The organism is Shewanella piezotolerans WP3, from assembly GCF_000014885.1.
In the GTDB taxonomy this organism is placed as follows: Bacteria; Pseudomonadota; Gammaproteobacteria; order Enterobacterales; family Shewanellaceae; genus Shewanella; species Shewanella piezotolerans.
In genome coordinates this window covers 173,015-403,700 of sequence record NC_011566.1, presented here as the reverse complement: position 1 = coordinate 403,700, position 230,686 = coordinate 173,015, and the positions used below count along the sequence as shown (strand labels likewise).

195 protein-coding genes, 4 tRNA genes, 3 rRNA genes, 5 pseudogenes and 2 riboswitches (2 of these 209 cut by a window edge) are annotated in these 230,686 nt (G+C 44.2%); of the genes and pseudogenes, 126 read left to right on the top strand and 81 right to left on the bottom strand.

Annotation, left to right across the window (positions count from 1 at the left end; all coding sequences use genetic code 11):
- The 11 genes from SWP_RS01820 to SWP_RS01770 all read left to right on the top strand — a co-directional run.
- Positions 1-1,940, top strand: partial view of a retention module-containing protein gene (locus tag SWP_RS01820; RefSeq protein WP_020910610.1) — the end only. Its footprint begins 5,650 nt before the window's first position; 1,940 of the gene's 7,590 nt are visible here — the last part of the coding sequence; the start codon falls outside the window, past its left edge; it ends in the stop codon at positions 1,938-1,940.
- A gap of 95 nt (positions 1,941-2,035) precedes the next feature.
- Positions 2,036-4,213 (top strand): type I secretion system permease/ATPase, encoded by a 2,178-nt coding sequence (locus SWP_RS01815; protein ID WP_020910609.1) that lies wholly within the window; start codon positions 2,036-2,038, stop codon positions 4,211-4,213.
- Positions 4,210-5,592, top strand: a complete 1,383-nt coding sequence (locus tag SWP_RS01810) for an HlyD family type I secretion periplasmic adaptor subunit (protein WP_020910608.1) — start codon at positions 4,210-4,212, stop codon at positions 5,590-5,592. The genes SWP_RS01815 and SWP_RS01810 overlap by 4 nt, the downstream gene beginning before the upstream one ends.
- A 29-nt stretch (positions 5,593-5,621) precedes the next feature.
- Positions 5,622-7,031 (top strand): TolC family outer membrane protein, encoded by a 1,410-nt coding sequence (locus SWP_RS01805; protein ID WP_020910607.1) that lies wholly within the window; start codon positions 5,622-5,624, stop codon positions 7,029-7,031.
- Positions 7,028-7,633, top strand: coding sequence for an OmpA family protein (locus SWP_RS01800; protein ID WP_020910606.1), 606 nt, complete (start codon positions 7,028-7,030; stop codon positions 7,631-7,633). The genes SWP_RS01805 and SWP_RS01800 overlap by 4 nt, the downstream gene beginning before the upstream one ends.
- Positions 7,634-7,651: 18 nt before the next feature.
- Positions 7,652-8,365, top strand: coding sequence for a transglutaminase-like cysteine peptidase (locus tag SWP_RS01795; protein ID WP_020910605.1), 714 nt, complete (start codon positions 7,652-7,654; stop codon positions 8,363-8,365).
- A gap of 8 nt (positions 8,366-8,373) precedes the next feature.
- Entirely contained in the window at positions 8,374-10,296 is a 1,923-nt protein-coding gene (locus tag SWP_RS01790; RefSeq protein WP_020910604.1) for a bifunctional diguanylate cyclase/phosphodiesterase, read from the top strand.
- A gap of 433 nt (positions 10,297-10,729) precedes the next feature.
- Complete coding sequence (locus SWP_RS01785) at positions 10,730-11,548, top strand: MipA/OmpV family protein (RefSeq protein ID WP_228371134.1); 819 nt, start codon at positions 10,730-10,732, stop codon at positions 11,546-11,548.
- Positions 11,549-11,555: 7 nt separating this feature from the next.
- Entirely contained in the window at positions 11,556-11,945 is a 390-nt protein-coding gene (locus SWP_RS01780; protein ID WP_020910602.1) for a DUF3019 domain-containing protein, read from the top strand.
- Positions 11,946-11,947: 2 nt separating this feature from the next.
- Positions 11,948-12,643: a response regulator gene (locus SWP_RS01775; RefSeq protein WP_020910601.1), complete on the top strand. Its 696-nt coding sequence runs from the start codon at positions 11,948-11,950 to the stop codon at positions 12,641-12,643.
- 35 nt (positions 12,644-12,678) lie between these two features.
- The gene (locus SWP_RS01770; protein ID WP_020910600.1) at positions 12,679-13,962 is read left to right on the top strand and encodes an ATP-binding protein; all 1,284 of its coding nucleotides are present in this window, start codon (positions 12,679-12,681) and stop codon (positions 13,960-13,962) included.
- A gap of 359 nt (positions 13,963-14,321) precedes the next feature.
- Here the strand turns inward: SWP_RS01770 and SWP_RS01765 are convergent, their stop codons facing one another.
- From SWP_RS01765 to SWP_RS01740, 6 genes are all read right to left on the bottom strand, one after another.
- The gene (locus SWP_RS01765) at positions 14,322-14,798 is read right to left on the bottom strand and encodes a CC0125/CC1285 family lipoprotein (protein ID WP_020910599.1); all 477 of its coding nucleotides are present in this window, start codon (positions 14,796-14,798) and stop codon (positions 14,322-14,324) included.
- A gap of 17 nt (positions 14,799-14,815) precedes the next feature.
- Positions 14,816-15,589: an outer membrane protein OmpV gene (gene ompV / locus SWP_RS01760; protein ID WP_020910598.1), complete on the bottom strand. Its 774-nt coding sequence runs from the start codon at positions 15,587-15,589 to the stop codon at positions 14,816-14,818.
- A 382-nt stretch (positions 15,590-15,971) separates the two neighbouring features.
- Positions 15,972-16,048, bottom strand: a tRNA-Pro gene (locus tag SWP_RS01755).
- A gap of 158 nt (positions 16,049-16,206) precedes the next feature.
- Positions 16,207-16,283: transfer RNA gene (locus SWP_RS01750), tRNA-Pro, on the bottom strand.
- 107 nt (positions 16,284-16,390) lie between these two features.
- A tRNA-His gene (locus SWP_RS01745) sits at positions 16,391-16,466 on the bottom strand.
- Positions 16,467-16,506: 40 nt separating this feature from the next.
- A tRNA-Arg gene (locus SWP_RS01740) sits at positions 16,507-16,583 on the bottom strand.
- A gap of 216 nt (positions 16,584-16,799) precedes the next feature.
- Between SWP_RS01740 and SWP_RS01735 the strand changes: the two genes are divergently transcribed.
- Positions 16,800-19,421, top strand: a complete 2,622-nt coding sequence (locus tag SWP_RS01735; protein WP_020910597.1) for a sensor domain-containing phosphodiesterase — start codon at positions 16,800-16,802, stop codon at positions 19,419-19,421.
- Between the two features lie 40 nt (positions 19,422-19,461).
- On the opposite strand, the gene rep is transcribed toward SWP_RS01735, so the two are convergent.
- Positions 19,462-21,474 carry a DNA helicase Rep gene (gene rep / locus SWP_RS01730; RefSeq protein WP_020910596.1) on the bottom strand — a complete coding sequence of 671 codons (2,013 nt, stop codon included), beginning with the start codon at positions 21,472-21,474 and terminating at the stop codon, positions 19,462-19,464.
- Positions 21,475-21,694: 220 nt separating this feature from the next.
- Here rep and SWP_RS01725 point away from each other — a divergent pair, with 220 nt between their 5' ends.
- The 4 genes from SWP_RS01725 to ubiK all read left to right on the top strand — a co-directional run bounded on the left by SWP_RS01725 (position 21,695) and on the right by ubiK (position 26,942).
- Positions 21,695-22,273: a TetR/AcrR family transcriptional regulator gene (locus SWP_RS01725; protein ID WP_044555555.1), complete on the top strand. Its 579-nt coding sequence runs from the start codon at positions 21,695-21,697 to the stop codon at positions 22,271-22,273.
- Between the two features lie 15 nt (positions 22,274-22,288).
- Positions 22,289-23,407 carry an efflux RND transporter periplasmic adaptor subunit gene (locus SWP_RS01720; protein ID WP_020910594.1) on the top strand — a complete coding sequence of 373 codons (1,119 nt, stop codon included), beginning with the start codon at positions 22,289-22,291 and terminating at the stop codon, positions 23,405-23,407.
- Between the two features lie 14 nt (positions 23,408-23,421).
- On the top strand, positions 23,422-26,502 hold the full coding sequence (locus SWP_RS01715; protein ID WP_020910593.1) for a multidrug efflux RND transporter permease subunit: 3,081 nt from the start codon (positions 23,422-23,424) through the stop codon (positions 26,500-26,502).
- A gap of 185 nt (positions 26,503-26,687) precedes the next feature.
- Complete coding sequence (gene ubiK, locus SWP_RS01710) at positions 26,688-26,942, top strand: ubiquinone biosynthesis accessory factor UbiK (protein WP_020910592.1); 255 nt, start codon at positions 26,688-26,690, stop codon at positions 26,940-26,942.
- A gap of 60 nt (positions 26,943-27,002) precedes the next feature.
- On the opposite strand, the gene SWP_RS01705 is transcribed toward ubiK, so the two are convergent.
- Positions 27,003-27,851: a DUF417 family protein gene (locus SWP_RS01705; protein WP_020910590.1), complete on the bottom strand. Its 849-nt coding sequence runs from the start codon at positions 27,849-27,851 to the stop codon at positions 27,003-27,005.
- A gap of 275 nt (positions 27,852-28,126) precedes the next feature.
- Between SWP_RS01705 and SWP_RS01700 the strand changes: the two genes are divergently transcribed.
- The 3 genes from SWP_RS01700 (at position 28,127) to SWP_RS01690 (ending at position 31,121) form a co-directional block, all read left to right on the top strand.
- Complete coding sequence (locus SWP_RS01700) at positions 28,127-28,909, top strand: phosphatase PAP2 family protein (RefSeq protein WP_020910589.1); 783 nt, start codon at positions 28,127-28,129, stop codon at positions 28,907-28,909.
- Positions 28,910-28,991: 82 nt separating this feature from the next.
- Complete coding sequence (locus tag SWP_RS01695) at positions 28,992-29,477, top strand: Lrp/AsnC family transcriptional regulator (protein WP_020910588.1); 486 nt, start codon at positions 28,992-28,994, stop codon at positions 29,475-29,477.
- 285 nt (positions 29,478-29,762) lie between these two features.
- Positions 29,763-31,121 carry a sodium-dependent transporter gene (locus SWP_RS01690; protein ID WP_044555554.1) on the top strand — a complete coding sequence of 453 codons (1,359 nt, stop codon included), beginning with the start codon at positions 29,763-29,765 and terminating at the stop codon, positions 31,119-31,121.
- A 627-nt stretch (positions 31,122-31,748) separates the two neighbouring features.
- Here the strand turns inward: SWP_RS01690 and SWP_RS01685 are convergent.
- Both SWP_RS01685 and SWP_RS01680 read right to left on the bottom strand, forming a co-directional pair.
- Positions 31,749-32,312 carry a hypothetical protein gene (locus SWP_RS01685; protein ID WP_020910585.1) on the bottom strand — a complete coding sequence of 188 codons (564 nt, stop codon included), beginning with the start codon at positions 32,310-32,312 and terminating at the stop codon, positions 31,749-31,751.
- Between the two features lie 68 nt (positions 32,313-32,380).
- Positions 32,381-32,989 (bottom strand): TetR/AcrR family transcriptional regulator, encoded by a 609-nt coding sequence (locus SWP_RS01680; protein WP_020910584.1) that lies wholly within the window; start codon positions 32,987-32,989, stop codon positions 32,381-32,383.
- 163 nt (positions 32,990-33,152) lie between these two features.
- On the opposite strand from SWP_RS01680, the gene SWP_RS01675 reads away from it, so the two are divergent.
- The 3 genes from SWP_RS01675 to lepB all read left to right on the top strand — a co-directional run bounded on the left by SWP_RS01675 (position 33,153) and on the right by lepB (position 35,465).
- Positions 33,153-34,199, top strand: coding sequence for an MBL fold metallo-hydrolase (locus SWP_RS01675; RefSeq protein WP_020910583.1), 1,047 nt, complete (start codon positions 33,153-33,155; stop codon positions 34,197-34,199).
- Between the two features lie 130 nt (positions 34,200-34,329).
- A complete protein-coding gene (locus SWP_RS01670) occupies positions 34,330-34,569 on the top strand; it encodes a hypothetical protein (RefSeq protein ID WP_020910582.1) in 240 nt (79 codons plus the stop codon).
- A 71-nt stretch (positions 34,570-34,640) separates the two neighbouring features.
- Complete coding sequence (gene lepB, locus SWP_RS01665; protein ID WP_020910581.1) at positions 34,641-35,465, top strand: signal peptidase I; 825 nt, start codon at positions 34,641-34,643, stop codon at positions 35,463-35,465.
- 100 nt (positions 35,466-35,565) lie between these two features.
- Here lepB and SWP_RS01660 read toward each other — a convergent pair whose 3' ends face one another.
- The 7 genes from SWP_RS01660 to ilvC form a co-directional block, all read right to left on the bottom strand.
- Positions 35,566-36,708: a pyridoxal-phosphate-dependent aminotransferase family protein gene (locus SWP_RS01660; RefSeq protein ID WP_020910580.1), complete on the bottom strand. Its 1,143-nt coding sequence runs from the start codon at positions 36,706-36,708 to the stop codon at positions 35,566-35,568.
- 503 nt (positions 36,709-37,211) lie between these two features.
- Positions 37,212-38,762, bottom strand: a complete 1,551-nt coding sequence (gene ilvA / locus SWP_RS01650) for a threonine ammonia-lyase, biosynthetic (protein ID WP_020910579.1) — start codon at positions 38,760-38,762, stop codon at positions 37,212-37,214.
- A 19-nt stretch (positions 38,763-38,781) separates the two neighbouring features.
- Positions 38,782-40,629 (bottom strand): dihydroxy-acid dehydratase, encoded by a 1,848-nt coding sequence (gene ilvD, locus SWP_RS01645; protein ID WP_020910578.1) that lies wholly within the window; start codon positions 40,627-40,629, stop codon positions 38,782-38,784.
- A gap of 740 nt (positions 40,630-41,369) precedes the next feature.
- Positions 41,370-42,299, bottom strand: a complete 930-nt coding sequence (locus SWP_RS01640) for a branched-chain amino acid transaminase (RefSeq protein WP_020910577.1) — start codon at positions 42,297-42,299, stop codon at positions 41,370-41,372.
- A gap of 4 nt (positions 42,300-42,303) precedes the next feature.
- A complete protein-coding gene (ilvM, locus tag SWP_RS01635; protein WP_020910576.1) occupies positions 42,304-42,570 on the bottom strand; it encodes an acetolactate synthase 2 small subunit in 267 nt (88 codons plus the stop codon).
- A complete protein-coding gene (ilvG, locus tag SWP_RS01630) occupies positions 42,567-44,240 on the bottom strand; it encodes an acetolactate synthase 2 catalytic subunit (protein ID WP_020910575.1) in 1,674 nt (557 codons plus the stop codon). Before ilvG ends, ilvM begins: the two co-directional genes overlap by 4 nt.
- 546 nt (positions 44,241-44,786) lie before the next feature.
- On the bottom strand, positions 44,787-46,268 hold the full coding sequence (gene ilvC / locus SWP_RS01625) for a ketol-acid reductoisomerase (RefSeq protein ID WP_020910574.1): 1,482 nt from the start codon (positions 46,266-46,268) through the stop codon (positions 44,787-44,789).
- 202 nt (positions 46,269-46,470) lie between these two features.
- Between ilvC and ilvY the strand changes: the two genes are divergently transcribed.
- Positions 46,471-47,343 (top strand): HTH-type transcriptional activator IlvY, encoded by an 873-nt coding sequence (gene ilvY / locus SWP_RS01620; protein ID WP_020910573.1) that lies wholly within the window; start codon positions 46,471-46,473, stop codon positions 47,341-47,343.
- Between the two features lie 12 nt (positions 47,344-47,355).
- On the opposite strand, the gene SWP_RS01615 is transcribed toward ilvY, so the two are convergent.
- The 3 genes from SWP_RS01615 to SWP_RS01605 all read right to left on the bottom strand — a co-directional run bounded on the left by SWP_RS01615 (position 47,356) and on the right by SWP_RS01605 (position 50,270).
- A complete protein-coding gene (locus tag SWP_RS01615; protein ID WP_020910572.1) occupies positions 47,356-48,285 on the bottom strand; it encodes a LysR family transcriptional regulator in 930 nt (309 codons plus the stop codon).
- Between the two features lie 114 nt (positions 48,286-48,399).
- Positions 48,400-49,194 carry a DUF4824 family protein gene (locus SWP_RS01610; RefSeq protein ID WP_020910571.1) on the bottom strand — a complete coding sequence of 265 codons (795 nt, stop codon included), beginning with the start codon at positions 49,192-49,194 and terminating at the stop codon, positions 48,400-48,402.
- Entirely contained in the window at positions 49,191-50,270 is a 1,080-nt protein-coding gene (locus tag SWP_RS01605; protein WP_020910570.1) for a DUF2157 domain-containing protein, read from the bottom strand. The genes SWP_RS01610 and SWP_RS01605 overlap by 4 nt, the downstream gene beginning before the upstream one ends.
- A 271-nt stretch (positions 50,271-50,541) precedes the next feature.
- Between SWP_RS01605 and SWP_RS23150 the strand changes: the two genes are divergently transcribed.
- Both SWP_RS23150 and SWP_RS23145 read left to right on the top strand, forming a co-directional pair.
- Positions 50,542-50,958, top strand: coding sequence for a LamG domain-containing protein (locus SWP_RS23150; RefSeq protein ID WP_020910569.1), 417 nt, complete (start codon positions 50,542-50,544; stop codon positions 50,956-50,958).
- 15 nt (positions 50,959-50,973) lie between these two features.
- Positions 50,974-51,492, top strand: a pseudogene (locus SWP_RS23145) (family 16 glycosylhydrolase); the annotation flags it as partial.
- Between the two features lie 150 nt (positions 51,493-51,642).
- Here SWP_RS23145 and SWP_RS01595 read toward each other — a convergent pair.
- The gene (locus SWP_RS01595) at positions 51,643-53,328 is read right to left on the bottom strand and encodes a phosphoethanolamine transferase (protein WP_020910566.1); all 1,686 of its coding nucleotides are present in this window, start codon (positions 53,326-53,328) and stop codon (positions 51,643-51,645) included.
- A 391-nt stretch (positions 53,329-53,719) separates the two neighbouring features.
- A riboswitch (Fluoride riboswitch) is annotated at positions 53,720-53,785 on the top strand.
- A gap of 116 nt (positions 53,786-53,901) precedes the next feature.
- Here SWP_RS01595 and SWP_RS01590 point away from each other — a divergent pair.
- The 8 genes from SWP_RS01590 (at position 53,902) to SWP_RS01550 (ending at position 64,385) form a co-directional block, all read left to right on the top strand.
- Positions 53,902-54,594, top strand: a complete 693-nt coding sequence (locus SWP_RS01590) for an iron-sulfur cluster assembly scaffold protein (RefSeq protein ID WP_020910565.1) — start codon at positions 53,902-53,904, stop codon at positions 54,592-54,594.
- A 14-nt stretch (positions 54,595-54,608) separates the two neighbouring features.
- The gene (locus SWP_RS01585) at positions 54,609-55,595 is read left to right on the top strand and encodes a GGGtGRT protein (protein ID WP_020910564.1); all 987 of its coding nucleotides are present in this window, start codon (positions 54,609-54,611) and stop codon (positions 55,593-55,595) included.
- Positions 55,596-56,092: 497 nt separating this feature from the next.
- A complete protein-coding gene (locus tag SWP_RS01580) occupies positions 56,093-56,914 on the top strand; it encodes a DUF6236 family protein (RefSeq protein WP_020910563.1) in 822 nt (273 codons plus the stop codon).
- A gap of 1,411 nt (positions 56,915-58,325) precedes the next feature.
- The gene (locus SWP_RS01570; RefSeq protein WP_020910560.1) at positions 58,326-58,949 is read left to right on the top strand and encodes a LysE family translocator; all 624 of its coding nucleotides are present in this window, start codon (positions 58,326-58,328) and stop codon (positions 58,947-58,949) included.
- Positions 58,950-59,755: 806 nt separating this feature from the next.
- Positions 59,756-61,282: a YifB family Mg chelatase-like AAA ATPase gene (locus tag SWP_RS01565; protein WP_020910558.1), complete on the top strand. Its 1,527-nt coding sequence runs from the start codon at positions 59,756-59,758 to the stop codon at positions 61,280-61,282.
- 116 nt (positions 61,283-61,398) lie between these two features.
- Complete coding sequence (locus tag SWP_RS01560; protein ID WP_020910557.1) at positions 61,399-62,304, top strand: acyltransferase; 906 nt, start codon at positions 61,399-61,401, stop codon at positions 62,302-62,304.
- 5 nt (positions 62,305-62,309) lie between these two features.
- Complete coding sequence (locus SWP_RS01555) at positions 62,310-63,251, top strand: acyltransferase (RefSeq protein ID WP_020910556.1); 942 nt, start codon at positions 62,310-62,312, stop codon at positions 63,249-63,251.
- A 723-nt stretch (positions 63,252-63,974) separates the two neighbouring features.
- Positions 63,975-64,385, top strand: a complete 411-nt coding sequence (locus tag SWP_RS01550) for an energy transducer TonB (protein ID WP_020910554.1) — start codon at positions 63,975-63,977, stop codon at positions 64,383-64,385.
- 75 nt (positions 64,386-64,460) lie between these two features.
- On the opposite strand, the gene SWP_RS01545 is transcribed toward SWP_RS01550, so the two are convergent.
- Together SWP_RS01545 and SWP_RS01540 are read right to left on the bottom strand one after the other, a co-directional pair.
- Positions 64,461-65,549 carry a branched-chain amino acid aminotransferase gene (locus SWP_RS01545; RefSeq protein WP_020910553.1) on the bottom strand — a complete coding sequence of 363 codons (1,089 nt, stop codon included), beginning with the start codon at positions 65,547-65,549 and terminating at the stop codon, positions 64,461-64,463.
- A 155-nt stretch (positions 65,550-65,704) separates the two neighbouring features.
- Complete coding sequence (locus tag SWP_RS01540; protein ID WP_020910552.1) at positions 65,705-65,977, bottom strand: hypothetical protein; 273 nt, start codon at positions 65,975-65,977, stop codon at positions 65,705-65,707.
- A 2-nt stretch (positions 65,978-65,979) separates the two neighbouring features.
- Between SWP_RS01540 and SWP_RS24745 the strand changes: the two are divergent.
- A pseudogene (locus tag SWP_RS24745) lies at positions 65,980-66,462 on the top strand (cupin domain-containing protein); the annotation flags it as partial.
- 76 nt (positions 66,463-66,538) lie between these two features.
- Here the strand turns inward: SWP_RS24745 and SWP_RS01530 are convergent.
- Genes SWP_RS01530 through SWP_RS01515 form a run of 4 tightly spaced genes read right to left on the bottom strand, consistent with a single transcriptional unit; the run spans position 66,539 to position 70,836 of the window.
- A complete protein-coding gene (locus tag SWP_RS01530; RefSeq protein ID WP_020910550.1) occupies positions 66,539-67,726 on the bottom strand; it encodes a BamA/TamA family outer membrane protein in 1,188 nt (395 codons plus the stop codon).
- The gene (locus SWP_RS01525; RefSeq protein ID WP_020910549.1) at positions 67,723-69,021 is read right to left on the bottom strand and encodes a DUF4056 domain-containing protein; all 1,299 of its coding nucleotides are present in this window, start codon (positions 69,019-69,021) and stop codon (positions 67,723-67,725) included. Before SWP_RS01525 ends, SWP_RS01530 begins: the two co-directional genes overlap by 4 nt.
- The gene (locus SWP_RS01520; RefSeq protein ID WP_020910548.1) at positions 69,018-69,926 is read right to left on the bottom strand and encodes an alpha/beta fold hydrolase; all 909 of its coding nucleotides are present in this window, start codon (positions 69,924-69,926) and stop codon (positions 69,018-69,020) included. The genes SWP_RS01525 and SWP_RS01520 overlap by 4 nt, the downstream gene beginning before the upstream one ends.
- Positions 69,927-69,948: 22 nt before the next feature.
- The gene (locus tag SWP_RS01515) at positions 69,949-70,836 is read right to left on the bottom strand and encodes a hypothetical protein (RefSeq protein WP_020910547.1); all 888 of its coding nucleotides are present in this window, start codon (positions 70,834-70,836) and stop codon (positions 69,949-69,951) included.
- A gap of 553 nt (positions 70,837-71,389) precedes the next feature.
- Between SWP_RS01515 and SWP_RS01510 the strand changes: the two genes are divergently transcribed.
- On the top strand, positions 71,390-72,013 hold the full coding sequence (locus SWP_RS01510; RefSeq protein WP_020910546.1) for an outer membrane beta-barrel protein: 624 nt from the start codon (positions 71,390-71,392) through the stop codon (positions 72,011-72,013).
- Between the two features lie 170 nt (positions 72,014-72,183).
- Positions 72,184-72,900 carry an SOS response-associated peptidase family protein gene (locus SWP_RS01505; protein ID WP_044555548.1) on the top strand — a complete coding sequence of 239 codons (717 nt, stop codon included), beginning with the start codon at positions 72,184-72,186 and terminating at the stop codon, positions 72,898-72,900.
- 37 nt (positions 72,901-72,937) lie between these two features.
- On the opposite strand, the gene SWP_RS01500 is transcribed toward SWP_RS01505, so the two are convergent.
- From SWP_RS01500 to SWP_RS01485, 4 genes are all read right to left on the bottom strand, one after another.
- Complete coding sequence (locus tag SWP_RS01500) at positions 72,938-74,224, bottom strand: acetyl-CoA hydrolase/transferase family protein (protein WP_020910543.1); 1,287 nt, start codon at positions 74,222-74,224, stop codon at positions 72,938-72,940.
- 284 nt (positions 74,225-74,508) lie between these two features.
- Positions 74,509-75,576 (bottom strand): phosphotransferase enzyme family protein, encoded by a 1,068-nt coding sequence (locus SWP_RS01495; protein WP_044555547.1) that lies wholly within the window; start codon positions 75,574-75,576, stop codon positions 74,509-74,511.
- A gap of 90 nt (positions 75,577-75,666) precedes the next feature.
- Positions 75,667-76,560, bottom strand: coding sequence for an NTP transferase domain-containing protein (locus SWP_RS01490; RefSeq protein ID WP_044555546.1), 894 nt, complete (start codon positions 76,558-76,560; stop codon positions 75,667-75,669).
- A 124-nt stretch (positions 76,561-76,684) separates the two neighbouring features.
- Positions 76,685-77,788 carry a DUF805 domain-containing protein gene (locus tag SWP_RS01485; RefSeq protein WP_020910540.1) on the bottom strand — a complete coding sequence of 368 codons (1,104 nt, stop codon included), beginning with the start codon at positions 77,786-77,788 and terminating at the stop codon, positions 76,685-76,687.
- 289 nt (positions 77,789-78,077) lie between these two features.
- Here SWP_RS01485 and gmk point away from each other — a divergent pair, with 289 nt between their 5' ends.
- The 31 genes and pseudogenes from gmk to SWP_RS01330 all read left to right on the top strand — a co-directional run bounded on the left by gmk (position 78,078) and on the right by SWP_RS01330 (position 108,781).
- A complete protein-coding gene (gene gmk / locus SWP_RS01480) occupies positions 78,078-78,701 on the top strand; it encodes a guanylate kinase (RefSeq protein ID WP_020910539.1) in 624 nt (207 codons plus the stop codon).
- Between the two features lie 61 nt (positions 78,702-78,762).
- Positions 78,763-79,044 (top strand): DNA-directed RNA polymerase subunit omega, encoded by a 282-nt coding sequence (gene rpoZ / locus SWP_RS01475; RefSeq protein WP_020910538.1) that lies wholly within the window; start codon positions 78,763-78,765, stop codon positions 79,042-79,044.
- Positions 79,045-79,057: 13 nt separating this feature from the next.
- Positions 79,058-81,163: a bifunctional GTP diphosphokinase/guanosine-3',5'-bis pyrophosphate 3'-pyrophosphohydrolase gene (gene spoT, locus SWP_RS01470; protein ID WP_020910537.1), complete on the top strand. Its 2,106-nt coding sequence runs from the start codon at positions 79,058-79,060 to the stop codon at positions 81,161-81,163.
- 45 nt (positions 81,164-81,208) lie between these two features.
- Entirely contained in the window at positions 81,209-81,592 is a 384-nt protein-coding gene (locus SWP_RS01465) for a RidA family protein (protein ID WP_020910536.1), read from the top strand.
- Positions 81,593-81,663: 71 nt separating this feature from the next.
- Entirely contained in the window at positions 81,664-82,350 is a 687-nt protein-coding gene (gene trmH / locus SWP_RS01460; protein ID WP_044555545.1) for a tRNA (guanosine(18)-2'-O)-methyltransferase TrmH, read from the top strand.
- Between the two features lie 254 nt (positions 82,351-82,604).
- A complete protein-coding gene (locus SWP_RS01455) occupies positions 82,605-84,260 on the top strand; it encodes an AMP-binding protein (protein WP_020910534.1) in 1,656 nt (551 codons plus the stop codon).
- Positions 84,261-84,461: 201 nt separating this feature from the next.
- The gene (locus SWP_RS01450) at positions 84,462-85,391 is read left to right on the top strand and encodes a calcium/sodium antiporter (RefSeq protein WP_020910533.1); all 930 of its coding nucleotides are present in this window, start codon (positions 84,462-84,464) and stop codon (positions 85,389-85,391) included.
- A 108-nt stretch (positions 85,392-85,499) separates the two neighbouring features.
- Positions 85,500-86,189, top strand: coding sequence for a tetratricopeptide repeat protein (locus tag SWP_RS01445; RefSeq protein ID WP_020910532.1), 690 nt, complete (start codon positions 85,500-85,502; stop codon positions 86,187-86,189).
- 55 nt (positions 86,190-86,244) lie between these two features.
- The gene (locus tag SWP_RS01440; RefSeq protein ID WP_020910531.1) at positions 86,245-87,315 is read left to right on the top strand and encodes a sensor histidine kinase; all 1,071 of its coding nucleotides are present in this window, start codon (positions 86,245-86,247) and stop codon (positions 87,313-87,315) included.
- Between the two features lie 7 nt (positions 87,316-87,322).
- Positions 87,323-87,919 carry a response regulator transcription factor gene (locus SWP_RS01435; protein WP_044555543.1) on the top strand — a complete coding sequence of 199 codons (597 nt, stop codon included), beginning with the start codon at positions 87,323-87,325 and terminating at the stop codon, positions 87,917-87,919.
- A 79-nt stretch (positions 87,920-87,998) separates the two neighbouring features.
- Positions 87,999-90,074, top strand: a complete 2,076-nt coding sequence (gene recG / locus SWP_RS01430; protein ID WP_044555542.1) for an ATP-dependent DNA helicase RecG — start codon at positions 87,999-88,001, stop codon at positions 90,072-90,074.
- Between the two features lie 193 nt (positions 90,075-90,267).
- Positions 90,268-91,140, top strand: coding sequence for a DUF3014 domain-containing protein (locus SWP_RS01425; protein ID WP_020910528.1), 873 nt, complete (start codon positions 90,268-90,270; stop codon positions 91,138-91,140).
- A gap of 322 nt (positions 91,141-91,462) precedes the next feature.
- The gene (locus SWP_RS01420) at positions 91,463-92,179 is read left to right on the top strand and encodes a beta-ketoacyl synthase chain length factor (protein WP_020910527.1); all 717 of its coding nucleotides are present in this window, start codon (positions 91,463-91,465) and stop codon (positions 92,177-92,179) included.
- Positions 92,172-92,994, top strand: a pseudogene (locus SWP_RS01415) (lysophospholipid acyltransferase family protein). The gene SWP_RS01420 and the pseudogene SWP_RS01415 overlap by 8 nt, the downstream one beginning before the upstream one ends.
- Positions 92,972-93,226 carry a phosphopantetheine-binding protein gene (locus SWP_RS01410; RefSeq protein WP_020910525.1) on the top strand — a complete coding sequence of 85 codons (255 nt, stop codon included), beginning with the start codon at positions 92,972-92,974 and terminating at the stop codon, positions 93,224-93,226. Before SWP_RS01415 ends, SWP_RS01410 begins: the two are co-directional and overlap by 23 nt.
- 8 nt (positions 93,227-93,234) lie before the next feature.
- Positions 93,235-93,483 (top strand): acyl carrier protein, encoded by a 249-nt coding sequence (locus tag SWP_RS01405; protein ID WP_020910524.1) that lies wholly within the window; start codon positions 93,235-93,237, stop codon positions 93,481-93,483.
- Positions 93,483-94,031 carry a COG4648 family protein gene (locus SWP_RS01400; RefSeq protein ID WP_020910523.1) on the top strand — a complete coding sequence of 183 codons (549 nt, stop codon included), beginning with the start codon at positions 93,483-93,485 and terminating at the stop codon, positions 94,029-94,031. The genes SWP_RS01405 and SWP_RS01400 overlap by 1 nt, the downstream gene beginning before the upstream one ends.
- On the top strand, positions 94,028-95,407 hold the full coding sequence (locus SWP_RS01395) for an AMP-binding protein (RefSeq protein ID WP_044555541.1): 1,380 nt from the start codon (positions 94,028-94,030) through the stop codon (positions 95,405-95,407). The genes SWP_RS01400 and SWP_RS01395 overlap by 4 nt, the downstream gene beginning before the upstream one ends.
- Positions 95,404-95,775 carry an ApeI family dehydratase gene (locus SWP_RS01390; protein WP_020910520.1) on the top strand — a complete coding sequence of 124 codons (372 nt, stop codon included), beginning with the start codon at positions 95,404-95,406 and terminating at the stop codon, positions 95,773-95,775. The genes SWP_RS01395 and SWP_RS01390 overlap by 4 nt, the downstream gene beginning before the upstream one ends.
- Positions 95,775-97,493, top strand: coding sequence for a glycosyltransferase family 2 protein (locus SWP_RS01385; RefSeq protein WP_020910519.1), 1,719 nt, complete (start codon positions 95,775-95,777; stop codon positions 97,491-97,493). The genes SWP_RS01390 and SWP_RS01385 overlap by 1 nt, the downstream gene beginning before the upstream one ends.
- Positions 97,490-99,049: an HAL/PAL/TAL family ammonia-lyase gene (locus SWP_RS01380; RefSeq protein WP_020910518.1), complete on the top strand. Its 1,560-nt coding sequence runs from the start codon at positions 97,490-97,492 to the stop codon at positions 99,047-99,049. The genes SWP_RS01385 and SWP_RS01380 overlap by 4 nt, the downstream gene beginning before the upstream one ends.
- 34 nt (positions 99,050-99,083) lie before the next feature.
- Positions 99,084-99,554, top strand: coding sequence for an acyl-CoA thioesterase (locus SWP_RS01375; protein ID WP_020910517.1), 471 nt, complete (start codon positions 99,084-99,086; stop codon positions 99,552-99,554).
- Positions 99,551-100,279, top strand: a complete 729-nt coding sequence (locus tag SWP_RS01370; RefSeq protein WP_020910516.1) for a LolA family protein — start codon at positions 99,551-99,553, stop codon at positions 100,277-100,279. The genes SWP_RS01375 and SWP_RS01370 overlap by 4 nt, the downstream gene beginning before the upstream one ends.
- A complete protein-coding gene (locus SWP_RS01365) occupies positions 100,276-102,693 on the top strand; it encodes an MMPL family transporter (protein ID WP_020910515.1) in 2,418 nt (805 codons plus the stop codon). Before SWP_RS01370 ends, SWP_RS01365 begins: the two co-directional genes overlap by 4 nt.
- Positions 102,687-103,943: an NAD(P)/FAD-dependent oxidoreductase gene (locus tag SWP_RS01360; RefSeq protein WP_020910514.1), complete on the top strand. Its 1,257-nt coding sequence runs from the start codon at positions 102,687-102,689 to the stop codon at positions 103,941-103,943. Before SWP_RS01365 ends, SWP_RS01360 begins: the two co-directional genes overlap by 7 nt.
- The gene (locus tag SWP_RS01355) at positions 103,931-104,554 is read left to right on the top strand and encodes a DUF3261 domain-containing protein (protein ID WP_020910513.1); all 624 of its coding nucleotides are present in this window, start codon (positions 103,931-103,933) and stop codon (positions 104,552-104,554) included. The genes SWP_RS01360 and SWP_RS01355 overlap by 13 nt, the downstream gene beginning before the upstream one ends.
- Positions 104,555-104,574: 20 nt before the next feature.
- Complete coding sequence (locus SWP_RS01350; RefSeq protein WP_020910512.1) at positions 104,575-105,804, top strand: beta-ketoacyl-[acyl-carrier-protein] synthase family protein; 1,230 nt, start codon at positions 104,575-104,577, stop codon at positions 105,802-105,804.
- Positions 105,797-106,273, top strand: a complete 477-nt coding sequence (locus SWP_RS01345) for a hotdog family protein (RefSeq protein ID WP_020910511.1) — start codon at positions 105,797-105,799, stop codon at positions 106,271-106,273. The genes SWP_RS01350 and SWP_RS01345 overlap by 8 nt, the downstream gene beginning before the upstream one ends.
- A gap of 72 nt (positions 106,274-106,345) precedes the next feature.
- Entirely contained in the window at positions 106,346-107,071 is a 726-nt protein-coding gene (locus tag SWP_RS01340) for a 3-ketoacyl-ACP reductase FabG2 (protein ID WP_020910510.1), read from the top strand.
- Complete coding sequence (locus SWP_RS01335) at positions 107,068-108,309, top strand: beta-ketoacyl-ACP synthase (RefSeq protein WP_020910509.1); 1,242 nt, start codon at positions 107,068-107,070, stop codon at positions 108,307-108,309. The genes SWP_RS01340 and SWP_RS01335 overlap by 4 nt, the downstream gene beginning before the upstream one ends.
- 145 nt (positions 108,310-108,454) lie before the next feature.
- Positions 108,455-108,781 (top strand): rhodanese-like domain-containing protein, encoded by a 327-nt coding sequence (locus SWP_RS01330; protein ID WP_020910508.1) that lies wholly within the window; start codon positions 108,455-108,457, stop codon positions 108,779-108,781.
- Positions 108,782-108,938: 157 nt separating this feature from the next.
- On the opposite strand, the gene SWP_RS01325 is transcribed toward SWP_RS01330, so the two are convergent.
- From SWP_RS01325 to SWP_RS01305, 5 genes are all read right to left on the bottom strand, one after another.
- Entirely contained in the window at positions 108,939-109,382 is a 444-nt protein-coding gene (locus tag SWP_RS01325; protein WP_044555540.1) for a thioesterase domain-containing protein, read from the bottom strand.
- Positions 109,383-109,401: 19 nt separating this feature from the next.
- On the bottom strand, positions 109,402-109,839 hold the full coding sequence (dtd, locus tag SWP_RS01320) for a D-aminoacyl-tRNA deacylase (RefSeq protein WP_020910506.1): 438 nt from the start codon (positions 109,837-109,839) through the stop codon (positions 109,402-109,404).
- A gap of 302 nt (positions 109,840-110,141) precedes the next feature.
- Entirely contained in the window at positions 110,142-110,711 is a 570-nt protein-coding gene (locus SWP_RS01315; protein ID WP_020910505.1) for a hypothetical protein, read from the bottom strand.
- Positions 110,711-111,658 (bottom strand): alpha/beta fold hydrolase, encoded by a 948-nt coding sequence (locus tag SWP_RS01310; protein WP_020910504.1) that lies wholly within the window; start codon positions 111,656-111,658, stop codon positions 110,711-110,713. Before SWP_RS01310 ends, SWP_RS01315 begins: the two co-directional genes overlap by 1 nt.
- A gap of 4 nt (positions 111,659-111,662) precedes the next feature.
- Positions 111,663-112,589, bottom strand: a complete 927-nt coding sequence (locus SWP_RS01305) for a virulence factor BrkB family protein (protein ID WP_020910503.1) — start codon at positions 112,587-112,589, stop codon at positions 111,663-111,665.
- A 160-nt stretch (positions 112,590-112,749) separates the two neighbouring features.
- Between SWP_RS01305 and SWP_RS01300 the strand changes: the two genes are divergently transcribed.
- The 8 genes from SWP_RS01300 to SWP_RS01265 all read left to right on the top strand — a co-directional run bounded on the left by SWP_RS01300 (position 112,750) and on the right by SWP_RS01265 (position 119,791).
- Positions 112,750-112,971 (top strand): hypothetical protein, encoded by a 222-nt coding sequence (locus SWP_RS01300; protein WP_044555539.1) that lies wholly within the window; start codon positions 112,750-112,752, stop codon positions 112,969-112,971.
- Between the two features lie 52 nt (positions 112,972-113,023).
- Positions 113,024-113,671, top strand: a complete 648-nt coding sequence (locus SWP_RS01295) for a DUF2959 domain-containing protein (protein ID WP_020910501.1) — start codon at positions 113,024-113,026, stop codon at positions 113,669-113,671.
- A gap of 181 nt (positions 113,672-113,852) precedes the next feature.
- Entirely contained in the window at positions 113,853-115,067 is a 1,215-nt protein-coding gene (locus SWP_RS01290) for a 4Fe-4S binding protein (protein WP_044555538.1), read from the top strand.
- Positions 115,068-115,776: 709 nt separating this feature from the next.
- Positions 115,777-116,973: a DUF418 domain-containing protein gene (locus SWP_RS01285; RefSeq protein ID WP_020910498.1), complete on the top strand. Its 1,197-nt coding sequence runs from the start codon at positions 115,777-115,779 to the stop codon at positions 116,971-116,973.
- A gap of 221 nt (positions 116,974-117,194) precedes the next feature.
- Complete coding sequence (gene rhlP / locus SWP_RS01280) at positions 117,195-118,088, top strand: rhombotarget lipoprotein (protein ID WP_020910497.1); 894 nt, start codon at positions 117,195-117,197, stop codon at positions 118,086-118,088.
- Positions 118,089-118,110: 22 nt separating this feature from the next.
- Positions 118,111-119,220 (top strand): hypothetical protein, encoded by a 1,110-nt coding sequence (locus tag SWP_RS01275; RefSeq protein WP_020910496.1) that lies wholly within the window; start codon positions 118,111-118,113, stop codon positions 119,218-119,220.
- A gap of 1 nt (position 119,221) precedes the next feature.
- Positions 119,222-119,449, top strand: coding sequence for a DUF350 domain-containing protein (locus tag SWP_RS01270; RefSeq protein WP_020910495.1), 228 nt, complete (start codon positions 119,222-119,224; stop codon positions 119,447-119,449).
- Positions 119,450-119,509: 60 nt separating this feature from the next.
- Positions 119,510-119,791, top strand: coding sequence for a hypothetical protein (locus tag SWP_RS01265; RefSeq protein WP_020910494.1), 282 nt, complete (start codon positions 119,510-119,512; stop codon positions 119,789-119,791).
- A gap of 371 nt (positions 119,792-120,162) precedes the next feature.
- Here SWP_RS01265 and typA read toward each other — a convergent pair whose 3' ends face one another.
- The gene (typA, locus tag SWP_RS01260) at positions 120,163-122,007 is read right to left on the bottom strand and encodes a translational GTPase TypA (RefSeq protein WP_020910493.1); all 1,845 of its coding nucleotides are present in this window, start codon (positions 122,005-122,007) and stop codon (positions 120,163-120,165) included.
- A gap of 725 nt (positions 122,008-122,732) precedes the next feature.
- Between typA and glnA the strand changes: the two genes are divergently transcribed.
- From glnA to SWP_RS01235, 5 genes are all read left to right on the top strand, one after another.
- A complete protein-coding gene (gene glnA, locus SWP_RS01255) occupies positions 122,733-124,142 on the top strand; it encodes a glutamate--ammonia ligase (protein ID WP_020910491.1) in 1,410 nt (469 codons plus the stop codon).
- 190 nt (positions 124,143-124,332) lie between these two features.
- On the top strand, positions 124,333-126,513 hold the full coding sequence (locus SWP_RS01250; protein WP_020910490.1) for a hypothetical protein: 2,181 nt from the start codon (positions 124,333-124,335) through the stop codon (positions 126,511-126,513).
- Positions 126,514-126,679: 166 nt separating this feature from the next.
- Positions 126,680-127,897 (top strand): dicarboxylate/amino acid:cation symporter, encoded by a 1,218-nt coding sequence (locus SWP_RS01245; protein ID WP_020910489.1) that lies wholly within the window; start codon positions 126,680-126,682, stop codon positions 127,895-127,897.
- A 181-nt stretch (positions 127,898-128,078) separates the two neighbouring features.
- Positions 128,079-128,507 carry a hypothetical protein gene (locus SWP_RS01240; protein WP_020910488.1) on the top strand — a complete coding sequence of 143 codons (429 nt, stop codon included), beginning with the start codon at positions 128,079-128,081 and terminating at the stop codon, positions 128,505-128,507.
- A gap of 49 nt (positions 128,508-128,556) precedes the next feature.
- On the top strand, positions 128,557-128,871 hold the full coding sequence (locus tag SWP_RS01235) for a helix-turn-helix domain-containing protein (protein WP_020910487.1): 315 nt from the start codon (positions 128,557-128,559) through the stop codon (positions 128,869-128,871).
- 84 nt (positions 128,872-128,955) lie between these two features.
- On the opposite strand, the gene SWP_RS01230 is transcribed toward SWP_RS01235, so the two are convergent.
- Positions 128,956-129,975, bottom strand: a complete 1,020-nt coding sequence (locus SWP_RS01230) for a WD40/YVTN/BNR-like repeat-containing protein (RefSeq protein ID WP_020910486.1) — start codon at positions 129,973-129,975, stop codon at positions 128,956-128,958.
- 241 nt (positions 129,976-130,216) lie between these two features.
- Between SWP_RS01230 and SWP_RS01225 the strand changes: the two genes are divergently transcribed.
- Positions 130,217-130,519: a hypothetical protein gene (locus tag SWP_RS01225; RefSeq protein WP_044555537.1), complete on the top strand. Its 303-nt coding sequence runs from the start codon at positions 130,217-130,219 to the stop codon at positions 130,517-130,519.
- Between the two features lie 150 nt (positions 130,520-130,669).
- On the opposite strand, the gene SWP_RS01220 is transcribed toward SWP_RS01225, so the two are convergent.
- Positions 130,670-131,785 carry an aminotransferase class V-fold PLP-dependent enzyme gene (locus tag SWP_RS01220; RefSeq protein ID WP_020910484.1) on the bottom strand — a complete coding sequence of 372 codons (1,116 nt, stop codon included), beginning with the start codon at positions 131,783-131,785 and terminating at the stop codon, positions 130,670-130,672.
- Between the two features lies 1 nt (position 131,786).
- Entirely contained in the window at positions 131,787-132,962 is a 1,176-nt protein-coding gene (locus SWP_RS01215) for a PrnB family protein (protein WP_020910482.1), read from the bottom strand.
- 165 nt (positions 132,963-133,127) lie between these two features.
- Between SWP_RS01215 and SWP_RS01210 the strand changes: the two genes are divergently transcribed.
- From SWP_RS01210 to SWP_RS01190, 5 genes are all read left to right on the top strand, one after another.
- Entirely contained in the window at positions 133,128-133,580 is a 453-nt protein-coding gene (locus SWP_RS01210) for an Lrp/AsnC family transcriptional regulator (protein WP_020910481.1), read from the top strand.
- Positions 133,581-133,713: 133 nt separating this feature from the next.
- The gene (locus tag SWP_RS01205; protein WP_020910480.1) at positions 133,714-134,316 is read left to right on the top strand and encodes a TetR/AcrR family transcriptional regulator; all 603 of its coding nucleotides are present in this window, start codon (positions 133,714-133,716) and stop codon (positions 134,314-134,316) included.
- A 117-nt stretch (positions 134,317-134,433) separates the two neighbouring features.
- The gene (locus SWP_RS01200) at positions 134,434-135,591 is read left to right on the top strand and encodes an iron-containing alcohol dehydrogenase (RefSeq protein ID WP_020910479.1); all 1,158 of its coding nucleotides are present in this window, start codon (positions 134,434-134,436) and stop codon (positions 135,589-135,591) included.
- Positions 135,592-135,682: 91 nt separating this feature from the next.
- Positions 135,683-136,360, top strand: coding sequence for a type 1 glutamine amidotransferase domain-containing protein (locus tag SWP_RS01195; RefSeq protein ID WP_020910478.1), 678 nt, complete (start codon positions 135,683-135,685; stop codon positions 136,358-136,360).
- A gap of 68 nt (positions 136,361-136,428) precedes the next feature.
- A complete protein-coding gene (locus tag SWP_RS01190) occupies positions 136,429-137,052 on the top strand; it encodes a glutathione S-transferase family protein (RefSeq protein ID WP_020910477.1) in 624 nt (207 codons plus the stop codon).
- Positions 137,053-137,094: 42 nt separating this feature from the next.
- Here SWP_RS01190 and SWP_RS01185 read toward each other — a convergent pair whose 3' ends face one another.
- Both SWP_RS01185 and SWP_RS24690 read right to left on the bottom strand, forming a co-directional pair.
- Positions 137,095-137,664, bottom strand: a complete 570-nt coding sequence (locus SWP_RS01185) for an MliC family protein (protein WP_020910476.1) — start codon at positions 137,662-137,664, stop codon at positions 137,095-137,097.
- A 25-nt stretch (positions 137,665-137,689) separates the two neighbouring features.
- Positions 137,690-138,262 carry a pilin gene (locus SWP_RS24690; protein WP_020910475.1) on the bottom strand — a complete coding sequence of 191 codons (573 nt, stop codon included), beginning with the start codon at positions 138,260-138,262 and terminating at the stop codon, positions 137,690-137,692.
- Between the two features lie 206 nt (positions 138,263-138,468).
- Here SWP_RS24690 and SWP_RS01175 point away from each other — a divergent pair, with 206 nt between their 5' ends.
- The 3 genes from SWP_RS01175 to glnG all read left to right on the top strand — a co-directional run bounded on the left by SWP_RS01175 (position 138,469) and on the right by glnG (position 141,631).
- The gene (locus SWP_RS01175) at positions 138,469-138,984 is read left to right on the top strand and encodes a DUF4124 domain-containing protein (RefSeq protein WP_044555536.1); all 516 of its coding nucleotides are present in this window, start codon (positions 138,469-138,471) and stop codon (positions 138,982-138,984) included.
- Positions 138,985-139,163: 179 nt separating this feature from the next.
- A complete protein-coding gene (gene glnL / locus SWP_RS01170) occupies positions 139,164-140,204 on the top strand; it encodes a nitrogen regulation protein NR(II) (RefSeq protein WP_020910473.1) in 1,041 nt (346 codons plus the stop codon).
- 11 nt (positions 140,205-140,215) lie between these two features.
- On the top strand, positions 140,216-141,631 hold the full coding sequence (gene glnG / locus SWP_RS01165) for a nitrogen regulation protein NR(I) (protein WP_143711154.1): 1,416 nt from the start codon (positions 140,216-140,218) through the stop codon (positions 141,629-141,631).
- 69 nt (positions 141,632-141,700) lie between these two features.
- On the opposite strand, the gene SWP_RS01160 is transcribed toward glnG, so the two are convergent.
- The 4 genes from SWP_RS01160 to SWP_RS01145 all read right to left on the bottom strand — a co-directional run bounded on the left by SWP_RS01160 (position 141,701) and on the right by SWP_RS01145 (position 144,775).
- Positions 141,701-142,255, bottom strand: a complete 555-nt coding sequence (locus SWP_RS01160) for a porin family protein (protein WP_020910471.1) — start codon at positions 142,253-142,255, stop codon at positions 141,701-141,703.
- Between the two features lie 293 nt (positions 142,256-142,548).
- Positions 142,549-143,103, bottom strand: coding sequence for a porin family protein (locus SWP_RS01155; RefSeq protein WP_020910470.1), 555 nt, complete (start codon positions 143,101-143,103; stop codon positions 142,549-142,551).
- 173 nt (positions 143,104-143,276) lie between these two features.
- A complete protein-coding gene (fieF, locus tag SWP_RS01150) occupies positions 143,277-144,146 on the bottom strand; it encodes a cation efflux pump FieF (protein ID WP_020910469.1) in 870 nt (289 codons plus the stop codon).
- A 143-nt stretch (positions 144,147-144,289) separates the two neighbouring features.
- Positions 144,290-144,775 carry a Spy/CpxP family protein refolding chaperone gene (locus tag SWP_RS01145; protein ID WP_020910468.1) on the bottom strand — a complete coding sequence of 162 codons (486 nt, stop codon included), beginning with the start codon at positions 144,773-144,775 and terminating at the stop codon, positions 144,290-144,292.
- Between the two features lie 228 nt (positions 144,776-145,003).
- Here SWP_RS01145 and SWP_RS01140 point away from each other — a divergent pair, with 228 nt between their 5' ends.
- Positions 145,004-145,687, top strand: coding sequence for a response regulator (locus SWP_RS01140; protein WP_020910467.1), 684 nt, complete (start codon positions 145,004-145,006; stop codon positions 145,685-145,687).
- Entirely contained in the window at positions 145,688-147,055 is a 1,368-nt protein-coding gene (locus tag SWP_RS01135; protein ID WP_020910466.1) for an ATP-binding protein, read from the top strand.
- A 22-nt stretch (positions 147,056-147,077) separates the two neighbouring features.
- On the opposite strand, the gene SWP_RS01130 is transcribed toward SWP_RS01135, so the two are convergent.
- Both SWP_RS01130 and SWP_RS01125 read right to left on the bottom strand, forming a co-directional pair.
- A complete protein-coding gene (locus SWP_RS01130; protein ID WP_020910465.1) occupies positions 147,078-148,112 on the bottom strand; it encodes a helix-turn-helix domain-containing protein in 1,035 nt (344 codons plus the stop codon).
- 44 nt (positions 148,113-148,156) lie between these two features.
- Positions 148,157-149,758, bottom strand: coding sequence for an SLC13 family permease (locus SWP_RS01125; protein WP_044555534.1), 1,602 nt, complete (start codon positions 149,756-149,758; stop codon positions 148,157-148,159).
- Between the two features lie 322 nt (positions 149,759-150,080).
- On the opposite strand from SWP_RS01125, the gene SWP_RS01120 reads away from it, so the two are divergent.
- The 8 genes from SWP_RS01120 to SWP_RS01085 all read left to right on the top strand — a co-directional run bounded on the left by SWP_RS01120 (position 150,081) and on the right by SWP_RS01085 (position 158,819).
- Positions 150,081-150,716 carry a hypothetical protein gene (locus SWP_RS01120; protein WP_044555533.1) on the top strand — a complete coding sequence of 212 codons (636 nt, stop codon included), beginning with the start codon at positions 150,081-150,083 and terminating at the stop codon, positions 150,714-150,716.
- Between the two features lie 16 nt (positions 150,717-150,732).
- On the top strand, positions 150,733-151,203 hold the full coding sequence (locus SWP_RS01115; RefSeq protein ID WP_020910462.1) for a CYTH domain-containing protein: 471 nt from the start codon (positions 150,733-150,735) through the stop codon (positions 151,201-151,203).
- 5 nt (positions 151,204-151,208) lie between these two features.
- The gene (locus SWP_RS01110; protein ID WP_020910460.1) at positions 151,209-152,546 is read left to right on the top strand and encodes a hypothetical protein; all 1,338 of its coding nucleotides are present in this window, start codon (positions 151,209-151,211) and stop codon (positions 152,544-152,546) included.
- A 292-nt stretch (positions 152,547-152,838) separates the two neighbouring features.
- Positions 152,839-154,200, top strand: coding sequence for an OprO/OprP family phosphate-selective porin (locus tag SWP_RS01105; protein ID WP_020910459.1), 1,362 nt, complete (start codon positions 152,839-152,841; stop codon positions 154,198-154,200).
- Between the two features lie 13 nt (positions 154,201-154,213).
- Complete coding sequence (locus SWP_RS01100; RefSeq protein ID WP_020910458.1) at positions 154,214-155,041, top strand: hypothetical protein; 828 nt, start codon at positions 154,214-154,216, stop codon at positions 155,039-155,041.
- A 103-nt stretch (positions 155,042-155,144) separates the two neighbouring features.
- Positions 155,145-155,813 (top strand): DUF47 domain-containing protein, encoded by a 669-nt coding sequence (locus tag SWP_RS01095; protein ID WP_020910457.1) that lies wholly within the window; start codon positions 155,145-155,147, stop codon positions 155,811-155,813.
- An 11-nt stretch (positions 155,814-155,824) separates the two neighbouring features.
- Positions 155,825-156,868, top strand: a complete 1,044-nt coding sequence (locus SWP_RS01090; RefSeq protein ID WP_044555532.1) for an inorganic phosphate transporter — start codon at positions 155,825-155,827, stop codon at positions 156,866-156,868.
- A gap of 31 nt (positions 156,869-156,899) precedes the next feature.
- A complete protein-coding gene (locus SWP_RS01085) occupies positions 156,900-158,819 on the top strand; it encodes a methyl-accepting chemotaxis protein (protein ID WP_044555531.1) in 1,920 nt (639 codons plus the stop codon).
- Between the two features lie 181 nt (positions 158,820-159,000).
- Here the strand turns inward: SWP_RS01085 and SWP_RS01080 are convergent, their stop codons facing one another.
- The gene (locus SWP_RS01080; protein WP_020910453.1) at positions 159,001-159,648 is read right to left on the bottom strand and encodes a TetR/AcrR family transcriptional regulator; all 648 of its coding nucleotides are present in this window, start codon (positions 159,646-159,648) and stop codon (positions 159,001-159,003) included.
- Between the two features lie 121 nt (positions 159,649-159,769).
- Between SWP_RS01080 and SWP_RS01075 the strand changes: the two genes are divergently transcribed.
- The gene (locus tag SWP_RS01075; RefSeq protein ID WP_020910451.1) at positions 159,770-160,669 is read left to right on the top strand and encodes a LysR family transcriptional regulator; all 900 of its coding nucleotides are present in this window, start codon (positions 159,770-159,772) and stop codon (positions 160,667-160,669) included.
- Between the two features lie 389 nt (positions 160,670-161,058).
- On the opposite strand, the gene SWP_RS01065 is transcribed toward SWP_RS01075, so the two are convergent.
- From SWP_RS01065 to ardA, 4 genes are all read right to left on the bottom strand, one after another.
- Entirely contained in the window at positions 161,059-162,171 is a 1,113-nt protein-coding gene (locus tag SWP_RS01065) for a hypothetical protein (protein ID WP_020910449.1), read from the bottom strand.
- Between the two features lie 164 nt (positions 162,172-162,335).
- On the bottom strand, positions 162,336-163,580 hold the full coding sequence (dddY, locus tag SWP_RS01060; protein WP_020910448.1) for a dimethylsulfoniopropionate lyase DddY: 1,245 nt from the start codon (positions 163,578-163,580) through the stop codon (positions 162,336-162,338).
- A 325-nt stretch (positions 163,581-163,905) separates the two neighbouring features.
- On the bottom strand, positions 163,906-164,259 hold the full coding sequence (gene ardB, locus SWP_RS01055) for an acrylate reductase cytochrome subunit ArdB (RefSeq protein ID WP_020910447.1): 354 nt from the start codon (positions 164,257-164,259) through the stop codon (positions 163,906-163,908).
- 28 nt (positions 164,260-164,287) lie between these two features.
- Entirely contained in the window at positions 164,288-165,808 is a 1,521-nt protein-coding gene (gene ardA, locus SWP_RS01050; protein ID WP_044555530.1) for an acrylate reductase flavoprotein subunit ArdA, read from the bottom strand.
- Positions 165,809-166,255: 447 nt separating this feature from the next.
- Here ardA and SWP_RS01045 point away from each other — a divergent pair, with 447 nt between their 5' ends.
- Complete coding sequence (locus tag SWP_RS01045) at positions 166,256-167,173, top strand: LysR family transcriptional regulator (RefSeq protein ID WP_020910445.1); 918 nt, start codon at positions 166,256-166,258, stop codon at positions 167,171-167,173.
- 246 nt (positions 167,174-167,419) lie between these two features.
- The gene (locus SWP_RS01040) at positions 167,420-169,414 is read left to right on the top strand and encodes a hypothetical protein (RefSeq protein ID WP_020910444.1); all 1,995 of its coding nucleotides are present in this window, start codon (positions 167,420-167,422) and stop codon (positions 169,412-169,414) included.
- A gap of 51 nt (positions 169,415-169,465) precedes the next feature.
- Here SWP_RS01040 and acuI read toward each other — a convergent pair whose 3' ends face one another.
- Entirely contained in the window at positions 169,466-170,446 is a 981-nt protein-coding gene (gene acuI, locus SWP_RS01035) for an acrylyl-CoA reductase (NADPH) (RefSeq protein ID WP_020910443.1), read from the bottom strand.
- A 236-nt stretch (positions 170,447-170,682) separates the two neighbouring features.
- Here acuI and exaC point away from each other — a divergent pair, with 236 nt between their 5' ends.
- The 3 genes from exaC to SWP_RS01020 all read left to right on the top strand — a co-directional run bounded on the left by exaC (position 170,683) and on the right by SWP_RS01020 (position 174,852).
- Positions 170,683-172,203 (top strand): acetaldehyde dehydrogenase ExaC, encoded by a 1,521-nt coding sequence (exaC, locus tag SWP_RS01030; protein WP_020910442.1) that lies wholly within the window; start codon positions 170,683-170,685, stop codon positions 172,201-172,203.
- A gap of 216 nt (positions 172,204-172,419) precedes the next feature.
- Positions 172,420-173,973, top strand: a complete 1,554-nt coding sequence (locus tag SWP_RS01025; RefSeq protein ID WP_020910441.1) for a YjjI family glycine radical enzyme — start codon at positions 172,420-172,422, stop codon at positions 173,971-173,973.
- Between the two features lie 18 nt (positions 173,974-173,991).
- Positions 173,992-174,852: a YjjW family glycine radical enzyme activase gene (locus tag SWP_RS01020; RefSeq protein ID WP_044556218.1), complete on the top strand. Its 861-nt coding sequence runs from the start codon at positions 173,992-173,994 to the stop codon at positions 174,850-174,852.
- A 7-nt stretch (positions 174,853-174,859) separates the two neighbouring features.
- Here the strand turns inward: SWP_RS01020 and SWP_RS01015 are convergent, their stop codons facing one another.
- On the bottom strand, positions 174,860-175,804 hold the full coding sequence (locus SWP_RS01015) for a LysR family transcriptional regulator (RefSeq protein WP_044555529.1): 945 nt from the start codon (positions 175,802-175,804) through the stop codon (positions 174,860-174,862).
- A gap of 278 nt (positions 175,805-176,082) precedes the next feature.
- Here SWP_RS01015 and trmL point away from each other — a divergent pair, with 278 nt between their 5' ends.
- Positions 176,083-176,544 carry a tRNA (uridine(34)/cytosine(34)/5-carboxymethylaminomethyluridine(34)-2'-O)-methyltransferase TrmL gene (trmL, locus tag SWP_RS01010; protein WP_044555528.1) on the top strand — a complete coding sequence of 154 codons (462 nt, stop codon included), beginning with the start codon at positions 176,083-176,085 and terminating at the stop codon, positions 176,542-176,544.
- A gap of 641 nt (positions 176,545-177,185) precedes the next feature.
- On the opposite strand, the gene rrf is transcribed toward trmL, so the two are convergent.
- From rrf to SWP_RS00995, 3 genes are all read right to left on the bottom strand, one after another.
- Positions 177,186-177,301: ribosomal RNA gene (rrf, locus tag SWP_RS01005) — 5S ribosomal RNA — on the bottom strand.
- Positions 177,302-177,505: 204 nt separating this feature from the next.
- A 23S ribosomal RNA gene (locus tag SWP_RS01000) occupies positions 177,506-180,399 on the bottom strand.
- 371 nt (positions 180,400-180,770) lie between these two features.
- Positions 180,771-182,312 (bottom strand): 16S ribosomal RNA (locus tag SWP_RS00995).
- Together the 16S, 23S and 5S rRNA genes form the textbook arrangement of a ribosomal RNA operon.
- 739 nt (positions 182,313-183,051) lie before the next feature.
- Between SWP_RS00995 and SWP_RS00990 the strand changes: the two genes are divergently transcribed.
- On the top strand, positions 183,052-183,513 hold the full coding sequence (locus tag SWP_RS00990; RefSeq protein ID WP_020910435.1) for an RNA recognition motif domain-containing protein: 462 nt from the start codon (positions 183,052-183,054) through the stop codon (positions 183,511-183,513).
- 5 nt (positions 183,514-183,518) lie between these two features.
- On the opposite strand, the gene murI is transcribed toward SWP_RS00990, so the two are convergent.
- Complete coding sequence (gene murI / locus SWP_RS00985; RefSeq protein ID WP_020910434.1) at positions 183,519-184,325, bottom strand: glutamate racemase; 807 nt, start codon at positions 184,323-184,325, stop codon at positions 183,519-183,521.
- A gap of 185 nt (positions 184,326-184,510) precedes the next feature.
- Between murI and trmA the strand changes: the two genes are divergently transcribed.
- Positions 184,511-185,608: a tRNA (uridine(54)-C5)-methyltransferase TrmA gene (trmA, locus tag SWP_RS00980; protein WP_044555527.1), complete on the top strand. Its 1,098-nt coding sequence runs from the start codon at positions 184,511-184,513 to the stop codon at positions 185,606-185,608.
- Positions 185,609-185,666: 58 nt separating this feature from the next.
- Here trmA and fabR read toward each other — a convergent pair whose 3' ends face one another.
- Positions 185,667-186,281 (bottom strand): HTH-type transcriptional repressor FabR, encoded by a 615-nt coding sequence (gene fabR / locus SWP_RS00975; RefSeq protein ID WP_020910432.1) that lies wholly within the window; start codon positions 186,279-186,281, stop codon positions 185,667-185,669.
- Positions 186,282-186,421: 140 nt separating this feature from the next.
- On the opposite strand from fabR, the gene SWP_RS00970 reads away from it, so the two are divergent.
- The 3 genes from SWP_RS00970 to mnmH all read left to right on the top strand — a co-directional run bounded on the left by SWP_RS00970 (position 186,422) and on the right by mnmH (position 189,868).
- Positions 186,422-187,528 carry an acyl-CoA desaturase gene (locus tag SWP_RS00970; RefSeq protein WP_020910431.1) on the top strand — a complete coding sequence of 369 codons (1,107 nt, stop codon included), beginning with the start codon at positions 186,422-186,424 and terminating at the stop codon, positions 187,526-187,528.
- Between the two features lie 205 nt (positions 187,529-187,733).
- Positions 187,734-188,771, top strand: a complete 1,038-nt coding sequence (selD, locus tag SWP_RS00965; protein ID WP_020910430.1) for a selenide, water dikinase SelD — start codon at positions 187,734-187,736, stop codon at positions 188,769-188,771.
- A complete protein-coding gene (mnmH, locus tag SWP_RS00960) occupies positions 188,771-189,868 on the top strand; it encodes a tRNA 2-selenouridine(34) synthase MnmH (RefSeq protein ID WP_020910429.1) in 1,098 nt (365 codons plus the stop codon). Before selD ends, mnmH begins: the two co-directional genes overlap by 1 nt.
- A 44-nt stretch (positions 189,869-189,912) precedes the next feature.
- Here mnmH and SWP_RS00955 read toward each other — a convergent pair whose 3' ends face one another.
- The 3 genes from SWP_RS00955 to nudE all read right to left on the bottom strand — a co-directional run bounded on the left by SWP_RS00955 (position 189,913) and on the right by nudE (position 193,070).
- Positions 189,913-191,568: an MFS transporter gene (locus SWP_RS00955; RefSeq protein ID WP_020910428.1), complete on the bottom strand. Its 1,656-nt coding sequence runs from the start codon at positions 191,566-191,568 to the stop codon at positions 189,913-189,915.
- Positions 191,569-191,668: 100 nt separating this feature from the next.
- Positions 191,669-192,484, bottom strand: coding sequence for a 3'(2'),5'-bisphosphate nucleotidase CysQ (gene cysQ, locus SWP_RS00950; protein ID WP_020910427.1), 816 nt, complete (start codon positions 192,482-192,484; stop codon positions 191,669-191,671).
- A gap of 31 nt (positions 192,485-192,515) precedes the next feature.
- Positions 192,516-193,070, bottom strand: a complete 555-nt coding sequence (nudE, locus tag SWP_RS00945) for an ADP compounds hydrolase NudE (protein ID WP_020910426.1) — start codon at positions 193,068-193,070, stop codon at positions 192,516-192,518.
- Positions 193,071-193,178: 108 nt separating this feature from the next.
- Between nudE and yrfG the strand changes: the two genes are divergently transcribed.
- The gene (gene yrfG, locus SWP_RS00940) at positions 193,179-193,847 is read left to right on the top strand and encodes a GMP/IMP nucleotidase (RefSeq protein ID WP_020910425.1); all 669 of its coding nucleotides are present in this window, start codon (positions 193,179-193,181) and stop codon (positions 193,845-193,847) included.
- 45 nt (positions 193,848-193,892) lie between these two features.
- Here yrfG and SWP_RS00935 read toward each other — a convergent pair whose 3' ends face one another.
- The 12 genes from SWP_RS00935 to gspC all read right to left on the bottom strand — a co-directional run bounded on the left by SWP_RS00935 (position 193,893) and on the right by gspC (position 205,562).
- Positions 193,893-194,651 (bottom strand): type II secretion system protein N, encoded by a 759-nt coding sequence (locus SWP_RS00935; RefSeq protein WP_020910423.1) that lies wholly within the window; start codon positions 194,649-194,651, stop codon positions 193,893-193,895.
- A gap of 9 nt (positions 194,652-194,660) precedes the next feature.
- Positions 194,661-195,137, bottom strand: a complete 477-nt coding sequence (locus SWP_RS00930) for a type II secretion system protein M (protein ID WP_020910422.1) — start codon at positions 195,135-195,137, stop codon at positions 194,661-194,663.
- A gap of 1 nt (position 195,138) precedes the next feature.
- The gene (gene gspL / locus SWP_RS00925; RefSeq protein ID WP_020910421.1) at positions 195,139-196,329 is read right to left on the bottom strand and encodes a type II secretion system protein GspL; all 1,191 of its coding nucleotides are present in this window, start codon (positions 196,327-196,329) and stop codon (positions 195,139-195,141) included.
- Positions 196,330-196,374: 45 nt separating this feature from the next.
- Positions 196,375-197,355 carry a type II secretion system minor pseudopilin GspK gene (gene gspK / locus SWP_RS00920; protein ID WP_020910420.1) on the bottom strand — a complete coding sequence of 327 codons (981 nt, stop codon included), beginning with the start codon at positions 197,353-197,355 and terminating at the stop codon, positions 196,375-196,377.
- A gap of 14 nt (positions 197,356-197,369) precedes the next feature.
- Complete coding sequence (gene gspJ, locus SWP_RS00915) at positions 197,370-198,113, bottom strand: type II secretion system minor pseudopilin GspJ (RefSeq protein ID WP_020910419.1); 744 nt, start codon at positions 198,111-198,113, stop codon at positions 197,370-197,372.
- A complete protein-coding gene (gene gspI, locus SWP_RS00910; RefSeq protein WP_044556216.1) occupies positions 198,094-198,465 on the bottom strand; it encodes a type II secretion system minor pseudopilin GspI in 372 nt (123 codons plus the stop codon). Before gspI ends, gspJ begins: the two co-directional genes overlap by 20 nt.
- 44 nt (positions 198,466-198,509) lie before the next feature.
- Complete coding sequence (gene gspH / locus SWP_RS00905; protein ID WP_020910417.1) at positions 198,510-199,142, bottom strand: type II secretion system minor pseudopilin GspH; 633 nt, start codon at positions 199,140-199,142, stop codon at positions 198,510-198,512.
- Positions 199,105-199,539, bottom strand: a complete 435-nt coding sequence (gene gspG, locus SWP_RS00900) for a type II secretion system major pseudopilin GspG (RefSeq protein ID WP_020910416.1) — start codon at positions 199,537-199,539, stop codon at positions 199,105-199,107. The genes gspH and gspG overlap by 38 nt, the downstream gene beginning before the upstream one ends.
- Positions 199,540-199,603: 64 nt before the next feature.
- Entirely contained in the window at positions 199,604-200,827 is a 1,224-nt protein-coding gene (gene gspF, locus SWP_RS00895; RefSeq protein WP_020910415.1) for a type II secretion system inner membrane protein GspF, read from the bottom strand.
- A gap of 3 nt (positions 200,828-200,830) precedes the next feature.
- Positions 200,831-202,402, bottom strand: a complete 1,572-nt coding sequence (gene gspE / locus SWP_RS00890) for a type II secretion system ATPase GspE (protein WP_044555526.1) — start codon at positions 202,400-202,402, stop codon at positions 200,831-200,833.
- Positions 202,395-204,560, bottom strand: a complete 2,166-nt coding sequence (gene gspD, locus SWP_RS00885; RefSeq protein ID WP_020910413.1) for a type II secretion system secretin GspD — start codon at positions 204,558-204,560, stop codon at positions 202,395-202,397. The genes gspE and gspD overlap by 8 nt, the downstream gene beginning before the upstream one ends.
- Positions 204,561-204,644: 84 nt before the next feature.
- Complete coding sequence (gene gspC / locus SWP_RS00880) at positions 204,645-205,562, bottom strand: type II secretion system protein GspC (RefSeq protein ID WP_020910412.1); 918 nt, start codon at positions 205,560-205,562, stop codon at positions 204,645-204,647.
- A 270-nt stretch (positions 205,563-205,832) separates the two neighbouring features.
- On the opposite strand from gspC, the gene hslR reads away from it, so the two are divergent.
- From hslR to SWP_RS00845, 7 genes are all read left to right on the top strand, one after another.
- On the top strand, positions 205,833-206,231 hold the full coding sequence (gene hslR, locus SWP_RS00875) for a ribosome-associated heat shock protein Hsp15 (RefSeq protein ID WP_020910411.1): 399 nt from the start codon (positions 205,833-205,835) through the stop codon (positions 206,229-206,231).
- Between the two features lie 15 nt (positions 206,232-206,246).
- Complete coding sequence (gene hslO / locus SWP_RS00870) at positions 206,247-207,107, top strand: Hsp33 family molecular chaperone HslO (protein WP_020910410.1); 861 nt, start codon at positions 206,247-206,249, stop codon at positions 207,105-207,107.
- Positions 207,108-207,351: 244 nt separating this feature from the next.
- Positions 207,352-208,893, top strand: coding sequence for a phosphoenolpyruvate carboxykinase (locus SWP_RS00865; protein ID WP_020910409.1), 1,542 nt, complete (start codon positions 207,352-207,354; stop codon positions 208,891-208,893).
- A gap of 227 nt (positions 208,894-209,120) precedes the next feature.
- The gene (locus SWP_RS00860; RefSeq protein ID WP_020910408.1) at positions 209,121-209,546 is read left to right on the top strand and encodes a hypothetical protein; all 426 of its coding nucleotides are present in this window, start codon (positions 209,121-209,123) and stop codon (positions 209,544-209,546) included.
- On the top strand, positions 209,543-209,752 hold the full coding sequence (locus tag SWP_RS00855) for a helix-turn-helix transcriptional regulator (RefSeq protein WP_020910407.1): 210 nt from the start codon (positions 209,543-209,545) through the stop codon (positions 209,750-209,752). Before SWP_RS00860 ends, SWP_RS00855 begins: the two co-directional genes overlap by 4 nt.
- Positions 209,753-210,068: 316 nt before the next feature.
- Entirely contained in the window at positions 210,069-210,791 is a 723-nt protein-coding gene (locus tag SWP_RS00850; RefSeq protein WP_020910406.1) for a helix-turn-helix domain-containing protein, read from the top strand.
- Between the two features lie 203 nt (positions 210,792-210,994).
- Positions 210,995-212,839, top strand: coding sequence for a M14 family metallopeptidase (locus SWP_RS00845; protein ID WP_020910405.1), 1,845 nt, complete (start codon positions 210,995-210,997; stop codon positions 212,837-212,839).
- Positions 212,840-212,924: 85 nt separating this feature from the next.
- Here SWP_RS00845 and SWP_RS00840 read toward each other — a convergent pair.
- Positions 212,925-213,730: pseudogene (locus SWP_RS00840) on the bottom strand (class I SAM-dependent methyltransferase).
- 251 nt (positions 213,731-213,981) lie between these two features.
- On the opposite strand from SWP_RS00840, the gene SWP_RS00835 reads away from it, so the two are divergent.
- Positions 213,982-214,737, top strand: a complete 756-nt coding sequence (locus SWP_RS00835; protein WP_020910402.1) for a DUF4097 family beta strand repeat-containing protein — start codon at positions 213,982-213,984, stop codon at positions 214,735-214,737.
- 617 nt (positions 214,738-215,354) lie between these two features.
- On the opposite strand, the gene SWP_RS00825 is transcribed toward SWP_RS00835, so the two are convergent.
- Positions 215,355-216,383, bottom strand: a complete 1,029-nt coding sequence (locus tag SWP_RS00825) for a methionine synthase (protein ID WP_020910401.1) — start codon at positions 216,381-216,383, stop codon at positions 215,355-215,357.
- A gap of 31 nt (positions 216,384-216,414) precedes the next feature.
- Positions 216,415-217,389, bottom strand: a complete 975-nt coding sequence (locus SWP_RS00820) for a DUF1852 domain-containing protein (RefSeq protein ID WP_020910400.1) — start codon at positions 217,387-217,389, stop codon at positions 216,415-216,417.
- Between the two features lie 337 nt (positions 217,390-217,726).
- On the opposite strand from SWP_RS00820, the gene SWP_RS00815 reads away from it, so the two are divergent.
- Complete coding sequence (locus SWP_RS00815) at positions 217,727-218,536, top strand: sulfite exporter TauE/SafE family protein (RefSeq protein WP_020910399.1); 810 nt, start codon at positions 217,727-217,729, stop codon at positions 218,534-218,536.
- 17 nt (positions 218,537-218,553) lie between these two features.
- On the opposite strand, the pseudogene SWP_RS00810 reads toward SWP_RS00815, so the two are convergent.
- Positions 218,554-218,805, bottom strand: a pseudogene (locus SWP_RS00810) (GIY-YIG nuclease family protein); the annotation flags it as partial.
- An 11-nt stretch (positions 218,806-218,816) separates the two neighbouring features.
- Positions 218,817-220,976 carry a S9 family peptidase gene (locus tag SWP_RS00805; protein ID WP_020910397.1) on the bottom strand — a complete coding sequence of 720 codons (2,160 nt, stop codon included), beginning with the start codon at positions 220,974-220,976 and terminating at the stop codon, positions 218,817-218,819.
- A 148-nt stretch (positions 220,977-221,124) separates the two neighbouring features.
- A riboswitch (FMN riboswitch) is annotated at positions 221,125-221,364 on the top strand.
- Positions 221,365-221,553: 189 nt separating this feature from the next.
- Between SWP_RS00805 and ribB the strand changes: the two genes are divergently transcribed.
- On the top strand, positions 221,554-222,192 hold the full coding sequence (ribB, locus tag SWP_RS00800; RefSeq protein ID WP_020910396.1) for a 3,4-dihydroxy-2-butanone-4-phosphate synthase: 639 nt from the start codon (positions 221,554-221,556) through the stop codon (positions 222,190-222,192).
- A gap of 706 nt (positions 222,193-222,898) precedes the next feature.
- Entirely contained in the window at positions 222,899-226,120 is a 3,222-nt protein-coding gene (locus tag SWP_RS00795) for an EAL domain-containing protein (RefSeq protein WP_020910395.1), read from the top strand.
- Between the two features lie 62 nt (positions 226,121-226,182).
- Here SWP_RS00795 and ftnA read toward each other — a convergent pair whose 3' ends face one another.
- Positions 226,183-226,710 (bottom strand): non-heme ferritin, encoded by a 528-nt coding sequence (gene ftnA / locus SWP_RS00790; protein WP_020910394.1) that lies wholly within the window; start codon positions 226,708-226,710, stop codon positions 226,183-226,185.
- A 368-nt stretch (positions 226,711-227,078) separates the two neighbouring features.
- On the opposite strand from ftnA, the gene moeA reads away from it, so the two are divergent.
- From moeA to SWP_RS22955, 3 genes are all read left to right on the top strand, one after another.
- Entirely contained in the window at positions 227,079-228,323 is a 1,245-nt protein-coding gene (gene moeA, locus SWP_RS00785) for a molybdopterin molybdotransferase MoeA (protein WP_020910393.1), read from the top strand.
- 14 nt (positions 228,324-228,337) lie between these two features.
- Complete coding sequence (gene moeB, locus SWP_RS00780) at positions 228,338-229,123, top strand: molybdopterin-synthase adenylyltransferase MoeB (protein WP_020910392.1); 786 nt, start codon at positions 228,338-228,340, stop codon at positions 229,121-229,123.
- Between the two features lie 256 nt (positions 229,124-229,379).
- Positions 229,380-230,686, top strand: the 5' end (the start) of a protein-coding gene (locus tag SWP_RS22955; protein ID WP_020910391.1) for a Calx-beta domain-containing protein. It continues 3,607 nt past the right edge of the window; the window shows 1,307 of its 4,914 coding nt (coding positions 1-1,307); it begins with the start codon at positions 229,380-229,382; the stop codon falls past the right edge of the window.

Here is a 230,686-nt window from a genome sequence, read left to right as displayed (position 1 = left end):
CCGTAGTCATTGATGGTGTAGTTGTTGCGGAGGTTTCTCGTAATCAATCCTCAAGTACGCGCTATCCAGGTGAGCAAGGTCATATCTATTTTGATATCACCGATCCAGGCGCCCATAGTATTGAGATTATTTACTGGGATCAGGGCGGCGCTTACGAACTTGATATCCAGCTCGGCGAATTCGACGAGAATGATCAACAAATTGGTAACTACACACCGCTAGGCGATCAGATTATTTCCAATGATGTTATGGTGTTTGAAGATACACCATTCACCTTTACAGCCGAATCAATACTTGCAAATGATTCCGATCCTGATGGCGATGCGCTGTCAATTATTAGTGTCGGCAATGCTCAAAACGGCACTGTATCGCTCAATGCTGACGGCGATATAGTTTTCACGCCGACAGCAGGTTATACCGGCCCTGCAAGCTATGAGTATACAATTGAAGATCCTGATGGATTAACTGATACAGCAACCGTCTACTTTGATGTACTGCCGGATAGAGATTATAGCTACTTGGACGGTAGCCACGGCGATAACGTGCTTGACGGAACAGATGGGCACGACATTATTGTCAGCGATAGCTCAGGCATTCAAATAGTACAAGGTGAAAATTACAATATTGCCTTTATTTTAGACTCCTCTGGTAGTATGGGATCATCCGCAGTTAATACAGCTAAAGAGCAATTGATAGAGGTATTTAAGACTCTTCTTGCTTCAGCCTCAGGTCAACACTCAGGCGTCGTCAATGTAGCTGTCGTTGACTTTTCAGGTTCCGCAGTAATAAGCCTCTCTCTTAATATTAAAGATCTGGATATTAACGCGCTCGAAAGTGGCACCGATGCCGCTTGGAATGCCATTACCAGTGGCGGAAGTACAGATTATGTCGATGCATTCAACGCCGCTAAAAACTGGTTCAACAGCAGTGATGTGACGAATAACCCTGGTAATAACCTCACGTACTTCATAACCGATGGAAAGCACAATGCTGGAGGCTCACCACAAGATGCATTTGACCTACTAAGCGGACTGTCGGAGGTAGAAGCTGTTGGGATCAAAGATAGCATTAAAGCAGAAGATATTATTAGCTATGACACCGATGGGCAGGTCAGAGCAAAAATCAGTGTCGATAATCTCGCAGATGTGATACTTGGGCGTGAAGCTACCTTACTACAAGGAGACGATCAAGCCTCAGGAGGCTTGGGGAATGACATTATATTTGGCGATCTGGTGCAATTTGATGGCATTGATGGTCAGGGCCTCACAGCACTGCAAGAGTTAGTCGCTCAACAAACCAATGTCGATGCCAATAGCGTTTCAGTACAAGATGTACACGCATTTATCACAGCAAATGCATCGTTGTTCGATGTGGCAAAATTAAAAGATGGCGCCGATGATCTTGTTGGTGGAATAGGCAATGACATTCTCTTTGGTCAAGGTGGCAACGACACGTTAATTGGCGGTACTGGCGAAGACACCATGATTGGCGGCCTTGGTGACGATACTATGACGGGGGGAGAAGGTGAAGATACCTTTGTTTGGAGTGCGGGTTCAGTCGATGGCACCGATACCACAGATCATATTACCGACTTTAATCTTGCGGAAGATAAACTTGACCTTAGCGATATCCTCCAAGGTGACTCAATAAATGAATTGTCTCAGTACATCAGCTTCACTGATGAAAATGGCAGTACCTCAATCAACATAGATACCGATCAGGATGGGACATTTGACCAACATATTGTTCTCGACGGTGTTGACCTCTTTGCTACGTTTGGCGCTAGTGAAGCCGATATCATTTCTGGATTATTAGGTAGTAACGGTGAAGGAGCGCTTATAGTAAGCACTTCAAGCGGAGATCCTTTTGCAGTTGCAGTTAATGCACCCGATAAAATAGTTGATGAGCTTAACATGCAAGTATTTAATCACATACCTTAAGCAAGCACTACAGTGAAATGGTGGCCTATGGAAAAATGGGCCATCATGACCGATACTAACAATATATAATAAAATCTTAAGGATAAGTCCCCAAGGTGCCAGCTTCAGCTTCTAAGAAAACTGATCAGTGGACGATATCGGCTTCTCAACGAGTTGTAGTCGATCCACTGTTAGACAGTTTAGTTTTGCTTACTGAATATTTCGGTAGCCCCTGCTCTAGCGATTCTTTAGCCGCAGGCCTTCCTATGCAAGGTCATGTTTTAACGCCTGAGTTATTGCCACAAGCAGCAGCTCGAGCAGGACTCGCCGCTAAGCTTTCTCGTAAAGGGTTAAATGAGATCACCCCAATTCTGCTACCCAGCATATTGTTACTTAAGGATAAAAAGGCTTGCCTGCTTAGAGAGCTCGATATTGAGCAAGATAAAGCGATTATTCAGCTACCAGAGACCGGTGGTGAAGAGACATTATCGATTGAAGAGCTAGAAGCCATTTATGTCGGATACCTGTTTCTTGTTAAGCAAGAGTATCGTGGCGATATGGGCTTTGATGTCCACCTGCACGAGAATAAATCTCACTGGTTACTGCAAACACTTAAAGATTCTGCACCAATCTACCGAGATGCTTTAATTGCTTCGGTTTTAGTTAATCTATTTGCACTGGTATCACCGCTATTCATCATGAATGTATACGACAAAGTCGTGCCCAATCTTGCATTCGACTCATTATGGGTGTTAGCAATTGGCGCAGGTATAGCCTATATTTTCGATCTGATAATGCGCCAATTACGCAGTTACTTAATTGATGTTGCAGGCAAAAAGGTCGATATTATTGTCTCATCAAAACTGTTCGCCAAAGCCGTTGGTATTCCATTAGAGAAACGTTCACCAAGTGTCGGTGGTATGGCAAAACAACTAGGTGAATTTGACAGTATTAGAGATATTCTCACCTCAGCGACCATCACCACTTTAGTGGATCTGCCTTTTGCACTATTTTTCTTGATGATCATCTATTTAGTCGCAGGTGATCTGGCATTTATTCCATTGTTCGGTAGCTTCATCATTATTGGTTATACCCTGATTATGCAGCCAAAACTCAAAGCTGCTATTGAAGAAACCAATAAGTTCTCAGGCCTCAAACATGGCCACCTAATCGAGTCTTTATCATCACTGGAGTCGATAAAATCGAGCGGTGCTGAAGGGCTTGTGCAGAAAAGTTGGCAGCAGATGATTGGCCATACTGCTAACTGGCAGTTGAAAGCGAAAAAAATCTCCACCTCAGTCACAAACGTTGCCACTTTCGTGGTGCAAACATCTGTAATTTTTGTAGTTATTCTAGGTGTTTATCGCGTTGCTGATAATGAAATATCCATGGGTGGAATTATCGCTGCAGTGATCTTATCCAGCCGCGCCATATCACCAATGGCGCAATTGGCAGGCCTGATGACCCGCGGCAATCAAACTGCCAGTGCACTGCGTCAGCTAAACGAAATTATGACCCAAGAAGATGAGTTTGAAAACAAGGGGCACCTTGTTAGTCGTCAGCGCCTGCGCGGACAGATAAACGCTCATACTTTAGGCTTTAGCTATCCAAACTCTGAACGCCCAATACTGCACCCAATGTCATTAAACATTGAGCCTGGTGAGCGAATCGCCATCATTGGTCGTAATGGATCAGGAAAAAGTACCTTAGCTAAAATTTTAGTCGGTCTTTTTCAGCCGAGTAAGGGCAGCATAACCTACGATGGTCTCGACTCTGCTCAAATACACCCTAGTGACTTAAGGCGTAACTTTGGCTATTTACCACAAGATATCACCCTGTTTCATGGCAGCATTCGCGACAACATCCTTTTTGGAACCCGCCAAGTGACTGAGCATCAATTGATCAGAGCGGTACAGCTATCCGGCGTTAACTTATTTACCAACCTAGAATCTGAAGGCCTCGACCAACAAGTGGGAGAAGGTGGACGAGAACTGTCTCGCGGCCAACGTCAGACAATCGCTCTAGCACGAGCGACCTTAAACGATCCTCCTGTTTTACTGATGGATGAACCTACTGCAAGCTTAGATGCTAGAGCAGAGAAACAGTTTATCCAAGCGATGCACAATGTCAGCCGAGACCGCACACTGCTACTAATTACTCACAAAATGCACTTATTGAACTTAGTTGACCGCATTATTGTGTTAGACCGTGGCCACATTGTTGCCGATGGGCCAAAAGCGGACGTGCTTAAGAAGCTGAATGAAGGGCTACTTGCAGGAGTAGTTAAGAAATGAGTAAACACCTCACGTCACATGATTTAGAGATGGTTGATGATGTCTATGGCGCAATGATGACCGATGCGCCAGCCAGTCACAGATTAACCATTTGGGCACTTTCGTCACTTGCCGTTACGTTTTTAATTTGGGCCTACTTTGCTGAACTGGACCAAGTAACTACGGGGATGGGTAAAGTTATTCCCTCTTCGCAAATACAGGTTATACAGAGTTTAGATGGCGGCATATTGCAAGATATGTACGTGCAAGAAGGTTTGATCGTAACCAAAGGTCAGCCCCTTGCGCGTATTGATGCCACTCGTTTTCAATCTGACTTTGCGCAACAGGAACAAGAGGTCAATAGTCTTCTAGCCAATGTTATTCGACTAAAGACAGAGCTGAACAGTATTACCATTTCCAGTATTGGCTCTGATTGGCGAGAGCAGGTAAAAATACTACCTCAAGCTTTGATCTTTCCTCAGTTATTAGAAACCAATGAGCCAGAGCTAACCAAAAGGCAACGAGAAGAATACCTCGGCCGTATTGATAACCTCAGTAACCAGCTCGAGATCCAAGCTAGACAGATCCAGCAACGTAATCAAGAGATCCAAGAACTAGCCTCAAAAATTAGAACACTGACTACCAGCTTCCAACTAGTTTCTAGAGAACTCGAGCTTACAAGACCACTTGCAGACAAAGGAATTGTGCCTGAGGTTGAGCTGCTAAAACTGCAACGTGTGGTCAATGACATTCAAGGTGAACTTTCCTCCCTAAGGTTATTACGACCAAAAGTAAAATCAACTATGGATGAAGCGATATTAAAACGTCGTGAATCTGTGCTGATATTTGCTGCTGATGCTCGCGCTCAGTTAAATGAGATGCAAACTAAATTATCACGCATGAATGAAGCACAAGTGGGCGCACAAGATAAGGTCAGTAAGGCAGAAATAGTCTCACCCGTTAATGGCACCATTAAGTCAGTGCATATCAATACCCTTGGTGGTGTTGTCCAGCCCGGTGTCGATATCATTGAGATAGTCCCATCCGAAGACAAACTACTTATCGAAACCAAAATTGTTCCAAAGGACATTGCCTTTTTACATCCTGGACTACCAGCCGTAGTCAAAGTCACCGCTTATGACTTTACTCGTTATGGTGGGCTAGATGGCGTTGTTGAGCACATTAGTGCCGATACAACCCAAGATGAAGAGGGTAATAGTTTCTATATTGTAAAAGTTAGAACGGAGTTTTCTAGCTTAACAAAGGACGATGGCACGGAAATGCCTATCATACCAGGGATGTTGACCTCGGTTGATGTAATTACTGGGCAGAGATCCGTTTTAGAGTACATACTTAATCCAATATTACGGGCTAAAGATACCGCGCTCAGAGAGCGTTGAAGCCCAAAAAACGACCTGGAGGGGTTAACATGGACACCAGCACAATACGGCAGGTAAAACGTAGTGCAATTGCACTCGCCGTTGGCGCGCTGATATTACCAGCAGCGGCTTATAGCCAAACGTTGGAACAAGCAGTAGCGCACACATTAGATACGAATCCTGAAATACGGATCGCATTTAACCGCTTTAAAGCGCGCGAAGAGCAAGTCAACCAAGCCGTTGCCGGTTATATGCCGACGGTAGATATCTCAGGCGGCTATGGTTGGGAGCAAACGAATAGCCCATCGACTCGTCGTCGTGCAGGCCAAGGCGAAGTCGATTCTGACGGAGTCATTGAGCTTGAACGTGGCGAAGCAGGCTTTAGTATCAAACAAATGCTTTTTGATGGTTTTTATACCAGCAGTGAAGTTGACAGGTATAGCTTTGAAGCGAGTGCAGAGCAGTGGGCACTATTTGCTGCAGCCGAAGATATGGCACTGGACGTCGTTAAAGTTTACACCAATTACATTCGCAGTGAGCAAGTACTTACATTGGCCGAGAAAAACCTCGAAAGCCATAAAGATATTTATGACCAAATTAAACAGAGAACCGATTCAGGCTTAGGTTCAACCGCCGATTTATCACAGATAACCGGTCGTCTAGCCCGCGCTAATGCCAATGTTATCTCTGCACGTAATAATTTCTACGATGCCAAGTCACAGTTTGTTCGTATCGTAGAACAACAACCAGAAGATATGATTGTACCTGTACCTGATGCCGATATGTTACCCGTCGACTTACAAACAAGTGTCATGATGGCACAAGAGAACCACCCGATTTTGAAGTCAGCTTCAAGTGATATTTTTGCGGCAGAGAATGAGCGAGAGTCAGCCCAATCAAATTACTACCCCAAGTTTACTCTAGAGCTAGATGGTAACTGGAATAATGATATTGATGGTGAAGATGGTGCCGGTACTTTTCAAAATGTCGGCGGTCACAACAACGACCTAGTCGCAATGATCAGGGTTAAATATAACCTGTTTGCAGGTGGTCGTGATTTAGCTCGAGAAAAAGAAGCCGCCTACAAAATAGGTGAAGCAAAAGAGATCCGTCAGCGAGCTCATAGACAAGTGGTTGAAGGCGTCAACCTTGCATGGAACGCTTACGAGCTTCTTACCCCGCAGAAGATGTACATTCGAGATCATGTCATTGCCGCAAAAGACACTCAAGTCGCTTATAGCCAACAGTTCAATTTAGGCCAACGCACATTGCTGGATCTGCTCGATACAGAAAATGAGTTATTTGAAGCACGAAAAGACTACTTAGAATCTGAGTACGACGAAATAGTGTCACAGTATCGCGTTCTTAATGCTACAGGACAGCTGCTCGACTCACTAAGAGTGACGCGTCCAGATGTATGGCAAGGTGAACGTGATTACGAAGGAGGAGTACCGCAATGAGAACCCTAATTATATTATTGAGTTTCGCTATATTAGGTGGCTGCTCAATGCGTGATACCGTATCGATGGATACTCCAACGAAGCAGGTACATGACTTAAATGACATCGACCATGATGGTGTGATTGTTGCCAGAGAACGTTGCACCGAAACAGAGCTCGGGGCGACGATCGATAACTACGGTTGTGGTAAAATCAAACCGATTAACGAGCGTCAAGAGCTAAAGATCTTGTTTGCTAATGACTCTTACTACATCGATCCTGTGTATTATACTCAAGTCGAAATTATAGCTACCTTTATGCAAAAGTTCCCCAATACACAAGCCGTGATAGAGGGGCACTGTAGTAAGACGGGTACCCATGAACATAACCAAGAGTTATCTCAAAACAGAGCCAATGCAGTGAGTGCACTACTTAGCGAGCGCTTTGATATTGAATCGTCTCGATTAAGTGCTGTAGGATATAGCTTTGATCGACCAATCGATCCCACTCATACCGCAGCAGCACACAAGGTAAACCGTCGGGTTATTGCTGAACTAACAGGTGACGACACCACCGCCGATATGAAATGGCATATATATACTGTAGATGAAGTGGTTAAGTAGGAGATTCACTAACGTCGTATGAATGGCAGGCTTTATAAATTACAAAAATTAAAAAAAGTCTGCCAATTCACTTTGACTGGATTAGCTTTATCTGTGTCCTCACTTTATCTGGACGCAGACCCAATACCACAATTAGACGAAGCCCATATTACCCAAACCATTGAATCTCAGTATGGAGAGCGTGCGGGTAAACGTATTAGGGCTTGGTTTAAAATCATTAATGAAGCTAAGGGGCTGAAAGATAGCGATAAGATATTAATGGTTAATAATTTTTTTAACCTTTTTCATTTTGTCGATGATATAAAACTTTGGGGAAACAAGAATTATTGGGCAACGCCAATGGAGTTTATTGGTGTTAGTGGTGGTGATTGCGAAGACTTCTCTATCGCAAAGTATTTCACGTTACTGCAGCTTGGTGTTTCAGAAGATAAGTTACGCATCACTATGGTTAAGGCGACAAGTGTTAACCAGTACCATATGGTGCTTGCGTATTATGAAACTCCCTCCTCTATTCCTCTCGTTTTAGATAACCTTGATAAATCTATAAAACCAGCAACTCAGCGTAAAGATCTTATACCTGTATACAGTTTTAACGGTCGACAATTGTGGCTAAATAAAGAAAAAGGACGAGGCGTTCTGGCAGGCTCTTCATCGAAACTTGCGAAATGGAATGACCTAAAGCATCGTTTAGGTGTTGAACGACTAAAGCAACCTAAACTAAAACTGGAGTAGTTACCAAGATGACACTGTTTCGACAGATATACACACTTCTGTTTGCACTATTTTTGCTAGTAGTTGCGAGTTTAGGTTATGTGCAGTTTACCGAGACTCAAAGCTTTCTCACTAAGCAAATGGAGTCTGACCTCAACAATACCAGTAACTCTCTGGGCATCATGCTGGTACCTGATTTAGAGGCTGGCGACATAGTTGGTGCAGAAACCTTAATCAATGTGATCTTTGAGGGCGGCTATTACCAAGAAGTAAAACTAACTTGGTTAGTTGATGGTAAACAACAAGTTTGGCAAAACCCATTGACTATCGAAGGCGTGCCACAGTGGTTTATTGACCTTGGCCTATTTAAAACCATTCGACGTGAAAGCACGATTACGACAGGATGGATCCAACTGGCTAGACTTGAAATTACCGCCCATCCTGGTTTTGGCTACCATGAACTATGGCGCACCATGACTAATGCAATAATGGTTTTCTCTGTACTGTTTTTAATCGCTATTATCCTCGCTCGCGTTGGCCTAACTTGGATTTTAAGGCCGTTGCATGAAATTGCAGAGCATGCCAAAGAGATTGCAGATAGGAAGTTTGGCCCAGATATGGCGGTGCCTAAAACTCGCGAATTAAAATCCGTGGTGCAAGCTTTCAATAGCATGTCTGCTCAGCTTAAACAGATTTTCAGCTCTCTCGATGAAGAGGTCGGTGAACTCAGAAAGAAAAACCTTGTGGACCAAGTGTCAACCCTACCCAATCGCCAATATATGATGGGCAGACTTAGCGGTTGGCTAAGTGAGCCTAAAAATGGTGCACTGATCATGGCCAAAATGGATTGGCTGGAAGAGGTACATAGTAAGTATGGTTACCAAGTTAGAGATGAAACCATAAAGTTGTTATCTCAAAAGATGAAGCAACATTTAGATGGCGCCAGCACTTCTGTCATTGCGCGTATCGCGGCCTATGAGTTTGCATTTTTGATTACTAGCTCTGAGCATGAACAGACCAGTAAGTATCTACAAACACTTATTCGCACCATCAACCAAGAGATCTCCAAAGCGGGTTGCAAGCCAAACGAAGGGTTTGCGCTAGGTATTGCAGAGCGTAAGGGGCAGATGACGGTTAGTGATATCCTAGCTCAGGCTGACAATGCGCTACAAAAGTCATTGCAAGAAAACAAAGTATTCCATTGGTTTGAAACCAGTGAGAAGCAGCTGTTCACCCGTGAACAATGGCGAGAACACTTAAGCAGCGCAATTAGTGCGGGCAAGTTCAAATTTAAATGGCAGCCGATATTGCTCAATGATCATGACGCCGTGCTACAAAGAGAACTCTACTGTCAGCTAGAAATTGGTGATAAGAAGATATTCGCAGGTCAGTTCATGCCGTATGTTGAGCTATTGTCTTTGGGTAGTTTACTCGATAAATGTTTGATAGAGACCATCAGCGGTAAAGCTCTGTTAGATAGAAATTTCGAACCTATCGCAATTAACCTCACTTTTGAAAGTATAAATGATTTAGAGTTTCATCAATGGCTGAACAAGTTACTCCGCTCTTCAGCCTTAAGAGAGCGTATCTGTTTTGATATCCCTGAGGCAGCTGTATATAGCAGTCCTGAGGCCTGTGAAGCCCTGTGTACCATTATCAGAGACAACGGTGCACATTTTGGTATTGATCATTTTGGTCGCCAATTCGGTTCAATGAGCTACTTACAAAACTTACGACCAAGCTACGTCAAACTAGATCAGTCATTCGCATATTATGATGAAAGTGAGCACAGCAGTGAATTATGCAGAGCCTTGATTAACGTTGCGAAAGGATTGGAGATTGAAGTTATCGTCACTGGTATTGAAGAGAAACAACAGCTCGAGCGCTTTGTTCCTTTAAAAACCAACGCCTATATGGGCTATGTGTCTCCACCTGTTGATATAGAGCTATAGTGACAACATAAGCAAATACAGAAGGCCTCAATAGAGGCCTTTATTTTGAGCGTTATTCCCTAGCAAAATACGCCCCCCAATAAAAAGATAAACATGTAGAGGCAAGATAACTCATGTACAATCCAGGCAACACATGTAAATAGTCATCACTAAAACCTGAACTATTGCACTAGTTAGCAACAAAGTTTAATGTTCAATACTCAGTAGTTTTTTAGAAAGGAAGCCCACCAAGCATAATTTTTGTGCCACAAACAATGGTGGTAATCGCAGGTCATAAAATCTCTTTGAAACATTAACAATCAATCCAATGGAATAATACTTTGAGCCTTATTCCAAAGAGTTTGGGCAATTTAACTTTATTAATAAGCCAATTAATATCATGAATAAGGTCTCTCCTGATACACCAAGGTATTTCCAGAAAATACTTTTACTCATGCTAACTTTCGTGCCCGCAATCGGATTAGCATCAGACATAGCAACCAGTGTATCCGGTGGCGTTGATGACCGCCTTGCAGACGGCGGCTATTTTGAGTTGGGAGCAAGCGCTTATAGCGTCAATAAGATTGATATCCGACAAAGTGACCACCAAGCGGTACAGCCCTCATTATTAATCAGTGGTATGTATCAACACAAAGGCTTTTTTGTTGAGATGGTTCATCAATCTCAAGATGGTATCAATCTAGGATATAACTTTTGGAATTCTGAAAACTGGTCCTTAGATCTGCTAGCCGCCAACCTCAAGAGTTCATGGGCTCGCCCAGAAGGAATAGACCCCGCAACACTGAACGAGGCGGGACGTAACGCCTACCTAATGTCTGAAGAATCCATCTATGTTGGTGCAGGCTTTCGCGCAACGCGCTATTGGGATGACCACTACGTCTTTCAGTATCGAATCGTCAGCGACTATTACGATGGTCAAGGGATACAAAGCTCAGCAAGGTTAGGCAAGTCTTGGCAAGTTAGAAACTGGAACTTCCATGCATTAGGCAGTATTGAGTATTCATCCGCTACGCTAAACCAGTACCTGTTCGGTATAAGTGCTGCGGAGGCAACTGAGTTACTGCCTCAATACCAACCTGACAGTTCATTCAGTTATGGTGTAGAACTGGGAGTGGCTTACCCTATCAGCGAAAGCTTTGTGTTTCGTGCAATGTATAGGTTCAACGTGCTATCTGATGAAGTCACAGACAGCCCCTTCAACGAGTCTGGTTATGTGTCGTTTTTTAATGCATCAATCAGCTACGTATTCTAGGTGGCTTATGAATAGATTTTATTCCTGGTTGCCGCTAATCTTATTTGCAGCCCCATCGTTCGCCTCAGAGCAAAAACAGCCTATCAAATTCACTGCAACACCAGAGCAATGTGTAGCTTTGCACAAAGGACAGGTTTGCTATCAAGATGTATTATTTCAATGGCAAACTCCGGCGAGTGGCCGCTTTTGCCTCGTGTTGTCACAAAATCAGCAACCATTAACCTGTTGGGAAGGAAAAGCGCTGCAGCAATATAAATACAGCTTCGAGAGTGACTCAACCACAATATTCAGCTTAGTGAGTCAAGATGACTTAAATGCTGTTGCCGAGGTAAAAGTTATAGTGACTTGGGTTTACAAAGCACCAAAGCAAAGTCCGTCTGGCTGGAGACTATTTTAATAATGGCTAATGTGAAACACATATTGGTTGTCGAAGACGATAGTTCTCTGGCTGAGTGGATAAGTGATTACCTACTCGACCATGGATATAGTATTACTGTGGCAAATCAGGGCGATTTTGCGCTAGCAATGATCGCAGAGGAGCGGCCTGACTTAGTGCTATTAGATGTCATGTTACCTGTTAAAAATGGTTTCGATGTCTGCAAAGAAGCCCGAGCTTTCTATACCGGCCCCATTCTATTTATGACCGCTTGTGTTGAAGATGGTGATGAAATTCAAGGACTAGACGTAGGCGCTGATGATTACCTGACTAAACCTATTCGACCACAAGTCTTGCTTGCTCGAATCAAAGCCCTACTACGTCGAGCAACTGACGATAACATAAAGCAAAAACTAGTATTTGACTCTTTAACTCTAAATGCAGCAGCAAAATCTGTCGCTATTGAACAGCAAGTCTTAGATCTAAACGCAAATGAGTTTGATGTTTTATGGTTACTAGCACTAAAAGTTGGCACTGTCGTTAGTCGTTCCGATTTGATTGCAGAGCTTAGGGGAATTGAATACGACGGCTTTGACCGCTCTATTGATATTCGTATATCTCGCCTACGCAAGAAGCTACATGAAGCGAAAAACCAGCCCTATAAGATTAAAACTATTAGAGGTAAGGGTTACCTATTTTGCCGTGAAGATGAATCATAACTATCAATATTCTGTTCAGGGACTAGGTCATAAACATGAAAAAACTAATCGTCTCTCTCGTACTGGTGGTGCTTGCCTCTATTATCAGTTTAGGCTGGTCAATAAGTGAATTCGCCACATTACAAAACCCCGATACTGATAGCCCCGGCACCAGTGAACAATTAGCCGCATTAAAGCTAGTTGGCGTTGCCCTGTCGCACACACTTGACGAGAAAAATTCCATTCAGCAACCATTTATCGATAACTGGAATAGACATAACCAGCAGCAACTGTCACTAACACCAGAAGCAAGCTTTGCTCTACCTCCATCATTAAAACGGCAGTTTAATAGTGAACAATCTCTACTACTTGAGTCTGATGAAGGAATATCGCTACATTACCTATTACCAAATACTGAGCAAGTATTGAACATCAAAACCCAGCTGACTTCACCTGAAGAAAATGACTTTAACCACAACGAACTCTATACCATGCTGTTCTATTTTGGCGTGGTGGCAATATTACTAATATGGGTATCGCCGCTGATTAAACAATTATTGACCCTAAGTAAGACAACACAAGCATTTGGCATGGGGGAGTTACAGCAGCGAATTGCTGTCAGTAAAACTTCCTATATTGGTACCATTGAAACAGAATTTAACCGAATGGCTGATCGAATCCAGCAGTTAATTGATGATAATAAATTGCTAAGCAGAGCAGTATCTCACGACCTCAAAACCCCTATTGCACGTTTACGTTTCGGCATAGAAGTGCTTGAAGAAACTCAAAATGATCAGCTACGGCTTAAGTATTTCCAGCGATTAAACCGTGATATAGATGCAATGGAAGAGCTCGTTGCAACACTATTAAACTACGCACGACTTGATCAAGCCAATATCCAACCTGAATTACAGGCCATAGAAATTAACGCCTGGTTAGAACAAAAACTATCAGTACATGCAGGTGGTAATCTACAACTGGAATACATACCCTATTCACAACAAATAATTGTCAACACCGATCCCAAGTACTTGTCGATGCAAATTGCTAACTTGCTCAGCAATGCCGAGCGCTTTGGCCAGTCAAAAATAATGGTTCGAGTGGAACTTGTAGACAACACGACTTGGCTACACGTTGAAGATGATGGCCATGGAATTGATGAAGCTGAAACAGAACAAGTGGTTAAGCCTTTTGTCCGAGGGCAGCAAAGTCGTGACAATGCAGGCCACGGTATGGGGCTAGCAATAGTCAAACGCATTGGGGGCTGGATGGGAGCGGAGCTTGTTATTGGTCGTTCTCTGGAGCTAGGTGGGGCAAAAATATCGTTAAAGTTTAAGTAATACCAATCAGTATAAGAAGTTGATCTACTCAGAGCGTTTTTGGCACGCCTAAGTCAAGGCCGGCTAATTCAAAGTGAGTAATGACATAATGGTTATTCCCTTATGAGTTTATTCAACGCAGAAGTAGCAAGCCAAAAACACTCCTAAAGGCGAGTTTTAGCGACTTTGATGCTGCGTTAATGAATTTGAACGTAGAATAACTATGCTCTTCATTCATTGCCTTACCTCAAAGTCGCTAAACTCTCGCTGAGCGATCAAATCTTTATACTGATTGGTATAACCAATCACCGTTAACTCTCAATATATTGCAGCGCAATACAGAAAGCACCTTTTTAGGGCGCTTTCATATGCGCTGTAACTCAGCTATCGGAAGATACATGACTCAGAATGTAGTTCGTATCATAAACACGTAATCCTGAATTCGCAGGGTGCTGTTTAAGCCCTGTGACCTCAACAACCGTAGATGTCTCTTTATCAATGGTAGAACTGCCCCACAGAATGTCACTAGTGGTCGTGCCTGCACCAAATTGGCCAACCGAGTCTCGGTTAGTTTGCTCATTGGTAAAGGTAAAATAAGGATAACCTGCTTTTTGGCACAACTCTGCAGATTTCAGCATGACATACTTACGTGTCAGCGCCCTATCAGTATTAGTATTACCAACAAAACTTATCTGCCAACTATCGGCGGCAATTTGCATCGTTTCAAACCCTTTACCAAAAGTCCAAAAACTCTTCTCTGTATCGTAAGGGGTCGCACAGGCTGTTAATACTATTGCCAAAATGACCCCTATGGATAACTTCTGTACCGCTAACTTTTTCACTCTATTGAATCTCATCGTTTCTACCTCACAACTTAGAAGCTGTAGTTAACCCCTAACGTAGTTACCCATTGATTATTGCTGTCGATAAGCGGTGAATCAGCCATGTCGGAGCTTAGGCGTGAGTAACCTGTTGCTTGGGTAATATCTAAGTGTTCACTAATAGGTACCACCATGGCATAACCGACTTTATAGGCAAATGCCCCATCAGCTTGATATACAGGACGATTAGCTGTGGCATCAGATTTAGAGACCTCAGTGTAATAGTTCACGTAATCCTTACTAAAGTAATGAACGCCTGCATAAGGCACGAAATCAGCAAAGCCAATATTCATCGGATGGTAATAGGTAACGTCTGCTTGATAGCCATCGTAAACCCCGGTTACATCATGTTGGAATTTTCCAGAGAGAGTACCTTGGCCTAGACGAAGATCGGCATTCAAGCCTAAATCTCCACTAATTTTACGATCTTTCATTCCTTTTAAGATATCAGCATCATCTGCATCAAACCCTGGGTTAGCAGCAGCAAAAACACTGAAGTTAATAGCGCTATCGTTTGAGCCAAAGAATCGATAGTTCACACCGGCGAGATCAGCATTAAAGTCCTCGCCATGATAACCACCGTTAATATAGGCAGCTGTTTTATGGTCTTGCCCTTTGTAAAACTCACTGCCTGTTGCGGCACCTGCACCTGCGAAGAACTGCCCTTGGTGGCTATATATGTTGCCGTTGCGAATGTAGGTATTGCCTTCAGCTAAGGCGGCGTTAGACAGTAAGATTGCTGAGATAGCGAAATAAATGTTTTTCATCGGTTCGTCCTTTTACATCGTTCAAATGACAGTGGAATCACTATATTTGATGTCGTTTTAGGACTCTGTATCCAAATGTATCCTGACAAGCTATTCGCTGATCCCCCCTTTGGGGAGTGCGAGCTGTAAAGTAACCAATAGCTAAAACATGATTGGTTTATTTCACCTTTCCCAAAAAGAAAAAATCCTCTTGATTTCTCAAGAGGATTCTCGAAAGTGGCCGGTTGTTAAAAACTGGATTCAAGTTTTTATGACAAACCGACAAAAGAGCCTCTCAGTTCCTCAAGAGACTTTTCTAAAATGTTAATGTTGGATTCAAATACTTTCTTTATTACGAACTAACAAAAAAGCCCTTCGATTACTCGAAGGGCTTAATGTAAAGTGGTCGGTGATAGAGGATTCGAACCTCTGACCCTCTGGTCCCAAACCAGATGCGCTACCGGGCTGCGCTAATCACCGTAAACTTTTAAAGATGGTCGGTATTTTCTAAAAGCTGAATTCGAACCTCTGACTCTATGGTCCGCTCTTGCTTAAAATCATGATGCGCTAAAGGGCTGCGCTAATCACCGTAATCTTTTATCTTGCTAAATACCGAGTAAGCTCGTTATTTATTAATGTGGTCGGTGATAGAGGATTCGAACCTCTGACCCTCTGGTCCCAAACCAGATGCGCTACCGGGCTGCGCTAATCACCGAGTTTTAATTTAGATATTTTTAAGAGGGTCACCCTCTGCTCCGCTTCTTATCACAACCCTGATACACTAATCACCGAGCTTTTTACTTTAAAACTTCACAAGGAAAATGGGGTGACTGATGGGGCTCGAACCCACGACAACCGGAATCACAATCCGGGGCTCTACCAACTGAGCTACAATCACCACTGCTTATTTCCTACTAACAAAACCGTCGTTTCCAATCTGGTGCACCCAGAAGGATTCGAACCCTCGGCCTCACCCTCCGGAGGGGTGCGCTCTATCCAGCTGAGCTATGGGTGCCTGCCTTGTTAGCGCCGCATATAATATGGATAAAAGGCCCCCCCGTCTACAGTTGATTTGCTTTTTTTTATCTGTTTGCTCAAGATTTGAGTGATCAGTATGCTTTTAAAGCATTGCTGTACAAAATAAAGCCTTGGATATAAAGATTTTTCATGTTATTTATATTGATTAGCTTAATTCCTGGTCAGAATAAAAAATAGCGCTTGGCGGAAATGCATGTTTAGGGAAGAAACATCGCAGTCGACAGAAACTGTGAAATTAAACAAAAGGATTGCACGCTTAAAAGTATTGGCTCAAAAATACAAGCGCGCAGAAGTCACCCAAAATGCTTTGTTAGAGATTTCTAACTTCGCTGCAAGCGTCAGTACACCTGAAGAATTCTATTCATCTCTACATCAATCACTCAAAAAGCTAATTCCTGCTGACAATTTTTTTATCGCAACTCTTAATCCTGCGACAGAAAGAATTGAAGTTCCTTTTTTCGAAGATGAAAAAGATCTCCACCCTGAAGATTGCTATCCAGAAGAAGATCTATCCGACATGCTCTTTAGTGGCTTGACCGGATACGTACTAAAAACTGAACAGGCTTTGATTTGTAATAACGACACCTATACACAGTTGGTCGCATCTAACGAGATAATTCCGAGGGGCAGCGATTGTCATCAATGGGTAGGCGTCCCTATTAAAAGTGCAGAAAGCACCACAGGTGTACTCGTCGTACAAAGTTATCATACCGATACCTATTACGGTGATATGGAATTAGAGCTGATGACATTCATTAGCCACCATATATCAGCGGTAATAGAACGTCTGCAATATCAGGAGCAACTCGAACTTGCTATCGAAACTCGCACTAAAGAGTTAAGCATTGCTTACAACAAGCTAAAACTTGAAGTCTATGAAAGACGAAGAGCAGAACGCTTACAAAAATCTCTTTTTGAAATCGCCGATCTGGCCACTTCAAACATTGATAATTTAGAGTTTTACGAAGAACTTCACCGAGTTATTAGCCATTTAATTCCAATCAACAACTGCTTTATTTCACTACTCAATGAAGAGCGAGACTCGCTGAGTTTTCCCTATTTTGTATCTCAATTCGACCTTCCATCTCCCAAGCCCAGAGCTATCAGCGACGGCTTAACGGAGTATATCTTACTCAATCGAAAACCCAGGTTATTAGAGCGCAGCGATATTGATGCGCTAATACAATCTGGAGAGTTGTACTGTGAAGCGCCTGAATTGAACGATACCCAAGAAATAAACCAGTGGATAGGCTTGCCGCTATTTATTCACGGTAAAGTTAGAGGCTCGCTAACTATTTACAGCTATAGCTATAGTCAGAATTATCAAGAAAAAGATCTCGAACTACTGACGTTTGTATCACAGCATATTGCGACAGCCATAGAAAAAAAGCTATCCGCTGAATCATTACAATTTAGCTATGAACAACTTGAAGAAAAAATCAATGAACGTACTCAAGCATTAGCATGTGTTAACGATGATCTTGAGAAAGAGATAAATCAGCGTAAACGTATCGAGCGCCAACTGGTACACGACGCCAAACATGACAACCTTACAGGCTTGCCCAATAGAGCCATGTTTATGGAACGTTTATCACAGTCAATTAAGCACGTTCGCAGGCATACTCTCGACAAGTTTGCCGTGCTATTTATCGATATGGATAGGTTTAAACTACTTAACGACACCTTAGGTCACCTTGAAGGCGACCGCTTCCTTATCGAGACAGCAAAACGTCTAAAGCTCTGCATTCGCAACAATGACATGCTAGCCCGTTTAGGCGGCGATGAATTTGTGATCTTGCTCGATTCTGTTGGTAGCCAAAAAGATGCAGAAGATGTCGCTGAGCGGATATTACTTGAGTTATCGCGACCCTATACGCTAGCGAATCAACAACTCAACTCTAGCGCAAGTATAGGTCTCGCTATGAGCGGGCAAAACAATTCAGATACTAGTGAATCAATTTTACGCAATGCTGACAGTGCTATGTATCAGGCAAAATCTAAAGGTAAAGGTTGCTACGTGCTCTTTGCCCAAGGTAATAATAAACAACATGTACAGGAGCTTGAGCTAGAGAATGAGCTAAAAATCGCCCTAGATAAAGGCGATCTACAGCTGAGTTACCTGCCCATAATGGAGCTCGAGAGCGAACGTGTAATCGCGTTCGAACCTAGGTTATTTTGGCGTCACCCAACCTTAGGAAAAGTAAAGCAATTACAACTCAATAACATCGCAGAACACTGCAATCTGCTTATTGAGCTTGATAACTACAAGCTGGCAATGATTAACGACGGCTTTCACTCGCTAGAACAGCGCTTTGGAGTGGACTTCCATATACAAGTCTCCATATCCAGCCAACATTTGAATCACAAACACGCACTCAGAGCTTTAAAAAATAAGGTAAAGCAATGTAGCTTCGATTTGACTAAGCTAACGCTATTTTTCAACGAAAAAGACTTTGTCCAAAATACTAACAATCATATCAATGCTTTTGAGCAGCTCAATGGTCTCAATGTGCAACTCGGTATTGATGGCTATGGCAGTGCCCATAGCGCGATAAGTAGCTTAACCTTTCTGCCTATTCAATCATTAAAGTTAGACTCTAGCTACGCAACTCATCTTGAGAGCGAGCAACACCTAAAAATAATTAAAGCGTATTACAGTGCAGCTAGAGCGTTGGAGCTGGAAATATTTGCAGTGGGGGTTTCAACTAAAGCACATTGCCAGCTGTTATCTGATATAGGTTTTGAAAAGGGACAGGGGATCGCGCTAGGAAAAGTGTTTGAACTTGATAATTCAAGCAACCAAGTTTGCGCCTAGCGCAGTAGCAGCCTAAGCCACTACTGCGAAACAACAGCAACTACTTTTTAAACATATCTCTTAGGTTCGCAATATTAGCTTTACCCGTTTGCTGGCGCTGTTCAACACTTTGCACTGGTTTCCTATTTTCCCAAATAAGATCATCTTGTGGCAACTCCATTAAAAAGCGACTTGGCTCACAACGAATAGTTTCACCAAACTGGCGCCGTTCACGACAGATAATAAACCATAACTCTTTTTGAGCTCGAGTGATCCCAACGTAAGCTAGGCGACGCTCTTCATCGACATTATCTTCATCAATACTACTTTGGTGTGGCAAGATACGCTCTTCAGCGCCCACCATGAACACATAGGGGAACTCCAACCCTTTTGATGCATGTAATGTCATCAATTGCACCTGATCGCCGCCTTCATCTTCGCTGTTACGCTCCATCATATCGCGCAATGTTAAACGAGCCACAACCTCAGGTAATGTCATTGCCTCATCTAGGTCATCACCTTGCAGCATTTCAGTCACCCAACGGTACAGCTCTGAAATGTTCTTCATCCGCATCTCTGCAGCTTTGGCACTGGTGCTGGTTTCGTAAAGGTAATCTTCGTAATTGATATTTCGGATCAACTGCTTCACCGCTTCAACAGGATCACCACGTTCGGCACAGTCGCCCATCTCCACCACAAAACGACCAAACTTGTACAAAGAAGCCATCGCTGCAGGAGGTAATTCATGGTTAAGATCCGTTTCAAAAATCGCGGCAAACATTGAGATCTGTTTCTGGTTTGAAAAATTACCTAAACGCTCCAAAGTCGCAGGACCAATGCCACGCTTAGGCAAGTTAACAATGCGCAAAAAGGCATTATCATCATCAGGGTTCACCACCAAACGCAGGTAAGCCATGATATCTTTAATCTCTGCACGACCAAAAAATGAGGTACCACCGCTGAGTTTGTAAGGAATGCGGTTGGTCATCAATGCTCGCTCAAGTAGACGAGACTGATGGTTTCCTCGATACAAGATAGCGTAATCACCAAATTGGGTACGGCCGACAAACTTATGGCGGATCATCTCCGCAATAACCCGCTCGGCTTCTTGCTCCTCATTGGCCGCAATCAGCACCCGAATAGGTTCACCATAAGCCAGTTCACTAAACAGAGCTTTTTCATATACGTGCGGGTTATTAGCGATCAATATATTGGCTGCGCGTAAGATACGCTGACTAGAGCGGTAATTCTGCTCCAGCTTGATCAGTTTCAATTTAGGGAAATCTTTACCGAGTAACACTAAGTTTTGCGGTTTAGCTCCACGCCACGAGTAGATAGACTGATCATCATCCCCTACCACAGTAAAACGTGCTCTCTCACCCACCAGCAGCTTAACCATCTCATACTGACTGGTATTGGTATCTTGGTATTCATCCACCAGCATATATTGAATACGCGTTTGCCAGCGCGTTCTGACCTCTTCATTTTGCCTGAGCAATAAAGTGGGCAGCAAAATAAGGTCGTCGAAATCAAGCGCATTATAAGCTTTCATGTGTTGCGCGTAGCGATGATACAGCACCGCAAATAGCTGTTGCTGCTCATCCTTGGCGATTTTTGATGCCTGCGCAGGGATAACTAAGTCACCTTTCCAATTAGAGATGGTGGTGGCTAGCAACCGCAGTAGATCTTTATCTTCATCTAGTTCATCAAGCGTTAACTCTTTCAGTAGCGCTAACGTATCTTGATCATCAAACAGTGAAAAACCAGGCTTTAAGCCGACCACTTTATGTTCACGTTTAATGATCTCTAATCCGAGGGTATGGAAGGTAGAGATCCACAGACCGCGGGCTTCTTTACGCCCCATTGACTGGGACACACGCTCTTTCATCTCACGCGCAGCTTTATTGGTAAAGGTCACGGCAGCAATATTACGCGCCTTGTAGCCACACTTTTCCACCAGATAAGCGATCTTGTTAATAATCACTCTGGTTTTGCCACTGCCTGCACCAGCAAGCACTAAACATGGACCACTAACGTAGTGGACGGCATCATTTTGTCCGGGATTGAGCTTCATCTGTACTAAACAACCAAGATATTAAAGGGAGGCACTAAAAAAGGAATGATAGCAGAAAGCCATTCTGTAGCGAAAAGTAATCAAAAAATTCCTCTCACAGTAGACTATATTTACTACCGTATAGCAGTGTAAAGAAGGATCTATATTGCCATTAATTCTTGCTTATCCACAAAGTGAACACTACACTAATGAATGAACGTTCATTCATTAGTGTATTTTTATGTCAAACAAACGTGATTTAATATTAAGGGCCTCTGAAGCAATCATCGCCTCAGGCGGGATTCAAGGGCTGTCTATGCAACAAGTTGCTAATGAAGCTGGTGTAGCAGCAGGAACAATCTACCGCTACTTTAAAGATAAGAACGAACTTATTTTAGAGCTTCGCAAAGATGTGTTAGCACAAGTGGCGGCTCACATTTTAGAAGATCACCACTTAGGTACACTCGAAGAGCGATTCAAACGCATCTGGATGAAGATGCATAATTTTGGCAAACAGCCCTCTCCCGCTAATTTAAGCTATGAGCAGTACGCCCATTTGCCAGAAACCAACACTGATGAAATCCGCAATACGGAATTCAAACTATTTGCACCATTGCAGCAACTCTTTGAAGAGGGTAAGGCAGAGGGATTATTGCAGCCATTGCACTCCCGAGCGCTTTACGCTTTATCCATGGAGCCAGCTATGACCCTCGCGCGCAGTATACGCCGCGGCTTAGTTCATTATGAAGCACACGAAATTAAGCTCGCTTGCGACCTCTGCTGGAAAACAATTTTACTCCCAACCCAACCGACTCACTAAAGGAGCTGTCAGGACATGAAAAAATGGACCCTGGTCATGTTAGTTATTGCTGTACTGGCATTTGGATCTGTCATTGGATTCAACCTATTTGTTAAGGGCAAAATTGCCGATGCTATCGCCAATATGCCCGAACCTGTTGCTCCGGTAACCGCTATCACCGTAACCCCCGAAGGCTGGCAGCCAACCATCAATGCCATTGGTTTTGTAGAGCCTAATCAAGGTGTCACTATTGCTAACGAGTTGGCGGGCGTTGTTTCTGCTATTAAATTTGAAAATGGCAGCTCTGTCGAAGCGGGTCAAATGCTAATTGAGTTGGACTCAAAAGTAGAAAAAGCAAACCTTAAGAGTAAGCAGGTGCAACTACCTGCTGCATCAGAAGACTTTAAACGCCTCACAAAGCTCTACAAGCAAAACTCTGTCTCCAAACAAGATCTTGATAACAGCGAATCAAAGTACCTTGCATTGGTTGCTGATAGCGAAAGCTTGAGTGCCACTATTGGTCGTCGTGAAATTAAGGCGCCTTTTGCTGGTTTAGTCGGGATCCGAAATGTGAACTTAGGTGAGTATCTACAAACTGGTACTGAAATAGTGCGTCTTGAAGATATCAGTACCATGAAGATCCGCTTTACTATCCCACAAACACAACTACCACGTATTGCCAAAGGCCAACCTGTGCATGTATATGTTGATGCCTACCCGACCGAACCCTTTGAAGGCGTGATCTCAGCCATTGAACCTGCAGTTTTCTACCAAAGCGGTTTGATTCAAGTGCAAGCACAAATCCCAAACACCGACTCAAAACTGCGTAGCGGTATGTTTGCCAAAGTTGATATTCAGCTGCCAGAGCTCACCGAGCAAATCGTACTGCCGCAAACAGCAATTAGTTTTACCCTTTATGGTAACTCTGTTTATGTCATAGAAGATATCGTTGAAGATGGCGAAAGCCTAAAGCGAGTTAAACAGATTAACGTCAATGTGCTTGAACGTGGCATAAATGATGCGTTAGTCACTGGCGACATCAAAGCTGGCGATATGATTGTAACGTCTGGTCAAGTGCGCTTAAGTAACGGCAGCAAGGTGAGTATCAGCGACAATGATGCACTAACACCTCCCGCCACACTGCCACAGCTATAAGCGGAGATACAGCTATGCGCTTTACTGATATTTTCATCCGCAGGCCTGTGCTGGCTGCGTCAATTAGCTTTCTTATACTGCTGCTAGGCTTTTACTCGCTTAATAGTATGCAGGTACGAGAGTACCCAGAAATGACCAATACCGTGGTGACGGTAACCACCAGTTACTACGGCGCGGACTCTAATCTTATTCAAGGCTTTATTACTCAGCCACTTGAGCAAGCATTAGCCCAAGCTGATAACGTTGACTTCATGACCTCAGACAGTTTTTTGGGCAGTTCCAAAATCACCGTCTATATGAAGCTCAATACCGATCCCAACGGCGCTTTGGCTGATATTTTAGCCAAGGTAAATTCGGTACGCTCACAGCTGCCAAAAGAGGCTGAAGACCCAACCGTTGATATGTCGACCGGTTCGCAAACCTCTGTCCTGTATATCTCTTTCTACAGTGACCAAATTAATTCAAGCCAAATCACCGACTACCTTGAGCGCGTGGTAAAACCTGAGCTATTCACTATTGATGGTGTAGCCAAAGTTAACCTTTATGGCGGTATTAAATACGCTATGCGTATCTGGCTAGACCCTGCTCGTATGGGCGCATTTAATCTGTCATCAACCGATGTCATGAATGTACTGCAAGCTAATAACTATCAGTCTGCGGTCGGTCAAGCTAACAACACCTTTACTCTGTTCAATGGCACAGCCGACACTCAAGTGGCAACGGTTGCCGAGCTAGAAAAGTTGGTTGTAGGCAGTAAAGATGGCCTAGTCATCCGCCTTGGGGACATTGCAGATGTTAGCCTTGAAAAGAGCCACGATGTATATCGCGCCTTAGCCGATGGCCAAGAAGCTGTAGTGATTGGCTTAGATGTAACCCCTACGGCGAACCCATTGGTTGTCGCCGCTGATGCCCGCAATATGATGCCTGACATCACTCGCAACTTGCCGGTATCGATGAAGGCACGCATCTTATACGACTCATCACTGGCAATTGATGAGTCTATCAACGAAGTGATAAAAACCATTGGTGAAGCGGCATTGATCGTAATCGTGGTTATCACGCTATTTTTAGGCTCGTTTAGAGCGGTAATCATCCCTATTGTTACTATTCCACTGTCACTCATTGGTGTAGCCGTCATCATGCAAATGTTTGGCTTTACGCTTAACCTGATGACACTACTAGCGATGGTACTCGCCATTGGTTTGGTGGTGGATGACGCTATAGTGGTGGTTGAAAACGTCGATCGGCATATCAAGCTTGGTGAATCTCCCTTTAGAGCTGCTATTATCGGTACCCGAGAAATTGCAGTACCAGTAATATCAATGACCATTACTCTAGCTGCGGTGTATGCACCGATTGCCTTAATGGGCGGTATTACTGGCTCACTCTTTAAAGAGTTTGCCTTAACCCTTGCTGGTGCGGTATTTATCTCCGGTATTGTGGCGCTGACGCTATCACCAATGATGTGCTCTAAAATCCTCAAAGCCCACTCAGAGCCTAATCGATTTGAGCGAGGTGTTGAGCGCTTTCTCAATGGCTTAACCACGCGCTACAGCCGCATGCTAACCGCAGTACTTAACCACCGTCCGGTGATGGTAGCATTCGCGGTTATCGTGTTTGCCTCACTACCAGTGATGTTTAGTTTTATTCCATCAGAACTGGCACCCAATGAAGACAAGAGTGTGGTGATGATGATGGGCACAGCGCCCTCAAGCGCTAACTTAGACTACATTCAGTCGAATATGGCCATAGTGACCGATATGATCAGTGCCCAGCCAGAAGCTGCTGCATCACTGGCCTTTGTGGGTGTGCCGAATGCAAACCAAGCATTTGGTATCGCACCACTGGTACCTTGGAGCGAACGCGACAAGAGCCAAAAAGAGATGCAAAAGCTACTCGGTGACAAAGTTAAAACCGTACCGGGTATGGCAGTTACCACCTTCCAGATGCCTGAGTTACCAGGCGCATCAGGCGGATTGCCAATCCAGTTCGTAATAACCAGCTCAGCCTCGTTTGAGAGCCTATTCCAAATTGGTAGTGGTGTACTTGAGAAAGTACAGCAAAGTCCGCTGTTTGTTTACTCTGAGATCAACCTGAAATTCGACTCAGGCACCATGAAGATCCATATCAAGCGTGACTTAGCCGGAACCTATGGTGTTACGATGCAAGATATTGGTATGACACTGACGACTATGATGAGTGATGGTTACGTCAACCGTATCAACCTTGATGGCCGCTCCTATGAAGTGATCCCGCAAGTGGATCGTAAGTACCGAGCTAACCCAGAGTCACTTGACGGTTACTATGTCACTGCAGCAGATGGTCGCTCTATTCCGCTATCAAGCTTGGTCGATATAGAGATGATTTCAGAGCCACGTTCACTGCCACACTTTAACCAGATGAATGCGATAACAGTGGGTGGTGTTGCCACTCCAGGTGTTGCCATTGGTGATGCGATTGCCTTCTTGCAAAACATTGGCGATAACGAGCTACCTAAAGGTTACAGCTACGACTTCTTAGGTGAAGCACGCCAGTATGTCACTGAAGGTTCAGCGTTATACGCCACCTTTGCACTGGCCTTAGCTATTATCTTCTTAGTTTTGGCCAGCCAGTTCGAAAGCCTTAAGGACCCATTAGTGATATTGGTGTCGGTGCCTTTGGCGATAAGTGGTGCATTAATAGCGCTCGGCTGGACCCATGTGATGGGATTGTCGTCGATGAACATCTATACCCAAGTCGGCTTGATCACCTTGGTGGGTCTTATCACTAAACACGGGATCTTAATGTGTGAAGTGGCGAAAGAGGAGCAACTGCATAACGGCTTGAGCAAAGTCGATGCCATTAAGCATGCTGCCACAATTCGTCTACGCCCGATTCTGATGACCACAGCAGCAATGATTGCCGGCCTCATCCCACTGTTATTTGCCGTTGGCGCTGGTGCGGTAGCTCGATTCAATATTGGGCTAGTGATTGTATCTGGCCTTGCCATTGGTACCATATTCACGTTGTTCGTATTGCCGGTTATCTACACCTATCTAGCCGAAAGACATGAGCCTCTGCCGGTATTTGATGAGGAACTAAAACCTACCGCTTAGTCAGTATTGCTAGCACAATAAAGACCTCCACTTATTTCGCTTACAAGCTAATCTGTGGGGGTCTTTCGTTTTAGGCCAATTGCTATCAAAAGATAAGGTACTCAAGCAGCGATATTTTTGGCAATCGCTAACCCCTAAGGTACAATCAACACATATTGAAACAGGCACCTTAGCGGATACTAAAGATGATCAACCCAAAGAAAATCGAAGATGTAGCAAAGCAGCTTAGTGATAACCTACCTACTGGCCTCAAGCAGTTTGCTGGTGAGTTTGAAGAGCGTAGCAAGCAGGTTCTACAAAATCAGTTACAGAAGCTAGATGTCGTTTCTCGCGAAGAGTTTGAAGTACAGCAACATGTATTGATTAAAACCCGCGAAAAGCTAGAAGCCCTGCAAGCTCAAGTCGATGCACTTGAAGCAAAGCTTAACGCTGCAGACTAGTTTGCTGTTTCGCAATAAAAAAGCACCTTTAATAGGTGCTTTTTTATTGGCTATAGCTTATTAATGACCAACAAGCTTTCTATTGTTAAACAATATGATACAACAAGCTAGCAGTGCTAAATCTTTGACAATGAACTGGCCACTGCCGGTTAGCACTGGAAAACCTAAACTGGTCTCATAACCAGGTAAAGTAATAAGGAAAGTCTGCGTTGCTGCAAACGTTAGTGCCGCTACACCCAAGCCAAACACATAAGCCTTGTCAGACCAAGGCGCCAGTAGAATACCGACCACCGCAACCAGCTCCACTACACCGATAAAATAAGAGCCATGTAATACGCTAAACAATGAATAGATCCAGCTAAAGAGTGGACTGGTGCTCATTAAGCCTTCAATACCATCGGCCTCAATTTGGGTAAACTTCATCCCGCCAATCCACACCATCACCAGCAAAATACCAGCAACCGCTAACTTGACTGCCAACTTATTAATCTGAGTATGACCCGCATAATGAGAAGCTAAAAATAGTGACACCGCCACAATTCCCAAATACTTAATCAAGCCTTGGCCAGCGCCAATGGCTGGAAAACCACCTAACGCATCAATCCACACCGGATGAGTAAACATCATCAACAGTGGCACAGTCGCTAAGCCCGCGTATATATAAAGCATCGCTTGGCTCAACCGATGTCGAGGAACAATCAATGCCACCAGCGTTAGCAGTTGCATCACTCCCAAAAAAGCAGACAACCAAGGTAAGTCTGGGATATTCACTGCCTGTAGTTGTTTAGAGAAATAACTGGCATCAGTAGCAGTGAAGCGGGTAATTGCGGTCAATAATAAAAACAGCCCGAGTAACACTCTGGCAATGACAAGGCTTTGTTTATCGTTGATGATTGTAGGTACAGACATAGGATCTCCTAATTATTTCCTCTATAGACCTACTAAAGTGCTATTCCCTTTCAATGAGCAATTAAAAAGCGGTGATATCTGTACTATTCAAGCTTATTCACTCAACAGGCAGAACAAGAGATTGAGAAAGAGAAACATAATCCTCACCACAATATGATTTAAGTTTAATTTACACTTCATGCTAATGGGCTAGCATAGCGCCGCCTTAAATCCTAATCTGATCATTTTAATAGCCAGTACTGACACTGCGCACTGAAGTATATATCGGGGACAAATTGACCAACTCACAACGCGATTTCAAAACCAGCGGTAAAATAACACTCATCGCTTGGAGTATTCTCATCGTCATACCTGCAGTGCTATACGCTTTTTCAGTGCAGCTATTTCCTCGAATTGAACTCGATACTCTATTTGCCGAAGCATGGTTTTGGATCACCAGCAGTGGCACCGTTCCTTACGGCATTATCACTGGTCTAATACTGCTAATAGCCTGTTACTACACTCTGACTCGACAGCAATTTATCCCTTTAATTCTCACCGTATCTTTAAGCATGGCGGCAACGCTTAGCCTAAATCACTTCCTCAAGCCGTTCTTTAGTGAACCTCGGCCTTATGCGGTATTAATGCAGCAAGAAAACCTACTCAACCTGAATGATTTCTATCAAGCAGACAACGCAGTTAAAAAAGACAAAATCACCACTAGCTTGAACCTATTAGCTACGGCGCGAGCTGATTTAGTATTAAGCCCAGCAATCAAAAAGCATTGGCAATATGAAGTGGGTTACTCCTTCCCCTCTGGGCACACTTTATTTGCGGTGACATTGGCCTTAAGCATGGGCTTCTATCTGCTCATGGCAGGACAGACTCTGTTTCCGTTAATGCTGTTTAGTTGGGCAATTTTTATGGGCTTTAGTCGCATGCTACTAGGTATGCACTGGCCACAAGATGTACTCGCTTCAACTTGTATTGGTGGAATGATCAGTTTTGCATCTATCTATTTGATTCATAAACTATCTCCAACAATTGCCGTTTTGCAGAAACTATCGGCAACTAAATAGTAGTCTCACTACAACACCTTGAACTTTAAGAGAATGTAGGTATCCTCCTTAGCAAACACCTCAAACCCTAAGAGAGATCCCAATGGCCGACATTCAACTGGACAAAATTGATCTGCATATTCTTAAGCTGGTGCAGCAACACGGAAAGTTGTCTAACCAAGAGCTAGCCGAAAAAGTGGGCCTCTCTCCCTCACCCTGTTCTCGCAGGGTAAAAGCACTGGAGGAAGCTGGCTACATAGCGGGTTATGCTACCTTGCTAAGTCCGGCACATTTTGACTTAGCATTAACTGCTTATATCCACGTGCGCCTTGAAAAACACTCTAGTGAAACGCTGGAAAACTTCGAAGCAACAGTAGCCTCATACGATGAAGTACAAGAGTGTTGCTTGCTAACCGGTAGCGATGCCGATTATCAATTAAAAGTGCTAGTAAAAGATATGCCAGCTTTTAAAGTGTTCCTACTCGACAAGCTGACCACCAATGAGAAAATAGCCGGTGTGCATTCAAGCTTTGTGTTAAAGCAGGTTAAAAACCAAACCCAAATTCCACTACCTCCTTCTGCTGACTAACAGCTGTTAATGACCGCGATTCTCCCCAGTAGCGACTATAATCTGTGGATTCGGTCGCACTTTGCTAATTAATCCAAAAATGATTAAATTGCGTAGCGCTGACACTAAACTTTAGTCAGCGCACAATAAACTCGCCAAAACCAATAGATGCGAGCATTATCTTCAATTAAAGATATTTTTTAGCGCTTTATCATCAATCCATTACTATTTATCAAATAGTTTTTGCGTTGACCTATTAAGTTAAAGCTCTATTATGCGCGCTCTTTCAATGGTTCGAGATTAGGTATGAGCACAGTAAAACAGGGGCACTTCAGCTCTAGAATAGGCTTCATCATGGCTGCAGCTGGTAGCGCAGTAGGTGTGGGTAATATCTGGGGATTTCCAACCCAAGCAGCAACTCACGGTGGTGGTGCCTTTCTACTGGTATACCTTTTCCTTATTCTACTACTCGGTTACCCCATGCTATTGGCAGAGTTGATGATTGGTCGTCATGGGCAAACCAACCCTGCTGACGCGATGGCTAAAGTTGCTTCCAGCCCAATGGCTAAGAAGATAGGTAAAAGCATAGGTTTTATCTCTATCATCACCGCCACTTTAATCTGTACCTTCTACAGTATTCTATCAGGCTGGTTCGTTAGTTTTGCGCTAGCGCCAGTGGCGCAAGTCAGCGGTCAGAGTGATATTGCCAGCTGGTTAATGGACTTTTCGCTTGCGCGTAATCTGGTATTTACGCTTATCTTCATTGCAATGGTCATTTTAGTGATCCGCCAAGGTGTACAGCAAGGTATTGAGCGTTGGTCAAAGCGCCTGATGCCGATGTTGTTGCTTATTTTAGTCGCTGGCGTAGGTTACATTTTAACTCAGCCGGGTGCTATGCAAGGCCTAGAAGTGTTATTAATCCCTGATTTTAGCCGTATCTTTGAGGCAGATGTATTAGTTGGTGCTCTCGGACAAACCTTCTTCTCGCTCACTATAGGCACAGGTGCCATGATGGTTTACGGTGCTTATTTGAGCCAAAAAGAAGATCTTGGCAAGCTGACCGCTTATGTCACCTTAACCGATACTAGCGTAGCCTTTCTCGCGGCGTTAATGGTGATCCCAGCCATGTATGTCGCTCAACATAACGGTGTGCAGATTTTTGCCGAAGATGGCAGCCTGCTTAATTCTGATACCTTAGTATTTACTGTATTGCCTGAACTATTCAAAACCCTAGGTGGCGTAAGTCAGTACCTGTTAGCCATTATCTTCTTTATGTTGATGACCATTGCAGGACTCACCTCAGCCATCTCTATTGTTGAAGTACCAACCAGCTATATCGTCGAGAAAACCAACTTAAGCCGTGATAAAGCGACCTTACTAGTCGGCGCGGTGATTGCCATTTTATCGATGGTGGTAGTATTTAACTTCAGCGCCCTGTTTGGCTTTATGATCACCATGACCACAGAGCGAGCACAACCACTCATCGCCCTAGGCATCGCCGTCTTCACAGGTTGGGTGTGGAACCGTAATAAATTAATTAGTACTATCGCCGCCCAAGAAGGCGTTAAAGCAGATAGCTGGTTTTGGAAGCTATGGCCAGTGTACGTGAAGTTTGTTTGTCCGCTGTTGATTATCGTGATTATCATGCAGTTGTTTAGCCAATAACGATTGCGCTATCGTTACGATTTTAGGTACGACCTACGGCCGATAATGCCATGGTGCTTCGCGCATACCGAGCTATGAGCTTCAAGATGTCAAACTTCGTTTGATAAAAGTCGTGAGCTTCCAGCTCACACTCGGGCAAAAGGGGATCAACAGCAATCCCCTCTTGCATCACCCCTGCCGCCCCGACGAAGTTACATGCATTGAGCACAGGCCTCGTACTAATTCGAAATAGCCTAACGCTTCCGATGGGACATCCTGTCCCGCGAAAGCTATCCCCACGTCCGTGTGGGCATTACGGCTCTTTCTTCAACGCACTTCAGCAACTTCAATGGGGAATTAGCGCAACTAGTTAGTTGCGCAATCAACTAATGACTATGTTCCTGATCTGAAAACTCCGAGGTGAAACATTTGTGTTTTTATAACCCTATGCAGAGAGGACCGTTTACAGACCTGCAGTGAGTAATGAGAATATTTCCAGATACTACTATCAGTGTGAATTTAGCCATCTATTTTTTAAGCTATTAATGTTTACTAAACAGTTAATTAAAAATAGAAATCAAATTTTTTAGAGAGTATTTCTAGATATTAGGAGTAGCTATACATGTCTACCAGAGTTCACTCTCCTCTCTATTTATGCATTTTATTGGCTAAGTGAAGTATTTTTTTACTACTTAACTCAAAAGACTGCGTTACACAAGATGGAATATAATCTTTTTTCATTTTATGAGAGTGTGTCTTTATCTCTTTAATTGTTGGTTCATTAAATAATGAGCTACCTAATAAGTTCCTATATTGAATCCTTACTTCTTTTTCTAATTCAACACTTAAAGCCTCTTCACGTTCCTCGAACCTAGATCTAATTTTTGCTACCGCTTTATCAATTACATAAGTTACATTGTCATTAAATATAAACCTATCGACTATAGCTCCCCAACTAGTTTCACACCCAAAAACAACCTCGTCAGTTTGCTCAAAACCTGCAACTTTAGATATGCTAACTTGAATATCTTGATTACTTAGCGATGTTTTAACTAACTTGCTTTCTTTTGAAATATAATCAGGTGATGTACCAATTCTGCAGATCTTGTTCCATGATATACATGAGTTTCCGCAACTCTGACCTTTTTTACAATTTTTGGCATCAACATGAAATGATATTAATAATAAAACCAATATAATCATATACTTCATTATAGCTATTCCCTCAGCAAATCTAGGTAATGCCTATTAATTTATGGTACCGATATCGGGCAGCGTCATTAAACACCATACTGTTTAATGATCATCTCTACTGCTGTATCAACAACCTCTGCTGTTTTTGCATCATCAGGAAATGGGGCGTTTTGTATCAACTGTGGCCAGAAACAGAACGCTTTAATAACCGCTAAAAACTGCGTTACTAACATCTCAGGGCTGCTCGCTTTTATCACACCAGCCTTAATGGCTGATTCAAACCAATTGGCCATAGGAGACTCTTGCTTACTCAGCTGCTGCATCGCTTCTTCTATCAATTCTGGCGAGTGAATAGCTTCGGCAATAATCACTTTTGAAGTCGCGATAAATCCTTCCGCTTTTAGTAAGGCTATTTCATGATTAGCAAGTAAGGTAAGCTGCGATTTAAGCGACGCATTCGCACTGTAAGGTACGCTTTCTAACGCGCACAGCATCGACATCATCTCTTGCATAATCGCGCCGAACAAGGCTTCTTTACTGGGAAAATGGTTGTACACCGTTCGCTTAGAAACATCAGCCCGCTTAGCAATATCATCCATGCTTGCTGCCTTAAAACCCTTAGCACGAAACTCTGTAATAGCAGCATCGATGACTGCCTTATGTTTTATTTCTGAGCGAGTTAATTTTTTATTCATACCTTTCAAAGCCTTAATCAATAGCAGCTAGCATTCACCCACTCATTTTACACTCAGCAGTTTACTTTTCAAAATAAATTAGTAAACTACACTGTATAGTTTACTTTAATCTGTCACTATGAAACTCATTATCATCTGTATCTTGTTATCTATCGGAGGCATTATGTTGGCAACGACAGCGTGTACATCAACAAATAATCTCAGTGAAGTTAATGCCACTGAGCAACTGGCGCACCATAAAGCTAAAGGTGGCTTTGTGAATACCAGTCCGACTTTTAGTGACGATACCGCCATATTACCGCTGCTTAAGCGCTATATTACCGAGACCCGGGTGGATGCGACACCTAATACGAGCATTCCAGTTATCGCAGTAACAGCTGAGCAGCTGAATCAATTGCCCAAAAACCAAGACAGTGTCATTCGCCTCGGTCACTCAAGTATCTTTTTACAAGTCAATGGTCAGCGCTGGCTTATCGATCCCGTCTTTAGTGAACGCGCCTCGCCATTTAGCTTTGCTGGCCCTAAACGTTTCCACCAGCCACCTATCGCGCTGACAGATCTGCCTGAGATCGATGGAGTGATCATCAGTCACGATCATTACGATCACTTAGACAAAGCAAGCATTAAACAGCTCGCCACTAGCGTAAGTCATTTTGTGGTGCCACTAGGAGTAGATAAACATCTTAAAGATTGGGGCGTCGTTAGCGAACATATTCACCCATTAGATTGGTGGCAGGCGTTTAAGCTCGATGATGTAACAATCACCGCCACACCGACGCAGCATTTCTCTGGCCGTAGTCTGTTCGATAAGAATGAAACCTTGTGGGCGTCTTATGTAATCAAATCTAGCAGCAGTTCACTGTACTTCAGCGGTGACTCGGGCTACTTTGATGGCTTCAAGCAGATAGGTGAACGCTTTGGTCCATTTGACTTAACCATGGTTGAAACTGGAGCTTATGATAAGGACTGGGCAACTATTCATATGACGCCAGCGCAGAGCTTACAAGCTCATATCGACCTGCAGGGAAAGAAGATGATGCCGATCCATAATGGCACCTTCGATCTGGCTTTTCACAGTTGGTATGACCCATTAAATCAAATCGCTCAGCTTGCCAGTGATGCTAATGTAGAAATCGTTACCCCAAAGATGGGAGAGCTCCTCGCAGTCAATGAAATCCATAAAACAACTCATTGGTGGGCATTAAAATAAGGGATAATACCTTAGAACTAGACTGAGTTTATGTTCATGAATAAATATTGAATTTGAGTTTTAAACAAGAAAGCTGCATCTATGCATGCCATCCTATCATCTCAATGTTTAGATATATTTAAGGGTGCCTATGCGAAAGTTAAAATTATTCGAATCGAACACAACACGAGAACTTAAGCTCGGGGAAACTAAAATGATTACCGGAGCGGGCGCTCCCGGTAGAGATGGAAGTCCAGGTATTATTGACGGTTACTTTGAAATGTGGGAAGACATGCTAGATGAAATGGGATTGCGGGACAAACCTCGTGATGACGCTAAAGATGCAGATGGTGCAGGAAGACCTCATGATGATGGTACTAGAACAGCCTAAAATAGCATGAACCTCAATGAGCAGCCTTTCGAGCTGCTTATTTTAAATCATCACTAAAATGGAATGAATTTTTGATTTCAAAAACAAGAGCTGCGGCACTTTTACTTTCTCCTTTACCTGGGGTTGCTAGCGTACTTTTAGGTTACCGAAAACTAGGGTTTAGCCTCTATATAGCGGCATTTCTTTTGCTCCCATCGTTGCGATTTTTAGGTCTAGCCGATACCCCACAGGGACTAATTGCTTGGTTTATCTCGCTTCATTTAGTGATAGCTGTCGGTATCGTCATTGCTTTTCTCCCTAGAAACACGAAAGGCAATCAAGCCATAAAAGTCCCTGCCTTAATGGTGTTATCTTACCTTATTGTGATTTATTACAGCGTGACACATTTCTCGCAGTTCAGCGGATATGCCAAAGCCAAGATCAGTCATAACTCTAGTATTACTCACATTAACAACGGTGAGTTTGTTTTACAGAATATCTATTTTGACCGGAATAAGCTTACAAATGGCGATATCGTCTCATTTGAAATTAATGGCGAATATTTAGAAAAGCGCATTCATGGCATAGCCGGAGATAACGTCACCGAATGTATGAACTTAGTGTTTATTAATGGAGTAGCCAATACTTGGGTTCAAAATGACGCGAGTAATCAGTGGCAAACACATTACCAAGCAGACTATGCACAAGACTGCCAATACTCTGAAAGCTTTAAGCTGCCAAAAGGCTACCTATATGTATTAGGCGATCAATCAAGAAACAGTAAAGATAGTCGTATTTATGGTCTGGTTAATACTGAACAAGTTATGGGTAAGCTGTTGTATGTATTGCCAGAAAGAATCTCGGACTTCAGCAGTGATCAGCAGTTACTATCGGTAAGCTTCGGTAGCAATTCCTGAATAGCTGGTGAAGCAGGAAGTTAAAGCAATAAAAGAAGCGAAATAATTAAGGCTGCTTAGTTATACGCAGCCTTAACTTTAAAACTTAAGCTATCAAGTCTCACACCTTAACCAAGACTTCATCCAAGGCCTTAATACACAACGCAACATTTTCGCGCCGGGCGGCGTACCCCATCAAACCGATGCGCCATGCCTTGCCAGCTAAGGCGCCAAGACCAGCACCAATTTCAAGGTTATAGTTCTCAAGTAGCTGCTTACGTACTTTAGCGTCATCGATACCTTCAGGAATATATACCGCGTTTAGCTGCGGTAATCTATCCGCTTCAGCCACTACAAATTTGAGCCCAAGGCGCTGCAGCCCATGACGCAATACTTGATGCATATCCGCATGGCGTTGCCATGCATGCTCAAGCCCTTCAAGCGACAACAGACGCAATGATTCATGCAGTGCATATAGCGCATTAACAGGGGCAGTATGGTGATAACTACGTTTACCGCCACTCTCACCTGTCCAGTAACCCATCACCAGTGTTTGATCGAGAAACCAGCTCTGCACTTGAGTCTTGCGTGCTTTCATTTTCTCTACTGCTGCGGGTGAAAATGACACTGGCGACAACCCCGGTACACAAGATAGACACTTCTGACTACCTGAATAGATAGCATCAATTCCCCACTCATCAACTCTCAGCTCTACGCCACCAAGCGATGTAACCGCATCAACAATTGATAAACAGTTGTGCTGCTTAGCGAGCGCACATAAGGCTTTAGCGTCAGAAAGCGCTCCAGTAGAAGTCTCGGCATGCACAAAGGCAAGAAACTTAGCATCTGGGTTTTCAGCTAATGCAATGGCAACGTCATCAATCGATACCGCTTCGCCCCACTCGTTATCAACCATTACAGCGATAGCACCAACACGTTCGACGTTCTGGCGCATACGTTCACCAAAGACACCATTGCGACAAACAATGACTTTTTCACCTGGCTCAACCAGGTTAACAAAACAAGTTTCCATGCCTGCACTGCCTGGTGCTGACACAGCTAATGTCATCTCATTTTTGGTTTGAAATGCATATTGAATCAAAGACTTTAACTCATCCATCATACCAACAAATAATGGGTCTAGATGACCAATAGTCGGCTTTGCTTGAGCTGCGAGTACCTCTGGATAAACGTCTGAAGGCCCCGGCCCCATCAGCACTCTGCGTGGTGGATTAAACGGTTCGATATAGGGTGCTATTAACATTACATTTCCTTAGAAACAAATACTGTGCTGCGGTTAAGACTGAACTGCCGATTGATTTTGCCTAAACAAAAGCCCTACATGGCTACAGTGTTATACCAAAAAATATTATTGTTATTTGGTATAAGACCATATTACAAAAACAGCGGTAAAACTATAGCCAAACGGTCTTATAGCGATCAGTATAAGAAGTTGATCTACTCAGAGTATTTCCTGACAAACGAATTCAAGTCGAATGCATAGGATTGATGATGCCTGACCCAGTAGCAGAACATATAAAAAAGGACGCTAATGCGCCCTTTCATTGGTTCCAATCCCCATCAATTGCATTAAGTATTTGGCCAGTTCAGAGCCCCTCAGTCTTTTCAATTCAAAGCGCATCGGCAAAGAAATTATTCCCTTTTAAACCAATGCAAAGCAGAAGTGGAAAGACTGAGGGGCTCACGTTGTGCGGGATTCAAAACGCTGTATCGTCAAACTTTTAATGCAATTGGTATAATCACTTATCAATCACGATTATCTAGAAACAGCTTATAAGCTGGGCTCTTGGTTTCCTCTTGATAAACAAAACCAAGCTCAGTCAAAAACTGCTGAAATGCAAGATTGTCACTCTCAGGCACTTCAAAGCCAGCTAACACTCTGCCGTAGGCTGCACCATGGTTACGGTAATGGAATAAACTGATATTCCACTTGCTCTGTAAGGTGGTCAAAAATTTAAACAAGGCGCCTGGGTGCTCTGGAAACTCAAAGCTAAACAAGCGCTCCTCTAATGGCTCTGGCGGATGCCCGCCGACCATGTAGCGCACATGCAGCTTAGCTGTTTCATCTTGCGACAGATCTTGCACCCCAAAGCCTTCAGACTCTAGGTTGGCAATGATCTCATCAACTTCAGCTTGCCCCTCAGATAAACGAATACCCGCAAACACCACCGCTTTGTCGCGACTGCTATAACGATAGTTAAACTCCGTCATCGCCCGTTTACCCAGCAGCTCGCAAAAACGCAGGAATATTCCCGGACGCTCTGGCACTTTAACCGCCAAAATTGCTTCTTTTTGTTCGCCGAGTTCACAGCGCTCTGACACATAACGTAAACCATGAAAATTAACATTGGCACCGCTTAATATCGCACCGAGCTTTTCGCCCTTGCCATTATTGCCAACATATTTTTTAAGACCCGCTAACGACAATGCGCCCGAAGGCTCAGCAATGGCGCGAGTATCTTCAAAAATATCTTTAACCGCTGCGCAAATTTCATCAGAGCTAACGGTAATCACATCATCCACATATTCACGAGCAAGCCTAAATGGTTCAGCGCCAATTTGCTTAACTGCTACGCCGTCGGCAAATAAACCGACTTGCGGTAACACAACACGCTCGTCGGCATCGAGCGCCGCCTTTAAACAGGCAGAGTCTTCTGGCTCTACACCGATGATCTTAACTTGCGGCATCACTGCTTTATAGTAAGCGGCAACCCCCGCAATTAAACCACCGCCACCGACAGGTACGAATACCACTTCAAGGTCACGCTGTTGCTGCACCATCTCTTGTGCCACAGTGCCTTGGCCAGCAATAACCGCTTCATCATCAAACGGCGCTACATAAACACGCCCCTCTGTCTTAGATAGATTTTGTGCATAGGCATTGGCTTGGTCAAACGCTTGGCCATGCAGGACGACTTCACCACCTAAGCGCCTAACAGCATCGACTTTAATATCCGGCGTAGTTTCAGGCATCACAATAACAGCACTAATCCCTCGCGCTTGAGCAGACATCGCCACACCTTGAGCATGGTTACCAGCAGATGCGCACACCACGCCACACTCGCACTGCTCTTTAGTTAGCTCAGCAATCTTATTGTAAGCCCCCCGTAGTTTAAAAGAATGCACCGGCTGCATATCTTCACGCTTTAAAAAAACTTGGCAGCCAATACGCGCCGACAGCTTATTAAGGCTTGAAAGCGGGGTGACTTTGGCCACATCATATACAGAAGACAATAATATTTTCTGTAGATAATAGTGCGCCAGATCCAGTTGTGATTGTGATGCTAGTGCCAACATAAACTACCTCTTCAATCGATTAGCCCAGTTTACTGGTGTCACGTACCGCGCCTTTATCGGCACTGGTGGCAAGTAATGCATAAGCTTTGAGTGCCATCGACACTTGTCTAACTCGTCCAACGGGCTTCCAAGCATCTTTGCCGAGCGCTTCCATTGCAGTGCGGCGCGCTGCAAGTTCAACATCGCTAATGGCTAACTTAATTGAGCGCGCAGGGATATCAATCTCGATTCTGTCACCAGTATTAACCAATGCGATAGTGCCACCCGCAGCAGCTTCTGGTGAAACATGACCAATCGATAAGCCCGAAGTACCACCGGAGAATCGACCATCAGTAATCAGCGCACATTTAGTGCCTAAACCGCGTGATTTGAGGTAACTGGTTGGGTAGAGCATCTCTTGCATACCAGGGCCGCCTTTCGGGCCTTCGTAACGAATAACCACCACGTCACCTTCAACCACTTCACCACCTAAAATACCCGCTACGGCATCGTCTTGGCTCTCATACACCCGAGCGCTACCGATAAAGGTATGGTTTTCCACCTCAACACCGGCCGTTTTAACAATACAGCCATCAAGCGCCACGTTACCAGATAGAACTGCAAGGCCGCCCTCTTGGCTAAACGCGAATTCACGAGTACGAATACAGCCCGCTTCTCGGTCAATATCGACGCTGTCCCAGCGACAATCTTGGCTAAAGGCTTTCGTCGTTGGAATACCAGCAGGGCCTGCCGAGAAGAACTTATGCACCGCTTCATCTTTGCTTTGAGCAATATCGTATTTAGCCAGTACTTCGGCCAAATTACTTCCGGCAACATGGTAAGCGTCGTTATGTAGCAAACCTGCACGGTCAAGTTCACCCAAAATACCCATCACCCCACCTGCGCGGTGAACATCTTCCATGTGGTATTTAGGCGTAGAAGGTGCAACCTTACACAAATGTGGCACCAGACGAGATAAACGGTCGATATCGTCCATGCTGAAATCAACTTCAGCTTCAATTGCAGCTGCAAGTAGATGCAATACCGTGTTGCTTGAGCCCCCCATGGCGATATCTAGCGTCATGGCATTTTCAAAGGCGTTAAAGTTGGCGATATTACGCGGCAGTGCAGACTGGTCATCATCACGGTAGTAACGAGTCGTTAAATCCATTATACGGCGACCGGCCTCTAAAAACAGTTCGCGACGATCGGCGTGGGTTGCGAGCATTGAGCCATTGCCCGGCAGTGATAGACCCAACGCTTCTGTTAGGCAGTTCATTGAGTTGGCGGTAAACATGCCTGAACAAGAGCCGCAGGTTGGGCAAGCGCTACGTTCAATCTGTTCGCTGTCAGCATCTGATACGCGGTCATCAGCGCCAGCGACCATGGCATCGACTAAATCGAGCTTAATTAGCTTATCCGACAGCTTGGTTTTACCCGCTTCCATCGGTCCACCAGAGACAAAAATCACTGGGATATTCAATCTTAAAGCTGCCATCAGCATGCCTGGGGTGATCTTGTCACAGTTTGAGATACACACCAAAGCATCGGCGCAGTGAGCATTAACCATGTACTCTACACTGTCGGCAATCAGCTCACGTGATGGCAAGCTATAAAGCATACCGCCGTGGCCCATGGCTATCCCGTCATCAACCGCAATGGTGTTGAACTCTTTAGCGATACCGCCCGCTTCTTCAATGGCGCCAGCAACGAGTTGCCCCATATCTTTTAGGTGCACATGACCCGGCACAAACTGCGTGAACGAGTTAGAGATGGCAATAATAGGCTTACCAAAGTCATTATCTTTAACACCGGTAGCACGCCAAAGCGCACGCGCTCCCGCCATGTTACGACCTTCGGTACTGGTTGCTGAACGTAATTTTGGCATTGCTTTAATCCTTGTTTAGAGAAGGTTGTAGGTGCAAAACACCTATTCTTACCTGCTATTTTTCAATTCATTAGCTTGAGATATCGCTCTCAGCTTTTATGTTCGGTGTTAATATCTTTCGCTTTCGTGTAGGTCGGTATTTATATCGACAAGCATTACATCAAACCCTTTGTTGACGGGCTGAAGCCCAACCTACAAAACAACATTTTCCTGTAGGTCGGTATTTATGCCGACAATCATTACATCAAACCCTTTGTTGATGGGCTGAAGCCCGACCTACAAACAATGTTTACCAGTAGTTCGGTATTTATATCGACAAACATTACATCAAACCCTTTGTTGACGGGCTGAAGCCCGACCTACAAACAATGTTTACCAGTAGTTCGGTATTTATGCCGACAATCATTACATCAAACCCTTTGTCGACGGGCTGAAGCCCAACCTACAAAACAATATTTTCCTGTAGGTCGGTATTTATGCCGACAAACATTACATCAAACCCTTAATTGACGGGCTGAAGCCCGACCTACAAACAATGTTTACCAGTAGTTCGGTATTTATATCGACAAACATTACATCAAACCCTTTGTTGACGGGCTGAAGCCCGACCTGCGAAACAACATTTTCCTGTAGGTCGGTATTTATGCCGACAATCATTACATCAAACCCTTTGTTGACGGGCTGAAGCCCGACCTACAAAACAACATCTCCCGACCTACAAAACTTATTGAGCGAAGCGGTTAGCTTTTCAAAGGCTCCAGCCAACCCCATTTATCTTCAGTTTCACCATTGAATAAGCCAAAGAAACTTTGCTGAATTTGCTTGGTGATCTCACCACGCTTGCCACAACCGACATCAATTCTGTCAACGCTGCGCACTGGCACTAGCTCGGCTGCAGTACCTGTCATGAATATTTCATCGGCTAAATAAAGGAACTCGCGTGACATGTTTTCTTCAACGACTTCATAACCTTTATCTCGGGCTAAGGTGATAATCGTATCGCGCGTCAATCCCATCAGAATAGCGGCTGTGGCCGGTGGTGTGTAGATCTTATTCTTCTTGATCACAAAAAGATTAGCGCCAGCAGCTTCGCTAACTAAACCGTTAGTATCTAGCGCAATACCTTCGTCAAAACCATTACGCTTAGCTTCGGTTGAAACCTGTACTGATGACAGATAGTTACCCCCCGCTTTGGCACCTGTTGGAATGGTGTTTGGCGCTAGGCGATTCCAAGATGTCACTGCAACATCAACGCCTGCATCCATGCTATCTTCACCTAGATAAGCCCCCCACGGAAAACCTGCAACCATGACATCGCATTGAGCATCTTTAGGCGGTGTAATCCCCATACCAACATCACCGTAAAACGCCAGCGGGCGAATATAAGCGCTGGTTAAACCATTACCTAGTACCGCGTCACGACATGCTTGCATCACTTCATCAAAGCTATATGGAATTGGCATGCGATAGATCTTGGCTGAATCAAATAAACGCTGCACATGTTCTGTTAAACGAAAACCTGCTGGTCCACTTGGCGTGTCATAAACACGGATCCCTTCAAATACTGATGTACCGTAATGCAGTGCATGGGACATGACATGAACCTTAGCATCACCCCAAGGCATCATTTCACCATTGAACCAGATTAACTCAGCTGTTTTAGCGGCCATATTCTTATCCCTTTGCAGATTCGGTTGTCATGTTTGATTGAACCACCAACACTTGGCAGTCAAGTACATCAATTAGTTTGTTTATTTGGTTGGTGAGTAACTCAATGGCTCGGTCACTCTGCAGCGACATATCGATACTGCTAGTGTTATTGTCATTGAGCTGCATCGCTAAGTTGGTAATATTAAAACCACGATGACGGACGACACGTAGCACGCGCTCTAACACTTCTGGTCGCTGCTGCACATTGATTGCGATTGCGTAATTGCTCATGTTTGTTTCTCCATCTCATCCATCATGTCTTGGTTTGACGCACCGGGGGGGACTAACGGCCATACGTTGTGTGCATCATCTATCGATACGTGCAGTAAGAATGGCCCCTCACTATTGAGCATTTCATCTAAGCCTGCTTCGACTTCGCTGGCCTGGGTGATGTTTCGACCTGGTATATCAAAGGCTGAGGCCATTTTGACAAAGTCAGGGTTATCCGACAGATCCGTTTCGCTGTAACGCTCTTCAAAGAATAGCTGTTGCCACTGCTTAACCATGCCAAGCTTTTGGTTATCCACCAGCAGTATTTTTACTGGCAAACGTTTGCGCTTAATGGTGGTAAGCTCCTGCACATTCATCATAAATGAACCATCACCAGACACAGCCACCACCGCAGCATTAGGTCGGGCGACTTTAGCGCCAATAGCCGCCGGTAAACCAAAACCCATAGTGCCAAGTCCTGCACTGGATAAGTGATCTTCTGGGCGCCTAAAGTACATGTGCTGGGCAACCCACATCTGGTGCTGACCCACATCGCAGGCTACCACGCTGTCTTGTGGCAGCTTTTGTGCTAAACGGTTCAGCATCGCCGGCGCATAAATAAGCTCTCCCGGGCGATCGTACCGCCATTGATGCTGCACTTTTAGTGCTGCGACTTCTGCTTGCCAGTTTGTAATCTGCATGGTTTGGCTTAACGCAGGTAAGATTTGACGCAAATCGCCTGCGATCGCTACATCAGGCATTCTTAACTTGCCTAGCTCAGCGGCATCAATGTCCAAGTGCAGAACTTTGGCATTTTCAGCGAACGATGCTAAACGCCCCGTCACCCGATCATCAAAACGTGCACCAACAACAATCAACAAGTCGCATTGCTGCACCGCCAAATTGGCCGCCTTGGAGCCATGCATACCCAGCATCCCCAAGTAACCTGCGGTGTCATAGCGAATAGCACCAAGTCCTTTCAAGGTCGCCACCGACGGAATACCGGTTGCAGTAATAAATTGTCTTAGTGGCTCAACGGCACTGGCCATGCCGACACCGCCGCCCACATACAGCATAGGCTGCTTAGATTCTGCCAGCAGTGCTTTTGCAGCATCAATTTGGCTTGCAGTATGTTCCGGTTCTGGCATTGCAGCTTGCAATGGCGTCTTGTACTCCATCAAAGCGATTTGAATATCTTTCGGGATATCAACCAAAACAGGGCCTGGACGGCCTGAAGCTGCAATCTCAAAGGCCTGATATAGCGTCGGCACTAACTCTTCAACGCTAGTGACCATAAAGCTATGTTTGGTACAAGACAGAGACATACCTAAGACATCGATCTCTTGGAACGCATCAGTACCAATTACGGCGGTGGATACCTGACCTGTTATAGCTACTACAGGCACTGAGTCGAGCAGCGCATCAGCCAGTGAGGTGATGAGGTTAGTTGCACCTGGACCTGAAGTTGCAAAACAAACTCCAGTCTTGCCACTCGCTCGAGCGTAACCCACAGCGGCAAATGCAGCGCCTTGCTCATGACGGCTTAGCAGGTGCTCTACAGGGCTACCATAGAGGGCATCGTAAATTGGCATAATAGCGCCACCAGGATAACCAAACACTGTGGTCACGCCATGCGCGGCTATCGCTTTTATTACTGCGTCGGCGCCCCGTATCATCTGCCCTTGTTCCATCTGCTCTTGCTCCACTACTCAATGTTTCGATAACTCGGTTATAGCTTAATGGCGACGCTCAATCATTTTGGTCGGCCCTTAAACGAAAAAACCCCCGTTCCTTTCGGAGCGGGGGTTGTTTGCAATCTTAGACCTAATTAGGTGTGTCGATTTAGCATGCGCGGCCCCCGCTGTGATTTAATAATCACGACGGTAATAATCACAATAATAATTTGGGCAGCTTGGTTAAACATACGCGACTTGTATTCCTAATAAGGTGTTTGCTTAAATTCGGTATCGGTCTTTATCAATCAGACCACCATTAAGATTTACCACAAAGCGAATAAAAAACACAATGAAAACTTTTGCATCATTAGTAACACTCAAGTATTAGCCTGCAATTTAGCGCTAGCTATTCGGTGTAATAATAATTGACTGCCGCCTCTCTTTATTGTCACTAAGGTGTTAATCGTTAATGTTTTATTGAAAACTTTTCTTTGCTCTTAATGAAAGATATTTCAGTCTTGCCTGCAACGGATAAACGTCACAGGCAAGTCACAAAATAAATTAACCTTCTTCGACGATACGCTTCATTTCGGTCATGTAACCACGAAGCTCTGCACCGATGAACTCAACGGCAGTACCGCGGATCTCTTCGTTAACTTCGATAAGACGCACGTTATCAACACCATTACCGCTATCTTTCAAGCCGCCACCCAAGAACTCAGATGACATGTTTTCCACGTAATCCCGTAGCATTGGTACTGCTGCGTGGTTGAATAGGTAGCAGCCATATTCAGCAGTGTCCGAGATAACCACGTTCATTTCGTACAGACGCTTACGGGCAATTGTATTAGCAATAAGCGGCGTTTCATGTAAAGACTCGTAGTACGCTGACTCTTCAACAATACCTGCAGCAACCATGGTATCGAACGCAAGCTCCACACCGGCTTTGATCATGGCAACTAAGAAGATGCCTTTATCAAAGTAGGTTTGCTCGTCAATCTGCTCGTCAGTTTGCGGCGCATTTTCAAAGGCTGTTTCGTTGGTTTCGCTGCGCCACTTAAGTAGGTTCGCATCATCGTTCGCCCAGTCTTCCATCATGGTTTTAGAGAACTCGCCACCGATGATGTCATCCATGTGCTTTTCGAATAATGGACGTAGAATCGTTTTCAATTCTTCAGCCATTTCGAATGCTTTGATCTTAGCTGGGTTAGACAGTCTATCCATCATGTGAGTAATACCACCGTGCTTAAGCGCTTCGGTAGTGGTTTCCCAGCCCTGCTGGATTAATTTCGCTGCGTATCCTGGCTCAACGCCATCAGCAACCATCTTCTCGTAACCTAAAATTGCACCTGTTTGTAGCATGCCACAAAGAATAGTTTGCTCACCCATCAAGTCAGACTTAACTTCAGCGATGAAAGATGAGTGCAATACACCTGCACGGTCACCACCTGTTGCACTAGCATAAGCTTTAGCAATATCGAAACCTTCACCCTTAGGATCGTTTTCGGGGTGAACAGCAATCAGTGTTGGAACACCAAAGCCACGCTTGTACTCTTCACGTACTTCAGTACCCGGACACTTAGGGGCAACCATGATGACCGTGATGTCAGGACGCACTTGCATCCCCTCTTCAACAATATTGAAACCGTGAGAGTAGGACAGTGTTGCGCCCTGCTTCATCAATGGCATCACAGTGTTTACAGCGTTAGTGTGCTGCTTATCAGGCGTTAGGTTTAATACCAAGTCAGCGTCAGGAATTAACTCTTCGATAGTGCCAACGCGGAAACCATTGCCAGTTGCTTTCTGGTAAGATTCGCGTTTTTCGCTAATCGCTTGCTCACGCAGTGCAAAAGCGATGTTCAAGCCTGAGTCACGCATGTTCAAACCTTGGTTCAAACCTTGTGCACCACAACCAAGGATGACAATATTCCAACCCTTAATATGATTACAGCCTTCGCTGAACTCACTGCGATCCATAAAGCGGCATTGAGCCAGCTGTTCTAATTGTTGACGCAAATTCAGAGAGTTAAAATAGTTAGCCATCTGATATACCACCTTGATTCTGGATATTTAAACGGGCTTGCTCAAGCGCGAGCTAAGCTGTGATTGAGATCACTATAGCGCAAGCTTTTCATTGCTTAAAATGATATATTCGGAACATGATGTTGCGTTTTGTGCAACATGGGCATTCTATGCCGGCCTAGCAATTACTCGCTATTAATACTACTGACAGAGGATGAAAAATTTGGATATTCGCACCATTAAACTCTATTTACATCTGTCAGATAGTTTGCATTTTGCCCGCACCGCCCAAGCGATGCATGTGAGCCCGTCAACACTGAGCCGTGCAATGCAAAGGCTGGAGGAGGAAGTCGGTGCCCAGCTATTTCAGCGCGATAATCGCAGTGTCACCTTAACCAGTGCAGGCGTTGAATATCGCCACTTTGCCGAACTGACGCTCGACCACTGGAGCAAGCTGAAAACCAAAATAGATCCTAAGCAAGACTTGCTCAGAGGCCGGCTTAATCTATATTGCTCGGTCACCGCAGCTTATAGTCATCTGCCCGGTTTGCTCGACCGCTTTAGACGTGAACACCCATTAGTTGAAATTGCCTTAACCACAGGTGATGCCGCTAATGCAGTGAATGAAATTCGTAATAATCGCGCTGATATTGCGATTGCCGCGCTGCCAGATCCTTTTCCAGAAAACCTGCATTTTGCCAAAATAGATGACGTGCCGTTATCGATTATCGCACCGACTTTTCGCTGCCAAGTACAAGAGTTGCTAACCGAGTCTTACATCCCTTGGGACAGGCTACCTTTTATCGTGCCAGAGCATGGCCCCGGACGTAAACGCATCGATAACTGGTTTAAAGCACTCGGGTTAACCCCTAACATTTATGCGCAAGTCTCTGGTCAAGAAGCGATAACATCTATGGTGGCACTGGGTTGTGGCGTGAGTATTACCCCCGAAGTGGTGATTAATAACAGCCCTGTACGAGACCGTATTCAGTTGCTTGCCTCGCCAATTGCTATCCCGCCGTTTGAGCTAGGTTGTTGCTGTAGAGAGAAGCGGGTGCAAGAACCCGTGATCAGTGCATTTTTAGAAGCTATCTAACCAAGCTTGTCATCATTGTTTATGAGCCCGCACGCCATCAATCATTAGATTACGCAGCCAGCTATGGCTTGGGTCTAAGTTAAAGTGCTTATGCCAAACCAACACATAAGCGCCCGGTTCAACATGAACAGGCACATCCAGACAAACTAAATCATGGCCGGGTAGCATGTGCATCACGTATTTTTTCGGCGCGCATAAGATCAAATCACTGTGCTGACACAGATCTAAAGCACTATTAAAGTCCGTCATATTGACCGCAATATCACGCTGAAGGTGCTCAAGTCGTAATACATCATCCAATAGCCAATGCTCCAAGCCACCGAAGCTCACTTGCAAGTGGCGGTATTTTAAAAAGGTATCGAGATCCCAGGTCTCACTAAGTAATGGGTGCCCTTGCCGCACAAGGCAAACTGGATAATCACGGATAAGCTCTGCGTAACCCAACTCGTCGGGAAGATTATTCATGTGCAGTAAAGAGCGTTTATCCCACTCGCGGCAGATGATCCCCAGATCAATTTCACAGCGCAGCAGTTTATCCATACTGTCAGTCGCCCAAGTTTGGCTATTAATGCTCACCTGCGGCGCCTGATTGAGTAAAGTGGGTACAAAATGCGGAAATACTAATGAGTAAGATGTTTCAACCAAATGCATGCGGAACCTGCGCTGACTATCGGCAGGCTCAAAGCTATTAGGCCGAGTGAACTGATCCAGTCGTTGCAATACTTCACGCAGTTCAGGCGCTAACTGCAGTGCCCTAGGCGTGGCTTTTAAGCCATAAGCGGTGCGCTCAAACAGCTGATCATCAAAGGTCTCGCGCAGCTTGCTTAACTGCTTACTCACTGCCGACTGGCTCAGGTGCAGTCTCGATGCTGCCGCAGTAACGCTTTGCTCCTCAAGCAGTACCTCTAACACCCGCAATAAATTGAAATCTAGCTGTTTCACCCACACCTCAGCGATCAAATATTTGTTCTGTTTGCTATAGTAGCAAACTGGTATTTAACCGTTGAGGTTAACCTCAAGTTTGTTACATTTTCTGACGACTCTTTTCTGAATTCGCTAACGTTCAGTAACTGCAACTATCCACGGTTCTAGGCGGCTACCCCAATTGACTTCAACCGAATATCGCGGCGCGGTAATATCTCGGTAACCTAATCTCGATAAGCCTTTAAGCGGCTCTGTATCCGCCAGAGGTACCATGATGCGATTGACCAGTAATTGGTTCAAAGACAAACCATAACTGTCGCTATTTTGATGGTAATAAGCCTTGGCCAGCCCTTTGACAAATATCATGTTGTCTTTGCCAGCAAACTCCGTGGCAAGCGACTGATAATCAGCAGCGGCTTTAACAAAAAACAACCTGCTATTGGTTAGCTTCTCTTTCTCCAAAAAGTCAAAAGCATCATTTTTTAGACGAGTATTATCTTCATTTGGCTGTGCATTATAGCTGTCGAGCGCTTTTTGGTAACGCAGCTCAGCCTTAACAACTTCAGCGTCATGCAATTCGCCATCAAATTCCAGAGCCCAATATAACGGTTGCGACTGCGCGCCATAATAGCGTTCATCGGGTAATTCAAACCCGAGAGCTAGCACTTGCTCTTTGCTTAAACGACTCTCTTTTACATTATAAGGCTGATAAGCCTCGTCATCAGCCGAGGGAGAGCGCCATACCATCTGCAAAGACAGCCCCGAATTCTCTTGCTGCGCACTACTGTTATAGGGTAGCTGCAACTCTCTTTCGGTTAAGGTGAGCGCCGCAGTGATCTCATTCAGTCTGTTGTATGCCACGCCAGCTAATGCCACAAGATTACTGCCAATCAGCAGTAGTAACCCCAGCAATAAGTACTTTTTCATGATGCGGCTCCTTGATTTAAGTTACTCGAACGAATGCGCTTAAACACCATTAATGCCAGCAGTGCTGACAGACCAAGAATGAAGAAGAAAATGTATTTCGGCATCCACTGCCACCACCAGTCAAAGAACTTGGTATAGAGGAACAAGATAAAAAATACGTTGCCAGTATTAGTGACCGCTCCCCATTGGCGCTTAACCCCTAGCCAGATCGCTGCTGCCGAAATGACAAAGCCACAGACCTGATAGGTACCTTCAATGATTTCAGCGTCCCAATCTAAATAACTAATATCGCCCCAATTCGACAAGATCAGCATAGGTAAAAACAGCATAATCATTGCCGTCACCCTATAGATGGAATCAAAACCAGTGAACGCTCTTTGCGAGATAAACTGCGGTAATAAAAAGATGACTAGGCTCGGCAGTAAGAAGTTTTCCGGTCGCTCACCAAAGCTTATCCAATACATGCCCGACCAACTGCCCAGTTTCATGGCAATAAAGCCACTGAAACTAACAATAGCGAAGAACAGCAGTAAGCGCGCATTACAGGCGTAGGCGAGTAAAAAAGCAAATGCGGACCAAACAGCAAACGCATTAGGCGACGGGGTAATATTAAAGATCTGCCCCAACATCGACAGATTAAGAACAAAGCAGGCCAAGCTAACCAATGCTGCTATCTTGGAGTAATAACTCCCCTGCTCGGTTTGCGCCAGCTTTAACGACAGCAGAAATAACAGTACTGGCGCCACCACTAAAATAGCGACCTGTACAGGCGTGTTTATGTAACCCCAGAACTGATAGAACAGAAAAAACAGGCTAGTAGCCATCGCCAGTGCACCTAGCATTGAAGCGATTTTCATCCCCAAAGAAAGCTGCTTAGATTGGCTACTTATATCGACGTCGTAAACCATGGCTAAACGTTGTAACAGCTGGTTATGGTAACCATCAAGCTGACTTTTTTGCTTAACGGATATCGCCATGACGTCGTCATGTTCTAGCTGTTGCATCTCTTGCTGAAATGCATGGATCTGATCCACCCGTTGCTGCGCATCAGCTACCGAAAGCGACTTTTCTTGCATAGTTGATTCTCCTTAATCACTGTTTATAGTGCCGTAAGAGAGGATAAATACAAGATCCACTAGCACTTTACCTTAATATTCTGAATTCAAGAGGAATGACACTGCCATCAATCACAACTCGTTAAGGCGAAACTAGATACAGCCCCCGTCTAGGCTCGGTATTGATTACTACTTATGTATCTTTGGAAAAACTTAGGGCTCTGAACCAATCCATTCTAGAAACAGTAGCTATAATTAGTCATCCACTAGTCACGACACTGCTGGAGTCTTCATGCCAAGTTACCTGCTCAACAAAGCCAAGCAATCAACCCTTTGCCTTAGCTGTATCTTACTCATCGGCTACCAAAGTGGCGTTTACGCTAAGAATAACGACAAAACAGATATCAAAATCCGCGGGAAATCAGCAAAATTTTCGCAGCAACAGGCATCTGCCCAGCGTATTGCTAAGGAGGACTCCTTGCAAAAAGCTAACTCAAATAACAAAAAAGACAACAAAGGAAAACCCGCTAAAAGCAGTGGCTTTAGTGATGGATTAACTCAATTGGATTACAGCTATTGGTGGGCCAGCGATGGCTGGCATAATGGCTTTCCTTTTGTAAATCGCTGGCAAGCCGATGCGATTAGCCATAGCGGCGATGGCATGCAGCTCACCTTAAGTAACCTTGGCACACCTGACAGCCCTGACTGAGTCTCCGGCGAGTTACGTAGCCATGAGTACCGAGGCTATGGTTGCTATGAAATAAGTATGAAACCCGCTGCTCGTGCAGGGGTTGTCAGTAGCTTTTTTCTCTTTGCCAGCCCCTACGATATCGCCCCAAACGGCAATGGCCTACACCACGAGATAGATATCGAGTTCTTAGGCGACAATACCAACTTTATGCAGATAAATTTTTGGCGTAACGGTGAGCCTGCAGCAGGCGAAAACGCCTTGCTCATCCCACTACAATTTGACGCAGCATTAGATTTTCACCGTTACGGCATACGTTGGTCATCAGGGAAAATACAGTGGTACGTCGATGGTCTATTGGTCCACCAAGTCGATTCAAACAACAGTCCGCATATCCCCACAACAAATGAATCAAACTTGATGACAATGATGAACATGTGGGCGACCCATGAGGATATTTCCGTTTGGGCTGGGGAGTTTGATCCTGCATTAGGTGCAGCTCAGAGTTACTATAAAGATTTCAGCTACCAAACGTTGAAACAATGTCAGTTTTAGCTGTGATTGAGTGCCACTCAATTGATTCCCCCTCAAGCACGGCGCAGAAAGGCGCATTGGCGCTTCCAATGACTAATGGCCTGCTCAGCACAGCTCAATGATGGGATTAGCCATGAACTGCTAATCATTGAGGGAGCATCATGCTTACGGCTAACCGGCAGCATTTACAGTCGCCAACCGTGTGTTTACGCGTTTTTTGCAACGTGCAAACATATCTAATGATGCTTGATACACGCTTGAACTCACTTGTAGGACTCCAAGCATGCTGTGAAAAATATTATCGTGGCTAAAGTGGGTATTATCGGCACTTTGCTTTAAGCACTTGCTATCGACTTTCATTGGTTTTGTAAACCAAGCTAATAGCGGTACGTGCTTTTGTGACTCAGGAGCCAATGCGTAAGGGAAACCATGCAAATACGCCCCATTTTCCCCTAGTGACTCACCATGATCGGAAACGTATAACATTGCTGATTCGGTACCAAGCGGTAATTCATTAAGCTCGCCAATCACTTTTGAGATCACCCAGTCAGTATAAGCGATGGTATTGTCATAAGTATTAATGAGCGCAGCTGTATCGCAATTTTGAATATCACTGCGGGGGCAGTCATCAGCAAATACACGTCTCTGCTCTGGGTAACGTTTATAGTAGGTCGGTCCGTGTGAGCCCATCATATGCAGTACGATCAAAGTGCTGCTTGCAGTTAAGTTTTGTAATTTGTGCTCAAGCGGTGCCAGCAAAGCTTCGTCAAAACAGTAATCACCATCACATAAAGGTGATCCTGAATTGACGTCAATGGTTACTGTTGGCACTCGTTCACACACTCCCTTGCAACCATTATTGTCGACCCACAACACATCAACGCCCGCGAGTGAGACTAAATCGAGTAAATTCTGTTGTGAGTTGGCTCTATTATGCTCGTAATCTGCTCGACTTAGTGCTGAAAACATACAAGGGATAGAGACTGCCGTTGCCGTTCCACAGGAATACACATTCTTAAATGACGTTATCGCTTGCCCTTGGGTATAGGGATTAGTCTGTTTCGGATAACCATTTAGCGCAAAGTGATCGGCCCTTGCCGTTTCTCCCACCAGCATAACAACCACCCGCCTAGCTTCATTTGGTTGTATATGCAGCTTAGGTTGACTATCTAACACCTTGAACTCTAGTGGCGTCGAAAAGTAATTATCGCGCACATATTTTCCTGTTGCGACAAGGTACTGAAAGGGTATTGATGACTTCTGTAGATGTTTGTTATTTCGACCGACTGAGGCGTAATTAGGGTAATACAGGTAAGCAATTAGCACGATAGTGACAATACAGATGACACTCAGCTTTATGCTTTGAGAAATATTTCGTCCCATCGACAAGTAGCGGATATCACAGCGAGCAATCAAGATTGCTGGTAATACACCACTCAATAAGAAAAATAGCACCGAGTATTGATTCAAATACGTCGTTGCTTCAGAACTGTGGCTCTGCATTGAGTTCTGCACCATGCCGTAGTCAAACACGACACCAAAAGTAAGCTTGCTATAAAACACTAATGACGAGATCAGTAATATGCCAATAAGCACTGGCTTCACTAGATATCGATTACCGCCAAGACTCAGAAAATTGAATAGCAGAACACATAGACAGAAGACTAGCAGCGGAATGCTATATAGAAACCCAAGACTATATTCAGGCAGCGCGGTTACAACAGCTCTAACCTCTTTTAAGAATGGAGAATTAAAGACTAAGGTAAAATATAGTGAGGTGATGCAGACAAGCTGATTTACGCTCAACTTATACTGAAAAATAGACTGAGAATTAGTATGTTTTTCTGGGCTCTTCATTCCGCAATAACAGCTCATAATGGATGACCACATTAGGCTATCACTGAGCTATACCCATCACTGTAACCAAGTGTAATTCCCAGGTAAGCGATTGTAAGCAAGCGACAAATAATACACATAGCGCAGCCATCGAACAGTGTTAAATCTATCAAACGGAGTCAAAATAAAATTTCTAAATATCGTAGAAAATAATATATAAAAGCGGGCTATAACAGCCGAATAACTCCCTTTGCAACGCTATTTTAAAGAGATGTTCGCAAGAACTGCCGTCGGCGAGCCTATTGATGAACGACTACGTTGAGGCCCTGTATTCAATAATTCTCAAAATGAGATCATGATCAACTTTTACTGAAAAGTGCTGACCTATACTTTAGTGAAAGGTTGATTAGTCAACTTTGCAGGTGATGGGGTTCCACCGACTTAACCGCCAATTTTGGCTGATGACTCCTACAGAATCGAAAACAGGTTAGCCTGAGATGACAACAAGTGTTGTCAGCGTATTTCTGTGGGACATGCCCAATCAGTCACTATCTCCGCTTTCTTGTTTTCCTAGCATTTATTTAGGAAAACACCATGCAATACTCTTCAGAAATTCAGTCTATGTGCCCTATTCAGCGGGGCGACTTGCATCCGTCAGCCCCCATTCCTATTGAAGGACGTATGCTCAATCCCAAAGATGTCATTGCCATTTCAGGCTTGAGCCATGGCGTAGGTGCCTGCGCACCGCAACAAGGCGCCGCCAAACTGACTTTAAACGTCAAGCAGGGGATCATCGAAGAAGCGCTTATCGAAACCATTGGCTGTTCAGGTATGACTCATTCAGCGGCAATGGCCGCCGAGATAATCACTGGTAAAACCATACTCGAAGCACTCAACACCGACTTAGTGTGCGACGCCATTAACGTGGCGATGCGGGAGATATTCCTGCAGTTTGTTTATGGCCGCACTCAATCCGCGTTTTCAGAAGACGGACTCGAAATAGGTGCAGCCCTTGAAGATTTAGGCAAAACCCAACGCAGCCAAGTCGGCACGAGCTACTCCACTAACGCCAAAGGCGTGCGCTATATGGAATTGGCAGAAGGCTATGTCACCCAGTTAGCCCTTGACGGCGACGGTGAGGTTATTGGTTATCGCTACCTCAACTTAGGCAAGATGATGGCACTAATGAATGAAGGTCGTGCACCCGATACTGCCGCAACCGAAGCCACCGGCACTTATGGTCGTTTTAACGATGCCGTAACCACTGTCAACCCACGTCAAGCCTAATAGAGGAGCTAGCCATGAACACTCAAATCGAAACCTTACTGACTGAGATGAAGCTGGGCTCTATTGCTGAGGCTAATGAGTTTTGTCTACAACATCATATTGATGCACCAAAAATGGTACTCGAGACCCAACCAATTGCCTTTGATAATGCCTGTGATGCTTACACCTTAGGCACAGCGTTAGCACTGCATAGAGCCTTGGCGACCAAGGATAATTCAGCCACACTCGCTGCCAGTAATATTGGTGAGGCACTACAGGCATTTTGTAAGACCGGTAGTGTCGCCGCCCAGCGTCAAGTAGGCTTAGGTCATGGCGCACTGGCTGCAAGGTTGCTGAGCGAACAGACTCAATGTTTCTGCTTTTTAGCTGGACATGAATCCTTTGCCGCCGCCGAAGGCGCGATAAAAATCGCCCTTAACGCCAATAAGTCTCGTCAATCACCGCTAAAAGTCATTCTTAACGGTTTAGGTAAAGATGCCGCCTATCTAATCTCCCGTATTAACGGCTTTACCTATGTGCGCACCCAGTTCGACTACCAAACAGGTCAGCTGCATGAAGTGAGTCGCAAGCGTTTTTCCGACAGCCAACGAGGGGAGATCTTATGCTTTGGCGCCGATGACGTTCGAGAGGGTGTGGCTATCATGCATTACGCTGATGTTGATGTGAGCATTACCGGTAACTCCACCAACCCAACTCGCTTTCAGCATCCTGTCGCTGGGATCTATAAATCGGAGCGCATTAACCAAGCGAAACCCTATTTCTCTGTTGCATCTGGCGGCGGTACAGGCCGTACACTACACCCAGATAATGTCGCAGCTGGCCCCGCCTCATATGGCATGACCGACACTATGGGCAGAATGCACGCCGACGCACAGTTTGCAGGCAGTTCATCAGTCCCCGCCCATGTGGCAATGATGGGCTTTATCGGCATGGGCAATAACCCTATGGTTGGTGCAAGTGTGGCGTTGGCTGTTGCAGTAGAGCAACAGTTGAATCGTTAAGTATCGCTGCCGCTATTGCTTAGTATGTTTTGTAGGGTTTGTGGGGGATTCAATTGGGCTATTGGGATTACTTAACAAAGGTGGTTCCAATGGTCTGCGACCAGCACATGTGCCAATATGTCTGAGACTCGCTGCAATTTCAGCCATGTAAACTCACCGATGTTCATGTTGTCTCGCTATCTTTTTAGCTATAAGTAATCATCAAGCAGCAGTGGTTCCAATGACCTGCGGCCAGCGCATGTGCAGATACTGCTGAGGCACGCTGTACGCCGTCCATGGCCGCTCTGCGGTTTCGTCCCTGAAATCGAAGGCCTCAACCGCATCTACACGGGGTATAAAAGCGGTATCCTTCTAGCAGTAGAGTGTCTGATTAGTACAAATGTAAAATTGTTATATTTTCAGATAAATACTCTAGAAAATTAGATCGTTAAATGAGATATTCATTGTAACAAACTCTATTATTTAAAAGGCTGTATTCTATGAGCCACCGTGGTTTGATGATCACTCAAAATATAGCTGCAAACGCCTCAGGCTTCACAATGAATGGGGGAGTAGACGAACAAAACTTAAGACAATACCTACTATTCTGGGATCATTTAGTATGTCCACAAAGCAACATATTTCACTTCGGCATGGGAGATAGCTTTGAATACTTAATCAACTCAGGAGTAGCTAAGTATCTAAGAGTTAATGTTGACGGACCTACAAATGCAGGCGCTTCATTTTGGCGGTCTTTAGAAGATCGGGCATTTACGGAGCTTACAACCAACGGAAGCACCGATTGGAGTCTTGCTTCTAGCATAACAACCCTAGGGTTGAGTACAGATAAAAAAACTAAGCACGAAGCTTTGTGTTTTCACCTAGTCGATGCATTAAAAGTCTTTACCCCAGAGGTTCCCCTCCCAGAAATACTCGAGTTTAAAAAGAAACGCCAAGACATGTTACTTGAATTTAGAGATAGCATGGATGACCTCAAAGATTTTATTGTCATGTCACCGAGCAGTGTAGACACACTTCAACGGAAGCAGAGAAAAATAGAAAATGACATTGCGGAACTAAATAGGGTCATTGATGAAGCTAAGTATCCATCGTTACTTCGATGTTCAGTAGATGTCCTAACCATAGAAGGGGCAGTAGGATTCACTTCTGGAATACTTACAGAATTAGGTGTTGATAATAATTGTGGATTAGCACTAAAAGGTGCATCGGTAATAGGGGGAATTGGAATGAGCATAATGAGACACAATGCACCAGTGAAACTACCTGAACACCTAAAGCAATATGCTTATGTTGCATGTGCGAAACAAGAACTGATTTAGAATAAACAATTGGGGTCAAGAACAATTGGGATTCAGAGTAAACTTTCAATTCCAGCGCCCCTTCTGTATCCCCCAAATTAAACACCGAATGATTCCCAACTCAAAACTCTACGTGAAACACCCATTCCCCATCGAAGTTGCCGAAGTGCGTTGAAGAAATAGCCGTAATGCCCACACGGACGTGGGCATAGCTTTCGCGGGACAGGATGTCCCATCGGAAGCGTTAGGCTATTTCGAATAAGTACGAGGAGGTCAACTTCGTCGGGGCGGCACGGGTGATCCAAGAGGGGATTGCTGTTGATCCCCTTTTGGCCGGGTGTGGGATGGAGTTCCACGACCTTAATCAGACGCAGTCTGATACTGTACAAATGTGGGCGAAGCAAACAACTGGGAACAAGAGTAAACTTTCAAATCTAGCGCCCCTTATATATCCCCAAAAATTAAACACCGACTTATTCCTAATTCAAAACTCTACGTGAAACACCCATTCCCCATCGAAGTTGCCGAAGTGCGTTGCAGACTCTTTACAAATTTAAGGCCGTAATGCCCACACGGTCTTTCTCATGCATTCAGGCATCCAGCCTATCAGAGTTGGGCATAGCTTTCGCGGGACAGGTCGTTCTTTGACATCTGACCCATATGGATATGGCAAATGTCTATATGATGTCGGGAACATCATTGACCATGCCATCACGGCATTCGTAAATCCATTTACATCAGATGTCCCATCGGAAGCGTTAGGCAATTTCGAATAAGTACGAGGCCTGTACTCAACACATGTAACTTCGTCGGGGCGGCACGGGACTTCTTTTGTAAGAATTAGGCAAGAGGGGATTGCAGTTGATCCCCTTTTGACCGGGTGTGGGATGGAATCCCACGACTTTGGTCAAACGGAGTTTGATAGTTAAAATCTGTGGTTCCAATGGCCTGCGGCCAGCGCATGTGCCAATATGTCTGAGACTCGCTGCAATTTCAGCCATGCAAACTCACCGATGTTCATGTTGTCTCGCTATCTTTTTAGCTATAAGTAATCATCAAGCAACAGTGGTTCCAATGGCCTGCGGCCAGCGCATGTGCAGATACTGCTGAGGCACGCTGTACGCCATCCATGGCCGCTCTGCGGTTTCGTCCCTGAAACCGAAGGCCTCAACCGCATCTACACCGGGTATAAAAAGCGGCACCGCCCGGCATCAGAATGATCGTTTATTAAACTTCCTCAGCCCCTGTTTTACTACAGTTGTGCAGCTAACTGTATGAACTTTTAACGTGAAAATTAACACGTTTACAGCACAGAGACTGTGATGCTAGCGTAGCCCAAACACCATAACGGCGGTAATCTCCGAATTTTTAATCGCAACTTTTGCCGTGCTTTATTGCTATAAAAAAATAATTCACCTTACAGAGAATATTTATGTCCATTGAAGTTTGGTTATCTTTTGTCATCGCCTGCGCCGTGCTCACACTTATCCCCGGCCCTTGCGTGTTACTGGTAATTAGTCAGTCGTTAACCAAGGGAATAAGAGCCGCTTTGATGTGCATACTGGGAGATGTTATCGGCGGAATAATACTAATGGTGCTATCTTTAGTTGGTGTTGGTGCTATCTTAGCAACCTCCGCCACACTCTTTATGATTTTTAAATGGTTAGGTGTGGGGTATATGGCTTACCTTGGCTATTGCCAGATAAAAGATGCAAGGGCATACACTGCTAACAACAACCCCACAGATGACCAAGCTCAAAATATAGACAGTATGAAAGCCGGCTTTATTGCCTCCTCACTCAACCCCAAAGCCATCGCATTCTATATGGCATTCCTCCCACAATTTATGACGCCTGGGAGTGATCAAGTTTTACAGTTCGCAATACTGATTGTGACATCCTCAGTAGTAGTCGCTGTTATTTTAGCGGGCTATGCCCTAGTCGCAGCAAGCGCAAGTCGATTTTTTCAACATCAAAAATCTGAGAAATACTTAGGTTATGTAGGTGGCAGTTTTTTAATTAGCGGCAGTGCCTATATGGCTACAGCAGTGAAATGATCAAGCGCGGTTTATGTAGTATTTTTTCCAATTTGAGACCATCAAGCAACCGTGGTTCCAATGGCCTGCGGCCAGCGCATGTGCAGATACTGCTGAGGCACGCTTTACGCCATCCATGGCCGCTCTGCGGTTTCGTCCCTGAAACCGAAGGCCTCAACCGCATCTACACTGGGTATAAAAAGCGGCACCGTCTTAGTAAACTTTCAAATCTAGCGCCCTTATATATCCCCAAAAATTAAACACCGACTTATTCCCAATTCAAAACTCTACGTGAAACACCAATCCCCATCGAAGTTGCCGAAGTGCGTTGCAGACTCTTTACAAATTTAAGGCCGTAATGCCCACACGATTTTTCTCATGCATCCATGCACTTCAAGACATTGGGTCTGTGGGGTCAGTGTTAACTTTCTGCTCCGTAGCTCCTCCTCTTTCACAACGCCTACATTAAACACCAGCCATAAACCTAAGTACCCTACGCAAAGACACCAATCTCCCCCGTTGGAAATTTAGCTTTTTAAATTTCGCCGGGGCGCTGAGGGATAGACTCTTATGAAATCAAGAGCGGGGGACAAGCGCTTTACCCCTTGGCTCAGGTGTGGGCGAAGCACCACGACCTTTATCAAACGGAGTTTGATTATCTCAGCCCGGGTGTGGGATGGAATCCCACGACGTTAGTCAGGCGCAGCCCAAAAGCAAACCCAAAGTATGAAATCACAACCAAACCCAACCCAAAAACCACCAAAATTCAAAACTTTGGCTATGCTTGAGCAAACCAACTCCAACTCATAAAACAAAAGGATTTGTTTATGGCCCTCGCCTGTGTTGCCACCCGTGCAAGTAGCGGCGTCGACGCCCCAGCGGTTACCGTTGAAGTCCATCTAAGCAATGGCTTACCCGCTTTCTCGTTGGTAGGGCTGCCCGAGGCTTCAGTCAAGGAAGCCAAAGAGCGGGTTCGCAGCGCTTTAATAAACGCAGGCTTCGAGTTCCCGATGCGCAGAATTACCGTTAACCTTGCTCCCGCCGATCTGCCGAAACAGGGTGGTCGTTACGATCTGCCCATCGCCATTGGCATTCTTGCCGCTTCCAAACAGATCCCGCCACAATCGATTGAGCAGCATGAGTTTGTCGGCGAGTTAGCACTTTCAGGCCATGTGCGTGGCTGCCAAGGCATATTGCCGGTTATTGTTGCGGCAAGCCACGTCAATAGCCTTTTAGTGCTGCCCATTGATAACCGCGCCGATGCTGAATTGGTCGGCTATCAGCGAGTACTGTTTGCCACCCACTTACAATCTTTAGCAGCCTATCTGCAGGGACAGTCAGAGCTGCCAGGTATTGACCCTGGTTTGGAGTGGATAACACCGAATTCAAATAATGATGCTAATACTCACTGCCTTAGCGAAGTGGTTGGCCAGCAACATGCAAAGATGGCACTAGAAATTGCAGCCGCCGGCGGACATAACCTGATGATGCTCGGACCGCCTGGCACAGGAAAAACCATGCTGGCCACACGTATGATGCAACTGCTACCGCCACTGGATTACACCGAAGCGCTTGAGGTGGCTTCGATTCACTCTGTTGCAGGGCAGAACATGTTACCGCAACACTTCTATCAACGTCCTTTTAGAAGCCCACACCATACTAGCTCGGCAATATCATTGGTGGGTGGCGGCGCGATACCAAAGCCTGGGGAGATATCCCTTGCCCATCGCGGTGTGTTGTTTCTCGATGAGGTGGCAGAGTTTCCACGCAAAGTACTTGATTGCTTACGTGAACCGATGGAAACCGGTGAAGTGAGCATCTCCCGTGCGGCCGCTAAGCTGAATTTTTTATGCCGCTTTCAATTAGTCGCAGCGATGAACCCGAGTCCATGTGGTGACGCCGATAACGCCAGAGCCAGCAATGAACAGATCCTGCGATATTTATCTAAGCTTTCGGGGCCATTTTTAGACCGTTTTGATTTAACCATTGACGTGCCTAAACTGCCACTCGGCGCTTTAAATAGCAGTGATATGCAGGCTGAAACTAGTGCTGTTATCGCCCAACGCGTACATGTAGCTAGAGAGGTGCAACTCGCACGCTCCGGCGTACTAAACGCTGAATTAAGTGGTAAGCAGCTTAAGCAGGATGCAAGGTTCAGCAGTGATGATCTGCTATTTCTAGAGGAAAGTGTCAATAAACTCGGTTTGTCGGTTCGCAGTTACCATAGACTGCAACGTGTAGCTCGCACCATTGCCGATCTACAACAGCAACAAGATGTATCACGTGCTCATATAGCCCAGGCGCTAGGTTACCGCGCCGTCGATCGGCTCCTAGCCAGCTTGAAACAGTATTAAGCTTGGTGAATAGAACACATTGTTCGCTGCTTTTATCGGCAAAAATTAACATCTAGATTGAGACAAACTCCGACAACGAGTACTATAGGTCTCCGTTTTTTATCTTGGGGTTGTTAATGGGCGCGATAGTGTCACGCATTCGGGGAAGTTTAGCGTTCTTCTGTTACTTTATTAATACTATTTTTTGGGTTACTCCCATTTTAGTCGTTAGTATTTTTAAGCTAATCCCACTCAACCTCACGCGTACAGCTTGCACCTATTTTCTTGATTTTTGTGCCAGTTCTTGGATCCGCTGTAACGGTGTTATTGAAGATATTTTTCATCGAGTGACCATTGATGTACAAGGTGCTGCACAACTATCAACCAAAGAGTGGTACATGGTAATAGCCAATCATCAGTCTTGGGTCGATATTCTAATTTTACAACGAGTGTTAAATGGAAAGATTCCATTTCTGAAGTTCTTCTTAAAACAGCAACTGATTTTTGTGCCCGTTTTAGGGCTGGCTTGGTGGGCGCTCGACTTTCCTTTTATGCGTCGCTATAGCAATGCCCAACTGCGTAAAAACCCTAAACTGCGTGGCAAAGACATTGAGATCACCCGTAAAGCATGCGCCAAATTTAAGCATAAGCCTGTCAGTGTAATGAACTTTGTCGAGGGCACACGTTTCCACCCTGGGAAGCATAAGAAGCAAAACTCGCCTTTTACTCACCTGCTTAAACCTAAGGCTGGCGGTATGGCTTTTGCGTTGTCGGCAATGGGCGATCATATTCATAAGCTCGTTAATGTGTCTATCTACTACCCTGGAAAAGTGCCAACTTACTGGGAGTTTATTAGTGGTCAAGTTGATGACATTAAAGTGCATATAGAGGTCAGTGAAATTGGCGAATCACTGCGTGGCGATTACATAAAAGATCGTGAATTTAAAATTGAATTTCAGAATCAATTAAATCAAATGTGGCAACAAAAAGACCAGGTGCTTACCCAGTTAGCACAAGCAGATACAAGCAGCAAAGAGGCTTAAGCACAATGTTGAATTTTTTACCCGGCTCACTGTTATATTTTATGAGCACCACTTTATTAATCATCAACACGGTTTTATGGGCCTCGCTTATCTCTATTGGTGGGATCATTAAACTTGTAGTGCCTTTTACTGCGGGTCGCAACGCATTAACCCATTTGATGAATCGTTTTATGTGGGCTTGGGCGACCTGTAATGGCGGTATCTTGCATTTACTTGCGGATATCGAATGGGATATCGAAGGCTTAGAAAATCTTGATAAAAAAAGCTGGTATCTACTGATAAGCAATCATTTGAGTGGTTTTGACATCGCTGCGCAAACCTATGTATTGCGTAATCATATCCCGATGCTTAAGTTCTTTTTAAAGCGCGAGCTGATGTACGTCCCTTTTCTTGGTTTAGGTTGCTGGGCACTTGATATGCCGTTTATGAGCCGCACCAGCCCGGCTAAATTAAAGAAAAACCCTAAGCTTAAAGGTAAGGACTTAGAAAGCACCCGCAAAGCCTGTGAGAAATTCCGCTTTATGCCGACATCAATCATTAACTATGTTGAAGGCAGCCGATTTACTGAAGAGAAACATCGACGTCAAGATTCACCTTACCGCTACTTGCTACGCCCTAAAGCAGGTGGTATCGCCTTTGCGTTATCAGCAATGGGCGAACAGTTTACCAATGTGCTGAACGTAACGGTGCTCTATCCTGAAGTCTTTAAAAAAGATGCTTTGTACGAAGTGATGCATGGCCGCTTGAAGAAGATTGTAGTACGGGTGAAGGTGCTGCCAGTACCAGAAGTGGACAATAAACGTTATTTTTCAGAGTCGAGTTACCGTGTTGAGTTCCAGCGTTGGTTGAATCAACTTTGGCTAGAAAAGGATGAAGAGATCCATCAGTTGATGATAAAACATGGTGCGCCAACGGAGCCGGTAAAAGAGATAGAAACCGCTAACTAACAGCTAGGTTATGTATGCCCATTCAAGGCGCACTCAATACAGTGCGCTTTTTTAACTCAGCTCTCAACTCCAGCCTCGTTTTTATCATTACCCCGCCGCTTAAACTGCTTTACAAACCTTTACTCGCTGTCATCAGCAATTAATCCAACACCCACCACAGACAATATTAGTAGTCATTATCAATAACTTACACCAATCGGTATAAGAAGTTGATCTACTCAGAGTGTTTCTGGCGATCTCATTCCAGGCAGGCTAATTCAAAGTGAGCAATGACACAATGGTTATTCCCTTATGAGTTTATTCAACGCAGAAATTGGAAGCCAATAACACTCTCATTCATTGCTAACTACATGGCCAAGCATATTCCGGACATGCTTAAGGCATTCCCTCACTCCCTCCTTGGAGGTCAGATATAGGAGGTACGAGGGTAAGGATGCTCGAAGCTAGAATAATGCAGGAGCAATTATCGAGAGTCACACAGGAGCAGTTACCGAGGAGCATTTAATGACCTGACTTCAAAGCCGCTAAATTCTCGCTGAGCGATCAAATCTTTTTACTGATTGGTATTAAATACTAAAAAATAGCCAGTGATTGTGCTTAAGCTTGATCGTTATCTCATTACTCTTATTTTGTGTATTCAATGACTAGACACTAATACTTTAGGATTATATATTGGTCAACCATTAACATATAAACAACAAACGTATATTTGGAGTACTAATTATGTCTTTCGACAGACTAAAGACTAACAATGCTTTTGTGGCCTCTTTATTGGTATTCTTTTCTTTAACTGCATGCAGTACCAGCCCCTCCCAGTATAAAAACCAGCACGTACTGCCGTTAGATAGCGCGAGTTTCGCTCAGTATTGGGTGGCAAAAGATAAGCTCATTGATTGGCGTAAGGCTCTACCAGCAGAATTTCACAGTGATTCAAAAGAAAATACCACTCATTATAAAGCATCATTTATCGTTGACAGTCATGGTCAACTGACTCAGTTAGAAATTATCAACAGCGTCACTGGCGAACTGTTAGAGCAAGCAGCTTTAGCTGATATATCCAGCCATGAGTTTTACCCTACGGCACAAAATAGCGCGCTGCAAGCGGTGCAGGTAAATACCAGCTTTCGATTATAATATTGGCTGAAATAGTGTTATGGAAACCATAAAAAAAGCTCCTTTAAGGAGCTTTTTCATATCGAAAAGGAGGGACTAAACTCGACGTTCTACCAATTTAACCCAACCATCAGGCCCAGCAATATGGCCTTTTTGGATTTCAGTCAAGACTTTATAAATGCGCTTGGTATGCTCGCCAACATTGCCATCACCGACCGTAACCACACGATTATCTTCAAAGATATATGAGCCTACTGGCGATACCACTGCTGCAGTACCAAAGCCACCCGCTTCGATAATTTCGCCAGATTCTATATCAGCAATAAATTTGTCTAACATCACTGTTTCTTGGCGAACTTCACAGCCTAGAATCTGACCTAAATCGAGAATGGATTGCGAGGTAATCGACTTCAAAATGGTGTCAGTAAACTTAGGGATGATAATGCTGCCGTCTTTAAGCACATGAAAGTGGTTCATCGCACCCACTTCCTCAATCTGCTTGTTGTTAGCATCTAAATACAGTACTTGCGCTGCGCCATACTCTGCCGCGGCTTTACCCGCCTTAAGTGAGGCGGCATAGTTACCCGCTGCTTTTGATGCGCCAGTGCCACCCGATACTGCGCGGTGGAAGCGCTCACTGATCAGCAGACGAATCGCTTTATCGAAACCATCAGTATAATAAGGGCCACTTGGACTGAGCATCACACAAAAAGTGTATTGTTCACTTGGGCTCACCGATAATCGATCTTCAGTAGCAAATACAAATGGACGAATATAAAGGCAGGCATCTTCCTGCATCGGGAACCATAAACGGTCAACATCAATCAGTGCGTTTATAGCTTCAATTTGCAATGCTTCAGGTATTGCTGGAATACAGATAATGTCTGCAGAGCGGTTTAAACGCTCGGCATTTTTATCAATTCGGAAGGTATAAATTTCGCCATCTTCATGCTGAAAGGCTTTAGCACCTTCAAACACTGATTGACCGTAATGCAACGCAATTGCACCCGGTGCCACTTCAAATGGACCATAAGGTACCACTCTAGGATCACACCACTGCCCATCACGGTAATCCATTAAAAACATATGGTCAGTTCTGAGGTTACCAAAGCCAACATTTGTGGTCGGTTTGAACTGCTCTGTACGGCGCTCTGACGCAGGTTTTAAATTATAGTTTATTTGCATTGCATACCACCTTGAATACTGACTGAGCAGCCTATGCAGTGGTCACAAAAAAGTCAAGTGAAACGCGGGCTAGCATCAATAATTTCAGTCCAAAAATGCAATTCAACTATCGCCAAATTTTATTGAAATTGATGGCTCGACCAGCTTATTCTTACTCATACCGCAGACTGACGACAATCATTCAGTTTTCCAATCGCTAAACAGGTATCACAACTTCGAATTTTTCCTGAGCCTTTATCTAGGAAGGCACAAATTCTTTTACTCAAGCCTTGCATCATCTCTTGGGTAATAGGCTTACGCCACTGATAGTGATTCATTAAGCGGCTGACATGACGATAAGCCAGTACATCTTCGCTAGTAAAATACTGCTCATCCATCAACTTACTCTCAAAAGAAGAGGCCCCTATGTGACCATGCACAACTTCCATACCAGCAGTTCTGTAAAACGCTCGATGATGACGGTAATGTATTAGAAGTTAAAGACTGTGATAAGTCTAAATCACCTGTTGGCTACATCTGGAAAGAGCTTTCTGATAGCCCTACCGTAATTGGTATTACTGATGGTGGTAAATCAGACCATGCACCACATTTCCATGGTCAGCCAGAGTGTTACTACGTCGTCAATGGTGAAGGGCAAACTCTTGCTGATAACCAGTTTAAAAAACTCGGCACTGGTCAATACTTCTATATTCCTGGTGCAACAATACACAACACCCCAATCATGTCAGACAGAGGTTTAGGCATGATGTACTGGTACCCGAACAATGCACATTTCAACGGCTTCAAATACTACTGGCGCAAAAATGTTAAAAACCTAAGCGTAGCAGAAGAAGCATTTGACCGTGTTGATGAGATCCGTAAGCGTGACCTTAACTTAGGCCCATACGGTACCAACGAAAAAGTCTTTAAGTAATCGTTAGTTAAACCACTTTAAAACCGACAATATTAAAAGGGCTCATAAGAGCCCTTTTTCATACATATCAATGCTACTAAAACGCCTCATTGACGTTAAAATAAAAGCCCGTGTCACCATCGCCCCATGCCATATCAAGTCTTAAATTAACCCTAGGTTTAACTTCAAACCGATAACCGACACCTCCATTAGGTAAAAGTTGATTGCTGCTAAACGCACTGACATTATCAGCGATAGCACCAACACCACCCCAAAAAACCATGCCGTGACGACCTGGAAGATTAAGTCGATACTCCAGTTGAGTCATCAACATCTGTTTATCTCGGTAACGTCCCGAAGTATAGCCACGCAGTAAGTCCCCGCCACCCGCCTTTGAAAGTTGATCCCAAGGAACATCACCGGAGGTAAACCGACCACGCACTTGCCAAGCTAATACGTCTTCTCCACGGCCAGTTTTCAGGTACTCGCTATACAGCGCATTATAAACATCGAAGTCCGTTTTACTGCCCAGATACTGCCGATAGAAAGCCGCATCAATCTCCAAGATCCGCCCGGATTGTGGATTCAGCACGTTATCTCGACTGTCGTGATTCGCAAGTAGATTCACACCGACACTGCGGGAGCTATCTTGTAATATCTCGGTCCCTACACTTGAATCTAAAGGGTTAATGCTATCTGCGCTGGCGTAGCTAAAATCAAATCCGATACCAACAAAACTGGTAGGACTCATGCGCTGTAGCAACATAGGATTGACCGACATGATGCGCTGATTGAACTCAACCCGATTAACGTCACTATGATTATTATCGTAGCCAATACCATAAAACACATCCGGTGCGTCAAAAAACTCAGCGTTGAGATAGAAGCGTTGCCTGTCTTGGTTAATGAAGGTCTTATTGGCAATGGCGACACCTAAAGCGCCGTTAGTGGATGCCAAGCCATTGATGACGAGTGAGGATAGTTGGCTAACCTCATCATCGGAGTCGTATTGGTATAAACCCACCGCAGAGATCCCCACCCCCAAGTCCATCTCGGGGTTATAGAAAGGCCCCGGCAGATAACTAAAATCTATAAGCTTGTCAGAGTCAAACTCGCCATCTGCACCAAGAGTCGCTAAAAAATCTTCCAGCCAGCCTTGTGATTCAGCGTCCGAGTGCTGCTCCGGAGGAGTAACCTGCTCACTAGCGTCTGCGATTGCAGTGCTCAGCGCGAAAATAAGCCCACAGCAGACCCCGACAGCTTTGGCGCTATAACTCATACTCATGGTTGCACCGCTAATTCACTAAGGTGCGGCGCCGTCTGCTCTATATGTTCAGCTAACTCAATATTGTCTTGAGTTTGGTTGTATTCACTGATGCGATAGAAATCCTTGTGACTAAACCCATTGCGCCACAACGACTCAGGAATGTGCCCAAAGCTGGCTTGGAATTTGTCCGCCACCAGCAGTTTTTGCTCGGCGATGGCATCGATATCGATACCATGTAGGGTGTTAGTCAGCGCGAGGTGATGCGGTTGAACATCAGCCTGATAGAGTTTGCTAACCTCCATCCACTGAGCATGTGATTTTGCCAGCGCCTCCGGTACCAAATAGGGCGATTGCTTATCCCCTAACTTGTAGTGACGTTTCAGCAACATAAACTTGCTCGGAAGCGGCTGCTTGGAGTCCCACCACACGCCATCAATCACATCAAACATGGCATTGGTTTGCGCTATCGTTACCGGCTCTAACCAGTCGAGCGTCGCGCTGAGCCATTGGGTCATATGCTGGTTATACAGCTCCTTATTCATCGCCAGATTATTGCTTAGCAAAGCCAGTGCTATTTTGGCCCCCAACATGTTGGAATACAGATCTTCAGGCGAGTAAGCAGATACCGCTTCAGACCAAGGTGCCCAGCTACGGTAACCATGCCACTGGGCGATCTCATGAGCTTCTGCCATAAAGTATGCCTGCCTGACAGCAATAGTCGCAGCCACCTCCCAACGCTGAGCTGCGGTTAACCCTTGGGTATCAAAGGCCGTCAACTCTATGGTGCGAGGTCCTATCTCATTAGGTAATACAATAGATTGAGCTTGCCCTAACTTGGGGAAAATACGATAGAACAATGCAACCGCATTGTCGGCAGTATCTCGCACATGGGCCAAATCGATAAAGCCGCCGCGCAACGTATAGATCTGGCCGTTGTTTTCTCCACCACGACTGCCATTAGGTGCATCTTTCTGATAGCTAAATGTGCCCGCCTCAAAAGCATGTGGCCCAACGCTGTTGACCGCTAGGGTATTGGCATAGCGAAAGAATGGCACTGATATTGACGCTACTTGCACTTTTTGAGCATTACCAAATGCGCAGCAAGGCCGAACATCTTCCGGCATCCGCACCAATGGTAAGTCTTGCAGCACAACCTCACCCAACAGTAATGGATCCGGCTCGTTATCGAGTGCCGCAGCAACTGCTGTTTCACTCGGTAGCGCGCGCACTTGCCAGTCAGCACTGCTGCATCCAGCCAGTAATAATAGCGCTATAATCGTGATGAGCTGCAGGTTAATCTGAGTTGGCATCATTGGATGAATGCCTTAATAGCGCGACTGATGATATCTGGATGGTCATTACTCAACCCATGGGCAGCTTCGGGAATAACCACGATTGGCGAATTAAGGTAATCAGCGAGTTGAATGCCAGATGCCAATGGAAATACGACATCATGCTCGCCCCAGATAAGCATGCTTGCGGGCAGGGTCTCGATGTTAATATTGCTCGCAATACGATCTCTATCTTCAGTTAAGCCACCGATAAGCTGACGTTTTTCATCAAGATGTTTAGCAAAATAGCGATCATAAATAGCACTGTCGATAAAGCTCGGATACCAAGGGAAATCGATAAATGTTGCTTCCAATAAACGGCGCATCTGCTTAGGTGTTCGCGGCACAAAAATATCACTTGCGTCCGCAACCCCAAAACGCTGATTCAATGCCGCCAAGTCGGCATTTGAGAACAATACTCCAGGACTTGCCAATAGCACTGCTTTATCTACTTTCGGTTCATTAATCATTAAATCAAATGTGACAAAACCGCCATAAGAGATCCCAACAACATTGACCTTATCAAGTTCGAGCTTATCGATAAGCTGGGTCATTGCTTTAGACTGCACTTCTAGGCTCGGTTTAGCCTGGCTCACTGAGTCGCCAAACCAAGCAAGATCGGGTGCTATTACGTGGTAGTTTTGACTCAGTTGCAGCATCACCTGCTGCCAGCTAGTCACGGCACTGCCACCAAAACCATGAATAAGTAGTACGGTTTTGCCCTGCCCAGCTTGCCAATAGTTAAGCGTGCCCCCCTCATAGAGAGTGACTTGTTGCTGCACAAAACCAGCTTCCATCAGTAATGACTTTTCAGTCGAGTCGACCTTATCGACGATAGAACATCCAGCCGCCAGTAACACAAAAAGTAATAGATTTATTACCCGCATAACTCCCCCTGCCATTCGTAAGCTAGAAACGGTAGCCTAATCCCATCATAAAGCTGGTTCGGGTGCCGAAACCCAACTCCAGCAACAGATCGATATTTTTAGTAATCCCCACCTGACCACCAAGTAATCCATTCCATTTATCTTCAAGATGCTGGTTTACTTCAAATTTCGCATTACCCAGTGGAATGCCTATATCTCGTAAGTAACCGCTAAATGTTTGCTCAACATTTTGATACATAGCGCCAACCCAAACTTGAATGTCACGCTGGTTATAACTCGTCCTGTAACCCGCTCGAGGGGAGACGACAATACTGCTGATCTCGCCATCTAAAATATCTAAGTTTGTGTTGGTGTAATTAACATCCAGTAGTGCAAACCAGTTGCCGATACCACCAACTAACGTACCGCCAACGCCATAAGTAGTGCCTTTGAAGTTGAGTTCAAAATCAAAAGGATCACTGGTGCCAAAACAAGGAGCGACCAAGCAGGCAGCCGGCGGCAAAATGGTTGACCAGTCAGCTTCTAACTGCACATTGGCGACGCTACTCCCTTTTGTATGCCCAATAAGGCCATAAAGATTTAAGAACGGCAGCACCCAAGCATCCGCTCTAAATGTAATTGTCTCCGAGTCTTGCTGTGCTTCGCTGCCCTTAATACTCAGCAAGTCGTCAAGACCACCAAGTCCAGTGAATGAGACGGAATCTACAACTAGCGGCTGCTCCATGGTCATATAATTAAAAGTAAAACCGTAGGGCTTTGGCAGTTCATGACCAAGATCTATCGCTTCTTGAGCCCAAATAGGAAAAGTACGGTCATAGCGCTCTTTATGAGGCTCCCGCTCTATTGCGTTAGCAGATGTCATACACAGCAGCATCGACGATACCGCCATAATTTTTAAAAAATTAAGCATGTCTAGATTGAGCCTATAAAGAAATAATGAGGTAAATGATGTTTAAATGAAGGTCAAACGGGTTGAACTTAAACCAAACAATCCATTAGCAATGGGTAATTATTACCCATTAAACTGAAGTGATGCTGAAGTTAAACTTAGAACACCCATAAATAGAGTTGAAAATCTAAGCCCACTAACTTTAAGTTTACGATCTCGGCATTTGAGCTGAAGTTGTCATTTACCAGTCAGCACTTTTGACTAATAAAAATACTTATTTTCTTGCTCTTCAAGCTGAACATAAGCATAACAGCCGTCAATGGATCTAAAACAAGTTGCCATTTAGCGACACCAATACTTATTACTATCAATTCCAATATATAATTTAAACTATATAGATCAAATATTTAACGGTATCGCATTCTGTTACTTATAGCTAAAACAGAAAACAGAACGATCGCTAATATCATTCAGTTATTATTCAGCTACTGTCCCCTACTATGGCTCCAACAAAACGAAACACCAGATTGGCAATTAGCACAATCAAACTATTTATTAGTGTGGGAGCACAAACATGAAAACTAAATCACTTATCTTAGCGTCAGTATTCGCAACAGCAATTTCAGCACCAACAATGGCAGCTGATTGGTTTATCGGTGGCGGCGTCGGCGCACAAGAGAACACCTACAAAGGTTCTTACGTGCCAGAAGTTCAAAACCCTATTGCAGGTGGTCCACAAACAGAATCTGTCAAAGAAACTGATAGCAATGCAGTTTATGAACTAAGAGCCGGTGTTTACTTAAATGACAACAACCGTGTATACGGTACTTATTCTTACAACTCAGATGATTTCACGAAGCAGCAAAGCTTTTTAATGTCATATGATTACCTAGTTGGACTTGGCGATAGCAACAAGCTGAACTGGTTTATTGGTGCAACAGCGGGTATGAACCACATTAGTCCAGATGCGAGCTCACTAGAGTCCAAGAACAAATTCGTATGGGGTGGCCAAACGGGTATCATGTACAAAATAAACGACAAACTCAGTACTGAAATTGGTTACCGTTACTTAAAGCAAGATTATGATGTCGATAATAGCCCAGTACCTACACCATACAACGGAGCAGTACCAGGCTCAGAAACAGCTTCGCTAAATGACAGCCAACAACTATATCTATCAGTAGACTACCGCTTCTAAGCGAGTCGAAAATAGATAACAGCCTAACGCTAGCGCAACAGGCAAACAAAAATCCAGCAATGTATTTTGTTGGATTTTTTGTATCTGTAACTGTCTTGTCAGCTCAAGCACCATTAAATAAATAACTGTGCTACGTTAAAGCTAAGACTACGGCTTAAAAGAGAGTACTGATGTGCGGACGACTTAATGTTATCGATGATATGTTTGTACAGGCATTGATGGAAGATCTGCGTATTAATAACAGTGAGGAGATGCTGTTTTCTCGCTTCAAAATGCCCACAAATGATATCAGTATTGTACGTGAACACAATGGCGAACGATTTTTGCAAACAGCCTCGTGGTGGCTGCTACAACAGACCACTTATGATGGCTTTAAACCAAGTCGATTTACCTCATTTAATACCCGCTATGACAAGCTCAACCAGCCGAACAGCGCAGGCTATAGTGCCTTTCGGGAAAGTCGTTGTATTGTGATTGCCAAAGGGTTTGGTGAAACAGAAAAATCTGATTCAAGCACTGTTTACCATGATTTTATCGCTGAAGACGCTGCAATTGCTTTTGGTGGTTTATTTAGAGAATGGCAGCATCCAAGAACAGGTGAGAGCTTAACTTCCTGCTCTATTATCACCAACGCTCCACATCCCGACTTAATGCCTTTTCATCGTAAGGCGAGTCCGATGATCTTGCCTCAAGATGAACCAACAATGAATGCTTGGCTAAATCCTAATAATCACCAGGTAGATATGTTTGCTGAGCTACTACTCCCAGCCCTTAGGCATGATTTCATCGCTCAGCAAATCGATAAACCCAGTAAATACAACCCGATTGGTAAGCCATCGAGGCTTACCCCTAACGATTTTCTCGCAGCGCAACACGCTGGCCTTTAATCGTTATTGCCTTAGCTGCTGCAATTAACTGTCTCGCTTATACTGTTAAGCCCCAAACATCGAAAGTCTCGCGCCGTAATTGCTCTCTAAAGTCGGGATGCGCAATGGCAATTAAATCACGCGCCCTTTCACGCAAGGACTTGCCTCTTAAGTTGGCAATACCGTATTCAGTGACAATATAGTGCACATGCGCGCGAGTCGTAACCACTCCAGCACCAGGCGATAACACCGTCGATATTCGAGATACCGAGCCCCGAGCAGCAGTACTAGGCAACGCTATGACCGAGCGCCCCCCATCAGATAAACCAGCTCCGCGGATAAAGTCCATCTGCCCACCCACGCCAGAGTATATTTTAGTGCCTAAAGAGTCAGCGCAGATCTGCCCTGAAATATCCACCTGTAGGGCCGAGTTTATCGCCATCATATTGGGGTTCTTACGTATTATCGAGGTGTCGTTAACCTGTTCAATATCCATAAAAATTACCGATGGATTATCATCAACATAATCGTAGAGTCGCTGACTTCCTAGTGCAAAACCAGTGACAATCTTGCCCGGATGTACTTTTTTACAGCGATTAGTGATCACCCCTTGTTCAATTAGATTAAGCACTCCATCAGAGAATAATTCAGTGTGTACTCCAAGGTTTTCATGCTCAGTTAAACATGAGAGCACCGCATCTGGAATGGCGCCTATTCCCATCTGCAGGCAATCTCCGTCACGCACTAGCTTGGCAACATTTTTACCAACAGCCAGACTGACTTCATCACTCGCTGCTAGTGGGTGCTGAGGTAACGCCATGCTCTGCTCAAATACCGCGGCGAATTTATCATAATGGATAAAACCATCGCCATGGGTACGCGGCATTTGTGGATTGATATGAGCAATGATTTTCTTCGCCACTTGACAGGCTGCCAGCGTGGCCTCTACTGAGATCCCTAAAGAACAGATCCCATGTTTATCAGGTGGCGATACTTGAATAATGGCAGTATCAATAGCTTGCTCTCCAGAACGAAATAATTTGGGTACTTCGGAAAGGAAGATCGGTACATAGTCAGCGTCCCCTTGCTGCAGCAATGATCGTGTTGGCAAACCACCAAAGTAACAACGATGTCGCAGATGCCCTATAAGCTTTTCATCACTCAAAGACTCCGCACATTCAGTGTGCAATTGTAACAAGGTTAAGTCATGTTTAGTCAGCGCGTGCTCAGCAAGAGCATTAAGTAACAGTGTTGGGGTTGCCCCCATAGAATGGGTCCAAAGTGTTTCACCACTTTCGATTAAAGACACAGCTTGTCTCGCACTACTGCAGATAATTGGAGCCATCTAAGATACCTAATATGATTATTATGTCGGCAGTGTAGGAGGTTCCAGCGTTCATTAACAGCAGTTAGAGCTACCAGTTAACAATGGTTTGATCTTAAACAATTCAACCAAATATCATGCTATACCAATTGCATTAAATATTGAGTCAATTCAGAGGCACACTATCTTTTCAATTTGAAGCGCATTGATTAAAAAGAACAGCCATTATCTTGTCCATCAATAATGGTACTAGCCCCTGGTAAAGTTAACGGTTGGCCATTAGACAAACTGCTATTTAGGCGTGTCTAGTTTAGGTAGGCACTTAATATATCCTGTTGTTCCAACAAACTCTGATACAGAGTGAATTGATTTTCAGCACGTTCGAGGTTATGCCCCTGATGATGGATATGGAAATAAACGTCTCCGTTTAGGTGGTCAGTTAGAAACCTCACGCCGATCATTAAACACATGACTTTGGCACCTAACCATAAGCTACGACGTTCAAGCTCAGATAGCACAGGGGCTAACTCGCCCAAATACCCATTACAGATAGCGGCAAAGATAGACTCGCGCACTGTAACCTTATCTAATGCGGTTGAGTCTTCCTCTTCAGGGCTACAGAAAGTACGTACCATGTCACCAAAGTCATACATCAAGTAGCCTTTCATGCAAGTATCAAGGTCAATAATCGCCATACTGGTCATATCGCGCTTATCAAACAGCATATTGTTGATCTTGGTATCGTTATGGCAAATTCGGCGTGGCAGTTTTGCTTCAACCTCAGCAAGTTCGTGCAGTAGTTCAGTTTGCGCCATCACCATATCAACCCAGTGCTGACAAACGCTCAGTCGTCCTTGGCTATCGTTAGCTGCAGCAAGCGATAACTGTTCGATTCGACCAGGAAGGTGATGGAAGTTTGGAATAACATCAACGATAAGCTCGGCATCAAGATCGCTTAGTGAGCAGGAAAAGTGACCGAAGGCTTTAGCCGCAATTTCGGCATGAGCTTCGGTACTAACAACATCTACACTATGACTGTGGGGCAAATAATTAATCGCTCGCCAGAAACCATCTTCACCGAGATCAACTGCAAGCATACCTGTCTGAGTCTGCTCAGGAGAAACGACTTGCAACTGGTACTGCTGTTGCTGGTTCTTTAGCGTTAAATGGCGACTGATCCTATCAGCATTACTAACCAAAGCATCGGGAGTGGTAAAGACTTGAGTGTTGATTTTTTGCAGCACAAATTCTCGTACAGGGCTCCGCACAAGAAAAGTATGGTTTATATGGCCATTACCTAATGGTGAAACTTTGGCATTATCCATCTGCTCACCAAAGTGCGACAAAACGTTCTGTCTTATAAAATCAATCACCCAACTCTCCAGTTTCTGTCAATATCGTTGCTTCGACCTGTTTTTGGTGCAGGTTTTCCATGCAAACTCATTATGTATTAGCAACGGCGTTTAAACTGCCGCTAATTTTTCAAATAATTTCTGTTTAACCCAGTTAGCATCTTCAGGATAGGTAACACCATACCAAGACTCCTGCGCCACGCTGACATTCACATTACGTGTGTCTTCGCTTGTAAGATTTTGCTGTAATCTCGCTTGCACGACACTAGGCAGGTAGCACTCACTTTTAGGCTCTCTACCATACCCAATAATAAAGTCAGTTAGCTGCGCTTCAATCACTGCAAAAATATCGGCGTTAAAGCCCCAGCATGTCATCGATACTAAAGCATCACTAACAATGGTTTGCTGTTTACCTGCAAAAGTACCAACTAGCTCATTAGCATGAGACTGAATATCTAGCCACTCAGCAACGTCAACAAGTTTGCCGTTTTTGACTTCACACAAACCACGGTTAACACCACCGTTTTCAGATAGGGTCAAATGGATTGGATAGGCTACCATCATCCAATCGCTAGCGCTTTTAACAAGGCCTTGAGCTAACAATGAAAATGCACTATCGCCATAATAATCATCGGCATTAATCACCGCCATAGGGCCCGTAACCTGCTTTCTCGCACTCCATAGGGCGTGTGCTGTACCCCATGGTTTTTTACGTGCTGCTAAATCAACATAATGCGTCACCGCCTCTGGCAAGTCGTCCAGTGACTGAATGCAATAATCACAATGGAAACCCTGTGGTAATTTATCAGCTAAGAGTAGATCTAAGCTGGCAGCAAGTTCGGGGCGGATAACTAACACAGCACGAGTAAAGCCCGCTTTGTAAGCGCTACGGAGCGACAGTTCCAGCATGGTTTCGTCATTTGGCCCCAACCCCGCAAGCTGCTTGTCACCACCAAAGCGTGAGCCTAAACCCGCTGCTAGAATCACTAAGGTTAAATCAGCCATTTTGCCATCCATCAAATCTGCTGGTATATGCTGTTAGCGTAAGCGATTACGCAAAAGTTAAGGCGAAGCAGTTTAATGACTCTCCCTTGCAATTTCCAGTCATACCTAACCACAATACGCTAAGTTATAAATAAGTGGCGAATGCAGCAACCTTTCCGATTGCGGCTTGGCTGCCTTTAAGGCTGAAATTATAACCACAGAGACTCACATTTCCACGGCGCGCCATATCAACAATAATCGCCTTAGTATCAAGCGGGGAAAAACGAGCTTCGGTGCCAGTATCGGCTAATAAGTCGACCTCAACAGGGCGATACTCAGTACCATTATTAAACTTAAGCGCAGCACATGTTCTATCACCTTTCGCAGTAGCAAGAGACCATAGCGTTGTCGGTGTTCCTGTCTCTCCTAGCCACCTGACGATCAGAACATCATCTTCAAGTATTAGACTAAAGCCGTCCGGCAAGGTCGTCATTTTGCGTTCAACAGCAGGCTCCTTTGCTAAAGATTCTACCTCAGCAGTAGTTTGCTCTGCGGCACTAGCATCATCAGTCGGTATTAGCGACCAAATACTTAATAACAACATACAAACCAATAAAGATGCCACTCCCGAGAAAGCCATTTTTTGATTGGCCATCAGCCAGCGCTGTATTTTAATAAAGCTGCTACTATTTAAGCTTGCTCCCTGCGCAGGTGAATCTGTTGCACTGCCATTAGCTAGCTCTGCTTCAAAATCAGATTCCGAGTTCGAAAAAGAAGTCGTTGCGGCTTCTGGTTTATTCTCGCTGGCAGTTAACGTTGGCTCAACACGTACCCTTGAACCTTTTGCAACTGCACGGTCGACGATTTTAATAGGACCAGAATATCCCTGTCGGTAACTAGCCTTTGAAATAGAGGGTAAAATAGCGATGTAACCTATCGCGAGCGCCGCAAACACCATAAAGGTAAGCAGTAGCATCACACTGTCTATATGCACTAATGTAAGTAATATCAAGATAAATGGAGTCAGCGTTAATGCAATCAAGCGTGGCGTTTTTCCACTATCACGTAATCGTCTATAACTAGTTAAGCCTAAAATGGGTAGTAATAGCATACCAACAACATACAATGCAGCTGTAGAACCCAGTAGTACCGCAGCCAATAACAAAACAAAGAAAATCAATCCGCTGATGACAGCAAAGCGCTGACCATTATCACGACCTACCATACAAAAAAGTGCTGAAAACTGCATACCTTGATATACCTACCATCTCAATGAATTCTGAATAAAAGTGGATAGCTTCCCACTTAACTGTATTTATGCTCAGGCGAAAACATAAAACTCTAGCCTACCCAATTTTGCTTGAGGATGTCAGTGTTTTAGCCGTATACAGCGAAATTAGCCCTAAAAATAACGTTAAGCACTAAATTATGCTTGAGCCCGCTGTCATGACTAGCGTAAATATCATCCTAGACTGTATAATGCGCGGCTAAATCTTTTCACTCGCCCAATATGGGCATACGTACCGGATAGGCAAACAATGACTGCACGCGGAAATCTATTTATCGTTTCAGCGCCAAGTGGCGCAGGTAAATCATCACTGATATCAGCTCTTTTGAAAGACCAACCCGCTGATATGCAAGTGTCTGTGTCGCATACCACCCGCCAACCTCGTCCAGGTGAAGAGCATGGTCAGCACTATCACTTTGTTAATCAAGATGAGTTTAAAAGCCTAATTGCTGAAAATGCTTTTTTTGAATGGGCAGAGGTTTTTGGTAATTACTACGGCACTTCACGAGTTACCATTGAGCATACATTGGCAAAAGGTATCGACGTATTTCTCGATATTGATTGGCAAGGCGCTCAGCAAGTGAAAAAAGTGATGCCTGAATCCATCGGTATTTTCATTCTTCCCCCTTCACGTGCTGAGCTAGAGCGCCGTCTTACTGGGCGTGGCCAAGATAGCCAAGAAGTGATTGCAGGCCGGATGGCACAAGCTGTTTCAGAGATGTCGCACTATAATGAGTATGATTTTATTTTAGTGAACGATGATTTCGACAAAGCGCAGAGCGATCTTTTAGCTATCATTCATAGCCAAAGATTAACCACTGCTAGCCAAATTCATACGCAAAATGATATGATTAAAGATCTGTTGGCAGACTAACTGTCTTCATGTACAATTTTGCGTCATTTTTTCAATCGATAAAACACTGGAGTTTCCAAACATGGCTCGCGTAACTGTAGAAGACGCCGTAAACAAAATCGGCAACCGTTTTGATATGATTCTGGTTGCAGCGCGTCGTGCTCGCCAAATCGCCGTGCAGGGTAAAGACCCTATGGTTGAAGAAGAGAACGACAAGCCAACGGTTATCGCGCTACGCGAAATCGAACTAGGTTTAGTCACAGCTGATACTTTGGATGCCGATGAGCGCCAGACAGTTCGTGAACGTGAAGCAGCTGAAATTGCTGCCGTTGCTGCCATCGCTGAAGGCCGTAACGCTATATAAGGAGTAGAGTCACTTGTATCTGTTTGAAGGTCTCAAGGAGTCTGCTTCAGGTTATTTAGAACCTGAACAGGTAGAATTACTCAAGCAGGCCTATCAGGTGGCGCGCGATGCCCATGAAGGTCAGATGCGCACGAGTGGCGAACCTTATATTACTCATCCGGTTGCGGTAGCCCGCATCCTGGCCGATATGCGTCTCGATCATGAGACGCTTATGGCCGCACTCTTACATGACACCATCGAAGACACCCCCGTTACCAAAGAGGAACTGGCTGAAATATTCAGTGAGTCTATTGCCGAATTGGTGGAAGGTGTATCTAAGCTCGACAAGCTAAAATTTCGCGATAAGAAAGAAGCGCAAGCTGAAAACTTCCGCAAAATGATGATGGCGATGACCCAAGATATTCGCGTCATCTTAATCAAACTTGCCGATAGAACGCATAACATGCGTACCTTAGGTGCTTTGCGCCCCGATAAACGTCGCCGTATTGCCCGTGAAACCCTCGAAATTTACGCTCCAATCGCCAACCGCCTTGGTATTCATAATATTAAGAGTGAGTTAGAGGATTTAGGTTTTCATGCCTACTATCCGATGCGCTACCGTGTATTAAAAGAGGTGGTAAAAGCCGCACGAGGTAATCGTAAAGAGTTAATCCAAAGTATTGAAGCTGCTGTTGGCACTCGACTCGAAGACACTGGCCTTGAAGGCACTGTCAAAGGCCGTGAAAAGAATCTTTATTCCATCTATAACAAGATGCGCAACAAAGAGCTGCAGTTTCAAGAAGTCATGGATATCTATGCCTTCCGAGTCATCGTTGACTCCATCGATACCTGTTACCGCGTTATGGGAGCCATGCATGGCCTCTACAAACCCCGTCCAGGTCGATTCAAAGATTATATCGCTATCCCTAAAGCCAACGGCTATCAGTCACTGCATACTTCACTATTTGGTCCTCACGGCGTGCCAGTTGAGATCCAGATCCGTACTGAAGATATGGACCAAATGGCTGATAAAGGGGTCGCAGCACATTGGCTATACAAGAAAGGCAGCTCGGCAGAACAAGGCACCACAACGCAAGTTCGTGCGCGTAAGTGGATGCAGAGCCTGCTTGAACTACAACAAAGCGCCAGTACCTCTTTTGAATTCGTAGAAAACTTTAAGACCGAGCTTTTTCCTGAAGAGATCTACGTGTTTACCCCTGAAGGCCGTATCCTAGAACTCCCCGTTGGCGCCACCGCCGTAGACTTTGCTTATGAAGTGCATACGGATGTCGGCAATACTTGTGTTGGTGCTCGCGTCAATCGCCAAGCATACCCATTAAGCCAACCGTTAATTTCAGGCCAGACAGTTGAGATCATCACCGCAAAAGGTGCTCGCCCTAATGCTGCATGGCTCAACTTTGTGGTGACAGGTAAAGCTCGCGCTAAAATTCGTCAACTGCTAAAGAGTCTTAAAGAAGATGATGCGGTTCTACTCGGCAAGCGCCTGTTGAACCATGCGTTAGGCGATACTAAGCTCGATGACTTGCCTAAAGAGCAAGTTGAAAAAGTGGTCAATGATACTAAGCACAATACACTTGATGAACTACTCGCCGATATCGGCTTGGGTAATGCAATGAGTATTGTTATCGCCCAGCGTTTACGTGGCGATCAAGTCGATGCGCAAGAGGCAAGAGAGTCACATACCATGCCGATCCGCGGCGCTGAAGGTATGTTGGTGACATTTGCTAATTGCTGTCGCCCAATTCCTGGTGATGCGGTTATTGCCCATGTTAGCCCAGGTAAAGGCTTAGTGGTACATATGGAAAGCTGCGCCAATATCCGCGGCTACCAAGGTGAACCCGACAAGTATATCCCTGTACAGTGGGACAGCGCTGAAGGCGTTGAGTATCAAGCTAACTTACGAGTAGAGATCGTTAACCACCAAGGTGCATTAGCTAAGATCACCTCAATTGTTGCTGCTGAAGGCTCGAATATTCATAACTTAACCACAGAAGAGCGCGATGGGCGGGTATTCCTTATCAACCTGCGTATTTCTGTGCGAGATCGTATTCATTTAGCTAACGTGATGCGCCGTATTAGGGTTCTGCCTGAAGTACTGCGAACTTCACGTAACCGCTAGCTCATTTAACTTAAACATTAGTTTACTTAATACAAAGGGAAGATCATGGCAAAGAAGATTATCATTGCAACCGACAAAGCGCCGCAAGCTATCGGTACATACTCTCAAGCAGTTAAAGTAGGCAGTACGGTTTATCTATCAGGTCAGATCCCACTGAACCCAGAAACAATGGAAATGGTTAGCGATGAATTTGATGCGCAAGTCGTACAGGTTTTTGAAAACCTAACAGCTGTTTGTGCTGCTGCTGGCGGTTCATTAAGCGATATTGTTAAACTCAATATCTTTATGACAGACCTAAGCAACTTTGCGACGGTAAACGAAATTATGGGTCGCTACTTTGAGCAACCTTACCCAGCTCGTGCAGCAATCGGTGTTAGCCAACTTCCAAAAGGCTCATTAGTTGAAATGGACGGCGTAATGGAAGTGTAATTCCATTCCATTGACTAAAGAATCGGGCGCTACGGCGCCCTTTTTATTGATAAAAAAGTTTGGTAAAAGACATGAGTCCAGAACGCTTCGCCCGCATTAACAGTATGCTAGACAACCGCCAGCCAGATCTAACACTGTGTTTAGACAAGGTGCATAAAACCAATAATATTGCAGCTGTTATTCGCACTGCAGATGCGGTTGGCATTCATGAGATCCATGCTGTATGGCCAGAGATTGAGATGCGTGTTTCCGGCAACACCGCCTCTGGTAGCCAGCAATGGGTGAAGTCTAAAGCGCACAATAAAATGAGTGATGCAGTGGCTGAGTTTCGCCGTCAAGATATGCAGATCCTCGCGACCAACTTCTCCGAAACAGCGGTCGACTTTCGCGAAATCGATTATACCCGCCCAACCGCTATTATTTTAGGTAACGAGCGCGATGGCGTCAGCCCTGAAGGTATCGCTAGCGCCGATCAGCATGTGATTATCCCGATGATTGGCATGGTGCAGTCACTCAATGTTTCCGTTGCTGGGGCACTGATAATGTATGAAGCCCAACGTCAACGCGAAGCCGCTGGCATGTACGGCACTCGAAAGCTTGATGAGCAATATTGTCAGATAAAACTGTTTGAACAAGGTCACCCTATATATGCCAAAGCCTGTCGCCGCAAAAAGCTCGCCTACCCAGCCATAGATGACGCCGGCCAAATTGTTGCTGATGAGCAATGGTGGCAAAAGATGCGTGCGCCGTCAGAGTAAAGCCAATAAAAGAGCGTGCTAGCACTGTAGGCTAGCACGTCAACTACTGCGTTAAGTCCTCACTCCCCTTCACTCAAAAGACATGCTTTAATCGCTGCATTGCGAGAAATTATAACGAGCGTTTGAAAAAGTTGTCATAGATCACATTTTTCGCCATACTCAATATTGTCACATCAGGCTGTTAAACAAACGATTAAAACAAAAAAGCAGCAACAGACTGAATTGGAATTAACAATAATCAATATGGAATTGCGATGGAATCTTCTATGAAAACCCCAATTGAAATGCTTGAACATTGGGTTGAAAAACAAGGCGATCAAGTTTATCTAAAGCAGCCTATTGACGGCCAGTACAAGACCTTTACTTGGCGAGATGTACAAGTAAAAGTGCAGCAAATTGCAGGCGCACTTAGACACTTAGGCTTGAACCCAGGCGATAAAGTTGCCATTCTTTCTAAAAACTGTGCCGAATGGTTTATCACCGATCTAGCGCTTATGCATGGCGGCTACATTAGTGTTCCTATTTACCCAACAGCCAATGCAGACACCATACGATACACGCTAGAGCACAGTGAATCTAAAGCGATATTCATCGGCAAACTTGATTACTGGGCAGACCAAGAAAGCGGCGTTGGTGGTGAAATTCTACGTATGGCGATGCCTTACGATACCATGCCTGCACAATACCACTGGGATAAACTGCTCACCCTAGGCCAGCCGTTAATCGATGCACCATTGCCTTCACTTGAACAGATCATGAGCTTAGTTTATACCTCAGGTTCAACAGGCAAACCTAAAGGCGCAATCCAAACTTTTGCTAGCTATGGCTGGACTTGTAACGCCGTAGTGCGTGACTTAAAAACCGATGTTGAAGATAGATTAATCTCATACCTGCCACTGGCACACATCACCGAGCGTGTGGCAATACAAGGCTCTTCATTCTATTCAGGTAGTTGTGTCGCTTTTGTTGAGAGTCTCGATAGCTTCGTTGCCGATGTGCAGCGAGCTAGACCGACAGTATTCTTCTCAGTGCCACGCCTTTGGAGCCTATTTCAGAAAAATATTATCGATAAAATTGGTGCCAGTAAGCTTAACTTTTTACTTAAGGTTCCTATTGTTAGCGGCATCGTAAAACGTAAAATTCATGCCGGGCTTGGCCTTGAACATTGTCATCTTCTCGGTTCAGGTTCAGCCCCAATTCCGCCATCGTTGGTGAACTGGTACCACAAAATCGGCCTTAATATTAGTGAAGCTTGGGGCATGACAGAAAACTGCGCCTACTCCATTATTAACCACCCATTTGATGCCAGCAAGATTGGTACGGTAGGGCATGCGGTTGAGGGGTGTTCTATCAAGCAGTCTGATGTCGGCGAACTCATGGTTAAGAGCCCTGGATTAATGCAGGGCTACTATAAGCAACCAGAAGAGACCGCAGCTTGCTTTGATGAAGAAGGTTACTTCTATACTGGTGATGTCGTCAGTATCGATGACGATGGTTGTGTCACCATTACCGGTCGAGTAAAAGACAACTTCAAAACCTCCAAAGGAAAGTATGTTGCACCTGTGCCTATCGAGCGCAAACTAGCACAAGACCTTCACGTTGAAATGATCTGTGTCATTGGCTCTGGGCTACCGCACCCAATTGCGCTAGTGCAGCTGTCTGAAGGTGCTTCACTGCAGCCTCGAGAAGAGGTAAGAAGCTCACTTAAAAATACACTAGATGCGGTTAACCCTCATCTAGAGTCTCATGAAACGGTCGATGCGATTGTGGTCGTTACCGAGAAGTGGGATGTTGATAACGATATATTAACTCCTACTCTTAAGATCAAGCGTCACGTACTTGAGAAAAGCTTCAGTGAAAAAGTTGACGGTATTCGCGGCGGAAAAATCTGCTGGGAAGATGAAATTTAACAACCCAGCGATAATGCTTTAAAAAATTACAGCACACCTTTTGGTGTGCTGTTTTGTATAGGCTAGACTTCAAAGCCCAGCTCATACTCTCTGGCTGGACGGGTAAATTATATTTAATGCTTACTGGCTGATTATTTGTTGCGCTCTTAGCAAAAATAACTATGCTAGCCGTCCTTTTAATTTTATCTAATAAGTAGTGCTATGTTCACTTGGTTATCGATTATTGGCGGGTTTGTGATTTTAACCCTAGGCGCTGAATCACTAGTGAGAGGCGCAAGCAGTATCGCGCTAAAACTTGGCTTATCACCGTTAATTATCGGCTTAACGATAGTGGCTTTTGGTACGAGTGCGCCAGAGCTTGCAGTCAGTATAAAGTCAGCAGTTGCTGGCAATAGCGGAATTGCGCTGGGGAATGTCATTGGTTCCAACATTGCAAATATTGGCTTGATCTTAGGTATTACCGCACTCATTCGTCCTATCAAAATTGAATCGCAAATGGTGAAACGTGATATCCCTATTATGATTGCAGCATCACTGCTATTTTGGGGCTTGTTGCTTGATGATGGACTGAGCTTTATCGATGGTGCCATTCTTACCACTCTACTCGTTACCTACTTAAGCTACAGCTATTTCACTGCTGACAAACAAACCTCTGCTGAAAATGAAGCTGAAGCCGCAGGACAAAGCCAATGGCTGTCCATCATCTTTATCATTGTTGGTATTAGTATGTTAGTCGGTGGTGGGATCTTGTTTGTTGATGGTGCCGTCGCACTGGCACAATCCTTCGGGATCAGCGAAATCATTATTGGGCTGACTATTGTCGCGATAGGGACAAGTATGCCAGAGCTAGTGACTTCAACCGTTGCCGCACTCAAAGGGCAAAGTGATATTGCTATCGGCAATGTTGTAGGCTCAAACCTGTTTAATATTTTGGGGATCTTGGGTGTCACCGCACTTATCCATCCTATCATTGGCAATGATATCAGCGCCCTTGACTGGCAGGTGATGATAGGGCTCGCTGTGATGTTACTCCCTTTTGCCTACACAGGTTTGCGTATTGGTCGCCGCGAAGGAGCGATCTTGGTATTAGGCTATCTAGCCTATATCAGTTATTTAGTGATTCAAGCTTGAATTGATGACATTTGTCATGCTGTTCTGGTGACGTTTGTGCCTACAGCGTCACCCCACAATCTTTAATAATGGTCCCGTACCCAATACAGGGCTCAAAAGGAGATTGATATGAAATCACTATTACTTGTTACTTCAATGGCTATTATCAGCCAATTTGCTCAAGCAGATACCATTAACAATATAGATGCCGCAGCAAATAAAATGGACGTTAAAACGCTACAATCACTCACCGAACAAGGTGATAATTACCAACAAGCCTATGCCGGCTACCGCCTCGCCATCAGCGCCAATATTCTAGGTCAACGCGAACTCGCTATCAGTGCACTCGAGTCAGCAAAAGAGAGCCTCGAACCTCTAACGACATCGAATGCTAATGCCGACAACCTAGCCCTGCTCTCTTCTGTTTATGGCATGTTAATCGGCCTGGATTATAGCAAGGGAGCACTATACGGTCCCAAAGCAGCCAAAGCGATTGAGCAAGCGAAAACGTTAGATCCCACCAATCCTCGAGTACCTTTAGTGCAGGCTATTGCTGCTTTCAATACTCCTGAAACCTACGGTGGCAGTAAGCAACGAGCCGTTGAACTGAGTAGTAAAGCGATTGAGCTTTACGCAATTCCCTGTGATAACATTTGTTGGGGTCATGCAGAAGCTTACACTTGGCGGGGACTGGCCAAACAGAGTTTAGGTGATGCTGATGGCGCAATCGCTGACTGGCAACAAGCTTTGGCTGTTGAAGAGGATTATGCTTGGGCACAGTTTTTACTGCAGCAAAATAACCAAAGTGCCAAGCGATAATGAGCTAGGTGGAGAGCGGCTATATCGCTTAGCTCTCCTATAAAAGGAGTTTTTCATGACAGAGTCAGCTCAATCAAAAGAAGATAAATTGGCCTGGGTTTATCTAGTCAATCTGGGGTTTTATCTTATCCCCATCTTCGTTACCAAAATGCTGCCTTGGGAGATAGCCTTAAGCTTAGCGGCTTTAATCCCTTTCATTTATTGCTATTTCTGGGCCTACCGTTCAAGCACAGCTAATGCCTATCAACCGATTTTGGCGATGATAACCATTGGCGTACTTATCACACCGATTAATACTGGTTCACTGTCACTGTTTACTTTTGCAGGCTTTTTTATCGGATTTTTCTACCCGCTGAGAACTGCCATTTTCAGCCTAATAGCGCTCATAACTCTATTATCTCTACTTAATGCTGCTCTCAACTTTGACCACTATTATTGGGTGATATATGGTGCAGGCCTCATTGCTGGAATCGGTCTTTTCGGTGTCGCAGAGCGTAAAAGAGTCGAGCATAAATGCAAAGAAAAGAAGAGCCAAGCTGAGATCCAACAGCTGGCAACAATGTTAGAGCGAGAACGAATAGCTCGCGATCTGCATGACATCATGGGACACAGCCTTTCATCCATCTCTTTAAAAGCAGAGCTGGCAGAAAAGCTCATCGCCAATAATCAAACTGAGCAAGCAAGGCAGCAATTAACCGAGCTTAATAGTATTGCTAGGGATAGCTTAAGTCAGATCCGCCAAACTGTGTCAGGCTATAAACACAAAGGATTAGCGGCCTGTGTTACCCAGCTTTGCCAAACTCTGCGTGACAAGGGCTTGAGCGTGAACTTATTTGGCGAGATCCCTAAATTAGATCCTGAACTAGAAACCCAACTGATCTTAAGTTTAACCGAGCTTTGCAGCAACATTGTCCGTCACAGCAAAGGAACTCACTGCGAATTACACTTTGAGCAAACCTCAACAGAACTGCGCATTGTCATAAGCGATGATGGCTGCCCGAACCAAATTGAACAGGGTAACGGACTGACAGGGATCAACGAAAGGCTCGCTAAATTTAAAGGCGCACTCACTTGGAGTTTAGATCCTGACTGCCAATTTACTATTAGTCTGCCAACACAAGGATAACCCTTAAGTGAGAATTTTATTAGCAGAAGACCAAGCCATGGTGCGGGGCGCACTTTCAGCACTGTTGTCATTAAGTGGCGAATTTGACATCACCCAAGCCGCAGATGGAGATGAAGCGTTAGCACTATTGAAAACGTCTGAGTTTGACCTGTTACTCACCGATATTGAGATGCCAGGTCTCAGTGGTTTAGAACTGGCAAACTGGTGCCAAAAAAATAAGCCAAAATTAAAGATTGTGATCATCACAACTTTTGGCAGAGCTGGATATATTAAACGCGCCATAGAATCTGGAGTTGGTGGCTTTTTACTAAAAGATGCGCCATCAGAAACTTTAATCAAAGCGATAAACCAAGTGATGGCAGGCAAACGCATTATCGATCCAGAGCTAGCAATCATGGCGGTCGGTGAATCAGACCCGCTAAATGACAAAGAGCGTAAAGCACTGCAGCTTGCAGGCGAAGGGAAATCGACTTCAGAGATTGCTGCGATGCTATTCATTGCAGAAGGCACGGTAAGAAATTACCTCTCAGAAGCAATTAGCAAGCTACATGCAACAAACCGTATTGATGCCGCCAGAATCGCTCAACAAAAAGGCTGGCTTTAATATAAAAAAGCTCAGATTTGCGTAAAACCATATCTCTGATAATATATGTATAAATTTACAGTGTTTGAGTGCTAAACGTTTGCAAAGACTCGATCTTGTTCCGATAACAGAACTCAAGGGCGTCGCTAAAAAGATGGCCGAGAGATTAGCAAAGCTGGGGATCACAACAGTGCAAGATCTGTTGTTTCACCTGCCGCTACGCTATGAAGATCGCACTCAAATTTACCCGATTGCCTCACTCTATCCTGGCAGCTACGGTACAGTAGAAGCTGTAATCCAATCCAGCCAAGTATTACAGGGGCGTAAGCGCATGCTTACCTGCACTGTGCGTGATGATACTGGCAGTTTAACCCTAAGATTTTTCAACTTCTCGGTTGCACAACGAAATGGTCTGCAAACGGGTAGTGTTATTCGTGCTTACGGCGAGATCCGCCGCGGTAAACACTTCAACGAGATCATTCATCCTGAGTACAAATTAGTTTCCATTGATGACCCCGCACCATTAAGTGACACGCTTACCCCTGTCTATCCAACAACCGAGGGTCTTAAGCAAGCCAGTTGGATTAAGCTAACGGAACAAGCACTAATGATGTTAGCCAACGGCGGACTACCTGAGTTATTACCAAGTAATCTGCAGCCCAATCATATGGAGCTGAAACAGGCGTTACAGCTACTGCACCGCCCAAATAATCAGGTTTCACTGTTTGATCTGGAAAACGGCACTCATCCCGCGCAGCAGCGCCTTATCCAAGAGGAGCTGTTGGCGCACAACTTAAGTATGCTGCGGCTTCGCCAGCGCACCCGCCGAGATGCAGCCGTCAGTATGTCGGCTACGGGCCAACTATTAAATCCGTTTCTAGCATCATTGCCTTTTAAACCAACGGGGGCGCAGCAACGAGTGGTTAGCGACATCACTCGCGACCTTGAAAAAGCAGAACCTATGATGCGCCTCGTTCAGGGAGATGTTGGTTCAGGAAAAACATTAGTGGCTGCACTTGCCGCCCTGCAAGCTATTGAGAGCGGTTATCAAGTCGCGATGATGGCACCCACAGAGCTTCTTGCTGAGCAGCATGCAATCAATTTTAGAAGCTGGTTTGAACCGCTTGGAATTAAAGTAGGTTGGCTTGCAGGTAAATTAAAAGGTAAGGCAAGAACACAATCTTTAGCCGATATTGAATCGGGTGATGCCAATATCGTTATTGGTACCCATGCTATATTTCAGCAACAAGTGGTGTTTAATAAGCTAGCGTTAATCATCATCGATGAGCAACATCGTTTTGGTGTTCACCAGCGATTAGGCTTGCGAGAGAAAGGTGTCAGTCAGGGCTTTCACCCGCATCAGCTGATTATGACCGCAACACCAATTCCGCGGACTTTGGCGATGACAGCGTACGCCGATCTCGATACCTCAGTCATTGATGAACTGCCACCAGGACGAACTCCGGTTACCACTGTCGCAGTATCAGATCAGCGCCGTGAAGAAGTTATCGACAGAGTCCGCCAAGCAGCCGTTAACGATAACCGTCAAGCCTATTGGGTATGTACCCTCATTGAGGAGTCTGAGGCATTAGAATGCCAAGCCGCTGAAGACACCGCAGAGGAGCTCAAACTTGCCCTGCCGGAGTTAAAAGTAGGTTTAGTGCATGGCCGAATGAAGCCTGCTGAAAAGCAGCAAATAATGGCAAGCTTTAAAGCTGGTGAATTACACTTGCTCGTAGCGACAACGGTGATAGAGGTTGGGGTAGATGTGCCCAATGCCAGCTTAATGATTATCGAAAATCCAGAGCGTCTAGGACTAGCACAACTGCACCAGCTAAGAGGCCGTGTTGGTCGCGGTGCCATCGCCAGCCATTGCGTGTTGATGTATAAACCACCGCTGTCAGCTACTGCAACTAAGCGCTTAGGTGTATTAAGGCAAAGTAACGACGGCTTTATCATCGCACAGCGAGATTTAGAGATCCGCGGCCCTGGGGAAGTGCTAGGCACAAAACAAACGGGGGTTGCAGATATGAAAATCGCAGATTTAATGCGCGATCAAGCATTAATTCCCCATGTGCAAAAGCTTGCACCTCATGTTATGCAGCAAGCTCCTGACAGTGTCGATGCCATTATTCAGCGCTGGCTTGGTGATCGTGAGCAATTTGTTCAAGCTTAAAGGATAAATCACTACGAGTAGCCAATAGCACCATACTCTATCTGGCAATTCAACTATGTTTAAAGATTGATACAAATTAAATATCCTTAATAGAGCTTCAACCTATAGACAAGCCTGTTTAATTTTGCAAAATGGGTGGATAGCAAGTGCATTACCACTATAACGATTATCGTGCGGTAGCAGAGGAAACTAAATGCAACTCAGTCAAGAAGATAGAATTACGCCTCAGGAGAAATCCTCAGGTACAAATGGCCTAGCAATTATTGCCATTGCCGCAGTTGTGTTGATCTCTGCTGGAGGTTACTACTATTTAAGTGGTGATGATAAGAGTGAAGAACCACAGGTTATTGCACCTGTGATCGTGCCAGACCCAATCCCAGCAGAGCCGCTTGAAACAGAAGCGACTCTGCCTGAACCAGAGCCCGAAATTGTTGACCCCGTGCCTGTGCAGCTACCCGAAGTAGAGCCTGTTCCTGAGGTTGAACCGCTTCCCGCTCTAGCTGACAGTGACGCTTATATCCATCAAAAGGCGATAGATATAGCCGATGGAATGGCCATTGAGCCACTGATGATTGAAGATAATGTTGTACGTCAGTTTGTGGTGTTTGTGGATAACTTGGCTCAAGGGGAATTGGCTCGAAAAGTGAGCCCATTGAAAGCACCAAACAGCAACTTCACAGTATCGGAAATAGCGAATAAAACCTATATCGATCCTGATAGCTACCACCGTTACGATCTATACGCTGACTTTCTTGCCAGCCTAAATGAAGAGGAATTAGCTAAAAGTTACAAAGAGATGACTCCACTATTAGGTGAAGCATTTAGTGAACTCGGCTATAACGACACTTCGTTTGATGAAAGAATGCAGCAGGCGATCGCTATCATGCTAGATGCACCTATTATTGAGCAGCCTATTGAGCTAGATGGTGTCAGCGTAAACTATCAATTTGTTGATCCGAATTTAGAAGCACTACCCAATGCACAGAAGTTGATGATCCGTATGGGACCCGAGAACTCTCGTAAGGTTAAGTCAGCACTACGTCGGTTACAAAAACACCTAAACTGATCCGTTAACTGCATTTAAAACTATATAAGGGCTCTAAAATAACAGAGCCCTTACCTTAGCCCTACACTTCGATAACGGTCTACCGCATTAAGTTACAGCCGTATCTTAAAACACTTCTTGTTCAAACATATTCTGTTGTAGAATGACGCCTCGTCAGCGTACTTTTTGATGGTTGCGTACTACTCCCCATCTCAAGTTATCTCCACTGATTACGTACTTATTTAGCGCTCGTACAGCGTAATTGGTTTATAATTTAATAAATCAGTCACTTACATATTCTATTTAGGCACTACGAACGGATATTCGTATGTGAGGCAGTGCAATGAAGTTTAGCATTCTTTCATGGGGCGCTTGGTCGCCACAGTATCAGCAAAAAGCTGACTGGCAAGCTTGGCCTGCTGCGATATCAGATATTGGAGCGACAGCAACAGCTGCGCCTAAGTTGCCACAAGTCCCAGCAATGCAACGTCGCCGCTTGAGTAAACTGACAAAAATAATCCTTGATTCGATTTTTCAATGCGAGCCCCCAGCTCAGTGTCGCAGTATTTTTGCCTCTCAGCATGGCGAGATAAATCGTACTATCAACTTACTCAATGATATTGTTGATCAGTCTCCACTGTCGCCAACCGCATTTAGCCAATCAGTACACAATACAGCCAGTGGTATCTATAGCATTTTGAGCCAAAACCAAAACGCATCGACCTCTATCGCTGCAGGAAGTGAAACGCTGCATCAGGCATTTATCGAAGCATATGCGTTGTTAGTTGATGATCCAGAACCCTTACTGCTTTCTTATGCTGATGACACTGTCCCAGATATCTACCACCAATATGCCAGCGAGCCAGAGTGGCCAATTTCAACAGCTTTTGTGGTTGCGCCAAGTAACACTCAACATGTTGCACTTGCCCAAATCGATTTGAAACCATTACAGGCAAAAGTAAACTCGCTAACACTAGTAGAGATACTCGCGAGTATTGCCCAGAAAAAAGCTACCTCAGGTAACTTCTCAGGCACACATTGGAGCCTGAGTTTTGAGTAACCAACCTGCCCCAGCTCGACTAACAGGCATCGCTTACCTACCACGCTGGTTAGGAGGCACCTTATGCTATGTCGTTTTTGGCCTTGGCGGCCTAATCAGTTCATTAACGATTTTACCTATTCTCAGGTTTTGGCCAGGCACAACCACACAGCGTATAGCACGAGTGCAGTATGCCGTTCATATTATGTTTAAAGGCTTTGTCCGTATGCTTACTTGGACTGGTCTGATCAAAGTGACCCACGGCGATCTACAACCACTAAAAGATGCCCAAGGGGTGATTGTAACCTCTAATCATCCGACGTTAGTTGATGTCGTCGTGTTAATCAGTTTAATGCCGAATACCAGCTGCATTGTTAAACAAGGCATATGGCGCAATCCATTTATGCGTGGTGTAGTATCAAGTGCCGGTTACATCCCGAATCGGGGTGCAGATTTACTTTTAGCGGACTGTAAAGAGGTGTTAAACCGAGGCAATAACCTCATTATTTTCCCTGAGGGTACCCGCACGGTTATCGGCAAACGAGTCAATGATTTTGCACGTGGTGCAGCTAACATCACCATACGTACTCAAAGCGATCTACTACCATTGCTACTTAAAACCAACTGTGTCGGCTTTAGTAAGCAAGAGTCTTGGTATCAACTACCTAGACGTACAATCGGCATGCACATCGAAGTAGGCGAAAAACTGCCCTATCTACGTTATGATGCTACTGCGGGTGGCGATGCTAAAATGGCTCGCAAAATGACTCGTGATCTTGAAGAATATTATAAACAACAATTAGATAAATACTTATGAGCTTAGAAAACGAAATTAAACAATTGATCATCGACAGCCTTGACCTTGAGGATGTCACTATTGATGATATTGATGCCGAAGCGGCGCTATTTGGCGAAGGACTGGGGTTAGACTCTATTGATGCCCTTGAACTTGGTTTAGCAATCAAGAAGCAGTTCGATGTAAAAATTGAAGCAAATTCTGAAGCAACCAAATTGCATTTTTACAGCGTTGCTAGCTTAGCAAGCTTTGTTAAGTCACAGCGAGTGTAGGAGGTATTATGCAAACTCGTGAACAGATCTTAGAAGCACTGACTCACATCTTAGTTGATGAATTTGAAGTGGAAGCTGACGATATAACGTTAGAGGCATCACTCTATGAAGAACTCGATCTAGACAGTATTGATGCGGTCGATCTGGTGATCAAACTGCAGCAGATGACAGGTAAAAAAATTAAGCCTGAAGAGTTCAAAGCAGTCCGTAGCGTCGGTGATGTCGTCACTGCGATTGAAGGTTTAGTTAAAGGCTAATGCGGCTATTTTTGCAAATAGTGACCAGTTTGGTGGTTATTGGCTACCCACTAGCCGTCTACTTCGGTTTGCACTATTTGCCAGGCGGTACAATAGCACTGCTACTATGTGCAGTATTACTACTGCGCTTAATGCTGCAAAAGCAGAAACTTAAAGCATTACGCTTACCCATATTTATTGGTATTGGTCTTACTGCTGGTAGTTTTTTCGCCAGAGAGCATGATCTTCTATTGTTCTATCCAGTGGTGATTAATCTCACCATGTTGGGACTATTTAGTTACTCACTGCTTCGCGGCCCTAGCATGATCGAACAGTTAGCCAGACTAAAAGAGCCTGATCTGCCACAGACGGCAGTTAGCTATCTCAATAAAGTAACGCTTATTTGGTGTGGACTCTTTGTATTCAATGCTAGCGTGGCATTTTATACCGCGCTCTATACAGATTTAGCGACTTGGACACTCTATAACGGTTTAATCGCCTATTTGCTTATCGGTTTACTACTCGCACTAGAGTGGTTATACAGAACATTGTGGTTAAAAAAGACATGACTCAATTACTTAAATCCTGGTTGTCTCAAGGGCCAACCGCACAGCAGTTGATCAGCTTCAACCATCACAATATTGTGACTGGTTCCGTTTTCAGTAGCCAAGTTGCTCACTTACATCAGCAATTAGTCAGCTCAATCGAAAAACGCTGGCTACTTAGTTGTGAAAGCAGTGATATGTTTGCCGTTGGACTCTGTGCAGGTTTGCTCGCGGGTAAACAGATTATCTTACCTGCTAATACTCAAGCTGGAACATTGAGCGAATTGACTCATGAGTTTGAAGGGGTGATTTCAGATCTACCTCTCTGTGAAGGCAAAGCTTTTCTGCGCCTAGATAAAGAGCTGAACCTGCCAACATCGACTTGGCCTCAATTGACACAATGGGGCGAACTGCTCCTATTTACCTCAGGTAGCAGCGGTAAGCCTAAAAAAATAGCAAAATCACTTAGCCAGCTCGATGCAGAGGTCAGCGTATTAGAGCATACCTTTGCCGAACACTTACCTCACTGTAGTGTGATCTCCACGGTTTCACACCAACATATTTATGGTCTGTTATTTAAAATTCTTTGGCCTTTAGCTGCCAGCCGCCCATTTCTGAGTGACCTTGTCGAATACCCAGAAACCCTGAGCTATTACGCAAATCTATTTCCAAACCTCTGCTTAATCAGCAGTCCAGCACAACTGTCTCGCCTACCAGATGCCCTAGATAACGAGCCGCAAATTCGTGCGCCAAGCTTAGTATTTAGCTCAGGCGGTCCGCTAAGCTTTGACGCTGCCATGGCAGTTAAACATTGTTACGGTAAGCTACCCACTGAAGTGTTTGGTAGCACTGAAACAGGAGGCGTTGGTTATAGACAACAACACTCTCCTTTAGAGCCTTGGCAAACATTTGCCAAAATAGAGATAAAGCGCGATACAGCCGATGGTGCACTGCAGCTTCGATCCCCCTATTTAGAGGATGATGATTGGCTTAGATGTGAAGACAAAATTAGCATTGTTGCCGACGGTCAGTTTACCCTCGAAGGGCGCCTAGACCGCATCATCAAAGTTGAGGAGAAGCGCTTATCTCTGGTGCAAATGGAGTCATTGCTAGAGAGCCATCCCTATGTCATCAAGGCAGCGTTATTGATGCTTGAGCAGCCTAGAACACAGTTGGGTGCGGCAATAGAGCTTTCGCCACAAGGTATAGAGCAGCTAAAGTTAGATGGAAAATTAGCCCTCAACAATCAGTTTAAACAGCATCTCTTGTCACAATTTGAACGCGTCACACTGCCAAGACGCTGGCGCTATCCAGAACAACTGCCACAGGATCTGCAGGGTAAACGCGTTCATAGCACTATGTTGGCTTTATTTGATATCGATAAGTTTAAAAGTAAATGATTAAATCAACACTAGCAGCGATTATCAGTACCCAAGCAGAGACCGACTCCATCTGTTGGCGATTAAATATCGCCGCAGAGCTGGAGTATTTTAACGGTCATTTTCCTGAACAACCTGTGCTGCCAGGCGTCACTCAATTAGACTGGGCGATCAAACTCGGTTGCCAACACTTTGGCTACGATTGTAGCGTGGCAGTGCTTGAGGTACTTAAGTTTCAACAGTTGATGTTACCTGACACTCAGGTAGATTTAACCATCAGTCATAACGCTACTAAAGCCAAGCTCATTTTTGCTTATAGCGATGGCGAAAAGCGCTTTGCATCGGGGCGAATAGCACTCACTAGAGCTGCGAATGAGGTCAAAGGCTAATGCGCATCGCTTTGGTCATTCCTAACTATAACCACCGAGCCGCAATAGCAGAAACGCTTGCGCGACTGGATGTGCTTGCCCTGCCCTGTTATTTGGTCAATGACGGCAGCGATGATGAAACTCGTTTTTTGCTTATTGAACTGGCAAACAAATATCCTTGGGTAACATTGCTGCACCATCCTTTTAACCGTGGCAAAGGCGCCGCAGTAATGACAGGACTGCGCACCGCCTACACGGACGGTTTCAGCCATGCATTGCAAGTCGATGCTGATGGGCAGCACAACCTAGATGATATTCCAGCGATGATCGCGCGAGCAGAATCAGAGCCTAACGCTTTGATTTCTGGCTTACCACAGTATGACGATTCCGTCCCTAAAGGACGCTTGTATGGCCGCTACCTCACTCACTTTTGGGTTTGGATAGAGACCTTAAGCTTTGATATCCAAGACTCTATGTGTGGCTTTAGGGTTTATCCCTTAGCAGCAACAGAGAGGCTATTTTTAAGCCATGCCCTTGGCGAGCGAATGGATTTCGATATCGAAGTATTAGTACGCTTATATTGGCAGGGCGTCCCCGTTGTGCATATTCCCACCCGCGTGATCTACCCTGAAGATGGTATTAGCCACTTTCAAGGTTTTAAAGATAATGTGCGGATATCAGCGATGCACAGCCAATTATTTTTTGGCATGCTACTACGCCAACCTAAGCGCCTATGGCAAAAGCTGAGCCTGCGTAATCAAGACAAACATTGGTCAAGCATGCAAGAACGTGGCAGTTACTGGGGCATCAAGCTTATTGCCGATAGCTATCGGTACGGCGGCCACTGGTTATGCCGCGCCATTATGTATCCTGTTATTTGCTACTTTTTTGTCACAGGAACAACAGCTAGAACCGCATCAAAACAATTCTTAGCTCAAGTGAAAACAACTCAACCTAACCACCCACAGCTTAGTGATAAACTTAGCTGGCGCGATAGCCTGAAACACTTTTTTTCCTTTGGAAATGCCGCACTCGATCGTATTGATGCTTGGTGCGACCGCATCAAACTTGCTGAAGTAGACTTTCCAAATAGGCAGCTACTGACAGACCAGCTTGAAACAGGAAAGGGCGCAATTTTACTGGTCTCGCACATAGGAAACCTTGAACTTTGCCGCGCGATATCGATCCATCAGCGTAAAGTAAAAGTAAACGTCATGGTGCTAACTGACAACGCAGAAAACTTTAACCGCGTGCTTAAACAACTCAATCCAGACAGTGCACTGAACCTTATTCAAGTCACTGAACTTGGCCCGAGTACCTCGATCTTGTTACAGCAAAAGATAGATGACGGTGAACTGGTGGTCATTGCAGGTGATAGAACCTCATCACAAACTGCAGGTCGGGTTATATACGCACCATTTTTAGGTAAAGAAGCCCCATTTCCTCAAGGGCCTTTTATCCTTGCTGGATTATTAGATTGCCCAGTATTTACCCTATTTTGCTTACGTGAGCAGGGGCGTTATCACGTCCATGTAAGCCACTTTGCAAATACCTTAAAAGGCCCGCGTGCAGGTCGCGCCGAGCGGCTAGAAAATGCGGTACTCGATTTTAGCAAGCGCTTAGAATATTTTGCGCTGCGCCAGCCACTGCAGTGGTTCAATTTTTATGATTTTTGGCACAAGGACGAAGATGTTCAACGCGCCAACATTAAAAGCAGTAAAGGACAACAACAAAAATGACACAGGCAAGCTCCATAAACACCAATAAGCAATCGATAGAATTCGGTTACCGCAACTTGTCTCTAGAAGACGTTGTAGCAATTGCCAAAGGCGCTACTGCAAAGCTAAACCAGACTGATGAGTATCGAGCCTATATTCAAAAAGGTGCCTGGTTTATTGACAGTTTGCTAGAAGAGGAAGGCGTGGTCTATGGTGTAACCACTGGTTATGGAGACTCTTGTACTGTCACAGTTGGACTTGATCTGGTGCATGAATTACCGCTGCATTTAACCCGCTTTCATGGCTGCGGCATGGGCGATATTCTCTCTATCTCACAAGCAAGAGCCGTAATGGCCTGTCGCTTGAGCTCACTGGCGGTAGGCAAATCCGGTGTCAGCTACGAGTTACTCGAGCGCATAGAAACACTGCTTAACCTTAATATAACCCCGGTTATCCCAGAGGAAGGCTCTGTGGGCGCCAGTGGTGACTTAACCCCACTGTCTTACCTCGCGGCAGTGCTGGTTGGTGAGCGTGATGTGATGTATCAAGGTGAGCGCCGCCCAACAAGCGAAGTTTATCAGCAACTAGGAATTACACCGCTAACACTGCGCCCTAAAGAGGGATTAGCGCTAATGAATGGCACTGCAGTAATGACAGCATTAGCCTGCTTAGCCTACGACCGCGCCCAGTATATGGCGCGCCTTTCAAGCCGTATCACAGCGATGGCATCATTAGTGTTAAAAGGTAATTCAAACCACTTTGATGACATCCTGTTTGCCGCTAAACCGCATCCAGGCCAAAATCAGATCGCAACTTGGATCCGTGAAGATCTCAATCATCACACTCATCCTCGTAATTCAGACCGATTACAAGACAGATACTCTATCCGCTGCGCACCGCACGTCATTGGAGTACTGCAAGATGCACTACCGTTTATGCGTCAGTTTATTGAAACTGAACTAAACAGCGCCAACGATAATCCCATTGTTGATGGTGAGGGCGAACATATTTTGCATGGTGGACATTTCTATGGCGGCCATATCGCCTTTGCCATGGATTCAATGAAGAACGCAGTGGCGAACATCGCAGATCTTATCGATCGGCAGATGGCATTAGTGATGGATCAAAAGTTTAATAATGGTCTACCGGCAAATTTATCGGGCGCCATGGGTAAACGTAAAGCGATTAACCACGGCTTTAAAGCAGTGCAAATTGGCGTGTCTGCTTGGACCGCTGAAGCGCTAAAAAACACCATGCCAGCCAGCGTATTTTCGCGTTCAACTGAGTGCCACAACCAAGACAAGGTTAGTATGGGTACCATTTCTGCCCGTGACTGCATCCGAGTTTTGCAACTCACCGAGCAAGTGGCTGCTGCAGCGCTGTTAGCAATGTCACAAGGCATTCGTTTGCGAATAGCTCAGCAAGAACTCGTACCAAGCTCTATCACCCCCTCATTAGGCAAGACGCTAGCTCAGGTTGAAGAAGATTTTGAACTGCTTACCGAAGACCGCCCCCTTGAGCAAACACTTCGCTCAACTGTTGATAAAATCCAATCGGGCTATTGGGAAGTATGCTAATGCATAGCGGCATTAAGCGGAGAGTTGTGAACTAATGAAAGGCATAATAAGCACCGAGATCGAAGTTATTATCCCATTCCATGATGTCGATTCTATGGGCATCACTTGGCATGGCAACTACTTACGCTATTTTGAGGTTGCCCGCTGTCAGTTACTCGACAAGCTCGATTATGGCTACCGTGCCATGCAGGATTCTGGCTATAGCTGGCCCATTGTTGACCTGCAGATAAAATATGTGCAATCGAGTACTTTCGATCAAAAAGTGATTATCAAAGCAGCCATTGTAGAGTGGGAGAACCGCCTTAAAATCAACTATCAAGTGCTGGATGCCACAACTCAAAAACGCATTACCAAGGGTTATACCATTCAAGCTGCGGTTGATATGCAAACTGAAGAGCTGTGCTTTGTGACCCCTGATATATTTCAGCATAAGATTGCAGCGCTAATGGCTGACTTCGAGCTATCAAGCCCAGCAACGGGGTTAGTTAAGGGCGTAAGCCGATGAGTGTGCTGCAGCTGAAAAGAGTGTATCAGCAACTCATATTGCTAACCACTTTACTACTGATAAGTAGCGCAAGCTTTGGCGCCGTTAGCCAAACAGATTTTACCGCTTTGTTTAGCCAGCAGGCATCAAGTGCAGAGCTTGAGCAACTGGCACTGCAATTATCACCTAGTCCGCAAGCTAAAGGACTATTTACTCAATACCGCTACTTAAAAGTGCTTAAGAAGCCATTGGTGAGTAACGGTAATTTTGTATTTGCTAAGCAACTTGGTATCGTTTGGCAGCAACAATCCCCTTTTAGCAGCACCTTGATTTTACAAGCAGGGAGGCTGACGCAAATCGACAGTCAAGGGCAAATTCAGGTAACACAAGCCCAGCAATCTGCTAGCGCAAGTCAGTTATCACACCTTATGCCTACCCTACTCAATGCACTGCTTAGCGGCAATTTGCAAACGCTACAACAGCATTTCAAACTCAGCATCGACAACGCCAACAGCAATAATCCGCAATGGCAGCTAGGACTCATTCCGATAGATCCTATGGTGCAAAAGGCCATGCCTCGGCTCGTATTGAGCGGCGAGACACAAATTCAAACCTTGATCCTATTTAGCGATAATCAAGATCGCAGTCGTATTGAGTTTTCCGAGCTTGTGGAGCAACCATTAACTGAGCAAGACAAGGCGCGCTTCTCGCCCGCTATCGCAGATAACCTCAGAGAGACTCAATGAGCGTCAAACAGCAGGTTGTCATACTTGGCTTTCTATCCCGTATAAGCCCAACCAAAAAGCTAGTGATCTGGTTGATGCTAGTCGTTAGCACACTCATTATCGGCTGTGTACAATGGCAATCTGGCGCAAAGATTCAAACCGACATTTTAGCAATGCTGCCCAAAGTGAGCGAAAGCCCGCTCACACAGCGAGCAATAGCATCCGTTGAACAGCAACTCGCCAACAGGCTTTATATTGGGGTTATTGCAGCAGATAAAAGCCAGGCGGTTAATGCCGCTTCACTATTAATACAGCAGTTGAAAACAAACACTGCAGCGGTATTCACTGATGTTGCAAGCGCAGATATTTCGCAAGCTGAAGCTTTAAATGCTTTTTATTTTCCCTATCGCTTTAACCTGCTCACCGATAGACAACAGCAACAACTTAGTCAACAGCAATGGCCGCAACTCACCCAAGCCAGCCTACAAAAACTCTATAGTGCATTTGGCTATGCCAATAGTGGCCTCATTAGCCAAGACCCGTTACTGCTCTACCCTGATAATTTACTGGCACTTGCTCCCAAGCAAGCACTATCGGTACAAAATGGCGTATTGCTAAGCACGTTGCCCCAAAACAACAGCAATACGTCCCCCAAGTACATCGCGATTGTGATGGCTAAGGGGCTACAAAGCGCCTTTAGTCCCAATGCTCAGCAGCAACAGTTAGCAGCACTAAATCAAGCAATGAGCGCTGTCACCGATGATAATGCAGCGGTAAGTTTCATCAAGGCTGGCGCGCTGTTTCATGCAGCTGCAGCCACAGACAATGCCAAACAAGAAGTCTCAAGTATTGGGGTTATCTCGCTTATCGGTGTAATCGCCTTGGTGTGGTTGGCTTTTCGCTCGGTAATGCCACTGACCATAGCCGTCATGACCTTGAGTAGCAGCCTACTTTTTGCCATTGTGCTGACGTTATTGGTATTTGGCGAACTGCATCTACTGACCTTGGTATTTGGCACTAGCCTCGTTGGTATCGCCATTGATTACTGCTTTCACTTTTACTGCGAACGACTCAATAATCCAAGCCTTGATGCTAACCAAGCCTCATTGACTATTTTACCCGCTATATCACTGGCACTAATCACCAGTATTGTTGCCTATGGGTCTTTAGGGATAGCGCCTTTTCCCGGTATGCAGCAAGTGGCTATATTTTGCGCCGCAGGGCTCATTGGCGCTTACTTAACCTTGGTGTTTGCTTACCCTAAGCTGGCCAGCGCAAAACTCAAAGATAGCCAGCACCTTCTCGATATTGCTGATCACTACCAAGGCTTTATGCTTATGCATGTTATGCCATTATCTCGGTTATCGAGGGGTGTATGCTTGTTGGTCGGCATGACTTTTACAGCGATTGGATTAAGTCAGCTTCGCAGTGACGATGATATTCGCCAGTTGCAACACACTCCCGCAGCCATTCAACAACAAGAAGACAGCCTCCGCACCGTGCTAAGTGGCGGTACTGACAATCAGTTCTTACTAGTTCACGCTAACAGTGAAGAGGCACTTAAATTGCAGCTTGAGCAACTCGAACCACTGCTTGAGTCGGCAACGAAACAGCAGTTGATAGGTAACCATTTCAGTTTAAGTCGCTTTCTTCCGAGTGAGAAAACCCAAACGAGTAACTATCAACTACAGCAACAGATCTATCTAGATAACTTGACAGAGATCTTAGCCAGATTAGGTATTGAAGAGAGCATAGCTCAACCACTTGTGGATGCGTATCATACCGCAAATGGCCACTATATCGACGCACAAACATTTATAAACTCAGCAGCAGGCCGGCAGTTAGCTCCTTTGTGGCTTATGCCAGAGCAAGGCTCAGACTATGGCGCGATTGTTATGCTCGGGGGTATTAAGCAACTTGATAAACTCGCAACGCTGTTTAGCAATAACCCCAATGTACAGTTAATTGATAAAGTCGGTGAGATCTCAAAATTGATGAGCCACTACCGACAACTCACCTTAGCATTACTGGTTATCGCGCTGGCTGCAGCGCTGGCTATTTTCACATTAAGATTCGGCATTAAGTTAGCCACTATTGTCGTTTGTGTACCTGCATTTTCAGCTTTACTAACCTTATCTGCTTTAGGATTACTGCAGGCGCCATTGACGCTATTTCATGCCTTAGCGCTGATCTTAGTGTTTGGTATCGGTATCGACTACAGCCTATTTTTTGCAGAAGCTAAACAAAAGACTCGCGGGGTGATGATGGCAGTACTCATGTCTGCGACCTCAACATTGCTAGCCTTTGGTTTACTCGCCTTTAGCCAAACACCTGCGATTAGTGCGTTTGGTTTAACACTACTAATCGGTATTAGTTTTACCTTTTTACTCTCTCCCTTTATTCAGATTTTCACAAGGAAAACAGCGGAATGCTAAGCACTCACGTACATCAAAACACGAAAAGTGTTGAAGAAGTCGATGTCGCCATTATCGGTGCAGGGCCATCAGGTAGCATTGCTGCAAGCTTGCTGCATGCCCAAGGAAAGCGTGTACTTGTGCTTGAGAAGCAACATTTCCCCCGCTTTTCCATTGGCGAGAGCTTACTGCCCTGCTGTATGCAGGTAATCGCAGAAGCCAATATGCTCGATGCAGTCAATCAAGCGGGCTTTCAATATAAGAATGGCGCCGCATTTAGGTGCGGAGACCAATACACCACCTTTGATTTTGAAGACAAGTTTAGCCAAGGTCCAGGCACAACCTTTCAAGTTGAACGGGCAAAATTCGATAAACTATTGGCAGATGAAGCGACCAAGCAAGGCGTTGAGATCCGCTATGGCCAATCAGTAGAGTCGGTAGATTTAACGAACGCGCCACAGCTGACGGTTAATCGTGAAGCTGGCGAAAGCTACCGGGTTAACGCCAAGTTTATCCTTGATGCCAGTGGCTTTGGTCGAGTATTACCGCGATTACTTGAACTAGGAAAACCATCAAGCTTACCAACACGCACGGCTGTGTTTAACCATATTCAAGACAATATTACTTGTAGCGATTTTGACCGTAACAAGATCCTTATTAGCGTTCACCCACAAAACCAAGATATTTGGTACTGGCTTATTCCGTTTAGCGATGGTCGTTGCTCAATTGGCGTGGTGGCAGAGCCCCACCTGCTTGGCGATCTAACTGCTAATCTAGATGATGTATTGCTTGAGATGGTCTCTCAAGAGCCAGGACTTAAGCGATTATTAGCCAATGCAGAGTTGATTAACGAATGCGGAATATTAAAAGGCTATTCTGCTAATGTGACCACCTTGGCTAACCAAAAATTTGCACTGCTTGGGAACGCTGGCGAGTTCCTCGACCCGGTGTTTTCATCTGGGGTGACCATTGCGATGCAGTCCGCGTCTTTAGCGGCAAAAGCGCTGGTTAAGCAACTTGATGGTGAAAGTATTAATTGGCAAACTGAATATGCCGAGCCGTTAATGAAAGGCGTCGATACCTTTAGAACTTATGTTGAAGCATGGTATGACTGTCGCTTTCAAGAGGCTATCTTCTATCAACAACCTGATGTCACCATTAAGCAGATGATCTGCTCCATCTTAGCTGGCTACGCTTGGGATCAGAAAAATCCTTTTGTTAGCGAGTCTAAAAGACGCCTTAATATGGTTGTAGAATTATGCCGCAGCTAGGGTATCGATTAAAAACATTCGCCATTGTTGGGCTGCTGCTATTAACGGGTTGTAGCCAAACTCTGCAAAGACAGACCTGCGTTGAGCTTCCAAGCGATGTTAATTATTGCTTAGCGCCGATAGCGGCTAGCAGTCAGAGTCAACTGACGCCTATTATTGAGCGTAGTCTGACACAAAAAGCCACCATCAAAACTCAGTCAAGCCAGCATGAATTATTAACTCAACTTGAGCTTGCTGCACAGCAGTTAACCTTAGTTGGCTTAGCCCCTCTAGGGCAGCCATTATTCACACTCACTTATGACGGTCATCAGCTCATTAGTGAGCAAAGTACATTGCTCGGTTCGCAATTCAAAGCAGAGTATCTGCTTGCCATTATGCAGCTTATCTACTGGGATGAAGACAGTATCAATCAGCATTTACAAAATGGTTATATACAAGGCTATAATTGCGATGCAGGCTATTGCCGAAAGCTTTATGCCGATAAGCAACACGGTGCTGTTGGCGATAAGCCGATTGTCAGGATTAGTTATAGTCAGCGGGACCTTTGGTCAGCAAACGTTAAACTCAATATAGATGCAGCGAACTTTGAGCTCATCATCAACCCGTTATAAACCTGTTATGGTGATTTAAAGTGAACTCAAAGACTGCAATAGCAATAACTCAAATAGGTTTATGTACGCCTTTAGGTGACAGTCCAGCCGCCGTGCTTAATAACCTAATTAGCGCCAACATTGATGGTATGAAATGGCGTGACGACTTGATGCTTGAACGCCCTGCACTTGTGGGTGAAGTCAGCAGCGTATTGCAATCATTAGCCATTAAATGGCAGCGTTTTGATACCCGCAATAATCAAATAGCCTTAGTCGCGGCTAAACAGATTGAACCGCAAGTCATAGCAGCCAAAGAGCAATATGGCGCAGATAGAGTGGCGGTAATCATCGGCACCAGCACTTCAGGCATTGCCACAGGTGAGCAAGCTCTCGCCCTGTATAGCCAAGATGGTGAGTTTCCAGCAGGATACGATTATGCGCAGCAAGAGCTAGGTGACAGTAGCCTGTTTTTACAGCATTACTTTGGCCTCTGCGGCCCTTGTTTGACCGTTTCAACAGCCTGCTCTTCAAGTGCTAAAGCGTTTGCTAGCGCCCGCAGAATGCTTAATGCCAATCTTTGTGATATCGCTATTGTTGGCGGTGTCGACTCCCTGTGCCAATTAACCCTCAATGGTTTTAACTCGCTTGAGTCAATTTCTAAAGGGCATTGTCAGCCTTTTAGCCTCAACCGTGATGGTATCAATATTGGTGAAGGGGCAGCGCTATTTCTGTTAGCGCGCGCAACTGAGCAAGATGAAATACTATTGACAGGTGTAGGTGAATCAAGCGACGCCTACCATATCTCCGCGCCACACCCAGACGGGATTGGTGCTAAAGCTGCAATGCAATCAGCGCTAAAAATGGCGCAGTTAGCGCCGGAGCAAATTAGCTACTTAAACTTGCACGGCACTGCGACACCCAAAAATGATGCGATGGAAAGCCGCGCCGTTAACACGGTATTTAATCATCATCCACCAGTATGCAGTTCAACTAAACCGTTAGTCGGCCATACCTTAGGAGCAGCAGGTGCGATTGAAGCGGCATTTTGTTATCTACTACTTAGTGATTTGAATATTGATGGTCAATTGCCTCCACAAGTGTGGGACGGACAACAAGATCCCAATAATCCAGCATTACCTATAGTCGCTCAAGGGGATTGTGCTCCACTACAGCATGTTATGAGTAACTCTTTCGCCTTTGGCGGCAGTAATGCCAGCCTAATTCTTAGCAGGAATAGACCAACAACCGAGCGAGCGAATACAGATGTTTGATATAACCACACTTGCCAGTCAAGACGTTGAGCAGTTTATTCCTCACCGACAACCCATGGTGTTGATTAGTCAGTTACTTGAGTTTGAAGCCGATAGCTTGCTCACTCAAACTGTTATCAGCAGCACTAGTGCCTATTTTGATGAAAGCCTATCTGGTGTGCCCAACTATGTCGGCATTGAATATATGGCGCAAAGTATTGCCGCCTTAGCAGGAGTAGAAGCACGGCTAAGAGACGATATTATTAGAGTAGGTTTCCTGCTGGGCACCCGTAAGCTAAAGATGCATATTACCCATTTTAAAGACGGTGAGACCTATCAAACCCATGTCACTCGCCTCTATCAAGAGGATTCAGGTCTAGCGGTATTTGATTGCAAGATAATGCATAATAAACAGCTAGTTGCTGAGGCTAATGTTAATGTATTTCAGCCACAAGATACCCAAGCCTATATTGCTGAAGCCACTGACTAACAAGAAAAATAACATCATAGAAAACAGCGTAGTTCCATTTAAGCAAATCTAAAGGGCTGTTAGGGAGAAAGGATGACCAAAAGAATATTAATTACCGGCTCTAGCCGCGGTATTGGCAAGGCTGTCGCATTAAAGCTTGCCGAGTCAGGGTTTGACATCGCAATGCATTATTATCAAAACATTAGCGCCGCACAAGAGACCCAGCATGCCCTAGAGCAGCTTGGGGTTAGTGTATCTTGTCTCAAGTTTGATATTGCCGATCGCGCAGCAGCCAAACAAGCTATTGAGCAAGATATCGAACAACATGGCGCCTATTACGGCGTAATTTTGAATGCTGGCATAAACTGTGACACCGCTTTTCCTGCGATGACCGAGTCAGAGTGGGACAGCGTAGTGCATACCAACCTTGATGGTTTTTATAATGTTATTCACCCTACAGTGATGCCGATGGTACAAGCAAGGCAAGGCGGACGTATTGTCACCATGGCTTCAGTCTCTGGTATTGCAGGCAACCGCGGCCAAGTAAACTACAGCGCCTCAAAAGCCGGCATCATTGGCGCAACCAAAGCGCTGTCTCTAGAACTGGCAAAACGTAAAATCACTGTGAATTGTATCGCTCCAGGACTTATCGAAACTGACATGGTGTCAGATATTCCAAAAGATATGGTCAACTCTATTGTACCGATGCGACGGATGGGCAAAGCCTCTGAAATAGCAGGACTGGCTAACTTCTTGATGTCAGATGATGCTGCCTATATTACACGCCAAGTGATTTCGGTTAATGGAGGCATGATATGAGCCGTCTGCCTCGTAGGGTTGTGATTACAGGTATAGGGGGTATTACCGCTTTAGGGCACGACTGGCAAACTATCGCTAGCAATCTAAAAGCACAGAAGAACTGTGTGGTTAGACTCGATGAGTGGGATAAGTTTGATGGACTAAATACCCGTTTAGCGGCTCCTATAACCGATTTTCAACAGCCTGCGCACTACTCCCGAAAGAAAATTCGTTCCATGGGGCGAGTGTCAATCATGGCCACTCGTGCCAGTGAGCTTGCGCTGATTGACGCCAACCTGCTAGACGACCCAGTTATTACATCGGGTGCAATGGGCATAGCCTACGGCTCTTCCACCGGCAGTACTGACCCTATTATAGCCTTCGGCGATATGCTAAAAACAGGTGACATGTCTGGGGTCACAGCCACTAGCTATATCCGCATGATGGCACACACAACCGCAGTGAATGTTGGAGTATTCTTTGGTTTAAAGGGCCGAGTGCACACCACCAGCAGTGCCTGTACTTCTGGCAGTCAAGGGATAGGTTACTCCTATGAAGCGATCAAATATGGCCAGCAAGATCTGATGCTAGCTGGCGGCGGTGAAGAGCTATGCCCAACAGAAGCCGTGGTGTTCGACACCCTGTTTGCCACCAGCACCCAAAATGATACTCCAGCCGAAACACCGAAACCCTTCGATAAACAGCGTGACGGATTAGTGATTGGTGAAGGCGCATGTACCTTAGTCCTTGAAGAGCTTGAACATGCAAAGGCTCGCGGCGCAAAAATTTATGCTGAAATAGTAGGTTTCGGTACTAACTCCGATGGCTTACATGTGACACAGCCCAATGCTGACACCATGGAGAAAGCAATCAGATTAGCGCTGAAAGATGCCGAGCTTGAAGCTCGCCAAGTTGGCTATGTCAATGCACATGGTACGGCCACTGATCGCGGAGATATTGCAGAAACCCAAGCCACTCAGGCCGTTTTTGGTATTTCACAGCCTATATCATCGTTAAAGAGCTACACAGGGCACACGCTAGGAGCATGTGGAGCCATTGAAGCTTGGGCCAGTATTGAGATGATGAATCAGGGCTGGTTTGCACCAACCTTAAACCTCAATGAGATCGATTCCGAATGTGGTCAACTCGATTATATCAAAGGCGATATTAGGCAGATTGAGACTGACTACGTGATGAGTAACAACTTTGCTTTTGGCGGCATAAATACCTCGCTCATCTTTAAAAAATGGTCTAAATAGCACAATCAAATATGCCTCCACCTGGAGGCATTTAACTACTTATTTTTCAGTTCAAGCGTTCAATTAGAAAACTCTTATTGAAATAAATCTAATAAGCAGTTTTAATAACAGCATGATTGCTAATACCACTTCGAGAGGAAACCTTATGCCAGAAGCGACGCTATCCAAACTGTCTCATTGTGAACCTGGTGATAAATGCTGGCGACTCATTAAACAAGGAGCCACGGTGATTGATGTTCGTAGCCCACAAGAGTTTGCCAGCGGTCACCTGCCTCAAGCTATCAATGTGCCATTAGATACTTTAGCAACTTGGGTAGCGCAGGTTGGCAATTCACAGCAAATATTTTTGCTCTATTGTGGTGCGGGGATCAGAGCGCAGAAGGGTTGCGATATTTTGTCTGGCGGTGGCCTCCAAAGGGTCGTTAACGCTGGTGCCCTTAAAGATCTACTCGCCTGTGAGCCTAAGCGCTAATCAAAGTCTACCAGATATACCCGTCCAACCTGAAGATGCAGATTTCAGGTAGAACGGGTATATGCCGTCACTTGCACGGCTTTCGCTAACGACTAATCATTTCTAGTTTGGCAAATAAGCAAACAACCCGCAGCGCAATAGACTCGACGCTCAACCATTATTTTTTGGGCAAGCTAACAAAACGGCCCTCAAATACCGCACAGCGTTTATCAGCACACCATAACTCAATTGTTAACCCTATGCGCACCCGTTTACCAAGCTGCAGTGCTGACAAGTCGGCATCTACCCAAGTCGTTTTCGCGATAGGTGCTACAGTTACCGGGGCAATGTAACGCACATTAGCATCCGCCAACACGATATCTCCTTCCACCTTAGCCAGCTGTTGTTGTAGCCACACCATGCCCCAGCCCGATAAGGTCATAAGGGTATAGATGCTACCGGCAAACATGGTTTGGTGCAGGTTCACGTTCGGGGCTAATGGGGCTGTGACACTGAATCCGTGTTTTGAGAATTCCAGCGGGGTGATCTGCATAAACTGACTTACTGGAATCGTTTGATACCAAGTTTTTTGCAATTGTTTCAGCAAGCTACTTTCGTCCATATCTGCCGATTCCATTTCACTATACCTGTAGGTTAAAGGTAACAGGGCCGTCATTGACCAAAGAGACTTTCATATCTGCAGCAAACTCACCCGTTTGTGTGTTAACGCCTTTAGATAGACAAAAATCAACAAAAGCTTGGTAAAGTTCTCGCGCTTGTTCGGGTGTTCCTGCCCCCGAAAAGCTAGGGCGTAGACCGCGACCAGTATCTGCCGCTAAGGTAAACTGCGACACCACTAATAAACTGCCGCCAGCTTGCTCTAAGTTAAGGTTCATCTTGCCATTGTCATCGGAGAAAACTCGATAACTCATCACCTTAGTCGCCAGCTTCTCCATTTTGGCTAAATCATCTTCGCGCTCAACACCTAATAGCACTAACAGGCCTTTATCTATCTCTCCAATGGTTTCACCATCAACGACTACGTTAGCTTCACTTACACGTTGAATTAAGGCAATCACTTACACACTCTCCTGTAAAAATTTAATGGTTAAAATGAAAGAAGCGAAGATGAATACTCCGCTTACGGATAATTGAATGATCGCAAACTCACTCACGGAAAACAGTTTTCCGGCATTCTGTAGATTGGCATTTATGCCGACAAATTCTAAATTTTTGATCAGTTAAAGCCCAATCTACAGAAGAGACATGCTTTTCGTAAGTGCAAAGTTCCGTATGTAACCGAGTCACATCCGTAAGGTCATTTGTCTTAGCGTTTCCTAGAACTTTCTGCTCCAAGGAGCTTCTTTTCCAAGAACCTTGTTTAAATCGACTGAAGTCTTTGCATTACAGGGATGGGTTTAATGATATCTTCCGATCCTTCAGGCAAGGACTTACCAACCTGGCGCAAACCTTCATCGGTCCACAGTATAAATCGACGGATCTCTTCCATGCTAATGGTATCAACAAAGGTTGCCGCACCTTGCACTTGGATCACAGCCCCCCGCTCTCTTATAACAAACTTTGCAAAGTTAAGTTTCTGGTTCAGAGTACCAATCATTACTAGCATCTCTTTGCTGCCTACATACTTAGGATGTATTGCGTAGAAACGGTTCATTAGAATTCGATCGATCCCATCAGGGTTAATACTAGGCTGTAAGATAAACTGGCTATTATCAAACTCTACCGCTACACCATTTGGCCCTGCTTTTTTCGCTAGATAGCTTTTATTCAGTAATGCTTCCAAAAGCTTGTCGGCCGCTTCAGCATCTGACATATCACCTAGAGTGACACTGTCTGGGGCTTTAGAGATAACCTCAACATCGGAATTACTCTCTGTTGCTGCACATGCTGTCAGCCCTAACATTAGGCCCGCTATAAGTAGTTTTCTCATTAATTTATACTTCCTTTCACTATTGTTTGGGCCATTTCCCGAATAGCGCTCACCACGGCTCTGGTCATTTTTATGTCAGCCAAGGCATGGTAGCCGCCTTTAATCTCCATCAACCTTATATGTTGATTCCTATGATCTTGCAAAAAGCTAAATAACACTCCGCTGGGGCATACCCAGTCCAGCTCTCCTTGTAGAATTACGGTTTTTGCCTGAATATTCACGACTGAGACACATAATTGCTCAAAAGCAGCAAAATAATTATTAGACACATAGTAAAGCTCTATGCTTGCTAACACCTGACTGAGGTTTACATTTTTCCTATCTTGCTTACAACCGGGATAGGCCAGAGCCATTTCCCAACTAAGCCAACGACGCGTAAAGTCTTGCCGCACACTCGCGCACTGATTGTCTAGGCCCGCTCGATAGCATGAAAAAAATTGTGATAGCTGCTCATCAGTTGTGGCTGTGACGCTAAACTCTAACTGTTCAGCAGGGAATAACCGAGCAGCGCCTTGCTGACCATACAGCCAGCGAATGCTGTCTTCGCTTGGGATAAAAGCCCCCCAGAGCACTTGTTCAATAACTCGAGAAGGGTACTTTGCAGCATATAACAAGGCTAACGTTGCGCCGAATGAACCACCAGCAAGTGTCCATTTAGATAAACCTAACCATTGCCGTACCTGTTCAATATCAGTCAATAGTTTGCCGAGGTTATTGTGCTTAAGTTCTCCCCTAGGACGCGAAAGCCCTGCCCCCCTTTGATCCATAAAGATGACCCGATACACAGATAGATCAAACAAAACTAATTCATCGGTTGAGCATCCCGCTCCAGGGCCGCCATGCAGATACAACAGCGGGATCCCATTAACATTACCGTATTGAGCAACGTAGAGTTCATGCCCATCACCAACAGCCAGCCAGTCTCGTGATATGGGCTGAGATGTCACCTTTTTATGCTCCGCCTTCAGAAGTCGGCTTCACCTGCTTAGCTGCTTGCTCTGTTCGCTGCGTTGCCGACTCTAACTCCTCAAGCTGAGCAGCTTCCGCTAACCGTGCCGCTCTGGCGATTTGTCGCTCGCGAAGATACTCAGGCATCGCCGCAGTAATCTCTGCACCAACCAACACAATGATCCAAGAAACATATACCCACACAAACAAAATAGGGATCACGGCTAGTGCACCGTAAATCGCTTCATAACTGGGAAATTGAGTGACGTAAAATGCAAAGCCTTTCTTGCCAAGCTCAAATAACATTGCCGCGACTATAGCGCCAAGCAGTGCATGGAAAAACTTTACTTTTTTATTTGGCACGACCATATAAAGCAATAGGAAGGCTGCCACCGAGAACATCATCGGCAGTCGCTCAATAATTAATGGCACAACACCAGATAGCTCTGAGTCATTAAATAGCTTAAGCGAGACTAAATAAGAGGTTGCCACTAGGCTCGCTCCCACAAGTACAGGCCCCAAAGTCAGTACCATCCAATACATTGAGAAGGAGACCGCTACCTGACGTTTCTCTTTAGTGCGCCAAATACTGTTGAGCGATTTATCAATCGCAGAGATGAGCATTAAAGCCACTACCACTAAAGCGGCGATGCCCACAGTGGTACCTTTGGAGGCGTTAGCAACAAACTCATTAATGTAGATCTGAACCGTATCCCCTGCAGCGGGTAAGAAGTTATCATAAACAAAACCTTCTAATTGACCTCTAATTCCTGCAAATACTGGGAAAGCAGACAACATAGAAAACATTACCGCCACTATCGGCACTAAAGACAACAAAGTGACGTAAGCAAGGTGGCCTGCTTTAATGTTGACTTGATCCTCTTTAAAGCGGCGCAGCAAATGTAAAAAAAATGCCCAAATACTCCACATAAAAGACCGAAACTGATTTACTGCTATCTTATTTTTCACTTGTTACTCTTGATTCTGTTAAAGTTGTACCAAATCTGTACGACGGTAAATGATTTATTTAGATCTACCTTGGTACAATAAAGCTTATAACCTTCTCTTTACAAGTATAAGGATTGAATTGATGTCTCAACAAGGTTCCGCAGGCAACGTTATCGCCGCTATCGCCAGCTTTTTCTTTCCCGGTCTTGGCCAGTTAGTACAAGGGCGCATTTTTGCCGCTATCGTGTTTTGTATAATCGCTGTCGTTGGTTATGCCATGTGGTGGCTGATCTTCCCAGCGATCATAGGTGGTATAGCACACCTATGGAGCATTATCGATGCTGCAAAATTTCGCGCCGACTAGGGGCTGTTGATCTTAAGCCAAAATTTTAGATTCACTTTCAGGATTGAATAAGATGAAGAAAATATTATCGGTTACCATTATCAGTGCTAGCTTACTGCTGACTGGCTGCCAAAGTGCTTACTATGGTGCAATGGAGAAAGTCGGTTACCATAAACGCGACATCATGGTGGACCGTGTCGAGGACGCAAAGGAGTCTCAAGAGGAAGCGCAAGAGCAGTTTAGCTCCGCACTTGAAGAGATGCAGGCTTTGCTTAATCATGATGGTGGCGACTTAGAAAGTGCCTACAATAAAGCAAAAGATGAGTACGAGTCAGCGCAAGAAGCTGCCGATGATGTGACTAAGCGTATTGATAAAGTTGAAGATGTAGCCGAAGCCTTATTTGACGAGTGGCAAACAGAAATTGGCGAAATCAGCAAAGCGAGTCTACGCCGCAGTAGTGAATCAAAGCTGAAAGAGACCCGTCGTTCATATACTCAATTGGTCAGGAGTATGCGCAGAGCTGAAAGTAAAATGCCGCCAGTGCTAACTGCCATGAAAGACAACATGCTGTACTTAAAGCATAACCTCAATGCCCAAGCCATTGGTGCGATCAAAGGGGAATTTACTAGCTTACAGACTGACATCTCAGGCCTCATCAACGAAATGAACAAATCGATTGATGAATCCACTAAGTTTATTGCTGCACTAGAAGGCAAATAAGCACAGTCTAAAGTATGGTTCCTAGCTTTTAACGCCTAGGAACCATACTTGTGAGCTTTAGCTTACTTTTCCACAACCCTTTTCAAATTACTCGATCTGCTGCACACCCTTGCCGCCGCAAAAGAACTTATTTGCTATAAAGTTTTCACATTAGTATCAATCATTACTAAATGTATTTGCTATGAGTTTTATCGAATCCTTAACGCTTACATTGGCACTCACCTACAGTGTTAGCCTGCTTTATTGGAGTGGCAAAAAATGGGGAGCAGCAGCAAGCGGAGTCCTCGTTTCAGCCGCTGCCATATCGAGCCTATACTGGCCCCTAATAGCTGCTCTTGCGATAGCGGCCATCGTCATAGGCTTAGTTAACAAATTCCAGCCTCAAGTCGCTCAGGGCAACATGAGGAGCAATAACCTTCGTGAAGGAGTGCAACATCTGCTGGCATTATCGATGCTGCTAGTTGGGGTACAATTTGCCGTGAACAGCGCACTACTCAAGGCTGGCGTGACCCCTTGGCTCATGCGACCTGACGTGGGCGATGCATTTCTGCCCATTGCCGGCGGAATCGAGTTAAAAGCCATTGCGACACTCGGGATTTGGGATCAAACCCACCCTGCTGCTGCGGTTATGCTATTTGTGGTGCTATTAACGGGATTGTTGTGCAAGCGTGCCTTTTGTGGCTGGGCCTGTCCGCTAGGGCTAGCGGGTGAGTACCTCTACAAACTGCGCAAGCGCTTTATCAAACACGAATACCTGCCGCCCGCTTGGTTAGATTGGCCACTAAGAATGCTCAAATACCTGCTACTTTTAGGCTTGCTTTATATCATTATAAGCATGCCGTCGCAGAGTATTCCTCATTACCTTAGTGGCAACTATCACAAGATAGCAGATCTTAAGATGGCACTATTTTTTGTCACTCCAGGACTGGTGACGCTATTATGCTTTGCTTTAATTCTAAGCTTGGCTGCATGGCGGCGCCAAGGATTTTGTCGCTACATATGCCCCTACGGAGCCTTACTTGGACTAGCTAGCTTTCTAAGTCCCTTTAAAATTCGTCGCAATACACAGCATTGCCTCATCGAAAGTAAAGGGATGAGTTGTGACAAATGTACTCGCGCCTGCCCCGCTAATATTGCCGTGCATACTCAGCTGAATGTTCGCTCCGATGAATGCCAAGCCTGCATGCGCTGCGTCTCTGCCTGTCCAAAAAATGAGGCGTTACATTTGAGTACCCGCAACGGGATAAAGCTGTCCGCTCGTGGTCTGACAATTGGTTTAATGCTGCTACTGTTTTTAATTCCGCTTATCGCCTATTTAAGTGGTTTTTGGGTAAGCCAAACCCCAACAGAAACGCGGATGTATTTGATCCAGCATTTAAACTCGATAGGGCATTAAGATCATCGGCTCTACACTTGAGTACAACAGGTTCTAGGGGCGATGCTCGGTGTAAGTGGTTCTAGCAAAGACAGTAAAACCTTAGACGAACGGCCTACGGCACGCTTCGCTTACGATAAGAGCTAGAAAAAAGACGGCATAAATGCCGACCTACTTTAAAAGAAGGTTCTGGCAAAGCCATAGGGGGTTTTCTGTTGATTTCCTAGCTGGATCTAATCCTTCCTAGCTGTAAATTGGCGAACATCCTAGAACCTGCTCAGCTTTAAGATAGGTGCTAGCAATATCCGTAGCTCATTGGTATTTCACTGCCAATGAGCTAGCCATTTTTAAATCTAAAGTTTTGTTAATGGAGAAAGTTGGAACCATCTGAAATTTTCGCACTCTGATTATATGAGGCCAATGTTTACGCGCCAATTTTATTAGCTAACCACTGTAAAATACTTTGCTAAATATTTGTTTTCTTGTTTTGTTCATCATCCCAACTGCACATTCCTAGTTAGGTTTGGCACCAGATTCAGTTTCGACGCTAGCGCACTCCAAATTGAACATGATTTTCGGCAACCCACATGGGTTGCCTTTTTTTTACTTTTTAATACGAAAATTAAACCAGCAATGAAAAAAGTTACTCCACAAGATAAGTTAATTTATCTAATCAGTAAATGCTGATATTGTTTGCTCACATTTAAAGCTTATGGATGCACAATAACAAATGGAACCGTTAACAACCTCAGAGACCTTTCAACCACCAGCCCCCTCTGCACGTAATGCCAATATCGATGCCATTCGTGGCCTAGCAGTACTGGGTATTTTATTCATGAATATATATTTCTTTGGCAATAGCTTTTCCGGCTACGCCAATCACGAAACAGTGCCGATTCATGACACAGTAATCATGCTATTTAGTAACTTTTTTTTAGAAGGCAGGTTCATTAGCCTGTTTTCTATGCTATTTGGTGTAGGGCTCGCAATACAGTACAACAAGCTATCGGCACTTGATGGCGCTGCTTATCAAACCATGAAATCAAGGCTAAAATGGCTATTACTATTTGGTGTAATCCATGGCATTTTTATTTGGTATGGCGACATACTCTTTACTTATGCCCTAGGTGGTTTTTTGGCGCTTTGCTATCTTAAACAAGACAATAAAAAGCTACTGAAAAAGTCTATTATATTCATCACTTTGCCACTATTTATTTTTGCCATAATCAGCTTTATTTCACCCGAAGAAGCCATTATTCGTGGCAGCGCACAGTTTGAAGAAGACTTATCAATATGGTCAGGTACTTACAGTGGCCAATTAATGATGCAACTCATTATTTTTACTGGCATGTTGTTTATCACTCCACTAACAACAATGTGGCTTACAGCAGGCTTAATGTTATTAGGTGTCGTGCTTTACCGTAAAAAAGTGTTTGAAAAGGGACTTACCCAGCGACAGTTACTTCAACTTTTACTGGCAACCATATTACTCTCGGCACTGGATAGTGCTTGCACGCTCGCTACAAACCCCAGCCTAAACACCATGTCTGATAGCATTGTTATGCTCAGTGCTATTCCCATGGCACTGATTTACATTCACCTATTGGTCAAACTATGCCAAAACCGTGCAACCATATTGGCCCCTTTGCAAAAAGTTGGCCGCCTAGCTTTTAGTCTTTATATTTTGCAATCTGTTTGTGGCGTACTGCTATTTCGGCATATTGAACCGACGCTAATGAGCACCTTGGATAGACCGGGCTACATGTTAATTGCCATTGGGTTCTCACTATTTCAAGTCATTCTGGCCAGTGTTTACCTAAAGTATTTCAATCAAGGTCCACTGGAATGGGTATGGCGTAGACTCGCGACTCGAAAACTTACCGCGACAGCCACACAAACGACGCCTATTGCATCAGCCGATACCTGATCAGGTATCAGGCTAGGGGAGTTCACCTTCCCTAGCCTGCCAGTTGCCCATCAAACTATCGCTCTGCGACCGCCGGATCCATCCCCTAAAGACTCGCTTAGCCAGTAGAAAGCCACTAAAAGTAAAATATACCTTTAATGACAATGACTTGTCATAAGGTGATGATTCACGTTTAATAGAGTCTGCCAGACAATCTACTCAGACTTATTCAAGAGGGAAGCATGAATAATCTCCACTTATTAAAGCAACAAGGTTTACTGCTATTTATAATATTGTCGCTAACGGGTTGCGCTAGCCAGCAAGTCAATACCAAAAGTAGTGTGATGGAGTATTTATACCCTAAATCATCAGATACCTTTGAAACCCCCTCTACGCCCCATTTAACACTTCCTCTGCGTGTCGGTGTAGCCTTTGTTCCAGAAAGCGAAGATAGCGGTTCATCGCGTCACTTTTGGACCGGAAACCTATATTCAGGGTCAATAGCCGAGGCTAAGAAAAACCAGATCCTTGAAAAGGTTTCAGAAAACTTTAGAGCTTTAGACTTTGTAAGTAGCATCGAAGTCATCCCAACTGCTTATCTAACTCCCGGCGGTAGCTTTGCAAACTTATCGCAAATAAAAACTATGTATGGCATCGACGTTATTGCCTTGGTGTCCTATGACCAAGTGCAGTTTACCGATGAGGGCGCACTCTCCCTTAGCTATTGGACTATAGTCGGGGCTTATATCGTCTCAGGCGAAAAAAATGACACCAGCACTTTAATGGACACGGTTGTGTACGATATATCCAGCAAAAAAATGCTGTTTAGAGCACCAGGCACTAGCCAAATAACAGGTAGTTCAACACCCGTTAACCTCAGTGAAGAGTTGAGGAGCGATAGCGTTAGAGGCTTTGAGCAAGCAGCAGAAAACATGACGCAAAATTTAAATAGCCAGCTAACACAATTTAAAGAGAAGTTAAAACAGGAACCAGACCAAGTTAAAATTAGCCATAGAGACGGTTATAGTGGCGGATCTTTGAGTCTATGGGACTGTATTGTACTACTGTTTTTATCACAGCTAGCGTGGCAGCGAAAACACATAAACCAATCACTACGGCTCTCATCTCGCTTGTAATACTTTTAACAAAAACAACTATATGAAATTTTACATCTTCATCTTTATCGTTGTTATTGGCGTGCTGCTGATTTTCGATACTCCTCAGTCAGCCTCGCCTCCTACCGAGACGGGTAATATCGAGCTACGCAATACTACACAGCGTATCTATCAGCTGATGATCAGCGGAGATTATGACCTCGCTGAAGCCGTTATCATGCCAGCGATTTTCACTCTTGAGAGAAGTGCAGCAATGAACAGCGCTACACTCGCTTGGCTGTACGAGATGAAAGCCACGATTATGGCTGCAAAGTATCATTATCACCATGCGATAACAGCAATATCGGCGGCAGCAAAGCACCGGGATGAACCTCGCTATAAACAGCAGAAGTTAGACTGGCAGCAACAGATAGATTCGATGCAAAAAGAGCGTCTGCTCAAAGAGAGTTATCGAAATAGCCGTCATGCAGGCCTCTCAAAAACACTCACTAAGCAAGTCAACATCGCCTATATCTACATTGATGATAATGCCAGCAGTAAGTGGTCTGGAAAGCAAAGGCTTAGAAATCAATCCTCGATTGATAGCGTAACCAATTGGTATCAAACACAAGCCAGCCGTTATTCTGTCGACGATATTAATTTCAAGGTACGTTATTTTGTGGTCCGCAGTCCGAAAGGGATCTCTAAGCAGTGGCTACGAAACAGAGAGTCTTTTAACCAGATCTTAAATTCATTAGTAAAGCGGATGCACTTTAAAAATATCGATGGATTCATAAACAATATTGCCGCTAGTGATAAAAACGCACAAGTGGCCATCGTGTTCCATTCGAACTACCAAGGGCGCTCATTTGCAATGAGCTGTCCTGCGAGCCCTAAACCAAATCGCTGTAAATATGAGTATGTAATGCTTACCGAGAAAATGAACAACAACCATTTTTCCTGGGTATTACCACAAATACAAGCCCATGAAGTTCTGCATCTATTTGGCGCTAAAGATCTATATAACATCAGAGGTGCTAAGAATTATGCGGTCACCGATGTGATGAATTACTACAGCAAAGATCTTAAATACGCCACCATTGATCCACTTTCTGCATGGGCCATTGGCTGGCAACAACAGCAACCGACTCCTCCCTTTAAAATCGAGAATTAAAATGGAAATCACCTCTCTAGAACAAAACATTTTCTTTATGTTGATTAACTTAGGTTACGCAGTACTAAGCTTGTTTATCAGCGTTATCGCACTGGTAGTCATTGATAAGTTTATCTTCAAAGATGTTGATTTCATTCAGGAGATAAAAAACGGCAATATAGCTGTGGCCATATTTCAGTCAGTGATATTACTGTTTATTGGTGTAGTCGTGTCTTCGGCTATGAATTGAAGCTAAGAAGCGCCTTAGCAGTTAAACAACATCATTTTTTACCTTACTAAAAAGGACTTTATGAACAACAGCATAAGTGAAAGTAAGCCACTCGCTTTTATCTGGTTTTCAGTGGCGTTAATAATATCTGCCCTTAGCGTCTACTTTGCGATAAATGACGTACTGATGCTCGTGCCTAGTTTTCTTGGAATGGCGGTTATACATGTATATATAGGCCGCCAAAGATTAACTAAATATCAAATATCTGATGCACAATATAAAAAAGTGATCCAAACGCTAGGAATATTTGTGGTTATCGCATCGGGGAGTGCTGCGGGTTTCTATCAACTGAGCGCAGCTTAACTATTTCTTACAAGCTAAGGTGATCACAGCCTATCAAGATGGAAATGCCAATAAATGGATGGAACACTCTTACTTATAAAGAGCTGGCCATGTATAACTACCAGCACTTTCCATGACTAAATGGACTTAGGAATGCCAATAAATGAATGGAACACTCTTACTCATAAAGGGTTGGCCAGACATAAATCCCCTTCTAGCACATCCTGTACTTCGCGGATAAATACATCTGACCGCCAAGGATGGTGGGAATGCTAATAAATGAATGGAACATTTATGGGCATGTATAAAAAAGCCCCGAGCATTTGCATGCTTAGGGCTTCTATAACGTTATGCTTTTAACAAACTAACTGTGCAGCATTAGCTGCAGCAAATTATTTTGCGTCTTTAGCAGTACGGTTATGACGCTTACGCTCATTTTCAGTCAAGTAACGCTTACGAACACGGATGTTCTCTGGCGTTACTTCTACTAGCTCGTCATCATCGATGAACTCAAGCGCTTGCTCTAGTGTCATTTCGATATGCGGAGTTAGTACCTGTGCTTCATCAGTACCTGATGCGCGCATGTTGGTAAGCTGCTTACCTTTCAAACAGTTAACTGTAAGATCGTTAGCACGAGCATGTAGACCAACTACTTGACCTTCATAAACTTCTGCAGCGTGAGTGATAAATAGACGACCACGCTCTTGAAGGTTAAACAATGCGAATGTCAGTGCTTTACCTGTTGCGTTTGAAATCAATACGCCACGAGCACGTTGACCAATATCACCGCCTTTCACTGGACCGTAATGATCGAATGAATGGTAGATAAGACCAGTACCAGAAGTCGCTGTCATGAACTCAGTTTGGAAACCGATTAGACCACGGCTAGGAATAACGAAGTCGATACGTACACGACCCTTACCATCTAGCTGCATGTCACGCATGTCACCTTTACGTGTACCAAGCTTCTCAATTACTGCACCTTGATGCTCTTCTTCAACATCAACAGTTAGTGTTTCGTATGGTTCACACATCTCGCCATCGATCTCTTTTTCGATAACTTCTGGACGAGATACTGCTAGCTCGTAACCTTCACGACGCATGTTTTCAATCAAGATTGAAAGGTGAAGTTCACCACGACCCGAAACGCGGAAACGATCTGGGCTGTCAGTCTCTTCAACACGAAGTGCAACGTTGTGTACTAGCTCCTGCTCTAGACGCTCAAGGATGTTACGTGAAGTTACGTATTTACCTTCTTTACCAGCGAATGGAGAAGTGTTGACTTGGAAAGTCATTGTTAGTGTTGGCTCATCAACAGACAGTGCAGGCAGTGCTTCTACTGTTGTAGGTGCACAAATTGTGTCTGAGATTTGCAGTTGGCCAAGACCTGTGATTGCAACGATGTCGCCCGCATTTGCTTCAGCAACTTCGTGACGCTCAAGACCCATGTAACCAAGTACTTGACCCATCTTACCGTTACGAGTCTTACCGTCAGCACCAATAACTGTAACTTGCTGGTTAGTTTTAACACTACCACGCTTGATACGGCCAATACCGATAACACCCACGTATGAGTTGTAATCGATTTGCGAAATTTGCATCTGGAAATCACCTTCAGCATCAGCATCTGGTGAAGAAACTTTTTCAACGATAGTTTCGAATAGCGGCGTCATGTTGTCGCTAGTTTCATCTGGATCTAAAGTTGCAAAACCGTTTAATGCAGAAGCATAAACGATTGGAAAGTCTAACTGCTCGTCAGTTGCGCCTAGGTTGTCAAACAAGTCGAATACTTGATCGATAACCCAATCAGGACGTGCGCCAGGACGGTCAATCTTGTTAATAACAACGATTGGCTTAAGACCTTGAGCAAATGCTTTCTTAGTCACGAAGCGAGTTTGTGGCATTGGACCATCTACTGCGTCAACTAGTAGTAATACTGAGTCAACCATAGATAGAACACGCTCTACCTCACCACCGAAATCGGCGTGACCAGGGGTATCAACGATGTTGATACGGTAATCGTTCCACTTGATGGCAGTGTTCTTGGCCAGAATCGTGATACCACGTTCTTTTTCAAGATCATTTGAATCCATCACCCGCTCAGTGGCTTCTCCTCGAGACTCAAGGGTTCCTGACTGCGCCAGCATCTTATCAACCAAGGTAGTCTTACCATGGTCAACGTGTGCAATAATGGCGATGTTACGTAAATTCTCTAACACGGCTAAACCTCTTACCATCGGTATAAAAATATAGGGTTACTGACAACTGCTAAAACCAGTTTAGTATAGTAGTTGCAATAAAAAGCGTGACATTCTACTCTAGGTAGCGAGTATCTCACAGGATTATTTTTAACCAATCGTTAAAAATAACGCTTGCGCGTTGCTTTTCTTCGCCATAACGCCCGCTTTATATACACTTTTTATAAATTGCTTTAATGACATTAATTATATTTACCCTCTATCTTAGGCGTCATTTCTAGCGATTTAGTGTCATTTTTAGCATACGTGCTATCAAATATTCTGTTTTCTGGCCATTTTTAGACAAATAGCGGTTCTGTCCTGAATCACGTGCAGCTCGTATCCTTTTAGCAATCAGCCTTAAACTGTCTTTTATTTAAATAACACTTATCTATATTTGGTCGAGTTTTCTTTGACTTATACCCTATAAAAATTTCGTCGACTTGCTATTCTTGACCCCTTCTCTGGTGATCTAAACAAATTAGTTTTCAATCGACTGGTGGACATTGCACGATTATGAAGCACGCACCAAAATGATCCACCCGACGCACCATTAGAGTGCAAAAAACATCAGCGTTAGTTTTGCCGCCCACTAATAACTATTTAATATCAATTAGTTACACATTTGGCACGACTCTCGCTTTAAACAAAACAGAATCGCACTATGCGCTAAACATTAAGATAAGAACAAGGGATAACCCTTTACCCTACTCGGAGACTTTAGAATGTCAGCTGAATCAGTTTTACAACAACTAAAAGAATTAGAAGTTAAGTTTGTTGATTTGCGTTTTACCGACACCATAGGTAAAGAGCAGCACGTTTCAATTCCTAGTCATCAGGTTGATGAAGACTTTTTCGAAGACGGTAAGATGTTCGATGGTTCTTCAATCTCAGGCTGGAAAGGCATTAACGAATCAGACATGGTACTCATGCCAGATGCTGCAAGTTTCGTACTTGATCCTTTCACAGCAGAAACAACTGCTAACATCCGTTGTGACATTCTAAACCCGGGTACTATGACGGGTTACAACCGAGACCCTCGTTCAATCGCTAAGAAAGCAGAAGACTACTTACGCTCTACAGGTATCGCTGATACAGTATTGATTGGTCCAGAGCCAGAGTTCTTCCTATTTGACGATGTTAAGTATGGCGCTGACATGTCTGGTTGCTTCTACAAAGTAGATGCTGAAGAAGCAGCATGGAATTCAGGTACTAGCTACGAAGATGGCAACAAAGGTCATCGTCCAGGTGTTAAAGGTGGTTACTTCCCAGTAGCTCCAGTTGATTCATCACAAGATATCCGTAGTGCTATGTGTTTAGTACTGGAAGAGATGGGCCAAGTTGTTGAAGCGCATCACCATGAAGTGGCAACTGCCGGTCAAAACGAAATTGCAACTCGCTTTAACACTCTTACGCTTAAGGCTGATGAAGTTCAGGTGCTTAAGTATGTTATTCATAACGTCGCTCATGCTTACAATAAGACAGCTACGTTTATGCCTAAGCCAATCGTTGGTGACAACGGTAGCGGTATGCACGTTCACCAGTCTCTAGCTAAAGATGGCGTTAACATCTTTGCTGGTGACAAGTACGGCGGATTGAGCGAAACAGCACTATTTTACATCGGTGGTATCATCAAGCATGCGCGTGCAATTAACGCATTTGCTAACCCATCAACTAACTCTTACAAGCGTCTTATCCCGCACTTTGAAGCTCCAGTAATGCTTGCTTACTCAGCAGCTAACCGTAGTGCTTCGATCCGTATCCCAGTGGTACCAAGTGCAAAAGCTCGCCGTATTGAGCTACGTTTTGGTGACCCAATGGCGAACCCATACTTAGCATTCTCAGCAATGTTGATGGCTGGCCTTGACGGTATTCAAAACAAGATCCACCCAGGTGAAGCAATGGATAAAGATCTTTATGATCTTCCTGCTGAAGAAGCAGCTGAAATCCCAACAGTTGCGACTTCACTAGAAAATGCACTTGAGTGCCTAGACGCTGACCGTGAATTCTTAACTCGTGGTGACGTATTCAGCAATGACTTCATTGATTCTTACATCAAACTTAAGTCTGTTGATGTTGAGCGTGTTAACCAAACAACTCACCCAGTAGAGTTCGAGCTTTACTACAGCTTGTAATCTATAAGCCACAGTAGTGGCTTAACTGGTACAGAATGCAAAGCCCTAAGCAGAAATGCTTAGGGCTTTTTTGTGTTTACAAATCAAACATTTCTATTTTGTACAATGCGACTACTTTGATCTGCAGCTATAGTTATGACAGTAACAAGCATTAACATTTACCGTATTTGTCACTCAAAAAGGAACTGCTATGCCTGCTGGGATCTACATTCAATGCCGCTCTATTTTTTCTATTTTCACACTAATGTTGCTGGGAATATTTAATGCCAACGCTATCGAGTGGCCGCAGGAAGTGACCGCTAAAGAGGGCAACATTGTGGTGTATCAACCGCAGCCAGAATCCCTAGACGGCAATATCTTGCAAGGGCGCGCCGCTATGTCTTTAGAGCTCATCGATAGAGATGACCCTATTTTTGGTGCCTTCTGGTTCAGTGCTCGCATTGACACAAGCGCTGATAACGCAACCGTTAGGGATGTTAGAGTGACTCGTGTGCGCTGGCCAGAGTCAACCGAAACCGATGAACAACGCTTTACCGAAGTGGTAGAGAAATCCATTGGCACCAGCAGCTTTACTATCTCGATGGAGCGTCTTTCTGCCAGCCTTGCCAACGCTAAACAGGAAAAGCAAAGCCTAGAGAATATTAAAAATGATGCGCCTAACATTATTTTTCGTCAGCAACTTACAGTACTCCTCTCCTATGATGGTTCACCGCAATTTAGAGAGATCGAAAATAGCCCTTATGAGCGAGCGCTAAATACCCCCTTTGCCGTGGCGCGCAACAAACAAACCAAGAAAATGTACTTAAGCAGTGGCACTTTTTGGTATACAGCAGACAACCCTATGGGGCCTTGGCAAGTCACTGAGTACCCGCCTGAAGATCTAGTAAAAATGCTGCCAAAACCCGATGATACAGAAGCAAAAAATACCGAAACAGCGCCTGCTGTAATAGCAGTGAAAACCCCAACTGAATTGGTTGCAACCGATGGTAAACCCAAATGGAAGAGCCTAACCGAAGGTAAGTTGCTTTATGTCAGTAATACTGAGACAGCTTGGATAAGAGAGGTCTCTTCTGGTGACATGTACCTGTTACTTTCTGGCCGCTGGTTTCAAGCAAAAAAAGAAGCAGGGCCTTGGGCCTTTGTCCGTGCTGATAAACTTCCTGCAAGCTTTAATGATATTCCGCCCGAATCAGATATTGGTGGACTAAGGGTATCCGTCGCGGGCACAACCGAAGCGGATCAAGCGATGCTCGACGCCCAGATCCCTCAAACAGCGGCAATTAAACGCAGTGAAGCTAAACTTACAGTCGAGTATGATGGCGAGCCAAAATTTGATGCTATTCCAGGCACTAAAGTCGCTTATGCGGTCAACACCACAACTCAAGTACTAAAAATAAATGGCCAATATTATGCCGTCGATAACGCCGTTTGGTTTGTTGCATCTGCTGCAAAAGGACCATGGAAAGTTGCCGATAATGTACCGACAGATGAGATAGCAAAAATCCCTCCAAGCTCGCCAGTTTACAACACCACTTATGTCGAGATTTATGACTCGACCCCCGAGGTTGTCTATGTTGGTTATACCCCAGGTTACATGTGGTCTTACCCTTATTACGGCGTTCCAGTATATGGCACAGGTTGGTACTACCCACCCTATTGGGGGCGTTACTACTACCCTCGTCCACCAACTTGGGGGCTACATGTCGGCTATAACCCGTGGACAGGCTGGAACGTTGGCGTAAGTTGGAGTAATGGCTTCTTCAGCGTCGGTGTAGGTTGGAGCGCTGGCTGGGGGAACCATTATTATCCGGGCCGTTGCTGTGGTGGATATTACGGTGGAGGTTACCGACGCCCAGTGGTCATAAACACTGGCGACATCAACATCGGCAATAGCGTCAGTATTGGCAATAGAACTAACATCTCTAATAAGGTTGCTCGTAACAATAATATTTCAGGTAATCGTGTCGGTAAAAACAATCTATATAATCGCCCAGAGAATCGTGTGCGTAATGCCGATGCCAGCAAAATAAACAGCAACTTCAAACAGGCAACTCACAATAAGAATCGTGCTAATAATGTTTTTGCAGATAAAAATGGCAACGTAGCACGAGATTTAAACGGTGAGTGGCAAAGCCGTGACAAAGGCAATTGGACCCCCGCACCTCAAACAAGAGATAGAGTTGCAACAGGACTGAATAATCGAGATATAAGTCAGCCAGTGACGCTGCCTTCTAGGCCAAATACTGAGTTAAACAGGCCTAACAATATGAATAGACAAATAAATAACCGTAATTTTGACCGTGAAAGCCTAAACCGCTCCCGTAATGCTCGCCAGCATGGCATGGTGCGTGAAGGCCGAAGGGGACGTTAACCCCGCTTTGACCGTAGGAAAAGGCTTGCACAGCGCAAGCCTTTTATATTTCCATGCTTGTCTCGCCCTGACTAAGTTGACACTCTGTTAATGGCTCGTTAGTTTAACGGTTAAAACACACCATAAGTCAGTGTTCTGACATCAAATAATAAGTGACTCCTGATCTATGTGGCAAAAACTTCAACCCTACCGCTCATCGATAATTCTTTTGTCGGCGCTACTCATTGGTGGCGCTATCGGTATCGTGTTACCAGAGTTTGCATTATCGCTAAAACCCATAGGCCAAGTGTTTCTAAATTTACTGTTTATGATCATTGTGCCATTAGTCGCCATTAGCGTGACCTCCTCTATTGCCCGCATGACTGACCTAAGAAAATTAGGCATAATTCTTATCACACTGTTTATGGTGTCTATTGCTATGGCGATTATTCCTGCGGTATCAATCGTCGGTTTAGCATTGGCTTTTGACCCTGCACAAGGTGTGGTACTCGATCTTCATCAACAGGTTGAAGCCAGCTCAGGCAATATGGACTTTGTTGGGCTTCTGACCACTAATGACTTTGTCGGCTTGTTGTCTAAATCGAATATTCTGGCCCTCATCATCATGTCAGTCATTGCCGGTATTGCGATTGGTCAATCAGGCAAAGATGGTGAGAAAGTCTCAGCCATGCTCGACAGTCTCAATACTGTGATTATGAAAATCATTTCTATATTAATGGTCGCCGCACCTGTAGGTTTAGCCGCTTACTTTGCCTCAACCATGGCTAGCCAAGATACTGAACTGCTCAGCACTTTTGCCCGTGCCATTGGCCTATTCTTTGTCGCAGCCTTTTTCTACTTTACTGTTGGTTCAACAATTTACGCATGGCTTGGGGGTGGGGTAGGAGGCGTTACCCAGTTTTGGAAGAATGCGGTAGACCCATCAGTCACAGCATTAGGTACCAGCTCATCGTTAGCCACATTGCCAGTCAATATTCGTGCTGCAAATAAGATGGGGATAAAAGAGGAGATCGCCGATATCTGCCTGCCTTTATTGGTCAACCTCAATAAAGGCGGCGCATCAATGACCACCGCATTGAAGATTGTTTTTATCTACTCGATATTGGGATTAGATTTTAGCGCCGATGTTTTTGCTCTCACAGTACTTATCTCAGTGCTATCCGCCTTTATTATAAGCGGCGTACCAGGAGGTGCTTTTCTAGGTGAAATTTTTATTGTCACCACCCTTGGGCTACCTATCGAAGTGATCCCCATTCTTGTCATTATTGGTGCAGTTACCGACGCCCCTGCGACATTGATAAATGTCATTCACGACCTTAATGCCACCCAGATTATCGAACGGATAAATGGTAAGCGCTATAAAAGCGAAACTATTATTGAATAAGTACTGGTAACGACATGAGTAATAAAGATCAACTTAAACCGTTATTATCAGTACCTTATAAATATGACACCTGAAGTGTCATATGCCTATGGTGTGACTGTCATACCGATGGCGGCGTAGATAATAGCCATTTGTGTTCAACTTGTTGCAATTCAAATGCAAACACAGCAAGGAGCACAAAATGGAAAACTCAATGACTCGACATAAAATGGATACCACTATGGATATGCCCACTATTACCAATGGATATTGGTACTATTTTGAAGACGCCGGGGTGCGAGTGACTGCTCACGGTTCAGGGTATTCAGGCCAAGAAACCGTCTATGTTAATGATGAGGTAGTGAGCGACAAACGCAATCTTGGAATGAAAAGCTCTCACGAGTTCTGCCATTTGGGCAATGATTATGAGGTGAGATTTCAAGTGACCAACCTCCTTACTGCCACTGTAGCCTGCGCCCTGTATAAAAATGGCGAGCATGTCACTACAGAGACCAAAGCCTATCGCAACATGGATGGCAAATCAGCCCTGAAGCTAATATCACTATTTTTTGTTGCTGGACTTGTTTTTGGTGGAGCAGCAGCCTGGTTAGCCCATCAATTTATAGGCTGAATGATAGCCAAGTATATCGATAAAACTAGAGGAGCTAGTGGGGTAAAATATGGAGATTGATGCGATAACCGTAAAAGCACTGCGCCAGTCTAAAGGCTGGACACAACAGCATTTGGCCGATGCTTGTGCTATTAGCTTACGCACGGTTCAGCGAGTAGAAAAAGAGGGCAGCGCATCAAGCGAGACATTATTGGGTTTGTGTGCCGTGCTGGAGGTTGAACAAAGGAATTTGTTACAGATCCCAATACCTGAGCGTCATCAGATGCAACAAGTCTCTTTGCGAGCTCAATCAATAATACTCGTAATTGCAGTTGTATGTGGTGGCTGTATAGGTGCAGCCATCATGTATCTGCTTATAAGTTAACCATACAGCCCAAGTCGAACACTTGGGCTTTTGTTCATTTTTTAGCTTTATTCAACATTCAAGTAGCGCTACAGGAATTAAGATTTACTGCTTTTGAGGCATGATAAATACTGCAACTCTGCCGTTATGTCCTGCGGCAACCACGGTGTCGTTATCAATCGCCAGTGTATAGTAACCTTGTTTTAATCCGTCTATCTGCAGCGGTTGCCAACTGTAACCATGGTCAAATGAAATATCTGTAGAGAGCTTCCCTGTCGCGATACATGTGGCTTGATAACAAACCATCGCAGTGCGCAGGCCTGGGGTAGATTTTCGGGTTTTATGCCACACCTTATTCTTTAAATATACGATATTGGCATCATGTTTATCCCGTTGTTGATAGTCGCCTCCAACCACAAAAATATCATCAACACTATTTTTCGAAATACCATAGCCACCGGCAGTTTGAGTGTCATCGAATAAAGGGATATGTGTGCGTTGCCAATACTCGCCAAAGTCTTGGGAGGTATAAATCGAGCTACTGTAGCCGCCAGTAGTAAACCATGCTTGGCCAGACTCTCCGACCATTAAGGTATTGCCGCTGGCTGCAAATGCCACTTCCCTATCGAGCATTTCCGGTAATCTGCCCCGAGCTATTCGTTGCCAAGTCTTTCCACCATCACGTGTTCGTAAGATAACAAAGCAGCCGTCAACAGGATCCCCTAACAACAAACCATTATTGCGGTCCCAAAAAGCAATCGAATCAAAAAATCCTGCTTCATGTTTGTTTTCCAGCAATAACTGCCATGAAGCGCCCTGATCTTCGGTAATGTAGAGTTTAGATAACTCGCCTTCACCAGCTCCCATCACTATCGCCGTATTGGCATCAAACACTTCTATATCACGAAAGTCTGTTAATGGTTGGTTTTTAACAGAAACATCAAGCCAAGTTTTCCCTGAATCCTTGGATAGGAACACACTATTTTTAGACCCACTCACCCAGAAGACCCCGTCAGCAGCAGCGCTACCACGAAACGATAGATTGGCATCTATTTGCTGTGTATTCCAGGCACTGGATAGAGCTGAAAAACTGAATAGACAAAGTAACGACATGATTAACTTCATTAAACTCACCTTGTAATACTGAAGTACTTTAACTATCACCTAATACTAGGTAATAGGCAACTAACACTTAAAGGGCAAACCATATCAATCCACCTCATTATCTCACCAGCATTAGCATAAGATTAATTAAGCTAATATTAAACAATAACTTAGGCTAAAATAAACACAAAAAACAATGGACAATTATTATGCAACACGCCTAAACTGTGATCTTGCTCACAGTTTTATGGAAGGAACTAAAATGAAAACATCCCTTATTACCCCATTGATACTAGCAACACTTCTATTCTCAACATCAACTTTGGCAGCGATGGCGCCAGTGGTAAAATGTAACGATTGCAGTGCTACAGCCTCACTTGACACTGCCAAGGCATTAGCTTCAGACAATGTTTATGTCGTTGACTTTGTAAATGCTACAGCCCAGAAATATATATCTGATGATAAAGGCAACACAGTAGTTGCGAAAATGAGTCTGGGTGATATCACTAGATTGAATCAACAGTTTGACTACCGAAAAACGCATCTACGGGCACTAAATCGCTAGAATTTACGCTCGCTCAAGGTTACTGTTACCGCAGCTTATTGGCTATTTAAGGCAGAGACTATACGGTTTAGTCATTCTATAACGCAGTAAAAATAGCTTTAAGCGAAGCATTTGGCTCCCTATAGAAGAAACAAATGCGTCGCTTAGCTTTTATATCGATTTAATCAGCTGTATGAACCCTTGGATATCGGCCTCGTCATTATAAATATGTGGCGACACCCGCATTCCAAAACTCCTTACATCAATACTCACATTAGCACTTTTTAGTCTTTGTAAGACTTGTTGCTGCTTACCTGCAAAATCTAGAATCATGGTACCGCTGCGTTGATTTTGCGCGTGAGGAGAAACCACTTTTCCGTCTAGTTCCTGAGCTATAATATCGAGCAACTGTTGGTTATGTTGCCGTAGTGCAATCGAGCCAATACGGCTGAAGTAATCAATGCTGTGAGATGCTATGGCAAAAGGGGCAATGGAGGGAGTACCGCCCCAAAATTTCAATGCGCTTTGATGATAACGAAAGTCATGAATATCAAACTCGAACGGATTTTCATGGCTAAACCAACCGACATCTTTAGGTTGGCAATCTGTTATATGCTGATTATTGACCCAAAGGTAAGCCGCTCCAGGTCCACCACATAACCATTTAACACTAGAACCTATCATAAAGTCAGCCTGTAACGCGTTAAGATCTAGCGGAACAACACCTGCTGACTGTGCGATATCGATTAAGGTTAATACCCCTCTTGATTTAGCAATTTCGACAATCGATTTTAACGGCGGTAGCTGGCCGGTATTTGAATAGGCATGACTAACAAACACCATGTCGACATCGGCAGTAATATAATCATCCCACACATTGGCATCAGTAATATCGCACTTCACAGGAATAAAGCGCAATTCGCAACTGCTAGGTAACGCCTTCTTCAGCGCAAACCCCATACTGGGAAAATCAAGTTCACTCATTAAAATCACAGTATCATTTTGCTGCAAGCGTTCTACAGACATCACCAACTTTGTCAACGCACTCGACAGGTTAACTTGCGGGCAAAACTCGCTAGCCGGGGCGTTAAATAACATTGATAACGCCTGAGTAAAGCGTTCAATAATACCAAGCCAATCTCCCCAAGGTTCAACAGCTGAATCTTGCCACGGAGTGAAGAATTGCTGCTTAAAAGACTGCTCTGCCGTTTTTAGTGGCCGTCCCACAGAATGGTTCAATAAGTAACAACCTGGCGCCAACATAAAGTCGTTTTTAAAGTCCTTCATATCAAAGCGCCTCTAAACTGGCTTTGAGCGATTTAATATCATCATAACGCGTGTTGATATCACTACGGTCAGCGGCAGATCGTCGGTCGCGGAGTTTCTCTAATGCATTCAAAAGTACCGGTAGTGGTGGGCCGCTGGCAGTTACCTTTTCCATATGCTGTTGCTGCAGTTTCTTTGAAGGAACTGCAATATACTTGTTCACTAGCTCGTTATGATGTTGGATAGCGGTATCACCATGGAGGGCGCAAACTTCTAAAAACAGTGCTACGTTTTCTGTAAACCATGATTGCTGATTTAGATGCTTTAGTGCTAAAAGCTCATCCATAAAACTGGTTCGACGCATGCAATCACGCAAAATGCTTTGATCTTCTGGCATCATATACAAAAACTTATCTACCAGCATTTGCGAATAGGCAGGTTCATTAGCCTCACACAGCCCTAACAACATATCGATGACGTTAATGCCAGCAAAGTCGCCCGCATTGGCACCACGATACACCTGACTCCCCACCCTATATGGCTTGTAATAGGGTCTAACGCAATAGAAAAAATCATCAGTATCGAGCTTTTTAAATAACTGTTGATTTGATTCTTTAACATCAACTAGCGCTTGCTTCGCGACCTTGAGTAAATCAGCTGCAATAGGGTGAGTGATCCCAAGAGGCTCAATTTTAATCAGCGCGTCGGCTGCACGCTTATACGCCAAAATGCCCTTAGTGTTGTAGTCAACAAATAGCTTTTCCGCAGGTAGGTTAGTAAAGCGCTTATAAAGACCATTGCGTGCACTGTTATGGGTGGTTAAATGGGCAGTGGCAAATCTTGGCGTTACCCCTATAGAGGCGCCAATGTGCATTGCTAAAGCCGATGCTTCAGTGAGTGGTGATACTCTTTCTCGCGAAGGCTCGGTTATCTCATGACGGCGACAAGCCGCCATATACAACCCCACATTTCCCAATAGATCAAAGGCATGATCGAAGCCTTCATCGGTGTTCCCCTCTGCCAGCAAGGTCGCAATCATCTCACGCCCTTCGGCTTCCAAGGCCATTTTTAAATGTTCACCAACACCTTCAACATTGGCGCGATCTGTCTGCTCAGCATACAGTTGCTCTAATTCGGTATTTATCTCGACAAATCGAGTGCGGATCCAGTGATCGAAGGCTCGGGTATTGAGGGTCATTTAATGAGTCCTATTTTTGTTTTTATTTTGTTGAATTAGCCTATCAGTATCTTTCAGGTTGAAATCATCATTTTTCGTTGAATAACGTCATATTAAGATCGGATCTCACTACAAAATAACGTTATAGTGTTGAAATAGACTAAAAATAAATAATGGGATGACTCATTGGATAGTAAAGATCGTAATATTCTCGCTATTTTGCAAAAGCATGGTCGCATTGCAATCTCTGAGCTCGCCTCACGACTCAATATGTCTGATACCCCTTGCCTTCGCAGAGTCAGAAAACTCGAAGACAGCGGTGTTATCAGCGGCTACGCTGCTCAAATAGAGCCAAAAGAGGTAGGACTTAACGTCGTGGTATATGCGTTTGTACGTCTCACCGAAAATTCCGACCATCACGCCGAGCGGTTTGAAACAGCGATGCAAAACCTTGAGCAAGTGATGGAGTGTTCGGTGGTAACCGGTGGGCATGACTACGTTTTAAAAATTGTCGCGACAGATCTGCTTAGCTACGAAAGTTTTGTAAAAAAATCCCTGGGGAGCCTTAATTGTATTGCAGGTATTGAGTCTACCGTAGTGCTAAAGCAAAACTTTTCCCGTAGTACCTTACCGCTATAACTACATTATAGTTAACGAGTAATCAGCAACTTAATCACGAGCACCGCCTTCGTAGCGCTCTATAATATCGCCGTTATTTGGACATTTAAAAAACAACTAGACGACCGGTCTAATACAGCGTACGATCAGCGTCATGAAAATTGAATCTCAGCAAACACGTCAACATATTATCGATTCTGGCTATAGCCTTATTTCAAGTAAAGGCTTTTCAAATGTCGGTTTATCGCAGATCTTAAAATTTGCCGATGTACCAAAAGGCTCGTTCTACCACTACTTCAAATCTAAGGAGCAGTTTGGCGAGGAGATAATCAATAGCTACTTCAAAGGGTATCTTAGTAGTATCGATGAATTGTTTGAGCCTCGACATGGGACCAGTCTTGAACGGCTGATGAGCTATTGGTTACGCTGGCAAAAAACACAGAGTGATTGCAGTATCGACCAGAAGTGTTTAGTGGTTAAGCTCAGCGCTGAAGTCGCCGACCTTTCTGAATCGATGCGACTTGCGCTTGATAAAGGCTCATCGGCAGTCATTACTCGTCTAGCCGAATGTATTCAAGCTGGTATTGAAGATGGCTCACTGCCAACAATGCAAGCTGACATTACTGCAGAAACCTTATATCAGCTTTGGTTAGGCGCTAGCTTAAAAAATAAGTTATCCCGTGATCCAAATGCAATCGAACGCGTATTGCAAGTCACCAAAGCCCTGCTGGCTTGGCCAATACCTCCGCTGAAATAGCCAACAGTTTAATCTCCCCCGCCTATGCTTAAGGCGGGTATTTTTTGGCTGTTAACTAGACGACTGGTCTACTAAACAGTATTTATGCGATGTATACATCGATAGACAGGAATAATTATGTATAGCTTTGATTATTACAACCCGACACACATTAGCTTTGGTGAAGGAAAGATTGCAGAACTGGACAACCTAGTGGCAAAAGATGCCAAAGTTCTAGTGCTATTTGGTGGCCGCAGCGCAGAAAAAACGGGCACTTTAGCCGAAGTAAAGGCAGCACTAGGCCAGCGTGAAATCGTTGAATTTGGCGGTATCGAAGCCAACCCGACTTATGAGACGTTAATGCAAGCTGTTGAAATCGTAAAACAGCAGAAGATCGACTTTCTACTCGCTGTAGGTGGTGGCTCAGTGATTGATGGCACTAAGTTTGTTGCGGCTGCAGCACTTTTTGAAGGTGAGCCATGGGATATTCTTTTAAGCTGGGGCGCAAAAGTCACTCAAGCAATGCCTTTCGGTACTGTACTGACACTGCCAGCAACAGGCTCTGAGATGAACAGCGCCAGTGTTGTGACTCGCAAAGAGTACCAAGCTAAATTGTCATTTATGAGCGATCACGTATATCCAAAGTTCTCCGTTTTAGATCCGAGCAAAACCTTCACCCTGCCAGAGCGTCAAGTCGCCAACGGTGTGGTAGATGCATTTATTCATATCACCGAGCAGTACTTAACCTACCCAGTCAATGCTGCCGTGCAAGACCGCTTTGCAGAAGGATTGCTACAAACATTGATTGAGCTTGGTCCTAAAGCCTTAAGCGAACCAAAAAATGTCGATGTTAGAGCTAACCTAATGTGGGTAGCGACAATGGCACTTAGCGGTGTGATCGGCCGTGGCGTTCCCCATGACTGGGCAACCCATATGATTGGTCATGAACTCACAGCACTGTATGACATAGACCACGCCCGCACTATCGCTATCGTATTGCCAGGCATGCTTGATTGTCGCCGCGAAGGTAAGCAAGAAAAGTTACTGCAATATGCCGAACGTGTATGGGGATTAACTCAAGGCACTAACGACGAAATTATTGATGCTGCAATCGCTAAAACACGCGGTTTTTTCGAAGCTATGGGGATCAAGACTCGCCTGAGCGACTATGGTTTAGATGCCAGCAGTATCGACAAAGTGATCGAACAACTGGAAGCTCACGGCATGACAGCTTTAGGCGAAAAGCAAGATGTCGATCTTGCCATGAGTCGCAAAATTTTAGAGCGTAACCTGTAAGCATAATAATTATATTGCAATCAACTTACTGCATAACTCGCTGGTAAATCGAGTTATGCCTACACAATTAGGCATGAAGAAGGATTACTAGATGAATGTATTAATGGTACTAACCTCTCACGACAAACTAGGCGATACAGGACTTAAAACAGGGTTTTGGTTAGAAGAGTTTGCCAGCCCATACTATCGCTTTAAAGACAGCGGTTTTAACGTCACCTTAGCATCACCTGCTGGCGGCCAACCACCACTCGATCCAAGCAGTGAGCAACCAGACTTTCAAACAGCAGCAACTGACAGATTCAATAAAGACAGTGATGCCCAGCAACAACTTGCTAGCACCCAAGCGCTTGCACAAGTTAACGCTGACGATTACGACGCTGTTTTTTACCCGGGCGGTCACGGGCCGCTGTGGGATCTAACCAATGATGCGAATTCCATTGCACTGATAGAGAACTTTTATCAAGCAAGTAAGCCCGTCGGCCTTGTCTGTCATGCACCAGGGGCACTTAAAAACGTCAAAGCAGCAGATGGCACACCGTTAGTTGCCGGTAAAAAAGTTACTGGCTTTACTAATACAGAAGAAGCTGCTGTTCAGCTTACCGATATCGTACCTTACCTTGTTGAAGACATGATGCTGGCTCACGGTGCGCTTTATAGTAAGAGTGATGATTGGGCGAGCTATTTAGCCGTTGATGGCAACCTCATTACCGGCCAAAACCCAGCATCTTCTGAAGTTGTGGCCGATGAGATCATCAAGCAGCTTAAGTAATAGCCGTCGCCTGTTATAAGCGGCGTACTTGAGTTGCGTCGCTCAATATATTTTGTAAAGGACTGCCAATGATCACTCTGCATCATCTCAACAAATCGCGCTCAAAGCGGGTTATCTGGTTACTTGAAGAGCTGGGACTAGACTACCAGATTAAAGCGTATCAACGAGATAGCCAAACCTTCTTAGCACCACCAGAGCTTAAAGCGATCCACCCGCTGGGTAAGTCTCCAGTGATTGAGTATAAACAGCAAGTTATTGCCGAGTCAGGTGCTATCACTGAATACCTAATTGACACTCATGCAGCAGGCCAGCTGGCTCCAGAAAAAGACAGCAGTGATTATGTCGAATACCTTCAATGGCTCCACTTTGCAGAAAGCTCGGCCATATTGCCTTTACTGCTTAGAATGTTTGTCGCTAAAGATGGCTGCCAAACCAATTTCCTAGAGGGTTACGCTGCCGTCGAAACAGAAAAAATCCTCAGCTATGTCAATCAAGCCTTGGTAGGAAAACGCTACTTAGTTGCAGATAAACTCACTGGAGCAGACATTATGATGTCGTTCATTGTAGAGCTGTTAGTTGCCAGTGGTGAAGCGGAGAAATACCCTCATATCGCCACATATGCCAAACAGTTAGCTCAACACACTAGTAGCATTAAGGCGAGTGAAATAGAGCTAAAATACGATAATAGCTAAGCTTGCTTGAAGAACTGAAAAGGCAGCTCATGGCTGCCTTCATTATTTTCGGATTTCACACTTCGTCGAAGTGTCAAAATAACGAATGCTAGCTTCGCCATGATGCTCCCAAAATTCAAAGTTTTGTCCCTGATACTTAGCACCACTTCCACTGCTCACATAGCTAGCGATCAACTGTTGATCATTAAAGCGAAAAACCGCAGTAACTGGATCTAATTGAGAATAATAAACAGCAGTGATTTGTGGAAACTCGTCGCAATCAAACACTACACTAGCTGAAACCTCTATTAGCCCACTTTGGATCTGTAACCCAATGATGCGGCTTTGGTAGCTTAGCGCAGTGCATTGACGAACATCTACCGACTTCCAGCAATCATTGCGCCCTTTTATCCAACCTCTCTGTGTCGCTTTGGGTTGCTGCGCAGCAGGAATTTTGGGTAGCGCCTGATGATACACCTGCGCCAACTGCCTATCTAAAGTGGCAAGTTCAGCATCGTTACAGATTAATGTTTCGACGCTACCACTTGCTTTATTACAGTCAAAACTCGGTGACGCGGCCAATGCAGGTAAGCTAAGAAATATAGCTAACACCAGCCATTGTGGTTGTGGCATAAGTCCCTCTTAGATTTGCAGCTGATTAACTGCAATCGCTTAAATCAAGCTCAACGATGGGCAAGCTACCTAAACCAACAACATTACGGCGGTTGGGTGTAAAGTAATACAGATAACAAGCATCTTGATTGACGTTATTCCCCTGGGGAAAAATAACAAAGCCTCGCCCCCTCTCAGAGCTATAACCACGACTATTAAACCAGCCACGATTTTTCTCACGCGCGCACCAAGCTGTGGGGGAATTATCTTCTGTACATTGATTACTGCTCACGAAAGTAACACTATCAAAGTCAACAATCTGGTCGAAGGTGTCATCCCATCTACCATCAGGGTATTGACCACGCACCTCAATAACCTGGCCATTCTCCAGTGTAAAACTACGATTATTGCTACTTAAGTTTTCTGGTCTAAGCGCTATTTGTGCCGCAACCAGATCTCTCGCGGACTTTAGACTGCCTTGCATCCCTTTCATTACGGCATGATCTGCGTCTGACCTTAAGTCTAAGAACTTAGGCGCTGCAATCACCGCCAAAATACCCAGTACAATAATCACTACCACCAGTTCAATTAAGGTAAAGCCTAGATTGAATTTTTTCACGCCCTATTCCCTATATCCACTATATCCACTATATCCATGTACGCTACGCGCTTCTATGTTCAACAGTAGCACAAAAGTTGCTCAGGCTTAGCTTTAACATGAATAGTATAGGATTCAGTGTAAGTTAGCGGCAACAAAGTTCATGATTTCTTGTTAAAAAAGCGTTAATCTTGCATAGCCTACGTACCACCATGGAAGCTACGATTATGCGTTTAAGTTTACTTATTTTGGTTCTGCTAATTAGCCCGCTATTACATGCAACGGTTTATAAGTGGATCGATAAAGATGGTAAAGTGCATTTTTCAGATGAGCCGGTGAACAATGCCGAAGTGGTGGAGTTTAAAAAGAATACTGAAAACCAAGTAAAACTGCCGCAGCCTTATCGTCAAGCTGATTTATCTCAGCCCTCAGAGGTGAAAGTCAGCTACGACATGCGTATCACCTCTCCTAGCGAAGAGGAAACCATTAGAAGTAACGAAGGCGAGATCTCAATAGCAGTACAACTTGAGCCAGAGCTTGCCTCCTCTCACCTACTTGTTCTGTTTATGGATGGCAAACAGTATGGAGATGCACAGCAAAGAGGCTTGTTCCGAGTGACCAATATAGATCGTGGCGAACATAGCTTTATTATCAAGGCCCTAACACAAGACGGCAAACTACTTGCATCTACCCCACCAAGAACAGTGTTTCTTCATCGGACAATACAAAATAGAGCTAGATAGAACTTACAATAAAGGCAATAAAATACATTAAAGCCTTTATATACAAAGCATTAACCTTTAACAGTTAGTATTATTGCCTCGATGAAGTCTAGTTGCAGAACGCACCATTTTGGTGCACCATAGTGGTGCAACCAAATTATCGTTCCAAAATGGTGCAACTAAATAAGGTGGAGTCGTAGATGGATACAGGTTTATTGCTCAACCACTTAGTCACTGCGGTGCTGGTCATAAATGATGAGCTAGAGTTGCTTTATACCAATGTAGCTACAGAGCAATTGCTAGGAGTGAGTAACAACAAATTACTTGAACTTAGTTTCCCCCACCATTACCAAACCTTGGCAGTCGATCTAGCTGTTTTACAACTCGCTATTCGGGATAATCAAGGCTTAACGGTTAACACAGTGTCATTGGTCACCCTCGATGGCCAGCAGCATACTGTTGATGTCACCTTAACTCCAATTGAACAAGAAAATAGACAAGCGTTACTAGAGCTGAGACAGGTCGATCAGCAACGACGTATCCATCAGCAACTCACTCAAGATGCCCAGCAACAAGCGGCACAATTTTTGGTGAGAAACCTTGCTCATGAGATCAAGAATCCGCTTGGAGGGTTACGAGGCGCCGCGCAACTATTATCACGAGAGCTTAAAGAGCCTGAACTCAATGAGTTTACCGATCTTATTATTGAGCAAGCAGATCGCCTACGAGGCCTTGTTGACCGGTTGTTAGGCCCGCAAAAACCGACTCAACACAGCCTCTATAATATTCATGAAGTGGTACATAAAGTATTGCAGTTGGTCAATCTAACACTGCCGAAAAATATTAACCTAACCCAAGATTATGATCCCTCGATCCCCGATATCGAAATGGATCCCGAGCAGTTACAGCAAGCTTTGCTTAATATTGTGCAAAATGCGGTACAAGCACTCGACAAAGCAGGCGGGAATATTCGCATAAAAACCCGCACTCAGCATCAAGTCACCATTGGCACCCAGCGGCATAAATTGGTACTGATGCTATCCGTTATTGATGACGGTCCAGGCATTAACCCCGAGCTCATGGATACATTATTTTACCCTATGGTAACCGGCCGTGAACAAGGCTCAGGTTTAGGCTTATCTATTGCCCATAATTTTGCCCGACTACACGGCGGCCGCATTGATTGTGACTCATCTATCGGTCGTACCGCTTTCACCATTACCTTACCCATCAATAGCTAATTGAGGAAGATATAAACATGACAGAACAAGTGTGGGTCCTCGACGATGATAGCTCTATTCGCTGGGTACTTGAAAAGTCGCTCAAAAGTGCCAACTTAAGCAGCGCCAGTTTTGCTGCTGCAGAGTCGCTATGGGACGCCTTAGAAATGGCACAGCCCAAAGTCATCGTGTCTGATATTCGTATGCCAGGCACCGACGGATTAACTTTATTAGAGCGCTTGCAAAACCACTATCCGCATATTCCCGTTATCATTATGACGGCACACTCTGATCTTGATAGCGCTGTTAGCGCCTACCAAGCCGGCGCATTTGAATACCTGCCAAAACCGTTTGATATTGATGAAGCCATCTCCTTGGTTGAGCGTGCTATAACACATGCTAACGAACAAAATAGTAGCAATACTGCATTGGAACCAGTTATTGCCACACCAGAAATCATTGGCGAAGCTCCTGCGATGCAGGAAGTATTTAGAGCCATTGGCCGCTTGTCTCGCTCATCCATTAGCGTATTGATTAACGGCCAATCAGGTACCGGTAAAGAACTGGTCGCTAGCGCGCTGCATAAACACAGCCCGAGAAAAGACGGATCTTTTATTGCCATCAACATGGCAGCTATTCCCAAAGACCTAATTGAATCTGAGCTTTTTGGTCATGAGAAAGGCGCCTTTACTGGCGCAGGTAGCGTGCGCCAAGGTCGATTTGAACAGGCTAATGGCGGCACGCTGTTTCTCGATGAAATAGGTGATATGCCACTAGATGTGCAAACACGTTTACTCAGGGTGCTAGCTGATGGGCAGTTTTACCGAGTGGGTGGCCACTCGCCAGTGCAAGTCGATGTCAGAATTATCGCTGCAACCCATCAAAATCTAGAGTTACTGGTACAACAAGGCGAATTTCGGGAGGATCTGTTCCATCGACTCAATGTTATTCGAGTACACCTACCGCCTTTATCGCAACGACGAGAAGATATTGCGCAACTGGCTCGCCATTTTTTAGCCATTGCAGCAAAAGAGATCGATGTTGACCCCAAAACATTGACTAAAGAAACGGCCAATAAGCTAGCAACTTTGCCTTGGCCGGGTAACGTGCGTCAACTAGAGAATACTTGCCGCTGGCTAACGGTAATGGCATCAGGACAAGAGATCTTACCGCAAGACTTACCACCCGAATTACTGCAAGAAACCAGCATATCTATTGATGAAAGCAGCAACAATAATGATTGGCAGGCAGCGCTCAAGCAGTGGATAGACCAACGCTTAGCCGATGGAGAAAGTGACCTATTAACTGAAGTTCAGCCAGCCTTTGAGCGCATCTTGTTAGAAACGGCACTCAAACACACCAATGGCCATAAACAAGAAGCGGCCAAACGCCTAGGTTGGGGACGTAATACGTTAACCCGAAAGCTTAAAGAGCTGGCAATGGAGTAACCCCTGCGCAAGAAACAAAAAAAGGATATCAAGCGATATCCTTTTTATTACAACTGACAGCAGTAATGATTAAAACTGGTAATGCATACCTAGGGTGACATTAGAAAATTCAACATCAGCATCAGGCAAGTCGAAATCATCGGATTCCAGTGTCGCAGACATAAAGTCATAGCCTAAGCGGACAGTTAACTTTTCAGTTATCGCAGCATTAACACCTGCGCCGTAGGTCAAGCCAACACCAGTGTAATCGATATCTGGTAACGCACTTTCAATAACAATCGCTGCAGATGCAATACCCACTTTACCGTACAGAGAAAAGGTATCGTTGATCACCCATGTAAATTTAGGCGCGGCAGAGAATGAAAGCGCATTAGCCGTTGCTTCCCCCTCGTCGATGAAGTCATTAGTAAGGTAAAGTGCGCCTTCTAAGCCAAACCACTCATTGAAGTTATAACCGCCGTAGGCTCCATAGCTTTGGCCTGATTCTGAACCGCCTTCTAAGTCTGCAGAAAAAGCACCAATTTGACCACCAGCATACGCTCCAACACGATCCGTCTCAGCTAAAGCAGCATTTGAAGCTATTAACCCTAAAACGGTTAATGCCACAATTGATAATTTGTTCATGATGATTCCCTTACATCGTTTTGTGAGGCTCGGAAACTATCACAAATCTTACTACCTTGATAATATTAAACTTTAATGATTAGAAACTCTCAACTTAATAACAATTTTTCACTTTTATTCAGAGCTTAGATACAAAAATGCTTGTTTGTAGTAACCCTATTTATTCGTTGCTCATAGAATTAATACTTCTAGTGATTAGTCCTGAAAAAGTGTCCACGTGAATTAGGACGGGAAAAACATACGAAAAAGGATATCAATCGATATCCTTTTATTAGAATTTACTGCAGTATTTTTTAGAACTGGTAATGCATACCTAAGGTAACGTTTGACAGATCCATATCAATATCTTGTGCGCCAAAATCGTCTGAATCAAGTTCCGCAGAGGTAAAGTCATACCCCAAACGGATATTAAGCTTGTCAGTTACTGCAGCGTTAACCCCCGCGCCAACAGTTAAACCAAAACCTTGGTAATCAACATCACGGATGAAAGTATCTGTAACAACTGCGACAGACGCTAAGCCAATTTTACCGTAAAGAGAAAAAGTATCATTAAGGACTAAGGTAAATTTAGGTGCGACACTAAATGATGCCGCATTGACACTGGCATATTCATTATCAACAAAATCGTTAGTAAGGTAGATAGTACCTTCTAGGCCAAACCATTCGTTAAAGTTATAGCCACCGTAAGCACCATAGCTTTGACCTGATTCTGAATCACCTTCAACATCTGCTGAAAAGGCACCAATTTGCCCCCCTACGTATGCACCAACACGATCCGTCTCTGCAGAAGCATAAGCAGAAGCGGTTAAGCTAAGCACGGCTAACGCTACAATTGATAATTTTTTCATGATTAATTTCCTACATCTGTTTTGATGCAAAGAAAATTAGCATATCAACGATACAAATTGCGACAATTATGCGTAAATAATTATTTTTATTACCTTTAGTTAACCGCAGGCCAGCACCACTACAACATTAATCCAGCATTAAACCTACCAATCAAACATTAAAAACTCTCATTTCATACGGGGTCTTGGTGAATAATCACCTCAGCATCGGTAAACTCTTGCCGGATACGAATAGAAGTTTCCACTGCAATGCTGTGGGCCTGATTCAGATTTAGCGTTCCGTCTAACTCAAGGTGAAACTGGATAAACATTGTTTTGCCGGACTCTCTGGTTCTTAAATCGTGAATACCTTTCACTTGCGGATCGTTAATGGCAATTTGGGTGATTTTATTTCGAGTTTCATCATCAAGCTCTCTATCAAGCAAAGACTGCACAGAGCGATATGCAAGCCCTACCGCTTGCTGGCCAATAAACAAGGCAATCAACACAGCAAATAGACCATCAGCCCACCACCAGCCATATTGCGACAACACTAAGGCAAGTAATACTGCAGCATTTAAAAATAGATCGGATTTGTAATGCAAAGCATCGGCTTCAACCACTGTACTAGAGGTGGCAGCCAGTGCCCTTTTTTGCAAAACCACCAACGCAAAGGTCAGGACTATCGCAATAATGGAAACGATCACACCTAAAGTCGCGTGCTTAACCTCAACGGGATTAACTAAGCGCTCTCCACCATGAAAAAATAATAGAAATGCCGACCCTAAAATAAAAGCAGATTGGGCGAGTGCCGCTAATGGCTCTGCTTTTCCATGGCCATAACGGTGATCTTGATCTGCTGGCACAATGGCATAGCGAATGGCAATAAAGTTAACGATAGAAGCTAATGCATCGGCAAAAGAATCCGTTAAAGATGCCAGCATACTGGCTGAGCCCGAGTACATCCATGCAGCGAGTTTGATAACGATAAGGGTTAAAGCTGTTGCTACCGCCGCGCGGCTAGCCAGCTTAACCCAGAAATCATATTGGGAAGTATCATTCATAAAGTCTGTTTACTAATACAGTAAGGGAATTACAGACTTTAAGTTTATAACAAACTTGGGAGAAAATCTGATGACTTCTCCCAAGTTAATACAATCGCTTTAATAGAGAAAAGTAATTAACTCATAGCAATTTGTATTATAGATTATCTATTATGGCGCTTAGCAAAACGTTCTTTAAACTTCTCCTGCTGCTCAGGCGTCAATAATTGATACGCTTGGTTTTGCAGCTTTAGGATATCCACAGCTTTTTGCTGACGAGCTTCTTGCTTAGCCGCCAATGCTTGTCTTACGTCATCTTCACTAAAATTGCTTGTCGTAATAAAGCTTAACATCTGCTCTTTTTGCGTTGCTCTTTCCTCTTTTGATGGACGGTTTTGCTTCATCTCATCGCGGTGAGCCAGAAACAATGCCTTTAGCTCACTCTTTTGCTCATCCGTTAAATCTAAACCACGGAACATTTTACGCATATCATGATGACCACCGCGCTCACCTTTCATCTGGTGATAGCCATGTTTACCATGACCTTCATTAGAATCTTTAGCATCATCAGCGGCATAAACGCCTGCAGTCAATAATGTCGTGCCAGCCACTATGGCGAGCAAACTTGCTTTCAATGTATTGTTTTTCATAATGGTAGCCTCTTTAGGTTTAACTTAGCTTAGAATTACTAAGCTGTATTTGACGGTTCCCAGTGTAACGATTGCAATGTAAGTGAGGGTTTAGCTTGCGTAAAACACTGTAAAGCTACTGCAACTAATCATGTCAGTGGCTATCTTTACGTTCAATTACACTCCTAAACTGCAATTGACACCAAACAAGGTATACTCCAAATATTAAGACAGCTAAAAAGGGTTAACATGAGCCGTATATTGTTGATAGATGATGATTTAGGTCTTTCAGAATTGCTAGCGCAGCTATTAGAGCTTGAAGGATTTGAACTAACGTTAGCCCATGATGGACAGGTAGGGCTCGATCTTGCCGTTGAGCAATCGTTTGACCTTATCTTGTTAGATGTGATGCTACCAAAGCTAAATGGTTTTGAAGTATTACGTGCACTACGCACTAAAAAACAAACCCCAGTGCTGATGTTAACCGCCCGCGGTGATGAAATAGATAGGGTGGTTGGCCTTGAAATTGGTGCAGATGATTATTTGCCAAAACCGTTCAACGACCGTGAACTTGTTGCTCGCATTCGTGCGATTATTCGCCGCACAAATGTGCACACAGATGACAAAACTCAAGCGGTACAGACTTTTGGCGATCTCAAATTAGATCCTGCCCGCCAAGAAGTTCACTGCCAAGATCAACTTATTGTGCTTACAGGAACCGAATTTAGCTTGCTCTTCGAACTGGTACATCATGCTGGAGAGCTTGCATCCAAAGAGGTACTCAGCGAAAAAGTGTTAGGTAAAAAGCTGATGCCATTTGATCGCAGTTTAGACATGCACCTTTCTAACTTGCGTAAAAAAATGCCCGAACGCATCGATGGACGCCCAAGGGTGAAGACTATCCGCGGTAAAGGCTACATCTGGTTACCCTAAATGCCGATAAGAAAGAGCCCCAATAATATTTTCGTAAAGTTGCTGCTTGGCTTCTGGCTTTGTAGCTCGCTTATCATTGCACTAATCGGTCTGTTACCACTATTGCAACAGAACCATGATCAATCGGAATTGCCGCCTCACCTCGAGAGACTGCTATCAAAGATCGCCCATAAAATAATTGAATCGCCGCAATTATTACAACCAGAGAGATTAAAACGCTTTAGCCGTTTCAAAGAGCGCGACGGCCGCCCGGTGAGGCTCTACCTTGTCGATGAAAACTCACACGTTCTTAACTCCCATAAGCCGTCCAGAGCGTTACGTCGCTTTATGCTGTTAGCTGACGAAGCTGGTAAGCCCATTAAACATCAGTTTAGAGACGAATTGCTTTTTGGTCCTTATGAGTTCACTGTCAAAGGCAAGCAATATGCGCTATATGGCCGTCTGCCGGAGCACCACCCTCGGCCTTGGTTTTTCTTCTTTATTGACAACAAGCTACTAACCCTGAGTATTGCTATCTTACTGTCCGGTTTACTCTGCGGACTATTTGCTTGGCACCTAGGTAAACCACTGCGATCGCTTAAAAGCAGCGCTGATGAACTCGCAAAAGGCGATCTAAGTAGCCGAGTCGACAATGCCACTGCGAAGCGCAATGATGAGATAGGCCAATTAGCTCAAGCGTTTAACGGTATGGCTGACTCTGTAGAAGATATGGTCAACAGCCAACAACGGCTCATCAGCGATATTTCGCACGAGCTGCGCACCCCGCTGACAAGACTGAAATTATCATTGGCACTGAGTCGTAAAAAAGGTCAGCAAACGCCAGAAATGGAACGCATAGAGTATGAGGCCGATCAACTCGAGAAGATGATCGCGGAGCTATTAGAGCTTTCACGAGTAAAGCTTAATGCCAATGAATCGAAACGCCATCTAGAACTCGCTGAAGCGTTAAACCAAGTGCTGGATGATGCCGATTTTGAAGCCCAGCAGCAAAACAAATACCTCCACATTGATATCGATGAATCGATACAGCTACCCATCTACCCGAGGCCGCTGACCCGAGCTGTAGAGAACTTACTGCGCAATGCGATTCGCTATGCATCATCACAAGTCACAATTCAAGCTTCAACCTCAGCTCAAAGCCTTAAACTTGAAATTATTGATGATGGTCCAGGGATCCCCGATGCAGCTGACTTAGAGGCTATTTTTAAACCTTTCTATCGACCACAGTCAGCCCGTGACAGAGAGTCTGGCGGTTGGGGATTAGGCTTAGCGATAGCTGAAGCGGCGATTACCGCTCATCAGGGGAAAATAAAAGCCGACAATTGCCAGCCCAACGGCTTAAGGGTAACTATCACCCTGCCGCGCTAGCGAACCGATAGAGAAGCTCTTTTTAGCGGTTCTCTATCGATTCTACTGGGATCAAATGGCGGCTTAAACTCAGCACTTCCGCCGCCGTTCTGCCTAAGGTGTATCTTCCCGACTGCGACTCACTCTGGTTATATTGCGACTGCCACTCAGTAAAATACTGGTTTAGCTGCTGTAGAGAGGTCACTTTATTGGCCTTAAGGAATGGCTCAAAGAATTCGTTGTAGGAAAATGTCTGAAATCTTGCAGCAATACCATTAACCACAGGACCGTTATACGCCCTCATTTGAATATGCTTAATCTGCTGCTCACTCAGTACACGGTTAAATGCAACGCCTTTTCTACCAGAAAACTCGGTTCCCCTATCGGTCAAAATACTATTGATCTTAATGTGGTTGTCTCGATACCAAGGTAAAACGATTTCTGACAGAAATGTGGCGACTGAGGCTGAACTATTATCAGTCATAACGGCGGCAATGGCATATTGACTATAGCCATCGACAAAGGTGTGCTGATATAACTGTCCTAAAGGGGTGATCTCACCTAAATCATAGGTATCTTGCACACAAATATCACCAGGGAATAAACACTCGATCATAGCTTCATCCGGTGACAGCTTATACAGCTGCTCCAAATGTTGCTGCTCCAACGGTGTCCAATCTTCCTCTTGCTTCAACTTAGCGTTGAGTGCCAACAACCTGCTTTTCTTGGTTTCGAGATTATGCCGTACCCAAATAGTGCGTACACCACTGGCAGATATCACACAACCTCTCGCAGTCAACAGTTCAGCCGCTTTCGCTTGGCCGTAGTTGGGGTAATCTAAAGCGATCTCTATCACTTGCTCTTCAACTTCGGCAGATACCCTATTTTTTATCGCTGGCTTCTTGCGTGACAAATTCTTAAGTCCACGCTCTCCTGCAGTCGCATACTGTTTTTTAAAACGATAATAACTATCACGACTGTAGCCCATAATGTCGCAGGCTTTGCTAATACTGCCTAGCTCTTCCGCCAGCTGTAACAACGCGAGCTTACTGCGAATTTCATTATTCTTGGCACTCATACTCTATCTCGCTAATGCTTGTAAATTAACAGTCGAACCTTGCACTACCAGAATACACCATTTGGCGCATAGCCCAGCCATTTAAACCAAGTTTCTCCCATTAAGATACTGGTCGCCCAGCCAATCATCAACATGGTGAAACCAAATTTGAAGGTATCGCTCAAACTGTAATGATCTGTGGAATATAATAGCAATGCAGGCTTACTATTAAACGGCAAAACATAAACATGTTCAATGAGTAATGCCACCGGTAAGGCTAAACTCATAACTGGAAAATCAAAGCGTTGTGCGATACCTATAGCGATTGGCACAAATAGCATGGTGCGCATCGTTTTAGACTGAAATACTAACGAGCTAAGTAACATCGCTCCTGTTAGCGCAATATAGAAGACGCTAAAAGGTGTGCTTTCGTCTAAACCAAAATATTCCAAACTAAAGTTAACCGCTAGATTTGGTAAGTCCGTTTGCTTAAATCCAGCACCTAAGGTGTAAGCGCCAGCCGAAAATAGTAATAGATGCCAAGGCACATCAACTTCGTTCCAGTTAACCACCCCTATACGCGGACAAAGTGCCACTATTGCGCCAATGAATGCAATAGCTGTCGCGCTAATGCCATGGTATTTATCGGTCGCCCAAAAAACTAGAATAGTAATGAATATCACCAGAGACTTTATCTCCCTCCAGCTTATTCTCCCCATTTTATCAAGCTCTTGCTGTAGGCGTTCCATGCCACCTTCAATCTGTGGCAGCCTCTCTTCTGCTGCCAATGGAAAAAAAATCTTGGTTGCTATTAGCCAGCCAATGACAATCATGCACAGCACAATAGGCAAGGCCACTATCATCCAATCGGCAAAGAAGAAGCTGCCACCAATCGCGCCAGCGATCAAACTCGCAGCAAGTAAATTAGCACCAGAGCCCGTGACAAAGGCACCTGCACATAAGTTGATTTGCAATAGGTTCTGCAGCACCAAATTACGACCAAAGTTATTTTTATTATCACCACCACGGGCACCATACACAGCTGCGATAACCATAAAAATGGGCATCAAAATAGCTGCTTTGGCGGTTGTCGCAGAAATAAACGCTGACAGAACTAAGTTGATCACCATAAAACTATAAAAAATAGGCGTTGCACTGGTACCAAAGCGACAGACAAACCACAATGCAAAACGTTTTGCTGCACCAGAAGTCACCAACATGGACGCGAGTATAAAAGAGAGTATATTCAGCCACATTATCGGATGGCCGAGTTGTGCATAAGCGACTTTCTCAGGTAAAACCCCGGTCAGCACCATAGTAATGATTACCATCAATGAGGTTAAATAATTAGGAATAGGCTCGGTAATCCATAAAATAACTGCCGCACAAAAAATGGCTAGCATGGCCGTTCCTCTTGCACTAAAAGTACTTAAACCATTGACTTGTAGGCTTTCGAATGCGGTTTTACTCAAAGTCTGTGGATCAAAGTTGACCAGGAATGAGGCTGGATCAGAGTAGAGTATGCCGACGAAAACGGCTAATGCTATCCATATGCCCGCCCTTGCTAACCATTGTTCAAAACAACTTTTTGAACGCACTGGCAAGGTTTCCATGCGGTACTGGCTCATATCAAGTGGATCAACCTGCGATTCGGTTTCTTTAGACATTATTATTATTCCCTAAGCGAATTACCTTTATCTAAACCTTAACGATTATCGCCAAAAAAAAAGTCGATCCAGATCAACAAAGCAACTCATTAGTTACAACTAAAAAATATTAACAACAAAACACGCTAACCAATCAAGCAACTAAAGCACTGAAATATAGCGCAAAATTAACAACAGAACAAAGCAACAATGACGCTATCGTCAGATTAGGTCTAAACTAATAATTAAAAACATTGATCTAGATCTATTTCTTAACTCCAGATAATCAGTACTGTAATAGCGCTCCTATTCAAGCATCAATCTAATTACAGAGGGTTCTACAATGTCAGAATTGAAAATCGGTGAAATATCTAAACCTCGTTTCGAGTTTCGCACTTTTGGTCAAGATTTCACTGCGTCAGCAGAGCGTATGGCTCGACTCTCAATGCCTGTTCCAGAAAAAGTGTGGCACCGAGAAAGTGACGAAATCTATATTATGTCTCGCACCAATGATCTAAATAACACTAAAATCCGCGACGGCAAGATGGATGTAAAATCTTATGTCACTACCACTGACGGGCTAGAACAATGGGATCCTAAGCTAAAAGCTGAATTTCCTATTAGTAAGCAACAGCTGGTCGATGAAATTTTTCCCGCTTTTATGGTAGAGCAACCAGAGCTTATTGAAAGTGAGTACAGCTTTGATGCATTTATCGCACTTATTGATAACCACCCAGATCTACAAGCAGTAAAGATCCATAAAGAGCGCTTTGGTTACATGGTGAACAATACTATTTGTGAAGTAGCCAACGTATTGGTTAACGGGGCTAAAATAGTCAGCATCAATAGTGAGTCCACTGAACTGGAAGATATTCAGCAAACAATCAAAGACGTAAAGCTCGAAGGTGTCGAAAACATCAACTACTTGCAAGCAATCAAACGCATTATCGGTATGAAAAACCTACCTCTAGCAAACTAAATTGGGAAGCATCAACATGGCTCAAGAAATTGAAAGAAAGTACCTAGTAAAAAGTGAAGCATTTAAAGAGCTTGCCGCACGTTCAGTACGAATTATCCAGGGATATTTAAGCTCAGTGCCTGAGCGAACAGTTCGGGTTCGTATTAAAGGAGATAAAGGTTATTTAACGATAAAAGGGATCGGCAATGAATCAGGTGCCTCACGTTATGAATGGGAAAATGAGATCCCTGTAGCAGAAGCGCAAGAGCTACTTAAAATTTGTGAGCCTGGCGTTATTGATAAAACACGTTACTTAGTTGACTACGCTAACCACATTTTTGAAGTCGATGAATTTTATCAAAGCAATCAGGGCTTGATAGTGGCCGAAGTAGAGCTAAGTGATGAAGCACAAACGGTGAGTAAACCAAGTTGGCTAGGTGAAGAGGTAACCGGTGATGCCCGCTATTACAACTCTATGCTAATGAAGCAACCTTTTACCACTTGGTAAACTAGATGACAGTGTCGCTATTTCAAGCTGATCAGTACCACCTTAATGTGAAGGCGGATTTTTCGCCTCACTTAAAGCATGCCCAACTCAAGGTACATTTCTTTCTTCCCACTCAGCTGGCAGAAAATAGCGACATTATAAACCCAACGAGTTTTTATCAAAACCTACTACAAAAACAAATACTTAAATCAACTACCACTCCAAGTATCACTGCACTACAACAGGCTCTTTTAATACTCAAGCAAACTGCTTATGCCAAAGCTGCTGACAACATCAGCCGCTACCGTAAGGCACTATCTCATTTTGTTACGGACATTCGCATCATACTGCTCGATGCAGATATAACGACTTTGCAGCGACTCGATGATTGTATCGAATCGTTTTGTTCAATACATGATAATGAGGCATCACTTACCGAGAGCCGCCTTTACCGGCTAGCGCTACATCAAATAATCTATTACTTTTATCAATCTCTTCTAAGGCAAGCTCGAAAACTACGACCACATCCCACCGCCAACATCAATCAGCTTATCCATAAGACCGAACTCTTCGCCAGCAATAACAATCTTAAACTACATGATGCTAGCGAGGAGGGACGTGAGCGCTTACTTAACAAGTTGCACATTGCTCGTAAGGTTATCAATAGTCCGTATAAAGTTAAGCGCAAAAAACTAAGAAATGGCGAGCTAGCTGAACAGTTTATCTTTGGCGTTGCCGCCGCATTTGCAATGGCCTTTGCCACTGGTGTGGCCTTTGCGACTCAAAGAGCCTTTGGCAATTTTTCCACGCCGTTTTTTTTCTCCCTTGTCCTATCTTACATATTCAAAGATCGGATCAAAGAGCTCGGGAGGAACTACCTAATGGAAAAATTTTCTTCACGCTACTTTCAGCATCAATCTCGATTTTACCAAGGCAATAATTTGCAGGAGATTGCGACCACAAAAGAGAGCTTTTACAAGCAAAAACGCAATAAGCTGCCACCCAAGATCCAGTCCATTTTAAAACGTTTGTCTGCTCAAGAACCTGCTGATGCTCCAGCTCATTGGGTATACCAGAGAAGCTACCGATTCAGTCGTGCAAAGCAACAAAACGGAAACGAAAAGTTTATAGATGAACTTACACTAAACCTAAGCAAGACACTGCGTTCCCTGCCTAAAATATTAAGTAACCATAGTTACTATGCCGAGCATAAAATACGTACTGAAACCGTACATAAAGTCCATACAATACAGCTGTTAGTGAGCATCACTACTGATGATAAAACTGACTACCTCCAATATAGAATTGTGACCAGCAGAAAAGGAATACATGGCGTTTACAAGATAAATATCAATAACATATAAAGTATAAAAAGTTAAAACCTAAGCAACGACATTCACTGTGATAATGCCTATTTTATCGCGGTCACTCCCTAATGCCCCCTGAATAAACATCAGAATTTCGATAGCAATTAGCTACAAGTAAACCTATGTCTACTATTTTTAAAAACGAGACCCGAAGTGTACGATTAAGTTGAAATTAGTCGATCTAGATCATGTTTTTATTTTAAATACCTCTTTACTATAAAGCCATCAAGAGACACCAAGTTTTTACACAGCGTTAACACTAATAAGAATGAAATTAAGGAAAACTATTATGGTGAACAAAAACAGCTTTTCCCCATCTCGTGTTGCACTTGCTATTTCAGCATCGCTACTATGCTTATCATCTGCCGCTATGGCATCTGAATCAGATAAAATAACGGAACTTGAAGAGAGGTTAAATGCGCTAGAAATTGAGCTGATTGAGGCTAAAGATGCAGCCAATGACATCGACCGCGTAAAGTTTAGTAGTGGTGACCCATCGCCTGAATTTATCTCTAAAGATGGTCAATCAACCATGCAGTTCACTGGTCGAATTCAACTTGATTACGTCAATGCAGACCCATTTTACACCGGCAGCAAGCTGGAGTATGAAGATGGCCTCAATGATGTCAGTTTTCGCCGCATACGCTTTGGTGTCGAAGGGTATTTTTCAAATACATGGAAGTACTCATTAGAATTTGATTTTGATGGTATTTCTGAAGTCGAAGTAAAAGATGCCAATGTCAATTATCGCGGTTTTGATAACTCTGAGATTAAAATTGGTTTCCAGAAGTTTGGTTTCGGCATGGAAGCCACTGGTAGCTCATCACAGCTGGCATTCTTAGAACGCGCCAGCACTGATACTTTCTCTGCAGAACGCGCAGTCGGTGCCTCATGGCTTTATAAAGGCGACGGCTATAACTTCACCACGGGCTACGGCGTTACGGCTCTGATCAATGATGATGATCTCAATGAGAAACAAGATGTGGTCAATGCGCGTTTTACCATGACCCCTATCAAGAACAGTGATCACTTGCTTCATATTGGTGCCAGCGGTTTATATACAAAGAATAACAGCAACATGGAAGAAACCCGCTATCGCGCGCGTCCGAATACTAAGGTCACAGGTCGCATCATAGATACTGGCAAGTTCAATACCGCATCGACTCAGCACTATGGTATTGAGGCAGCCTACCAGCATCGCAATTTTTTACTGCAAGCTGAGTACATGATGGCTAAAACGGATGACCTATTTGTTAAAGGTGACAATATGGGCTCTGCCACGTTTAACGCAGGTTATGCCCAAGCTATTTACACCTTAACAGGTGAGAGCTGGCGCTATGGTGCCAAGAAAGGCACCTTCAAAACCGTTAAGCCTGAAAATGCTGTTTCCGCTGGTGGTTACGGCGCTTGGGAAATAGCCGCCCGTATTGATGTCGCGGACTTCAATGATACCGATGCCGAGATTTACGGTGGTAAGAAAACCGATTACGTCATCGGCCTCAACTGGTACATAGAAAACAACCTAAAAGCACAGTTCAACTATGTACACACACAGGCTGATTATGAGGAGTCTTACACTGATATTAATGGCGTTGAGATGTATGAGCAGGACGGTAATATTTTCCAAGCTCGCCTGCAATATGCATTTTAATTGAGGAGTTAATATGAGAAACAATCTACTACTCATCGGCTTAGTGAATTTATGCCTAAGCTCCAGTGCCTATGCTTTGTCACCTGAGCAATTCACATCGCTTGAGTATCACGTCAACACTGGGGTAGGAAAAACCCTCCCCTATGCTGCTAATAAGATAACGCCAGAATTTAAAAAAGCATTTAGCTTTATTAAATTTGATGAAGATACCTCAATTAAACTGGTCACGTTCATTGATACACCTAATCGTGCCTTTAAAGAAAAAGCGATTAATATTCGAGTTAGGGAGCATGTAACAAAACCTCGAAAGAGTAAAATTACCGTTAAGTTACGTGCGGCAGATCCAACAAGTTTTGGCGACGTCAGTAACTACAGGAAAGCTGAGATTGACTATACCAATGGTAAAGCGGCTTATAGTGTCAGCTACGATATTCCCTACTCACCTGGTGATATCGATGTCAAAAAAGTGGACTACGAACAGGTTTTCAAAATCTTAAAGGGCAACAGTGCCGTATGGGGAATTGTTGGTGACATTTATGAAGCCAATAAACAAGATTTAGCCCAAACCGTAGTCATGCGAACCCATGGCTGGGAAGGAACTTTAGATGATAAACGTTTTGATGATATTGAAATCGACTTTCAACTATGGACGCCCTACTACCGCCAACCAAGAGTCGCCTTTACTGAGTTCTCATTTAAAGGCAGCTTAAAGGACGAAAAGCGTCTTGAGCAGGCTTATAACTACTTATTCAAACAGGTTAATGCGGTCAACCTTGGAGAGGGCGATAACCAAGGCTCTAAAACCAATGCCACCTTTAAAATGAGTAAAGCATTTAAGTAATACCTCTCGACCGATTGCAAACTTGGCGGTACACCGCTCCCGTATGGCCTCGTTTGCAATCCACTCCCGGTGATCATCAAACTAAAATAATAAGGAGATGCCAATGTTTGGCTTTTCTCGGCTCACTACACTTCTTTCTCAGAGCGAATCGACTGAAACTAAGGTCTATCTTTTCTTTGAACAAGTGACATTGTCTCACCATAAGTCGATTCAGATGTGGAAGAACTACTTAACCTATGGCGCCACCAGCCAAGAATTTGAACAGGCGTTAACTGAACTGCAAGAGATTGAACATCAGGCTGATAACTTAAAACGGGAAATTGAACAAACACTCTACCGAAAGACCCTAATTCCCGATCTACGCTCTGATGTGGCTTCACTGATCGATCTCACTGATCGCCTGATCAATAAACAAGAAACCATTGGTCTTCATTTAAAAATAGAGCAACCTCTTATCCCACAACCTATTGCCACTGAGCTGTTGACACTGCTCGACACTGTCGGAGAGACCATAGATCATACACTCTTATGTGCTAAAAGCTTTTTCACCGATCTCCAGCGTGTACAGGAATATCACACCAAAGTTATTGCCTTTGAAAGTGAAGCAGATCGTCTATGCACTCGAACCAAAGTACTGCTATTTGATACCGACCTACCTTTAGTCAATAAGATCCAATTGCGCTATTTTTGCGACCGAATCGATCAAGTGGCTAACTTAGCGGAAGATATCAGCGATCGTATTGCAATCTTCACACTTAAACGCGTGCAGTAAGGGGAGAAAGCATGGATATCGCAATCTGGATTTTTCTCTCAAGCGGCCTATTTCTTGGTTGGTCACTAGGAGCGAACGATGCGGCTAATGTCTTTGGCACTGCTGTTGGCTCCAACATGGTCAAGTTTTCAACCGCCGCGCTGATCTGTTCGGTTATGGTCATCTTAGGCGCGGTTATCAGTGGCGCGGGAGCATCCCACACCATAGGTTCATTAGGTAAAGTTTCAGCCATTGGCGGAGCATTCACCGTGGCTTTGTCTGCCGCGACAACCGTTTATTTCATGACAAAATCAGGCTTACCTGTGTCCACAGGGCAAGCGATTGTAGGGGCGATTATAGGTTGGAACCTATTTAGTGGAATGCCAACAGATTCAGCCGTTCTATCTAAAATTATGACCACCTGGGTGCTATGTCCTATTCTCGCTGCAATTACAGCTGTCCTATTATTTAAGGCGGTTACCGCGGTGATTTCGAAACTTAGGCCAGGACTATTTCAGCTGGATAAATGGACTCGTATCGGCCTTATCACTGCGGGGGCGTTCGGTTCATATAGCCTAGGGGCAAACAATATCGCCAATGTTATGGGCGTTTTTGTCCTCAGCACTCCCATCGACGCGATGACAATACTCGGTATTGAGTTTACCCCTGCCATGCAGCTGTTCTTCATTGGTGCGGTAGCTATCAGTATTGGGGTATTTACCTATTCAAAAAAAGTCATGCTGACTGTGGGTGACAATCTAATTTCGATGACGCCAGTAACCGCTTGGGTTGTGGTGATGGCACACTCCATCGTGCTATTTATCTTTTCGTCACAGAGCTTATCGAATGGGTTTGTTTCTGTTGGCTTACCAGCCATTCCACTTGTGCCAGTATCAAGCTCTCAAGCCGTTATCGGCGCAGTGATAGGCATTGCACTGCTTAAACGCTTACCACTGCAGTGGAAAGTGCTTTCGAAGATCATCATCGGCTGGATCATCACTCCCATAATGTCAGCCATCGCCTGTTTCATTGGATTGTTCATCATCCAAAATCTATTCAAGCAGGTTGTTATATAACCAAGTTAACAGCTCAAACAATGGACTACTTATGAAATTACGTTACCGGTTTAACGCGTTACTCATTCCGTTAGTTGCACTTGGGTTTGTCGTCATTGCTTGTGTGACCATCACTAATAGTTTGAATATGATGCAGCGTGCATCCCAAAACACCATGCAAGTAAATGCTGAGCTGTTAAAGAACAACATTGGTGGTTGGGTTGAAAGCAATCTCAATATAATCAATGCACTTGCAGATAGTCCATTTATTCTCATGGCCATCAATGATGCACAATATCACTTAGCGACATCGGCTCACCTCAGCGCGATAGCTCAACAAGTTGACGCGCGAAATATCGCACTTTTAGACGCTAAAAAAAAGGTTATTGCCGCGAGTAATCGCCAACGTATTGGTAAAGATTACAGTAACATGAGTTATGTCGCTCAAGCATTACAAAGCTCGAAAGCTATTATCTCTGATCCTGTAACAAGCCGAGTAGACGGTAAGCTATTGGTCACTTTTGCCGTCAAAGTAGCACAGAAAAACCTGCTATTTATGAGTATGCCGCTAGATAATTTCTATATGGACTATGTCAGCACTACAGGGTTGAATAAACATAGTAATGCCTTTGTTTTATCTCAAAGTTGCTCACTGGTGGCACACCATTCACTCCAGAGTCAGAGCATGATTCAGCCCAGCTTTGCCAATTTGTGCCAGACAAAGAAGCAACTCGTCAGCTTTGAAGAACAACAGCAATCTTATATGGGCTGGGTCAGCACGGATCCTCGCAGCGGCTGGCTAATTGTTAGCGCAATAAAAACCCTGGTACTCAAAGAGAAGCAACATCAGCTGATATTGTTTAGCGCTATTGTGGCCTTGGTTGCCATTGTTATTGTTGCACTTATCATTGTTAAGCTGGTTACCATCATCACCAACGGATTGAGCACAGTATCCACGGCAGTCGGTGATCTATCCAAGGGGGATATCAGCCTAAGTAGTTTGAATCAAACAGCATGGCAATCAATACGACTAAGAAAAGATGAATTGGGCCATATCGCCAACTCCGTCTCTCACTTAATCGATGTTCAACGCCAACAGATCGATACCGCCGAACAGATAGCTCATGGAGACCTATCTAATCCAGTGCAATTGGCGAGTGACAAAGATTCCTTGGGTACTGCATTAAATAAGATGCGCACCAATCTCGCCAACTTGGTGCATGCGGTAAAAAACAGCACCCTCGCGATTAAACAAACTTCAAGTTCACTTCATCGCGACAGCTCACAGCTTGCGACTGGCGCTGGTAACCAATTGTGCTCAATGTCCACTATGAGTGCTGCACTGCAAGAGATAGAAAATCAAACGCAACAGACCGCGATATCAACCAAGGCCATGAACGCTAAGAGTAACCAAACGCTACTTCAAGCTGAAAACGGCCACCAGCGAATGCAATCGCTGCTTGGCTCACTTGCAGGGATTAACCAGTCTGGTAATGAGATAGCCAGCATTATGAATGAAATCACCAATATTGCCGCACAAACCAATCTTATTGCCCTCAACGCAGCAATTGAAGCAGCAAGGGCTGGTGAGCATGGTAAAGGCTTCTCTGTCGTCGCCGATGAAGTGCGAAATCTAGCTAATCGCACTGCACAAGCAGCTTCAAAAAGTATTAATCTGGTCGATAACTCACTGACGAAAATGTCACATGGCAATGACATAGCCAAAGAAACAGAAAATGACTTTGATCATATTGTTAAACAGATGCAGGATTCAAACTTGCAGCTCACCTCCATCACCCTTGGCAGCACAGAACAAGCTTTGGCGACTTCAGAGCTCAGTCAAAGTTTGGCACTAATAGAGGAGGTCAGTCAAAATGTAGCGTCGATCTCAGCCGTTGTAGCAGCAGAGTCACAGCAACTTGGGCAATTAACAGACCAGTTAACGACACAGTGCGACAACTTTACATTGTGATTGCAATTGCTGGCTCATCAGTTTGGATTAAGTGCCTATTAACTCTCAATTGATATTCCCGTTTATGGCTGCACCTAATTTTTATCCCGACCTTTTATTGTCTATAGCGGCGAACAAACTTGTGGTAGCCATAAAAGTGGATACACAACATAAGTTTCTAATGCGACGAGTAACATTAACCTTAAGCCGCATCGGCGGTTTCTTCGAGCTCGGTAAGCCAATCGATATAATGGCTCAATTTTGGGAGCCGTTTATCTGAATGGCCAAGTAGCTGCGCTAAAGCATAACTAAATTGATAGTAGAGGTGCGGGTCCTTGTAGTGTTTGTCTGCGTCGTTGCAGTTTATCTGCGCCCCCCGCAGGTAGTTAGCCACCAACTCGGCTCTGTTAAAACCTTCAACGACTCCCATAGCCTCAACAATCAGACGATTCCATTCTATATATTCAGCATAAACCTGCTCAAAAGCATAGCGATTATCATCTGTCGCTTGCGCAAGCAGTTCTGAGTTAGGCATGACGCGCGCAATAATGAAACGATCATAGAAAAGATCGTCACGAATTGACCAACAGTGGTGCATCAAAAAACACTGAAGGTAGTCAGGATAAAGCGCTTGATCAATAGCCGCTCTTTCTAATCTATTTTTGAAGTGTGCGGTGGCGACGGCAACGACTAAATCTGCCTCACTGGGAAAGTGATTATAGATGGTGCCTTTAGAGATCTGGCTAGCCTCAACCAAATGAGATCGGCGCAAATCAAAACTTTTATGGCCACGTAAACATCGCTCGGCGACGTCCGTCAAGTAGCTTTCTCGCTGTTGCCAATTACTCATGCCGACCTCTTCACAAATCTAACAATAAACTCAATTTAACTTCACATTCATAAAGTAGCAGCCTAGGTGTAAAACGGGTATTGAGTAATACTGATGCCACCATGAAAAAACTCAATAGCCCATGCTTAAAATTGAACTATTAGAAAGCTTCATTGCTGTAGTTGAATGTGGAAACCTATCCAAAGCGGCGGACAAACTATGCCGGACACAATCAACTATTAGCTTACAAATCAAAAAGCTAGAAGAAAGTGTTGGCCAACCGTTGTTGTTAAGAGACAATAAAGGTGTCAGTTTAACTGAGTCAGGAAAAACGCTGCTAAACTATGCTTACAAGATGATGCAACTAAGCTCCCAAGCGCTTGACGAGCTTAAAGAATGTCAAAACCGTGAAGTCATACGGCTCGGCGTACCGACAGATTATATCACTCGATACCTTGGTAGCTGTTTGCTTGAGTTTATTCGCGAATTTACCTGTATTGAACTGGTTATTGATACCGATGTCAGTGGCAACCTCTATAAGCGATTACATAACGGAGAATTTGATGTAATTGTTGCAACCCATTGGCAAGCGCCTGCGGCAGGCCATGGTGAACTTCTATTTGAGCGCCGATTCCATTGGGTAGCCGCTAAAGGGGGGACTGCTCACAAGCGAGAAACCGTCCCGGTTGCGCTTTACCCAGAAAACTGCCCTATTCGAGCACAGGTATTTGCCAACCATCAAATATCGATGCGACCAATGAGCGTACTGCTATCGACTCCCTCACCTGCGGCAATGTGCTTAGCGGTAGAAAATGACATAGTCATTTCACCCATCGCAGAGTTCCGCATTAACGACAATATGCAGATCCTCGACCCGGTCGAACATAATATTCCACCGTTGCCTGTATTTAATGAGTCGTTATACCTCAACCCAGAGACACAAACTGATGCGACCTATCAGTTGATTGATTTAATCAAAGCCAACGTGACAGAGCTAGGTGAAGCATCTCCTGCTAAAGAAGCAGATCCAACTTACCAATAAAGCGGTTTAGTGATAACAAATGCCAACGATAGCGTTGGCATTTTTGTTTAATACCAATCGGTATAATACCAATCAGTATAAAGATTTGATCGCTCAGCGAGAGTTTAGCGACTTTGAGGTAAGGTCATTAAATGCTCCTGCATTAATGACATTCACCACATCCATGTGGTTAGCAATGAATGAAGAGCATAGTTATTCTACGTTCAAATTCATTAACGCAGCATCAAAGACGCTAAAACTCGCCTTTAGGAGTGTTTTTGGCTTGCTACTTCTGCGTTGAATAAACTCATAAGGGAATAACCATTATGTCATTTATTCGCCTTGAATTAGCGTGCCAAAAACGCTCTGAGTAGATCAACTTCTTATACTGATTGGTATAACAGGCTTATCTAGAAGTAATATGCAAAGTTGATGTTGAAGCGATGATCCCAATCATCATTAGCTTGAGTCAACCCCAGGCTGTTGCCGCCGAGCCAAAGCACATTTTTTGCCGCGTAGTAATCTACATAGACAAAGACTGGCCCATAGCTTAGCGAAACACCAGTGGTATTAAGTATTGAGTCATCATAGTCTTCGAAATCTGGCTGAACCATGCTGAAATCATTGTAAATAGTATAACTACCCCATGATGTGGCAATGTTTTTTGATAGGTTGGCCGTGTAGATATTACCTTTACTGGCGACTTCAAAGAAACTATCCAACATCCCCATACCAATCTTATTTGGATCGATACGACCATCATCATATTGGTCATAGTCATAGGCTAAGTATTGTGCCTGAAAGCCCCAACCGTCATAGCTTATATCTAGATGCACGGCATAATTGAGCGTGTCACCGTTTTCGCCAAACTCAGAATTGTATAGCTGGCCATATTCAACCGATGCGCCAATTACCGTAGTTAAGTCTCCACTGTTTAAGGTGAAGCTCTGACGACTTGCGATAGTGTTAGTTTCTTCGTTATTGTAATCAATATCATCGATGGTACCTTTGGCTACTGTACCAGCAAAATCTCGGTGATCACTGCTACCGTATACCGCATTTTTAATAAAAGCGAGTTCAGTTAATGAACTACCTTTTTGGTATTTAGCCGCAATACCAACACCATAGTCATCTTCAAATCCTAGGTAGTAGTTTAAGCTATACCACCAGTTATGAGATGCATAGCCTTTATTGCCAAAAGGCTTATTTATAACACCACCACTAACAGTAAGATCTTCATTAACATCCCAGTAGGCATAACCATACTTTAAAAAGTCATAACCTTGATAAAAACGATATTCAGCAGCAACACCGATATCATTCCATTTGTCAGCAAAAGTGATAGAAACTAAATTAAAATCAAAGTCACCACCTTTATCTTTTGATGCTTCAGAATAATCACTATAACTATAATTAACTCTAACAGAACCGCCAACTTTTAAATCATCTGCAACTGCTTGAGTAACAAGCATTGGAAATAGTACACTTGCAACCGCTAAACTTATAATTTTATTTTTCATCATTACCTCGAATCGAGTCCTTGCCGTCGCGATATGTGATTTTTATATTCGTGGAATATATAAAATTGTGCGACAGATACATTTAGTTATTTCTTATGACTTAATTAAAACAATATTCCTTGGCGTTAGTGGCAAGGGAGACCCTGCCACTATTACCTAAAATATATTTACCACTTCAACTTAGTTAAATCGCACTGAATAACTTCACCACGTTTAGCCGGAGTACCAGGGTTTGCTGCTGATTCACAAAGTAATGTCGTACCATAATCATTACGCTTGTCATGAGCATTACTTCGCGCCCAGACAGATACAATAGCGCGCTCTTCAGGCTTAGCTTCACAGCTGCCGTCGATGTCAAAAGCGTGAATAGTATTCTGATGGAAGTACATGAGGGGATCTTGCTCAGCACTTGCTGATAACCACATAGTTTGTGAGTTATGTTGACCTTCATCGAACTGTACGCGACGCATAGTATCGCCTTCTTTAACCGTCTTAACTAAAGGTGAGTCTTCGCGCACAGCCATTGTTTTAAACTGATTGGTACATGCTGGAACACGCATGTTGTAGTACATTTCAGAAATAGCGTGGTTATGGAACGGATAAAGAGTATCAACTGACTGCACTGTCATACCCACTTCAGCACCGACCTTTTCACCATTGATTTCGTCAATACGCAACAAGCCCCAGTGACCAAAAATTTCGGCGTAGGCGTAACCGCCACGAATGTTATTAAAGTTCTTGTCATTACGCTTACTTTCTTCAGCATACATAGGGAACCAACCCGCTGCAGCCCATAGGTTTGGCAATGCTTTAGCGCTAATGTCATAAGGGAATACGGCAGGCATTTTAACTTCATCACCTGTCACCATTTTGTAGAAGTTTTTGGTGAATTGCTCGCCATACTTTTTAACGTCTTGGTCGGTGACTTTCTTATCAAAAAACTCTTCAAATGTCGTACGCTTAAAATGCTGCGCAACCGGTGAGTTTTTAGTTAACTCTCCACCTGGATTGTAGATCCAACTAACGTCCTCTCTAGCACCAAAACATTTTTTAGCTTCATCTGTATTATTCAATACTTGATAGATATTCTTGACCATAAGCTTCATATCACGTCTATCCATAACGCACATGCTCTGGCCACCTTCAGTTGAATCAACCAAGGCGCTGTCTGAATTTAAACAACCACTTGATTGGTCATTAGTCAACGCGACAGCGTAGGCTTCTAAATAACTTAACGTTTCATTCCACAAAGTATCAATATACTTTTTATCTTTAGCTGAATAACTTGGTTGTTCCCCCAAACAAACAAATTCAGCAGATTTAACTTCTTTAGCATCTAGAAAGTCAGGAATACCCGCAGCAAAGGCGCCATTAGATAATAATAGCGCTCCTAATAACATTTTCGTTTTCATACATCACACCTGTTTATTTATAATAATTAACGTCAGGGATAATACATGTGGAATTGGTTCCAAAAATTGGTAACAAGCAAGTTTTAAATAGAATAAACAATAAATAATCACACAAAATAATTAACAATATTACAGATAAATTATAAAACTCAGACTAAAAAAGAGGTTGACATCATTTTAAAATAAAAAGGGCCTCTAATAGAGGCCAAATAAAATTCTTTGCAGGGAATTTAAATAAAAATGGCTATAACTAATCACTGTTATAGCCATTACCTAATTATTTAGGACAATTGAGATGGAACTTAACTCAAAGTAAAGCTAATTATTACTCTTTAAACTTATCAAATTTAAATGTATGACAGTTACTACAAAGTGGTTGCTTTGGAGTATGCTCACCATGACATTCCTGACAAGGTAACTCTTTACCGTAGTGAAGATTGTTATGTGGGTTTTGCCACTTATCTTCTTCACTACGCGCTGTTTGCTCCGCTAAATCATCCACATCATGACACTGCAAACAAGCCTGGTCTGATGGAAATTGCTTAATGCCATTGTCATGACACGTTTTACAATCCTTACCAATTACTTCTTTATGATGGTCACGTATCTCAACTGCTTGTACCGATAAGGTTAATAGGCAACCAAAGGTTAGCGCTAGTACCGCTTTTAATTTAATCATCGCTCATTCCTCGTATTATCTGGCAAAATTAGGCTTTCATGACACTGCGAGCAGCTGTCATACCCATCACCATGCATTCAGGAATTGAGCAGCTACCTAAGCGACTCACACCGTGAATACCACCACACACTTCACCTGCTGCATACAAACCTGGAATTGACTGACCAGTAAAGCTGTCTTTCACAGCTGCGTCAGTATTGATCTGTACACCACCTTGGCAGTAATGCACTTTTGGCCACAGACGAACCACGGTAAACGGTGCTTCAATGAACTTGTCTTTGGCTTTGGTCATATTTTTGCCAAACTGCTTATCTTCACCCGATTTAACGTACTCATTGTACTCAGCAATTTGTGCTTTAAGTGGCTTTAACGGCACATCAAAATGCTTAGCCAACTCTTCAACCGTATCGAACTTCCAACCTACGTTGTACTTGATCACTTTCTTAGTATTTGGATGCTTTTTAGAATCCTTATAGCTAGTGATCAAAATTGGAGGAAGTGCTTCACCTTTGTCATCACGACAAGCTAGTTCAGCATCTGCACGAGTCTTACGGTCAGCAATTTCATTCATAAAACGCTTACCCGTTAGACGGTTAACAGCCATTGAATGAGGGAAATTGTAGATTGAGTAGTTAGATACATAGCCAAAACCACCTTCATCTGGTGATGCCCATGGGCCAGATTGGATGTGTGCTAAATGAACAGGGATAGCACCTAGACGGAACATCTCGTACATACCTTCACCCGTAGCGCCTGGTGCATTGGTACAACCCACTTCTGAAGTAAGTGTTGGATCTTGCGCCATACGTAGATCGACGTTTTGCGCAAAGCCACCTGTTGCCATAATCACACCGCGTTTTGCGCGAATATTGCTGACTTTACCCGGTTGGTCTTCACCAAAGTGATAGTTTTCGCGCATTTTAACGCCAACGATTTCACCTTGTTTACCCACTAAGAAACCTTCAAACTTAGCTCGGTTATGAGTATGCACACCAAGTTTACGGCATTCATTTAGCAATGGTTGAGTAATACCCGCACCACAACTAACGGTAGTTTGATAAGTACGCGCTACCGAGTGACCACCCAGCTGTTGTAGGTACGGATGGTATTTTGAACCTGCATCTAATGTCATTTGCAATGCTTCAACCGCATGCTCTGCAACATGACGCAGCAATGCTTCATCAGCGATACCCCGGCCAGATTTAAGCTGGTCATTAACCATACGATCAACTGAATCTTTAACACCTTCTTGCTTTTGCATCGGTGTACCTGGCGCAGCGAATAAACCACCGTTAATCGCGGAGTTACCACCGAAGTAAGACATTTTTTCGAAAATATGAACGTCTTTTGCGCCTTTACGTGTAGCTTCAATTGCTGCCGCAAGTCCCGCAAAACCCGAACCAATAATTAGGACTTCAACTTCTTTGTCCCACTTAACACCATCCGCTTTCTCAGAAATGGCCATTGCTGGAGCAGCCATAGCAACACCAGCTGCAGCTCCCATTCCTTTAATGAAATTACGGCGTCCCAGCAGATTGTTATTACTCATCTGTCATCACCCTATTAGTTTTATTAGACGCAGTAATGATATGGCTGGAACCAGTTCCAAAACGGGAGTAAAACGGCGGATTATTTAAAACAATAAAATAACATCTGATAATTCAAAGCTAGATCTAATGTTTAAGCTTTTTACTACTTTAGGAGTATTTTGGAATCTATTCCAAACAATGCGCCATCGCAATAAATTGCTTGTAACGACCATTCCTACGTTAATTTTGGTGGTTGTATCAATCCAAAACTTGCATTTATTATCGCTGAAAACAAACACTGTGCCTTAATAAGCCAATATCGATTCAACGGTTAATAAACTGTAAATTTCAAAAGAGGGAGAATGTCTGTGTGTTAAGCAGTAGTTCCGAGAAATACACTTTCATGCCATCATTAGCCTTGCCAAAATAGAAGCGACAGCTGAGCGCAAGATAAGTTAAGGAATCACATGGAATTAGAAGAGATCTACCGTCAAGATCTGAGCCTACTAATAGCCCTGCAAATTTTGGTAGAGGAGCGCAGTGTCACTCAAGCGGCTAAAAGGTTGCACCTTAGCCAATCAGCCACTAGCCGTATTCTGGCAAGATTGCGCGACATGCTCGATGATCCGCTGTTTTCCCGGGTTGGCCAACAATTAGTTCCAACCCAGTTTGCACTTGACTGTTACCAGCAACTGCAACAACCAACGGGACAACTGATTAATTTATTAACCCCAAAAGCGTTTGAGCCACTTGAATGTAACCAGCACTTCTCTATCGCGGTAACCGATTACGCGATGCAGGCATTAGTACCCTTCATCTTACCCAGTATTTATCAGCAAGCTCCCAATATACGACTAGAGATTTTACCGGTACAACACACTGAATTACAGGCGCAACTCAGTGTCAAAGGTGCTGATATGGCGATATGCCGAGCTATAGGGCAAACCGCTAATTTACAACATACATTTCTAGGTAAAGTGGGGGTTAGCTGCTTACTTTCCCCCAACCATCCGCTTGCGAGTTGTGATATAAGCTTAGAAGATTACCTAAACTACCCTCATGCGACGATTGCAATAAGTGATGGTGTCAAAGCGCTACTCGATGCTGCGATTAGCCTTTACCCTGCTCGCACAGAGCTACTTAGAACCCCCCATATAGATAGTGCGCTAGCCCTGCAAACTATTCATCCCATCATCATCACGCTCCCAGAGGGTATGGCCGAAATAGTGGCACAGCGCCATCGGCTTAAAGTCAAACCCCTCCCCTTTAAGCTACCCAGCTTAGATTACAATCTTTTTTGGCACTCTCGCTGCGAGCAAGATAAAGCACAGAAGTGGTTACGTGAAGAAATCATAAACTCGATAACATCGAAATTGGATACATAGCCAGAATCACTCATCTTCAATAGGCTCTTACACTTTAACCATTCTACGACACAAAAATGGATTGGAAACAGAGCCTCAAACTTTAGCAACCCCTTAATTAAAAACAAAAAATTAACGCGTGAAAAATATGATACAGAGTTGTTTGAGCATTGTTAACTCACTCGTTATTTGCTAATTTAGCGCCGCTATAACTTAATGCTCAAGTCTATGACTTTAGTTCTAAATAAAAATAAAAGGATGTATTTTATGTCACACCAATTCAAGTTGGCGGCTAGCCTACTTGCTACATTATCTCTTACAGCTTGTTTAGAAGTTGAAGATAGTAATAATGATGCGGTTGTTGCTGCACTGGAAGCACAAAATAAGCTACTCGAAGAACAGAACAAAGCAAACTTAGCCCCTGTTACACTTTCAGCAAACATTATTGCTGCAACAGATGGCGTCAATCTATCTGACGCGCAGGCTTCTATTAAGTTTGCCGGAGACTGGTTACCAGCAGTTGATTTGAGTGAAGCGCAATTGCTTCTTGAAAATTTGCCTGCTAACAGTGATTTCTTACTGCGAATTGAAAGCCCGACGAATAGTTTCGTATCTATGACGTATTCGTCAATGACAACCATGGCGGGAGTTGGCCAGAAAGTTAACCAAGACCTAGGTGATATCATTGTTGGTGCGCCCAAAGAAAAACAACTGACGCTACTTAACAGTAGTGATAACAGCTTCGTAGGAAATGTTAAAGTTTACCCGATATACAATAGCAATCCGACTAATGGATATTTATCTGCTTACGACTTACAGTTAGTGCAACCCGATACTTTTGCAACTTACAACGAAACAACTGGCACGTATAGCTTAGTCCTCGCGGAAGGGTTACCGCTAGAGTTACATGCTGAACTGGATCTTGATAATGATGGTGTAAGAGATTTTGAGCCTGAATTAAGCCCTGCAGCAAGCCGACTATTAACAGAAAGCAAAGTTTGGGCAGAATCAAGCCTTTACCTTACCGAAATTAATGAAGCACATAAGTACCAGTTTGGCATTACTCTATTAGATAACAATGGCACTTTACTTACATCGGCTAGAATTTCTACTGATGGTAATGACAATGGTAGTACTTTCTTTAGTTTCAATGAAGCAACTGAGCAGTACACGCTCGATATGGATTATCGTGGCGATATTGATGTCAATATCCCAAGTTTTATTGTCGGAGAAGACAGTTATAGCAGCGCATATATAGAAGTAACACCTTCGATTTTTGCTGGTCAATACAACGTTAGCATTTCTTCAAACAATTCCCAGTACTTTACAACAGAACTCGTAGATGGCCGATTAAATATCGCTGTTTCTCTATACAGATACAATTACCAGAGCCCTGGAGTAAGTGTACTATCGAGCGTACTTCGAGGTGCGAACTATAGTGTTTTCTATTCAGCTCCTGTTGAATTAGTTACTGATGGTGACACGCAGTCTTCAGTAACACTGATGCAACTCGATTCTGTTGAAGTTATTGCGGGAAATGAAAGTGATACTGACTCTATTGCACCCGGTACGACTTATATACGTCAAGTTAATACATCTCAAGATGTCACTACAGAGCTGATGCTAAACGGCACAAAACTGATGATAAGCCCATCTAGTTCTTTAGTTGATGGCGAATACAGCTATCAAGTTGAAAATATTGTTAACAAACTCTCTAATGAGCAAGAAAACCCTCATGGTGATTCTGAATCTTTCGTACACTCTAACAAAGAGTTTGATATAGCAGACATATCTTTCGACAACCAGAACTTCACCACAAATGGTCAATTGGTGTTTGAACAGAATACCGCTGCAGAACCTGTCGACTGTTCGTGGTGCGGTAACAGAGGTTATACGAACCTATTTCTTCCAACGTCGGTTAATCAACTAGAGCAGTTTGAAATAACCTTTACAAAATCGGTTAATGATGGTGTTGAATCTGAAGAGAATCGGACTTTAGAAATCATTTCTAACGGAAATAATTACTATAACTCTAAAGTATATGTCGCTGCGGTTGCTGCGAATGAGAATGTCGATTCTTATGTTTACTATGCTAATGGTACAAGCAAAACGACACATGCTTACTACTATAAAAGATCACTCTATGACTTCTACTTAGCTGATGATACTGACAGCAGCAAGAATGAGCTTACATTCAATTACTCTTATACAACTAAGTTAGGTGTTTCAAAAAATGGAACCTTAACAGTCCCAGTACTATAATACGCTCGCAAAAAAGCCCAGCACTAAGCTGGGCTTTAATATATCTTTAGCTTAAAGCTGAACTAGCACTCGACCAGTAACTTGGCCTTTAATGATACGCTGTGCAAACTCAGGTACTTGCTCAAGTGTAATAGCCTCGCAAGCATCTTGATAGTAACTTGCTGGCAGTAATTTAAGCACATCTTGCCAAGCAGCTTGGCGTTTTTCGAATGGGCAAGAGACAGAATCAACACCGAGCAAGTTTACCCCACGGAGGATAAATGGCATCACGGTCGTTGGCAGTGCAAAGCCGCCTGCTAAACCACAAATTGCTGCTGCGCCGCCGTACTGCATCTGTGCTAATGCGGTTGCTAATACCTTATTACCTACAGTATCAACCACACCCGCCCAGCGCTGTTTTTCCAGCGGTCTAGCATCGACCTCAAGCTCACTACGCTCTATAACTTCACTTGCACCTAGCTTGCTCAATAGCGGTCCGTTTTGCTCAACACGACCAGAGCTTGCCACCACGCGATAACCTAACTGCGCTAGCAAGGTTACCGCAACACTACCAACACCACCGCTGGCGCCCGTCACCAGAACATCGCCATCGCTAGGCTTAATTCCTGCTTGCTGCAATGCCTGAACACATAGCATGGCAGTCAAACCTGCTGTACCAACTTGCATCGCTTTAGCTGCGTCACAATCATCTGGCATTGGCACTAACCAATCAGCTTTAACTCGCGCTTTTTCAGCTAGACCACCCCAATGATTTTCACCAACGCCCCAGCCTGTTAAAATAACTCTGTCACCCGCTTTATAACGCTCATCGCTTGATTCGATTACTGTTCCAGCAAAATCGATACCTGGCACCATAGGAAAATTACGGATAATTCTCCCTACCCCAGTAACGGCCAAGCCATCTTTGTAATTCAAAGAAGAACATGCAACTTCAACCAATACATCACCTTCGGGCAGTTCAGCCTCAGATATTTGACGAACGTTAGCGTGAGTAAGCTTTTCTTCTTGGGTCAATACAAGTGCGTTAAACATGACGAGTTCCTATTTAAACTGATAGAGAGAGCATAGGCTATAAACATCTATGACTGAAGTGCATATTTTGCATAGAATAAATGCATCAAGCTCATGCATAACTATGAATTAAGCTACCGAGCCTTAATATAGCCAATTCCACTGATAACAAACTACTCGACTTTATTCCTATACCTTGACGATTACTTTGAAGCTACACTGAGTTGTCGCATAAAAAACGTACAAGGAATAACAGTATGATTTATAGCAAACCAGGAACAGCTGATGCAGTGATTAATTTCAAATCACAATACCAAAACTTTATTGGTGGTGAGTGGGTTAAGCCCGCCAATGGTCGCTACTTTGATAATCCTTCCCCTGTTGATGGACAGGTTTTTTGTCAGATCCCGCGCTCTGATGCCAGTGATATTGAGCTTGCACTTAATGCCGCTCACCAAGCTAAAGAGAGTTGGGGTAAAACCTCTGTCACCGAACGCTCCAATATTTTGCTACGAATTGCAGATCGTATTGAACAGAATATTGAAGCACTCGCTATCGCTGAAACATGGGATAACGGCAAAGCAGTTCGAGAAACATTAGCAGCAGATCTACCGTTAGTTGTTGATCACTTTCGTTACTTCGCTGGCTGTATTCGTGCTCAAGAGGGGAGCGCTGCAGATATTGATGCCAATACTGTTAGCTACCACTTCCCTGAGCCACTCGGCGTTGTTGGTCAGATCATCCCATGGAATTTCCCCATCTTAATGGCAGCATGGAAAGTTGCACCTGCACTTGCAGCGGGCAACTGTATCGTGTTAAAACCTGCAGAACAGACTCCTGCCTCTATACTGGTGATGCTTGAGCTCATTGAAGATCTGCTACCCAAAGGGGTGCTCAATGTCGTTAATGGCTTTGGCAGTGAAGCAGGACAAGCACTCGCAACCAGTAGCCGTATCGCCAAACTGGCTTTTACAGGCTCTACTGAAATCGGCCACCATATTCTAAAATGTGCAGCAGAATCACTCATCCCCTCCACCGTAGAATTAGGCGGTAAGTCTCCTAATGTCTATTTTGCCGACGTGATGGATCATGAAGATGAATATCTCGATAAAGCAGTTGAAGGTATGTTACTGGCCTTCTTCAATCAAGGGGAAGTTTGTACCTGTCCATCTCGAGTATTGATACAAGAATCTATCTACGACAAATTTATTGCCAAAGTCATTGAGCGTAGTAAAACCATAAAGCAGAGCAATCCACTCGATACCGAAACTCAAGTAGGTGCTCAAGCCTCTAAAGAGCAGTTTGATAAAATTCTGAGTTACCTACAGATCGGTAAAAATGAAGGCGCGGAAGTATTAGTAGGCGGAGACTCTTGCCAGCTTGAAGGTGAGCATGGTGAGGGCTTCTACATTCGCCCAACGATTTTAAAAGGCACTAATGACATGCGGGTCTTTCAAGAGGAGATCTTTGGCCCTGTTATCTCAGTGACCACCTTTAAAGACGAAGCCGAAGCACTGGCTATCGCCAATGATACTGAATATGGTTTAGGCGCTGGAGTGTGGACTCGAGACATGAATACCGCCCAGCGAATGGGTCGTGGTATACAAGCTGGCCGAGTATGGATCAACTGCTACCATGCCTACCCAGCCCATGCGGCATTTGGCGGTTATAAAAAATCAGGTATTGGCCGTGAAACCCATAAGATGATGCTCGACCACTACCAAAACACCAAGAATTTACTCGTTAGTTATGATGCTAATCCACTTGGTTTCTTTTAAAAACGATCAACAATTATAAGAATATGGCCGATTCAGGTACACAGCCAAATATAGTCAATGTTAACTGCACTATATCTGGCTGTTACCTTCTCAAAATCTGCGATCTCCGCTGCCGAGTTTCCACTTTAGAAAAACCACCTTGCTCGCTTTTCACTTTAAGAACCTCTCGACTAAGTCTTAATATAGTACTCACAATATTTTAGTGGATACTGCGCCATGACCTTACAAGAACGACTCTCTCAGATCACCTGCGATCCAACTCTTTCTCCACAGCAAAAGGCTAACTTCTTAGCGCTAGAAGCGGATTCAAGCTTGCCCTATGTTGAGGTGTCTGAACCTGTTAGGCAGGCTATGGACTCAGGTATTATCTGCGATATGTTTGAAGGCCATGCCCCGTTTAAACCTAGGTATGTTTTGCCTGACTATGCAAAATATCTACATCAAGGCTCTGAATATCTTGAACTCAGTCCTGCGAAAGACCTAGATGAGGCACTTAATTCATTAGCTATCATTTACCATCACGTCCCATCAGTAACCAATATTCCAGTTTATCTAGGTCAGCTCGATGAAGTTTTATTGCCTTTCTGTCAGGGGCTTGATACAGAAAGCCTATACAGTAAGCTAAAACTATTCTGGATCATGCTAGATCGCACCCTTCCAGATGCTTTTATGCACGTGAATATCGGACCAACCGACAACATCGTCTGTCGCACAATTTTAAGAATTGATGCAGATCTTAAGCAAATTGCTCCCAATCTGACATTTATGTACGATCCACAAGTAACACCAGACGAATTACTACAAATAGCAGCATCTAATATTTGTGAATCTAGTAAACCGCATATTGCCAACTTCCCTATTCATGCCAAGGCTTACGATAAAAAGGGCTTTGGTATTGTTAGCTGCTATAACTCTTTACCACTTGCTGGCGGCTCGAATACTTTAGTTAGACTTAACCTTAAAGCGGTCGCATTAAAAGCTACTGACCTTGCTGACTTCTTCGAAAATACCCTGCCACATTACTGTGAGTTAACTTACGAACTAATTAATGCTCGCTGTAAATTCCTTCATCAAAAGTCTAACTTCTTCAATAGCTTTTTAGTCAAAGAGGGCTTAATTGAAGAGTCTCGCTTTGCCCCTATGTTTGGCATTTATGGCATGGCAGAAGCCGTTAATATTCTGCGCGGACAGCCAGAGTTAACGGAGTCCAACTCAGAGAAACCAAGTCCATATTATGGTCACGATCGCGAAGCAAATGAGTTAGGTCATCAGATATCCAAATCACTTGATGCTATCGTCAAATCAACCCCAGTTGATTACGGTTATAACGGCCGTGCTTTACTGCACTCTCAAGGTGGAATTAGTCTAGATAAAGATGTTACTCCAGGAGTTCGTATTCCCTATGGCACAGAACCCAATCCAATTGCCCACATACAAGCATTGGCAGAACATCACCAATACTACACCTCAGGGATCAGTGACATTCTCACTATTGACGAAACAGTTAAGTCAAATCCGCTAGCAATGTTCCAACTCTGTAAAGGGGCATTAAGCATAGGGTTCCGCGAGTTTACCGCGAATGTTGCTTCAAACGATTTAGTTCGAGTCACGGGCTATATGATTAAGCTATCTGATATTGAAAAATTCAAAGAGAAAGGCTCCAGAACTAACACAACAGGCTTAGGCGCTGAGGCTGCAGCAAATACCAAGATTTTACTGCGTCAGCCCCGAGTTATAGCGCATGAATTTACTCCAAGCTATACGGATTAAACTTTGACTAATATAGCGGTGGTTAACCAGATAATACCTTTTTCTTGCGTTGATGGTCCTGGTAGCAGGCTTGTAATCTTTATGCAGGGCTGTAACTATCGCTGTAAAAATTGCCACAACCCCCACACAATAGGTTTATGCGATAGTTGTGGTGATTGCCTACCAAGCTGCCCAACGCAAGCGCTAAGCTTGATAACAAGTAACAATAAACCGCAGGTAATCTGGAATGAAGCATTGTGCACTCAGTGTGATCTTTGCCTTACAGTGTGCCCTAAGCAGTCTAGCCCCAAAACTCAACGTTATAGTGTAGAGCAGTTACTAACGCTTATCCGCCAACAGTTACAGTTTCTTAATGGCATCACCATAAGTGGTGGGGAAGCGAGCCTTCAGTTGCCTTTTATCATCAAATTGTTTAGTGCTATCAAAGCGGATAAAGAGTTAGCACATTTAACCTGTATGTTAGATAGCAATGGCAGCCTTAGTAATAGCGGTTGGCAACAATTGCTACCTGTTTTAGATGGCGCGATGATCGACTTAAAATCATGGCTGCAAGATACTCACCGCTATATTACGGGCAGAGACAATCATCGAGTTATAGATTCTATAGAGTTTTTAGCCTCGCAAGGAAAACTGTATGAGGTACGCTTGCTGCATATACCAGGAGTTAGCGATTTTGACAGCGAAGTTACCGCAGTAGCGAGCCAGCTACAAGCCTTGCCAAAAAAGGTTCGGATCAAACTCAATGCATTCCAGCACCATGGCGTGACAGGAGCTGCACTAAACTGGCCAATTTGCAGCGAAGCACAGATTAAACAGTTAGCAACTGAACTTTGCCAGCGCGGTGTGCATAACATAGTACTGCCAAACTCTTATCTATAGACTCTATCTAGAGCTCTTTATTATTAAACAGCTCAGCAGTAACCTTTTTTAGCCGCCCATAGAACCAGCGATGGGCAGGATCATTCATACTTTGTTTGTGCCACACCAAGCTATAAGCGACTTCGCCATAATCAAAAGGTAACTCCTTAATCACTAATCCTCGAGCTTGCAATGCATTTTCCGCCCAGTGACGTGAACAAGTGAATAACAGCTCACTGTGATGACACATCAAAGCCGCACTTCCAAAGTCCGCAACAGATAGTGGAGTTGCACGATTTAGCGCTTGCTGCTCAAGTTTCAACTCAAAAAAAGGTCGATTAAGATCGTTATCACTGATCCCAATATGGCTATAATTTAGGTAGTCATCGATTGAAATCATGCGCTTCACAGCTAGCGGATGACAAGCATTCATCAAGCACACCATTTCATCACGAATCAGTGTCTCCCATACCAGATCTGGCTGCGAAATCGGTGGCTGACTCCTATCATGGGGTAATAATATAAAATCTAAATTTCCCTTAACTATTCCCTCAAAGCCAATGCTATCTTTAGCATATACATCGAGCTTAATATTTGGTGCTTGCTGCAGTACATTGGCTGTCAATTTGGCTGCAAATAGCTCAAATGTACTTTCACGCATAGCTAATGAGAAGCGTCCCTCATATTCGGCTGGAGAAAACTCTTCCTGTGTTATCAGTAGGTTCATATCATGAATAATCTGATGCACATTCGGCCCTAAACGCCGTGCTAAAGGCGTTGCGACTAACTTGTTACCATGCCGATAAAAGAGATCATCATCTAAGCTTTGTCGTAATTGGCTTAATGTCTTACTTACAGAAGAGGGGCTTAAACATAACCGCTTAGCACTAGCTGTTACACTTTGCGTATCAAGCATCACATGTAAGGTGATTAGATGCTTCATACTGATCCGTGAGAGTTTAGCGATATCCATCATAGTGCCTATTAGTGGAAGGAGCTCAAATATAGTGCAATATAGACCTAATTGAGTTTTGTGCATATCGAGCTAGCTCGGATATACGAGCGAACTCACGTCACAGCGCTATTTTCAGTACCCCATTGTTTGCCGTATAATGCATTACTCTTTGAATAATGATCAAATCAAAGCGCTTAGTCTCTCGTATCAATCAAGTAAGTAGATGTTCAATTCATTTACTAACCAATACTTACGATTGTAGTAGACCTCAGCCCTTACATTTTAGGCAGGCCAGCATGTTTCATATCGCCCTATACGAACCCGAAATTGCACCTAATACCGGCAATATCATCAGACTTATCGCTAACAATGGCTGCCAGCTTCACCTTATTGAACCTTTAGGGTTTGATTTGGAAGATAAGAAGTTACGTAGAGCAGGGTTAGATTATGCTGACTTGGCCAATGTCAGCCACCATAAAAATTTCGAATCATTTCTCAAAGCAATGCAGGGCAAACGAATTATGGCCTGTACCACTAAAGGCAGTCGTCCACATTCTGAGTTAACGTTTCAACAGGATGATGTGTTACTTTTTGGCCCAGAGAGTCGTGGTTTACCTGCAGATATCATAGATTCTATCCCAACAGAGCAGCGACTTAGAATTCCAATGATGTCTACTAGCCGGAGTCTAAATCTCTCTAACGCTGTAGCGATCATCAGCTACGAAGCTTGGAGACAACTAGATTACTCAGGGACTTAAGCAAAATAAGCAAATGAGTTTCTAAAACCAACAAAAGAGCCGCCCCTTTTAGGTGGCTTTTCTTATCCCCCCGTTACTACTGTTGAATTGAATGCTCCCTGATTAACTAGAGCTCACAAATAGTAGGCTAATTATTGCTCCTTGAGATATCCAACCTAAGTTCCCCTTTTTAATGGCATTCATCAAGCAATAACAATCAAGCTTAAAGACTCCTTTCAAAGCATTCTTAACCGACGGCTAAAATATAGTGGCAGCAAGCTTAGATCTCTAGACCAGTCTCATCATTGATACAAAGTTAGCGTTCCCCCTTTTATCGAAAAGGTAGGACGTTAATTGCTAATCTCTAGAGAGACAGATGGGCGAACCTGCCACACACTATCCTATAGCAAGTAATTATTCTCAAATAGCCAAAAAGGCATAAACCTCGCAGCGTTAGCAACGGGCTTAATACTCTCTGACGAGACTGATTCTGATAATCGTAGACGCTATCATCCCACTGGCATACGTTAGCATATCAACCACACTGCTATATGTGTAACGCTATGAGGGGCTGCAACCATCACTAACTAGCTCAAATTGCAGACGTAAAAAAGCCCGTTGCATTAGCAACGGGCTTAATACTCTCTGACGAGAAATTAGGCGCCTGGAAATGACCTACTCTCACATGGGGAAACCCCACACTACCATCGGCGATACTGTGTTTCACTTCTGAGTTCGGAATGGGATCAGGTGGGACCACAGCTCTATGGTTTCCAGACAAATTTGGCAAATTTAGAAAGCTGTTACTCGCTGTCGCAAGTAAGTATTAAATTATTGAGTTCGACACCACATTAAGCGTCACTCTTTGCAGAGTAGTTCTAACTTCGATGAGGTAAAAACATCAGTCTCATACACCCTCCATGGATGGAGGAAGTGCCTTAAAATGCATGGAGCATTTTTGGCCAAAACCCATCAGGGTTGTATGGTTAAGCCTCACGAGTCATTAGTATCAGTTAGCTCAACGCCTCACAACGCTTACACACCTGACCTATCAACGTCCTAGTCTCGAACGGCTCTTTAGAGGAATTAAATTCCTAGGGATGACTCATCTTAGGACTCGCTTCCCGCTTAGATGCTTTCAGCGGTTATCGATTCCGAACGTAGCTACCGGGCAATGCTATTGGCATAACAACCCGAACACCAGCGGTTCGTCCACTCCGGTCCTCTCGTACTAGGAGCAGCTTCCTTCAATCATCCAACGCCCACGGCAGATAGGGACCGAACTGTCTCACGACGTTCTGAACCCAGCTCGCGTACCACTTTAAATGGCGAACAGCCATACCCTTGGGACCGACTTCAGCCCCAGGATGTGATGAGCCGACATCGAGGTGCCAAACACCGCCGTCGATATGAACTCTTGGGCGGTATCAGCCTGTTATCCCCGGCGTACCTTTTATCCGTTGAGCGATGGCCCTTCCATACAGAACCACCGGATCACTATGACCTACTTTCGTACCTGCTCGACGTGTATGTCTCGCAGTTAAGCTGGCTTATGCCATTGCACTAACCGTACGATGTCCGACCGTACTTAGCCAACCTTCGTGCTCCTCCGTTACTCTTTGGGAGGAGACCGCCCCAGTCAAACTACCCACCAGGCACTGTCCCGAACCCCGATTCAGGGCCGCGGTTAGAACATCAAAACTACAAGGGTGGTATTTCAAGGTTGACTCCACTCCATCTAGCGACGAAGCTTCAAAGTCTCCCACCTATCCTACACATGTAGGTTCAATGTTCAGTGCCAAGCTATAGTAAAGGTGCACGGGGTCTTTCCGTCTAGCCGCGGGTATACGGCATCTTCACCGCAATTTCAACTTCACTGAGTCTCGGCTGGAGACAGCGTGGCCATCATTACGCCATTCGTGCAGGTCGGAACTTACCCGACAAGGAATTTCGCTACCTTAGGACCGTTATAGTTACGGCCGCCGTTTACCGGGGCTTCGATCATGAGCTTCTCCGAAGATAACCCAATCAATTAACCTTCCGGCACCGGGCAGGCGTCATACCGTATACTTCCTCTTGCGAGTTTGCACAGTACTGTGTTTTTGATAAACAGTTGCAGCCACCTGGTATCTGCGACTGCCAGCAGCTTAAGGAGCAAGTCCCATCACCGCCGGCAGCGTACCTTCTCCCGAAGTTACGGTACCATTTTGCCTAGTTCCTTCAGCCGAGTTCTCTCAAGCGCCTTGGTATTCTCTACCCAACCACCTGTGTCGGTTTGGGGTACGATTCCTGCTAACCTGAAGCTTAGAAGATTTTCCTGGAAGCATGGCATCAACTACTTCAGTCCCTTAGGACCTCGTCATCAACTCTCAGCCTAGTGTGTACCCGGATTTGCCTAAGTACACAGCCTACAGCCTTAAACGCGGACAACCAACGCCGCGCTAGCCTAGCCTTCTCCGTCTCTCCATCGCAGTTAGCAGAAGTACAGGAATATTAACCTGTTTCCCATCGACTACGCCTTTCGGCCTCGCCTTAGGGGTCGACTCACCCTGCCCTGATTAACATTGGACAGGAACCCTTGGTCTTTCGGCGAGGGAGTTTTTCACTCCCTTTATCGTTACTCATGTCAGCATTCGCACTTCTGATACCTCCAGTGTGGGTTACCCCTTCACCTTCAACGGCTTACAGAACGCTCCTCTACCGCACTAGTGTAAACACTAGTACCCATAGCTTCGGTGTATTGCTTAGCCCCGTTAAATCTTCCGCGCAGGCCGACTCGACTAGTGAGCTATTACGCTTTCTTTAAATGATGGCTGCTTCTAAGCCAACATCCTAGCTGTCTAAGCCTTCCCACATCGTTTCCCACTTAGCAATAACTTTGGGACCTTAGCTGATGGTCTGGGTTGTTTCCCTTTTCACGACGGACGTTAGCACCCGCCGTGTGTCTCCCGTATAGTACTCATTGGTATTCGGAGTTTGCAAAGGGTTGGTAAGTCGGGATGACCCCCTAGCCTTAACAGTGCTCTACCCCCAATGGTATTCGTACGAGGCGCTACCTAAATAGCTTTCGAGGAGAACCAGATATCTCCCGGTTTGATTGGCCTTTCACCCCCAGCCACAAGTCATCCGCTCATTTTTCAACATAAGTCGGTTCGGTCCTCCAGTTGATGTTACTCAACCTTCAACCTGCCCATGGCTAGATCACCGGGTTTCGGGTCTACACCTTGCAACTAAACGCGCAGTTAACACTCGGTTTCCCTACGGCTCCGCTATTCGCTTAACCTCGCTACAAAATGTAAGTCGCTGACCCATTATACAAAAGGTACGCAGTCACGGTCTCAAGAACCGCTCCCACTGCTTGTACGTATACGGTTTCAGGTTCTATTTCACTCCCCTCACAGGGGTTCTTTTCGCCTTTCCCTCACGGTACTGGTTCACTATCGGTCAGTCAGGAGTATTTAGCCTTGGAGGATGGTCCCCCCATGTTCAGACAAGATGTCACGTGTCCCGTCCTACTCGTTTTCACGTAAAGTTAGTTTTCATGTACGGGGCTATCACCCTGTGCCGCTGTGCTTTCCAACACATTCCACTAACACCCTCTACGCTTAAGGGCTAATCCCCGTTCGCTCGCCGCTACTAGGGGAATCTCGGTTGATTTCTTTTCCTCCGGGTACTTAGATGTTTCAGTTCCCCGGGTTTGCCTCTTTAACCTATGAATTCAGTTAAAGATACATGCTTATGCATGTGGGTTTCCCCATTCGGACATCGTTAGCTCAAATGCTTGTTACTAGCTCGCCAACGCTTTTCGCAAGTTACTACGTCCTTCATCGCCTCTGACTGCCAAGGCATCCACCATATACGCTTAGTCACTTAACCATACAACCCAAATAAGTCTCTATGAGAGATATCCGTTGTTTTAAGCGGGTAAGCTCAAAACAGTCGTATCGTAACTAATGGTTTCTACTTTCGCCAAAATTAGAATTTTTAACTCGTAACCGTTAAGTCACAAGCCAAGACACTTAATGTTTAAGTGTTTAGAACTCAATTTTTTAATTTCGCGTTAATCCTATAAATAACAATACGATAAATCGTAGTTGTTATCCCTTTCAGATTAACACTATCAGCTTTCCAAATTTTTAAAGAACGATATCACTGCAACAAGGCAGGATATGTTTGCTCATTAACAAGCAATCTGTGTGAACACTCAACGTAATTTCTTACTAACAGATGTGAGTTAGTCGTATAGGTAAGGAGGTGATCCAGCCCCAGGTTCCCCTAGGGCTACCTTGTTACGACTTCACCCCAGTCATGAACCACACCGTGGTAAACGCCCTCCCGAAGGTTAAGCTATCTACTTCTGGTGCAGCCCACTCCCATGGTGTGACGGGCGGTGTGTACAAGGCCCGGGAACGTATTCACCGTAGCATTCTGATCTACGATTACTAGCGATTCCGACTTCATGGAGTCGAGTTGCAGACTCCAATCCGGACTACGACCGGCTTTGTGAGATTAGCTCCACCTCGCGGCTTTGCAACCCTCTGTACCGACCATTGTAGCACGTGTGTAGCCCTACTCGTAAGGGCCATGATGACTTGACGTCGTCCCCACCTTCCTCCGGTTTATCACCGGCAGTCTCCCTAAAGTTCCCACCATTACGTGCTGGCAAATAAGGATAAGGGTTGCGCTCGTTGCGGGACTTAACCCAACATTTCACAACACGAGCTGACGACAGCCATGCAGCACCTGTCTCAGAGTTCCCGAAGGCACTAATCCATCTCTGGAAAATTCTCTGGATGTCAAGAGTAGGTAAGGTTCTTCGCGTTGCATCGAATTAAACCACATGCTCCACCGCTTGTGCGGGCCCCCGTCAATTCATTTGAGTTTTAACCTTGCGGCCGTACTCCCCAGGCGGTCTACTTAATGCGTTAGCTTGAGAACCCAGTGTTCAAGACACCAAATTCCGAGTAGACATCGTTACGGCGTGGACTACCAGGGTATCTAATCCTGTTTGCTCCCCACGCTTTCGTACCTGAGCGTCAGTCTTTGTCCAGGGGGCCGCCTTCGCCACCGGTATTCCTTCAGATCTCTACGCATTTCACCGCTACACCTGAAATTCTACCCCCCTCTACAAGACTCTAGTTTGCCAGTTCGAAATGCAGTTCCCAGGTTGAGCCCGGGGCTTTCACATCTCGCTTAACAAACCGCCTGCGTACGCTTTACGCCCAGTAATTCCGATTAACGCTTGCACCCCTCGTATTACCGCGGCTGCTGGCACGAAGTTAGCCGGTGCTTCTTCTGCGAGTAACGTCACAGCTGTTGGTTATTAACCAACAACCTTTCCTCCTCGCTGAAAGTACTTTACAACCCGAAGGCCTTCTTCATACACGCGGCATGGCTGCATCAGGCTTTCGCCCATTGTGCAATATTCCCCACTGCTGCCTCCCGTAGGAGTCTGGACCGTGTCTCAGTTCCAGTGTGGCTGATCATCCTCTCAGACCAGCTAGGGATCGTTGCCTAGGTGAGCCATTACCCCACCTACTAGCTAATCCCACCTAGGTTCATCCAATCGCGAAAGGCCCGAAGGTCCCCTCCTTTCCCCCGTAGGGCGTATGCGGTATTAGCAGTCGTTTCCAACTGTTATCCCCCTCGACTGGGCAGATACCTAGGCATTACTCACCCGTCCGCCGCTCGTCACCTCAGGAGCAAGCTCCCTTGTGTTACCGCTCGACTTGCATGTGTTAGGCCTGCCGCCAGCGTTCAATCTGAGCCATGATCAAACTCTTCAATTAAAGTTTTTTTGTCCCACTCTGTTAAGAGTGAAACGGCTCAATGAATTATACTGTTTTTCAAATATCCGAAGATATTCGAAGTTTACATATTGCTATGGTCACTCAGTGGTTCATTGAGAAATATTTTTGATTGCATCTAAGATGCAATTTCGAATAACTCAACACCTGTGAGTGCCCACACAGATTTGCTTGTCATATTGTTAAAGAGCGTGAAGTCATCTTTCATACTTCGCCGAAGACGCTAGGTCGTTGGCTTGAGGAGGCGTATTCTACACTCTCCAGTGTCGGCGTCAAGCGCTTATTTTAAGAAGTTTTCTAAGCGTTGATTTCTTAATCACTCTCGTGAAATCCATCATCACCCGAAGCCTTAAAAGCGATTGTCACCTGAGGCTAATTTCCGAAGAAGTTAATCTCTCTAACACTGCTGCAAGTCCCGTACTACCTAAGTAGTTGGCCTGCTGTGCCGTGTCAGTGGATGCGCATTATAGGGAGTTCCTGCGCAAGCGCAAGCGCTTTTTATTAAGAAAACGATCGCATGTCGATCTTTTCACCAAATCGCCAGGTTATGGCTGTTAATTGTACTTTTCGAGCTGCTTAATTCAGCTTTATAGCTTTGGAACTAAGATAAAGTTCATTTTTTCAGCAACACACTAGTGTATTGCTCAATAATTCATTACCATATGCAAGTTATTAACAGTTAGTTATCGATTCATTCATTTACACTTCAGAGATTATATATATGCAGAAGTCATTCTTTATCGTTTTAGCCGTTGCCATTATTGGTGCATTAGCTATTTTTCAGATCGCTCCAGATCTAAACGGTGCCATTGCTTTCTTTACTGGTGCTATCATCGCAAGCGTTATCTTTTCAATTCAATCTAAATCAGGAACGTCTGCTGCAGCAAGTAGCAACGAACCTTATACTGGTCCAACGATGACCTTATATGTAGGTAACTTGCCTTATCGTGTTCATGAAGGTGAAGTAAAAGCATTATTTGGTGAGTATGGTCCCGTCAACTCAGTTCGCTTAGTCCGAGATCGTAAAACCGGACGTCGTAAAGGCTTTGGCTTTATCGAAATGTCAGAAGCGGGTGCTAAGAAGGCCATGTCTAAGTTAAACGAATATGATTTTCAAGAAAGAACATTGAAGGTTCGTGAAGCTAAGTCTCAAGATTCAGATAAAACAGAAAGCCAAGCGTAAGCTAGCTAACGTAAGTTAGTTGAGGAGTGTGGTTCTATACTCGTGAATCCCTCTTCAACTAACCTTTTTTTCAAACCCTGTGCAATATCATCCGTCGTAAATACCGCGCTATAATCTACAACCTTGTTGCTTGCAGTTTTTGGTAAGCCGTTACCTTTAAGTAAACTCAACACTCTATCTGCCACAGCTTTACCAGAATCTAACAAGATAATGCTTTGTCCCAATGATTGCTTAATCTCTGTAGCCAAAACGGGGAAATGTGTGCAACCTAACACTAAGGTATCAAGCTCAGACGTTCTAATCGGAGCTAATAACAGCTCAAGCTTTTGCATGTCTACTGCTGTCCCCGCCAATTTTGCTTCCGCTAGCATGACCAATTCAGATGAACCGAACAGTTCAACCCGACAATCCTCTGCAAATGCATCGATTAACTGTTTGGTATAAGGACGTTTGATTGTACCTGGAGTAGCCAGTAAACCTATATGCCTACGTTTTGATATTTTGGCTGCTGGTTTAATCGCGGGGACAACACCGACAACAGGAATTGATAACTGCTCTCTTAAAGTAGTTAACACTAATGTACTGGCCGAGTTACATGCAACCACCACAATACCAGCATTGATCCGCATTGCTTGTTCGATGATAAGTGACACGCAACCACTGATGAGTTCCGACTCTTCTAATTCACCATATGGCAGTCGGGCATTATCAAATAGATAGCAGCAGCTCTGCTGAGGCATTACTTTTCTGATCTCGTCCAAAATCGATAATCCACCAATTCCAGAGTCAAAAATAAGAATAGGTCCAGACAAAGCGTTCTCCACTATTATATGAATGCTGTTATATAGCAGCGCAATTAGCCTTACTTAAGGCCGAATGGGCTATTTTGCTTTAAAATTTACCCACAAGCTAGATTAAATCGAATGGGAGAAACTGGACATCCCTGCTATCTAGTATAATATTCCGCCCCTAATTTAAAGCTCACGGTGATCAAGATATGAATTTAGCAGCAATGGATCCTTTAACCTATGATGTGCAACTCGAAGCGAAGCGCGTCAAGCTAAAGCAGTTATTTACTGATTTTGACACGCCGGAACTTGAGTCATTTAGCTCAGAAACTGCCCACTATCGTATGCGTGCTGAATTTAGAATGTGGCATGAAGGCGAAGACCTCTACTATTACATGTTCGATAAAGAGCTTAATAGCAAAGTGCGTTGCGATCAGTTTCTACCAGCAAGTGAGCTCATCAATAAAATGATGCCTGTGCTAGTCGAGCTATTAAAACCCAACACTATCTTGCGTCATCGCCTGTTTCAAATAGATTTTCTCTCAACGCTAAGTGGAGAGATCTTAGTATCCTTGCTTTACCATAAGCAGCTAGATGCTGAATGGGAAGAGCAAGCAAAAATCTTAAAACAAACACTTAGCAGCCAATTCAATGTTAATTTGATTGGACGAGCTCGCAAACAAAAACTGATCTTTGATAAAGACTTCGTCGTTGAATCACTGAATGTCGCCGGTAAGCAACTGCAGTATCATCAAATCGAAAATAGCTTTACTCAGCCTAACGGTAAAGTCTCGGTCAAAATGCTTGAGTGGGCGATTGATGTCACCAAAAATAGCACTGGCGATTTATTAGAGCTCTATTGCGGCAATGGTAATTTCTCAATAGCACTGGCGCAAAACTTTGAACGAGTATTGGCTACTGAACTCGCTAAGCCGTCAGTAGAATCTGCTCAGTACAATATCAAAATGAATCACGTTGATAATCTGCAAATTATCCGTATGTCAGCAGAAGACTTCACCGACGCCATGGCAAAGAAACGTAGCTATCGACGTTTAGAAGGTATCGATCTTGATAGTTATAATTGCAACACCATCTTTGTTGATCCACCGCGGGCTGGTTTAGACGAGAATACCGTTAAACTAGTCCAAGGTTATGAGCGTATTGTTTATATCTCATGCAACCCTAATACACTGCTAGATAACTTAAAAGAGTTGAGTAAGACCCATAACATCACCCGCTTTGTACTGTTTGATCAGTTCCCGTATACAGACCATATGGAGTCTGGTGTATTTCTTGAGAAAAAATAAAACCCAATGAATCAAAAAAAACGGCATCCAATTGGATGCCGTTTTTGTTATCAATTGACTATTTCTGCTCTCTTTTGTTCTGCAGAGCATCAGCACCTTTAGCGATCATGTGTAGTTGGATCACTAATCGGTCCGCTAAGACCTTACGATCTATACGTTTCATATCCAGCGCCGCAGCGCCTGCATTGAACACCAAAGTCACCAATGCTTCAGCTTGCGCATGAGCCAAGTCTGGCGCTCTATTGGCTGTATCCTCGGTGTAATGCGCTAACTCAGAGATAAAATGTTCAATCTCCCTAGCAACAGCACCACGAAATGGCGCAGAGGTGCCAGAACGCTCATGCAGCAGGATACGGAATACGTTGGGGTTAGATTCTAGTACTTCCATAAAGGTTTCAACAGAGATACGGATAACGCTACCACCCGCTTCTGCACGCTGGCGTCCTTTACGCATCATCTGCCTGAGTGTAAGCCCACCTTCATCCACCATGGTTAAACCCAACTCATTCATATCTTTAAAATGTCGATAGAATGAGGTCGGTGCAATATTGGCCTCACGCGCAACTTCGCGCAAACTCAAACTTGAAAAGCTACGTTCAGCACTTAACTGATTGAACGCAGCATCAACCAACGCGCGTCGTGTCTTCTCTTTTTGTTGTGCTCTAATGCCCATACTGAACCTACTTACAAAAATTATGTTTAGAATAATAACGCTTTTTTACTTAAAGCGCAGCATCAACAAACTTGACCCAAATCTCTATCCAAGTTAAATTAGCGTACAGCTGTACGCTCAACTAGAGATTTTAAAAAATAATGAAAAAACCTCCTATTATTTGGATGAATGTGAGTCTTTTTACCATCACATTTACCTGCGCTGTATTATTAGTACCTTGGTATGGGATCGTTTATGGCTTTGAGGCCATCGAATGGATTGCCTTTGTCGTTTTTGCCTTTGCCAGTGGCTTATCGATCACTGGTGGCTACCATAGACTCTGGTCTCACCGCACATACAAAGCCCATGCTTCAGTGCGCTTTCTCTATGCCCTAGGCGGTGCGTTAGCACTACAAAACAGTGCACTGCATTGGTCTTCAGACCATCGAGTTCACCACAAGCATGTCGATAATAACGACAAAGATCCTTACTCAGCGAAAATGGGGTTTTGGTACAGCCATATAGGCTGGATGCTGCGTGAATATCAATCTCAGCGATACCATGATTACAAAAATGTACGCGATCTACAGAATGACAAAATTGTGATGTGGCAGCACAAATACTATCTACCGCTGCTTATTATCATGAACTTCGGTCTCCCCATTTTGTTAGGTTGGTTAAATGGTGACATTCTTGGCATGCTACTGCTAGCAGGCCTACTACGCCTTGTAGTGGTACATCACTGCACATTCTTCATTAATTCACTGGCTCATATATGGGGCTCACAGCCATATACAGATAAAAATACTGCCCGTGATAATGGTTTTATAGCACTGCTCACTTATGGTGAGGGATACCATAACTACCACCACATCTTTGAGAATGACTACCGTAATGGCATTCACTGGTGGCAGTATGATCCAACCAAGTGGTTAATTGACGGTTTAGCGTTAGTAGGGCTCACTAATAGCCGCCGAGTTGTGCCACAAGAGCGTATCGAAAGCGCTCGCTTACAGATGCAACTTAAACGCACCCAAAATAAAGTTGCTCACCTTCCTAACAGCGAGGAGATTATCGAAAAGTTACAAGCAGAGTATGAAATGCTGAAATCTCATTTAGCAGAATATTACGATGCCAAGAAAGCACTGCTTGAGGCTAAGCGTAAACAGCTCGCGGATCGAGATCTTATGGCTGAGGTCAAAGAACTTAAGCTTCGATTTAAGCAACAAAAGAAAAGCTGGCATAGTCTGACCGCAAGCTTTAGCTAAGAGCGAATTCCATTGGTATAACAACATCAGCCACTCTCATGAGTGGCTTTTTATTTTATCTTCATGTCGCTTAATACTAAGTGAATTCAACAAATGCATCGCTAGTTTGCAATTAGGCTTCAACTTCACTAACCACTCATTGAAGTCATAAGATGATGGGTCTATGATAATCGGCTAATTAGCATTTTTAGGGCGTTTTAAGCTCATGTCAGATCAACAAATTAAACTTACCGAGTATAGTCATGGCGCCGGTTGTGGCTGCAAGATTTCCCCTAAGGTACTAGGCACTATACTCGCGACTCAACTGCCTGTATTTGACGACCCTAAACTGCTTGTGGGAAACCAAACCCGAGATGACGCAGCAGTTTACAAACTCAACGACACCACTGGCATTATTAGCACCACCGACTTTTTTATGCCTATCGTTGATGACCCTTTTACTTTTGGTCGCATTGCAGCAACCAATGCGATCAGTGATATTTATGCTATGGGCGGTACGCCTATGATGGCAATCGCCATTTTGGGCTGGCCAGTAGATAAGCTACCAGCCGAAGTGGCACAGCAAGTTGTTGATGGTGGCAGACAAGCCTGCGCCGACGCAGGAATAATGCTAGCCGGTGGTCATAGTATCGACTCCCCTGAGCCCATTTTTGGCTTAGCAGTAACTGGACAAATTCCACTGAATGAACTCAAGCAGAACAACACGGCTAAAGTAGGCGATAAACTCTATCTAACCAAGCCACTTGGTATTGGTATTTTAACCACTGCGCAAAAACAGAAAAAGCTTGCTGACGCGGATCTCAATACAGCTGCGGATGCGATGTGCCAGTTAAACATTTTGGGCCCTAATATCGCTAAAATCCCACAGGTTAACGCACTCACTGATGTTACAGGCTTCGGCTTGGCTGGACACCTTTTAGAGATGTGTCATGGCGCAGAGCTTGGCGCAAAAATCGATATTAGTTTGCTGCCACTACTTCCCAATGCTCAGCAATATCTCGAGATGGGCTGTATCCCAGGGGGAACTCACAGAAACTTCGATAGCTATGGTGAACACTTACCCATATTAACTGAGCAGCAAAAAGCAATTATCTGCGACCCACAAACTAGTGGCGGCTTGTTGATCTCAGTCTCAACTGAAGGTGAAGCTGAACTGCAGCAGTTACTGTCAGATAATGGTGTCGAACCGATCTGCATTGGTGAGCTAGTAAATAAATCAGCAACCACAGTGGAGCTTATCTAATGCCCGTCAACATGGTGAGCGCAAGTGAGTACCGACGAATTCTTGTCAGTGATCATCCTATAATGGATGCGCGAGCACCTGTTGAATTTACTAAGGGGGCATTTCCTGCCAGTCGTAACCATCCATTGATGGAAGACGAAGAGCGTAGGTTAGTCGGCACTTGTTACAAACAAAATGGACAACAAGCTGCTATCGATTTAGGCCATTCGCTTGTTACTGGCGAAATTAAACAGCAAAGACTCGATGCTTGGCAACGCTATTTTACTAAGCACCCAGATGCATATCTTTACTGCTTTCGTGGTGGCTTACGCTCTAAATTAACTCAACAATGGTTAAAAGAAGCTGGTATTGATGTCCCCTTTATTGAAGGCGGCTATAAAGCAATGCGTCAGTTTTTAATTGAAACTATCGATAACGCTGCGAGCCAGAACCCCATGTTAATCCTTAGTGGGATCACAGGCAGTGGTAAGACTGACTTTTTACTCGCTCGTAATGACAGTGTAGATCTCGAAGGTATTGCCCATCATCGTGGTTCAAGCTTTGGCCGCTACCATGAGCCGCAGCCGACTCAGATAAACTTTGAAAATGCATTAGCTGTCGCGCTCTTGAAACATCAAGATAGCCAAGCCAAACACCTACTGCTCGAAGATGAGAGCTTCCTCATTGGACGCTCTGCATTACCACAAGCATTCTACAAAGGGATGCAACAGGCAAATGTAGTCGTGCTAGAAGAACCGATGGAAGCTAGGTTAACTCGCCTACTTAATGAGTATGTACATAAGATGCATAGCGGTTATATTCAACGTCTTGGCGAAGAAGCCGGCTTTGCAGCATTTGCAGAATATTTAGCACTAAGTATCACTGGGATAAAGAAACGTCTTGGCGGTAAACAGCACGATGAATTCCAAGCAATTATCACCAATGCACTCAACATTCAGCAAAGTCGTGGCGATACCAGCGCCCATATTGAGTGGATTGAGCTACTGTTAAGCAAATATTACGATCCTATGTATCAATACCAGATAGATAAGAAAGCTGAACGAATTTTGTTTAAAGGTGATCATTTAGCTATGCATCAATGGCTAGATGCTAACTAGCCTCTAGCGCTTTATTAGCCGATTGTGACTTTCTTCTTAATCGGCTATATCGTTAAGTCCACCTCAATTTGTCCTCTCAACCACGACTTTTTTCTGCGCTTAATGCTACACCTTATCGTTCTAGCGTTCTCTATTGGAACTGGCAATATTGCCTCCTTAGTACACACGAACACTGGTAAGGGCGCTGTTTTACCTGCCCATAGCCGTTTGTTGATAAAGTATCTCTCTAGGCGGCTTTGTTGAGTCACAGGCTGAGGAGTTGCAATATAAACAGGCCGATTAAACAAACCATTAATGACAAGCAGTGTAGAAAGATCGCATCGCTCAACCTCAACGATAATCGACGCGCTTCTGTCCTGCTTTAAAGCGGCTAACTCCTCAGTATTGTTGATGCTCTGCCGATTTAATATCCGCCGTAAAACATAGCTTAATACGCTCACAGTTAATTCTGACCAGCTTACTAGAATTAACGTCAGCACCAGCAGATTGCCAAAGGCGAGTACTAGGAACAGCTGCTCAATTTTCCATTGCAGCCCGTTTAATACCAACATGGCAAAAATGGCCGACGTCACCATAAATAGCGCGTTGACAATATTGTTACTGGCGATGGCCTGCGCACATTCGTTTTCATCTGCACGCGCTTGAATAAAGGTATAAAGCGGTACAATAAACAAGCCGCCGCCAACACCTATCATCAATAGATCAAACATCAAACGGTAGTGCATAGCATCACTGACAAATGTGACGACATCAAATACAGCAGCTGGAGTCGCTAAGATAGGTAAAGCGGCATACAGATCGATGCCAAATACCCCAAGAACTATCAAACCTAAAGGTGCGACCCCCAGTTCAACTTGCTTACATGACAAGCGCTCACAAGCAAAAGAACCAATGCCGATGCCAATTGAAAAGAGCAGTAGTAATAACGAGACCACCGTCGGGTCGGAATTAAGTGTTATCCGCGCAAAATTTGGGATCTGGGTTAAATAGCTCGCGCCGACAAACCAAAACCAGCTAATAGCCAGTATCGCAACCCAGATGTCTCGATTTTTGCGTACTTTAGCAATGCTTGTTGCCGTTGCTTTAATGATCGAAAACTTCGGTTTTACTTTATTACTTGAAGGAATGCTGGGGATCATCCAGCTACTGCATACGCCAATCAACGCCAAGGTAAATACGCTGCCTGCCGCCCAATAAGTTACATGCTCGCTAGCGACAATCAGCCCAGCAGACAAAGTACCAGTCAAAATCGCCAGAAAGGTGCCCATTTCAACCCATGCATTGCCCGATACCAGCTCATGTTCGTTTAGTACTCGTGGTAATAATGAATATTTTACTGGACCAAAATATGCTGATTGAACGCCCATCAAAAACAGCAGTAATAACATTATAAGATAGCTATGAGAGAAGATTGCCAACACTGCAGCAGACATAATCAATAGCTCGAGTACTTTAAGTCGGCGGATAAGAGTCGCTTTATCAATACTGTCGGCAACTTGTCCCGCATGAGCTGAAAATAGCAAAAATGGCAAGATGAAAAGGCCTGCAGCAAGGTTTACAAAAAGGTGAACATCAATAGGCAAGGCTTCAATTTGGGAGTAACTCACCATTAATAGCAGCACATTTTTATACACATTATCATTTAGCGCCCCTAAACACTGAGTCACAAAATAGGGCAAAAAACGGCGACTAAAAATCATAAATTTCCTTTTGAAAACAGACTCGTATAAAAGCCAGCAGCGATAAAATTAGTCCAATAAAAAAGCCATCACATTGTGATGGCTTTAAACAGTTAACAACTTAACTTTCAGCGATTAGGATTTCGTCCCAGGCCAAGTTTGGCGAGCCAACAACGATAAAGTTTGGATTCTCCAAGCTTTCACGCTCGTTATAGCTCAACGGTTGCAGCGTGAGATCCATGATCTGACCACCCGCCTCTTCTACAATAATTTGTGCAGCGCCAGTATCCCACTCACCGGTAGGACCAATACGTACATAACTGTCTGCACGTCCTTCTGCCACTAAACAGCTTTTTAGTGCTGCTCCACCAAGTACCACCAGTTCGCAATGCTTATTCTGGTTAAACAGCTTAATAACCGACTGAGGATCTTGGCGGCGACTCACTGCTAGCCTCAATGGGCTATCGTCATCGTGACCAATTTGACGACTACTAATGCGCACTTCATTGCCGTTGGCTCGCTTATAAGCACCTAAACCAGCAATTGCGTAGTAACACACCTCGGTCATCGGCACATACACTACACCAACGATAGGGCGATTATGCTCAACTAGAGCGATAATCACCGAGAAATCACCACTCCCGGCAATAAACTCTCCGGTTCCATCCAGTGGGTCGACCAACCAGTAACGTTGCCAATTACAACGCTCAGAGAATGCTATATCGGCATCTTCTTCCGATAAGACAGGGATCTCAGGAGTAAGCTCTTTAAGGGCGTTGATGATGATATTATGTGCGGCAATATCCGCCGAAGTCACCGGGGTATTATCTGACTTTATCTCGCGTTCGAAATCACCAAGTTGGTAAATATCACGAATTTTTTTGCCCGCCTCAGTGGCGATATCTATGACTTGATCGATGTAACTCTCTGGCTTCATAACTACTTACTACCCGGTTATATTAATTAAGCTACTTCAGTTGTAGATGCTTTTGCGCTAAAAATAAAGCACTTACACTGCGAGATTCTGAAAAATCCTGCTCTTGCAATAAACCCTGCCACTGCTCCAGCGGCCATGGAACCATATCTATTGGCTCAGGTTCATCACCTTCCAATTCACTTGGATAGAGATTTTCAGCTAAAAATATCTGCATTTTGCTGGCAAAATAACCTGGCGCGAGACTCAACTCCATTAGGTGAGTCAGTTTATTTGAACCATAGCCAATCTCTTCCTGTAACTCTCGATTAGCGGCCTCCGCTGCGGTTTCTCCCGGATCAATTAGCCCTTTTGGAAAGCCAAGTTCATAACTGTGGGTCCCCGCTGCATACTCCCGACCTAATAATAACTGTTTATTATCAAGTATAGGCACTACCATCACAGCGCCACGATTATTACCTTTCATCCGCTCATATTGACGCTCAACTTGATTTGAAAACCTTAAATGCAGCTGTTCTATCTGAAATAGTCGGCTTTTAGCGACTACTTCAGCATGCAATATTTCCGGTTTAACCTTTTTGGTAGTCATACGCATCCTATGGCATTTGATCTTTCCCGCAGATAGTTGCTGAGATCAGTTACAATCTTACTATTCTAGCTCCAATCTACAACCTGAATTTACTAGGATCATCTAACTATGTTTCCATGGCACGATATTGATACTGTTTTACTTGATATGGACGGTACCCTACTCGACCTGCATTTTGATAATCATTTCTGGCTCAGTTTGATCCCCAAAGCGCTGAGTGAGCAACGTAATATCTCGGAAAGAGCTGCAATGGAATGGGTTGAAGCTAACTACCAAAAGGTTGATGGAACTCTAGATTGGTACTGTTTAGATTATTGGGAACAAAAGATGGGGTTAGATATTATGACTCTGCATAAAACCTTAGTGGAGAAGATCCAGCTGCGCCAAGACAGCTTACCGTTTCTGTACGCGCTAGAAAAAGCCAACAAAAAGCGAATTCTAGTGACCAATGCTCACCCGAAAGGCTTAACACTCAAATTAGCACATACCGATTTAGCTTTAGGCTTAGATGCGATGATATCGAGTCATGAAACAGGTTACCCCAAAGAGCATCCACTATTTTGGCAACAACTGTTTGAACGCTTTGATTTAGATCCAAGTCGCTGCTTATTCATCGATGACAACGAAACGATTTTGGCTGCAGCTAAACTCGCTGGGGTTGGCCATCAATTAGGTGTGGCAAACCCGGATAGCCAAAAACCTCATAAGCTCTTTAGCGACTTTCCGGCAATCGACGACTACCATTGCTTACTGGAAGAATTGCTCCAACAAGATTGATCAAAAAAGGCACCTCAACAGTGCCTTTTTCTTCAATAATCAAGCTTATAGTGGTAATCGACCTTGATAGGTAATTGGGTAATAACCTTGGCTATCTTTCTTACCTAGGAATCCAAGCGCCTTTTTCAAGTCATCAGGCTGCGTATTAACCTCACGGATCTTGGCATTCACCTGCATCATCTTATTATCAGCCAATAAGATAGTACCGTCTAAGCCTAGTCCATTAAGCTTTTCATCTGTCGCCAACTGCACTTGGCCATCGATACAACTTAAACCTAAGGCGATATCGCCTAATGGATAATTACCAAACTGATTAGCCACTTGCACCTTGTTTAAAAACAGCTTACCCGATAGCTGTTCGCACCAAGGTAGCCCCTGTTCAAAGGTATCGACCAAGGCGCTTACGTCACCTTTAATTTCAGTTCTAAACGGTAGTCGAGTATTACCTAACAGAAAGTCACTCGGCGCTTCAAAGCGCAGAGCGCTAACGTCAAGTCCAGCAAAAGAATATGCTACTGCAGCTTTACCATTAACGGCGCTGCTGCGACTTCCAATACTAATATCGGCCTTAACCGTTCCCATCAACAGTGAAGCAACACTTAAGTCCCAGCGCACCATTTCAAGCTGACGCTTTTGCACAGTCAAGGAGTCGATACTGCCAGACCAAATAGTGCCAGATACCCCACTAATGACCGTATTCGCTGGTATAGGTGCAAGCTTCACGGCCATGCTAGCGGGAAATAGCACCACTAAAAAAAACAAATAGATGAAAAAGCCTAGCGCGATTTTTTTTACTAATTTCACAACAACATCCTACTTGGATAACTGAATACGGCGAACATTAACGAAACCGGCGGTATCGGATTCAGCTACATCTAAACTCTCTAATGATAAACCTTGGTTTTGAACCAGCTCATTGAGGTAGCTCAGCAAAGTATCAAACGGAACCTCATCCATCCATACTTGAATTTTATTACCTTGAGGCTGCATGCGAGTAATTGTTAAGCCAAAGCTACCGGCTGTTTGGTTAACCGCAGCACTTAAGCTGCCTTTAAAGGCACTACCTTGACCTGATTGCTTCAAACCAGCAATACGATTAGCGGTCTGCTTTACATAATTGAGAGTATTGAGCTGGCCTGCAAGATTTCGCTCAGCATCAGCTTCTGCATTGGTGATTGGCGTCCAAACGCCCCAATACAAAATACCTATCACTAATACTACGCCACAGGCACTTACCATCTGCTTTTCACGCAAGATCAAGCCCGCCCACCATACTTTAAGATTATCCATCTTATTTGCTCCTAATGGTTAAGGTGCTGGTGACTTCTGACTCACCACTATTCATCGCGCCACCATCGAGCTTGTATGTGCGAGATATAATCTCTTTAAACTTCTCAATTTGAGCATAATTCTTAGCTTTAATCTGCATCCGTAGCTCGCCACGATTACTATCAAAACGCAATGTGGTCGGTTTTAGATCTTGTACTTGCTCAAACGCTGCTTGAGTGCCTTCAAGCATGCTGAAGAACTCAGTGCCACTGCCGCCACCTTGCATTTTTCTTACATGACTATCCATTTGCGCGCGCAGATTAACCACTCTTGAACTACCAGGTACCACTTGCTTGTAAATCTGTTCGCTCTGCAGTCTGACCACATCCGCTTTAGCATTCATTTGGTGAATATTGAGGCCTTTATTCACTAGCGCTAACACCACCACAACTGCAAATACGATGGCGGCATTACGCCATAGGCTAAGGTGCTTGCCGTATTCACGCTTAGGCTGATAAACACCTGATAGCAGGTTCATTGGCGCATTAAGCATGCCACGCGCTAACACCAACATAGGTAAGTCGAGAGGTTGTGCTTTTATAGCGGTGCCCGCCAAAGCAATTTCAGTATAGCCAGCGACTGTAATTGCCTCTTCGCTGTCAGGCAAGAGTTGCGGTAACGCCATATCAAGCCACTCTGGCTCAAGACTTACACCACTGCCTTCACCTGTACGCAGTAAGATCTCTTGCCCAAAAGTAATGGCTGCCCAATCGCACTCAGCCAACGGCAGTGCAAGGCAGTCTGGCACTATGCATTTAGCTTTTAATCCAGCTTCCGCTAGCCACTCTATCCAGTTTTGCATCTGCTCATGAGCAACCACTGCAATATTAAGTGCATCGCCTTCACGAGGGCCAACCACAAAATGCAGCTCCTCTACATCCTGTGCTAAATTCTCTTCCAGCATAAATGGCAGCGCTTTAATCGCTTGACGCTGGCCTTTTTCAGGCAGGTCGACTGCAGTCAAAGTGATGCTAGAAGCTGGGACTAATACGTCAACCGTACCATTAGCAGCTCTTTCAGTCAGAGTCGATAGTGCGCTGGCATCACTGAGTTCGCCAGAACCTATTATTTCTTGTTCCTGTTCAGACCAAACGAGCCACGAACATGGTTGCTCAAAGGATTGTCCTAAACGGATGAATAGTCTTTCACTCACTGATCTGTCTCCACGAGTCTCTTTAATTTTGCTAAAGGACTGTTGTTATTTTTGTCCGCCAAACTGACGGGATAACACATTCAACGTTCTGCCATCGCCACTGAGCACACTTTCGAGCCTAAATACGGCATTATCGACTTTTGCGCCTGCTTCCAATAAAAAATAACTGCTGGTCACGCCAAAACTTGATTTAAGTTGTGCATCACCTGCGAGGCTAGCGATAGAGGAGTTTTCCCAAAACTCATCTACTTTTTCATAACCATCGCCAGGACGTTGGTTAATGATGCTTTCAGCCTCACCAACAGAAATTTTATTATCTAACATGCCCGCAATCAGCGCGGCGTGCTCTACTGGCACAGTATTAACATTTAATACTTGTGTTGTATTACCTGGTACTGCGCACACATACGGTGCAATCTTGAGATAGATATCTTGCGTGAACCCCATAACGGCACGCAACTCACTCTTATGGCTCATCAAGGTATTAGCTGAACGATAAGGTACATTTCGCGCCTCATATTCCGCATCTTCCGCACCGTAAGGGCTCGCTGTCATATCTTCATCGATATAATCTTTTAAGGTTTGCGATAAGCGCTCAGCGGCAAAATCATCCATCCCAAGCGCGACTAACAGCCCTTTAAACTGAATCACTGGCAGCGGCATTTTAGGTTGACCATTTTCAACTTTCTTAGTCGTCTGTGACAGTGCATTCACGTTAAAACATGACTGCATATCACTGATTTTACCTGCGATCTCGCCATTCTCTGCTGGAAAGATCACATCTGCTTGGGCCCAATACTGCTGCATGTGCACTGTGTCAGAATCTTCTAAATCTTGTTTCAAAACCTTTTTGGCGATCTCTTCAGCCGATATTGCATACCAAAAAGCTTGATCATACTGCGCTAAATTAATGGTGCGCCTAACAGACAACTGGTTTCTAGAGGTGATATTGGTAGCAATGATCGCAACTAACGCCACAATCAACAACACCACAATCAACGCAACGCCTCTTTGTTTAGTTGGCATGGTTAAGGAATTATTCACCCTGTCTTACCATCCTTTGTACTGCTGCCGCCGTTATTATTACCGCCGTTATTATTATCGTCGTTATTACTACCGCCGTTATTATTACCGCCGTTGTTATTACCGCCACTGTTATTACTTCCAGCGGGGGCACCTGTCGGCAATAAGAACTTACGTTGTACTTTACCTATATCCTCGAACTCTATTTCCATAGCGATCGCTTTAGGCAGCTTGGTAGCATCGGTTTTTCGTTCCCACTTATCATCAGTGAAAAAAGCATACTCAACCGAAATTACCTTTTTCATCACAATCGTTTTAATCGGTTCGGCACCGATTTCGGGCTCGGGATATGGGTAATACCAACGCTCCAAATTCCCTTCAATAACCACATAAGCGACTGACTGCAAGCTGCCTCGAGGCAGTAATCCATCAGGATTTAACCAACCTAAACGGAAAAATACTAACGACTCAGATTCTGAATCGAGCATGTTATCGCCAGTCTGAAACACAGTGGTGGCACGGCCACCTTCAAGTAATCTAGGGGTGCGAGCTACCATTTGGTTAAGGTCTCGCTCAATAATGCCAAACCCTTGCTGCATCGCTTTTAACTTGGCGCCGAATTCACGGGTCACCGTATCGTTTTGCATAACAGTATGTAGCACTGTATTTGCCGCAAGCCCTATTAGGGCAAATATCGCAATGGCGATCAGCATTTCTAACAGCGTAAAGCCGCCGCTAGGTTTAATCCGACTTGAGGACATAACTACTCACCTCAGCAATAACACGACCAAAGCGATCATCGTCGCTAATGGTGATACGGATCATTCTAAAATTGTCATCGGTTGTCTTCACAACCTCTTTGCGCCAATACCAATCTTTACCGGCTAACTGCTCTTGGCCATCTTTACGACCGATATCGGGGAATTTAGGCTCTAAACGCGCTTCTACCATTTGATTATGGGCAACCCACTGGGCCATGGTGCGCTCTTCCAATATCGGCATATTGGCCATCTGCTCGCCCAAGCTTTTAGTGATTGATACTGCGGCAATTGAAAAAACGGCCAAAGCAACAATGACTTCAAGTAAGGTCATGCCGCGCTGCCTAATAGACATGAGCTGGCGCATTTTGATGAGAGACTGGCGTTTGTAGAGAAGCATTAACGTTCATCATCTTCATAATTCAGTTTCAATCGGCCTAATGAATCACCTACGACTACGACTTCGATCTCTTTATCCATTTCGTCTTTAGCAACAAAAGCGAGCTCAAAGGCACTCATTTCACCACTTGGGAACAGCAGAATTTGTGGCTCTGGATATTTCTTTTTCTCATCAGCAGACTTTTCGATTAATGGCTCATCAAACCAACTATCTTGCTCTTCATCCTCTTGCACTAACGGCAAACCATCAAGCACCAAAACCAGTTCAATACCTGGCTCCATCTGTCTGCTCGCTAACAATCTATCTTGCTCTAACGGCTTCCAGTTACCCTCTTCGTCATAATAGACATACTCATAGCTGTCTTCTTCAATGACAATACCGATGAAATGGCCACTAAGGACCGTTTCGTCCAGTACCATTTCCGAGGACATCATAAACTGCTGTGCCAAGCGGTCGAGCGCTTGCTTTTGACCACCACCGCCCATACTCAAGGTAACCGCCGACGCCGCTAACCCCATAAGTAGCACAACGAGCAACACCTCCATTAAGGTAAAGCCCGTTTGGCGAGTTTGACGCACAGCTGCTAATGTCATCTTATTGGAAGTTCTGTAGGTTCCAGTTACCGATGTCATCTTCAGTACCTGGTTGGCCATCAGGACCTGCACTGAAGATATCAAACTTACCGTTTTCACCTGGACTTAAAAGTAGGTAGTCATTACGCCATGGGTCTTGCGGAAGACGCTTAACATAGCCATCTTCACGGTAGTTACGTGGCTCAGGCGACATAGTTGGCTTCTGTACTAGTGCTTCTAAACCTTGCTCTGTAGATGGATAGATACTGTTATCTAAACGATACATATCTAACGCATTTTCTAGCGCAACAATATCTGAAACGGCTTTCTGTTGGTCAGCTTTATCCTTGTTACCCATTAGGTTTGGTACCACCATTGAGGCTAAAATACCTAGAATAACAATAACGACCATCACTTCTAACAGCGTGAAACCTTTTTGTTTATTACGAGTTTGCATTAAAAACTTCCTTTAACTGAATTGCTTACATATTTCTCGAATGGCAATGCCAACATCGAAACGGTTAACCACTGATAATATTATTCAGCGCCAAAATAGGCTGCAGAATAGCTAAAACAATAAATAGCACTATTGCCGCCATGCTAACAACCAACATAGGTTCAAATACACCCAGTGCAATAGTGACATTTGACTCAAATTCACGATCTTGGTTATCTGCCGCTCGCTCAAGCATCTGCTCGAGTTGACCACTTTTTTCACCAGAGGTGATCATATAGAGCATCATAGGCGGAAAAAGTTTAGTATTTGCCAACGCAGTACCTAAACTTGTGCCCTCACGCACTCTTAACGTAGCCTCTTCAACAGCGGCTTTTACCTTTACGTTAATCAATACATCGCTAGCAATACGCATTGCATCGAGCAGTGGCACTGAACTGGCCGTCAAGATACTCAAAGTTCGAGCAAAACGAGCGGTGTTCAGGCTTTTACTGACTTTACTCACCACAGGTAAGCGCAGTAGCAACGTATCGTATTTCATTCTATTTGTAGGCACGACTAACAAGCGTTTCATGACCACAAACAGACCAACAATAAGTCCAAGTAAGATAAGACCATAATCACGAATAAAATCAGAGGAGCTAATCAGTAACTCGGTAGTCCAAGGTAGCTCTTGCCCCATATGCTCAAATTGACCTACAACCTCTGGTACCACTGCAGCCAGCAAGATAGCTATCACGCCAACAGCAACACAGGTGAGTACGATAGGATAGATCATCGCTTGGGTCATTTTGCTTTTAAGTTGTTGGCGACGCTCGGTATAGTCGGCAAGACGATTTAATACCACTTCTAAGTGACCCGATTTTTCACCTGATGCCACCATCGCACGATATAACTCGTCAAAGATGTGAGGGAACTCAGCCATTGAATCAGCCAAACTATAACCTTCAACAACCCGCGAACGAACTGCCATCACCATACTGGCTAAACGATCTTTTTCGCACTGTTGCCCTACGGCTTTAAGCGCTTCTTCAATGGGCAGACCTGCAGCAACCAGCGTCGCAATTTGACGAGTAAGCAATGCGAGCTCTGAAACCGAAATTCCGCGCTTAAAAAAGCTCACCCCACCAGACTTAGACTTACTCTCTTTTTCAACCACAGGAGTAATTTCCAGTGGCATCAAACGTAACTCTCTAATTTGGCCACGGGCATGCCTAGCGGTATCGGCTTCGACAACGCCTTTTTGCTGTTTACCCGCTTTATCTAATGCTTTGTATTCAAATGCTGGCACTGGTTACTCCTCGCGAGTCACACGCAGTACTTCTTCAAGGGTGGTTTTCCCTGCAAGCACTTTACTCATACCGTCATGGCGGATACTCGGCACTGATTTACGTATATGCTTTTCAATCGCCAATTCGCCTCGACCGGTGTGGATCAATTCACGTACTTCATCATCAACCACTAACAACTCATGGATACCGGTACGACCACGGTAGCCGTTATGTCCACAAGCCTGACACCCTTTAGCACGATAAATAACGCTAGGATCATCTGCTGTAATGCCTAACAGCTCTCTTTCACGCTCGTCAGGTACATGTTCCTCTTTACAATGCTTACATAAAGTTCGGATTAGTCGCTGTGCAAGCACACCCAATAAACTTGATGAAACAAGGAAAGGCTCGACCCCCATATCTTGTAAGCGGGTAATCGCACCAGAAGCTGTATTAGTATGCAGCGTTGATATCACCATGTGCCCCGTTAGCGAAGCTTGTACTGCAATTTGTGCGGTCTCTAAATCTCGAATTTCACCAATCATTACCACATCGGGATCTTGACGTAATATCGCACGCAAGCCACGGGCAAAGGTCATATCTACCTTAGTGTTAACTTGGGTCTGACCAATACCTTCTAACTCATACTCGATAGGGTCTTCGACCGTAAGAATATTAGTATCAATGGAGTTCAACTCGGTTAGACCGGCGTATAAGGTAGTACTCTTACCAGAACCTGTTGGCCCAGTAACCAGAATAATCCCATGGGGTTTACGAATAAGTTCATCGAACTGTACTCGTACATCCTCGGTCATACCTAATTGAACCAGATCTAAATTACCGGCATTTTTATCTAATAGACGCAGTACTACACGTTCGCCATGGCTTGATGGCATAGTCGATACACGCACGTCGACGGCACGGCCCGCAATACGCAGTGAAATACGGCCATCTTGAGGCACACGTTTCTCGGCAATGTCCAAGCGCGCCATGACTTTGATACGTGACACTAATAGCGATGACAGCTTGCGGTTAGGTTTTAACACCTCTTTTAGGATCCCATCGACACGGAAACGCACTATCAGCTGTTTTTCATAGGTCTCAATATGGATATCAGACGCTTCTTCTTTAATCGCTTCAGACAGTAACGCATTAATCAGTTTAATAATCGGCGCGTCATCGTCACCCTCTAGCAGATCTTCTGTTTGAGGTAGCTCTTCGGCAAGCGTAAATAGATCCATCTCATTACCAATATCTTCCATCATCTGCTGGGCTTCTGACGAATTAGCTTGGTAGGCTTGAGTTAAGCGCGCTTCAAAGGCGCTATCTTCTAATTTAATGAGGGGTAGAGATTTACCGCTATAACGGCGAACCTCTAACAGTGCTGACAATGGCGTCCCGGCAGTATGATAAAGCGACAGTACGCCCGCTTCATCTTTATCTAAAGCCGCATTAAATCGGTGAGCAAAGGCAAACGGCAAACGCTCTTTACTCGTCGAATGGAAGACTTCATCCGCTTCCGCCTCTGAAACTAACCCAAGCTCATTAGATACTTGCGCTAGTTCGTCATCTGCCTGAAGTTGATTATCACTCATCTGCTGAATCTTTCTCTGAATCGGTGGCTGGCTTTGAATCACTCGTTGTTTCAGCAGGTTTCTCGGTTTCGGCTTCATTGCCACCAGAGATGCTCTTCAACGTTGAATCCGTTTCTCGCATCTTAGTATCTAAGCCTTTGCCGTCTTTATAACGGTTAAGTACTTCGTTCACTTCTGATGGTAGGTAAGCTTCTTGATCCCATTCTTCCAAAACAGGCACATCGGTATTTGGCATCAAGTTCACGCCACGCTCTTGCTGCTCAAGCTGTAGCGCTCTGAAGTAGTTGTACTTGCGCCCAGCAATCCCTTCCATGGTGATCCCATCACGAATAATTGTCGGCTTGATAAACACCATTAGGTTCTTCTTTTTCTTACCGCTTGAAGATGACTTAAATAGATGACCAATAATTGGAATATCGCCTAAGAATGGTACCTTCTGTACCGACTCTTGCACCTCTTCGTTAATCAAACCGCCGAGCACCACAATCTGTCCAGAATCAGCCATTACCGTAGTCGTTAAACGACGAGTCGCAAAGGTAACATCGACACCAGTTTTACCGTTAATACCAGATACTTCTTGTTCAATCGTTAACTTAACCGCGTTACCTTCATTGACCTGTGGCACAACTTTAAGTTTTACACCCACCTCTTTACGCTCAACGGTTTGGAAGGGGTTACTATTGCCGTTACTTGAATTTTGGCTACCAGTTAGAATTGGCACTTCATCACCAACAATAAACGAGGCTTCTTGGTTATCAAGAGTGGTAATTGATGGTGTTGCAAGTACGTTTGATTTGGTGTCACTCGATACTGCTTGGATTAAGGCACCGAAATCACCCATCGCCACGCCCCACGCCATACCATTCACTTTACCTAATGCTTGAGCTAGTAAGGTAATATCACCTCGAGTATCAGGATTTTCTGTACAGGTTCCATCATTACAGACTGTAGAACCTTCTTCACCTTGAGCCTGCCAGATACCAGCGCCAATTTCACCGATAGTTGGGCCTAAGTTGTTAAATTGAGTACCACCACCCGCTTCGGTAGCCCACTGTACGCCAAAGCCAACATCATCACCTTCAGAGACTTCAACGATAATAGCTTCTACTAACACTTGAGCGCGGCGAATATCAAGCTGGTTAATCACGCTTTCAATGGTGCGCATTTGATCGGGCTCAGCACTGATCACCAAGGCGTTGGTATCCGTGTGCGCCATAATGTTTATTTCATTGCGGCGTTTGTTAGCACCTTGAGCTGAACCACCTTTTTCATCAACCAGTTGCTGTGCAAACCCAGTTAGTACTTCAACTAAGTCCTCAGCTTTGGCGTAGCGTAAATAACGTACTTTAGTATTACCTGTACTTGCTTGTTCAGCATCTAACTTCTTAATTAACTTAACAACACGCAAACGGCTCTTTTCATCACCACTAACGATGACGGCGTTAGTACGCTCATCAGCGACAACTTTTGGAGCCTGGCCAGGCATTTGTGATTGATTCGCTGTTGAGCGATATAGCGTGTCGACAATGCGTACGATTTCACCTGCCGAAGCAAACTCAAGCTTAACCACTTCAACAGCAGTATCACCTTGCTTATCAACGCGGCGTACAATTTCAACCAACTTATTTACTACTGCAGCACGGCCAGTGATCATCAATACATTTGATGGGTCATATTGAACGACATTACCGCCACCGGCATTATCGTTTAACTGGCGTAACAGTGGTGCGAGCTGCTTAGCTTCTGTGTTATACAGCGCTACAATACGGGTAACCATCTCATCGCCTAAACCTGGCGAATCATCATCAGCCACTCGAATAGATGCCGTTTTAGCATCTTTATCTTTGATGACTTTAATGATGTTGTTATCCATTTCAACGACTGCGTAGCCATAAACCTGCAGGGTGTTGAGGAAGAATTGATAATATTGCTCATCATCTAAAAGGTCATAGCTGCGAACATTGATTTTACCGCGAACAGTAGGGTCGACAATGATAGTGCGATTCAAGTTTTTACCAACGATGTTGATAAACTCCTGAATATCAGTGCCCTTAAAGTTAGCCGCATATTGCTCAGACCAAGCAAGTTGTGGTGCAAGTAATGATGCGCCCATAACCATACCAGCGATTAGTCTGCGTCTAATCCTTTTATTATTCATTGTATTACTTCCCCTAAAACCTTTAATTGCGGCAAGCTCAATTATTTATTGCAGCAGCCTTTATTGTTATTGGTTGCTGCTCTTTTATTGCGGCAAGCTAAACATAATTTCGATAAGTTGACCTTCACGCTCAACCATTAAGGCAACTTCAGTCATCTCTGGTAGCTGCCCCATAACCTCTAGCGCTTGACCCATATCGGTCAAGTCGTAACCGTTAAGTGATTTAGCCAAATCATTTGGCTTGAAACCCGCTTCGGTAAATAGTTTTCTGTCTTTTCCGGGATTGAGTCGGTAACCCGCCAGCTCTCCACCACTTTTAACCGGCGAGATGGCTAAGTAATCAGTTATCTTGCTCGGGTCAGCCAAAATTTCAGCTCGAGATTCGCCTAACTCACGGGCTACTTCACGATTTTGACGCTGATCGACTCTTTTACCTTTTGGTAAGCTCTTAGCCTTCTGTAATTGCTGATTAGCATTACTTTTAGTGTTGTATTCGAGTCCATCTAGCATCAAGGTTTCATAGCGACCACTATTAGTGATAATAATGCGATCGGCATAAACCTCTTTCAACGATGCAGAGGTACCTCTAATCTTGTCGCCTAAGCTATAAGTTTCTTGGCTACCACTCGATGCAATAACCGCTAGACCTTTAAGTTCAGTGGTCGATGCCACCACTCCTGTCAACTGAATCGACAACGAAGTTTTCGGTGCATCAGTGATAATTTCTTCTACAGGCGCCGCTTTAGGCTTAGAAGAGCTACTATCAGCTCGTCCAAATAGGCTCAATGCTTTAACCCCAGAAATATTAGCTGAGCTAGAAGATGTCGATGAGGCAGGCGTCGGCGTCCAGCGAGAAACAGCTGAATTTTCAGGAACTAACTTCCATGTAATCTGTGCTAAAAGAAATAGCATTAGCACAATACCGATAGTAAATATCGCTGAGCTAACAGGCTTTTGGGGCACACCTGCTGCTTTAGTTAAAAACTTATCTAATAAATCCATATTTATGTGGACCCTCTGCACAGGTCTCTGTTCTGATTATGATAATTTAGCAAATCCTGACTCATGCTAACCCACACTGCAATCTGCAACAAGCCCATAACAGCAGCAATGTTGGCGATAATAGGCCAAATATGCTAACTTTACGCGCCTAAAAAGGGTGTGAAGCTTGCCACTATTTTGCGTGTCGAGATGTAAAGATTCGTATATTAATACTCAGCTTGTGAACTTACCCCTACTTTAATAAAGGTTAATCTACCACTGGAGTCGCTCATGATTGACAACGAGCAGCAGGCATTAAAAGTCAGGCTAGACAAATGGCTCTGGGCTGCGCGCTTCTATAAGACTCGCGCCATCTCAAAAGAGATGATTAATGGTGGTAAAGTACACTACAACGGCCAGCGCACCAAATCGAGTAAGTATGCTGAGGTCGGTGCCACCATTAGATTAAGACAAGGTTATGACGAAAAAGAGATCGTCATTGTTAAATTGTCAGAACAACGCCAAAAAGGGTTAATTGCGCAAACCCTTTACCAAGAAACACCTCAGAGCATAGCGAAACGTGAGACCTATGCCGAGCAAAGACGCTTGAATATTCTTCATAATCCGGCTCCAGAGCAGAAGCCCGATAAGAAACAACGTCGACAAATTATGCGCTTTAAAGAAAGCTAACACTGGAATACCGAAATGACTAAAGACAACTTATACCGTTACCTATTTGACAATGCCAGCGTGCGCGGTGAATTGGTGCAACTAGAGAAGAGCTACCAAGAAGTAATAGCTGCGCATGACTATCCCGTTGCTATTCAACACTTATTAGGCGAGCTTATGGCGGCAACTTCACTGCTGACAGCAACCTTAAAGTTTAGCGGCGATATTAGCATTCAACTACAGGGCGATGGCCCAGTATCACTTGCAGTTATCAACGGCAATAACTTGCAGCAATTGCGCGGCGTTTCTCGCTGGGATGGCGACATTGCTGCAGATGCACAACTGCAATCTTTATTTGGTAAAGGCCATATGGTCATTACGTTAACACCCGATGATGGCGAACGTTATCAAGGTGTCGTTGCACTCGACAAAGAAACATTGAGTGAGTGTTTAGAGGCTTACTTTGAGCAGTCAGAGCAGCTACCAACCAAGATAAAATTATTTGCCGATGCCAAACAAGCTGCAGGTATGTTCTTACAGGTATTGCCCACTGACGGTAACCACAATGAAGAGTTCGAACACCTTTCAGTGTTAACCGAAACGGTTAAGCAAGAGGAACTGTTTACTCTTGAAGCGGAAGAGGTGCTACATCGTCTCTACCATGAAGAAGAGGTACGTCTGTTTGAGCCAGTTGCGATTACTTTTAATTGCACCTGTTCAAAAGAGCGCAGTGCACAAGCTATCCGCACTGTAGCAAAAGAGGAGATTGATTCAATTATTGCCGAACAAGGTAAAATTGAGATGGGTTGTGAGTACTGCAATAGTAAATATGTATTCGACGCAATTGATGTCGAAGCTATTTATGCAGTGGCACCCAATAGCGGTACAACCCAGTAAGCTACCGTTCCATAGTTTTATCGATTAAAGGCGCTCATTGAGCGCCTTTTTTGTCCTTAAATCGTAATTGGTATGACCTTCCTACCAAGGATCACAGCAAGATTTCAGTTTGATGATCACTTTTTAGTATTTTTTTTGATCTAGTCCACATATTCAATTGCGCATACGTTACAATCGCCCCAGACAAAATAGCTGGCGCCATAGACCGGCACATAAAACGACCCTAAAGATGGAGACCTTACCCATGGCGGATGGATCAAACCGCGAGTACCTTAACCTCTCTACAGGCCAATTAGTCGAACTTGCGCTAGCACGCGGTGAAGGCGAGTTGACCGCAAACGGTGCTTTAGTTGCAAAAACTGGCGAACGCTCAGGTCGCTCACCTAACGACCGCTTTATCGTGAAAGAGCCAAGCTCAGAAGCTGATATCGAGTGGGGACCAGTCAACAAGCCATTTGAAGCCGATGCTTTTACTGCGCTTTGGAATCGCGTTGAAGCTTACCTTGCAGACAAAGACACGTTTGTTTCAAACCTGGAGGTGGGTGCTAGCAAAGAGCATTACCAACCAGTGACGGTAACAACTGAATATGCGTGGCATCAGTTATTTGCTCGTAACCTTTTCATCGTTCCGACAGAGTTTAATGCAGCAGATAAGCCCACTTGGCAGATCATCAATGCACCAGGGTTTGTGTGTAATCCAGAGCGCGATGGCACTCATTCAGATGCCACTGTTATCTTGAACTTCGCAGAACGTAAAGTACTGCTTGCTGGCCTTAAATACGCTGGCGAGATGAAGAAGTCTATGTTCTCAGTGCAAAACTTTTTGCTACCTGCGAAAGGTGTATTACCCATGCACTGCTCTGCTAACGTAGGCTCTGACGGCGATACCACACTATTTTTCGGTCTATCTGGCACAGGTAAAACCACACTTTCTGCAGATCCTAAGCGATTCCTTATCGGTGATGATGAGCACGGTTGGGCACCTGGTGGCGTATTCAACATTGAAGGCGGTTGCTACGCAAAATGTATCGACCTTAGCCAGAAAAACGAGCCTGTTATTTGGGATGCTATCCGTTTTGGTACCGTACTTGAAAACGTAGTGACTGATGAGAATCGTGTACCGGATTACACGAACTCAACGCTAACAGAAAACACCCGCGCCGCTTATCCACTTGAGCACATAGCTCAACGTAAAGAGGAAAACTGCGGTGCAGAACCTCATGCAGTCGTATTCTTAACTTGTGATGTGTCAGGCGTGTTACCACCAGTGTCTAAGCTGACTAAAGAACAAGCTGCATACCACTTCTTGTCAGGCTACACTGCTAAAGTGGGTTCAACTGAAATGGGCTCAACAGCCGCTATTCAGTCTACTTTCTCGACTTGTTTCGGAGCACCATTCTTCCCACGTCCAGCTGGCGTATACGCAGAACTACTGATGAAGCGTATCGAGTCTTTCGGTAGCCAAGTTTACTTGGTCAACACTGGTTGGACGGGTGGACCCCATGGCATAGGTAAGCGTTTTGACATTCCAACTACTCGTGCGATTGTCGATGCAATCGTAAGCGGTGAGCTAAAGGATGTTGAAACAGAGTATCTTGAAAAGCTAAACCTGCATGTACCTGTTGCAATTCCAGGCGTAGACAGCAACTTACTCAACCCAATTAATACTTGGGAAGACAAACAGCAGTATGCCGAATTCGCACAACATCTAGCTGAAAGCTTCCAGAAGAACTTTGAAAAATACCAAGTGCCTGATTCAATCAAGAATGCAGGGCCAAACGCTTAATGTTCTAACATAAGCGTAAGCGCTTAAAATCCCAATTTAGCCCTGCTAAATTGGGATTTTTTTTGTACTCAACATCCTTATTCGCCCTTTAAAAAATATTCCTAATCACCTTCAACAGGTAAAGCCAAGTTGACTTTTAGTAAAAGAAACTTGACTTACATATCAAGTAGGCCTAACTTAAAGTAAAGCTCACTTTACAAGCTAGACAAAACAAAAGGAACTGTGCAATGAAATCTATTTTAAATGCAATCTGCGCTAAAGGGCTGCCCAAGCGCGATTTAAAAAATGCCAATCGCGTGAATCTATTCGCGCTACTTTGGGCACTCACTTTAATGCTCAGTACTTATCTGGGTGAAACTGGTGTATTAGATAATACACTGCTGCTAATCATTGCCTTTGCGGTGCATAGCATGATTGGCATCGCCATGTTACTCACTTATAAAAACTTTCTAACTCAGCTTGATGAAATGGAGCGAAAAGTGCAGCTAGATGCATTAGCACTGGCTGTTGGAGTCGCCATTATTAGCTTTTCAAGCTATTCAATACTGGCAAATACAGGTACTGTACCGCCATTGAATAGCGCATACCTGATAGCGCTTATCGCCTTAACCTATATGGTTGGTATTATTAAAGGAAGGTTGGCCTACCGATGAAAAATCGCTTAAAAATACTCAGAGCGGAGCGCGATTGGACCCAAGCCGATCTCGCCGACAAGCTGGAAGTGTCACGGCAGACGATCAATGCAATAGAGAAAGGCAAATACGATCCCAGTTTACCACTCGCGTTTAAAGTCGCCCGTTTGTTTCAGATCCCCATAGAAGCCATCTTCGAAGATGAAGCAGAGGTCGAAGTCAGTTAGTTCGCGAGTAGAGTAGGTTCTTCACACTGGAGAACCTATTCTTTAGGCTACGATTCCACAGAGCTCGTCCTCCCATCATAATTAGCCAAGCAAATTGGTAACACTACATAAACCACTATCATCAAAACCTACCATTAATACCGTGCTAGTCAGCTTGGGCGAAAACACCAAAAATCATTCAACACGCTAAAACAAGATTTCGCTAATATTCCTTGTTATGCTGCTATATTCCTCTTCATATTTATCCGTGAATAGCCAAGAGTAGTCCCTGTTTAGTCAAGGTATTCACTTAATACGGATAACAAAGGATTGATGTATGACATTAGGTAAACAGATAAAACACTACCGTACGGCGCGAGACTTAAGCCAACCAGAGTTGGCCGAAATGATGGGAATTGAACAATCATATCTATCAAAACTGGAAAACGACAAATCGATCCCCTCAAATGACGTATTCCGTAGTTTACTGACCGCATTATCGGTCAACACAACCGAATTTCTTGGAGGCATTGATACTCAGAAGCACCGTCCACAGCTTAACCAAATTGCCGATATCGAGGCGATTTTGTCTCAGAGAGATAACATGAAGGTAGCTTCATTAAGGCGCTTTCTCTATCTGGCGTCTGCGCTAATTGTTTTAGGTGTAACCACCTTCTATGCGGGTTACAGTCGACAAATATTCTCAGAGAATCAATATCAATATCAATCGCTAGGAGTGGTACAGCCTGGTGAACCACTCGATATCTATTCCTCTTGGAGCCGAACATTGGATGCAACAGTTGAAAATAGCTACTCCATTAGAGAGCAAAAAAGAGTTGAAATTGCTAAGCGCAGAGATGACCACTTTCTACTAACGACTGACAACAGAAGCCAAAGATTTAATGTCGATGTTGACGGTGGAAAACGCATGTACTCTCTCGATAAAGAGGTCTCGGTACCACGAGCAATAAATGCATGGCTACAGCTATTGGGGGTGCTATTTTTTGCAGCGGGGATTGTCGGCTTTGGCTTAGAACGACGCTTATATAAATTGCATTAAGCTTTCCAATAATTTAAGCCTTCATATAAACGCCCAAGACGAGCGCTCATAAGGATGTGAGCGTTAGGCTGCAATCGAATAGTCAACGTAGCGCTAAAAACGCATATTTCGACACAGTTATCTAGTTGCACTTGTTAGCATTTTGGTGAAATATAAGCCTCTTATAATAATTCTAAATTTATCTTACAGATGGATGCCTTACCATGCGCTTTTTGCCCACTTTAACAAGCTACGCAGTCGCTACCGTTGCTGTCACTAGCTTTTGCACTCTTGCCGCCGAACACCATGCCCCCCCTCAATTAGCCACCACTTACGTTAATGACGCCATTTTACCTCCTATCATTGAGTGGCATGGTAAAAGCGAAGCACTGCTGGCAGCGCCAGATAGTGAATGGGCTACTCCTTTTGAACAAAATGGTCTTAAAACCAGTCCAAATTATGATGACACTTTTGCATGGATAGATAAGTTGATTAGCCAGACAAATATGCTCAAAAAAGTCAGCATAGGTAAAAGCCCACAAGGACGCGATATATGGATGATCGTCGCTTCGAAAGAAGGCGCTGAAGATGCAGCGACTCTACTAAAAAATAACAAACCAAGCGTGTTAGTTCAGGCCGGCATTCATTCTGGCGAGATTGACGGCAAAGACGCAGGTATGATGCTGCTGCGCGATATTGTCATTGGTGACAAAACGGCACTGCTTGATAACGCCAATCTGCTATTCGTGCCTATCTTTAGTGTTGACGGCCATGAGCGCTCTACCGAATACAATCGAGTTAACCAAAGAGGGCCAGTTAACATGGGTTGGCGCACTACCGCTAACAACCTCAACCTTAATCGTGACTATGCCAAAGCTGATAGCTTAGAGATGCAGCATATGCTACGCGCTATTAATATTTGGCAACCTGACTTATACATCGACGTACACGTAACCGATGGTATCGACTATCAATACGATGTCACCTTTGGCTATAACTTGGCACAAGGACAAAGTCCATCGAGTTTTAAGTGGTTAGAAAACAGTTACCGCCCAGCGATTGAAGCCGCACTGACTGCTGAGGGACATGTTCCGGGGCCATTAGTGTTCGCAATCGACAATACCGACATCACTAAAGGCATGTCTTTATGGAACGCTAGCCCACGATTTTCTAATGGTTACGGCGATGCACGCCACCTGCCAACAATTTTGATCGAAAATCACAGTTTAAAACCGTTCAAGCAACGCGTGCTCGGCACTTATGTGATGTTAGAAGCGACGCTAAAAACCATCGGTGACCAATCAACAAAACTTAAATCGGCGATCCAGCAAGACAAATATCGTTACTCACCACGGGTGACCCTCACTTGGAAGCAAGAGCAGCAAGAAAAAGGCTGGGACTTCAAAGGTATCGGCTATTCGATGCAGCAAAGTGCAATCAGTGGCAATGAGATTGTTCGCTGGAATGGCGAACCTAAGCTGTACCCTAACCTTCCAGTTATAGGTGGTACTAAAGCCGATATCAAAGTGAATCGGCCAACGGCTTACTACGTACCACCGCAGTGGACAGAAGTGATTGAACGCCTAAGCGTGCACGGTATACGCATGACCACTGTCAACAAACCCAGTAAGCAAAAGCTGCAGCAATACCAATTTACTGCTCCCAAGTTTGGCAGTAAAGATTACGAGGGGCATCAAAGAGTAAAAGCTGAAGTGAGCAGCCAAAACATCGAGGCGAGTTTACCTGCAGGGACTGTGCGAATAGATACTCAGCAACCGCTTGGCGATTTTGCAATCTTGCTACTGGAGCCACAATCACCAGACTCGCTTTTTCAATGGGGTTTCTTTAACCCTATTTTCACTCGTACCGAATACATCGAGAACTATGCGGTTGAGCCATTAGCAGCGCAGATGCTAAAACAAGATCCAGCGCTGCAAGCAGCATTCGATGAAGCGCTTAAGGATGAAGCGTTTGCCGCCGATCCAAAGGCGCGTCTGCGTTGGTTCTATCAGCGCAGTCCCTATTACGACAACCAATATTTAAAATACCCAGTATTAAGAAGTAATTAATCCTCTGGTTTTTATGATGAATACCAAGATATAGCTCAAACAAAAACAGCGCCAAATGGCGCTGTTTTTGTGTTAAAAATCGAACTTAGGCCTTCTTATAGCCCGATATAGCATAGGTCAGCGGTAAGCGTTGCCCTTGCTGCTCAACAAAGTAACGTGAGCGCAGCGCTGTCCCCTGAGGTAAAGTGACACTCAACCGTTTCACTCTGTAAGTCCATCAAAACAGTTGTATGGGCTAAAATCGAATTCATTGAATGAGTCGATTTCGATACCAGCACTGATCAGTGCATTGATGACATCAGCAAGAGAGTGCGGCCAACTCATAAAGGTCTCCGTTTCATCACCTGCATTCTCAGTGTAAGTCGGCTCATCTTCCACATCTGGCTCATCTTGATGAAAATAGCTATAACCGTCAAACACTGCCTGTGCGGGGTGAAACTCCACCATATAAAACTGACCACCCGCTTTAAGCTTGCTGGCTATGGTTTGCGCCCACTTATTTAGATCTGGCAACCAAACAATGGCGCCGTACGAGGTAAAAACAATGTCAAACAGACCTGCTACCTGTTCTGTCACCTGATAGACATCGGTACAAATAAAATCCGCATCAAGCTTAGCTTGAATGGCTAATGATTTAGCTTGCTCAATGGCTGCGCCAGAGAGATCGACACCGGTTACTTTTGCACCTAAGCGTGCCCATGACATGGTGTCTAAACCAAAGTGGCATTGCAGATGTAGCAGACTTTTCCCCTCTACATTCAGCGCAGCTAACTCTATCTCTTGCAGTGAGCTGTTACCCGTTAAAAACCCAGCGACATCGTAAAAGTCAGAGGTAACATGAGTTTGCACTCGTCGATCCCAACCTTGTTGATTTACAGATAAATAATCCATTTTTGCTTCCATCCTCTATGACTGAACTAGGCTATAACCGAAAAACTCAGCAGTAATAAACGATTAAGTAAAATCACTAACAATGTCGATTTTGGCCAATTTTTTGAGTTAATTCACCACCAACAGCCAAGATAACAATAAAACATCACAATTAAAACAAGTAGATAACAAGTTGGCATGCTACCTGCTTAGATAGGTCATAACTTTAAATACACAATTGATTCTAAAAAATATAATAAGGACATCGTCTTATGAAATTAGCCTCTAGTCTTTTTGCGGCAATCATAACGTTAGCGCTATCGGGTTGCATCATCAATGTAAATGGCGCTAGCGCTGGCCCACTTGATCATCAGAAAAAGCAGATCCAGATTGAAGCTGCGGGTATCGATACATTTGTCGCTAATACTGGCGCAGGAGATTTAAAGATCCAAGGCGTGACCGGATTAACCCAAATCACCGTGGTAGCTGATATCTACACTTATGGTGATATTAAAGCCGACTTAACACTAGAGAAAAGCGGCAGCAATGCTAAATTAGTTGCCGAGTTTGACAGTAATATCAATTTTAGTCGCTCGCCGTATATCGACCTCACCATTCAAGTTCCTGCCGATATGATACTGAAAATAGACGATGGTTCTGGCGACATTGAAATTAAAAATGTCTCAGCCAATATTGAGCTTGAAGATGGCTCTGGTGACCTTTCAATTCAAGGTGGACATAATCTAAGTATCACAGACGGTTCAGGCTCTGTATCGATTACTAACACCACAGGTAAACTAACTCTGGAAGATGGTTCTGGTTCAATCAACCTAAACGGCATCGGAGGCGACACCAGCATCGATGACGGCTCAGGCGATATGACAGTAACCAACGTCAATGGTCACGTTGTTATTGATGATGGTTCAGGTGATATCGAAGTCGACAACACCAAAGGGCTTAGCATCGTTGAAGCTGGTAGTGGCGATTTGAGCGTCGATAATATTAACGGTTCAGTGAGCATGAACTAAGCCAACATCAAGTGGGATTAAGCTTCAACATGAGCGGTTAAAACTCTCTCTTTATAGCAACTCTGAAAAACTGAGCTATTATTAGCTTAGTGAAGGAGTATTCCTTCCCGGCGTGGGTGCTGTCGTCGATTAATGTGCTTAATGGTCGGTTATGCCGACCAAGAGCGTGTTTAGGTACAACAGCGCCCAGCCCACCCTTTGAGAACCTCAGCTGAATTATCAGCTGAGGTTCGATAATTTCAAACCATCTAGTCCCGTTATTCTGAATCGTCGGCTCAACTCCCAGCATCTGGGTTTCCAATGTCCTGGGTGCAGATACTGCTGTGACACGCGGCAAGTCCACCCATGGGTTCAGCTGTTATTCCCTTAGAAAAACCTCCCCATCGGCGTACGAAGCACCTTGAGAAAGAGTCGTAATCGCGCCACAAAGTTGCTCAAACCTAGCTTTATGCTGTAGCGCTGAACTACACCCACTATAAAACCGGCTCCACGACAGCCAACCGTTTCAAGGTAAGTTAATGTTATTAGACCTTTACTACGCAGAAACTTGACCGGCTTGGGCGCTGTACTCCAGATACAGACTCCAGGCTGACTCAGTTATCACGAGTTAGCATTAGTTAGGCTGACAGCTCTCCTCTAACAATGTCAGCTCCTGCAGTTAAAGCATTTAGCTTGGCGGTTGCTATATGCCGAGGTAAAGGTGCCATACCGCAGTTAGTGCACGGAAAGAGGTTCTCAGCATCGACAAACTCGAGTGCTTTTCGTAGGGTATTAGCCACTTCTTCTGGTGTTTCAACGGTGCTGGTTGCTACATCAATCGCCCCTACCATCACTTTCTTCCCTCGAACAAGCTCAAGTAACTCGAGTGGAACATGAGAGTTATGGCATTCTAGAGAGATAATATCGATATTCGATTTCTGCAACTTAGGAAAAGCTTGTTCGTATTGCCTCCACTCTGTCCCCAAAGTCTTTTTCCAATCGGTATTGGCTTTAATACCATAGCCATAACAGATGTGAACTGCCGTTTCGCATTTAAGCCCCTCTATTGCTCTTTCTAAACAGGCAATCCCCCAATCATTTACCTCATCAAAAAAGACATTAAATGCAGGCTCATCAAATTGGATAATATCAACCCCTGCTGCCTCTAACTCTTTGGCTTCTTGATTGAGAATTTTTGCAAACTCCCAGGCGAGTTTTTCACGGCTTTTATAATGATCATCATACAGCGTGTCTATCATTGTCATGGGGCCTGGCAGCGCCCACTTGATGGGTTGCTTGGTCTGCTGGCGTAAGAACTTAGCATCTTCTACAAAAACCGGCTTTTGACGAGAAACTGCGCCAACCACGGTCGGCACACTTGCATCATAGCGGTCACGAATTTTAACCGTTTTACGTTTCTCAAAATCCACGCCGTTAAGATGCTCGATAAAGGTCGTCACAAAATGCTGACGCGTTTGCTCGCCATCACTGACAATATCGATGCCAGCGTGTTGTTGAGCTTGCAATGACACTCGCAATGCATCGAATTTGCCTTCAATTAACTCTTCATCTTGCAATTTCCATGGTGACCAAAGTGTTTCTGGCTGCGCCAGCCAAGCGGGTTTAGGTAAACTGCCAGCAGTTGAAGTCGGTAATAATTTTTTCATAATAATTGCTACTGTCTATTTAGGTTTGTTATTAAGCGTAATTTGCAGACCACTGCTCAAGCACTGTTTGGTATGGTTTGATAAAATGCTCTTCTGCAAACTTTCCTTGCTCAATCGCCAACTGGCTGCGTTCTTCTCGGTCATAAACAATTTGAGTTAATGAATGATCTAGGTTCTTCAAGTTTGGTTGATAACATTTACCCGCTACAGCATTAGCATTGTAGATCTCAGGTCGATAGATTTTTTGAAAAGCCCCCATCGTGCTGATAGTACTGATAAGCTCAAGATTAGTGTAATCGCTAAGCAGATCACCAAAGAAATAGAACGCTAGCGGGGCTACACTATTAGCTGGCATAAAATAGCGAACCTGCAGCCCCATTTTTTTGAAATACTGTTCAGTCAAAGAAGATTCATTGGGTAAGTATTCAAGGCCTAGTATTGGATGTTGATTCTCAGTGCGCGTATATATTTTATTATCTGAAACACTGAGGCATATAACTGGCAGTTTATTAAAATTCTGTTTGTATATATCGGAGTTAATAAAGCATTTAAATAAATTTCCATGTAACTCACCAAAACCACTTGGAATACTAAAATTTGATCTACCTTTGTTGTGTTCTAATAATAATACGCTGAAATCATAATCTCGGACATAAGAGGAAAAGTTATTTCCAACTATACCTTCAATACGCTCGTTATTTTTATGATCAATAATATTGGTTTTCAACACTTCAATTGATGGGAAGGCCTGCCCACCGCTTTCGATATCCATGTCAACAGAGACAATTTCTAGCTCTACAGAATACCGGTCACCATTAGGATTATCCCAACCAGCCAAGGCATTAAAATTATTGTCTATCATTTTCAGGGCATTTCTCAAATTCTCGCGACGACGGTCGCCTCTAGCCAAATTAGCAAAGTTGGTCGTGATGCGAGTACTGTTTGCAGGGTGATAATTCTCATCGAGAGAAATGCTCTTGATGGCAAAGTTAAAGTGATTACTCATTGTGATTCGGTATCCTGTTTACTGAGATAAAGTTAAATTTATTTTTACCCTGATAGGTCTTACTTACTCTATTCAAACCCTCTCAGCTTTAAATATTTATTACTGATGACTTAAACAAAGAACAACGGTAATGATGACAACTTAAATATTAGAATCTATTTATACTTGTTTCAACGCATTAACAATAGCGCTTTTAATTCACGCTCAACATGAGTGATATTCATGTTCCATTTAGTTTGAAAAATTAGTCGGATGTCAGTTATATTAATTAACTTGAAGCGAGCGCAATTTAATTAACTTAGCACGCTATTTCTAATTATATAAAGAGATAAACTGAATGAGTGAGTTGCTATTGTTGGTTATTTACTGCGCATTGCTAGGTTGTGGAGTTGGTTTTTTAGCGGGCCTGCTAGGTATTGGTGGTGGGCTAGTTATTGTGCCAGTGCTAAGCAGCATTTTACTTCATTTTGAAGTTTTACCGGCTGAACAAGTGATGATTGCCGCAATTGCCACCTCATTAGCATCAATTTTATTTACCTCTACATCTTCGGCAATCGCTCATCACAAGAATGGTAATGTGCCGTGGAACCTAACGCCTTGGGTTATGGTAGGAGTTGCTCTTGGCGCACTTATCAGCGGCTTTATGGCCTCGCTATTGCCAGAAAAAATTGTGCGTATTGTGTTTGCCGTAAGTGTAGTGCTGATTGCTTTTAAGATGCTTTACAGTAATAAAAGTCACTCTAGCACTGAGCGAAAAATGCCTCATAAGGGTTTGTTAACTGTTTTGACGACGATCACAGGTAGCTTGTCAGCCATGATAGGGATTGGTGGCGGTGCACTCTTGGTGCCTTTGTTGACGTTTTTCTCACTCGACATGAAAAAGGCCATCGGCTGTGCATCCGCTTGCGGGATTGTTATCGCATTATTTGGCTCAATAGGTTACATCAGCGCTGGAAGTCACCTTTTTGCTTTAGCAGACGGTTTTGCAGGGTTTGTGTATTTACCCGCTCTATTCGGTATTGTTTGCACCTCTTGGTTTACCGCTCCCTTAGGCGCCAAATCGACCCACTACCTACCGGTATCAGTTATAAAGAAAATTTTCGCAGTATTATTGTTAGCTGTCGCTGCAAACATGATTCTACAATAACAACAATGCTAGCTTGGCTAGCGGCTTTCTATCAACGCCAGCTTCTTAGCCCTAGGCCATTTCTTCAAGACAATCTCACGCTTTAGTGCTTCACTGCGGCTGCCTACAGTTTCCGAGTAGGCTAAAGTTAAGGGGCCTTTACCGCGCAAAAACTTGGCAGACTTAGCGCTGCCACTTTGATGCTCGCTAAAACGCCGTGCGACATCGGTGGTTACTCCTGTATATAGGTGGCCGTTAGCACAGCGCACCATATACAGATACCAGACGGACTCAGCTGCCACTAGTTAGCTTTTGCCTTATCTAAACCGAGCAAACCGATGAAGAAAGCGTACTCTTGTGCTTTGTCTTCATATTGGCGATAACGGCCACTCTTGCCACCGTGCCCTGCTTCCATATCGGTATCAAACAGTAACAAATTATCGTCGGTTTTAATGTCACGCAGCTTAGCGACCCATTTAGCGGGCTCGAAGTACTGCACTTGTGAATCATGTAAGCCTGTGGTGACTAGCAGATGTGGATAACCCTGCGCTTTAGCTTGATCATAAGGCGAGTAACTCAGCATATAGTCAAAGTAGACCTTCTCATTTGGGTTGCCCCACTCGTCGTATTCGTTTGTGGTCAGTGGAATAGTTTCATCCAGCATAGTGGTTACGATATCAACAAACGGTACGTGCGCAGCCACCGCAAAGTAGCTTTGTGGGGCTTGGTTGATTACGCCGCCCATGAGCAGGCCACCAGCACTGCCACCTGCAGCAACCACTTTGTTTTTGTCGCCATAACCTTGTGCGGTTAATGCTTGAGTCACATCGATAAAATCATTGAAGCTATTTTGCTTATTGAGCATACGTCCATCGTCATACCAACCACGGCCAAGCATCTCTGAACCACGAACATGGGCAATCGAGTAAACAAAGCCACGATCCAGTAAGCTCAAAATAGAAGAGCTAAAATCAGGCTCTACCGTATAACCGTAGGAACCATAGCCATATTGATATAATGGATTAGTGCCATCTTTGTTAAACATCTCTTTACGGTAAACCAGTGTCACTGGTACCTCTTTTCCATCACGGGCTTTTACAAATAACCGCTCTGCTTGGTATAGCGTTGCATCAAAGCCGCCAAGCACTTTTTCTTGCTTGAGCAATTGGCGCTGATTGGGTTGAGTAAGATCATATTCATAAACCGACTCAGGCGTGGTTGGGCTTGAGTAATACAGCCTAAGCTTATCGCTCTGCTGACTCGCATTAACATCGAAGCCAACCACATAGGCGGGATCATTAAACTCAAGTTCGACACCAGCACTCATATCAAAATCTTTATCTTTCAAGGGATAAACATGGATTCGGCTAATGCCACGCTCACGAGTTTGCACCACCATGTATTGTGTTAACAGTAGAACGTCTTCAATTCTCGACTGAGGATCATGAGCAATCACATCTTGCCAAGCCTGTTTATCGGCTGCGCTATCGACTGCGACCTTCATCAGTCTAAAATTGCTCGCTTGCCAGTTGGTTAAGATGTAGTAAGTCTCTCCCAACTTAGAGACTGAGTATTCATGGCCCTCTTCACGTGGCAATACCGCTTTAAACTCAGCCAAGGCCGCATTAGCATCAAGCATTAACACTTCGCTGGTAATGGTACTCTCAGCGTATAAGGCTATTTCGGTTTCATCTAGCGACTTACCTAGGCCAATGTAAAAGGTGTCATCTTGCTCTTCATACACCAGTACATCTTCAGCTTGTGCGGTGCCAAGCTTATGGCGAAACACTTGATAGCCTAATAAGGTTTGTGGATCTTTGGCGATGTAAAATAGATGCTGGTTGTCATTAGCCCACACCACTCGTCCATCGGTGCCTTCGAGCTTATCTGTTATCAGCTCGCCGCTGACAAGATCTTTAAAATAGAGGCTATAAATACGGCGACTCAGTAAGTCTTCACCAAACACTAGCTTGCTTTCATCGGGGCTAACAGATACACCACCTAAACCATAGAAATCGTGCCCTGCAGCTCGCTCATTCACATCAAGCAGCACCAACTCATCATTACTATCAATCGCTGTTTTTCGAGCAACAATGGGGTATTCAAAACCTTCTTTGTAATAACGATAATACCAATGCTTATGCCAGAAATAAGGTACGCTTGATTCATCCTTATCAAGTCTCGCCACTAACTCTTCAAACAACTGTTTTTTAAGGCCATCATAAGGTTTGAATTGCGCTTTGGTGTAGTCATTTTCAGCATTAAGGTGAGCAATGATCTTAGGGTCTTTGCGCTCATCATCGCGCATCCAGTAATAATCGTCGACCCGAGTCTCACCATGTAAGGTCATGCTATGAGGTATTTTTTCCGCAATGGGGGCATCGATTTCAGTCTTAGGGATCATGTTTTTACATCCAAATAGCAAAAAGGTGCTTAGTGTGAGGGCTAACATTAATTTCATTCGCGGCGTCCTTGTCAGCATAAAGTCATGGCGGGTTCGTCAGTAAACAAGTTCTCTACCCCCACCACATTTGTCAGATCCCCAGCTTGTCATTTTAATCAAATTGACGCAACATAGCGGCGTTTATCTGTTATCAAACAGAAATCAACATAATTCTCAGGGCGGGGTGTGACTCCCCACCGGCGGTAAGTTATGTAAGTTGTAGCTATACAGCTTCATAAAAGCCCGCGAGCGCCTACTGATAGTGACAAGATGTCCACTAGTAGGGTCAAGCAGATCTGGTAAACAGACCTTTTACAGGTTGCACCTACTCCAGAGCCGACGGTAATGAATACTGCTGCGCACTATGTGCATTGCGTGTACTAAGTCCGGATGAAAGAGAATATAAGATTGAACAAGTTTGCTTTTACAAGCTGCTTCAGTGTGTTTTGCCGCGTGCAGATCCCCTAATGCAGCCTGCTTGAACAAAATTGAATTCACCTCTTATTAAGCACATGCATCTATCTATGATGCAGGTGTCATTTTCTGTACGCCCTGATTCTGGCAACCCAATGTAGTTTATTTAAGGATGTTTACCATGAATCAGTCTTTACTAGCGCCTTATGGCAACGCTATCGAACGCGTCAATGCAGCACTTACCGCCCTTCGCGAAGGCAAAGGAGTGTTAGTGGTTGATGATGAAGATAGAGAAAACGAAGGCGATCTTATCTATAGCGCCGAAACCCTTACCAATGAGCAGATGGCGCTACTTATTCGAGAGTGCAGCGGCATTGTATGTCTATGCCTAACCGATGAGCGCATCACTCAGCTTGAACTGCCACCTATGGTTGTTGATAACAACAGCCAATACGGTACTGCGTTTACCGTCAGTATCGAAGCTAAAGAGGGAGTCACTACAGGAGTTTCGGCTGCAGACCGTGTTACCACGGTAAAAGCTGCTATTGCTGATGGCGCCAAGCCTGGCGATTTAGCTCGTCCAGGCCATGTTTATCCTCTTCGTGCTCGTCCAGGTGGTGTATTAGAGCGTCGCGGTCATACCGAAGGTACTGTCGACTTGATGAAGCTCGCAGGTCTTAAACCTTTCGGTGTTCTATGTGAAGTGACTTTGCCCGATGGCACCATGGCACGCCTACCTGAAATCGTCGAATTTGGTCAACAGCATAATATGCCAGTACTGACCATTGAAGATATTGTGGCTTATCGTAACTCACAATAATCTAAATCACAGTGTAACTTCAGTATGTTGTTATGCTATTGAAACAAAAAAGGTCATGCCTACTGCATGACCTTTTTTGTACGAGTAAGCTATACATCAGTCAATACTTAGCCTTATACCAATTGCATTAAAAGTTTGACCATTCAGCGGGAATTCAAAACGCTGTAGGAAAGTAGTGGGATTTGAGCTAATAGTTATTCTCGGCTCTGGCATCCTGCTTCGCTCTACCTCCTAAATCCATTTAGTCGTATATCCAAATCCCATAGCGAATCATACAGCGTTTTGAAACCCACACTACGTGAGTTCCTCAGTCTTTCCACTTCTGCTTTGCATTGGCTTAAAAGGGAACAACCATTTCTTTACCAATGCGCTTTGAATTGAAAAGACTGAGGGGCTCTGAACTGGTCAAATACTTAATGCAATTGGTATTAGCTTAACGGAGAAATAATTTAGTAAACACGCATTTATCACCTTTTTCGGTAATTGACAGTGGCAAAATAATTACGAATAAGAAGAGAGAATTAGCCACGATTTTGACACTATTAGTTAAATTCGTGACCTAGATTAGACTTTGATGAATTAACTGAGACTCCACATTCTGAATATGGTTATTATTTGGCGCAATTTTTTAATCTCCTATCTTCACTTTTAAGATTAAAACAACATATTTAACAGTCAAACTGTTACGTGAAAAGGTTGTCGCCGAATGTTAAGTCTATTAAGCCACCTGAGCTTAAAACAGAAACTATTTCTTATCGCCTCTCTACCAATGCTGATATTGGTGGTGTTTGCCGGGCTACATTCCGTTTCGCTCTACCAGCAATACCAAGACGCTTCTGCCAATTCGTTTACCACCCAAGTAACTCTCGATATAGAAAACATTCTTTTTGAATTGCAAAAAGAGCGTGGCCTGTCGGCAGGCTATCTCAGCAGTCAAGGCAAGCAGTTTAGCTCTGAACTACAACAACAGTGGCTGGCAACAGACCTAGCACTGCAAAGTTTGCTACAGAACAAAGCATTGCAAAGGGTTCTTGATACCACTAAAGACGATCGTGAGCTTTATCACCTATTACAAACCCGCTTCAGTCGCAGCAGTGATGAACACCAACAACTACTCAAGATGCGTCAGCAAGTAATCAAGCTTAATGGTGGTGATTACTTTAACTATTATTCCCAACTAAATCAGAAGCTGATTAGCTTTATCTCTCAGCTACGTTTTAAAAGTGACGACTCCTACCTGGAAATGATACAGGCTGATTTAGTCAATATCTTAAAAGCTCAAGAACTTGCAGGGCAAGAGCGCGGCTTAGTCAACCAATTACTGTCGGCCCCCACCTTAAACGCAGACTCATACGAAGCCATCGACAACATCACTCACCGACTGGAAAATACGGTTGAGAATGCAAGCGTAGCGATGACAAATGAAAATCGCAGCAAACTAAATCAAATAATTGAAAGCCCGGAGCAGCGGCAAGTCGGAGTATTATTACAACAGTTAAAGCAGCAGGTTGAACTCATAGAGCAAGCCCACAAGCTCAGTGAACTAATGGGGTATAAGGGCTTAACCTATGACTATAATCGCTATTTAATGACAGCTATGCCTCAATATCAACTCAATTTCGAACAGCACCATTTTGAGCTAAATATGGCCCTCGAAAATGTTGCACGCCGAGATAACCTAACCAGCCAGCAATCGGCTCTGATAGCGACAATTAAGCGCACTACCGATACCTACTACCAACATCTATTGCAAGCAAGTAAGAATCTACAGCAGCCAGCCCCAATGAGTTCGCTAGCCGAACAATATGCCGATATGCAGCAGGCTCTGCAGCAACTGCAACACCAAGCACCGTTAATTAGCAGTAAACAATGGTGGGCTACCGCCAGCGATCGAATAAGCTTATTGCACCAAATGAACATCCAATTGACCCACAAAATAGCCCGTCAAAGTGATGTTCAAAAACAGCTAATTGTGTCGTCACTGTATATTAGTTTTCTTAGTGGTGTTTTGGTTTTCTACATGGTGTTTATCTTAGGTAAATACATCGCCAATAGCCTTATCAGCTCGATTACGACCATAGTTAATGATGTCGAAGAGATGGCAAAGGATCCTAATCTACAGCTGAACATTGAGATTAAAGGGAACGATGAATTAACCCAGATATCTACCGCACTAAACCAGATGTTAAGCGAGCGCATGCTCGCCAGAACCTCTTTGCAGCAAGCATCTGCGGTATTTGAGCATTCATCCGAAGGCATTATGGTCACCAATGCCGATAACCGTATTGAGTTAGTTAATCCCGCTTTTACCAAAATTACGGGTTATACACTTGAAGAGGTAAAAGGACAAAAGCCGAGTGTGCTTAGCTCTAACCACCATCAACCAGAGTTCTACAGCCAGCTTTGGCATTCGATAACGACGACCAACCATTGGGAAGGTGAAATCTGGAACAAACGTAAAGATGGTAATGTTTACCCAGAATATCTATCAATAACCGCAGTTGAGAATGCTCAAGGCCAAATAAGCCAATACATAGGGCTATTTTTGGATGTGAGTAACCACAAACAGTATGAACAAGATCTCTGGTACAAGAGTAATTATGACTCGTTAACTAAGCTTCCCAACAGACATCAGTTCTCATCTAGACTGCAGCACGCTATTGATGGTGCCAGCCAAACAAATTCTCAGGTGGCAGTGTTCTTTATCGATTTAGATCGCTTCAAGTTCATTAATGAATTACATGGCCACGCAGCTGGCAATGAGATTTTAAAGCAGTCAGCCACACGACTTGAATCCGTACTCGGGCCAGAAGACTCTATTGCTCGTTTTGGTGGTGATGAGTTTGTCATTATCTCACCGCAACATAATGCCATTGAAACTGCAGAACAGCTGGCACACAAATTAGTAGATGTATTAGTTCAACCGTTAAAACTTGATGCTATTGAAAGTAATATTTCCGCCAGCGTCGGCATCGCTTTCTACCCTGAAGATGGCCAAGATATTGAGATGCTACTGCGAAACTCAGAAACAGCCATGTACCAAGCAAAACGTGATGGTCGCGCTCACTTCCAATATTTCTCGCCTGAGATGAATGTTGAGATGCTAGAACGAATGCAGCTTGAACAGAGGCTAAGAAAGGCGGTTAAGAAGTCTGAGTTTTATTTGGAGTATCAACCTGTAGTTGATATGACTCACGGCACAGTATCCAGTGTAGAAGCGCTTATCCGTTGGCGAGATCCTGAATTTGGCATTATCTCTCCAGCGCTATTTATTCCCATCGCTGAAGAGACTGGACTTATAGAACCGCTAGGCGAATGGGTGTTAAACCAAGCACTCGCAGATCTGTCTAGCTGGCATGCACAAGGGCATATGCTAAAAATCGCTATTAATGTTTCCGGCCGTCAGTGTATAAACTCCAACGGTTTGAGCTTTTATCAAGTTCTTGAGGAAGCATTACTACGCCATAAAATTGCAGCACATTATGTGCATATTGAGATCACTGAAAGCTTATTGATAGAAGATAAACCCTACAGCTTAGAGATCCTGCAATCTATTAGAAACTTAGGCGTTGATATCTATCTTGATGATTTCGGTACTGGCTACTCTGCATTAAGCTATCTCAACCAGTTCCCAATTTCAGTCATTAAAATTGATAAGAGCTTTATCGACAATGCTACAGTCAGTCAGTCCGACGCTAAGCTCGTTAAAGCCATTGTTATGATGGGGCAAAGTTTAGAGATGACGCTGGTTGCCGAAGGCATTGAAACCGAAGAGCAGTGGGACTTCTTACAATCATTAGGCTGCAATTACGCCCAGGGTTACCTAATGTCAAAACCCTTATCTAGCGAGAACCTGCTGACCTTTCTTGAAAATGAAACGGCAATCAACCGCATAATAGATCGTAAAGCACTGGCATCGGTAAATTAGGCTATACCAATATATAAAAAAGAGCAGCTAGGCTGCTCTTTTTTATCACGCTAAAGAGTCAGTTATTCAGCGGTGCTAGTCATCACACTGGCAGACTCTTCAATTGCCATTTGCGCTAAGTCTTTATCAACGAAGAACAATGCTTTGCCATCTTCACCGACTAAACGGATCTTATCGACGATTGATTTAAATAGCTTCTCTTCTTCGTGCTGCTCAGAAACATACCACTGCAAAAAGTTAAACGTTGAGTAATCTTGGTTAGTGAATGCAGCGTGAGCAAGTTCGTTAATCTTTTTAGTGATTAGCTGCTCATGCTCATAGGTGTATTCGAATAACGCTAACAGCGATGGGAAGTCAGCTTGTGGCGCTTCAATGGTACCAAGCAGCGGCATTCCACCAGTTTCACTTACGTAAGTGAACAAACGGTGCATATGCCCCATCTCTTCATCAGCATGGGCACGCATGAACTTAGCTGCGCCTTCAAAACCTTTATCTTCACACCATGCACTCATCTGCAGGTACAGGTTAGAGGAGAAAAACTCCATGTTGATCTGGTCATTTAACTGGTCAATCATCTTCTGGGCCAACATCTTAATTCCTCAGGGTATCTGTTTATGGCCGCTATTGTTATCAAGCTAGCTTAAAATTGCAATAAAATTTACTTAAGTTACTGTTTAATAAATAATAATGGTTTTCATTTACATAAAAAAGTAACAGCTAATACATGGCTGCCAACTTAGAAAATATTAAAGGAATCAGCCCCTAGCCTATAGATAGAGGAACAAGAGATGACTAAATCCGGTAGCTAGCCAAGGCTAAATTCGATAAAAATAATAATAAAGCCACTATCAGCTGTTAAAACTGCCGAGCAGATCATAGTCATCTGCAATCACCGTGGCATAATGCGTTATATTCGTTTTTAATTAACGTACGCTAATTTAGCCTCAAGGATAGATAGATGCAGACTCATGCAGACCCGTGTAAACAACCTAGCCTAATGCATCCCTCGCTAGCGATTGTAAAATTACTAGAACAAGTGCAGCCAACCACAGATTCTGAAGTCGTTACGCTGACACAAGCCCTAGGACGCGTCTTAGCTGAAGATCTTGCTTCTCATGTCGACCTACCTCCTTTCGACAACTCAGCAATGGACGGCTACGCCTTCAATTTTGATGATTTAGATGCAGGTACGCCGTTAACTCTTGTCGGTGATTCTTTTGCAGGACATCCTTTTAGCGGACAATGCGTAAAAGGCGGCTGCATCCGCATCATGACGGGCGCACCAGTACCTGCTGGCTATGACACAGTACAGATGCAAGAGAAAGTCACAGCTGATGGCAACAACATCAGTATTGAAGCACCAAAAGCCAAAGGCGCAAACGTGCGCTATCGCGCCGAAGAACTTAGCACTGGCACTAAGGTACTCTCAGCTGGCACTCTCATTGGTGCCGCAGAGATGGGAGTACTAGCAACCATAGGCGCGAGCCAGTTAAGAGTATATCGCCCGCTTAAAGTTGCTTTTTTTTCAACAGGTGATGAACTGCGCCCTGTTGGCAGTGAGCTTGCTCCTGGACAAATTTACGATTCAAACCGCTACAGCATTCAAGGGCTACTCAGCCGTGCAAACGTCGAATGGATAGATCTTGGTGTTATCGAAGATGACAAAGAAGCCATTCGCCAAGCTTTTAAAACTGCAGCAGCTCAGGCTGATATGGTGCTGACTTCTGGTGGAGTATCAGTCGGTGACGCCGATTACACCAAGCAGATCCTCGATGAAGAGGGTGAAATCACTTTCTGGAAACTAGCGATTAAACCAGGTAAGCCTTTTGCATTTGGTCACTTAGGTGACGCAGTATTTTGTGGTTTACCCGGTAACCCAGTCTCCTCCATGGTGACATTCTATAAGCTTGTTTGGCCGCTAATACAGAAGATGCAGGGCTTGCCACAAGTAAAACCAGTAACACTATCAGCCACTTTAACCCAAGATATTCGCAAGTTCCCAGGACGCGTTGAGTATCAACGTGCCGTTTTGAGCTATAACGAGCAAGGTGAAGCACAAGTGGCAGTAACTGGTGGCCAAGGTTCAGGCATGCTGACCTCAATGACACTCGCTAACTGTTTTATCATCTTAGAGCAAGATTGCGATGGCATCAGTGCTGGCGAAAAAGTTACCGTCGAACCTTTCAATAGCGTACTGGCTTAAGAGAACATATAGCAATGTCGAGTGAACTGACTGATACAGATGAGATTTTAACTGACGCAGAAATTTTGCGTTATAGCCGTCAAATCTCTATCAAAGCGATGGACTTTGAGGGACAAGAGAAGCTCAAGCAGGCCAAGGTGTTGATCATCGGTGCTGGCGGCTTGGGCTGCGCTGCCAGTCAGTATTTGGCGGTAGCGGGTGCAGGAGCCATCACCTTAGTCGACTTTGATACGGTTGAGGTGTCTAACTTGCAGCGGCAAGTATTACATCAAGATGCCAATGTTGGCCAAGCTAAAGTTGACTCAGCTAAAGAGACGTTAACAGGCTTAAACCCACATATTAAAATCGATACTATCAATGCAGTGCTAGATGATCATGAAATTGAATCATTGGTTGCACAGCACTCAATTGTGATGGATTGCACCGACAATGTCATGGTACGTGAGCAGCTCAATCAAAGCTGCTTTAAGCACAAAGTGCCACTGATCTCAGCAGCTGCCATCCGCATGGAAGGTATGGTTACAGTATTTGACTATCAAGCACAAACGCCTTGCTACCACTGCTTTAGCCAGCTATTTGGTGAGCAGCAACTCAGCTGCGTCGAATCAGGTATTTTAGCCCCCGTAGTCGGAATGATAGGTTGTTTGCAAGCCGTGGAAGCAGTCAAAGTCATTGCTAATATGGGCCGTACCTTAGCCGGGCGTATTTTGATGATCGATGCTATGACCATGGAGTTTCGAGAGATGAAACTGCCAAAGCAAGTTAGTTGTAAGATCTGCAGTTGTTCACCTACAACATAATTGCATAGAGGTATCCACAAGAATAGGATACCTCCTCTTAACCGTATCATTAACCGTATCAATCAGTACAAAACAGCATAAAACTCCCCTGTTGAAAAATACATTGCTTCCTCTTAGCAAGCCTATCCAACCACTTAATATTTATCGCTAGTTACTATTTCTCAACTTGTCAAATTTTTAGCATTAAAATGCTAATGATATGTTAATATCCGCGACGAAAAACACTGAAAAGCAAACACTACAAAGGACGTAATGTATGAAGAACCGGCTATCTATAATGTCGTTGGTATCTTTGGGAGCGCTAAGCTTTACAGCACAAGCAGTAAACCAAAGCCTCTATGCAAAAGGTACAGAAACAAATGTCACCACTTCAAGTAAAGTAGCAGTATCTCAAAATATTCGAGATATCGCTTCACCAATCAGAGTCGTAACTAAGCAGCGAAAACTTAAGCTCGAGCAAAGTGGAGAGAAAATTCCTGGTGTTGATATCAATAAGCAAGTTAGAAATATCTTCCCATTTGCCAGCTCATTAAGAACTCAAGACAAAGTAAAAGATCCATCAATCCAGTCTATTTTGAGACCTAATTTATATTCTCTTGCAATGCCAACAACTGGCGTATCTTTTGATGGAATTAACAATATTCTGGGCGTTGCTCCACCAGACACTAATGGTGATGTAGGCCCTAATCATTATGTTCAAGCAGTAAACATAACCATGGCTATCTTCGATAAGGAAGGTAGTACCTTAGTGGCACCATTTGCCATCAACGACCTTTGGGATGGTTTTGGCGGTAAATGTGAAACGAATAATGATGGCGATCCTATTGTATTGTACGACAACATGGCAGATCGTTGGTTAATAAGCCAGTTCGCACTTGATGGAACTGATAACCATGAGTGCATCGCAATCTCTACCACTGGCGATCCAACTGGTTCTTATTATCTTTATGATTTCGCATATGGCGAATTAATGAACGATTACCCGCATTTTGGTGTATGGCACGATGGCTATTACATGGGGGTAAACCAGTTTGACCCTACAAATAATTATTCATATGCCGGTGGCGGAGTCGTCGCCTACGAAAGAGATAAAATGCTGGTGGGTGCAGAGGCTAAGCAAATCATCTTTAGCATGCAGGGTAACACCCCTGATGTTTTTACCCCAATGCCTCTTGATATAGATGGCCCTACCTCTCCTAATACAAATTTAAACCAAACTATTATGTGGGCTGATGGCTCAGGTGAAAGCAAATTGCACTTTGCAGAGTTTGACGTTGATTGGGAAACACCTGAAAACTCAAACATAATCCATAAAACCTCTCTTGATGTTGCCGAATGGAATGCACCAGATAATGCAATGCAACCTAATGGTATTGAACTTGACGGCATGCCAATCCGCTCAATGTTTAGAGCTGCCTATCGAAATTTGGGCAATCGTAGCTCGATTGTTTTTACCCATAATGTTGCAGCTGCAGATAATTCAACGCCTGCTTTACGCTGGTATGAAATTGACTTAAATGAAACCTCCGGCGATGTGAGTGTTCGCCAACAAGGCACATTTGC

Coding starts and splice junctions, on each gene's coding strand:
- SWP_RS01560 (WP_020910557.1), top strand. CDS start 61,399: ATGGGCGCGATAGTGTCACGCATTCGGGGAAGTTTAGCGTTCTTCTGT.
- SWP_RS01545 (WP_020910553.1), bottom strand. CDS start 65,549: ATGCAAATAAACTATAATTTAAAACCTGCGTCAGAGCGCCGTACAGAG.
- SWP_RS01100 (WP_020910458.1), top strand. CDS start 154,214: ATGAGAAACAATCTACTACTCATCGGCTTAGTGAATTTATGCCTAAGC.
- rep (WP_020910596.1), bottom strand. CDS start 21,474: ATGAAGCTCAATCCCGGACAAAATGATGCCGTCCACTACGTTAGTGGT.
- SWP_RS01445 (WP_020910532.1), top strand. CDS start 85,500: ATGAAATCACTATTACTTGTTACTTCAATGGCTATTATCAGCCAATTT.
- SWP_RS01095 (WP_020910457.1), top strand. CDS start 155,145: ATGTTTGGCTTTTCTCGGCTCACTACACTTCTTTCTCAGAGCGAATCG.
- SWP_RS01115 (WP_020910462.1), top strand. CDS start 150,733: ATGGCTCAAGAAATTGAAAGAAAGTACCTAGTAAAAAGTGAAGCATTT.
- SWP_RS01325 (WP_044555540.1), bottom strand. CDS start 109,382: ATGGACGAAAGTAGCTTGCTGAAACAATTGCAAAAAACTTGGTATCAA.
- SWP_RS01780 (WP_020910602.1), top strand. CDS start 11,556: ATGAATAGATTTTATTCCTGGTTGCCGCTAATCTTATTTGCAGCCCCA.
- hslO (WP_020910410.1), top strand. CDS start 206,247: ATGACTAAAGACAACTTATACCGTTACCTATTTGACAATGCCAGCGTG.
- SWP_RS00970 (WP_020910431.1), top strand. CDS start 186,422: ATGAAAAAACCTCCTATTATTTGGATGAATGTGAGTCTTTTTACCATC.
- acuI (WP_020910443.1), bottom strand. CDS start 170,446: ATGTTTAACGCACTTGTATTGACCCAAGAAGAAAAGCTTACTCACGCT.
- SWP_RS01155 (WP_020910470.1), bottom strand. CDS start 143,103: ATGAAAAAATTATCAATTGTAGCGTTAGCCGTGCTTAGCTTAACCGCT.
- SWP_RS01120 (WP_044555533.1), top strand. CDS start 150,081: ATGTCAGAATTGAAAATCGGTGAAATATCTAAACCTCGTTTCGAGTTT.
- SWP_RS01250 (WP_020910490.1), top strand. CDS start 124,333: ATGCCTGCTGGGATCTACATTCAATGCCGCTCTATTTTTTCTATTTTC.
- gspK (WP_020910420.1), bottom strand. CDS start 197,355: ATGCCAACTAAACAAAGAGGCGTTGCGTTGATTGTGGTGTTGTTGATT.
- SWP_RS01125 (WP_044555534.1), bottom strand. CDS start 149,758: ATGTCTAAAGAAACCGAATCGCAGGTTGATCCACTTGATATGAGCCAG.
- SWP_RS01230 (WP_020910486.1), bottom strand. CDS start 129,975: ATGAAGTTAATCATGTCGTTACTTTGTCTATTCAGTTTTTCAGCTCTA.
- SWP_RS01130 (WP_020910465.1), bottom strand. CDS start 148,112: ATGAGTGCCAAGAATAATGAAATTCGCAGTAAGCTCGCGTTGTTACAG.
- SWP_RS00815 (WP_020910399.1), top strand. CDS start 217,727: ATGAGTGAGTTGCTATTGTTGGTTATTTACTGCGCATTGCTAGGTTGT.
- SWP_RS01530 (WP_020910550.1), bottom strand. CDS start 67,726: ATGAGTATGAGTTATAGCGCCAAAGCTGTCGGGGTCTGCTGTGGGCTT.
- SWP_RS00825 (WP_020910401.1), bottom strand. CDS start 216,383: ATGAAAAAATTATTACCGACTTCAACTGCTGGCAGTTTACCTAAACCC.
- ubiK (WP_020910592.1), top strand. CDS start 26,688: ATGATCAACCCAAAGAAAATCGAAGATGTAGCAAAGCAGCTTAGTGAT.
- SWP_RS01670 (WP_020910582.1), top strand. CDS start 34,330: ATGCGAAAGTTAAAATTATTCGAATCGAACACAACACGAGAACTTAAG.
- SWP_RS01720 (WP_020910594.1), top strand. CDS start 22,289: ATGAAAAAATGGACCCTGGTCATGTTAGTTATTGCTGTACTGGCATTT.
- SWP_RS00845 (WP_020910405.1), top strand. CDS start 210,995: ATGCGCTTTTTGCCCACTTTAACAAGCTACGCAGTCGCTACCGTTGCT.
- SWP_RS01205 (WP_020910480.1), top strand. CDS start 133,714: ATGAAAATTGAATCTCAGCAAACACGTCAACATATTATCGATTCTGGC.
- ilvM (WP_020910576.1), bottom strand. CDS start 42,570: ATGAGCAATTACGCAATCGCAATCAATGTGCAGCAGCGACCAGAAGTG.
- SWP_RS01585 (WP_020910564.1), top strand. CDS start 54,609: ATGAACACTCAAATCGAAACCTTACTGACTGAGATGAAGCTGGGCTCT.
- SWP_RS01580 (WP_020910563.1), top strand. CDS start 56,093: ATGATCACTCAAAATATAGCTGCAAACGCCTCAGGCTTCACAATGAAT.
- SWP_RS01420 (WP_020910527.1), top strand. CDS start 91,463: ATGAAGTTTAGCATTCTTTCATGGGGCGCTTGGTCGCCACAGTATCAG.
- cysQ (WP_020910427.1), bottom strand. CDS start 192,484: ATGAAGCCAGAGAGTTACATCGATCAAGTCATAGATATCGCCACTGAG.
- SWP_RS01805 (WP_020910607.1), top strand. CDS start 5,622: ATGGACACCAGCACAATACGGCAGGTAAAACGTAGTGCAATTGCACTC.
- SWP_RS01500 (WP_020910543.1), bottom strand. CDS start 74,224: ATGGCTCCAATTATCTGCAGTAGTGCGAGACAAGCTGTGTCTTTAATC.
- SWP_RS01440 (WP_020910531.1), top strand. CDS start 86,245: ATGACAGAGTCAGCTCAATCAAAAGAAGATAAATTGGCCTGGGTTTAT.
- gspD (WP_020910413.1), bottom strand. CDS start 204,560: ATGAATAATAAAAGGATTAGACGCAGACTAATCGCTGGTATGGTTATG.
- SWP_RS01075 (WP_020910451.1), top strand. CDS start 159,770: ATGCTTAAAATTGAACTATTAGAAAGCTTCATTGCTGTAGTTGAATGT.
- ilvA (WP_020910579.1), bottom strand. CDS start 38,762: ATGTTGGCACTAGCATCACAATCACAACTGGATCTGGCGCACTATTAT.
- SWP_RS01285 (WP_020910498.1), top strand. CDS start 115,777: ATGGAACCGTTAACAACCTCAGAGACCTTTCAACCACCAGCCCCCTCT.
- SWP_RS01695 (WP_020910588.1), top strand. CDS start 28,992: ATGGCCGACATTCAACTGGACAAAATTGATCTGCATATTCTTAAGCTG.
- SWP_RS01300 (WP_044555539.1), top strand. CDS start 112,750: ATGTCTCAACAAGGTTCCGCAGGCAACGTTATCGCCGCTATCGCCAGC.
- SWP_RS01040 (WP_020910444.1), top strand. CDS start 167,420: ATGTCACACCAATTCAAGTTGGCGGCTAGCCTACTTGCTACATTATCT.
- SWP_RS01085 (WP_044555531.1), top strand. CDS start 156,900: ATGAAATTACGTTACCGGTTTAACGCGTTACTCATTCCGTTAGTTGCA.
- trmH (WP_044555545.1), top strand. CDS start 81,664: ATGAGTCCAGAACGCTTCGCCCGCATTAACAGTATGCTAGACAACCGC.
- SWP_RS01215 (WP_020910482.1), bottom strand. CDS start 132,962: ATGACCCTCAATACCCGAGCCTTCGATCACTGGATCCGCACTCGATTT.
- SWP_RS00850 (WP_020910406.1), top strand. CDS start 210,069: ATGACATTAGGTAAACAGATAAAACACTACCGTACGGCGCGAGACTTA.
- ilvG (WP_020910575.1), bottom strand. CDS start 44,240: ATGGAACAAGGGCAGATGATACGGGGCGCCGACGCAGTAATAAAAGCG.
- SWP_RS01425 (WP_020910528.1), top strand. CDS start 90,268: ATGCAACTCAGTCAAGAAGATAGAATTACGCCTCAGGAGAAATCCTCA.
- SWP_RS00955 (WP_020910428.1), bottom strand. CDS start 191,568: ATGATTTTTAGTCGCCGTTTTTTGCCCTATTTTGTGACTCAGTGTTTA.
- SWP_RS01490 (WP_044555546.1), bottom strand. CDS start 76,560: ATGGCTGATTTAACCTTAGTGATTCTAGCAGCGGGTTTAGGCTCACGC.
- SWP_RS01390 (WP_020910520.1), top strand. CDS start 95,404: ATGATTAAATCAACACTAGCAGCGATTATCAGTACCCAAGCAGAGACC.
- ilvD (WP_020910578.1), bottom strand. CDS start 40,629: ATGCCAAAATTACGTTCAGCAACCAGTACCGAAGGTCGTAACATGGCG.
- SWP_RS01370 (WP_020910516.1), top strand. CDS start 99,551: ATGAGTGTGCTGCAGCTGAAAAGAGTGTATCAGCAACTCATATTGCTA.
- SWP_RS01375 (WP_020910517.1), top strand. CDS start 99,084: ATGAAAGGCATAATAAGCACCGAGATCGAAGTTATTATCCCATTCCAT.
- SWP_RS01145 (WP_020910468.1), bottom strand. CDS start 144,775: ATGAAAAACAATACATTGAAAGCAAGTTTGCTCGCCATAGTGGCTGGC.
- yrfG (WP_020910425.1), top strand. CDS start 193,179: ATGTTTCCATGGCACGATATTGATACTGTTTTACTTGATATGGACGGT.
- SWP_RS01240 (WP_020910488.1), top strand. CDS start 128,079: ATGGAAAACTCAATGACTCGACATAAAATGGATACCACTATGGATATG.
- ftnA (WP_020910394.1), bottom strand. CDS start 226,710: ATGTTGGCCCAGAAGATGATTGACCAGTTAAATGACCAGATCAACATG.
- SWP_RS01140 (WP_020910467.1), top strand. CDS start 145,004: ATGAGCCGTATATTGTTGATAGATGATGATTTAGGTCTTTCAGAATTG.
- SWP_RS01540 (WP_020910552.1), bottom strand. CDS start 65,977: ATGGAAGTTGTGCATGGTCACATAGGGGCCTCTTCTTTTGAGAGTAAG.
- SWP_RS00805 (WP_020910397.1), bottom strand. CDS start 220,976: ATGAAATTAATGTTAGCCCTCACACTAAGCACCTTTTTGCTATTTGGA.
- SWP_RS01455 (WP_020910534.1), top strand. CDS start 82,605: ATGGAATCTTCTATGAAAACCCCAATTGAAATGCTTGAACATTGGGTT.
- SWP_RS01405 (WP_020910524.1), top strand. CDS start 93,235: ATGCAAACTCGTGAACAGATCTTAGAAGCACTGACTCACATCTTAGTT.
- SWP_RS01515 (WP_020910547.1), bottom strand. CDS start 70,836: ATGCTTAATTTTTTAAAAATTATGGCGGTATCGTCGATGCTGCTGTGT.
- SWP_RS01015 (WP_044555529.1), bottom strand. CDS start 175,804: ATGGATATCGCTAAACTCTCACGGATCAGTATGAAGCATCTAATCACC.
- rhlP (WP_020910497.1), top strand. CDS start 117,195: ATGAATAATCTCCACTTATTAAAGCAACAAGGTTTACTGCTATTTATA.
- hslR (WP_020910411.1), top strand. CDS start 205,833: ATGATTGACAACGAGCAGCAGGCATTAAAAGTCAGGCTAGACAAATGG.
- SWP_RS01225 (WP_044555537.1), top strand. CDS start 130,217: ATGAAAACATCCCTTATTACCCCATTGATACTAGCAACACTTCTATTC.
- SWP_RS01080 (WP_020910453.1), bottom strand. CDS start 159,648: ATGAGTAATTGGCAACAGCGAGAAAGCTACTTGACGGACGTCGCCGAG.
- SWP_RS01025 (WP_020910441.1), top strand. CDS start 172,420: ATGACCTTACAAGAACGACTCTCTCAGATCACCTGCGATCCAACTCTT.
- SWP_RS00795 (WP_020910395.1), top strand. CDS start 222,899: ATGTTAAGTCTATTAAGCCACCTGAGCTTAAAACAGAAACTATTTCTT.
- dddY (WP_020910448.1), bottom strand. CDS start 163,580: ATGAAAACGAAAATGTTATTAGGAGCGCTATTATTATCTAATGGCGCC.
- SWP_RS01065 (WP_020910449.1), bottom strand. CDS start 162,171: ATGATGAAAAATAAAATTATAAGTTTAGCGGTTGCAAGTGTACTATTT.
- rpoZ (WP_020910538.1), top strand. CDS start 78,763: ATGGCTCGCGTAACTGTAGAAGACGCCGTAAACAAAATCGGCAACCGT.
- SWP_RS01810 (WP_020910608.1), top strand. CDS start 4,210: ATGAGTAAACACCTCACGTCACATGATTTAGAGATGGTTGATGATGTC.
- trmA (WP_044555527.1), top strand. CDS start 184,511: ATGAATTTAGCAGCAATGGATCCTTTAACCTATGATGTGCAACTCGAA.
- SWP_RS01365 (WP_020910515.1), top strand. CDS start 100,276: ATGAGCGTCAAACAGCAGGTTGTCATACTTGGCTTTCTATCCCGTATA.
- trmL (WP_044555528.1), top strand. CDS start 176,083: ATGTTTCATATCGCCCTATACGAACCCGAAATTGCACCTAATACCGGC.
- SWP_RS01345 (WP_020910511.1), top strand. CDS start 105,797: ATGTTTGATATAACCACACTTGCCAGTCAAGACGTTGAGCAGTTTATT.
- exaC (WP_020910442.1), top strand. CDS start 170,683: ATGATTTATAGCAAACCAGGAACAGCTGATGCAGTGATTAATTTCAAA.
- SWP_RS01335 (WP_020910509.1), top strand. CDS start 107,068: ATGAGCCGTCTGCCTCGTAGGGTTGTGATTACAGGTATAGGGGGTATT.
- SWP_RS01160 (WP_020910471.1), bottom strand. CDS start 142,255: ATGAACAAATTATCAATTGTGGCATTAACCGTTTTAGGGTTAATAGCT.
- SWP_RS23150 (WP_020910569.1), top strand. CDS start 50,542: ATGCCAAGTTACCTGCTCAACAAAGCCAAGCAATCAACCCTTTGCCTT.
- SWP_RS01640 (WP_020910577.1), bottom strand. CDS start 42,299: ATGGCCGCTAAAACAGCTGAGTTAATCTGGTTCAATGGTGAAATGATG.
- SWP_RS01770 (WP_020910600.1), top strand. CDS start 12,679: ATGAAAAAACTAATCGTCTCTCTCGTACTGGTGGTGCTTGCCTCTATT.
- mnmH (WP_020910429.1), top strand. CDS start 188,771: ATGCCCGTCAACATGGTGAGCGCAAGTGAGTACCGACGAATTCTTGTC.
- SWP_RS01555 (WP_020910556.1), top strand. CDS start 62,310: ATGTTGAATTTTTTACCCGGCTCACTGTTATATTTTATGAGCACCACT.
- SWP_RS01195 (WP_020910478.1), top strand. CDS start 135,683: ATGAATGTATTAATGGTACTAACCTCTCACGACAAACTAGGCGATACA.
- SWP_RS01765 (WP_020910599.1), bottom strand. CDS start 14,798: ATGAGATTCAATAGAGTGAAAAAGTTAGCGGTACAGAAGTTATCCATA.
- glnL (WP_020910473.1), top strand. CDS start 139,164: ATGGATACAGGTTTATTGCTCAACCACTTAGTCACTGCGGTGCTGGTC.
- SWP_RS01340 (WP_020910510.1), top strand. CDS start 106,346: ATGACCAAAAGAATATTAATTACCGGCTCTAGCCGCGGTATTGGCAAG.
- SWP_RS01410 (WP_020910525.1), top strand. CDS start 92,972: ATGAGCTTAGAAAACGAAATTAAACAATTGATCATCGACAGCCTTGAC.
- SWP_RS01090 (WP_044555532.1), top strand. CDS start 155,825: ATGGATATCGCAATCTGGATTTTTCTCTCAAGCGGCCTATTTCTTGGT.
- moeA (WP_020910393.1), top strand. CDS start 227,079: ATGCAGACTCATGCAGACCCGTGTAAACAACCTAGCCTAATGCATCCC.
- SWP_RS01395 (WP_044555541.1), top strand. CDS start 94,028: ATGACTCAATTACTTAAATCCTGGTTGTCTCAAGGGCCAACCGCACAG.
- SWP_RS01290 (WP_044555538.1), top strand. CDS start 113,853: ATGAGTTTTATCGAATCCTTAACGCTTACATTGGCACTCACCTACAGT.
- SWP_RS01355 (WP_020910513.1), top strand. CDS start 103,931: ATGCCGCAGCTAGGGTATCGATTAAAAACATTCGCCATTGTTGGGCTG.
- SWP_RS00820 (WP_020910400.1), bottom strand. CDS start 217,389: ATGAGTAATCACTTTAACTTTGCCATCAAGAGCATTTCTCTCGATGAG.
- SWP_RS01330 (WP_020910508.1), top strand. CDS start 108,455: ATGCCAGAAGCGACGCTATCCAAACTGTCTCATTGTGAACCTGGTGAT.
- SWP_RS01105 (WP_020910459.1), top strand. CDS start 152,839: ATGGTGAACAAAAACAGCTTTTCCCCATCTCGTGTTGCACTTGCTATT.
- SWP_RS01360 (WP_020910514.1), top strand. CDS start 102,687: ATGCTAAGCACTCACGTACATCAAAACACGAAAAGTGTTGAAGAAGTC.
- SWP_RS01795 (WP_020910605.1), top strand. CDS start 7,652: ATGAATGGCAGGCTTTATAAATTACAAAAATTAAAAAAAGTCTGCCAA.
- SWP_RS01380 (WP_020910518.1), top strand. CDS start 97,490: ATGACACAGGCAAGCTCCATAAACACCAATAAGCAATCGATAGAATTC.
- SWP_RS01505 (WP_044555548.1), top strand. CDS start 72,184: ATGTGCGGACGACTTAATGTTATCGATGATATGTTTGTACAGGCATTG.
- SWP_RS01045 (WP_020910445.1), top strand. CDS start 166,256: ATGGAATTAGAAGAGATCTACCGTCAAGATCTGAGCCTACTAATAGCC.
- gspC (WP_020910412.1), bottom strand. CDS start 205,562: ATGGATTTATTAGATAAGTTTTTAACTAAAGCAGCAGGTGTGCCCCAA.
- SWP_RS01220 (WP_020910484.1), bottom strand. CDS start 131,785: ATGAAGGACTTTAAAAACGACTTTATGTTGGCGCCAGGTTGTTACTTA.
- SWP_RS01485 (WP_020910540.1), bottom strand. CDS start 77,788: ATGCAGTTTTCAGCACTTTTTTGTATGGTAGGTCGTGATAATGGTCAG.
- ribB (WP_020910396.1), top strand. CDS start 221,554: ATGAATCAGTCTTTACTAGCGCCTTATGGCAACGCTATCGAACGCGTC.
- SWP_RS01550 (WP_020910554.1), top strand. CDS start 63,975: ATGTCTTTCGACAGACTAAAGACTAACAATGCTTTTGTGGCCTCTTTA.
- SWP_RS01725 (WP_044555555.1), top strand. CDS start 21,695: ATGTCAAACAAACGTGATTTAATATTAAGGGCCTCTGAAGCAATCATC.
- SWP_RS01610 (WP_020910571.1), bottom strand. CDS start 49,194: ATGAAAAAGTACTTATTGCTGGGGTTACTACTGCTGATTGGCAGTAAT.
- SWP_RS01305 (WP_020910503.1), bottom strand. CDS start 112,589: ATGTGGAGTATTTGGGCATTTTTTTTACATTTGCTGCGCCGCTTTAAA.
- SWP_RS01510 (WP_020910546.1), top strand. CDS start 71,390: ATGAAAACTAAATCACTTATCTTAGCGTCAGTATTCGCAACAGCAATT.
- typA (WP_020910493.1), bottom strand. CDS start 122,007: ATGGTAAGAGGTTTAGCCGTGTTAGAGAATTTACGTAACATCGCCATT.
- SWP_RS01200 (WP_020910479.1), top strand. CDS start 134,434: ATGTATAGCTTTGATTATTACAACCCGACACACATTAGCTTTGGTGAA.
- SWP_RS01450 (WP_020910533.1), top strand. CDS start 84,462: ATGTTCACTTGGTTATCGATTATTGGCGGGTTTGTGATTTTAACCCTA.
- SWP_RS00860 (WP_020910408.1), top strand. CDS start 209,121: ATGAAATCTATTTTAAATGCAATCTGCGCTAAAGGGCTGCCCAAGCGC.
- fabR (WP_020910432.1), bottom strand. CDS start 186,281: ATGGGCATTAGAGCACAACAAAAAGAGAAGACACGACGCGCGTTGGTT.
- glnA (WP_020910491.1), top strand. CDS start 122,733: ATGTCAGCTGAATCAGTTTTACAACAACTAAAAGAATTAGAAGTTAAG.
- SWP_RS01570 (WP_020910560.1), top strand. CDS start 58,326: ATGTCCATTGAAGTTTGGTTATCTTTTGTCATCGCCTGCGCCGTGCTC.
- ompV (WP_020910598.1), bottom strand. CDS start 15,589: ATGAAAAACATTTATTTCGCTATCTCAGCAATCTTACTGTCTAACGCC.
- SWP_RS01565 (WP_020910558.1), top strand. CDS start 59,756: ATGGCCCTCGCCTGTGTTGCCACCCGTGCAAGTAGCGGCGTCGACGCC.
- selD (WP_020910430.1), top strand. CDS start 187,734: ATGTCAGATCAACAAATTAAACTTACCGAGTATAGTCATGGCGCCGGT.
- SWP_RS01705 (WP_020910590.1), bottom strand. CDS start 27,851: ATGTCTGTACCTACAATCATCAACGATAAACAAAGCCTTGTCATTGCC.
- SWP_RS01245 (WP_020910489.1), top strand. CDS start 126,680: ATGTGGCAAAAACTTCAACCCTACCGCTCATCGATAATTCTTTTGTCG.
- SWP_RS01465 (WP_020910536.1), top strand. CDS start 81,209: ATGGCAAAGAAGATTATCATTGCAACCGACAAAGCGCCGCAAGCTATC.
- ardA (WP_044555530.1), bottom strand. CDS start 165,808: ATGAGTAATAACAATCTGCTGGGACGCCGTAATTTCATTAAAGGAATG.
- SWP_RS01400 (WP_020910523.1), top strand. CDS start 93,483: ATGCGGCTATTTTTGCAAATAGTGACCAGTTTGGTGGTTATTGGCTAC.
- SWP_RS01685 (WP_020910585.1), bottom strand. CDS start 32,312: ATGAAGTATATGATTATATTGGTTTTATTATTAATATCATTTCATGTT.
- SWP_RS01525 (WP_020910549.1), bottom strand. CDS start 69,021: ATGATGCCAACTCAGATTAACCTGCAGCTCATCACGATTATAGCGCTA.
- SWP_RS00835 (WP_020910402.1), top strand. CDS start 213,982: ATGAAATTAGCCTCTAGTCTTTTTGCGGCAATCATAACGTTAGCGCTA.
- SWP_RS01385 (WP_020910519.1), top strand. CDS start 95,775: ATGCGCATCGCTTTGGTCATTCCTAACTATAACCACCGAGCCGCAATA.
- gmk (WP_020910539.1), top strand. CDS start 78,078: ATGACTGCACGCGGAAATCTATTTATCGTTTCAGCGCCAAGTGGCGCA.
- SWP_RS01785 (WP_228371134.1), top strand. CDS start 10,730: ATGCTAACTTTCGTGCCCGCAATCGGATTAGCATCAGACATAGCAACC.
- gspI (WP_044556216.1), bottom strand. CDS start 198,465: ATGTCTATTAGGCAGCGCGGCATGACCTTACTTGAAGTCATTGTTGCT.
- SWP_RS01680 (WP_020910584.1), bottom strand. CDS start 32,989: ATGAATAAAAAATTAACTCGCTCAGAAATAAAACATAAGGCAGTCATC.
- SWP_RS00990 (WP_020910435.1), top strand. CDS start 183,052: ATGCAGAAGTCATTCTTTATCGTTTTAGCCGTTGCCATTATTGGTGCA.
- SWP_RS01660 (WP_020910580.1), bottom strand. CDS start 36,708: ATGTTAATAGCACCCTATATCGAACCGTTTAATCCACCACGCAGAGTG.
- SWP_RS00930 (WP_020910422.1), bottom strand. CDS start 195,137: ATGGATAATCTTAAAGTATGGTGGGCGGGCTTGATCTTGCGTGAAAAG.
- SWP_RS01265 (WP_020910494.1), top strand. CDS start 119,510: ATGAACAACAGCATAAGTGAAAGTAAGCCACTCGCTTTTATCTGGTTT.
- gspE (WP_044555526.1), bottom strand. CDS start 202,402: ATGAGTGATAATCAACTTCAGGCAGATGACGAACTAGCGCAAGTATCT.
- SWP_RS01800 (WP_020910606.1), top strand. CDS start 7,028: ATGAGAACCCTAATTATATTATTGAGTTTCGCTATATTAGGTGGCTGC.
- SWP_RS01190 (WP_020910477.1), top strand. CDS start 136,429: ATGATCACTCTGCATCATCTCAACAAATCGCGCTCAAAGCGGGTTATC.
- SWP_RS01790 (WP_020910604.1), top strand. CDS start 8,374: ATGACACTGTTTCGACAGATATACACACTTCTGTTTGCACTATTTTTG.
- ardB (WP_020910447.1), bottom strand. CDS start 164,259: ATGATTAAATTAAAAGCGGTACTAGCGCTAACCTTTGGTTGCCTATTA.
- SWP_RS01775 (WP_020910601.1), top strand. CDS start 11,948: ATGGCTAATGTGAAACACATATTGGTTGTCGAAGACGATAGTTCTCTG.
- SWP_RS01315 (WP_020910505.1), bottom strand. CDS start 110,711: ATGAGAAAACTACTTATAGCGGGCCTAATGTTAGGGCTGACAGCATGT.
- gspJ (WP_020910419.1), bottom strand. CDS start 198,113: ATGTCCTCAAGTCGGATTAAACCTAGCGGCGGCTTTACGCTGTTAGAA.
- SWP_RS01735 (WP_020910597.1), top strand. CDS start 16,800: ATGTTTAGGGAAGAAACATCGCAGTCGACAGAAACTGTGAAATTAAAC.
- SWP_RS01175 (WP_044555536.1), top strand. CDS start 138,469: ATGCGTTTAAGTTTACTTATTTTGGTTCTGCTAATTAGCCCGCTATTA.
- SWP_RS01690 (WP_044555554.1), top strand. CDS start 29,763: ATGAGCACAGTAAAACAGGGGCACTTCAGCTCTAGAATAGGCTTCATC.
- nudE (WP_020910426.1), bottom strand. CDS start 193,070: ATGACTACCAAAAAGGTTAAACCGGAAATATTGCATGCTGAAGTAGTC.
- ilvC (WP_020910574.1), bottom strand. CDS start 46,268: ATGGCTAACTATTTTAACTCTCTGAATTTGCGTCAACAATTAGAACAG.
- SWP_RS01110 (WP_020910460.1), top strand. CDS start 151,209: ATGACAGTGTCGCTATTTCAAGCTGATCAGTACCACCTTAATGTGAAG.
- SWP_RS01185 (WP_020910476.1), bottom strand. CDS start 137,664: ATGCCACAACCACAATGGCTGGTGTTAGCTATATTTCTTAGCTTACCT.
- SWP_RS01595 (WP_020910566.1), bottom strand. CDS start 53,328: ATGAAGAGCCCAGAAAAACATACTAATTCTCAGTCTATTTTTCAGTAT.
- SWP_RS01235 (WP_020910487.1), top strand. CDS start 128,557: ATGGAGATTGATGCGATAACCGTAAAAGCACTGCGCCAGTCTAAAGGC.
- SWP_RS01715 (WP_020910593.1), top strand. CDS start 23,422: ATGCGCTTTACTGATATTTTCATCCGCAGGCCTGTGCTGGCTGCGTCA.
- SWP_RS01675 (WP_020910583.1), top strand. CDS start 33,153: ATGTTGGCAACGACAGCGTGTACATCAACAAATAATCTCAGTGAAGTT.
- SWP_RS01295 (WP_020910501.1), top strand. CDS start 113,024: ATGAAGAAAATATTATCGGTTACCATTATCAGTGCTAGCTTACTGCTG.
- gspG (WP_020910416.1), bottom strand. CDS start 199,539: ATGCAAACTCGTAATAAACAAAAAGGTTTCACGCTGTTAGAAGTGATG.
- SWP_RS01520 (WP_020910548.1), bottom strand. CDS start 69,926: ATGCGGGTAATAAATCTATTACTTTTTGTGTTACTGGCGGCTGGATGT.
- SWP_RS00855 (WP_020910407.1), top strand. CDS start 209,543: ATGAAAAATCGCTTAAAAATACTCAGAGCGGAGCGCGATTGGACCCAA.
- SWP_RS01590 (WP_020910565.1), top strand. CDS start 53,902: ATGCAATACTCTTCAGAAATTCAGTCTATGTGCCCTATTCAGCGGGGC.
- SWP_RS01270 (WP_020910495.1), top strand. CDS start 119,222: ATGGAAATCACCTCTCTAGAACAAAACATTTTCTTTATGTTGATTAAC.
- SWP_RS01135 (WP_020910466.1), top strand. CDS start 145,688: ATGCCGATAAGAAAGAGCCCCAATAATATTTTCGTAAAGTTGCTGCTT.
- gspH (WP_020910417.1), bottom strand. CDS start 199,142: ATGACATCGGTAACTGGAACCTACAGAACTTCCAATAAGATGACATTA.
- SWP_RS01275 (WP_020910496.1), top strand. CDS start 118,111: ATGAAATTTTACATCTTCATCTTTATCGTTGTTATTGGCGTGCTGCTG.
- fieF (WP_020910469.1), bottom strand. CDS start 144,146: ATGAATGATACTTCCCAATATGATTTCTGGGTTAAGCTGGCTAGCCGC.
- moeB (WP_020910392.1), top strand. CDS start 228,338: ATGTCGAGTGAACTGACTGATACAGATGAGATTTTAACTGACGCAGAA.
- SWP_RS00865 (WP_020910409.1), top strand. CDS start 207,352: ATGGCGGATGGATCAAACCGCGAGTACCTTAACCTCTCTACAGGCCAA.
- SWP_RS01605 (WP_020910570.1), bottom strand. CDS start 50,270: ATGCAAGAAAAGTCGCTTTCGGTAGCTGATGCGCAGCAACGGGTGGAT.